At 31.4% G+C, this 217140-nt stretch carries 217 protein-coding genes, 18 tRNA genes, 5 pseudogenes and 3 riboswitches (1 of these 243 only partly in view); of the genes and pseudogenes, 41 read left to right on the top strand and 199 right to left on the bottom strand.

The features are described 5' to 3' along the window. From KPL54_RS02390 to KPL54_RS02290, 20 genes are all read right to left on the bottom strand, one after another. The coding region (locus KPL54_RS02390; RefSeq protein ID WP_216104282.1) for a dTDP-glucose 4,6-dehydratase at positions 1–649 on the bottom strand (649 nt) is incomplete at its 3' end. Positions 650–651: 2 nt separating this feature from the next. Next, on the bottom strand, positions 652–1221 hold the full coding sequence (rfbC, locus tag KPL54_RS02385) for a dTDP-4-dehydrorhamnose 3,5-epimerase (protein ID WP_375372971.1): 570 nt from the start codon (positions 1219–1221) through the stop codon (positions 652–654). Between the two features lie 165 nt (positions 1222–1386). Then, positions 1387–2265 (bottom strand): glucose-1-phosphate thymidylyltransferase RfbA, encoded by an 879-nt coding sequence (gene rfbA / locus KPL54_RS02380; protein WP_216104278.1) that lies wholly within the window; start codon positions 2263–2265, stop codon positions 1387–1389. 71 nt (positions 2266–2336) lie between these two features. Continuing rightward, the gene (locus KPL54_RS02375) at positions 2337–3797 is read right to left on the bottom strand and encodes an oligosaccharide flippase family protein (RefSeq protein ID WP_216104276.1); all 1461 of its coding nucleotides are present in this window, start codon (positions 3795–3797) and stop codon (positions 2337–2339) included. Positions 3798–3801: 4 nt separating this feature from the next. Further along, positions 3802–4899 carry a DegT/DnrJ/EryC1/StrS family aminotransferase gene (locus KPL54_RS02370; protein ID WP_216104274.1) on the bottom strand — a complete coding sequence of 366 codons (1098 nt, stop codon included), beginning with the start codon at positions 4897–4899 and terminating at the stop codon, positions 3802–3804. A gap of 15 nt (positions 4900–4914) precedes the next feature. Then, on the bottom strand, positions 4915–5322 hold the full coding sequence (locus KPL54_RS02365; RefSeq protein WP_216104272.1) for a sugar 3,4-ketoisomerase: 408 nt from the start codon (positions 5320–5322) through the stop codon (positions 4915–4917). Positions 5323–5324: 2 nt separating this feature from the next. After that, complete coding sequence (locus KPL54_RS02360; protein ID WP_216104270.1) at positions 5325–6137, bottom strand: acyltransferase; 813 nt, start codon at positions 6135–6137, stop codon at positions 5325–5327. A 61-nt stretch (positions 6138–6198) separates the two neighbouring features. Then, positions 6199–7104: a glycosyltransferase gene (locus KPL54_RS02355; RefSeq protein ID WP_216104269.1), complete on the bottom strand. Its 906-nt coding sequence runs from the start codon at positions 7102–7104 to the stop codon at positions 6199–6201. 705 nt (positions 7105–7809) lie between these two features. After that, positions 7810–8760 (bottom strand): glycosyltransferase, encoded by a 951-nt coding sequence (locus KPL54_RS02350; protein ID WP_216104268.1) that lies wholly within the window; start codon positions 8758–8760, stop codon positions 7810–7812. Positions 8761–8907: 147 nt separating this feature from the next. Next, a complete protein-coding gene (locus KPL54_RS02345; RefSeq protein ID WP_216104266.1) occupies positions 8908–10137 on the bottom strand; it encodes a hypothetical protein in 1230 nt (409 codons plus the stop codon). 91 nt (positions 10138–10228) lie between these two features. Then, a complete protein-coding gene (locus KPL54_RS02340; RefSeq protein WP_253203302.1) occupies positions 10229–11326 on the bottom strand; it encodes a glycosyltransferase in 1098 nt (365 codons plus the stop codon). 127 nt (positions 11327–11453) lie between these two features. Then, on the bottom strand, positions 11454–12047 hold the full coding sequence (locus tag KPL54_RS02330) for a DapH/DapD/GlmU-related protein (RefSeq protein WP_216104260.1): 594 nt from the start codon (positions 12045–12047) through the stop codon (positions 11454–11456). A gap of 6 nt (positions 12048–12053) precedes the next feature. Beyond that, positions 12054–13178, bottom strand: coding sequence for a glycosyltransferase (locus KPL54_RS02325; protein ID WP_216104258.1), 1125 nt, complete (start codon positions 13176–13178; stop codon positions 12054–12056). Continuing rightward, positions 13175–14053 carry an NAD-dependent epimerase/dehydratase family protein gene (locus tag KPL54_RS02320; RefSeq protein ID WP_216104256.1) on the bottom strand — a complete coding sequence of 293 codons (879 nt, stop codon included), beginning with the start codon at positions 14051–14053 and terminating at the stop codon, positions 13175–13177. The genes KPL54_RS02325 and KPL54_RS02320 overlap by 4 nt, the downstream gene beginning before the upstream one ends. 59 nt (positions 14054–14112) lie before the next feature. Beyond that, on the bottom strand, positions 14113–14676 hold the full coding sequence (locus KPL54_RS02315) for a NeuD/PglB/VioB family sugar acetyltransferase (RefSeq protein ID WP_216104254.1): 564 nt from the start codon (positions 14674–14676) through the stop codon (positions 14113–14115). Between the two features lie 17 nt (positions 14677–14693). Then, a complete protein-coding gene (locus KPL54_RS02310; RefSeq protein ID WP_216104249.1) occupies positions 14694–15332 on the bottom strand; it encodes a sugar transferase in 639 nt (212 codons plus the stop codon). A 67-nt stretch (positions 15333–15399) separates the two neighbouring features. Next, complete coding sequence (locus KPL54_RS02305; protein WP_216104247.1) at positions 15400–17259, bottom strand: polysaccharide biosynthesis protein; 1860 nt, start codon at positions 17257–17259, stop codon at positions 15400–15402. Positions 17260–17304: 45 nt separating this feature from the next. Continuing rightward, on the bottom strand, positions 17305–18033 hold the full coding sequence (locus KPL54_RS02300) for a CpsD/CapB family tyrosine-protein kinase (protein ID WP_216104245.1): 729 nt from the start codon (positions 18031–18033) through the stop codon (positions 17305–17307). Between the two features lie 58 nt (positions 18034–18091). Further along, complete coding sequence (locus KPL54_RS02295; RefSeq protein WP_216104243.1) at positions 18092–18859, bottom strand: tyrosine-protein phosphatase; 768 nt, start codon at positions 18857–18859, stop codon at positions 18092–18094. Positions 18860–18871: 12 nt separating this feature from the next. Next, entirely contained in the window at positions 18872–19567 is a 696-nt protein-coding gene (locus KPL54_RS02290; RefSeq protein WP_216104241.1) for a YveK family protein, read from the bottom strand. Between the two features lie 347 nt (positions 19568–19914). Between KPL54_RS02290 and KPL54_RS02285 the strand changes: the two genes are divergently transcribed. Beyond that, positions 19915–21609 carry a PPC domain-containing protein gene (locus tag KPL54_RS02285; RefSeq protein ID WP_216104239.1) on the top strand — a complete coding sequence of 565 codons (1695 nt, stop codon included), beginning with the start codon at positions 19915–19917 and terminating at the stop codon, positions 21607–21609. Positions 21610–21919: 310 nt separating this feature from the next. Next, positions 21920–22855, top strand: coding sequence for a hypothetical protein (locus tag KPL54_RS02280; protein ID WP_216104237.1), 936 nt, complete (start codon positions 21920–21922; stop codon positions 22853–22855). Positions 22856–22949: 94 nt separating this feature from the next. Here KPL54_RS02280 and KPL54_RS02275 read toward each other — a convergent pair whose 3' ends face one another. From KPL54_RS02275 to KPL54_RS02225, 11 genes and pseudogenes are all read right to left on the bottom strand, one after another. Further along, positions 22950–23099 carry a hypothetical protein gene (locus tag KPL54_RS02275; protein WP_216104235.1) on the bottom strand — a complete coding sequence of 50 codons (150 nt, stop codon included), beginning with the start codon at positions 23097–23099 and terminating at the stop codon, positions 22950–22952. Positions 23100–23622: 523 nt separating this feature from the next. Continuing rightward, positions 23623–24552: a hypothetical protein gene (locus tag KPL54_RS02270; RefSeq protein WP_216104233.1), complete on the bottom strand. Its 930-nt coding sequence runs from the start codon at positions 24550–24552 to the stop codon at positions 23623–23625. A 214-nt stretch (positions 24553–24766) separates the two neighbouring features. Beyond that, positions 24767–25030, bottom strand: coding sequence for a Txe/YoeB family addiction module toxin (locus KPL54_RS02265; RefSeq protein ID WP_216104230.1), 264 nt, complete (start codon positions 25028–25030; stop codon positions 24767–24769). Next, entirely contained in the window at positions 25018–25272 is a 255-nt protein-coding gene (locus KPL54_RS02260) for a type II toxin-antitoxin system Phd/YefM family antitoxin (RefSeq protein WP_216104228.1), read from the bottom strand. The genes KPL54_RS02265 and KPL54_RS02260 overlap by 13 nt, the downstream gene beginning before the upstream one ends. A gap of 208 nt (positions 25273–25480) precedes the next feature. Then, positions 25481–25560: pseudogene (locus KPL54_RS26820) on the bottom strand (AAA family ATPase); the annotation flags it as partial. Positions 25561–25817: 257 nt separating this feature from the next. Continuing rightward, positions 25818–27416 carry a hypothetical protein gene (locus KPL54_RS02250; RefSeq protein ID WP_216104224.1) on the bottom strand — a complete coding sequence of 533 codons (1599 nt, stop codon included), beginning with the start codon at positions 27414–27416 and terminating at the stop codon, positions 25818–25820. A gap of 347 nt (positions 27417–27763) precedes the next feature. Next, positions 27764–28381: an SLAP domain-containing protein gene (locus KPL54_RS02245; RefSeq protein WP_216104222.1), complete on the bottom strand. Its 618-nt coding sequence runs from the start codon at positions 28379–28381 to the stop codon at positions 27764–27766. A gap of 250 nt (positions 28382–28631) precedes the next feature. Then, on the bottom strand, positions 28632–29453 hold the full coding sequence (locus KPL54_RS02240) for a hypothetical protein (RefSeq protein WP_216104220.1): 822 nt from the start codon (positions 29451–29453) through the stop codon (positions 28632–28634). A gap of 456 nt (positions 29454–29909) precedes the next feature. Next, positions 29910–33557, bottom strand: coding sequence for a beta strand repeat-containing protein (locus KPL54_RS02235; protein WP_216104219.1), 3648 nt, complete (start codon positions 33555–33557; stop codon positions 29910–29912). Positions 33558–33655: 98 nt separating this feature from the next. Continuing rightward, entirely contained in the window at positions 33656–34948 is a 1293-nt protein-coding gene (locus KPL54_RS02230; RefSeq protein WP_216104217.1) for a hypothetical protein, read from the bottom strand. Between the two features lie 790 nt (positions 34949–35738). After that, positions 35739–36059: a hypothetical protein gene (locus KPL54_RS02225; RefSeq protein WP_216104215.1), complete on the bottom strand. Its 321-nt coding sequence runs from the start codon at positions 36057–36059 to the stop codon at positions 35739–35741. A gap of 297 nt (positions 36060–36356) precedes the next feature. On the opposite strand from KPL54_RS02225, the gene KPL54_RS02220 reads away from it, so the two are divergent. Continuing rightward, entirely contained in the window at positions 36357–37061 is a 705-nt protein-coding gene (locus KPL54_RS02220) for a DUF4397 domain-containing protein (RefSeq protein WP_216104213.1), read from the top strand. A 49-nt stretch (positions 37062–37110) separates the two neighbouring features. On the opposite strand, the gene KPL54_RS02215 is transcribed toward KPL54_RS02220, so the two are convergent. Continuing rightward, on the bottom strand, positions 37111–40737 hold the full coding sequence (locus KPL54_RS02215; protein WP_216104212.1) for a 5'-nucleotidase C-terminal domain-containing protein: 3627 nt from the start codon (positions 40735–40737) through the stop codon (positions 37111–37113). A gap of 188 nt (positions 40738–40925) precedes the next feature. Further along, positions 40926–41120 (bottom strand): hypothetical protein, encoded by a 195-nt coding sequence (locus tag KPL54_RS02210; RefSeq protein ID WP_216104211.1) that lies wholly within the window; start codon positions 41118–41120, stop codon positions 40926–40928. Between the two features lie 245 nt (positions 41121–41365). Between KPL54_RS02210 and KPL54_RS02205 the strand changes: the two are divergent. Further along, a pseudogene (locus KPL54_RS02205) lies at positions 41366–42391 on the top strand (PTS transporter subunit IIC). Positions 42392–42616: 225 nt separating this feature from the next. On the opposite strand, the gene KPL54_RS02200 reads toward KPL54_RS02205, so the two are convergent. The 18 genes from KPL54_RS02200 to KPL54_RS02115 all read right to left on the bottom strand — a co-directional run bounded on the left by KPL54_RS02200 (position 42617) and on the right by KPL54_RS02115 (position 60907). After that, complete coding sequence (locus KPL54_RS02200; protein WP_216104209.1) at positions 42617–43099, bottom strand: PadR family transcriptional regulator; 483 nt, start codon at positions 43097–43099, stop codon at positions 42617–42619. Next, positions 43081–43929, bottom strand: a complete 849-nt coding sequence (locus tag KPL54_RS02195) for a DegV family protein (protein ID WP_216104207.1) — start codon at positions 43927–43929, stop codon at positions 43081–43083. The genes KPL54_RS02200 and KPL54_RS02195 overlap by 19 nt, the downstream gene beginning before the upstream one ends. Positions 43930–44089: 160 nt before the next feature. Then, complete coding sequence (locus KPL54_RS02190; protein WP_216104199.1) at positions 44090–45868, bottom strand: glucosaminidase domain-containing protein; 1779 nt, start codon at positions 45866–45868, stop codon at positions 44090–44092. A gap of 367 nt (positions 45869–46235) precedes the next feature. Continuing rightward, entirely contained in the window at positions 46236–47153 is a 918-nt protein-coding gene (locus KPL54_RS02185; protein WP_216104198.1) for a polysaccharide deacetylase family protein, read from the bottom strand. Between the two features lie 235 nt (positions 47154–47388). Next, positions 47389–48114 (bottom strand): hypothetical protein, encoded by a 726-nt coding sequence (locus tag KPL54_RS02180; RefSeq protein WP_216104196.1) that lies wholly within the window; start codon positions 48112–48114, stop codon positions 47389–47391. Then, a complete protein-coding gene (locus tag KPL54_RS02175; protein WP_216104194.1) occupies positions 48104–49552 on the bottom strand; it encodes a HAMP domain-containing sensor histidine kinase in 1449 nt (482 codons plus the stop codon). Before KPL54_RS02175 ends, KPL54_RS02180 begins: the two co-directional genes overlap by 11 nt. Before the next feature lie 3 nt (positions 49553–49555). Then, on the bottom strand, positions 49556–50212 hold the full coding sequence (locus KPL54_RS02170) for a response regulator transcription factor (protein ID WP_216104192.1): 657 nt from the start codon (positions 50210–50212) through the stop codon (positions 49556–49558). Between the two features lie 862 nt (positions 50213–51074). Beyond that, the gene (locus KPL54_RS02165; protein WP_216104190.1) at positions 51075–51854 is read right to left on the bottom strand and encodes a cobalt-precorrin-6A reductase; all 780 of its coding nucleotides are present in this window, start codon (positions 51852–51854) and stop codon (positions 51075–51077) included. Positions 51855–52094: 240 nt separating this feature from the next. Beyond that, entirely contained in the window at positions 52095–52811 is a 717-nt protein-coding gene (gene cobJ / locus KPL54_RS02160; protein WP_216104187.1) for a precorrin-3B C(17)-methyltransferase, read from the bottom strand. A 20-nt stretch (positions 52812–52831) separates the two neighbouring features. Beyond that, complete coding sequence (cobM, locus tag KPL54_RS02155; protein WP_216104185.1) at positions 52832–53584, bottom strand: precorrin-4 C(11)-methyltransferase; 753 nt, start codon at positions 53582–53584, stop codon at positions 52832–52834. A 115-nt stretch (positions 53585–53699) separates the two neighbouring features. Then, entirely contained in the window at positions 53700–54365 is a 666-nt protein-coding gene (locus KPL54_RS02150; RefSeq protein ID WP_216104183.1) for a cobalt-factor II C(20)-methyltransferase, read from the bottom strand. Between the two features lie 102 nt (positions 54366–54467). After that, complete coding sequence (gene cbiE, locus KPL54_RS02145) at positions 54468–55073, bottom strand: precorrin-6y C5,15-methyltransferase (decarboxylating) subunit CbiE (protein ID WP_216104181.1); 606 nt, start codon at positions 55071–55073, stop codon at positions 54468–54470. Between the two features lie 272 nt (positions 55074–55345). Continuing rightward, complete coding sequence (gene cbiD / locus KPL54_RS02140; RefSeq protein ID WP_216104179.1) at positions 55346–56431, bottom strand: cobalt-precorrin-5B (C(1))-methyltransferase CbiD; 1086 nt, start codon at positions 56429–56431, stop codon at positions 55346–55348. Positions 56432–56460: 29 nt separating this feature from the next. Continuing rightward, positions 56461–56724 carry a ribosomal protein L7/L12 gene (locus KPL54_RS02135; protein WP_216104177.1) on the bottom strand — a complete coding sequence of 88 codons (264 nt, stop codon included), beginning with the start codon at positions 56722–56724 and terminating at the stop codon, positions 56461–56463. Between the two features lie 64 nt (positions 56725–56788). Further along, on the bottom strand, positions 56789–57415 hold the full coding sequence (locus tag KPL54_RS02130) for a precorrin-8X methylmutase (protein WP_216104175.1): 627 nt from the start codon (positions 57413–57415) through the stop codon (positions 56789–56791). A gap of 104 nt (positions 57416–57519) precedes the next feature. After that, on the bottom strand, positions 57520–58845 hold the full coding sequence (locus KPL54_RS02125; RefSeq protein WP_216104173.1) for a cobyrinate a,c-diamide synthase: 1326 nt from the start codon (positions 58843–58845) through the stop codon (positions 57520–57522). 68 nt (positions 58846–58913) lie between these two features. Then, positions 58914–60002 (bottom strand): pyridoxal phosphate-dependent aminotransferase, encoded by a 1089-nt coding sequence (locus KPL54_RS02120; RefSeq protein WP_216104171.1) that lies wholly within the window; start codon positions 60000–60002, stop codon positions 58914–58916. Between the two features lie 71 nt (positions 60003–60073). Beyond that, positions 60074–60907: a sirohydrochlorin cobaltochelatase gene (locus tag KPL54_RS02115; protein ID WP_216104169.1), complete on the bottom strand. Its 834-nt coding sequence runs from the start codon at positions 60905–60907 to the stop codon at positions 60074–60076. Between the two features lie 162 nt (positions 60908–61069). After that, a riboswitch (cobalamin riboswitch) is annotated at positions 61070–61199 on the bottom strand. Between the two features lie 239 nt (positions 61200–61438). On the opposite strand from KPL54_RS02115, the gene KPL54_RS02110 reads away from it, so the two are divergent. Next, a complete protein-coding gene (locus KPL54_RS02110) occupies positions 61439–62350 on the top strand; it encodes a transposase (protein ID WP_268037277.1) in 912 nt (303 codons plus the stop codon). Positions 62351–62549: 199 nt separating this feature from the next. On the opposite strand, the gene cobS is transcribed toward KPL54_RS02110, so the two are convergent. From cobS to KPL54_RS02085, 5 genes are all read right to left on the bottom strand, one after another. After that, a complete protein-coding gene (gene cobS, locus KPL54_RS02105) occupies positions 62550–63302 on the bottom strand; it encodes an adenosylcobinamide-GDP ribazoletransferase (protein ID WP_216104165.1) in 753 nt (250 codons plus the stop codon). A gap of 58 nt (positions 63303–63360) precedes the next feature. Continuing rightward, positions 63361–63909, bottom strand: coding sequence for a bifunctional adenosylcobinamide kinase/adenosylcobinamide-phosphate guanylyltransferase (cobU, locus tag KPL54_RS02100; protein WP_216104163.1), 549 nt, complete (start codon positions 63907–63909; stop codon positions 63361–63363). A 13-nt stretch (positions 63910–63922) separates the two neighbouring features. Beyond that, positions 63923–64510, bottom strand: a complete 588-nt coding sequence (gene cobC, locus KPL54_RS02095; protein ID WP_216104161.1) for an alpha-ribazole phosphatase — start codon at positions 64508–64510, stop codon at positions 63923–63925. A gap of 13 nt (positions 64511–64523) precedes the next feature. After that, entirely contained in the window at positions 64524–65612 is a 1089-nt protein-coding gene (gene cobT, locus KPL54_RS02090; RefSeq protein ID WP_216104159.1) for a nicotinate-nucleotide--dimethylbenzimidazole phosphoribosyltransferase, read from the bottom strand. A 191-nt stretch (positions 65613–65803) separates the two neighbouring features. Beyond that, positions 65804–66064 carry a DUF3892 domain-containing protein gene (locus KPL54_RS02085; protein ID WP_071615060.1) on the bottom strand — a complete coding sequence of 87 codons (261 nt, stop codon included), beginning with the start codon at positions 66062–66064 and terminating at the stop codon, positions 65804–65806. A 288-nt stretch (positions 66065–66352) separates the two neighbouring features. Between KPL54_RS02085 and KPL54_RS02080 the strand changes: the two genes are divergently transcribed. The 3 genes from KPL54_RS02080 to KPL54_RS02070 all read left to right on the top strand — a co-directional run bounded on the left by KPL54_RS02080 (position 66353) and on the right by KPL54_RS02070 (position 68676). Next, entirely contained in the window at positions 66353–67012 is a 660-nt protein-coding gene (locus KPL54_RS02080; RefSeq protein ID WP_216104158.1) for a metal ABC transporter ATP-binding protein, read from the top strand. A gap of 9 nt (positions 67013–67021) precedes the next feature. Next, positions 67022–67819 carry a metal ABC transporter permease gene (locus tag KPL54_RS02075; protein ID WP_216104156.1) on the top strand — a complete coding sequence of 266 codons (798 nt, stop codon included), beginning with the start codon at positions 67022–67024 and terminating at the stop codon, positions 67817–67819. A 65-nt stretch (positions 67820–67884) separates the two neighbouring features. Further along, complete coding sequence (locus KPL54_RS02070; protein ID WP_216104154.1) at positions 67885–68676, top strand: nitroreductase family protein; 792 nt, start codon at positions 67885–67887, stop codon at positions 68674–68676. Between the two features lie 39 nt (positions 68677–68715). Here the strand turns inward: KPL54_RS02070 and KPL54_RS02065 are convergent, their stop codons facing one another. The 14 genes from KPL54_RS02065 to speD form a co-directional block, all read right to left on the bottom strand. Further along, positions 68716–69138 (bottom strand): HNH endonuclease, encoded by a 423-nt coding sequence (locus KPL54_RS02065; RefSeq protein ID WP_216104152.1) that lies wholly within the window; start codon positions 69136–69138, stop codon positions 68716–68718. A 99-nt stretch (positions 69139–69237) separates the two neighbouring features. Beyond that, positions 69238–70410 carry a 30S ribosomal protein S1 gene (gene rpsA, locus KPL54_RS02060; protein ID WP_253203301.1) on the bottom strand — a complete coding sequence of 391 codons (1173 nt, stop codon included), beginning with the start codon at positions 70408–70410 and terminating at the stop codon, positions 69238–69240. Between the two features lie 159 nt (positions 70411–70569). Beyond that, a complete protein-coding gene (gene cbiG / locus KPL54_RS02055) occupies positions 70570–71559 on the bottom strand; it encodes a cobalt-precorrin 5A hydrolase (RefSeq protein WP_216104150.1) in 990 nt (329 codons plus the stop codon). Positions 71560–71854: 295 nt separating this feature from the next. Further along, the gene (locus KPL54_RS02050) at positions 71855–72793 is read right to left on the bottom strand and encodes an ABC transporter permease (RefSeq protein ID WP_216104148.1); all 939 of its coding nucleotides are present in this window, start codon (positions 72791–72793) and stop codon (positions 71855–71857) included. Next, positions 72786–73865, bottom strand: coding sequence for an ABC transporter permease (locus KPL54_RS02045; RefSeq protein ID WP_216104146.1), 1080 nt, complete (start codon positions 73863–73865; stop codon positions 72786–72788). The genes KPL54_RS02050 and KPL54_RS02045 overlap by 8 nt, the downstream gene beginning before the upstream one ends. Beyond that, a complete protein-coding gene (locus KPL54_RS02040) occupies positions 73866–75386 on the bottom strand; it encodes an ABC transporter ATP-binding protein (protein WP_216104144.1) in 1521 nt (506 codons plus the stop codon). A 265-nt stretch (positions 75387–75651) separates the two neighbouring features. Then, positions 75652–76758, bottom strand: a complete 1107-nt coding sequence (locus tag KPL54_RS02035; RefSeq protein ID WP_216104142.1) for a BMP family ABC transporter substrate-binding protein — start codon at positions 76756–76758, stop codon at positions 75652–75654. Positions 76759–76809: 51 nt separating this feature from the next. Continuing rightward, positions 76810–77385 carry a xanthine phosphoribosyltransferase gene (locus KPL54_RS02030; protein WP_216104140.1) on the bottom strand — a complete coding sequence of 192 codons (576 nt, stop codon included), beginning with the start codon at positions 77383–77385 and terminating at the stop codon, positions 76810–76812. Between the two features lie 142 nt (positions 77386–77527). Next, a riboswitch (purine riboswitch) is annotated at positions 77528–77629 on the bottom strand. 275 nt (positions 77630–77904) lie between these two features. Next, positions 77905–80337 carry a glycogen/starch/alpha-glucan phosphorylase gene (locus KPL54_RS02025; RefSeq protein WP_309245353.1) on the bottom strand — a complete coding sequence of 811 codons (2433 nt, stop codon included), beginning with the start codon at positions 80335–80337 and terminating at the stop codon, positions 77905–77907. A gap of 84 nt (positions 80338–80421) precedes the next feature. Then, positions 80422–81855, bottom strand: coding sequence for a glycogen synthase GlgA (gene glgA / locus KPL54_RS02020; RefSeq protein ID WP_216104138.1), 1434 nt, complete (start codon positions 81853–81855; stop codon positions 80422–80424). Between the two features lie 73 nt (positions 81856–81928). After that, positions 81929–83038 carry a glucose-1-phosphate adenylyltransferase subunit GlgD gene (glgD, locus tag KPL54_RS02015; RefSeq protein ID WP_216104136.1) on the bottom strand — a complete coding sequence of 370 codons (1110 nt, stop codon included), beginning with the start codon at positions 83036–83038 and terminating at the stop codon, positions 81929–81931. An 18-nt stretch (positions 83039–83056) separates the two neighbouring features. Then, complete coding sequence (locus tag KPL54_RS02010; protein WP_216104134.1) at positions 83057–84211, bottom strand: glucose-1-phosphate adenylyltransferase; 1155 nt, start codon at positions 84209–84211, stop codon at positions 83057–83059. 288 nt (positions 84212–84499) lie between these two features. Next, on the bottom strand, positions 84500–84622 hold the full coding sequence (locus KPL54_RS26815; protein WP_375372970.1) for a hypothetical protein: 123 nt from the start codon (positions 84620–84622) through the stop codon (positions 84500–84502). A gap of 486 nt (positions 84623–85108) precedes the next feature. Next, positions 85109–85927, bottom strand: a complete 819-nt coding sequence (gene speD, locus KPL54_RS02005) for an adenosylmethionine decarboxylase (protein ID WP_216104132.1) — start codon at positions 85925–85927, stop codon at positions 85109–85111. Positions 85928–86198: 271 nt separating this feature from the next. On the opposite strand from speD, the gene asd reads away from it, so the two are divergent. Both asd and KPL54_RS01995 read left to right on the top strand, forming a co-directional pair. Next, complete coding sequence (gene asd / locus KPL54_RS02000) at positions 86199–87281, top strand: aspartate-semialdehyde dehydrogenase (RefSeq protein WP_216104130.1); 1083 nt, start codon at positions 86199–86201, stop codon at positions 87279–87281. A gap of 392 nt (positions 87282–87673) precedes the next feature. Next, positions 87674–88759 carry a GerAB/ArcD/ProY family transporter gene (locus tag KPL54_RS01995; protein WP_216104128.1) on the top strand — a complete coding sequence of 362 codons (1086 nt, stop codon included), beginning with the start codon at positions 87674–87676 and terminating at the stop codon, positions 88757–88759. A gap of 37 nt (positions 88760–88796) precedes the next feature. On the opposite strand, the gene KPL54_RS01990 is transcribed toward KPL54_RS01995, so the two are convergent. The 19 genes from KPL54_RS01990 to KPL54_RS01900 form a co-directional block, all read right to left on the bottom strand. After that, positions 88797–89588: an alpha/beta fold hydrolase gene (locus KPL54_RS01990; RefSeq protein WP_216104127.1), complete on the bottom strand. Its 792-nt coding sequence runs from the start codon at positions 89586–89588 to the stop codon at positions 88797–88799. Positions 89589–89679: 91 nt separating this feature from the next. Continuing rightward, positions 89680–90132, bottom strand: a complete 453-nt coding sequence (def, locus tag KPL54_RS01985; protein ID WP_216104125.1) for a peptide deformylase — start codon at positions 90130–90132, stop codon at positions 89680–89682. Continuing rightward, positions 90113–90370, bottom strand: a complete 258-nt coding sequence (locus KPL54_RS01980) for a helix-turn-helix transcriptional regulator (RefSeq protein WP_216104123.1) — start codon at positions 90368–90370, stop codon at positions 90113–90115. Before KPL54_RS01980 ends, def begins: the two co-directional genes overlap by 20 nt. Before the next feature lie 239 nt (positions 90371–90609). Beyond that, positions 90610–90900, bottom strand: a complete 291-nt coding sequence (locus KPL54_RS01975; RefSeq protein ID WP_216104121.1) for a hypothetical protein — start codon at positions 90898–90900, stop codon at positions 90610–90612. Between the two features lie 402 nt (positions 90901–91302). After that, the gene (cbiT, locus tag KPL54_RS01970) at positions 91303–91866 is read right to left on the bottom strand and encodes a precorrin-6Y C5,15-methyltransferase (decarboxylating) subunit CbiT (RefSeq protein WP_216104119.1); all 564 of its coding nucleotides are present in this window, start codon (positions 91864–91866) and stop codon (positions 91303–91305) included. Positions 91867–91969: 103 nt separating this feature from the next. Next, positions 91970–93331, bottom strand: coding sequence for a hypothetical protein (locus tag KPL54_RS01965; RefSeq protein WP_216104117.1), 1362 nt, complete (start codon positions 93329–93331; stop codon positions 91970–91972). 261 nt (positions 93332–93592) lie between these two features. After that, positions 93593–94867 carry a glutamate-1-semialdehyde 2,1-aminomutase gene (gene hemL, locus KPL54_RS01960; protein ID WP_216104116.1) on the bottom strand — a complete coding sequence of 425 codons (1275 nt, stop codon included), beginning with the start codon at positions 94865–94867 and terminating at the stop codon, positions 93593–93595. A gap of 76 nt (positions 94868–94943) precedes the next feature. Further along, entirely contained in the window at positions 94944–95909 is a 966-nt protein-coding gene (gene hemB, locus KPL54_RS01955; protein ID WP_216104115.1) for a porphobilinogen synthase, read from the bottom strand. Positions 95910–96036: 127 nt separating this feature from the next. Beyond that, positions 96037–97494 carry a uroporphyrinogen-III C-methyltransferase gene (cobA, locus tag KPL54_RS01950; RefSeq protein WP_216104113.1) on the bottom strand — a complete coding sequence of 486 codons (1458 nt, stop codon included), beginning with the start codon at positions 97492–97494 and terminating at the stop codon, positions 96037–96039. 28 nt (positions 97495–97522) lie between these two features. Beyond that, positions 97523–98398 carry a hydroxymethylbilane synthase gene (hemC, locus tag KPL54_RS01945; RefSeq protein WP_216104111.1) on the bottom strand — a complete coding sequence of 292 codons (876 nt, stop codon included), beginning with the start codon at positions 98396–98398 and terminating at the stop codon, positions 97523–97525. Positions 98399–98455: 57 nt separating this feature from the next. Beyond that, positions 98456–99118 (bottom strand): NAD(P)-dependent oxidoreductase, encoded by a 663-nt coding sequence (locus KPL54_RS01940; protein WP_216104109.1) that lies wholly within the window; start codon positions 99116–99118, stop codon positions 98456–98458. Next, positions 99082–100266, bottom strand: a complete 1185-nt coding sequence (gene hemA / locus KPL54_RS01935) for a glutamyl-tRNA reductase (protein ID WP_216104107.1) — start codon at positions 100264–100266, stop codon at positions 99082–99084. Before hemA ends, KPL54_RS01940 begins: the two co-directional genes overlap by 37 nt. Before the next feature lie 47 nt (positions 100267–100313). Beyond that, positions 100314–101258, bottom strand: a complete 945-nt coding sequence (cbiB, locus tag KPL54_RS01930) for an adenosylcobinamide-phosphate synthase CbiB (protein WP_216104339.1) — start codon at positions 101256–101258, stop codon at positions 100314–100316. A gap of 147 nt (positions 101259–101405) precedes the next feature. After that, a complete protein-coding gene (locus KPL54_RS01925; RefSeq protein WP_216104106.1) occupies positions 101406–102914 on the bottom strand; it encodes a cobyric acid synthase in 1509 nt (502 codons plus the stop codon). 144 nt (positions 102915–103058) lie between these two features. Then, a riboswitch (cobalamin riboswitch) is annotated at positions 103059–103242 on the bottom strand. A gap of 252 nt (positions 103243–103494) precedes the next feature. Further along, positions 103495–104157, bottom strand: coding sequence for a tRNA (guanosine(46)-N7)-methyltransferase TrmB (trmB, locus tag KPL54_RS01920; RefSeq protein WP_216104104.1), 663 nt, complete (start codon positions 104155–104157; stop codon positions 103495–103497). Positions 104158–104220: 63 nt separating this feature from the next. Then, on the bottom strand, positions 104221–104841 hold the full coding sequence (locus KPL54_RS01915; protein ID WP_216104330.1) for a site-2 protease family protein: 621 nt from the start codon (positions 104839–104841) through the stop codon (positions 104221–104223). A gap of 151 nt (positions 104842–104992) precedes the next feature. After that, positions 104993–106021, bottom strand: a complete 1029-nt coding sequence (locus tag KPL54_RS01910) for a hypothetical protein (RefSeq protein ID WP_216104102.1) — start codon at positions 106019–106021, stop codon at positions 104993–104995. 34 nt (positions 106022–106055) lie between these two features. Further along, a complete protein-coding gene (locus tag KPL54_RS01905; protein ID WP_216104100.1) occupies positions 106056–107069 on the bottom strand; it encodes a phosphodiester glycosidase family protein in 1014 nt (337 codons plus the stop codon). Between the two features lie 257 nt (positions 107070–107326). Further along, positions 107327–108739, bottom strand: coding sequence for a PhoH family protein (locus KPL54_RS01900; protein ID WP_216104098.1), 1413 nt, complete (start codon positions 108737–108739; stop codon positions 107327–107329). Between the two features lie 206 nt (positions 108740–108945). On the opposite strand from KPL54_RS01900, the gene KPL54_RS01895 reads away from it, so the two are divergent. Then, on the top strand, positions 108946–109356 hold the full coding sequence (locus KPL54_RS01895) for a Fur family transcriptional regulator (protein ID WP_216104096.1): 411 nt from the start codon (positions 108946–108948) through the stop codon (positions 109354–109356). 89 nt (positions 109357–109445) lie between these two features. Here the strand turns inward: KPL54_RS01895 and KPL54_RS01890 are convergent, their stop codons facing one another. Continuing rightward, complete coding sequence (locus tag KPL54_RS01890; protein WP_216104094.1) at positions 109446–110699, bottom strand: ABC transporter substrate-binding protein; 1254 nt, start codon at positions 110697–110699, stop codon at positions 109446–109448. A gap of 105 nt (positions 110700–110804) precedes the next feature. Between KPL54_RS01890 and KPL54_RS01885 the strand changes: the two genes are divergently transcribed. Then, positions 110805–111770, top strand: a complete 966-nt coding sequence (locus KPL54_RS01885) for a VCBS repeat-containing protein (protein ID WP_216104093.1) — start codon at positions 110805–110807, stop codon at positions 111768–111770. A gap of 281 nt (positions 111771–112051) precedes the next feature. Next, positions 112052–112441 (top strand): bactofilin family protein, encoded by a 390-nt coding sequence (locus KPL54_RS01880; RefSeq protein ID WP_216104091.1) that lies wholly within the window; start codon positions 112052–112054, stop codon positions 112439–112441. 74 nt (positions 112442–112515) lie between these two features. On the opposite strand, the gene KPL54_RS01875 is transcribed toward KPL54_RS01880, so the two are convergent. The 11 genes from KPL54_RS01875 to KPL54_RS01825 all read right to left on the bottom strand — a co-directional run bounded on the left by KPL54_RS01875 (position 112516) and on the right by KPL54_RS01825 (position 125268). Then, positions 112516–113463 carry a hypothetical protein gene (locus KPL54_RS01875; RefSeq protein ID WP_216104090.1) on the bottom strand — a complete coding sequence of 316 codons (948 nt, stop codon included), beginning with the start codon at positions 113461–113463 and terminating at the stop codon, positions 112516–112518. Between the two features lie 55 nt (positions 113464–113518). Then, the gene (locus KPL54_RS01870) at positions 113519–113761 is read right to left on the bottom strand and encodes a hypothetical protein (protein WP_216104088.1); all 243 of its coding nucleotides are present in this window, start codon (positions 113759–113761) and stop codon (positions 113519–113521) included. 120 nt (positions 113762–113881) lie between these two features. After that, positions 113882–114313: a hypothetical protein gene (locus tag KPL54_RS01865; RefSeq protein WP_309245352.1), complete on the bottom strand. Its 432-nt coding sequence runs from the start codon at positions 114311–114313 to the stop codon at positions 113882–113884. 624 nt (positions 114314–114937) lie between these two features. Beyond that, positions 114938–115561 (bottom strand): ribosome biogenesis GTP-binding protein YihA/YsxC, encoded by a 624-nt coding sequence (gene yihA / locus KPL54_RS01860; protein ID WP_216104086.1) that lies wholly within the window; start codon positions 115559–115561, stop codon positions 114938–114940. Further along, positions 115542–117899, bottom strand: coding sequence for an endopeptidase La (gene lon / locus KPL54_RS01855; RefSeq protein ID WP_216104084.1), 2358 nt, complete (start codon positions 117897–117899; stop codon positions 115542–115544). The genes yihA and lon overlap by 20 nt, the downstream gene beginning before the upstream one ends. 261 nt (positions 117900–118160) lie before the next feature. Then, the gene (gene lonB, locus KPL54_RS01850; protein ID WP_216104083.1) at positions 118161–119843 is read right to left on the bottom strand and encodes an ATP-dependent protease LonB; all 1683 of its coding nucleotides are present in this window, start codon (positions 119841–119843) and stop codon (positions 118161–118163) included. Positions 119844–120101: 258 nt separating this feature from the next. Further along, positions 120102–121394 (bottom strand): ATP-dependent Clp protease ATP-binding subunit ClpX, encoded by a 1293-nt coding sequence (gene clpX / locus KPL54_RS01845; RefSeq protein WP_216104080.1) that lies wholly within the window; start codon positions 121392–121394, stop codon positions 120102–120104. A gap of 19 nt (positions 121395–121413) precedes the next feature. Beyond that, the gene (clpP, locus tag KPL54_RS01840) at positions 121414–121998 is read right to left on the bottom strand and encodes an ATP-dependent Clp endopeptidase proteolytic subunit ClpP (protein ID WP_071614324.1); all 585 of its coding nucleotides are present in this window, start codon (positions 121996–121998) and stop codon (positions 121414–121416) included. A 153-nt stretch (positions 121999–122151) separates the two neighbouring features. Further along, positions 122152–123444, bottom strand: a complete 1293-nt coding sequence (gene tig / locus KPL54_RS01835) for a trigger factor (protein WP_216104078.1) — start codon at positions 123442–123444, stop codon at positions 122152–122154. 191 nt (positions 123445–123635) lie between these two features. Next, positions 123636–124448 (bottom strand): sugar phosphate isomerase/epimerase family protein, encoded by an 813-nt coding sequence (locus KPL54_RS01830; protein ID WP_216104068.1) that lies wholly within the window; start codon positions 124446–124448, stop codon positions 123636–123638. 16 nt (positions 124449–124464) lie between these two features. Beyond that, positions 124465–125268, bottom strand: coding sequence for a hypothetical protein (locus KPL54_RS01825; protein WP_216104066.1), 804 nt, complete (start codon positions 125266–125268; stop codon positions 124465–124467). Between the two features lie 645 nt (positions 125269–125913). On the opposite strand from KPL54_RS01825, the gene pflB reads away from it, so the two are divergent. Both pflB and pflA read left to right on the top strand, forming a co-directional pair. Then, on the top strand, positions 125914–128142 hold the full coding sequence (gene pflB / locus KPL54_RS01820; protein ID WP_216104064.1) for a formate C-acetyltransferase: 2229 nt from the start codon (positions 125914–125916) through the stop codon (positions 128140–128142). Positions 128143–128319: 177 nt separating this feature from the next. Further along, on the top strand, positions 128320–129045 hold the full coding sequence (gene pflA, locus KPL54_RS01815) for a pyruvate formate-lyase-activating protein (protein ID WP_216104062.1): 726 nt from the start codon (positions 128320–128322) through the stop codon (positions 129043–129045). A gap of 582 nt (positions 129046–129627) precedes the next feature. Here pflA and KPL54_RS01810 read toward each other — a convergent pair. The 5 genes from KPL54_RS01810 to KPL54_RS01790 all read right to left on the bottom strand — a co-directional run bounded on the left by KPL54_RS01810 (position 129628) and on the right by KPL54_RS01790 (position 135504). Beyond that, positions 129628–130230 carry a TetR/AcrR family transcriptional regulator gene (locus tag KPL54_RS01810; RefSeq protein WP_216104060.1) on the bottom strand — a complete coding sequence of 201 codons (603 nt, stop codon included), beginning with the start codon at positions 130228–130230 and terminating at the stop codon, positions 129628–129630. A 123-nt stretch (positions 130231–130353) separates the two neighbouring features. Then, entirely contained in the window at positions 130354–132333 is a 1980-nt protein-coding gene (locus KPL54_RS01805; protein WP_216104058.1) for an oxidoreductase, read from the bottom strand. A 29-nt stretch (positions 132334–132362) separates the two neighbouring features. Then, on the bottom strand, positions 132363–134000 hold the full coding sequence (locus KPL54_RS01800; protein ID WP_216104050.1) for a methyl-accepting chemotaxis protein: 1638 nt from the start codon (positions 133998–134000) through the stop codon (positions 132363–132365). Positions 134001–134069: 69 nt separating this feature from the next. Then, a complete protein-coding gene (locus tag KPL54_RS01795) occupies positions 134070–134711 on the bottom strand; it encodes an MBL fold metallo-hydrolase (RefSeq protein ID WP_216104048.1) in 642 nt (213 codons plus the stop codon). Between the two features lie 76 nt (positions 134712–134787). After that, positions 134788–135504, bottom strand: a complete 717-nt coding sequence (locus tag KPL54_RS01790; protein ID WP_216104046.1) for a DsbA family oxidoreductase — start codon at positions 135502–135504, stop codon at positions 134788–134790. Between the two features lie 216 nt (positions 135505–135720). On the opposite strand from KPL54_RS01790, the gene KPL54_RS01785 reads away from it, so the two are divergent. The 4 genes from KPL54_RS01785 to KPL54_RS01770 all read left to right on the top strand — a co-directional run bounded on the left by KPL54_RS01785 (position 135721) and on the right by KPL54_RS01770 (position 139022). Continuing rightward, complete coding sequence (locus KPL54_RS01785) at positions 135721–136053, top strand: winged helix-turn-helix transcriptional regulator (protein WP_216104044.1); 333 nt, start codon at positions 135721–135723, stop codon at positions 136051–136053. A 347-nt stretch (positions 136054–136400) separates the two neighbouring features. Continuing rightward, positions 136401–137210, top strand: a complete 810-nt coding sequence (locus KPL54_RS01780; protein WP_216104041.1) for a nitroreductase family protein — start codon at positions 136401–136403, stop codon at positions 137208–137210. A gap of 36 nt (positions 137211–137246) precedes the next feature. Next, positions 137247–138020, top strand: coding sequence for an SDR family oxidoreductase (locus tag KPL54_RS01775; protein WP_216104039.1), 774 nt, complete (start codon positions 137247–137249; stop codon positions 138018–138020). 96 nt (positions 138021–138116) lie between these two features. After that, entirely contained in the window at positions 138117–139022 is a 906-nt protein-coding gene (locus KPL54_RS01770) for an AEC family transporter (protein ID WP_216104037.1), read from the top strand. Between the two features lie 60 nt (positions 139023–139082). Here KPL54_RS01770 and KPL54_RS01765 read toward each other — a convergent pair whose 3' ends face one another. Continuing rightward, positions 139083–139988: a pentapeptide repeat-containing protein gene (locus tag KPL54_RS01765; RefSeq protein ID WP_216104035.1), complete on the bottom strand. Its 906-nt coding sequence runs from the start codon at positions 139986–139988 to the stop codon at positions 139083–139085. Between the two features lie 267 nt (positions 139989–140255). On the opposite strand from KPL54_RS01765, the gene KPL54_RS01760 reads away from it, so the two are divergent. The 4 genes from KPL54_RS01760 (at position 140256) to KPL54_RS01745 (ending at position 142745) form a co-directional block, all read left to right on the top strand. Then, positions 140256–140819 carry a CDP-alcohol phosphatidyltransferase family protein gene (locus tag KPL54_RS01760; protein WP_216104326.1) on the top strand — a complete coding sequence of 188 codons (564 nt, stop codon included), beginning with the start codon at positions 140256–140258 and terminating at the stop codon, positions 140817–140819. Continuing rightward, positions 140788–140880, top strand: coding sequence for a hypothetical protein (locus KPL54_RS01755; protein WP_216104033.1), 93 nt, complete (start codon positions 140788–140790; stop codon positions 140878–140880). Before KPL54_RS01760 ends, KPL54_RS01755 begins: the two co-directional genes overlap by 32 nt. A 401-nt stretch (positions 140881–141281) precedes the next feature. After that, a complete protein-coding gene (locus KPL54_RS01750) occupies positions 141282–141590 on the top strand; it encodes a YmaF family protein (protein ID WP_216104324.1) in 309 nt (102 codons plus the stop codon). 450 nt (positions 141591–142040) lie between these two features. After that, positions 142041–142745: a DUF421 domain-containing protein gene (locus KPL54_RS01745; protein WP_216104031.1), complete on the top strand. Its 705-nt coding sequence runs from the start codon at positions 142041–142043 to the stop codon at positions 142743–142745. Positions 142746–143134: 389 nt separating this feature from the next. On the opposite strand, the gene pyrE is transcribed toward KPL54_RS01745, so the two are convergent. From pyrE to pyrB, 7 genes are all read right to left on the bottom strand, one after another. Next, complete coding sequence (gene pyrE, locus KPL54_RS01740; RefSeq protein ID WP_216104029.1) at positions 143135–143701, bottom strand: orotate phosphoribosyltransferase; 567 nt, start codon at positions 143699–143701, stop codon at positions 143135–143137. Positions 143702–143742: 41 nt separating this feature from the next. After that, positions 143743–144639, bottom strand: a complete 897-nt coding sequence (locus KPL54_RS01735; RefSeq protein WP_216104027.1) for a dihydroorotate dehydrogenase — start codon at positions 144637–144639, stop codon at positions 143743–143745. Further along, positions 144639–145412, bottom strand: a complete 774-nt coding sequence (locus tag KPL54_RS01730; RefSeq protein WP_216104025.1) for a dihydroorotate dehydrogenase electron transfer subunit — start codon at positions 145410–145412, stop codon at positions 144639–144641. The genes KPL54_RS01735 and KPL54_RS01730 overlap by 1 nt, the downstream gene beginning before the upstream one ends. A 34-nt stretch (positions 145413–145446) precedes the next feature. Next, positions 145447–146313 carry an orotidine-5'-phosphate decarboxylase gene (gene pyrF / locus KPL54_RS01725; RefSeq protein WP_216104023.1) on the bottom strand — a complete coding sequence of 289 codons (867 nt, stop codon included), beginning with the start codon at positions 146311–146313 and terminating at the stop codon, positions 145447–145449. 22 nt (positions 146314–146335) lie between these two features. Beyond that, positions 146336–147553, bottom strand: a complete 1218-nt coding sequence (locus KPL54_RS01720) for a dihydroorotase (RefSeq protein WP_216104021.1) — start codon at positions 147551–147553, stop codon at positions 146336–146338. A 115-nt stretch (positions 147554–147668) separates the two neighbouring features. Beyond that, positions 147669–148103, bottom strand: a complete 435-nt coding sequence (locus KPL54_RS01715) for an aspartate carbamoyltransferase regulatory subunit (RefSeq protein ID WP_071614337.1) — start codon at positions 148101–148103, stop codon at positions 147669–147671. Then, complete coding sequence (gene pyrB / locus KPL54_RS01710) at positions 148103–149029, bottom strand: aspartate carbamoyltransferase (RefSeq protein ID WP_216104018.1); 927 nt, start codon at positions 149027–149029, stop codon at positions 148103–148105. The genes KPL54_RS01715 and pyrB overlap by 1 nt, the downstream gene beginning before the upstream one ends. Before the next feature lie 476 nt (positions 149030–149505). On the opposite strand from pyrB, the gene KPL54_RS01705 reads away from it, so the two are divergent. Further along, positions 149506–149682, top strand: a complete 177-nt coding sequence (locus tag KPL54_RS01705; protein ID WP_153882486.1) for a hypothetical protein — start codon at positions 149506–149508, stop codon at positions 149680–149682. A 55-nt stretch (positions 149683–149737) separates the two neighbouring features. Here KPL54_RS01705 and dhaM read toward each other — a convergent pair whose 3' ends face one another. The 12 genes from dhaM to KPL54_RS01645 all read right to left on the bottom strand — a co-directional run bounded on the left by dhaM (position 149738) and on the right by KPL54_RS01645 (position 158547). Continuing rightward, positions 149738–150127, bottom strand: coding sequence for a dihydroxyacetone kinase phosphoryl donor subunit DhaM (dhaM, locus tag KPL54_RS01700; RefSeq protein WP_216104016.1), 390 nt, complete (start codon positions 150125–150127; stop codon positions 149738–149740). Between the two features lie 3 nt (positions 150128–150130). Then, positions 150131–150781, bottom strand: a complete 651-nt coding sequence (gene dhaL / locus KPL54_RS01695) for a dihydroxyacetone kinase subunit DhaL (RefSeq protein ID WP_216104014.1) — start codon at positions 150779–150781, stop codon at positions 150131–150133. 63 nt (positions 150782–150844) lie between these two features. Next, on the bottom strand, positions 150845–151843 hold the full coding sequence (gene dhaK, locus KPL54_RS01690; protein ID WP_216104012.1) for a dihydroxyacetone kinase subunit DhaK: 999 nt from the start codon (positions 151841–151843) through the stop codon (positions 150845–150847). 163 nt (positions 151844–152006) lie between these two features. After that, positions 152007–152522, bottom strand: coding sequence for a hypothetical protein (locus KPL54_RS01685; RefSeq protein ID WP_216104005.1), 516 nt, complete (start codon positions 152520–152522; stop codon positions 152007–152009). Between the two features lie 385 nt (positions 152523–152907). Then, a complete protein-coding gene (locus KPL54_RS01680) occupies positions 152908–154326 on the bottom strand; it encodes a serine hydrolase domain-containing protein (RefSeq protein ID WP_253203299.1) in 1419 nt (472 codons plus the stop codon). 100 nt (positions 154327–154426) lie between these two features. Next, on the bottom strand, positions 154427–154882 hold the full coding sequence (locus KPL54_RS01675) for a MarR family winged helix-turn-helix transcriptional regulator (protein WP_216104002.1): 456 nt from the start codon (positions 154880–154882) through the stop codon (positions 154427–154429). A gap of 252 nt (positions 154883–155134) precedes the next feature. Then, positions 155135–155281, bottom strand: coding sequence for a hypothetical protein (locus KPL54_RS26410; RefSeq protein WP_309245354.1), 147 nt, complete (start codon positions 155279–155281; stop codon positions 155135–155137). 412 nt (positions 155282–155693) lie between these two features. Further along, positions 155694–156224 carry a flavodoxin family protein gene (locus KPL54_RS01665; protein WP_216104001.1) on the bottom strand — a complete coding sequence of 177 codons (531 nt, stop codon included), beginning with the start codon at positions 156222–156224 and terminating at the stop codon, positions 155694–155696. 61 nt (positions 156225–156285) lie between these two features. Continuing rightward, a complete protein-coding gene (locus tag KPL54_RS01660; protein ID WP_216103999.1) occupies positions 156286–156462 on the bottom strand; it encodes a hypothetical protein in 177 nt (58 codons plus the stop codon). A gap of 122 nt (positions 156463–156584) precedes the next feature. Continuing rightward, positions 156585–157754, bottom strand: a complete 1170-nt coding sequence (locus tag KPL54_RS01655; RefSeq protein ID WP_375372972.1) for an iron-containing alcohol dehydrogenase — start codon at positions 157752–157754, stop codon at positions 156585–156587. A 63-nt stretch (positions 157755–157817) separates the two neighbouring features. Next, complete coding sequence (locus KPL54_RS01650) at positions 157818–158171, bottom strand: cyclophilin-like fold protein (protein ID WP_216103995.1); 354 nt, start codon at positions 158169–158171, stop codon at positions 157818–157820. A 142-nt stretch (positions 158172–158313) separates the two neighbouring features. Continuing rightward, complete coding sequence (locus KPL54_RS01645) at positions 158314–158547, bottom strand: hypothetical protein (protein WP_216103994.1); 234 nt, start codon at positions 158545–158547, stop codon at positions 158314–158316. Between the two features lie 149 nt (positions 158548–158696). On the opposite strand from KPL54_RS01645, the gene KPL54_RS01640 reads away from it, so the two are divergent. Further along, positions 158697–159575 (top strand): LysR family transcriptional regulator, encoded by an 879-nt coding sequence (locus tag KPL54_RS01640; RefSeq protein WP_216103989.1) that lies wholly within the window; start codon positions 158697–158699, stop codon positions 159573–159575. 207 nt (positions 159576–159782) lie between these two features. Here the strand turns inward: KPL54_RS01640 and KPL54_RS01635 are convergent. Then, positions 159783–159929 (bottom strand): annotated as a pseudogene (locus KPL54_RS01635) (tyrosine-type recombinase/integrase); the annotation flags it as partial. Between KPL54_RS01635 and KPL54_RS01630 the strand changes: the two are divergent. Further along, positions 159874–160119 (top strand): tyrosine-type recombinase/integrase, encoded by a 246-nt coding sequence (locus KPL54_RS01630; protein WP_216103988.1) that lies wholly within the window; start codon positions 159874–159876, stop codon positions 160117–160119. The pseudogene KPL54_RS01635 and the gene KPL54_RS01630 overlap by 56 nt on opposite strands. Before the next feature lie 119 nt (positions 160120–160238). Here the strand turns inward: KPL54_RS01630 and KPL54_RS01625 are convergent. From KPL54_RS01625 to KPL54_RS01530, 20 genes are all read right to left on the bottom strand, one after another. Further along, positions 160239–160315 (bottom strand) — tRNA-Arg (locus tag KPL54_RS01625). A gap of 52 nt (positions 160316–160367) precedes the next feature. After that, positions 160368–160441 (bottom strand) — tRNA-Gly (locus KPL54_RS01620). A 6-nt stretch (positions 160442–160447) separates the two neighbouring features. Next, positions 160448–160522, bottom strand: a tRNA-Gly gene (locus KPL54_RS01615). Between the two features lie 41 nt (positions 160523–160563). Next, positions 160564–160648, bottom strand: a tRNA-Leu gene (locus KPL54_RS01610). 15 nt (positions 160649–160663) lie between these two features. Next, positions 160664–160739 (bottom strand) — tRNA-Lys (locus tag KPL54_RS01605). Positions 160740–160771: 32 nt separating this feature from the next. After that, a tRNA-His gene (locus KPL54_RS01600) sits at positions 160772–160847 on the bottom strand. A gap of 4 nt (positions 160848–160851) precedes the next feature. Beyond that, a tRNA-Arg gene (locus tag KPL54_RS01595) sits at positions 160852–160928 on the bottom strand. Positions 160929–160942: 14 nt separating this feature from the next. After that, positions 160943–161016 (bottom strand) — tRNA-Gly (locus KPL54_RS01590). A 13-nt stretch (positions 161017–161029) separates the two neighbouring features. After that, positions 161030–161105 (bottom strand) — tRNA-Pro (locus KPL54_RS01585). A gap of 12 nt (positions 161106–161117) precedes the next feature. Next, positions 161118–161193 (bottom strand) — tRNA-Lys (locus KPL54_RS01580). A gap of 101 nt (positions 161194–161294) precedes the next feature. Next, a tRNA-Gly gene (locus KPL54_RS01575) sits at positions 161295–161369 on the bottom strand. 33 nt (positions 161370–161402) lie between these two features. After that, positions 161403–161487, bottom strand: a tRNA-Leu gene (locus KPL54_RS01570). A 15-nt stretch (positions 161488–161502) separates the two neighbouring features. Then, positions 161503–161578, bottom strand: a tRNA-Lys gene (locus tag KPL54_RS01565). 4 nt (positions 161579–161582) lie between these two features. Then, positions 161583–161657 (bottom strand) — tRNA-Gln (locus KPL54_RS01560). Between the two features lie 8 nt (positions 161658–161665). Then, positions 161666–161741 (bottom strand) — tRNA-His (locus tag KPL54_RS01555). A 4-nt stretch (positions 161742–161745) separates the two neighbouring features. Further along, a tRNA-Arg gene (locus tag KPL54_RS01550) sits at positions 161746–161822 on the bottom strand. Between the two features lie 5 nt (positions 161823–161827). Beyond that, a tRNA-Gly gene (locus KPL54_RS01545) sits at positions 161828–161901 on the bottom strand. A gap of 13 nt (positions 161902–161914) precedes the next feature. Then, positions 161915–161990: transfer RNA gene (locus tag KPL54_RS01540), tRNA-Pro, on the bottom strand. 234 nt (positions 161991–162224) lie between these two features. Further along, entirely contained in the window at positions 162225–162695 is a 471-nt protein-coding gene (locus KPL54_RS01535) for a metallophosphoesterase (protein ID WP_216103986.1), read from the bottom strand. Between the two features lie 71 nt (positions 162696–162766). Then, a complete protein-coding gene (locus KPL54_RS01530; protein WP_216103984.1) occupies positions 162767–163363 on the bottom strand; it encodes an XTP/dITP diphosphatase in 597 nt (198 codons plus the stop codon). A gap of 185 nt (positions 163364–163548) precedes the next feature. On the opposite strand from KPL54_RS01530, the gene KPL54_RS01525 reads away from it, so the two are divergent. After that, positions 163549–164922: a hypothetical protein gene (locus tag KPL54_RS01525; protein WP_216103982.1), complete on the top strand. Its 1374-nt coding sequence runs from the start codon at positions 163549–163551 to the stop codon at positions 164920–164922. A 327-nt stretch (positions 164923–165249) separates the two neighbouring features. Here the strand turns inward: KPL54_RS01525 and KPL54_RS01520 are convergent, their stop codons facing one another. The 8 genes from KPL54_RS01520 to KPL54_RS01485 form a co-directional block, all read right to left on the bottom strand. Next, positions 165250–166848, bottom strand: a complete 1599-nt coding sequence (locus tag KPL54_RS01520; protein WP_216103980.1) for a peptide ABC transporter substrate-binding protein — start codon at positions 166846–166848, stop codon at positions 165250–165252. A 161-nt stretch (positions 166849–167009) separates the two neighbouring features. Continuing rightward, the gene (locus KPL54_RS01515) at positions 167010–167510 is read right to left on the bottom strand and encodes an NUDIX hydrolase (protein ID WP_216103978.1); all 501 of its coding nucleotides are present in this window, start codon (positions 167508–167510) and stop codon (positions 167010–167012) included. 429 nt (positions 167511–167939) lie between these two features. Continuing rightward, complete coding sequence (locus KPL54_RS01510; RefSeq protein ID WP_216103976.1) at positions 167940–168368, bottom strand: arsenate reductase/protein-tyrosine-phosphatase family protein; 429 nt, start codon at positions 168366–168368, stop codon at positions 167940–167942. Positions 168369–168468: 100 nt separating this feature from the next. Then, positions 168469–169518: an ACR3 family arsenite efflux transporter gene (arsB, locus tag KPL54_RS01505; RefSeq protein ID WP_216103974.1), complete on the bottom strand. Its 1050-nt coding sequence runs from the start codon at positions 169516–169518 to the stop codon at positions 168469–168471. 14 nt (positions 169519–169532) lie between these two features. Then, the gene (gene arsA / locus KPL54_RS01500; protein ID WP_216103967.1) at positions 169533–171275 is read right to left on the bottom strand and encodes an arsenical pump-driving ATPase; all 1743 of its coding nucleotides are present in this window, start codon (positions 171273–171275) and stop codon (positions 169533–169535) included. A gap of 72 nt (positions 171276–171347) precedes the next feature. Beyond that, positions 171348–171719 carry an arsenite efflux transporter metallochaperone ArsD gene (gene arsD / locus KPL54_RS01495; RefSeq protein ID WP_216103965.1) on the bottom strand — a complete coding sequence of 124 codons (372 nt, stop codon included), beginning with the start codon at positions 171717–171719 and terminating at the stop codon, positions 171348–171350. A 53-nt stretch (positions 171720–171772) separates the two neighbouring features. After that, positions 171773–172096, bottom strand: a complete 324-nt coding sequence (locus tag KPL54_RS01490; RefSeq protein WP_216103960.1) for an ArsR/SmtB family transcription factor — start codon at positions 172094–172096, stop codon at positions 171773–171775. 276 nt (positions 172097–172372) lie between these two features. Continuing rightward, entirely contained in the window at positions 172373–172873 is a 501-nt protein-coding gene (locus KPL54_RS01485) for a GNAT family N-acetyltransferase (RefSeq protein WP_216103959.1), read from the bottom strand. Between the two features lie 312 nt (positions 172874–173185). Here KPL54_RS01485 and KPL54_RS01480 point away from each other — a divergent pair, with 312 nt between their 5' ends. Genes KPL54_RS01480 through KPL54_RS01470 form a run of 3 tightly spaced genes read left to right on the top strand, consistent with a single transcriptional unit; the run spans position 173186 to position 174863 of the window. Continuing rightward, positions 173186–173545, top strand: coding sequence for an ArsR/SmtB family transcription factor (locus KPL54_RS01480; RefSeq protein ID WP_216103957.1), 360 nt, complete (start codon positions 173186–173188; stop codon positions 173543–173545). Positions 173546–173589: 44 nt separating this feature from the next. Then, positions 173590–174606 (top strand): permease, encoded by a 1017-nt coding sequence (locus KPL54_RS01475; RefSeq protein ID WP_216103956.1) that lies wholly within the window; start codon positions 173590–173592, stop codon positions 174604–174606. Positions 174607–174635: 29 nt separating this feature from the next. Next, positions 174636–174863: a thioredoxin family protein gene (locus KPL54_RS01470; protein ID WP_216103949.1), complete on the top strand. Its 228-nt coding sequence runs from the start codon at positions 174636–174638 to the stop codon at positions 174861–174863. A gap of 32 nt (positions 174864–174895) precedes the next feature. Here the strand turns inward: KPL54_RS01470 and KPL54_RS01465 are convergent, their stop codons facing one another. Further along, positions 174896–175771, bottom strand: coding sequence for a LysR family transcriptional regulator (locus KPL54_RS01465; protein WP_216103947.1), 876 nt, complete (start codon positions 175769–175771; stop codon positions 174896–174898). A 137-nt stretch (positions 175772–175908) separates the two neighbouring features. Between KPL54_RS01465 and KPL54_RS01460 the strand changes: the two genes are divergently transcribed. Further along, the gene (locus tag KPL54_RS01460) at positions 175909–176916 is read left to right on the top strand and encodes a YeiH family protein (RefSeq protein ID WP_216103944.1); all 1008 of its coding nucleotides are present in this window, start codon (positions 175909–175911) and stop codon (positions 176914–176916) included. 91 nt (positions 176917–177007) lie between these two features. On the opposite strand, the gene KPL54_RS01455 is transcribed toward KPL54_RS01460, so the two are convergent. The 3 genes from KPL54_RS01455 to KPL54_RS01445 all read right to left on the bottom strand — a co-directional run bounded on the left by KPL54_RS01455 (position 177008) and on the right by KPL54_RS01445 (position 178774). Then, the gene (locus KPL54_RS01455) at positions 177008–177367 is read right to left on the bottom strand and encodes a NifB/NifX family molybdenum-iron cluster-binding protein (protein ID WP_216103943.1); all 360 of its coding nucleotides are present in this window, start codon (positions 177365–177367) and stop codon (positions 177008–177010) included. Between the two features lie 19 nt (positions 177368–177386). Continuing rightward, the gene (locus tag KPL54_RS01450; protein WP_216103942.1) at positions 177387–178214 is read right to left on the bottom strand and encodes an Mrp/NBP35 family ATP-binding protein; all 828 of its coding nucleotides are present in this window, start codon (positions 178212–178214) and stop codon (positions 177387–177389) included. Positions 178215–178321: 107 nt separating this feature from the next. Further along, positions 178322–178774 (bottom strand): DUF134 domain-containing protein, encoded by a 453-nt coding sequence (locus tag KPL54_RS01445; protein ID WP_216103941.1) that lies wholly within the window; start codon positions 178772–178774, stop codon positions 178322–178324. Positions 178775–178997: 223 nt separating this feature from the next. Between KPL54_RS01445 and KPL54_RS01440 the strand changes: the two genes are divergently transcribed. After that, positions 178998–179561 carry a class I SAM-dependent methyltransferase gene (locus KPL54_RS01440; protein ID WP_216103940.1) on the top strand — a complete coding sequence of 188 codons (564 nt, stop codon included), beginning with the start codon at positions 178998–179000 and terminating at the stop codon, positions 179559–179561. A gap of 41 nt (positions 179562–179602) precedes the next feature. Here the strand turns inward: KPL54_RS01440 and KPL54_RS01435 are convergent, their stop codons facing one another. Then, entirely contained in the window at positions 179603–180178 is a 576-nt protein-coding gene (locus tag KPL54_RS01435) for a chromate transporter (RefSeq protein WP_216103938.1), read from the bottom strand. Continuing rightward, entirely contained in the window at positions 180175–180753 is a 579-nt protein-coding gene (locus tag KPL54_RS01430) for a chromate transporter (RefSeq protein ID WP_216103937.1), read from the bottom strand. Before KPL54_RS01430 ends, KPL54_RS01435 begins: the two co-directional genes overlap by 4 nt. Positions 180754–180864: 111 nt before the next feature. Between KPL54_RS01430 and KPL54_RS01425 the strand changes: the two genes are divergently transcribed. Further along, on the top strand, positions 180865–181734 hold the full coding sequence (locus KPL54_RS01425) for a LysR family transcriptional regulator (protein ID WP_216103934.1): 870 nt from the start codon (positions 180865–180867) through the stop codon (positions 181732–181734). 142 nt (positions 181735–181876) lie between these two features. On the opposite strand, the gene trxA is transcribed toward KPL54_RS01425, so the two are convergent. From trxA to KPL54_RS01385, 8 genes are all read right to left on the bottom strand, one after another. After that, positions 181877–182194 carry a thioredoxin gene (gene trxA / locus KPL54_RS01420; RefSeq protein WP_216103932.1) on the bottom strand — a complete coding sequence of 106 codons (318 nt, stop codon included), beginning with the start codon at positions 182192–182194 and terminating at the stop codon, positions 181877–181879. A 20-nt stretch (positions 182195–182214) separates the two neighbouring features. Further along, positions 182215–184695 carry a CoA-disulfide reductase gene (locus KPL54_RS01415; RefSeq protein ID WP_216103930.1) on the bottom strand — a complete coding sequence of 827 codons (2481 nt, stop codon included), beginning with the start codon at positions 184693–184695 and terminating at the stop codon, positions 182215–182217. A gap of 36 nt (positions 184696–184731) precedes the next feature. Further along, positions 184732–185016 carry an ArsR/SmtB family transcription factor gene (locus KPL54_RS01410; protein WP_216103923.1) on the bottom strand — a complete coding sequence of 95 codons (285 nt, stop codon included), beginning with the start codon at positions 185014–185016 and terminating at the stop codon, positions 184732–184734. Between the two features lie 34 nt (positions 185017–185050). Further along, positions 185051–185374 (bottom strand): rhodanese-like domain-containing protein, encoded by a 324-nt coding sequence (locus KPL54_RS01405; protein ID WP_216103921.1) that lies wholly within the window; start codon positions 185372–185374, stop codon positions 185051–185053. A 190-nt stretch (positions 185375–185564) separates the two neighbouring features. Further along, on the bottom strand, positions 185565–186680 hold the full coding sequence (locus tag KPL54_RS01400; protein ID WP_216103920.1) for a 4Fe-4S binding protein: 1116 nt from the start codon (positions 186678–186680) through the stop codon (positions 185565–185567). A 24-nt stretch (positions 186681–186704) separates the two neighbouring features. Continuing rightward, positions 186705–187007, bottom strand: a complete 303-nt coding sequence (locus tag KPL54_RS01395) for an SHOCT domain-containing protein (protein ID WP_216103918.1) — start codon at positions 187005–187007, stop codon at positions 186705–186707. A gap of 134 nt (positions 187008–187141) precedes the next feature. After that, entirely contained in the window at positions 187142–188599 is a 1458-nt protein-coding gene (locus tag KPL54_RS01390; RefSeq protein ID WP_216103917.1) for a sensor histidine kinase, read from the bottom strand. After that, positions 188592–189284, bottom strand: coding sequence for a response regulator transcription factor (locus KPL54_RS01385; protein WP_216103916.1), 693 nt, complete (start codon positions 189282–189284; stop codon positions 188592–188594). The genes KPL54_RS01390 and KPL54_RS01385 overlap by 8 nt, the downstream gene beginning before the upstream one ends. Before the next feature lie 184 nt (positions 189285–189468). Here KPL54_RS01385 and KPL54_RS01380 point away from each other — a divergent pair, with 184 nt between their 5' ends. Continuing rightward, positions 189469–189987 (top strand): hypothetical protein, encoded by a 519-nt coding sequence (locus KPL54_RS01380; RefSeq protein ID WP_216103915.1) that lies wholly within the window; start codon positions 189469–189471, stop codon positions 189985–189987. 76 nt (positions 189988–190063) lie between these two features. On the opposite strand, the gene KPL54_RS01375 is transcribed toward KPL54_RS01380, so the two are convergent. Then, complete coding sequence (locus KPL54_RS01375; RefSeq protein WP_216103914.1) at positions 190064–190354, bottom strand: iron-sulfur cluster biosynthesis family protein; 291 nt, start codon at positions 190352–190354, stop codon at positions 190064–190066. Between the two features lie 75 nt (positions 190355–190429). Then, a complete protein-coding gene (locus KPL54_RS01370) occupies positions 190430–190750 on the bottom strand; it encodes a thioredoxin family protein (RefSeq protein WP_216103913.1) in 321 nt (106 codons plus the stop codon). 284 nt (positions 190751–191034) lie between these two features. On the opposite strand from KPL54_RS01370, the gene KPL54_RS01365 reads away from it, so the two are divergent. Both KPL54_RS01365 and KPL54_RS01360 read left to right on the top strand, forming a co-directional pair. After that, positions 191035–191427: a rhodanese-like domain-containing protein gene (locus KPL54_RS01365; protein WP_216103912.1), complete on the top strand. Its 393-nt coding sequence runs from the start codon at positions 191035–191037 to the stop codon at positions 191425–191427. Between the two features lie 54 nt (positions 191428–191481). After that, positions 191482–192159, top strand: a complete 678-nt coding sequence (locus KPL54_RS01360) for a 4Fe-4S binding protein (protein ID WP_268038741.1) — start codon at positions 191482–191484, stop codon at positions 192157–192159. Between the two features lie 253 nt (positions 192160–192412). Here KPL54_RS01360 and KPL54_RS01355 read toward each other — a convergent pair whose 3' ends face one another. The 3 genes and pseudogenes from KPL54_RS01355 to KPL54_RS01345 all read right to left on the bottom strand — a co-directional run. Beyond that, complete coding sequence (locus tag KPL54_RS01355) at positions 192413–192868, bottom strand: DUF134 domain-containing protein (protein ID WP_216103910.1); 456 nt, start codon at positions 192866–192868, stop codon at positions 192413–192415. After that, entirely contained in the window at positions 192853–193311 is a 459-nt protein-coding gene (locus tag KPL54_RS01350) for a Fur family transcriptional regulator (protein ID WP_216103908.1), read from the bottom strand. Before KPL54_RS01350 ends, KPL54_RS01355 begins: the two co-directional genes overlap by 16 nt. 30 nt (positions 193312–193341) lie before the next feature. Further along, a pseudogene (locus KPL54_RS01345) lies at positions 193342–193482 on the bottom strand (NifB/NifX family molybdenum-iron cluster-binding protein); the annotation flags it as partial. A 24-nt stretch (positions 193483–193506) separates the two neighbouring features. Between KPL54_RS01345 and KPL54_RS01340 the strand changes: the two are divergent. Then, positions 193507–193812 (top strand): TSUP family transporter, encoded by a 306-nt coding sequence (locus tag KPL54_RS01340; protein WP_268038739.1) that lies wholly within the window; start codon positions 193507–193509, stop codon positions 193810–193812. 93 nt (positions 193813–193905) lie between these two features. Here the strand turns inward: KPL54_RS01340 and KPL54_RS01335 are convergent, their stop codons facing one another. The 17 genes from KPL54_RS01335 to miaB form a co-directional block, all read right to left on the bottom strand. Continuing rightward, complete coding sequence (locus KPL54_RS01335; protein ID WP_216103903.1) at positions 193906–194745, bottom strand: MBL fold metallo-hydrolase; 840 nt, start codon at positions 194743–194745, stop codon at positions 193906–193908. 158 nt (positions 194746–194903) lie between these two features. Further along, positions 194904–195755 (bottom strand): ATP-binding protein, encoded by an 852-nt coding sequence (locus tag KPL54_RS01330; protein WP_216103901.1) that lies wholly within the window; start codon positions 195753–195755, stop codon positions 194904–194906. Further along, positions 195746–196576, bottom strand: coding sequence for a P-loop NTPase (locus KPL54_RS01325; protein ID WP_216104320.1), 831 nt, complete (start codon positions 196574–196576; stop codon positions 195746–195748). The genes KPL54_RS01330 and KPL54_RS01325 overlap by 10 nt, the downstream gene beginning before the upstream one ends. 7 nt (positions 196577–196583) lie before the next feature. Then, a complete protein-coding gene (locus tag KPL54_RS01320) occupies positions 196584–196949 on the bottom strand; it encodes a NifB/NifX family molybdenum-iron cluster-binding protein (protein WP_216103899.1) in 366 nt (121 codons plus the stop codon). A 153-nt stretch (positions 196950–197102) separates the two neighbouring features. Beyond that, positions 197103–197477 (bottom strand): DUF134 domain-containing protein, encoded by a 375-nt coding sequence (locus KPL54_RS01315; RefSeq protein WP_216103897.1) that lies wholly within the window; start codon positions 197475–197477, stop codon positions 197103–197105. A gap of 110 nt (positions 197478–197587) precedes the next feature. Next, the gene (locus KPL54_RS01310; RefSeq protein ID WP_216103895.1) at positions 197588–197872 is read right to left on the bottom strand and encodes a DUF5320 domain-containing protein; all 285 of its coding nucleotides are present in this window, start codon (positions 197870–197872) and stop codon (positions 197588–197590) included. A 288-nt stretch (positions 197873–198160) separates the two neighbouring features. Further along, the gene (nifU, locus tag KPL54_RS01305; protein ID WP_216103893.1) at positions 198161–198568 is read right to left on the bottom strand and encodes a Fe-S cluster assembly scaffold protein NifU; all 408 of its coding nucleotides are present in this window, start codon (positions 198566–198568) and stop codon (positions 198161–198163) included. Between the two features lie 178 nt (positions 198569–198746). Further along, positions 198747–200111 (bottom strand): thioether cross-link-forming SCIFF peptide maturase, encoded by a 1365-nt coding sequence (gene scfB, locus KPL54_RS01300; protein ID WP_216103892.1) that lies wholly within the window; start codon positions 200109–200111, stop codon positions 198747–198749. A 131-nt stretch (positions 200112–200242) separates the two neighbouring features. Beyond that, positions 200243–200734: a flavin reductase family protein gene (locus KPL54_RS01295; RefSeq protein ID WP_216103890.1), complete on the bottom strand. Its 492-nt coding sequence runs from the start codon at positions 200732–200734 to the stop codon at positions 200243–200245. Positions 200735–200747: 13 nt separating this feature from the next. Further along, the gene (locus KPL54_RS01290) at positions 200748–201371 is read right to left on the bottom strand and encodes a DUF1847 domain-containing protein (RefSeq protein ID WP_216103888.1); all 624 of its coding nucleotides are present in this window, start codon (positions 201369–201371) and stop codon (positions 200748–200750) included. Between the two features lie 131 nt (positions 201372–201502). After that, positions 201503–202702, bottom strand: coding sequence for a P-loop NTPase (locus KPL54_RS01285; RefSeq protein ID WP_268037229.1), 1200 nt, complete (start codon positions 202700–202702; stop codon positions 201503–201505). A gap of 85 nt (positions 202703–202787) precedes the next feature. Then, positions 202788–203144, bottom strand: a complete 357-nt coding sequence (locus tag KPL54_RS01280) for a NifB/NifX family molybdenum-iron cluster-binding protein (RefSeq protein ID WP_216103886.1) — start codon at positions 203142–203144, stop codon at positions 202788–202790. Between the two features lie 31 nt (positions 203145–203175). Beyond that, positions 203176–203535 carry a C-GCAxxG-C-C family (seleno)protein gene (locus KPL54_RS01275; protein WP_216103884.1) on the bottom strand — a complete coding sequence of 120 codons (360 nt, stop codon included), beginning with the start codon at positions 203533–203535 and terminating at the stop codon, positions 203176–203178. A gap of 63 nt (positions 203536–203598) precedes the next feature. Further along, a complete protein-coding gene (locus KPL54_RS01270) occupies positions 203599–204510 on the bottom strand; it encodes an ATP-binding protein (RefSeq protein WP_216103882.1) in 912 nt (303 codons plus the stop codon). Further along, positions 204501–205331 (bottom strand): nucleotide-binding protein, encoded by an 831-nt coding sequence (locus KPL54_RS01265; RefSeq protein WP_216103880.1) that lies wholly within the window; start codon positions 205329–205331, stop codon positions 204501–204503. Before KPL54_RS01265 ends, KPL54_RS01270 begins: the two co-directional genes overlap by 10 nt. 30 nt (positions 205332–205361) lie before the next feature. Continuing rightward, positions 205362–205715 carry a NifB/NifX family molybdenum-iron cluster-binding protein gene (locus KPL54_RS01260; protein WP_216103878.1) on the bottom strand — a complete coding sequence of 118 codons (354 nt, stop codon included), beginning with the start codon at positions 205713–205715 and terminating at the stop codon, positions 205362–205364. 125 nt (positions 205716–205840) lie between these two features. Then, complete coding sequence (miaB, locus tag KPL54_RS01255; protein WP_216103876.1) at positions 205841–207169, bottom strand: tRNA (N6-isopentenyl adenosine(37)-C2)-methylthiotransferase MiaB; 1329 nt, start codon at positions 207167–207169, stop codon at positions 205841–205843. A 302-nt stretch (positions 207170–207471) separates the two neighbouring features. On the opposite strand from miaB, the gene hisC reads away from it, so the two are divergent. From hisC to KPL54_RS01235, 4 genes and pseudogenes are all read left to right on the top strand, one after another. Further along, on the top strand, positions 207472–208554 hold the full coding sequence (hisC, locus tag KPL54_RS01250) for a histidinol-phosphate transaminase (protein WP_216103874.1): 1083 nt from the start codon (positions 207472–207474) through the stop codon (positions 208552–208554). Between the two features lie 61 nt (positions 208555–208615). Further along, positions 208616–209461 carry a ModD protein gene (gene modD, locus KPL54_RS01245; protein WP_216103872.1) on the top strand — a complete coding sequence of 282 codons (846 nt, stop codon included), beginning with the start codon at positions 208616–208618 and terminating at the stop codon, positions 209459–209461. A 132-nt stretch (positions 209462–209593) separates the two neighbouring features. Next, on the top strand, positions 209594–210037 hold the full coding sequence (locus KPL54_RS01240) for an MOSC domain-containing protein (RefSeq protein WP_216103870.1): 444 nt from the start codon (positions 209594–209596) through the stop codon (positions 210035–210037). Between the two features lie 81 nt (positions 210038–210118). Next, a pseudogene (locus KPL54_RS01235) lies at positions 210119–210343 on the top strand (MBL fold metallo-hydrolase); the annotation flags it as partial. 202 nt (positions 210344–210545) lie between these two features. Here KPL54_RS01235 and KPL54_RS01230 read toward each other — a convergent pair. The 8 genes in view from KPL54_RS01230 to KPL54_RS01195 are tightly spaced (at most 56 nt apart) and all read right to left on the bottom strand, a layout consistent with a single transcriptional unit that may run on beyond the window. Beyond that, on the bottom strand, positions 210546–211655 hold the full coding sequence (locus tag KPL54_RS01230) for an ABC transporter substrate-binding protein (protein WP_216103868.1): 1110 nt from the start codon (positions 211653–211655) through the stop codon (positions 210546–210548). 56 nt (positions 211656–211711) lie between these two features. Next, positions 211712–212494, bottom strand: coding sequence for an ABC transporter ATP-binding protein (locus KPL54_RS01225; protein ID WP_216103866.1), 783 nt, complete (start codon positions 212492–212494; stop codon positions 211712–211714). Beyond that, on the bottom strand, positions 212491–213504 hold the full coding sequence (locus KPL54_RS01220; RefSeq protein ID WP_216103864.1) for a FecCD family ABC transporter permease: 1014 nt from the start codon (positions 213502–213504) through the stop codon (positions 212491–212493). Before KPL54_RS01220 ends, KPL54_RS01225 begins: the two co-directional genes overlap by 4 nt. Next, the gene (locus KPL54_RS01215; RefSeq protein WP_216103863.1) at positions 213488–214072 is read right to left on the bottom strand and encodes a nucleoside-triphosphatase; all 585 of its coding nucleotides are present in this window, start codon (positions 214070–214072) and stop codon (positions 213488–213490) included. The genes KPL54_RS01220 and KPL54_RS01215 overlap by 17 nt, the downstream gene beginning before the upstream one ends. A 4-nt stretch (positions 214073–214076) precedes the next feature. Continuing rightward, complete coding sequence (locus KPL54_RS01210) at positions 214077–214772, bottom strand: class I SAM-dependent methyltransferase (protein ID WP_216103862.1); 696 nt, start codon at positions 214770–214772, stop codon at positions 214077–214079. Positions 214773–214775: 3 nt separating this feature from the next. Then, positions 214776–215549, bottom strand: a complete 774-nt coding sequence (locus KPL54_RS01205; RefSeq protein WP_216103861.1) for a Rossmann-like domain-containing protein — start codon at positions 215547–215549, stop codon at positions 214776–214778. A gap of 17 nt (positions 215550–215566) precedes the next feature. Then, on the bottom strand, positions 215567–216589 hold the full coding sequence (locus KPL54_RS01200; RefSeq protein ID WP_216103860.1) for an ATP-binding cassette domain-containing protein: 1023 nt from the start codon (positions 216587–216589) through the stop codon (positions 215567–215569). Beyond that, positions 216579–217140, bottom strand: partial view of a GTP-binding protein gene (locus tag KPL54_RS01195; RefSeq protein WP_216103859.1) — the 3' portion only. Its footprint extends 137 nt past the window's final position; only the last 562 of its 699 coding nucleotides appear in the window; the start codon falls outside the window, past its right edge — the gene reads right to left on this strand; the stop codon is at positions 216579–216581. Before KPL54_RS01195 ends, KPL54_RS01200 begins: the two co-directional genes overlap by 11 nt.

The raw sequence follows: 217140 nt of genomic DNA, 5'->3' as shown, positions 1-217140 counted from the left end.
CGTATACTGGTAGATTCTTATGATTTAAGCAGTTGTTTATTAGTAGTGGTATTAATTTTTCTGGGAATTGGTATGGTCCATAATTGTTTGAACACCTAGTCGTATTTACAGGCATTTTATACGTATCAAAATAAGCTTTTACCATTAAATCTGCACCAGTTTTACTTGAAGAGTAAGGACTGTGTGGATCAAGTGGTGTAGTTTCAAGAAAAAATCCCGTCTCTCCAAGTGACCCGTACACTTCATCAGTGGATACTTGCATAAACTTTTTACCTTCTTTAAAACCACCGGATATTTCCCAGGAATTTTTAGCAACATTTAAAATATTTACTGTACCTAAGACGTTTGTTTTAACAAATATTTCCGGTTCTTTTATACTTCTATCTACATGTGATTCTGCTGCAAAATTCACAACATAATCAATATCGTTATCAAAGAATAATTTTTCTGCGAGCTCTTTGTCACATATATCTCCTTGAATAAAAGTATAATTAGAATTAGTTTCTATATCTTTTAAATTCTCTAAATTCCCTGCATAAGTTAACTTGTCTAGATTTATAATTTTTATATCTGAATATTTATTTAACATGTAATGAATGAAATTTGCGCCTATAAACCCAGCTCCACCTGTTACTAAATAAGTTTTCATATTTACTTACTCCCCTTATATTCAAATGATATTTCTAAATCTTTTAGTCTTTTTTGTACCTTATCCTTTTCTGATAATAAAATTTCCTCTATACCATCTAATGGCCATTCTATAGCTATATCTTCATCATTCCATAATACTCCGCTATCATATTTCGGTGCATAATAATCTGTGCATTTATAATTAAATACAGCCTCATCTGAAAGGACTAAAAATCCATGAGCAAATCCTTCTGGAACATAAAATTGCTTTTTATTTTCATCTGTAATGATTACTCCTTCCCATTTGCCAAAGGTAGCTGATCCTTTTCTTAAATCTACTGCTACATCAAAGACTTGTCCCTTTGTAACTCGGACTAATTTACCTTGAGTATGTTTAGTTTGAAAATGAAGTCCTCGGAGTACTCCTTTTTTAGACTTTGATTCATTATCTTGAACAAACTCCATCTTAAGCCCAGCTTCAAAGAAATCATTTTTATTGTAGGTCTCCATAAAATATCCTCTATTATCCCCAAATACCTTAGGTTCAATTATGTATACACCATCTATCTTAGTTTCTATAAAATTAAACAAATCTAACACCTCCATTAATTATTCTATTACAGCTGCTTCTAAATTAGCTTTATTATAATCGTCAGCAATCTGTGCCAAATCATCACCTGCGGTGCTGTATTAACGACTTCAGAATGAGATTTAACATCCTACTGAATTTTTTTTATTATAGTATGTATCCACCCCTTATAGAAGAGTGCTGCTATCCTTCTGAAGTGTCGTTAAATACTTACCATATTCTGATTTCATTAAAGGCTGCGCTAATTTTAAAAGTTGCTCTCTGTTTATAAAACCATTTCTATAAGCTATCTCTTCTATACAAGCTACATATAATCCTTGCCTAGTTTGTATTGCTTCAACAAAGTTCGCTGCGTCGAGTAACCCTCTATGAGTTCCTGTATCAAGCCACGCCATGCCTCTACCAAAAAGCTCAACCTTTAATTTACCTAACCTTAAATATTCATTATTTACTGCTGTTATTTCTATTTCGCCTCTAGCTGAAGGCTTAACATTTTTCGCTATTTCTATTACATTGTTATCATAGAAATAAAGACCAGGAACTGCATAATTAGATTTAGGGATTAAAGGTTTTTCCTCTATAGATACCACATTATCATTTTCATCAAATTCAACAACACCAAATTCAGTTGGGTTGCTTACATGGTAACCAAAAATAGTAGCACCTTCCCTTTCCGAAACTCTTTTTAATCTTTCTGTAAACCCATAACCATGAAAAATATTATCTCCAAGTACTAAAGCTACCTTATCATTCCCTATAAAATCTTCTCCTATAATAAATGCATCTGCAAGGCCTCTTGGTTCTTCTTGAACAGCATATTGTAATTTAAGTCCTATATCACTCCCATCACCTAATAACTCTTCAAATGTAAGTACATCTCTAGGTGTTGAAATAATTAATATTTCCTTTATACCTGCAAGCATTAATACTGATAATGGATAATATATCATTGGCTTGTCGTATATTGGGAGTATTTGTTTTGATACTGCTTTTGTTACTGGGTAAAGTCTTGTGCCGGAACCTCCGGCTAAAATAATACCTTTCATGTTTTGCCTCCTTAGAATTTCTAGGTTTTGCATATAATTAATTTCAGTTTATTCAAATTAATTTTTGTGATTTATATACTAGTAGATTCCTCTTTAACATGTTTTAGCATGTTTTTACCTTTTTTATATGCCATGCCAATATCAACTCTATATAAATAACAAAATATCATAAGCGTCGGCACAGACATTAAAATTGCGGGTACTATATTTATCGGTGAAATTAATCTCCATAATACTATAAATAAAGTAAGGACTGCACTCATAATTATCATTCTATTAGGTATAATTATTAGTTTCATTTTTGATAAAACTATACATGCAATTATTACACTTATTACATAACCTATTAAAGTTGCTAAGGCCGATCCTTCTATACCAATCGCATTTATCAAGAAATAATTCAAAAGAATATTTATAACTGCCCCCAAAGATAGAATTACAGTTGATGGCCAAGTCTTTTTTATAACTAAAAATTGACTTGTAATTGTTTGATATAACATCAATAATAGCGGTGATAAAAATAAATATGGGAAAGCTACATATCCATTTACATAGTCTCCTTTAAAAAACAATGCAAAAATAAAATGGGTAAATGGAATGATTATTACGAATGCTGAAAATGCAACTAAAGCCAAATACTCAAATATCTTTGAGGTCATCTCTACCTGGTCTTCATCCTTCATAGTTGAAAAAGCAAAGTATTGCCATCCACCTGAAAATGCAATATATATAAATTGGCTTACAGATGCTACTTTCGCTCCCATACCATATATTCCAACAAAACTATTTCCCATTTGTTTTGAAATCATAAGCCTATCACAGGATGTAAATATCCAGTAAATAATAAACACAGGCATTAAGGGTGCACCAATCTTTAGCATTTCTTTAATAAGAGGTATATTTACTTTTTTAAAATCAAACCACTTTCTATTTAATATATAAAAGAAAATAAGCATTATAGATGAAGTAACCAAAGCTGCTGTAGGCAACGCATATAGGTAATTTTTGTTCATTAACATCGGAATTGAGATACCATATCCTATAATCGGTGATATAGTATTAGTAATCAAGAATATCTTTCTTTTATTCTGCATCCTTGTAGGCGCTATCACAATACTACTTAAAGTGGTTATTAAAATACTAAAGGATGTAAAATTAAGTAGATTAACGTATTTCACATCATTAAATATCCAAAGTGCGAAATAAGATTTAAATATAAAAAGTATTAAACACATTGTAATCCCACTAATTAAAACAAAATTCAACGTGCTTGCGCATACTTGTTTTTTATATTCTAAATCATCCTTTTCAAAAAACATTCTAAACATAGCGTCATACATTCCCATTATAGCTATGGCTGAACCAAATGATACAGTTATGTTCGATAAGTCACTAAGTCCGTAATATGTAGTATCAGGCATAAGCCTTGTTACAATAGGTAACATAATTAAGGGAGCAATTTTTGCTAACACACTCCCAAGTCCATATACAAAAAAATTTTCAAGAAAAAGTTTTGTTCTGCTTTTGCTCATATGGTTATCTCCAATTGTTTATTGTCTCTATTACATAATTTATTTCTTCATCGTTCATACCATACCATATAGGTAAGCTTATAACTTCACTAGATATTTTTTCAGCTAGAGGTAAACTACCTTTGCCTATCTTTAATTCTTCATAAGCTGGTTGTAAATGCATTGGTACTGGGTAATGTATTGTTGTACCTATTCCATTTGCTTTCAAATATTTTTCAAATTCATCCCTTCGCTTTGTTCTAACAACAAATAAATGCCATACATGTTTTGCATAATCAACTTCGACTGGCTTTATTATTTTAGAGTTGTTAATACCATCAATATACTTCCGAGCAATTTTTCTTCTTTCTTCATTCCATTTATCAAGATTTCTTAATTTAATTCTTAAAAATGCTGCTTGAACCTCATCAAGTCTTGAATTTGTACCTTTATAAATATGATGGTATTTCTTATCTGATCCATAATTTTCTATAGCCCTTATTTTATCTGCCAATTCTTTGTTATTTGTAACTACAGCTCCTGCATCTCCAAGCGCACCTAAGTTCTTTCCTGGATAAAAACTAAATCCTGAAGCCTCCCCTAAGTTTCCAACTTTTTTACCTTTATACAATGCTCCATGAGCTTGAGCCGAATCTTCTATAACTTTCAAATTATATTTTTTGGCTATTTTATTTATTTCATCCATATCAGCAGGTTGTCCATAAAGATGAACTGCTATTATGGCTTTTGTCTTATTCGTTATAGCTTTTTCTATTAGTTCTGAATTCACATTATATGTTGATAAATTAGGTTCTACAAAAACAGGTTTTGCACCAACATATGATACTGCAAGAGCTGTTGCAATATATGTATTTGAAGGTACTATTACTTCATCCCCTGCACCTATATCATATCCTCTTAAAATTAAGTAGAGTGCATCAAGACCATTCCCACAACCAATACAATACTTAGCTCCACAAAACTCTGCAAATCCCTCTTCAAACTTCTTTACTTCTTCACCCTGTATGAACCAATTTTTTTCATAAACTTCTTTAAATTTATTTAATATCTCATCTTCAATTTCTTCATGCATAGGTCCGAAACTAACAAATGGTATATTCATACGTAACACTCCCTTCTAAAATAACTTTTTAGCTTCTTCTAAATAAAAGTCATAGTTTCTTATATAATCATTTTCATCATAATGATCTGATGCAAGTACTAGAAGCACACTTCCTTCCGTAAAATCAAACATTTCTCTCCATATTGATGGTCCTATGTATAAACCTACTGATGGATCATTTAGTTCAAAAATTTCTTCTTCCTTAGGGTTTTTTACTCGTATTTTTACAGAACCGTTTAAGCAAATCAATACTTGATGAAGCTTCCTGTGTGAATGAAATCCTCTTGTTATTCCTTCCTCTACCTTAGTAATATAATAAATCCGTTTTATTTCAAATGGCGTATCTATTTTGCTTTCTATAGGTGTTAAATGCCCATATTTATCTATTATATCTTTAAACTTAATTAATGCGCAATTATACATTATTATTCATCTCCTCTTATGTCCAAACTACTATACCAAGACTCATAACCTGATTTCTCCCAGGGCATCCCTCTCTTGAATGTATATCTCCATGGATAAACTAATTCCCCAGTAAGTTTGTTCTTTATTTTACTAACAGAACATATTTCTTTTGCAGGATTTCCAACTACTACTGCCTCTTTAGGAACATCTCGATTAACCACTGCCCCAGCTCCAACAAATCCATCTTCACATATATGCACCCCTGGCAAAATAATACTACCAGTTGCTATAACTGCAAATGAATCAATTGTAACTCCTAGCATTACTTCTGAAGGCGGTGTTGGATCATTTGTTAATACAACATAAGGAAAGATCCATACATAATCATTGATTTTACTTTTTTGGCCTATATGAACGTTACTATGGATACCAACATAATTACCAATCTCACAATATCCTTGTATATCTGATAATGTCCCAACTCTTACATTATCACCAATTTTAGTATTTTCTCTAATTGTAACTTTATGTCCACTTTGAAAGTTTTCTCCAATAACCGAATCACCATAAATAACATTTTCAGTTCTTATTAAAGAATTTTCTCCAATAATTAATGGATGGACTCTATTAATTTTATATTTATAAAAATCCATTAGATATTCACCTAAAATACTCCTTGCTCCAATAAAGCTACCCTTTTTTATATGTACGTTGTCTCTAATTATACATCCATAATCTATGTATACATCATCTTCTATGATAACATTCTCACCTATAACAACACCTTGTTTTATAGTTACATTATGACCTGTTTTTGCTGTTGGATTAATCATAAAATCCTCTCCCTTACAGAACTTTAAACTTTGATAAGTATTTTCGCCTTAATTTTAATAACTATCGTAAAAACTTAACCAATATTTTGTTTTTTAATTTAACTATTATTTTATATACTACTATATCAGGATATAACATTATCATATTGCATATTTTTTTTCTATTTACCATTCTATAGTATTCAAATTTTTCAAGCCTATTAAGGAATATACCTGTCTCCTTTTTAAAAGGTAGAATTTCTTTTATTATTGCTGTTTCATAGTCTTTTTTCAATATAGGATTAATATTATTTGAAGTACTAATTCCACCCAATCTATATTTAATAGTAGGTATATTTAAAAACTCAATTTTACATTTATTTCTTGTAGCATATAAATATTTAGAATAATCTTCTAATAATATATACTCTTCATCGAAGAGTCCATATTCACTAAAAAACTCTTTACTATAATATGTACATGCACCCGAAATGAAATTGCCCTTACATAATATTCTATATAAGTTTTTTTTATTTTTCAAAATTTGAACCTCTTTTTTCTTCGGCAATCTTTCAATTTTATTTAAAAACTTCTCATCATACACATCTCTGTAAGCAGTAATAATTAAAGGTTTTATTTTTATAAAAGTATTAACGATATTATCTATTACATCACTATTATAAAAGCAATCATCTACTGCTAATCCAATTATATAGTTACCCTTACTTGCTTTTATTGCATTATTAAAGTTTTTTACGGTACCAATATTATCTTCATGTTGAATAATATTAATATTAATTATATTGTTTTTTTTCTTTTTGTTTATATAAGATCTAATAAATTCTAAATCAAAGTTATCAGAACCATCATCACTTATAATTAATTCGATTTTATGGTATTTTTGATTTAGTACCGAATCAATACATTCTTTGAAGTACTCAAATTTTCTATATGTTAATATAATTACTGAAATTAATGGTTTGCCCATATTTCCTCCATGAATATTTTTTTAGTTGGTTTCAAAATTAAAAAAAGTGAGCCTCTACCATAACCAGCGCAGCTGTAAACCTGCTAAGTCTAAAATTAACCAATGACGTTATAGCCTCATTTCAGATTCAACTTAGAGTCACCGCTTTGTTATCATTTTATATAATTATTGTTTTTTACTTGACAACACTAAAATTGGTTGATACTCAAATTGAACATCATATCTATTTTTATATGGAAATTTCCTAGACTTCCGACGTGTTAGATCTGAATAAAAATCCCCTTGCTACTCACTTTTAATTTCAATAATAATTAATTCAATTTTAGAGTATGTTTGATTAACTACAGAATCAATGCAATCTTTAAAGTATTGAAAATTTTATATGTTAATATAACAACTGAAATTAATAGTTTATTCATATTGCCTCCAAATTTTATTTGTTTGTTATATCAAAGTAAATATGAAAATCCAGTTATACAATAAAATAAGCTATTTATTTACTAACATTTTTTTTAAATAAGCAACTTACAGTCATATATTACCATACGAGCAATTTTAGCTTGTTATTTCCAACTACATACTTATTAATTGCTTACTTTGCAAATGCCTTAATAGCCCTCCTCGCCATTTAAAATAAATACAGTATTAATAAATGTTCTTAACCTTTATTCGGTAATACCTCAATCTTAAGTTTACTATATATATTCACTCTTTATATTTTTTGTAATTACCAAAACTTAAGATCCAAAAATCACAGATGAATGATTTTATACGTAATGTATCTCCATTTTTCAAATACAACCAAAACAACTTCTTATACCTTCTATTTCTAATAATATCATACCTTAACTTAGATAATCTCAACTTTTTGTTTAATGCATTATTCACTGATGCATTAAACTTAAACTCGGCAACAACAACTTTCTGTAGCATATTATTATAAAGTTGTATTTCATGCAGTTTTCTCCTTAAATTTAGTAACTTAAAAATGCGATGTTCCTCTTCCGCAGTATTGTTACTATGCCGTCTGTGGTATGTACCGATATAATCATAAGAATAAAACGCGTTATCATTAGAGGCGAAAATGGCTAAAATAAAATCGTGTGCAATACTTAAATCTTTGAAATTATAGCATATGCCATCGTAATATGCTTTTCTAATAGCCATTGTCATTCCAGGCCACCCATATGCATGTAGGGTTTCATGTATACTAACCGATTTAATTGTCATAGTTTCAGTTGTCTTGGGTGTCATGTAACTATGAATTTTATTACCCTCAGAATCAATTACTCCATGATTGCAACTCAGTAGTTGTATTTTGGAATTTTCATTTAAAACCGATTCCATTTTCTCTATTTTATCCTTTTTCCAAATATCATCTTGATCAGAAAAGAATACAATATCTCCCTTACATTTTTCTACGCAATAGTAGAAATTTGATGGATACCCTTTATTTATTTTATTTACTATGAGCCTCCATCCACGTAGATCATCATTTTTTTTAATAAACTGGGTAATTATTTTCATAGTATTATCTGAAGAATTATCATCGCATATCACCACTTCATCTACTTGTCTTGTTTGGTTCAAAATTGATAATAACTGCTCTTCAATATATTTTTCACCATTATAAGTAGCAATACATATACTTATCAACGTATACCCCCCATTCTATCTATAACATATAAAATTAGTAGCCCTAACTTATATGTTTTTATGTGATCCGCACACATTTTACTGTTAAATATTATACTTTCCCTTGCATTTTAACCGGCTCATTGATTTTTGTTTATTTCAAGTTATTTACTTATTTATTGCTTTTTTAACTAAATTACGTTTAAATGCTATCCAATAAATAGATACAAAAAACATAAATGCCGAAGGTGAAAAGTAACCAATCCCTCTGACAAATAATTGTATTGAAAACATAATATAGACAGACAGTAAAAAAAGTTCTATATTACTAGATACCTTATTTGTAACAAAGCTTTTCATAATACGAAAAAAATATATTAAATATACTACAATTAACATCACTCCTAAAACACCTAATTCATCAATTATCTTTGCACCTGTTGAACCACCATCAAACATATTTAAATACTCTCCACCTATAATCCCAGATAAATAATTCATATATTTTCCTATCTGTCCTATTATACCCATTTGTTGAAATCCCACACCTAACCCATAACTGTCGAAAAATGATAAATATGCTCTTTCCCATCCAGATAACCAAACTAAAGCTGAAATATTACTTGTTTGGGATGTTATCTGAAGTCTATCAGTAAAATAAGCAATTTTATCTACACCTGCTATATTTATAACTATAAATCCTATACATATAATTGTAATTGCCATCCTTTTTTTCTTCCAATATACTAAAATTATTATTAAACATATACCAACAAGTAAAGTTAAATTTTCTATCTCAATAGCCAAAATCAAACCTACCAATATACTTAATAATCTTTTATTCTTTGTAGCTGAATAAGCTCTATATAATAAAAATGGCAAATATACGAAAGCAAAATGAGACGGTTCCGAAAAAATTATCATACTTTTATTATTTACAAGATTAAATTTAATTAATAAAAGTGATATAACTCCAATTGTCGTCATAAAACAATAAGCAAAATTTATTACTTCATTAAAAGAAATTTCATCTACCAACTCCATAAAATCTGCAAACAGAGGAGCAATGGCTAAAACTATAATCATTAAAAGGCATGATGAAATAAATCTTTGCATGTCTACATTCGCAAAAATTACGCTACTAAATATAAACTGTAACGATATTACAATAAGCAGACATATTATAATTGTAAAATACCGTTTATTTATAGTGAAAACTTTTTTTTCTCCTATAATTATAAAAATGAATATACAACTAACCAGTCCTATTATCATACTACTTTTCTGCGATGTTGCTTTTAATACCACAAATGCAGCATTATCGAGTATATATACTACGAATAGAAGTATATAAAAAAAAATTTTATTAACAACAATGTCTTTCTTAATATAGTTCATACTGCAAACCCACTACTTTCTCAATTTTATTTTAACTATAAACTAAGAATGTAACATAATAATTTATCTTACATCCATATAAATCATAACCTTAAAAAATTATATCAAACAACATAGACCACCCTATAGCAAATGGCTCTTTTATCTCTTTCTCAATGGCATTTATATATATGTTTGTTTTAGTTATTTCTTTTTCTAATAAACTAGCCAGTTCGTTAGTATCATTTGGATTAAAAAAAATAACTTTATTATATGTTCCTACTGTTTCATGCGCATAAGGCAAATCAGCTACTAACATAGGCTTACCAGTCCCCTTAAACTCTGATACAGGTAGTCCCCAAGTTTCTAACTTTGAAGGGAATATCATACAATCTACTGTTTCATATAAATCAAACAGGTCTTTTCTATCCTGAAGTCCAATAAACCTTATACTTTGTAATTTTTTGAAACGCTTTTTCAACTCCTTAGAATACCTGTTTTCTTTTCCGTCTATAGTTAGTAGAACTTCATAACCATCTATACCTTTTCCCTCTAACTTTTCACATGCAATGCAAATCACTTCAAAGTTCTTGAAAAATCTAGGAAATGCTGCATATATAAACCGTATCTTATTTTTGGGTTCTTTTGAAGAATCAATATAATTAATTGCATTTATAGTTGCCGTTGGTTTTGCAACAATCACATTTTCTACCTTATACATCTTTATAAATTCCTGTCTCATCCAATCCTGCTGTACAATAACTGAAGTATTTTTCTTAATATTTATTTTATATAAATATTTGTAAAATAGAGAAAACAAAAAATTCTTGTAACTATATTTTAGATTTTTAAGTTCAGTCTTCATAAAAGGTGATGGATTATGACAATATACATATCTTTTTTTTGCTTTAACATTTGGTGTTATATCATGTAATGAAAGCCATACATCAATATTTTTATCTTTTGAATATATATAAAAATAAATATACTCATACCATAATCTATACAGATAATTCTTTCTAGCCTTTGGCAATTCAATAAGTGTTATTTTATCAGCATACTCCACAAATAGTTCTTTTTTATGTACAAAAGCAATTATGTTATTAGTTTCATTTAATCTACTTTTAATAATATTATCTAAACAGTCCCTATATACTGATAATGGTCCACCTTCAAAGAAATTAATTCCGGATATTATTATCGTCTTCATACTATTTATATCTCCTATCAAACAAACACCTCAAAGTAATTTTGTAATTTAAATCTACAAAGAAATTCCAGCAAAATTTCCAAGAAAAATTCAGTATAAACAATTAACAATATTACTTGATGCTATATTAAATTTTTATCCATTGTTTTATCTTACCATTATATTTTTTTATAACCCTAGCTGGTGACCCTGCAACCATACAATTTTGAGGGGCATTTCTATTTACTACAGAATTAGCTCCAATAATACACCCATCTCCTATAGTAACACCTGGTAAAATACAAACATTCTCGCCAATCCACACATTATTTCCTATTGCCACAGTTTTTGTGTATAAAGGTCTATTATCTGGTGAAATATCCGGTGATGAATCATTATCAGCATTAGAATAATCTCCATGATTAATATCACTAATATATATTTTAGATGCCATTAAACAATTATCACCTATAGAAACTTTTTCACCTGCTGCAATGTGAACATGGTCACCAATCTTACAGTTTTTCCCTATGATAAGTTTTTTGGAACCACCTACTCCAGTATCAAATATTTCAATCCGACAATTATAACCAGTAGTAATCCCTTCGCCATATTGCAAAAACTTTTTACCTCTAACATATATAGGTCTACGTATTAACCGTGCACCTCTATAAAATATTTTTGTGTAAACTAGCGATATCGCATTCTTAAATATTTCACCTAATCCATATCCATTTTTCATAATTCATTACAACCCCTTAATTACATCATGCAATTTTCTATTAAATGCATCAAGAGAAAACAGACTATCAAACATCTTCTTTGTATTCTCTCTCATAACAAGAAGTTTTTCCATGTTATCATTAGCCACCTTATACGCTATATCTTCTATATTCTCACCTGCAACATTAATACCTATCTTATACTCCTCTACTATCTTAGAAGTGTCAGCTTTGATACTATTTAGTATTGGTAACCCCGCTTGAAAATAGTCAATTGACTTCATTGTTAGCCCAACACATACCGTATCTTTCATAATATTTAACCCAAACTGGCATTTATCGAATATCTCTTGTTTTTTTTGTGGGTCGTATATTTTCCCGTGATATTCTACAATTGCTCCTGTGCTTTTCACCTCATCAATTAAATCATCCCTTTTCTCTCCATCCCCAATAATATGAAGGGTTACAGGCTTTATTTCATGTATTAATTTTACAAGTCTTTTTATTTGTGGAATATCAATTATATTATTTATTGAACCCAAGTAGCATAAGTGTATTTCATCTTTATTGAACATAGGATGGCTTTCAACATTGACTTCTCCTTTTGCTAAATATACAGTTTCAGCTTTAATTCCTTTTAATACATTTTTTAGTATTGATTGATAAAGATTGCATTCTGTTATTACTAAATCTGCATACTTTAAGTTCTTATCTCTCATCAATTTCCAAAAAGTAAATGGAGGAATAGCTTTGATTTTTCCAATAGGCATAGTTTCAGGCCAAAGATCGATTAAATCAAAAATCAACTTTACATTGCTATGTTTTCTTTTATATTTTGCGGCAAACTTCACTAAAGAGTTTGGTGGCACCATAACATACAGTAAGTCTGGCTGCAAATCGTCTACAAGTTGAAAAGCCTTCTTTGCATAACTATAGTGCGATGACAATCTGGCTACAGACATGTTTTTATAATATGGTTTTGATTCAACAAATATAAAGTCCTGTTTGCTCTCAGTACGTTTAACCTTCTTAAAATGTCTAAAATTTGATTGAATAATTGTAACATCATGACCCTTATCAATAAAATAATCATGAAGTAAATCTATTCTATCCTCATATGTATCAAAGCAATTCACAATAACTACCTTCATATTTCTCTACTCTCCACTTCAGTTATCCTAATCGATTCTCTCAAATCGCCTATCCTATACTCATCTTTATACTCACTCATACTCTTCTCATAAACCAAATTTCCAAATGCCTTATTAACCATACCTACAAAATTCCCCATAACCCTCAAAGCAGGATTAAATGCCTTTGTAATTTTTATCTTCTTTCCATGAGCCTCTGCTATAAGCTTAACCATCATAGCTGTATTAACATATTCTTTATTCTGCGGAAAGAATATCCCTTTTTCTTCATTCTGAATCACAAGTCTAATAAATTCACAAAGATTATCTATATGTAACATACTTCTTTCATTGTCCACATCCGGAAAAAATGGTAGTTTCTGAGCCATTTTTGCTAGTTTCGGATAGTTTCCCTTTGATCCTTTCCCGTAAATCATAGGTGGTCTTAATACCACAACTTTAAATTTATCATCGTCTAAAAGCATAATACCTTCCTCTGCTTGCAGCTTACTGTTTCCATAAAAGTTAGTAGGATGAGGTACTGTGTTTCTGCTTATAACTCTTTTGTGATTTATACTACTACTGTCACCATAAACTATTATACTACTCATAAAAATAAACTGGCAAGCTCCATCAAACTTTGCTTTTTTAGCAGTCTCTATAGTAAGGTCTCTATTGATTTTATAGTATAATTGTTCCATCTTTGGATCTGTTGAGACATGAGCAATACCCGCCACATGAAACACCACATCATACTTTGAAAAATCTCTATTCTTCCATTCATTATCTTTCATATCTAAAGTATCTACATAATATTTATCTGAATCTTTTTTTAGCCATTTCTCAAGGCTTGTACCTATGTAACTATTTGCTCCTGTTATAAGTATATTTACCATTTTAATATCGTCTCCTTCATCTCAGAAGCCCCTTTATGTCTTAACTCACCAATGCCAAACTATACAATCACTCCATCAGCCAACGTATATTTGTCTTTTAAAACCGACCCACTCTTAACAACTGCTCCAGCACCAACATAAGATAGTCTCCCAACCTTACACATACTCCGAACAACCGCTCCACTACACACATGAACTCCATCATAAACTTCACAATCATGATCAACTGAGCTGTTAATATTAATAATACATCCCATGCCTATCTTAGCCCCTGTATTAATAACAACCCCCGCAAGTATAACACTACCATTTCCAACCTCACTATACTTACTTACAAATGCCTTAGGATGAATAATCACAGGAACTTTATACCCTACCTTCAATATTTCTTTAATCAATTCTAATCTTTTCTCATTGTTACCAATGCATACAATAGCGTACTCATATTTCTTAGAATTTCTTTTATAATCATCCATCTTACCAATAATCCTATGACCCAAAACCATATCTACATCAATTCTATCATCCAGAAAGTTTATATTGTCCCATCTGCCTTCAAGTTCTGCAGTTTCTGCTACCACTCTACCATGTCCACCAGCACCTATTATTAACAAATCACTCATTTTATATCACCTCATATTTAGACTGATAAATCTTCATGACTGCTAGCTTGGCTTCTTTCTTGGCTTATTTCTTCATCTCTTGCCTTGATTATTGAACCTTCAAGAATTCCTTCTGCTCTTAGAACCTTAAACACAGTCCTAAATATTATTAACGCATCTAACTTAAGCGACTTATTGTTAAGATAATATGCGTCATGCCTTGTTTTCTCATGATCATCATTATTATCTCGACCATTGATTTGAGCCCACCCAGTAATTCCTGGAAGCAGTGTATGAACTCCTACCTTTGTTCGTAACTCCTTAAGTTCATACTGATTATATAAAGCAGGTCTTGGTCCTACAAGCACCATATCCCCTTTAATAATATTAATTATTTGTGGAAGTTCATCCATACTTGTTTTACGTAGAATCTTCCCACTTGTCGTTACATAACTTTTTGAACTATCTAGTTTGTCTGTTGCAACATTTGGAGTTCCAACCTTCATTGTCCTAAATTTATAGAATTTAAATAATTCATTATTTTTACCTATTCTCATCTGAGTAAAAAATACTGGACCTTTTGAATTCAACTTTATTATTACTCCTATGATAATAAATAATGGCGATAACAACACCAATAATATTAAACTTACTATAGCATTTAAAAACTTCTCCATAATACCGCCCCCCTAAATTATTTTATTCTACAATATTAGTACACAGTTGCAAATCAAATGATTCCGGCTACATAGTAGCCGACTCTGCCAAAGTTCTATTGTATGTTGGAACTATTTCTCCTATTTTTTCAATTAATAGTTGTACATCATCTTTTTCAATAATCACTGCGAGTTCCTTCATTTTCTCTTTCATTACACTCAAATCAGTAAATGTTGGTTTTCCTATAAATATCTTTTCATGTTTAGTATTTGTAAGTCCTTCTTCACTCATTAGCAGTTCTTCATAAAGCTTTTCTCCTGGGCGAAGCCCTGTGATTTCGATTTTTATGTCTTTATCTGGAATGAAGCCTGAAAGTTTTATTAAATCCCATGCTAAATCATATATTTTAACAGGCTTTCCCATATCAAGCACGAATATTTCTCCACCCTGTGCATATGCCCCAGATTGAAGCACTAATTGTGCAGCTTCTGGAATAGTCATAAAGAATCTTGTTATATATTTGTTTGTAAGTGTAACTGGTCCACCATGTTCTATTTGTTTTTTAAATAACGGGATAACTGACCCATTACTTCCTAGAACATTCCCAAATCTCACTGCTACAAAATGTGTTTTACTTATTTTATCCATTGATTGTATAATCATCTCACACATTCTTTTAGTTGCGCCCATAACATTTGTTGGGTTTACCGCTTTGTCTGTAGATATCATAACAAATCTTTCTACATTAAACTTATGAGCACATTCAGCTACATTATATGTTCCAAACACATTGTTTTTTATAGCCTCCATTGGGCTATTTTCCATTAGTGGAACATGTTTATGCGCCGCGGCATGGAAAACTATATTTGGTGAATACTTTTTAAAAACATCTTCCAGCCTTTTCTTATCTCTAACTGATCCTATAAGCACCAATAAATCTAACTTTGGATACTTGTACTCAAGTTCCATTTGTAAGTCATAAGCATTGTTTTCATATATATCAAAAACAATTAATTGTTTTGGATTAAACTTTATAATTTGACGACAGAGTTCTGAACCAATTGACCCACCGCCACCTGTTACCAGAATGGTTTTATTAGTTATATAACTTGTTATGCCTTGCATATCAAGTTTTACTGCTTTGCGTCCTAATAAATCCTCGATCTCTACTTTTCGAATTTGATTTAATGAAACTTTCCCATTTATTATTTCATACATACCTGGGATAATTTCTATTTTACAATTCGTTTTCTTGCATATCTCAAGTATTTCTTTTTTATCTTCATCTTCTATTGTTGGAATAGCTATAACGATTGTTTCTATACATTTTTCTATTACTATTTTAGGAATATCTTTACGATTTCCAAGTACCTTTACTCCAGCAATATTATTTCCTTTTTTGTAAACTTCATCATCAATTACAGCTATTGGCATGTATTTACTCTGACTACTACTTTTCATTTCTTTTATAACCATAGCAGCCGCTGACCCAGCACCAATTATCATTACTCTTGATTGAACAATTTTACTGGCATTACAATTTACCATACTTTCAAATCTACCGTAAACTCTAAATGACATTCTAAGACCTACTATAAAAATAATACTAAAAGCACAAGCTATTATACTTACTCCATAAGCGAATGGATGTCCAATAATTCTAACAAAAACAATCATCACAATATTAGAAGTAAGGCATGCACCAATAATAAGCATAAATTCATCAATACTTGCATATCTCCAAAGACTTTCGTAAAGTTTAAAAATATAAAAACAAGTTATGTAAATAACTGTTACAATTAATGCTATCTCTTTGTAACTACTTGAATAAAATCTGAAATTTTTATAATTATATATAAAAAAGAAAGCTAATATATAAGCTAAATTTATTAAAACTGCATCGCTTAGCATCAATATTGGTTTTTTCCATTTTCCTAAAACCTTCATAGAATCCCTCACTTTATCAAATTATAGATAATATTAAATTTCTTATTATTTTGCTATTTTTCTGATTTTTTCACCTTTAACAGTTTCACCATACTTGTACTCATAGTTATAATAACCTTTCTTTTTAAGATCTACTTTATTAAGTACTATACCCAATATTTTAGCGTTTACCTTTTCAAGTAGTCCCTTGGCTTTTACAGCTGCATCACGTTCCGCTTCCTTTGAAGATACAACTAAAAGGCATCCATCTGTATACTGAGCTAGAATTTGTGCATCTGTAACTAGTATTATTGGAGGAGTATCTAAGATTATATAATCATATGTTTTCTTTAACTCCTCGATGAAATTTTTCATTTTAGCCGATCCTAAAAGTTCCGCTGGGTTTGGAGGCCTTGTACCTGAAGTTAAAACATGAAGGTTTGGTTGTACCGTTTCATGAATACCTATATTCATATTTATTTCACCACCACCATCATCATCATTTACCAGCATGTTAGATAAACCCTTTTCGTTAGAAAATCCAAAAACCTTATGTACCTGTGGTTTTCTTTGATCACAATCTATTAACAAAGTCTTATTTCCACCTTGAGCCATAACCATAGCCAAATTTGAAGAAGTTGTAGTTTTTCCTTCTCCTGGTCCTGAACTAGTTAGAAGTAATGTTTTAATTTTTTTATCAAAAGATGAAAATTGAATATTAGTCCTAAGAGTTCTATATGACTCTGACATTGGTGAAGTCGGTTCTTTAAATGTTATTAAGTCTAATTCTTTCATTTGATTCACTGCCTTTACTAATTATTTTTAAGTAAACAATAATTTTTTTATAATTATATTAACGTTTGAATATCTGAAAAATACTTTTCTTTTTCTTTATTTTCTCCATCTTTATTTCTATATCCTTATCTGTGAGCATTAGTTCTAAATTACTAGATACCTTTTTTTCTATATCCTTATCTAACAATGTCGCTTCTCTAAATCCTTCGTTAAGGCCAGGGCATCTTCTATTTATAGAATGTGCATCTGACGCAATAAAGCTTACCAAACCCTCTTTAACAAGTAACTTGGCACATTTCTGAACCTTTTTCCCAAATACTCCTTGCAAACTTCCAGCATTGATCTGAAACAAACATCCCTCATTTATAAAATCGTTTATATCAGGAAGCGATCTTATTATGTATTCATATCTTTCTGGATGTGCAATTATAGGTTTAATACCTAGAACCCTTAGCTCATAAATTAAGTCTAGAGCATCATTTGGTAATTTATCCATTGGAAATTCGATAAGCATATAACTCGATCCATTTATCCCTCTAATTTTTTTCTCTTTGCACAAATTTAGTGCATACTTATCTAGCATAACTTCTTGTCCTAGCAGTACTTCTATCTTTAATCCTGCATTTTTAGCTGCAACCTTTACTTCTCGATGCAAAGCAAAAATCTTTTCATAATGATTTTCGTATCTACCCCTTATATAATGAGGAGTGGCCACAATAGTTTTGGTGCCTTTTTCTTCTGCCATTTTCAGCATTTTAATGCTCATTTCCATATTCTTTGAGCCATCGTCGATTCCTGGAAGTATATGACTATGTATATCAATCATTCTATCGCCTTCTTACTTTTTATCTTCTATTATTCTAGGTATTACTCCAAGGACTGGTAAACCTAAGTATTTTTCTACATCATTTTCGGTTTTTATAGTATTATCCATGTATTCAAGTAGGAACACAACTCCAAGCGAAAGCATTAATCCTAAAAAAAGTCCAATAGCCAAGTTTAATTTCTTATTAGGGCTAATTGCATTTTTTGGTATAGTAGCCTTATCCATTACTTGTATATCTCCACCTGTAGGATAGACCTTTTTTGTAGATTCTACAAAGGATGTTGAAATAGCATTTACAACCTTAAACACTTCTTCTGGATCTTTACCCTTAGCTGTAATCATTAAAATTTGAGTTCCCGTTTTTGGAGTAACAGTAACGCCAGCTTTAATCTGATCTATTGTTAAATTATCATTTAATTTATCAAGGGCCCCTTGTGCTACTAAATCAGACTTAGCAATTTCACTATATGTTATAAGTAAATTTTGATACATAGTTACATCACTATTTAGTTGTGCAGATTGATTCGTAGTAGCCTGTGGCTTACCCACTATTATGCTTGTGCTTGCCTCATAGGTTGGTTTTATAACAAAAAAGCTTAATATACCTGCGATTATTACAGTTGCGAGAGTTATAGTACCTATTAACCATAACCTTTCTTTTATTATTGTAAGATAGTCTTCAATACTAATATTCATTTCTTCATTCATTTATAGTTCCCCCTAGTAAAAGTTCATATGTCTATATTATATCATTGTTTACTTGTGAGGTAAATAATGCCTTTCTATAAAGTAACGTAATCCTATATTTCTTTGCCTTTTACACTTATATAACGTTTATTACTACAATATAGTTGCACTTTTACTAATGTTTTATATTATATTTCCTTAATGATTTTTGTGAAACTAATGACTGACAGTGAAGTATAATATATTAAGGCAAAACTAGGAGAATGTACTAAAGGTTAAATATTCTAAAAAAGGAAATTCATCATTAATGTTGAATTATAGTATGTAGGGTTTAATAAAAAATCACTACATTATAAGGGGGACTCAAAATGCGTAAAAAAATTATTACATCATTATTTATATTAGTATTTCTATTAGTGCAAATTATAGTACCAACTAATATTGCCCATGCAGCTATTACCCAAACTCTTACACTTGGCAGCACGATCACAAATGATATTGTCTCATCTAATGACCAGGATATATACAAGGTCGTACTTCCCACGGCTGGTAAACTCAATATCAAAATGATTTCATCAAATAATAAAATAAATTTAAATCTAAAGGATGATAATGGTAATCAAGTATTATCTTATTATCCAAGCTTGGGAAATGGTAATTCATCTACAACATGGTCACAAGCTGTTGATTTAGACGCAGGTACTTATTATTTTACTGTTATAAAATATGTTTCTGGCACTGTAAACTATAGTCTTGGAGTTGATTTTACAGAGGTTTATACCAATGATGTAGAACCTAACAATAGTCCAATAACTGCGCAACCATTAACTTTAAATTCTGATCCACTCATAGGATTTATAGCAGCCAACGATGACCAGGATACGTATAAATTCACACTACCAATGTCTGGCAGAATTGATGTCAAAATGCTTTCATCAATATATGGAGTAAATTTAAATTTGAATGATAATGACGGCAAGCAAATATTTTCTAATTATGTAGGTTCGGGATCTGAACAATCTCCAAAGACCTGGACACAACTTATTGATTTGAATGCAGGCACTTATTATTTAAGTGTTTTAAAACAAGGTACTGGTCTATTAAACAATAATTCAAATACAGGTAAATATACTCTTCGCGTTAATTATACCCCTGTATATAGCGATGATGTAGAGCCTAATAATGGCACCTTAACTGCGCAGCCATTAAATTTGAATTCTAATGTTATCATTGGATTCATAGCATGTAATGATGACCAAAACACCTACAAAATAATGCTTCCACTAGATGGAAAAATCACTTTAAAAATGATTTCATCGATTTATGAAGTAAATGTAAACTTAGCAGATAATGATGGCAATCAAATATTTTCGTCTCGCATTCGTTATGGATCGGATGGAACTCCTAAAACATGGTCGCAATCTGTTTACTTAAAAGCAGGTACTTATTATTTTAGTGCTCTAAAACAACCTTTAGGCCTTTTAAACAATAATTTAAACACTGGAAAATATACTGTTGCAGTTAGCGCAGATGGACAACCAAAACAAACATCAATACCGGTTTCGACTATGCCTTTTAGTACAGATGCAATCAAGATTTCAAATAATCCAGTAGGAGCCTTGGATGTTATAACTTTAAATAATTATCTGTTCACAGATGGTGATAAAGTAACTATATATTCAGACGCTTTCTCACAAAAGACAATAGGGGTAGGAACCATAAATTCAACCCAATATAGAACTGTAATATATACAACTGAGCAACTAGCACAAGCTGGTGGTTATGTATATGTAACAGTAACAAGCTTATACAAAACTGAAAGTTCAAGATTAGGTATTTCCTATAATAAAGAAGCAGCTTATACTTCAGCAGATTTAAATGTTATGCCTGCAGGGACTGTTTTAATAGGTACTAAATCTTATACCCTTGAATATGCTAACAATTCAGCTAATAGTTCCGAAATCAATAATGCACTAGTTAATGGTGGTGCGATTTATGTTAAAGATTATTCGGGAAATTGGATAGATAATCTTACAGGTAAAACTATAGACCCAAGTATGTAACACCCCAGGGGTAGTTTATTGCAGCTTAACGTAAAAACGACTAGACTGATTTATTTCAGTCCAGTCGTTTTTATTTAATATTCCTTTTCACTGTACATAATATAAATATTAAATCTAGTTGGATTAGTTACATATAACTTTAATTATATATTATTGTTTAAATAGAGGATTATGCAATTTTATGTAGAATTTAGTCATTTATATGTGTTTAACATTTTATTCATACAATTGTGATGTCATATACATTATAGCTTTAAAAAACGGTATTTATGTAGATTTTATATTATGTATTTATAGGGGGTATTAAAATTTGAAAAAGAAATTTATAAGTTCACTTCTTGTTTCTTTAATGATAACAGGAACATCATCACTATCAGCTTTTGCTACTATGACTAACGGTACGGTTGTAATTGGTAGCAAATCCTTTGATTTAGCTTACGCTAATGACACAGCAAATTTTACAGTGATTACGAATGCTATAATTGAAGGTGGAAAGATTTACGTTAAAGATTTTTCAGGAACTTGGACGGAAAATAGTACAGGAAAGACTATAGACCCAAGTATTGTACCAGGTGAAGACCAAAATGGAGCTACGACAGAGTTAGATATAATAAAAGGTAAAAGTCTTTATACCTTAGATATGAAGGATAATACTGGAGTAAATTATTCAATACATGTATTTAGCGATGATAACCAGCTTGCACAAGCATCAAATGACTCTGAAGATTGGGCCTTTACATGGGCAGGTGCAAATGAAGGAGACAAATTAAGCAAAGGTCATTATAATATAGCAGTATCAAAAGATGGCGAAAGCAATTCTAAAATATACGATGCCTATAATAATGAAGAACAAGTTTTAAATTTAGATAGAGATCTAATTAGAGTTCATAAAAATATACTAGATGGTCAACCAGACTTTTTATTAATGGGCACACCAAGTGGAACTAACTCTTCAGAAATGAAAGTATATTATATAAAGGATGGTATACTTAAACTTGCGAATTTTACGGATACTAGCGGATCTACTAACTCCGTTTATACATATAGTTCTCAAAGTCTTTTCTTTAATCAATTAGAGAAGAACGTCTTTGAAACATCTTTTTATAACAATATGGATGCTAGTAGGGACATCGGTTTCTATATTTCCTCTTGTAAATTTGATTTAACAACGGGAAATTTCAATTACCTTAAAGACAGATTTATGGATAATGCTGATTACTTTAATTATGCCAAGCAGACAAATTAATGACTAATAAGCTTTTACTTTTTAATCTAAAAACGACTAGACTGATATATTTCAGTCCAGTCGTTTTTATTTAGATTAAATAAATTGTCTCACTTTAACTAGCAGGAATAGTAACATCACCAGCATCAACTATTGCTACAATACTTTCTATGATGTTTTTTGGAACAATATAAAATTTTGTAATTTTGTAATAAATAACTGTAAATAAAAACAAGGCTCCTACAAGCCTTGTAATGGTTCTCAAATATATGTCCTTAAACCGGTTTACGTTTTAAAACTTCAATATCTATTTGGTTTCTACCTAATACGTCCTTCATTACATCTATGTTCTCTTTGACTTCCTTAACATCCTTTGAAACGCTTTTTAATGATGTCCCCAATAAGTCTAATTTTTGCTTATTCCAATCTTAAGAAAATCATTTTCTTTTATACTTCTCTTTGTATTTTCTCTTCATGGCTAGATTGCTCTTAATCATAAAAAATAAAGATACTGTTATTCCCAAAAATGCCAACAATGAACCAATAATAGGAATTATCTTAGATAAGCTCAAATAAATCACCTCTTAGTTCAATTATAATCGTAAATATATGCATATTTCTATTACATTAGGTACCCCATGGGTTTAGTTAATTCTATTCACATAAATACAATAATAGATATTCTGTAAATATACTTTTTTCAAAGCTTTTAATTTTATTGTTTTAACATAAAAAGGACTGGACTGATTTATATCGGTCCAGTCCTTTTATTCACTTACCCCATGGGTTTAGTTAGCAGCAATAATAATCGTTTTTGTTGATGCGTTTCCAGCTGCATCAGTAAGTGTTGCATTTAATGTAATGCTATTGCCTAATATACCAAGGTAACCTTTTAAAGTTCCTACAGATATACCAGCTGCGCTAGGAGCATATGATCCAAGTAGATCAGCTACAGGAATAGTAACATCACCAGCATCATTTATTGTAAAAGTTTTAGTCCTTCCCAAACAAGTAATTTTTGCAGTGGCTTTCTCGCTAGTGTTAAGTTTTAAATCAGTAAACATATCAGTAGCTTTTGCAGCAGCTAAACTCACTTTAAAATTACCGCTAGCGTCTTTAGTAGCTAAAACTGGTTGTCCAATAGTTAAAGATACTGAATTAAGAATTGGAGCAGTTACATCTACACTTGGAGTAGTTACAATTGGACTAGTCACATTCGTAACTTTAATAAGATTTAATCGTGCTAATAAATCTGCTCTTATTTTACTTGGCGCAGCATCAGCAAGTAATGCATTAACCGAAATCTTTGCAGCATCTACATCTATTTGCAATTTGCTAATTTCAGCTTTAACTACTGCTTGCGTAGCTGCTAAAATTTGAGTAGCAGAGTTTATCTTTGCGTCTAAATCTGCAGCATCAAAGCTTATCTTCTCAGTAGCATTTTTGTAAATCACAGCTGGTATAGAACTTATTGCCGCAGCTAATCCATTGATATTGTTTATCCATTTTCCATTAAAATCTTTAACATAAACCATTCCACCATCAACTATTGCACTAGTGATTTCTTTGAAATTTGCCGGATCATTGGCATAACTTAAATCAAATGCTTTTGTTCCTATTACAACTGTACCACTCCCCATTGCACCCAAAGCCGAGATAGTCGTAGTTGATGCTATCATCACAGACACAAGAAATGAACCTATAATTTTCTTATTCATGTATTTATACCCCCATTTTCAATTTTATTCATATATTAACATAATTCTATAACGGATCCTTAATTCCTCTTTATTTCGATAAATATTAATAAACTATACTTAATATTAAGTTTAAAAGTTAAAATACTGTTATTCCTAAAAATGCCAACAATGAACCAACAGTAGGAATTATTTTAGATAAGATCAAATAAAAAAGGGCTGTAAATAGCCCTTTTTACTGATAATGTGTCCACATTCTTAAAATCTTAATTGTATTTTCTTTTTCATACACTTCATAAATTAACCTATGCTTTATATTAATCCTTCGAGAATAAAAACCTTTTAAATCCCCTATAAGTTTTTCATATGGTGGTGGAGTTTGATAAGGATTTTCTTTCATTATTTTTAGCAGCTCTTTTGCTTTTTTATCTAAACTACAGGATTCTAATTTTTTAGCATCCTTTTGAGCTTGCTTAGTTAGAACTATCATATATCCCATCCTATATCCTCCAAAGACTTACACTCGGAAGTAGGCTCCTTAGCTCCATCCAAAATACTTTCCCTCATTCCAGGCATTCCTAGAAGATATAAAGTTTCTTGTATTGCTGACCAATCTGCAAGGCTTACCATTACAACATCACCTTTTTTACTTGTTATCTGTATAGGCTCTGAATTTGCAATAGTTTGTTCTATTATACTAAATATATTTTGCCTAGCATTAGTAATAGGAACAGTTTTCATGATTAATCACCTCTTTATATTATATTCTACCGTACATTTTTACGTACGTCAATTTTTCATTTACATGTAAGAGATGTAGTTTTATAAAGTTGAAGATGATAATTCTACTAACTTTCCCCAAAAGAGAAACCCAAACCATCTGGTACCACAAGAACATGTACTCAGCGATTCAGTCGAGTCCATGGAAGCTATATATCCTATAAGCTGGATTTTTCTTATTTATATCATAATAATGTTGAGCATTGATATAAACAAACTTTTGCCAAACCTCCTTGGTCTTATAAAAAATCGCATATGATTTATTCTACTGTCCGTGCTATTACAAACCCCTCCAGACAATCACGTAAATCATCAACATATAAATTTATAATGTCATCCTTACCTAACTGTAGACTTTCTTATTTCAACTTCTTTCTTTTGGTATTAGCATAGTCTAATGTATAAAGTTTACTCCCTATCATAGTAGAAAAATCGGGCACTGAATATTTATCCAGTTCAACCGCCATTACAGAAATGCTTCCCATCGCAAGCATTAATATCTTGTTCTACTTAATAACTATAGTTATACTGCTATACTTACCTGTTTGTGTAATTGCTGTTATATCTATATGTATCGAATCAGTCCCATTACTATAAATCTTATTGTTTTTTACTGAAGCAGTTCCATCAAGGTTCTCTTCAAGGGTTGCTCCCGTAAGTGTTACCATACCATTCAATTCACTAAACTTTGTAATTATTCTCCCATTTTGATCTAATGCTGTAAATGGAATTAGCACTGATTCACCAGATGATATAGACTCACTTGGATATGCTAATATAAATGAAACCACTGCTGATTGTTTTTTCAATGTAGTACTTAGTTGTGAAGTCTTACTTGCTGTTATAGCCATGATTACTATTGGCATATCCACTGAAATTTTATCACTAGTAGCTGTTACTTTTATTAGTCCTTTTGCTCCGTCTGAAGGATCTCTTACAAGTTGAGCTATTACATTTGGTGTTGATGTAGTCAACATATGATCACCAGTTAATATTAACCCTTGTGCCATAAGATCGTAATTTGTTGTAAGTTTTCCATTCACATCTATTGCTACATATCCAGCATAGAATACATCTGAAGTATCTCCCGCTGTCAATGTCTTTCCATCAACATTTGTTAATGTTGTAAGTAATATATCACTTAATGTACCAATTTGTGTTGATCCAGCTATTGTAACATTTAATGTAGCCGTTGTTGAAACTCCAGTAATTGAATCACTACCTGTTATTACAACTGACTTAAGCATACTATATTTAATTCCCGCATTTGCTTTTATTGTAAGTGAACCATTAATAGATTTAACTTCACCAGTATTACTTGAGAAAGTCACATTGGTTCCAAGTGATGTATTTGTAACGTCTTTCCCATATTGATCATATATACTATATAATGCATAACCAATATCTCCACTAGTTCTTAGTTCTGTTGATGTCACAATAATTTTATTGACCTTTGGTGCGTCGTTTTCAACGGCAGGTGGTAACATCACTACATTTATAGTTGCGCCGTTTATTTTATCCGTTAATCTAACATTGATCGTTGTACCAATATCAGTAATAGAATTATACGTTATTGTACCTGTTGCTGTTAAAGGGTCTAAAACTACAGTTGAGCTTACAGATGCAATTGCATTTATCTGCGAGGCAGGAATAGTTTTAGTAATGTCTAATCCAGTCTGATCTAATATTTTGTATGTAAAAATAGCTGTGTTTGTTCCAGTATTTTTTATATTTGGATTAACTTGAATTTTAGTAACATTCGAAGTTACTGGTACCAAAGTTACAATTTTTTGACCATTATTATATTTAATAGTTGAAATATCTACAGACCCTTTGCTCACTAGTGTCCCATCATTATTTTTTATCCAACCGCTATCATCTGTTTTTATAAAAATATCACCTTTATTTTTAACTACTGCCTCACTAATTAAACTTGCATTATTTAGATCGTTTGCATACTCTAATGTATACATACTATCACCTATTACTACAGAAAAATTTGGAACATCAGTAAAACTACCTAGTTCCATCGCCATCACTGGTTTTGACAGTGTAATTATCAATAATACAAACCCCATAGTTATAATTTTTTTAAAATTTTTCATTAATAAATTCCCCCTATTTTTATAAATTGAAATAAAACGCAATAAATGCTATGTAAATATAAAATAACATACATTAAATTCACTATTTTTCTTTGTTAATAATTACATATTACCACAATTTATACTAAAAATAAACATTTTCAAATTTAGGATGTATCTACACAGATATACTTTTTTATATTTCATAAACTTACTTCATGAATATTAAATAAATGTCGTTAGCCCTGATTTTTAACGACTAAAAAACTACTAAAATATATAACCTTCTATATATTTCAGTAGTTATGTCTTTTATAATGTATTAATGTAGAAACTTGTAATTATCAATTTAGCAAATAGTTCAATCTCTATTTCGCTTCAAAAGTAACAGTCCACTTTGATAAGTCTGGCAATTGTTCACTAAGACGTGCTTTTTCTATTTGAACTTCACATATAACTGTTCTAGAAGGACTAACTGTTTTATCTATATCAATGCTCCCAACTATTAGAACATTATCCTTCGCATCTTTTAATTTAAAAGGAAATTGAGTCAGAACAGTTGCATTTTTAGCTCCATTATAAGCTAATAGTACTACTCTTATATCATAATTAGCAGTTACTTCAACACTGAAAGGAAGCACTCTTGCAAAATTTATATTTTTAACAATTTCCTTTTTTGAAAATTCTAATATATTAGTAAGTTCTAATTTGGTAAAATTCTCTGGGATTTGTTCAAATCCCTCCTTTATTAGTTTTTCAATAATGGTTTCTTTTGAATTTTTAACTGACGATACATTTAATCTTTTATCTGTTTTATCCTCTACAGCACTATTAATTATTTTACCATCTGGACAAATCTTATAAATAAAATTATTAGATAAGTTTTGCTCAGATAAATCCTCAGTAGTAATAGTAACTAACCCAGCCAATTTATCATCTATTTTAATAGTGTCTGTTCCAGTTTTCTGTATATCTATATTGTCCATTTATTTTTCCCCTTTCCTCAATTATAGCTAACCAATGTATTATCTGACTATAATTTTCCTTTTCTTATGTTTACTAATCAATCCAGACATCTCTTTGGTGTATTTGTCCATTAACACCATCATCTTTATTATATTGTAATCAAATTATATCATTCCAAATCCTTTTTTTCAACTTATAACACCATACAAATATTATACTAAAGACAGTCACTATGTTTCATTAGTCATTCGATGTCTTTCTACTAATAACTTACCTAACAATATAGACAAAAGTTCGCTCCTCGCCAACTAAACCCTGTTTATCAACAGAATTTATTTTTAAAACATGACCTCCTACAATCTGTGTATTTAACTGAAACATACACGTTTTATTTAAATTGGCTATTTCAACTCCATCCAAACTTACTCTTATATTAGTTGTTTCTTTATCCTCATCCACTGCTTGTACTAACACGTAAGCTTTGTCACTTTCATTAAACATTTGATTAGCTGTTATCCCTGTCACCGTAGTAGCCGGTGCAACATTTGCTATTATATTTTGTTTCTTATAATTTAACGTAACAGGTTGATCTAAACTTGCAAATTTACCAGTAAAAGTAGTCTCCGCCGAAACAAAGGTATAACCATCAATTACATTTGCATAACCTTCACACACTGTACCAATATCACCTGTCCTATAGACTAAATTTCCTAACTGCAAATTAGTGTCAACATCTACAGATTTAAATATTATACTGCCTTTTTTCACAGGTGGTGTTTCAACTGCTACTCCATTAAAGAATTTAACATCCAATTTACTTATTGTACTAACTGCAACCTCCCCTCCTGTAGAATTGTCTATCCAATTATCTCCAGTAGTTTTTATATATATATCACCTATATTTCCCGCGATAGCATTTGTTATTTCCGATTCATCTTTCTTGTCATTAGCATATTCTAGGGTATAAAGTCTATTACCTATCATAATGGAAAAGTCGGGTACTGAATACTTAGCAACCTCGATAGCCGTTACAGGACTACTTAACATAGCTACTATCATGGAATAGACTAAAATTTCTTTCAACTTACTCATTTATAATTCCCCCTTAATTTATACAACAGATGTTATTACATTTTTATGCAACTTAATACTAATTCATAATTTATTTATACATTATATGATAACATATATTTCAAATATTAGTAATATTTATTACGCCCTTCTTTTCCTTAAATTTATCCTACTCTTCTATCCATTATCGTAATTATTTTTTTGGACCAATGAAAAAAGAGCACCCTTAAGGATACTCTTTTTATTGATTTGATTATTTTGTTTTTCATCAGTATGTGCCCTGACTATTTATGGCTTTAAGATATTTCAAGATGTGTTAGTTGAATTTTCTATGATCTTTTTAAAAAAGAAAAGGACAGATCCACAACTGTCCTTCTCTTTAAATTATACTGTTATTTTATCCAAGTTATCTCGCATTCCACACAACTAAATCAACATGAAGTGCTTTTGTGAATGGACTTAGATTTATTTTTATTATTATTTAAGAGCCATTGTGTAAGTTTTGTCAAATGTTACTCCATCTACAAGTACAGTAAGTTTAAGAGTACCTGGTAAAGTTCCACCTAAAGCTGTTGTTATAGCAGCTTTAGTTGCATCTAAATTGTTATAGTCAATTGTAATTGGAGTTCCTGTTCCAAGTGTAACTTTTGTAACATTAAGCTTCTTTAATGCATCAAAAGTACCTGTTGCAGTACCAGTTGTTGGAGTTGTTGTAAAAGTAATAGCATTTGTAGCAGTGTCTAATGCTCCACCAAATAAAACAGTTTTATTAGCAGTATTCAATGAACTAATTTCAGTTTCAAAATTTGCTTTTGTAACAACTTGTTCTGCTGCTGCTATTCCAGGTGCTCCACTAACTCTAGTCTGCAAATCTGTTATGCTATATCCTGCACCTACAATACCATCTAATAAGTATTGTGCAAAATTAGCTTTTCCAGTAGCTGTAAATGTATTATAAGCAGCTATTGAAGTAGCATTTAACGCAAGATTTGTATTAGCTAATGCAGTCTCCATACCTGATACAGTAGTAGCATTATTTACTGCACTTAATGCTGCAACACTTAATGTCATTCCTGTTACACCCGTTACATCAGCTTTAATCTGATTAAGTGTTAATGATACTCCTTTAGCTACTTTATCTGATGCTACTGCTGCATTAACAGCTACCAAGTTTGCAGAGGTTACTCCTGAAATTCCTGCATTTGTATAGTTAGCAACAGTTGCATGTCCAGCATTTATTGCAGTTACTGCTGTATTTATTATTGTAGTGTCTCCAGTGCTAGCACTAGCTCCGAAACAAATTTTAATTGTCTTTGTATATCCATTACTAGTAGTACCAGAAACTGTAACATAATCACCTTGTTGTACAGAATAAGTTAACTCTCCTGTAGTAGGATTAATTGCAAAAGATGAACCTGCTTGTAAATTAGTTGCCTCAGGTGAATCAACTTCACTTAGTGATGAGAACTGTGATAATGGGTAAGAAGTTGTACCATATTGATCTTTTGGCGCAAAGTATATATGTCCTTTTTCTCCAGTAGCATCATATTTAGATAAAGTAGTTCCTAATAAAGATGCATAAGTATCTGATCCTGTTGGTGTTAATGTTACAACATCATCAATTCTTGAAATACCTGGTACGTAAGTATCTACATTAGCATCTATACTAACAGCTAATGGATCTGCTTTTAAAGACGTAACTGGTGTAGTAAGTGTGTGACTAATGTTATCAGCACCTAAAAGTGTCACTGTTATAGTTGCACTTGATCCTGTTTTTGCTGCATCTGCAAATTTATTAGCAATTATTTTTACATCGTCATATGCAGTCCTAGTTCCAACTGCACCTTTAACTACTGTAAAGTCAGTACTAGAACTAGTTGCTCCTGTTATTGGAGTACCTCTTAATACTACTTTTGCTCCAGTAGATGTTGTACCATAAACTTTTGGATTAGCCTTATACTTATCTTCTACTCCCTTAAGCTTAACTGCATCTAGTACAGGTGTACCATTAGAATTAATCTCATTAATAGAATACATAGGAGCAGTTATTTGATCCATTTTGTAATCCTTAATATCTTTATCAGCTAAAACTGTAAATGTTTGTGTCTTTGTATCTATAGCAGTAAGATCTGAGTAATTTGCTCCAGTAAATATTAAAGCACCTGCTGAATTTTTTTGGCTTACATCATACACGCTAAACGAAACTGTTGATGATCCTGCTGCAAGAGATTGAATAGCAATTTGATTTTCTCCAACACCTGCAACTCCAGTTGCACTACCATCTGAAAGTTTACCACCGTTACCAGCCGTAACTGAACCTGTAGTTATTACTGCTGGATTACTTGATGTTGCTATAACCTTATAGTTTTTATAAGTAGAAGCATTTTCACTTGCATTTATATCAATATTTCTATCATATTGATCTTTAATGTTTAATCCACCATTATCCCATCCAAAATCAGCAAATTGTGTTGCTGGTTTAGTAACACCATTAGTGCTAGCTGCCTGCATAGTAGTATTCAATACTGTAGTATCTAAAGATAATGTATCAGCTTCAGTAGGCTTTTGAATATTAAGAGTTAAATTACTGTACTTACCTGATTTTGTCATTGCTGATACTACTTCTGGTACAGATGCTGATCCATTAGTATTATCCATTGGTTTATTTTTCAATGAAAGTGTTCCATCAACATTTCTAGTTGCTATTAAACCATTAAATGTAACCAAATCACTTGGGAAGTCGCTAAACTTAGTTAATTTAACTCCATTTTGATCTAATGCTATGAATGGAATTTCTTTTGACTCACCTGAAGCTATAGAATCAGCTGGAGATAATAATGTAAATGAATCTACCTCTGCTTGTTTATGCAATGTAGTATTTATTTGTGAAGTTGATCCTGTCCAAGTCATAGCAGTTATTACTAATGGCATATCAACTGAAACTGTATCAGCAGTAGCTCTAACTTCTATTACACCTTTGTTTGAATCTTTAGGATCTTGTACAAGTTTAGCTGTTACATCTGGACTTGATGTAGTTAAGCTATTGTCATCACTAGAACCAGTAAATATTAAACCTTGTTTCATTAGAGTGTAGTTTGTTGTAGGGTTTCCACTGATATCTGTAGCCGTAAATCCAGCATAGAATACATCTGTAGTATTTCCTGCAGTCAACACTTTATTATCAACATTTGTTAATCCTGTAAGGGTAATGTTAGTTAATGTACCTAATTGTGAAGTTACAGCTAAAGTAGCAGTTGCTGAAACACCAGTATTAGTGTCATTAGCAGTTATTGTTACTCCTGAATTAAATGTCATAAGATTTAGACCACTAGCTGGAGTTATTGTAATTAATCCTTTTTTAGCGTCAACAGTACCTACTCCAGATTGGAAATTCACATTATTAGCTAATGCTCCGTCTGTAATATCTACTCCATATTGATCTAATATGCTATAAGTTGCATATCCTTTTTGAAGTGATGTCTTTGCATTAGTAGTAACTCCTAATTTAGTTGAAGTTATTTGGATTTTAGCTATTTTTTGTTGTGATATAGTTACAGTTTGTGTTGGAAGAACAACAGTGTCATTAGTTACTGCAACTGTATAATCTCCTGCTGTGAATGCTGATGATTTAGTTAATGTAGCTTCTGTTTTAGCAGTATTCCAAGTAACTGCTGTTGTAATAGCTGTTCCACCTACTGCTTTTACATCAAATTTTACTTTAGATGTATCTGCAACTGTACCATTAAATGTTACTTTTAAAGTACTAGCTGCTATAGCAGTTGTTATTTCTGATGTAGCTGCTACTGTACTTGCATCTCCAGCACCAATTTGAGTTGTTCCTTTAGCATCTGTATAAGTTACTGCTGGTATAACGCTTGCATTTACTGCTGCGCCTGTAATATTGTCTACCCAATTACCATTGAAGTCTTTAACATAAACTGTTCCACCTGCAACTACTGCAGCAGCGATTTCTGTTGCGTTAGCTGGGTCATTAGCATAAGTTAATGCATAAGCTTTAGTTCCTATTACCACTGTACCATCAGCCATTGCTGCGAATGCTGAGAAAGATGTTGATCCTGCTATCATTAAGGCAGCAAGAGCTGTGCTTGTAATTTTCTTGTTCATATAAATATACCTCCGATTAATTTTAGTTTATTTTGTTTAGAATTTTATTGTTAACCCTTAATTAATTTTAATTAAGGGTTAATTCTTTTTGAAAGTTATTATTTTGCTGCTGTTAAAACTACATCATTAGTTCCAACTACTGTTCCAGCTGCATTTAATAATTTAATTGTAACTGTATCTCCAACTACTTTAGCTGGAAATAATGTAGTAGATGCTCCTAAATTAGCTACTGCTGATAATTTGCTTGCGCCATTAAATACTTGGTACTGAGTTGCTCCCGCTTGACTTGAAGTAACATTTATTGCTGCTCCAAATGAAGCAGATTTAACAGTTGCTGTAATTGGTGATTCAACTACTACTACTGGAGCAACATCAAGTGTTCCAGATTGTCCTAATTTTACATCTATTGCTTTAAGTTCATTGTTACTTGCATCAAACAATTTAACTGTTACTGCATCTCCTGCAACTTTAGCTGGGAAAATTGTAGTAGATGTTCCTACTGGTGATTTAGCTGTTAAGTTACTTGTACCAGTAACTATTTGATATTGAGTAGCTTTTGGGAAAGCTTTAAGACCATCAGCTGTTAAAATTACATTTCCTACTGATCCAAAGTTTGCTGCTTTAACTGTAGTATCAAATATTGTTGTTGATGAATTTGTTACTTTTACCATTACTGTTTTCCAGCCTTCATATCCTTTTTTTGCCCAAGTTGTTGATTTTGCTGTATTAACATGTGCAACAAGCATATAAGTTCCTGCTTCTTTAAATGTCATTGAAGGTGTTGCAGCATAACCTGCTGGTCCATTTGACCATGCTCCTGTTGCTGTATTCATTGCGAATAATTGATAAAGGTATGGTCCACTGATTCCACCTATATTGTTTATTCCGTTGAATTTAGCTGTTAAGCCAGTAACTGCAACGTCTGCTGCTCCATTTGTATATACTCTGTTGTTATCATCTTTGCTTACGCAATTAAGTCCTGCAACATAGTAACTATCAAAGTTACCAGTTGAATTTGATTTAACTCCAGTTTTTCCTGCTGCTTTAACCCATATTGAAACTTTATATTTTCCTAATGTTAATGCTTTTGATGCTGGTAACACATAAGGTGTTTTAGAACTTACTGCTGCTGTGTATCCAGTTGTTAGCTCAGTCCATTTACCAGCTTCGTTTCCAATAAATGCTCTGTATTGAACATCACCTGAATATTTTGCAGAAGTTACTGTAAATGTTTCAGTATCCCCAACCACTAGTGGTGAATGTTCTATACCTGCGTAATTAATTGTTGGTGTTGCTACTGTTGCCGCTTTTGCTGTAACATTTGTTAAAGATCCAACTGTTACAAATAATGCTACTAAAGACATACTTAGTATTTTTTTAATCTTTATCATGAATTTTGTCCCCTCCCATATTGTTATATGTTTTTATATTTTTGAAAATAAAAACCTAATTGTTATTGTAGTCCTTTTATAAAGAATACAATTTGTTCTTCTTTAACTACACCCCCTAAGGAGCTATTTTTTTTGTTACTATAAAACGAACTAAATTTGTTTTAAAGTAACATAGTAATTAAAGACTTTAATTTGCATGTAATCAGTTTCTTGAATTTTAAATTTCTTTTCAAAATATCGAATACAGTATAATATTCTGATAATTTGAAACTATTTACACAAAATTTACGATATTTATATTATATAACACTTTTGGTTAAATCTCAATATGTTAATGAAATTTAACATTTTTACTTTATTTTTCACACATTTCATATTTTTTAACACATTTCATAAATTTTCATGTTATTCATGTATTTTTATATAATTTATGTATTTTCATTAGTTACACTTATATAACGTTTATGGTTATATTTTAGTTGCAATTTTTAAAAATTAATTAATTCTATTTAAATCTTATAACTAAATTAATCGTGAATAAACTTCTTATAAATAACTCACTTATAATTTGTATTGGTTGATAACTTTTCTGCTTTATATTCTTTTCACTTATATAACGCTTGTCCCTATACTTTAGTTGCACTTTTCAAAATTCTTTTTAATATTATATAAAACTTAAACATATAAACCTGAACATATACTTTACTTGATATAAGCACTTTTATATGTTTATTATAGTATTTATGATTTATTACAACTTATTTTCTACTTCTTGTTTAGATACTTCATTCTAGTTTTTATTTGCCTTTTTAAAATTAATTACCTTATCATCATTCTTGTAAACTACAGCTGGTATAACACTCACATCGATAATCTCTCCTGTAACATTTTCTATCCAATTTCCATCATAATCTTTAACATAAACTTCTCCGCCTGCGACTATCGTTTTTGAAATTTCTTCTGCGTTTGCTGCATCATTAGCATAAACTAAATCAAAAGCCTTGTTTCCTATTACAACCGTACCATTTGGCAATGCATCAACCGTTGCCAATGTTGTAGCTTTCGCCATCATTAAATCAGTATCAACTGAACTTGTAATTTTATTATTCATATAATTGCCTCCATCACTCTTAAACTTACTCACTCGTAAGTTTATTTATTCGTAAGTATACTTACGGTTAAGTTTATGTTTTGTCTCTTCCGCATTTTTAATCTTTCTACATTGTATAACGGTTGTCCCTGTAATATAGTTGCACTTTCTTAATTATTTTTTGTTAAAACATAAAATAATACACACATATTATATAAGCAAATGAAATTTTTCTTTAAATGGCTATTTTAAACTAGTAACCTTATATGATATTGCTTCATATATTAGTATAGTAAAAATGTTTGAAAGGAGCCCTTTATGTTTTATTGTCCAAAAAATTATAATGATCCATATTCTTTATATAGAGATAACCCTATTTATATGGAAAACTCTATATATAGGGTTGCTACCATGAATTCGTATATTAGAGTTCTTCATTCTTCACCTAAATCACCTGCTGTTGATGTGTATATTAATGATATATTAAAGTTCAGAAATCTTACGTATGGTACCTTTACAGATTATGTTGAGGTTATTAGCGGTGATTACAATATAAAATTGTATCCTGCTGGCACTAAAATCACGCCTGTACTTAATAAAAATATTTTTATTCCGAAAGAATTGATTTATACAGCCGCAGCAATTGGCACTTTGCCAAACATTGATTTGCTCTTAGTTTTAGAACCCAAAGTTAATAATCCTTCTAATAATGCTTATGTTAAATTTACTCACTTATCACCCAATGCAGGAGCTGTTGATGTAACCCTCCCAGACGGTAAAATTCTTTTTAAGAACGTTAAATACAAAGAATCTACTGATTATATAGAAGTTCCACCTGGAACCTATACATTAGAAGTTAAACCTACAGGTACTCAAACTATTGCTTTATATGTCCCAAACGTAAGATTAAAATCTCAACGTTTTTATACCGTATATGCTATAGGCCTCGCGGGCGGCAACCCAGGCCTTCAAGCTTTAATTCCACTAGACGGTAGCTCTTATTTAGATTTTAGAGAAGACTAATTAAAAATACCAAGCGAATATTCGCTTGGTATTTTTTAAAACTGTTTTATTAGGATGCTAGAGATTTTACTCTTATTAAATCTGAATAAGGGCTATTTACTTTAACTCCCTTTACCATCTTATATGATCTTATACTATAGTAATAATTTTTATTTGAAGTAAGACCAATACTATTATACTTCGTAATCTTTGGTGCTGATATTAAGACGTATGGACCGGCACTTGATGTTGCTCTGTAAACCCCATATCCATTTGCCCCAGTTACTTTACTCCAGTTAATACTAATACTATTTTTTGATGGTACTAGTTTTATTGCTGTTGGTACAGAACTAATATTAGTTGGAACCTCTTGCTTAACATTAGTCCTTGATATTTTCCAATTATTTGATAAAGTAGGTGTTATCGTTCCTTTATCTTGAACATATTTGAACATAATATTTCTAACCTGTCCATCATCTCCTAGAGCTTTTGCTGAATCATAAAAAGTCGCGTCTATTGTAGCTTTACTTCCAGGTGTAAATCCAGCAGCTGCCATAAAACCACCGCCACCATTATATCTATAATTGTTAACCGCTACTTTTAATACTTGAGTGTCATTAACTAGTACTCCATTAATTTTTAAATTCTTTATCCTACTTCCACTGATTACCTTTCCTTTTGAATCTACGGTGCAAGCTGGCTGCGTTAAGTCAATATCGTATGTTGCTCCATATAATTGATCAAGATTATAATCTGCAATATTAAGTATTGAGTCTTTTACTATTGGATCAGTGGATTTTGCTACTTGTGCATAGTATCTTACTGACCATTCAAGCCAATTTTTAAGCTGGCTACCTGTCATTTTTAATCCAAATAAGAAGTTCTCAAAAACATATACTCCCATAATATCTTGCCTTTTAACATCGCCCTTTGGCACTTTTGCAGCTAAACTTAGAGGAGCTGCTATAGAAAGCAGCGTTCCTGCTGCATTTGCTTGCACTTTATTTACAAGTTCCATTATTGTTGAAGGCTGGGTTAATTGTTTTTCTCCTTCATATAATGCTGTTGATTTTCCTATCACTGTATTTGTATATTTAAGTGTAGCATCTTGGTATGGCTTTGCGATTGCAAGTATTTTAGGATCAGCTATTGTAGTAGCCGGTAGTGTAATATTCTTTGCATCTACCCCTACATAATTACCCTTAGCGTCGATATTAAGATCTATCTGACTAAAGATTCCATCACCATTCTTTGGTTCAACTACAGGTATTACTTTTCCCTCTGGATTTGTAAATGAATAAGTTTTACCAGTGTGCGTGTGTCCACAAAGAATAGCATCAATTCCTGAAACCTTAGTTGCTACTGCATCTGTTTGATTTTCCGGAATTGTATCACTAGCTCCCTTTATACCACTGTGAATTGATGCTATTACAACATCTGCCCCAGCTGCTTTTATTATTGGAACCCATTTTTGTGCTTCAAGTACCAAGTCATTAAAATGAAGACCTGCATAATGAGTTGGATCTTCCCAACTTGCTATAGTTTTAGTAGTAAGTCCTAGTACTGCGACTTTTGTTGTTTTACCATTTATGGTGAATGACTTCATTATATAAGGTTTAACATAATTTGAATCATCTGATTTATAAGTGTTAGCTGATAATACTGCTATCTTCTCTTTACTCGCATCACCTATAATTCTATTAAGAGTAGTTAATCCATAGTTAAATTCATGGTTACCAAGTGTCCATGTGTCATATCCCATAGCTCCCATTACCTTCATCATTGGATACTCAGATGTAGTATCTATCATGTCATAATAATATGATAGAGGTGTTCCTTGAATTGTATCTCCAGCATCTATTAACATTGTATTAGGATTAGCTTTCCGAACACTTTTAACATATGTTGAAACCTTTGCAAGTCCTACATTTGCTGCAAGTCCTGTATTATAATCTAGTGGGTATATTGCTCCATGTACATCTGATGTTCCTATTATTGATATTTTACTAATTACATTATCTATTCTATTGTTCATTATGGCTGTAATTTTGCCCTTAGCACGAACATCATCATTTAAAGCATCTCGAACTGTGTAATGAGAATCTACTAAACTAGCTTTTATAGTAGGTTCTAAGAATCCAGTAAAGCCGTCTCCACCTGTTGCTACGAAATCAGGTGCATTCACTTTAATTATATCTGTATCTTTTACAATACTGCCGTCACTTTCCCTCTTTATGTTTTGTACCCTTTTTCCTAATACTTCTGGTGTAACTGTTCCATCAAGAGCCACTTTAGCTGATACGTATGATTGTTTTGAAGAATCATATGTGAATTTAACTCCAGAAATTTGTATACCTACTCCATCAGTTTTAACCGCTTGCTCAAATATATATCTAAGCTGCGCTCCGGTCATTGCCACCGTACAAATAGTGTTATCAAAAGGCATAATATTAAATATTGTTCCAACAGTTACATTCCCCTCTGCAATTGGACTTAATCTTATGCCTCCGTTATTTACCATTCCCACTTCTGCTTTCGATTTTGAGTAGTTTTTCACAACGTCTGCCATCCAATTCCCAAGTTGTGACTCGCCATAAGGTGAATCAACTTGATCTTTAGTTAAAGCAGTATCATCTTTCCCAATCACTTCATTAAATGTTGGTAATAATGTTGCACTTGCATCATCAACAATCTTCTTAGCTGTAGGATCTATTGCGGAAGTTTCCGTTACCGTAATCGGATTCCAATTTGTACCTTTTGGTGAGAAAGCTATGATTTTTTTATCATTCCCTACAGTGATTTTTAAATCAATATAACCTTTACCAACTGATGATGCTGTTAATGTAGGAACGTCCTTATTATCACCATCCTTGTTTACAACATCGCCAATAGTATGTGTATGTCCACCAAATACTGCATCTACTCCATGTAATTTATTAACTGTAGTGTTAAGTGATGCACCACCATCATGGACATCTAATAACACAATATCTGCCAAGTTGTTGTCTTTTATATTTTTAGCTTCTTTATTAGTTTCTGTAGCTACATCCTTAAAATCATAAGGTGCTACTAAAGCTGGCATAATTATGTCTGGAGCATCCTTAAGTATTGCTCCTATTACTGCTATCCTAACTCCATCTTTAGTAATTATCTTGTATGGTGCATAAGGTCTCTCACTTGTGCCTTTTTTGTACATATTAGCACAAACAATGCTGTAACTTGCGCCAATCATTGTTTTATCTATTGTCTCAAGTCCCCAATCAAATTCATGATTACCTAAGGCTGTAACTTCCATTCCCATGTCTGAAAACACCTTTTGAACAGGAAGTCCACGAAGCACATTAGATACTGGAGTTCCTTGGTACAAATCTCCTCCTCCAATAATGAGTGTTCTACCTGAGTTCGTAGCTTTTACGTCTTTAACTATTTTAGACAATGCTGCGCCTACGGGTTTTTTATTAGTTGAATCTAAGAGTTGTCCATGAAAATCTGAAATGTCTACTATATCAAATGTTTTATTTGTAGTTGCTGTTACCGCTGTTGATTTTGCTCCTGCCTTTGCCACCGTCTCTGCCGTTGATGTTATTATGGGATCTGCATTTACATTTCGGACTCCCAAAAGCCCATTAAAATTAAATAGGACTAATGTTAATGTTATTACTAAACTAAGCAATTTTTGATGATTCTTTTTATGCATTTAATTTTACCCCCCTTAAGTAAATTTTTTTGGTTTTCTTAAGCCCCCCTTAAGTAAATTTTTTACATTTCATTCTGTATAATATTATACCATATGATATAAAAATTTACAGTTAAGAGTCTAGACTTATATGTTATTTTTATTTAACATAAGTGCTAAAATACCAAGCGAATATTCGCTTGGTATTTTTAAGTGCCACCCACGTGGCAAGTATCATATTCAAATTTATCTATCAACTTTTCATTACCGCTTTTCTTAATGAATTCCTGAAGATGTGTAAATATATTAAATCTATCATTAATAATCTTTAGAATAATTTGAACAGGAAAAAAAGCTACTAAAAGTGTTACTAGAAATTTAAGAATTGAAATGATAAATTCCATCTTTTATCTCCTTTTATTACTAATAAGTTGCTTATTCAAGTGTTTATAATAAGATGTTATAATATTGTCAGTTATTAATGTATATACACAAGTATATATACAAAGGTATACATCTATGATAATATACTTTTATGTAGATATATTATATATTATTTATGATAATACTAATACAATCTATATTAATACTACAAAAATATATTTTATATACATCCACATTAAATTTTGTATTTTATTAGGGGGAAATCATGGAAAAATTTAAACTATTTGCAAAGAAAGCTCTTAGACGGTATTTCTTAGATGCCTTAAGTGCCATGGCATTAGGTCTATTCGCTTCCTTAATTATCGGACTCATTTTAAGTCAATTATCCAAAGTCCCCGGACTTGCTTTTCTTAAAGAGTTTACAGAAATCATTTCTGCTAAATCTCCTGTTGTCGGTGCTGCTATAGGTGTTGCTATAGCCTGGGGGTTAAAAGTTACTCCACTTGCAATGTTCTCATCCGCGGCCACCGGTGCTTTCGGGTATATGTATATGGGTGGTGGTCCAGTTGGAGCTTTCGTCGCAGCAGTAGTCGGCGCCGAATTGGGAAACTTAGTGTTTTGAAAAACAAAATTAGATATTGTAATAGTTCCTATTGTTACTATTTTAACTGGAAGTATAGTTGGTAAATTTGTTGGACCTTTTATCTCAGTGTTTATGACTGATTTAGGTTCAGTAATAAATTCTGCAACTACTCTTATGCCTATTCCAATGGGTATTGCTGTATCCACTTTAATGGGGCTAACCCTCACTGCTCCAATTAGTAGTGCAGCTATTGCAATTTCATTAAACATGTCTGGACTTGCAGCCGGAGCCGCAACTGTTGGTTGTAGTGCTCAAATGATAGGATTTGCAGTAGCTAGTTATAGAGAGAATAAGGTAAGTGGTTTAGTATCTCAAGGACTAGGTACCTCCATGTTACAAGTACCAAACATAATTATGAGGCCTCAGGTTTGGATACCTCCAACACTTGCCGGTGCAATACTCGGACCCTTATCTACTACCATTTTTGCTATGAAGAACAATTCGATAGGTGCAGGTATGGGAACCAGCGGCCTAGTTGGTCAATTTGGAACACTTGCCACTATGCAGGGAAGCGCACCAACCTCTATAATAGTTTTAAAAATATTACTTCTACATTTTATAGCTCCTGCCGCCTTAACCCTACTTTTCTCAGAAATCATGAGAAAGAAAGGGTTGATAAAAGAAGGTGACATGAAGCTGAAGCTATAGTTCCACTGCCACGTGGCGTGGCAAGTTTATAACATAAGGAAAGCCCATACAATACATGAACTGTATTGTACGGGCTTTCCTTATGTTAATTCAAACTTTAAGCTTTCTTATATATATGATACTTTATAAAATGTATTTTGATGTTGTTATTATTGCATACTAATTTTTTTATACTAAAAAAGTTGCAGATGAACATATTATAATTCACCTACAACCTTTAATGTTTTAATTATATAGATCACTATAGATTATTTTAAATACTTCTAAAGCCTCTTCAATCCTATCACGCAGTAAGTATTTTTTATTTTCTAATTCTAATCTACCTTGCTCAGTGATTTTGTAAATCTTTTGTGCTTTTTTAGATTCGTTCCACTCTCCAACTACTAGTTTCTCTTTTTCCAGTTTTTTTAAAAGAGGGTATATTCCGCCTGTACTAGGAATCCAATGACCATTTGTTCTCTCGCCTATCTTATGAGATATGTCGTTACCATTAGTTTCCCCGAGGCTTAGAGTATATAACACATACAAAGGTAGTAATCCTTTTGTGAATACTTGACCCACCGCTTCTTTTTCCTTTCGAACTCTTCGAAGCTCCAAAAGTTTTTTCTTATATTCAATGTACAATCTCTTTTCCTCGACCTTAATGTCTATCTCATTTTCTTTACTTACTTCGTTAGTAGGCTTTTTATCTAAGGTTCCTCTATGCAAACCATTCCTACCAAACCTGGTCCACTATGAACACCCGATACAGGACTTATATATCCTACAAATTCTATGGAAATAACATTTGGATGTTTGCCTATTTTCTCCATTACTTGTTTTGTCTCATCCATTGCATCACCATGCAACATATAAACCCTACATTTCTTCTCATCCAAAATCTTATTTGTAAGTTCTATAAGTTTATTAAGAGACTGCTTTCTACCTCGTACCTTTTCGACGGTACAATACTTACCATCCTCATCAAGTGAAATTATAGGTTTGATATTTAAAAGCTCAGCTATTGTGCCTGCAACTTTACCTATTCTTCCACCCTTTTTCAAGTATTCCAGAGTACCTACTAAAAAGTATAAATGGATTCTTTTTTTAATAGATGGAATAGCTTTAACTACTTCCTCAAAACTCTTACCTTCTTGTATAAGCTTTCCACACTCTGTAACTATTAATCCTTCACCAAGTGCTATGGATTGTGAATCACATACATGAGTGATAATACTCGGATGATTATCACTTGTTAGTTTCATCGCATTATATATACCAGATAACCCAGTAGATAAAGTTATTGCTATCGCATGAGTGTAACCCTCTTCTTCTAATCTTAAAAATAATTCCTCCATATCCTTCATTGATGGCAATGAGGATGTAGGTACTTCTATCTTCATATTATCATAAACATCCTGTGGTGTTATATCCACATTATCCAAATACTCTCTATCAGAATAGATAATCCTAAAGGGCAATACATTAATACTGTATTTCTCTATTAAGTCACTTCTCAAATCGCTTGTAGTGTCTGTTATAAGCGCTATCTTGTCCAAACTAACCCCTCCTACATTAAATATTATCATCATTATATCACTATAATTTATGTGTATCAATACTGATACATATGTATTCATTTATATATTAGTTTGTCCAATAAATACAAATATATACAGTCAATAAAATGTGGGGGACGGTTAACAACTAATGCTTGTCTTACTTATAAACTGGAATATCAAATGTTAACTTAGCCTCAGGACATAAGTCAAAATATTGTTTAATAATTTTTGTTTGACTATTTGCCCAACTAACATCTGTTGCATATTGATGATTAACATTCAAATTATTCCATCTCATTTTGTAAATCGTATTCTGACCTTTGTTTATATATTTTCCTGAAATAAATGCTGCTCCTCCATATATCGCCGAGTCTACATCTGTCCAGGCATTTTTGAATGCTGTGCTTGTCCCAGCTGCATTTGCATCACTATCAATTGCACCAATCCCAAACAAATTATATACAGGCATACCATAAGTATACTCGCCAGTAACTTTTTTTGTACCACCATTTGCCAAGAGTGAAGTACCATGTCCTGTTTCTAGTATTGCATGACCCGCTAAATATAGCGGATTTACATCAGATTTTTGTGCTGCATCAATAAATACTTGACCTTTGCCACTCAATGCATTATTTTCTCCAAACATTGTGTTCAATATATCAGCACTTACACAATCAGAATAATTAAGTTCTACAAATTGATAAACTTTAACTGGATCGTTTCCTAAATTTATCGGGTTTATATTGCTTGTAAGTTGACTTTTAATGCTGTTATAATTTGTTGGAGAATTTACCCATGTCTTATTACCTTCTAATGTATACCCAAGTTTTCCATCTTTTATTGCCGCATAAAGCCACTTGCCACCAATACTAGCTGCTGGAGTATTTCCCATTTCTTCGCTAATAAAATCCTCTAATGAAACATCATAGGGTGTTAATTTAAATGTATTATTTCCCTTTGATACTATTTCATCTAATATATTAATATTAGATATTCGCTCACTAAATTCTGCTTGTTTTGCAGCATTTTTAACTGCTTGTATAAGTCCATTTGCTTTAGTAACATCGACATTCATTTTTGATTTTTCAGCAATACTTACTGCTGCTTCTTCCGCAGCTTCTGCTATTTTTTCATCTGCGTTTGCTTGAAGATCCGCTATTTTACCTTCAGCTGCTACTAGTGTACTAAGTTTTGTAACTAAAAGTTTTTGTGCGCTAGTTATTGATGCATAAGCATTTCTAACTGCTACTACGCCTGTTTTATTTGCTAATGTTAAAGCACTTAATGCTGGCAATGCTATTATTTTAGTATCTACTGCTTTTGCAGAAGCTATATCAGCTGCATTAGGTTTTACTCCAACTACAACATTAACTTTTACAGTTGGCTTTGTTCCAGTTACGCCACTTGGAAGTGCATAAACACCAGTAAATATGTATGTCGCTGTTTTAGTTCCATCATAAGTAGAGCTTGTCCAAGTAACGCTTACGTCCTTAGTTGTATTATCACTTAATTTAAGTGTTACTGTTGTTGGTAGTCCAATATTTGCAGCAGTTGCCCCGTATATTACGTTTTTATTAGCAATAGAACTAACAGATTGAACTGTTATTATATTCACATGTTCTTTATCTCCAGCATCAAAATTAGATGTCCCATCATCATTCGTGTAAGTTACAGCTGGTATAATATTTGCATTAATTATTGATTCTGAAATATTACTTTTCCAATGCCCCTCAAAATCTTTAATATAAACTTCTCCGCCAGCTGTTATTGCACTAGCAATCTCATTAGCATTTGCCTGATTATTAGCATACGTTAAGTCGAAAGCTTTGTTACCTATAACAACACTGCCACTTCCCATTGCTGCAAATGTCGTAATGGATGTTGAACCTGCTATCATTAAAGCAGCAATAATTGAGCTCGTAATTCTCTTATTCATTAATATATACCCCCATCTTCTATGCTCTAATTTTGTTATTCTTTACTTAATACCCCCATAAAACATTAATATTAAAATCTTCTTCATAAGTTAAAAATGATAAACTTTTTCAATTGTTTACACTCATATAACGCTTGCAATTGTAATTTAGTTGCATTTTTATATTGTTCTACATAAAATTTGTAAAAAAATACAAGATATTTATTCGCATGCTCGAATAAACCATTATTCTTATTATCGAGATTATTTAGAACAACTTAACATATAATTACACTCATTTGTCGTCATATTTTCCTTAATAAAGCATATAAAAAAATTATATGCTCCTCTAATTTCTGAATTTATTACTAATTCTAAGATACTAAAATCATTTTATAATTTTAAATTCATATCCACTTGTTTTTAGATAGTCTATAATTTCAGGTAATGCTTTTGCCGTACTTTCCTTACCATATGTATCATGCATTAATACTACTATTTTTTCCTGTTTACCTACATTTTCTTTAAATGCTTCTACTAATTCAGGTGAAGTTTTCTTTTTACCCTCAGCATCGAAAACATATGCATTCCAATCTATACTATATAGGTCTTTTTCTTTTAACTTGGCATTCAACTCAGTCAACTTAGGATCATGGTAGTACACTCTAGACATATAACCTCCTGGCATTCTTATTGCTCGGGCATTAAAATCTTGTCCTAAAATACTTTCTAGAATATTGTTAGTTTTTTCTATTTCAGCCATAAAAACATTTACGTCAAGTTTGTTATGAGGATATATTATTTTCATATCATGACTATAACCATGATTTCCTAAAGCATGTCCTTCTTTTGCAATTCTTTTTATAAGCTCTTTGCTTGAATTATTAGATTCTATAGCATTTCCAAGAGTAAAAAAGGTTGCTTTTATGTTATTATTTTTTAGTATATCTAGTACTTTGGGTGTTACAGTAGTAGATGGCCCATCATCAAAAGTAAGAAACGCAATTTTCTTACCGTCTTTAACTCCTTTACCTTTAGCTATATCTGATATTTTTTGTATATCATAAGTATTTGCAGCATTAGCGACTTTAGCCCTTAGCTCTATAGCTGCACTAGCCGCCTTTTCTTCTTTACTTTTTTCCAATACTGTCTGCGCCCTAACCTGTAATACATGATTTTCTTTGGCTTTAACCTCCATTTTATAAGAATATGCATATCTTGTATAAACTAAACTGCATAATATAATAATAAACATTATAGCTACTATTTTTCTTCTTCTCTTAAACTTCTTGCTTTTTTTTATCATAATTCTCCCCTAATTGTATTTAAACAATATGTTAACTAGTATTTCATCTTTTTTTCTTTTAATGGTTTATCTGATATATTTAATTATATTATGACGATATATTATAAGTTATTAATAGTTGTAAAGTATTTGTAAATAGTTTTAGTTTATCATCCGCTAAATTTTGTTCATGATTTCCAATTATGAAATGTGTATTATACTTTTACATACTTGTTCAGCTATCATACGAAATTCTCTATATTATTCCTACTAAAAAACCGGTTATTTTTTTAGTGTTTCTATCAATAGAAATCATTACTTTCTTATCACCTGCGTCGTTGTCTTCAAATACTAAATTGTAGCTTTCTTGATATTCTACTATTTGATTAACAAACTTTACATTTTTAATATTACCAATATTATTTTTTAAAATAAATTCTTCTGCTATTATTTTTGCTTTGTTTATATCAATACTGTTTTTTAAAGAAGGTTTACCATAAAGATCATTATAGTAACTGTTAAAATATATACATTCTCCTGTTTTTGAATCTATTTTCATAGAAAAGTATGTGGAATTTATATCTTGTGCTTGTTTTACTGCTTTTGTAAAAAATTCTACATGATATAAACCGTTTTCTAATACAGAGTTACTATATTTCAATTGAAATTTTGAAATACTACTTTGATTTATTAGACTTGAATTTTTTTTTACCATAGATGAGCTAATGAAGCTAACATTACTTTCAATCTCTGACATGTAAAGTTTCACATTAAAATATTTTTCTAAATATTCTAAAGTTTTTAATTTTGCTTCCTCCTCTGTTAAGATTTTTTTATCATTCACTATATCTGAAGTATCGGTAACTTTTTTACCTATCTTTTCAACTACTAATTGATTCTTTTTTATGCTAGTAAAATCTCCACACGAAGTTAAAAAAATACTAAAAATTAATAACATAGGAAGTATTGTTTTATGTTTCATGGGATGATCCACTCCCTTCACTATTATTAAATATTAATTTAATTGAAGTCCCCTTATCTATTTCACTTTCAACTTTAAAGCATCCATTATGAATGTCTAATATTTTTTTACATATTGATAAACCTAATCCTGCACCATTATTTGCTCTAGTTCTTGCTTTATCTACCATATAAAAAGGTTCAAAAATCTTATCTACATGATCCTTAGCAATTCCTATGCCATAATCTTTTATTTCAACTTCATATTTAAATTTGTTAATACCAATGTGAATTTCCGATTTGGCCTTGGAAGCTTTTATAGCATTATCTATAAGATTGGATAGTAATACCTTCATTAACTCACGTTGCATCATCATTTCAAAATCATTATCATCTATTACTAAGTTTATGTTTTTTTCAATAAGTTTTGGTATCAATGACCCTTTTACTTCAAAAGCAATGTTTTTTATGCTTTCATTTTGCAGCTTAAACTCTTCTTTTTTTAATAGTATTAAGTCCATTAACCTAAAAGATAATTCCTCTAACCGTTTTCCTTCTTTGTATATATAACCAAGACCATCTATGAAATTTTTTTCATCATATTTGGTGGTACTAAGTAAATTTGCATACCCTATTATAGAAGTTAATGGTGTTTTTAATTCATGAGCCAAGTTATTGATAAACCTCTGTTTTTCATTATTATTTCTTTCTAAGTCATTTATTTTTTCCCCAACAGCACCAGCCATTATATTGAAATTCTCTGCCAGCACACCAAATTCATCCTTAGATTTTATTTCTACCTTTTCGGAAAAGTTACCTTTAATTATTCTTTTAGTAGCTCCTATAAGGTTCTGGATTGGCTTTGTTATATATTTACTTATAAAATACATAAACACCATGAACACTAAAGATACTACTCCGTCCAATTTTAAAAAGAAAATATACTGATTTTTTATTTCTTCGTAAATTCTTGAAATATCTCGTACATAAGTAAATTTATACGATTTTTTGTTTATACTTATCAGATTTGATATGAATATATATGATTTATCACCTATATCCTTTATTATATATTGTCTTGTATCTGGTTGAAGTGATTCGATTTCATCTCTTTTATCAGGCATTTTAAAATTAATATTACTAAATACACTTTTATTATTTACATCCAAAATCTCAACAAAAACATTTTTATCATTGTATTCTTTATAATAATCATTTATAGCATTAGATAAAATTTCATTATCAGAGCTGATATTACGGGAATACATCCTTAAAGTATCATACACAGGAATACTTAAATTCACCCCTGAATAAATACTCAACTGTTCACTTAAAGCTCTATCTACTTCGCTTTTTAATGTTTCATTATGAATCTTTTCTATTATTAAAATTCCTGCAAAGTTAAAGGTTAAAATAAATAATGTCAAAAATAAAATGTATATTCTTTGCCAAAATTTCATCAATTATTCCTCCAACCTATATCCAATTTTATAAACTGTCTTAACATTATCACTTAGGTCTAATTTTTTTCTAATTGAACCTATGTGCATGTCAACAGTTCTAGTTCCTCCAAAGTAATCAAATTTCCAAATTCTTTCTAACAGTATATGTCTAGTTAAGGCTATATTTTTATTTTGTACCAATATGCATAATAGTTCAAATTCCTTAAGAGTTAAATCTACTATTTGACCACTCTTTTTAACTATTCTTTCTTTTAAATATATTTTAATATCTTTAAATTTCAAAAAATCATTAGCTTTTCCATATCTTCTAAGTACAGTTTCAATTCTTGCTAACAGTTCTAGAACATCAAATGGCTTTACAATATAATCTTCTGCTCCTGATTTTAATCCAGTTACTTTATCAATAACTGAGTTTTTAGCGGTAAGAAATATAACAGGAATACCTAAGTATCTTATTTTGTCCATTATAGTAAACCCATCAACATTTGGAAGCATAACATCCAGTAGTATCAAGTCGAACTGTTCATTTTCGATTATATTTATTGCTTCCAATCCATCATAAACTTCTTTAGTTACATAATTTGCTATATTTAAAGTTAGCTTGATTAAGTTTGATATTGCTAAATCATCTTCTACTATTAGAATTTTTCTATTCACATATATCACCTCCAGTAATATTGTTATTTTATTTATTCAAATTTGTTAATATAAATAATCATCTCATATTTCTCTTGTTTTATTTTATCTATTTTTAGCTAGAATGTTATCCACAGCGGTTTGCGCAAGCTATTTCGTATAAAACAAAAAAACAAATATAGACTAATCACTTTATTAAAGTATCTACTCTATACGTATGAATTTATGCTAATCGTCTTTTTCTTATAAATTTATTACTTTCCCAGAACCTAAAAACATGATTACCATATATGAAATTTCCAATCATATTCTTGTTAAAATGATATAGCTTCTATCTTATCTTCTGCTTTATAGTTAACCGTATACAAAGAGTAATTTCCCTTTTGTATTTATTTGTTATAATCTTATTATACCAAATAAGTCACTATTTTTCTATATTTTCCTATATTTCTGTATATTTTTTGTAAATACTAATCTTCCATTAACGAATTCTATATGAGTAGATTCCTTAATTCAAATTTTTAAAAGAGTCTTCGTTCAATTAGTAACTTTCTTTCTCTGAAAAATCACGCCTTATTTAATTTTTTGCAATCTAATTCCTACATTATTTGACTAAGTAGTCTTACTTAATCATCTTAAGGCATCAAAATGGCATCAAAATCCATATTCCCATAGGAAAAACTAATTGATAAACCTCTCAATTATTGGTATAATCCTTTTTGTAATTTCTTTATTAATCATACTTAAATTATAAATACAAAAGAAAAAAGAGACATCTCGCAATAGAAATATACTTTCTATTTTAAGATAGCCCCTTTTTATATTGCGTAATTCTATTCCCCTAAGTCACACTTTCATACATAATACTTTAAATCAAACTCGCTTATTGTTCAGTTACTTCCATTAAACCAGAAACATATTTTACAACTTCTATCTCACTATAAAATACTTTTGAATACTCCATAGGTTTTCTTCCAATTATAAATGCCATTACATTATTATCTATAGCAGCTTTTATTTTATCAAAAGTCCCACCTTGAATTCCGCTATCCTTCATAAGTATTGCTTTGGCCCTGTATTCATTAATAAAGCCGCAATTCAGTTCATATCCTACAGGTCCCTTCATTGCCACTATATCCTCAACCTCAACACCTAGGTCTAAAATCTCTACTAAAACCTTAACTGAAGGTAACACCCTATGTATTACCCTATTCTTTAAATTAAAATCTAGAATTTTACCTATATTTCTGCTACCTGTTGTATTAAGGATAGTTCCATCTATCGTTTTAAGATGCTCATAAAGACTCTCATAATCTTCCACCATAATAACATTTTTATTATCCTTAAACTTCTTAAGAACAGGTGGTCTCTCATATCTAACATATTGTACTCCATAGACTCTACAGGCTTCAATTGCATTTTCTGTAATTTCTAGCGCATATGGATGAGATGCATCAATTAGAATTTTTATATCATTATCTTTTATAACTTGCATAAGTCCAACTAAATCTAATGGTTTTTCATTAAAAACTTTATATTTATAATCCTTCAAAAGCTCTGCACCATATGCTGTAGCTGTTGATATGAAAATATCCTCTGTAAACTTATTTAACCCTGAGAGAATATTTTTCCCTTCTGAAGTACCTACAATTAAACCTATCATCATCATTCACTCCTGTCACCCTTAATAGTGTTAGTGGGAAAACAAGGAAAAATAGTGGGGACGGTTAACAACTAAGTAGCATTTACGATGCCTAAAATCACGAACAAAAGCAGTGGTTAAAAGCGAAAAAAGCAGATAAAAGCGGAGACAGTTAATAACTTTCCCCTGTTTATTGTTATGCTAAAAACTCATTAGTTGTTAACCGTCCCTCCACTCCATCCCTCACCTTCCTCTGTTATTCTAAACGTTATATCCCCTTGGTGTTATAAATTTACCATCTTTTACGTAACTTTGACTGTTACCAATTATAACAATTGATAACATATCAGCTATGTTATCGTCAAAAGTATCTAATGTTGAGATGCTTACTTCTTGTCCATCTCGAAGTGCATTTTTAACTACAGCTATTGGAGTAGTTCCATCTCTGTGCATTTTTATTATATTTATACACTCCCTTAAATAATTAGGTCTCCCTTTGCTTTTAGGATTGTACAATGATATAACAAAATCACCTTCTGCGGCTAGATTTACTCTATTTTGAATCAGTTCGTATGGGGTCATTAAGTCACTTAAACTTATATTACAGTTATCATGCATTAATGGTGCACCAAGTACCGACGCTGCTGCAGATGAGGCCGTAACCCCTGGAATAACTTCAACTTCTTCATCCACTCTTAGCTGAAGAATTAGCCCTGCCATCCCATAAATCCCTGAATCACCAGTACTTACCACGCTGACTGTCTTACCGTGGCTAAGCTCTAACGCTTTCTTACATCTCTCTTCCTCACCCTTCATGCCTGTTGAGAATATTTCCTTGCCAGCGAGTAGAGGTTTTATCATATCTATATATTTGTTATAACCTACAATTATATCACTTTCTTTTATGGCGTCCATTGCTCTTATTGTCATATGTGGAAGTCCACCTGGCCCTATTCCAATTACATATAATTTTCCCAATTTATCATCTCCTTCATTATCTATTTTTTTCCTTCACGGAACATATGTGTAAATGTCTTATCATACAAAAGGCTCTTCTCATATTCACAATCTATGAAATCACCTACAAGAATTTGAGCACATTTTGTTATTTTAGCTTCTTTTACTTTTTCTGCTATATCATCCAAAGTCCCAATAATAGCTCTTTCGTCTGCCCATGTTGCCCTCTCAATAACAGCTATTGGAACATTTCTTCCGTAACCTGCCTTAAGTTTTGCGACAACTTTATCTATCATACTTATAGATAAAAAAATGGCCATTGACGCCCCAACAGAAGCAAGCTTTTCTAAATCCTCAGTTTCTGGCACTGGAGTTCTACCCTCAACCCTTGTAAGAATAAGTGTTTGAGTTACACTTGGAAGCGTAAATTCTTTTTTGATAACAGATGCTGCTGCTGAGAAGGAGCTTACCCCTGGCACAATAGAATAATCTATATTCAATTTATCTAACTCATCCATCTGTTCTTTTATTGCTCCATATATAGCTGGGTCACCAGTATGAAGCCTTACTACGCTTTTATTCTCGCTATCCGCTTTCTTCATAACCTCGATTACATCCTCAAGAGTCATTGAAGCTGAATTGTGATCTATTACATCTTTTTTGCAAAATGTTATATGCTCTGCACTTACAAGCGATCCTGCATAAATAACTACATCTGCAATCGATAATATATTTCTTCCCTTAACTGTAATTAAATCCACATCACCTGGGCCTGCACCAATAAAATAAACCATTGAATTCACCTCTCCTTTTAGAATAGTTATTAACTGTCCCTACCTTTTGCTCTGATTAGTTATTACCTGTCCCCGCTTATTGTTTTGAAGGATTAGTTCTTAACTGTCCCTACCTTTATTCTTTCTTCGCAATTATTAAACTCATATATTCTTTATTTTTTAATATATCTTCGCGACATCGAAGGACTTCTTGTCCTTCTCTACCAGCTCTTTTAACATATACATATTTATATCCCTTTGCTTCTAGACAATCTAAAACTTCTTCTTCGATTTTATAAACCTTCATAATTACTAGGAATTTTTCATCCTTTATAGTATCTAGCCTTGTTGCTGGAAGTATTAAAAGTGGTTCATTCCCAATTACTAGATACTCATTAGCAATGCTTGCGCAAGCGCAAAATGAGGTTATACCAGGAATTGTTTCAACTTCGTATCCACTTTCCTTAATGTAATTTAATAAATATATATATGTGCTATATACAAATGGATCTCCTATAGTTAAGAAAGCTACATCTTTTCCAGCTTTTAATTTTTCTTCAATAGACTTAAAAGCTTCATAAATCTTCGCTTCCTGCTCCGCTCCACCCATAGGGAAATGTTTAACTAACACTTCTGAGTCCTTGTTAATATACTCCTCTGCTATTTCATGGGCTATGCTTTTCCCACCATTCATAGCACTGGGAACTACTATAACATCACATTTCCCAATAGTTTTAATTGCCTTTATCGTAAGCAGTTCCTTATCTCCAGGTCCTACCCCTACCCCATATAATTTTGCCATTTTAAGCCCTCCATCTCTAGTAAAATAGTCTCTAGCCATACCTTCTTAATCGTCCTTAACAAATTAACTATAAGTCAGTTTAATATATTATCATGTAGCTAATTAATTTATATTTTCTATGACAACCACACTAAGATCATCAAAAACTTTATCCTTAATTTCTTCAACTGTACCTTTTATTATTTTTTCATCCGCATAAGATAATTCTAGGCCAACATAAATCGTAGCTTTAATATTATTATCAAAAAGTTTTCTACATAAAGCTTGTGGTGAATTACTTTTATCAGTAAGCCACACAGATATCTCATGATTTTGCACAATCTCTATAAAATCTTCTTGCCTTCCATGCATACTACCTAGATGGGCATTTTGCCATGGTTTTTTGAGCTTACACATTAAATATTGAAAAGAACTTATACCTGGAACTATCTCTGTTTCGCCTTTAAAGTTATTATTTATATAGTTTACTATACCATAAAAACACGGATCACCCGATGCTATTATTGCGATATCTTTATCAATATTTTCTGTTATATAATCCATAATATTCTTTAATGTTTTAACTATTATCTTTTGAACATTAGTTTTAGGTATACTCGCTGCAGCTCTCTCGAATCCTATGATCACATCAACCTTTTCCATAGTCTCTACTGCCAAAGGAATAATATATTTTGGGTTTCCAGGCCCAATACCCACTATATAAACCATATTTTCTGCAACCTTTCACTATTTATTCATGCATTAGTTGTTAACTGTCCCCGCTTATTTGCTTAATTGATTGCTTGTTTGTCCAAGCATTATGTTCATTAGTTGTTAACTGTCCCTACTTATTTGATGATTGATTATCTGTTTAATTTCTTGTCTGCTAGGACAAGCATTATGTTTATTAGTTATTAACCGTCCCCGCTTATTTGATTGATTATTCATTTGATTCCTTATTTGCTAGGACAAGCATTGTGCTCATTAGTTGTTAACCGTCCCTACTTATTTTCCCTAGTGTCACACAAAATCCCTTTATTCATAGAAAACATAATAACTTCTGCTGGAATTGTTTCGTAAGTATACTGAAATAATCTTTTCTTTACTTTATTTGCGATATTTTCATATATTTCATTGTAATCATCCTCTAATAACTTTATTGCACCCTCAGTAGTTTTTTCTTTATAAACCTTAGTTACAATATCAGTAGGTGCTCCTATTAAAGCTAGTTCTAGTGCTATCACTTCTAACCTCACATCACATACCCTACTATGAGTTTGAAAACATCCCGCTGCTATCTTGCATGCTTTTCCTATATGACCTATAAGCAAAATGTTTTCTATATGTTTTTCCATGCAGCTATTTAAAGCAAATCCTATATAATTTGAAACCATTACTATATTATCTGATTTAAGCCCTATCTTCGTTGCCATATCTTCCCCCATGTTACCAAAAACCAAAGTGAGATCTTTATGCCCCTGCGCTATTTTTTGAGATATTTCTATATTAATAGATTCTGTAAGTGCTTCCTGTGACATTGGTGTTACAATACCTGTTGTTCCTAGTATCGATATGCCACCTTCAATTCCAAGCCTTGGATTAAATGTTTTCTTGGCTACCTCTTCCCCCTCGGGTACGAATACAGTTATTGTAATCCCAGCGTCTTTAGGCAGCACTTCCCTTACTTCTTTTTCTATCATTTTTCTAGGAACTGGGTTAATCGCCCAGTCACCCTTAGGCACGTACAATCCTTCTCCCCTAACTATCCCAACGCCTTTTCCACCTTTTAATGTATATCCTGATTCCGATTTTTCAGCCCTTGACCAGATTTCCATTCCGTGAGTTGCATCAGGATCATCTCCACCATCTTTTATAATGCAGCACTCAACAAAGTTTTCCCCTTTTACTACCTTATATATTGGAAGCAATAATTCTATACCCTTTGGGGTGTCTATCTTTATCTCTTCTATATCAGTATCATAAAACAATATTTGCGTAGCCGCTTTTGCGGCCGCAGCAGCACAAGATCCAGTTGTATATCCACATCTAAGTTTTTTACCATTAAAATTAACATATAAATCAAGCATTATCATGTACCCCCTGCTAAGGTTGTTATTTATTTTAAGTTATCAACATAATCTTTTGCTTCCTTTAATCCAAATCCAGTAACCTCTCTACATTTTTTTATCGCCTTAATTTTCCCATCTTTTTCTATGATACTTTTTAACTCATCATTTAAAGGATCTTCTGGAATTCCAACCTGCTTTGCGATCTTAATCAAATTTGAATTCATGCGAGTTATATGTTTTTGCAATGAATCAATCTTACTTGTAAGTATTGAAATATAAAGTACGATTATACATAGTATTAGATAATCCATATGATATCTGCTCTCCCCGATTATAATAATTTAGAATTTTAAAACAAAGTTCTTAAGCTACGTGCTAACCTCTATCCACTATCATATACATTAATGCATTTAATATAGATGCGGCCACTGTACTTCCACCTTTTCTTCCCCTAACAACAATCATTGGGATGTCCAATTTTTCAATTTCTATTTTAGATTCCGCAGCTCCCACAAAACCAATCGGCGTCGCTATTATAAATTTAGCATTGCATTTTCCTTCCTCAATTAATTCCTTTAATCTAAATAAAGCTGTAGGTGCATTACCAAAAATAAAGAACTCAACTCCATCTTCTACTGCCTTCTCCACCGCTGCCATAGAACGTGTTATGTGACGCGCTTTAGCAATTTCAGCCACATTTTCATCACTAACAAAACATAAGGCATTACAATTCAAATCTTTAAGAGCTTTTTTATTTATACCTGCTAACGCCATTTTTGTATCAGTATATATCGTTACTCCTTTTTTAAGTAACTCTACAGCCGCATCTATTGCTCCATCTCGAATATATAATATATTTTTGTAATCAAAATCTGCTGTAGTATGTATTACTCTTTTTATTATTGAAAGTTCTCTAGGTGAATATTCTTGCTCTCCCATTTCCTCTCCAATAATTTCAAAGCTTCTCTTTTCTATATCCATAGGAATTTTTATGTAATCCATATTTTAATCTCCTTTTGTTTTAGAATCTAGAATCCGACGGGGACGGTTAACAACTAATTGACCCAAAAGTTGGGGACGGTTAACAATTAATTGACTTAATCCACCTATTTAAAAATTTTTTTAAACCATAATAAGTTTCCAAAAAAGTGCACATGTCCATATACCGCTATAGTGTTTTTTTTAATATATCCACATAACCAATTTTTCTTGCTTCCGTCATAAACGTCTTTAGAAAGTTTAAATGTTTTTTCTTCTTGTAAATGAACAAACGATTTATGAAACTCATGGCAGTTTATGCTCATATCTTTTGGCAAAATAATATTTTCTACCTCTACCTTAATCTTTGCATATCCAAAATTCTGAAGTTTTGTGGTCAAGGAATAATACCCATCAAAAAAGCCAACAGTTTTATGCGCTATTTGTTCTTCGCCAAGATTCTTTTCCCCTAAAGTAAGGTACATTAATCCTCCACATTCAGCGTAACAGGGTAGTCCACCATCTAGAGCTTTTTTAATACTGTAAATCATAGATGTATTTTCAGATAACTCCTTTATAAATACCTCAGGGTACCCCCCACCTAAATAAAGAAAATCAATATTGCTCGGTAATTCATTATCAATAAGTGGACTAAAGTATATCACTTCTCCGAGTTCCTCTAAAAGCTCTAAATTTTCTTTATAATAAAAACTAAAAGCTTTATCGTAGGCTACAGCTATTCTTTTGCCCTTACTTTCAACATGAAAATCATCTACATATTTCTTACTTTCCTTAAATTGCTCTAATAATAGATCCACATCCAAATGTTTTTCTAATAATTTGGAACAAACTTCAATTTTTTCCTCAAGATCCTCTATTTCACTACTTTGAATTAACCCTAAATGCCTACTTTTCAAAGATAATCTCTCATCTTTAGGAAGATAACCTAAAACCTTTATTTTACAATTTTTATTAATTGCCGATTTAAGCAAATTATAGTAACTCTCTGTTATGTTATTTAATATTATGCCACGTATATTCGCATCTTTAAAATTAACTATTCCATTTATTTCTGCACAAAAGGTTGCTACCTGAGCTTTCGGAGACAGTACAAGTATAATAGGTAGATCTAAAACCTTAGACACATGATATGTAGAATATGATGTATCTATGCCTTTACCATCATATAATCCCATTACGCCTTCAACTACTCCTAAATCACCGTGACCTCTAGAAAAGCTAGCCTTAACTCCGGCCTCTCCCATAAGATATAAATCCAGATTTCTTGAATCTTGGCCCGTTATCTTTGAATGAAAAGCCGAGTCTATATAATCGGGCCCTACTTTATAACCCTGAACCTTGAAGCCCCTATTTTTTAAGGCTTTCATAATCCCAAGGGTTACTGTGGTTTTACCACCACCACTTGCATTTGAAGCTATAACTATACTCTTCATTTACACTCACTTCCTTTTATGGACTGGCTCTAAAGGTCAATTAGTTCTTAACCGTCCCTCAAGTTTTCCTAAAGTTCTAATTTTTTTAAACACCGAATCAATTTTTCATTTCTGACATTATCCTTAACAGCTAACCTTATAAACTGTTTGTCCAGCCCCCTGAAATTGTCTGCTTTTCTTATAACAAAGCCTTGATCCAAACATAGTTTATAAAGCTCATCTGCATCTACTTCTTTTAATTTACATAACACAAAATTACCATAGGTTAAAAAGACCTTATCTATAAATGAGATACTATTTAACGCTTTTAAGAAAATAGGTCTTTCATTTCTTATCCATTGTTTACTTTTTTCAATATACTCGACATCCTTTAGCACATTAATTGCTGCAACTTCTGCAAAACAGTTTATATTCCAAGGGTTTTGTTTATCTTTAATTTTTTTTATTAATTTAGCATCACTGCTAACTCCATACCCAAATCTTATGCCTGGCATTGCGAAAAATTTCGTTAAAGCCTTTATTACAAATAAACATTTATAAGTTTTAACACTCTGCGCAAAACTGTGCAAATCATCTCCCGTAAATTCTATAAAAGCCTCATCTATTATTATGATTTTATTATTACTCTCACAATAATCAAGAATTTTTTGAAACTTAGCTTTATCAATTATATTACCATTAGGATTATTAGGATTAGCTATAATTACCCCTTCTACACTTCGTAATTTATTAAGAATATCATCATAATCATAAGAGAGCTGAGCATACTTATGCTTTAGCAAAACAGTCCCATTAAAATTCTCTTTTAAGTGCGAGTATTCTATATTACAAGCCCACTTTTTAGCGTCAATTTCATACTCTACAAAGGAAGGTACTACAATTAGTACACTTCTAAGGCAAGATATAACTAAATCAATTATTTCTGCTGCCCCATTTCCTAAAACAAAATACTCCTCTGGGCAACTAATGTATTTGCCGAGTGCCTTTAATACACTCCTATATTGAATATCTGGATATCTAGTTAATGCATCTACTGCACCACTAATATTGTCAATAAAACTTTTAGGAACGCCAAGTGGATTTATATTAGAACTATAATCTATTAGTTCTCGTCCCTCAAGTAATCCATTAGTATAAATATCTCCACCATGTATCATTAAATGCCTTCCTTTCTTCTTTTGACTCCTCTTGTACTTATAATTTCATCTACAAGTAGCCACGAATGATTTTAAATACCCTTATGTGTTTTTCCTACATTTTTAAATTTTTCATTAATTACATCATTAATATGTTGTATATAAATATCTTGTACACCGATGTTTTCTCCTAATCCATGTAGGTGTATTCTTACTTTAAATCCCTCTGCTTCTAAAATATTTTTCCATGACTCTTCCTTTTCTCCAACCATATCATTTTTAACATGATCTCCTGCAACTAAGAGCAGTGGCATCAGAATAACTTCCTTAGTTCCTTGCGCAATAACATTTGGTATTACTCTATCCAAAGTCGGATACCCTTCCACTGTTGCTACATGAACGTTTTTAAACCCTCTATCCCTTAGAACACTTTCGAAGCAACAATATACTGCATTCGCAATATGATTTGTACCATGCCCCATTAAAATTACTGTGTCATCTTTTGGTAATTGATTTGATAAAGCGTCCACCATTATTGTGTAATCATCCGGCACACCAGCCTCTTCTCCCTTAAAACATATAAGAGGTCTTCCTACCAAAATATTGTCAAATGCATTGCATTCCTTATATTTATTAACTACATTGTTTACATAATCAAATTCCGCTCCTGGAATAACATGCAAAGGCTGAACAATTACCTCATTATAACCTTCATTCTTTAGTTTTTCCAAAGCTTCCTCTGGTGTATCTATATAAATATTATCTCTATTTTTAAGAACCTTAAGAATAACATGCGAAGTAAACGCTCTTCTTATATCATAATCTACAAAGGTATTTTTTATTTTATTTTCTATTACATCAATAGTTACTTTTCTTGTGTCTTCATATGTTGTTCCAAAACTTACAACTAAAATTGCTTTCTTCATTGTTTTCTTCCACCTTATAATGTATTTTTCGGAATTTTGAACTCTGTTTGCTCCTAATATCTTTTCAAAAAAACAAAAAGTAGTTCACTTAAGATAGCGACTACTTTTTAATTAATTCGTAATAAAATTAACTGCATTAAAAAGTTCTTTCCCTCCGAAAGCTTTGTTAACATCATTTAGGCAGGTCTCCTGGCTTTTGATTTCTCAATTACAGTAGCGGGGGCTGCTGCGGACTTAAACCACATTCCCTTTTCACCTAATACTCTAGGCACCTAAAATTATATTCTATTGTACTATTAGTTTATTATAATTAAGTGGTGGTGTCAATATCATTATAAAACTTAAGGGTTGGAGGATTTTCTTTAGCCCCATAAAGAAAGTTGAGGGACGGTTAACAACTAATTGCTGTTTTAGATAACATCTAAGGCGGGGACGGTTAACAACTAATGAACATTAACCTAAAAAAAATGAATAGCATTATACTCCATGGGAAACAATTAAAATAATACTTTATGAGGAGAGGTGATTTTTGTGCCAAGAACGGCAAGAGTAAAAACAGATGAGTCGATATTTCATATCATGTGCAAAAGTATAAGTGAAATAACTTTATTCAAGGATGACGAAGATAAGAAACGATATTTGTTACTTATAAAGAAGTATAAAACTCTCCATAATTTTAAGCTTTACGGGTACTGCCTTATGGATAACCACGCACATTTAGTGATTGATGCTAATGGCTGTGATATATCAAAAATAATGCATGGTATAAATTTTTCTTATGCAATGTACTTTAATAGAAAATATAAAAGAGAAGGACACCTTTTTAAAGATAGATTTAAGAGCAAAATAGTTTATAGCGATAGATATTTAAGGACCTTATCTCTTTATATGCACAATAATCCTACAGATATAATCGAATATAAAGATTCTCCTGAAAAATACACTTTTTCTAGTCTATCAATATTTTTAGGAAAAACAACTGATTCTTTTAACTTAGTTGATTATGTATTTGTTATGAGTCTCTTTGGTGATAACCTTAAAAGTGCAAGGAAAAATTACTATAACCTTCTCTTTAGGTGTAATGAAGAAAAATTAGAACAGGAAATGGAGTTTGAAGATGAAAAAACAGATTATAATAGTGAAAGGAACATACTGGTACGCAATTTTAAATCAGATGACATATTAGATTTTATAGCATTAAAGATGAATATATCAAAAATCCATTTTTATACGAAGTACAGTAGAAATTTCGTTAATGCAAAAGCTTTAGCTGTTGTTTTAATGAGGAGTCTATGCAATTTTAAATCAAAAGATATATCTAACATACTTGGTAACATTACACAAGCTAGAATATCTAGATTAAGCACTATTGGTATAGGTTTAATTGGGACAGAAGAAAAATATGGAAATATTATTGATGATTTCATTAAATGTTATGCTTAATTTTTATTAATTTTCATATTCATGTAATCAATAAAAATTTCAGAATGACAGCTAACTATATTTATTGGGCTAACATTGGACAAGCACTGGAAATAAAATATTAATTAGTAAATTTAATCGTAAAAAGGTGCAAATTTTAAAAAAATTTGCACCCAAATATAAGCTAATTAATTGTTAACCGTCCCCACCTGAGGCTTCCCTAAATTACTGCTATAAACAATATCATTGTTAAAATCTCAACTAATTCATTATTAGCTCCCAAACTGTCACCTGTGAGTCCTGTAATTTTACTCTCGCAAAATTTATTAAACAGGAAACTTAAAAATAACGCTGGAATTATTACTATAACACTATTTTTGATTCCTATTAATAAAGTTCCAAGTATAATAGTTATTACCCCTGCAATTACTAGTCTTTTAACATCAATATTGCCAATAAATATATTACCTGAACCTGTCTCTTTAGCATTTTTACCTATAAAAGATATAAATACCACAGTAAATCTTGCAATTATTGGAGCCGCAATTAATATAAATGGTAAATCAATTTGTATAATAGTAGTCACCGCCGCATATCGTGCTAACATATCAAATACTATAGCGATAGTCGCGAAAGTACCTACTGAACTATCTTTCATAACTTCTATAATTTTATATTTATCACCTTTTAGCGAAAAGAAGCCATCACATGTATCTCCAAGTCCATCAACATGCAATCCTCCAGTAATAATTATTGGTATTATAACTACAAATACTGCGGTAATGTTTACTGGTAACACTTTTATTAACAGATAATAAACTATCCATTGAACGATTCCTATAAATAATCCTACTATAGGAAAAAATATAGATCCTCTCTTGAAATTATCTTTCTCACAGTTCAAACTTTTATTTATAGGTATTCTCGTAAAAAACTGAAAAAACAGCAAAAAATCATTTAAATATTCTCTCATTTCATTGCTTGCAACGGCCTACCATTGCAAGGTTCACCTCTTTCCTAGATAATAATATTCATTTTAATTTTAAAGGTAACCCACAAGAAATTAGATATACCTCATCACTTTGACTTGCTATGTATTGATTTACAAACCCTGCTATATCCCTAAATACTCTACTAAGCTTATTCTCAGGTACAAGCCCAGAACCCACTTCATTAGTTACCATAACCAAATTAATATTTGCTACCCTAGCTTTTAATATTAACTTTTCAAACTGAGTTTTTATATCATCTAGTAATTCGTCTATTTTCCCCATAGATATTTTATCAAAATCTATTTTTTCCTTAAACATTAAGTTAGTTATCATAATTGTAACGCAATCAAGCAATATATTGCTTATATCGTATTTGTCTATAGCCTTATCTAAATCATAAAAGCCCTCAAAGGTTGTCCATCTTGCATTTCTAGAGTCTATATGTTTTTTAATTCTATCGCCCATTTCCTCATCTGTAACTATTGCTGTTGCAATATATAAAACATCATCAGTATCTTTAAAAATGTTTTCAGCAAAAGTGCTTTTTCCACTTCGACTTCCACCAGTTACTAAAATTATTTTGCCCATTTATGCTCGCCTCCTAGATATGCATAATTGCATCAATATACAGATTACCATATTCATATTTAATAATGCTTATATCACCATTTTTACATCCAAATTTCCAAAATAGATCTATATTTCCATCCATAATATAACAATATATAGCTCTTATAACGCCAGAATGAGCACATATTAAAATATTATCAAAATCTAACTTTTTAATATTATCCATAAAACTCTTAACTCTCATGCACAATTCAATATAACTTTCACCCTTAGGCGGTACGAATTCTTTCCAATTATCCGTCCAGCATAAACATTCCTTAGGATAAAGCATCTTAATTTCTTCGTAAGTTTTACCTTCAAACTCACCAAAATTAGTCTCATTTATTCTGCTATCTTGTATAATTTCCATTTCCTTTAACCCTAAAGCTAATTTTGCCATTTCCAAAGTTCTTCTTTTATCACTAACATATACTCTATCTAATTTTATATCACTGAAAAAATCTTTTGCCTTATTTCCTTGAGCTACACCTATTTCATTTAGACTTATATCCAAATTACCATAATAAGAACCTTTTCTATTTTCTTCAGTTTGACCATGCCTTAACAGATATATATTCATATTTTATCACACCCTACGATATTTCTATGGGATTCTCCCTTATATCTATATACTTTTTGCTATCAAGCTTTGCATCTTCGAACGTTCCCATATTATCCATTGTGTACAAAGCCGCCTCAATAATATTAAAAGCCAGAGGACACCCTGAACCCTCTCCTAGTCTCATGTTCAAATTTAGCATAGGTTTTAATCCAATTTCTTTCATTACAAAAGCCGCTCCAGGTTCCGCAGACAAGTGGGATGCAAAAATGTACCCTATTACTAAAGGGTTTAATTTATAAGCACAAAGCGCTGCCGCTGATGCTATAAACCCATCAATAACAATAGGCACCCTATTTTTAGCAGCAGCTAAGAAGCAACCACATAATCCTGCAATATCAAATCCACCAACTTTTGAAATAACATCTATAACATCATTTCTATCTGGATTATTTACCTCAATAGATTTTTTAATAACCTTTTTTTTATTAATGAATTGATTCTCTGTTATTCCCGAACCTTTACCTACCGACTCTTCAACTTCAAGTCCAGATAAAACACTTAAAATCGCTGCACTTGTGGCAGTATTCCCTACACCCATTTCACCAGTTCCAAGCAAATCGTAACCATCGAGAACTAAATTATCAACTGTTTCAATTCCAACTTCTATAGCCTTAATTGTCTGCTCCCTAGTCATTGCGGGACCCTTCATCATATTCATAGTACCATATGCTATTTTTTTATTTATAACTTTAGGATTGTTTAAATCAGCATCAATGCCCACATCTACGACAGTAATATCACTTCCAGAAAATTTTGACAACACATAAACACCTGTTATCTTTTTAGTGAAATTATTAGTTACTGTAGCAGTTACACTTTTAGGGCAGTTAGATACATCTTCTTCCACAACGCCATTATCACTACACATTATAACAACATTCTTTTTATTAATTTTATTATGTATGTTTCCAGTAATTCCTGCCATCTTAGCTATGATATTTTCCAATTCACCAAGACTTCCTATAGGTTTTGATAAACTATCCAGTCTATTCCAAGCCTTTTTCATTGCTTCCTTATTTAGCGGTTCTATAAATTGTAATGTTTCTTTTAGAAGTCCCATTTGTTTATCCCCCTGCTTATCTAAGTTTATTACACTAATAGTATTCCAAAGGAAAAACTTTTTCAAGCAAAATAACTAATTAACATCAAGAATGTTCATTAGTTGTTAACCGTCCCCCACTTATTCCCCCATTTAAGCCAAAAGAACAGGCACATCAAAATGTACCTGTTCTTTCTCATTATTATTTTCAACTAGTATATATCATTATCATCTATAATTGGTAAACTTTCTAAGTTATTTGCTTTATTTTGATCAGGTAGACTTCTTAAAAATTCTTCGCCTTTTTTAGAAGTTGAGACAGAAACTCCACTTATATTACCTTGCTTAGCAAGTGAGACGGCTTGTTCTTTAGAAATTATTTCTCCGTTTTCAAGTTCATATGCCGTTATTTCTCCTTGATTGTCTTTCGCCACTTTACTAATTACATGAGTTGAGCCTTCGCTTTTATTCATAATAACACTACCTCCTATTATATTAAATGCATAACAAAATGCATTTTTATTGATAGATACTAAAGCAATTTAGCTATTATATAAAATAAAGTATCTTCATATACAGTTTTACCAATTATATAAATTTTATGATATATATTATTTAAATTTTTTGGCAATAATATGGAGAGAGTTCTTGCAAGTTATTCGCATTTAGGTGTATAATGTCTGTTGCTACTATTATTTTAATCATATAATTATTGCATAATTGTATGGTTAATTTTGTTATAACTAATAAGGAGGAAATTGATGATTAACATAAAGAATTTATGTTTTACATATACAAATTCAAAGCCACACATACTAGACAACATCAATCTTAAAATCGAAAAGGGCAGTTACGTTTCAATTTTAGGTGAAAATGGTAGTGCTAAAAGTACCCTACTTAAATTGATATTAAATTTATTAAAACCTAATAGTGGTCAAATTATTATAGACACATCAAGAATAGCATATGTTGCACAAAAAGTTGAAAATTTTAATGCACAATTCCCTATAACAGTTTATGAAATGCTAAATTGTCATAGGAAGGTATTAAAACTTAAAGATAAAAGTCTAATTTCAAAAAGTCTTAAGGCAGTAGGAATGGAGGATCATACCCATACTCTTATTGGAAATCTCTCTGGCGGTCAGCAACAAAAGATTTTTATTGCTAGGAGTTTAATTGGAAATCCTGAGCTATTAATTTTAGATGAACCTTCTACTGGAATAGACATACAAAGCATGGAAGATATATATGGAATTATTAAGGATTTAAATACTAACCTCGGTATTACAGTTGTTTCTGTAGAGCATAATTTAAAAGCTGCATTAGATAACTCAACAGATATTTTCGAAATGAGTAACAGAAGTGGAATACTTTATACTATTAATGATTATAAATATAAAATAACCCAGGAAAGGGGCTAACTTTACTCTATGTTTGAATATGGTTTTATGCAAAATGCTTTAATTGCCTCAGTTTTAATTTCTATACTTTTTCCAATTGTAGGTGTTTTTCTTGTGTTAAAAAGGTATTCCATGATGGGAGATACAATGGCACATGCCTCCTTGGCCGGTGTTGCTATAGGACTTGTTTTTGGTTTCAATCCTATACTTGGCGCTTTTGCTTTTACAGCCCTATGTGGTTTATCCATTGAATTTTTAAGAGATTATTACAAAAAATACGCAGAATTAATTCTAGCAATTATACTTACCTTTAGTGTAGGTATAGCAATAACCTTAATAAGTACAGGTAAGGCAGGTGCTAATGTTAATTCTTATCTATTCGGAAGCCTATTAACTGTTACACAAGCTGACTTGTACATAATGCTTGTACTTAGCATTGTTTCAATAATAACATTATTTTCATTATACAATCAATTACTATATATTACTTTCGATGAAGAAGGAGCTAAGGTTTCTGGCGCAAAAGTTAAAGTAATTAACTATATCTTCGCTCTACTTGTGGGTGCCACTATTTCAGTATCATTAAGAATACTCGGAATACTTGTCATGTCATCCATGATAGCCCTACCTGTAGCAACAGCATTACAGCTAAATAAAGGCTTTAAGAAAACTTTATTTTGCTCTATAATGTTTGGCTTCATTGACATAATTTTAGGGCTTGTTATATCTTACTACGTAAATTGTGCCCCAGGAGGCAGTATTGCTTTGACTTCTGTTTTTGTATTAATTATTGTAATCAGTAGTAAAAAAATATTATCAAGGGGTTAGATGTAACTTGAAATACTATAATCTTACTGATAGTATAAACTTAAATCACACTGGAGGTATTTATTATGTTGCAGGCTATAAAACTAAGAAAGTCCATAAGAAATTATAAAGATGCAGTTGTATCCCCAGAACATCTACAAAAGATCAAAGCTATTATAAATAAAGCTAAGCCTTTATTTAATAATATACCAATGGAAGCATTATTGATTGAAGATGGCAATAAAATTACAGACACATTTAATGGGCTTATTTCTAAATATACAAAAGTTAAAGCTCCTCACTATTTAGCCTTTACTTCTGAAATACAGGAAGGTCATTTAGAGAACATAGGCTTCATTGGCGAAGAAATAGTTCTTAAGCTAACCGAACTTGGAATTGGAACATGTTGGTTAGGTAGTGCTATTAAACAAGATCTATTCAAAACAATATTTACTGTACGCGAAAAACAAAGTTATATAATTCTAGTTGCTTTCGGATATCCTGTTAAACCATTAAAAGAGGTTGTTACAAGGAAAAGGTTTGATAAAAGCAAACTAATTACTAGTACTTATGAGCCTAAATATGAACCCATAGTACAATCACTTATTGATGCCCCCTCATCAATTAACTCTCAGCCTTGGAAATTGGCAATTAACAATAACAAATTCGACCTATTTTTAGAAAATAGAAATATTTTAAGTAAAAAGATTCTTAAAGACACAAATCACATTGATCTGGGCATAGGGCTTAATCATTTATATAATTCAGCAATTGAACTTGGTTATAAAGTGCAACTTAAAAAAGCTTCTCATAAAGATATAGGAAGTTCTCTTTACATTATAAGTGCTATCTTAAATAAGGATTTAAAAAAACTATGAAAGCAACTTATGCTATTCATAGTTTTTTTTAATAATTTTTTAAATTTCTCCTTCTAAAAACATCTTCTCATCATATTTTTGACCACCCATTAGCCTAAAAATAATATCCTCTCTTTTATATCCTACATCATTTTGATTAACAATAATATCAGCTTTTCTAACCCTTTTGGCCTTAAGTTTATAATCCTTAAAAAGTCTTTTTATCATTCCCTTGTTTATTTTAAGCAAGACTTCTAATTCTTCAATTGGATAAATTTCTTTTATTAAAATATCTTCAAGTTTTCTCTGCATATCAATTTTATATTCTAAATCTAATCGCCTATTCTTATGAGGGCCTGTTTCCCCCCTATGATGCAATGTACAAAGATATCTAAAGTTAAGTGGAAATTCAATGCCGCCTTGGCTTTTATAAACTATATGATGTTTATCCGCTGGATTTCCACAGACTTCACACGTAAGCAATATATTACCCCCTTAAAGTATTAAAAGGCAAAACAATTATTAGTTGTTTTGCCTCGTAATATTTACTTTAATTTATATCTTTATGATATGGAACTTTTACTAGAATTTATAGTTTTTAAGTTTATCTCCTAATATATCTCCTAGTGTTAATCCACTTTCTTCTTCTTGCTTATAATCTGAAAAATCTTCATTTCCTCTTGCTGCTTCTCTAATGCTTAGGCTTATTCTTCTATCTTTTTCGTTTATTTCACCGATTTTAACTTTTACAACTTCTCCAACTTTTAATACGTCAGAAACTTTTGCAATACGTTCTTCTGATATTTCTGATAAATGAACTAGTCCTTCAACTCCTGATTCAAGTTGTACAAAAGCACCGAAATCCATTAATTTAACAACAGTTCCTTCAACTATAGCACCAGGCTTGTAGTTGCTTGTTATGTTGTTCCATGGGTTTCCTTGTTCACTCTTAAGTCCTAGAGATATTCTTCCTTTTTCTTTATCAAAATCTAAAACTGTAACTTCTACTTCTTCGCCAACAGATACTACTTCTGATGGTTCTTGAACTCTTTTCCATGATAATTGTGAAACGTGAATAAGACCATCGATGCCACCTAAATCTACAAATGCACCAAATTTAGCAAGTCTAGTTACAACGCCTTTTCTCTTTTCACCTTTTTTAAGTTCATTCCAAATTTGATCTCTTTTAACTGCATTTTCTTCTTTTTCAATTACTCTTCTAGATAGAACAATATTTTTATTTTCTTTATCAAGTTCTATTATTTTAACTACTAAAGTTTTACCTTTATAGTCTTCTAAGTTTTCTATATATGAATCTGATATTTGTGATGCTGGTATAAATGCTCTAACTCCCTCTATGTAAGCTGTAGCTCCACCTTTTACTATGTCACTAACTGTTACTTCTAAAGTTTTGTTTGCATCTAAAATTTCTTGGAATTCATCCCATATTTTAAGACCATCTGCTCTTTTCTTAGATAAAAGCACATTTCCTTCTCCGTTATTAACTTTCATTATATATACAGAGATTTGATCTCCAACTTTTACAACATCTGTAATGTTTGCTTCTTTATCGTTTGAAAATTCTTCTTTTGTTATAACACCATCAGCCATATAACCAATGTTTACTAGAACTTCTTCTTCACTTACAGAAAGTACAGTTCCAAGTACAACGTCTCCACTATTAATAACCATAGCCTCTGCAGTATTTTCCATAGCATCTTTCATTGTAACTTCTTCCTTAATATCTGTTGTCATATAAATACACTCCTCTAATTTCATAATTGTTGTTAAATCTATTCTTAAATTATTTATAGTCTACTATTATATATTCTATAAATATTTATTGAAATCCTTTTTATTTTTAAAACTCACTAGCTTACTCAGTATTTCTTTAAAAACACCTTCTCTATTATATCATACTTCCCCTATGCATAAGGTCATACCATCTAATTTTATCTTAATTGTCATGATTTTTGCCCCACTAAGTTCAACACAAGGCTCACAAACAGCTCTAACTCCAATAGTTTTCTCAACAAAATCACTTCCGCTGAATTTATGTTGTACTTTCTTTATGTCTTCTGTCGTAAATATTTTAAGCTGACATTTAAAATAATCTGCTAATGCCTTTATTGCTAATTCATCTTTTTTAACATTAACTGTTGCTATAGACTTTATAGCCCTAACATCTATATTGTATTCCTTAAGCATCCTTATTACTGTCTGATTCATTTTATCTTGCGAAAAGTTTTTTCTACATCCTATTCCAAGTACGATATTTTGTCTTATTAATTTAAGCGTTGGTACATTATATTCCTTTAACTTAGCATTAATAATATCGTTACTAGAAATATACATCAATCCAGAAATATTCTCTAAACTACTACTATATCCAGCTGGTGTTTGTATTATTCCTTTTTCATCAAGAAATCCAATTTTTTTTCCTTCTACTAAAAGCGCCGCTATGTCTTTTGCTTTTTTCAAGTCTTCAATAACAAATCCATTATCTTTTGCTATCATATCAGGGGCATAAATGCCTAAATTATCCGTTGCTGTAGTTATTATAGGTTTTGCATCTAAAAGTTTACTAACCTTTAATGCAAGTTCGTTCGCGCCTCCTAAATGACCACTTAAAAGACTTATAACATAATTACAAGAATTATCTATAACTAATACTGCCGGATCCAGATCCTTACTTTTTATGTATGGTGCTATTGATCTAACTGCAATACCTGTAGAACTTATAAAAATTATACCTCTATAGTTCTCCATTACCTTTTTACTAACCTTTGCAAAATCAAAATTGCTATGTTTTTTCTTTGAATATAAATCAATATTAAGACTTGTTGCTAAAATTTCCGCTATTTGATCTCCCTTTTGGGTAAACGTAACAACTGCATATTTCATTTTGTCACCATTCCTACTATACATCATACTATAGTTGCACACAAATTACAAAACAATTGCTAAAACAAATGAATAAATCAAAAGACAAGCGAAAAAAGTAGGGACGGTTAACAACTAATTACACAATTTATTTATATCAGTCAATTAGTTGTTAACTGTCCCCCAACATTTAATCATTTAAACATCAATTAGTTGTTAACCGTCCCCCAACATTTAATCATTTAAACATCACTTAGTTGTTAACCGTCCCCCGGTTACCTTGCTTGTCCCATCACTGACTCCCCCTTAAATCAGATCACCTTTCTTCTCTAAAATAAGGAACTGAGAGTCCAGCAGGGGGTGAGTTTTTACTAGACTTCTTCATTGATACTATTACCAAAATAACTATTGTAACTACATAAGGTAACAAATCAATAAGATATTGCGATATCTCAAAACCCGGTAACCCCTGAAGTCTAAATCCTAATATATCAAGCCCACCGAAAAGGTATGCTCCAATTATTGCTTTTTGAGGTTTCCATGTTGCAAAAATCACAAGAGCAACAGCAATCCACCCTCTACCTGCCGTTACATTTTCCTGCCAAGCCGGTACATAAACAAGTGATAAGTATGCTCCACCAAGGCCACAAAGAGCTCCTCCGATTAATGTGTTAACATATTTGTAAAGACTAACATTTATACTAGCTGCATCAGCTGCTGCTGGATTTTCTCCAACTGCCATTGTGTTTAGTCCCTTAGCCGTTTTATATAAATATACAAATAAAAGGGCAGTCATAATATATCCGAAATATACAAACACATCATGATTAAAAAATATATCTCCTATAAAAGGTATGTTTCCTATTATCGGAATTCTTATAGGTACAAAGAAATTTTTAATTGTATTTGGTGTAACTTGCCCTATCAAATTTTTACCTACCATGCTTGAAAAACCTGTTCCAAATATAGTTAATGTAAGACCACATACAACTTGATTCGCCCTGAGTGATATGGTTAAAAATGCATAAACAAGTGCACCAAAACCACCAGCAATTGCTGCAGCTACCATTGCTATTATTGGATTCCCTGTACTTACTCCTGCCATAAACCCAATAACAGATCCCATAAGCATCATGCCTTCTACCCCTAAATTAAGGTTACCTACTTTTTCAGTTAATAATTCTCCGAGTGTTGCAAAAAGTAGAGGAGTACCAGCTACTACTGCAGCGGCTAAAAATGTTGTTATACTATTCATTTTTATTTACCCCCTTTAGTTTTCCCTTAGATTTAAAATTTATCTTATACTTAGTAAAAAATTCACTACCTAATACAAAGAATAAAATAATTGCTTGTATTAATTGTGCGGCAGCTACTGGTATTCCAAATGCTGTTTGAATAAATGATGCACCTTGAACAAGTGCCGCAAATAGTATAGATACTATTACTATAATAGGTGCAGAAAGTGATGATAACCATGCTATAATTATAGCTGTAAATCCTACTCCACCTGCAACATCCGCTGAAAGCGTTCTGCTAACAGCTGAAACTTGAATTACGCCTGCAATTCCACATAAAGCACCACTTAGAAATATTGCTATAAACATAGTTTTTCGAATTTTTATACCTGCGTATATAGCTGTTTTTTCACTTTCCCCAAGGACCGAAATTTCATAACCCTTCTTAGTATATTTGATGAAAATATATACTAGAATCGTTAAAATAATTGCGATTATCCATCCCATATTTATACCAAAAACATCTGGAAGTGTTGCATTTGCAGCAAAACTAGGTATTTTCGGAAAACCCATTGCGTTTTTATCTCTCCAAGGTCCATATTGAAGATAAGTTATAAATTTTATTGCAATATAATTTAACATTAAGGTTACAATAGTCTCATTAGTATTCCATTTACCTTTAAGTAATGCTGCAATTAATGCCCATAATCCCCCACCGAGTATTCCTGCGCAAAACATTATTAAAATCAATTCAAACTTAGGCATACTCGGAAATTTCAAGGCAAAATAAGTGGCTGCAAATGCTCCCATAAGTATTTGTCCTTCTCCTCCAATATTCCAAAATTGCATTCTAAATGCTATAGCTATTCCAAGAGAACTTATAATAAGTGGTATAGCCTTAATAAATGTTTGCTGGATGCTATAAGTTGAACCAAAACTACCCTGAACAATAGCTGCATACACATCTATTGGATTAAGGTTAATAATTATCAGAAACATAGCAAGTACTACAAGTGATAGGAGTATTGCAATACACCTAATTTTAAAATTATCTGTTTTGCTTATTTTAGCTCTTTTAACAATCTGAATCATCTATATCACCTCCGTATCATCAGTATTTCCAACCATCATCATACCGATTTTTTCTCTAGAGGACTCTTTTGCATCGACTATTCCAGTAATCTTGCCATCACAAAGCACCATAATCCTATCACATAAATGAATTAATACGTCAAGATCCTCTCCTATAAATAAAACTGCAGTTCCTTTTTTCTTTTCCTCACTTATAAGGTCATATATCGTATAACATGTATTAATATCAAGCCCACGAACGGCATATGCCATAATTAGTATTTTAGGATGCATGCTTAATTCTCTTCCAACTAATATCTTTTGAATATTACCACCTGATAAATATTTTATAGGATGATATATATCTGGCGTTTTTATTTCAAATTTTTTCATCATTTCTTTTGCTTTTTTAATGACTGGCTTTCTATCTATAAATATTCCCTTTTGAGTGTGATAATCTTTTAGCAAAAGATTATCAACCATGCCCATAGACGCAACAAGTCCCATTCCTAATCTATCCTCTGGTATAAAGCTCATGCTTATACCTTTATTAATAATATCTCTCGGAGATTTCCCTACAAGGTCTTCCCCCTCTAAAACTATTTTACCACTCGAAACCTTCTCAATGCCTGCAATAGCTTCACATAACTCTCTTTGTCCACTACCCGCAATTCCAGCAATACCAAGAATTTCACCTTTTCTAAGAGCGAAACTAATATTTTTAACAATCGCTGCTTTTTCAGCATTTACAACTATTAAATCTGATACCTCAAGCATTACCGCGCCCGCCTCTTTATCTACTTTTTTTATAGATAAATCTGCTTTGCGACCCATCATTAGCTCTGTTAATTCCTTAGGACTCGTGTCTTCTTTCTTAAGTGTCTTTATAGCTTCACCTTTTCTTAAGACAGTAATCTTATCGCAAATCTCCATTACTTCATTCATTTTATGACTTATGAATATAATTGCTTTGCCTTTTTCTTTCATACTTCTCATTATTTTAAATAATTTTTCTGTCTCACTTTCTGTAAACACAGTAGTAGGTTCATCTAATACTAAAATATCAGCACCCCTATAAAGCACTTTAAGTATTTCAAGATTTTGTCTCTCACCTACTGGCATTTCTGAAACATATTTGTTCAAATCCATTTCCAAATGAAATTTTTCGCATAAATCATTAATCTTTTTAATTTCCATCTTATTATTAAAGAAAATCCCGCTTGTTTGACCAAGTAATATATTTTGCTTTGCAGTCATTTCCTCAACTAATTTAAAATGTTGATAAATCATTCCTACACCAGCTTTAATTGCATCTTTTGGACTATTAAAGTTAGTATTTTTTCCATGAATAAAAATAGAACCGCTATCTGGAGTATAAACTCCTGATAACATGTTCATAAGGGTACTTTTACCTGCCCCATTTTCACCTAGTAGTGCATGGATTTCTCCGCCATGCAAAGTTAAATTCATATTATTATTAGCTATTACTTTCCCGAAGGTTTTACTAATATTTTCTATAGATACATAAGGGATTTTATCCATATTTACTTCCTACTTTCTAGCGTATTTATTAGATCATATTGCCGTTAAATCATCTCCTGGGTCGCTGTAATAGCTTCGAAGAAGATGCATTAACGACTTCAGAAGGAAATTTAAAATCCTACTGAAATTTTATTTCTGATACGATAGTTTACTTTCACTTATAAAAGTGGGAGACTTTCCTTCTGAACTGTCGTTAAATCTAATAAATATAGCAACCATAATATCATGTTTGCTATATTCCTTAATTTTTAAAAGCCAAATTTTTTTATTTTGCTATTTTTCCTTCTACACCTTTAACAAACCAATTAAATGATAATAGTTCCTTATCTGTCATAACTATACCTTTTGCAACTTTAACAGCTCCACTTTGATCTATTATTGGTCCTACAAATACTTTGTTTTTACCTGATAGAATATCAGCTTTTGCTTTAGCAACAGCTTCTGCTGCTCCATTAGGTGCATTTTTTGTAAGTGGTGCAAGAGCGACTACTCCAGATTCTAGACCTTTCCAATAACTCTCTGATTTCCAAGTCCCAGCTTTAATAGCTTTTATTTGATCAACATAATAAGGCGTCCAATTCCAAACTGGAGCTGTCATATATGCCTTAGGTGCTTTAGCAGTCATGTCTGTATTGTATCCAATAGCAGATATTCCTGCTTCTTCTGCTGCTTGAAGTGGACCTGCAGTATCTTGATGTTGAGTAATAACATCCACACCTTCTGCAATTAATGCTTTTCCTGCTTCTTTTTCTTTAGCTGGGTCATACCAAGTATTAGTCCATTTTACTTTTACTATAGCTTTAGGATTAACAGATTGTACTCCTAGAGTAAATGCATTAATTCCTCTTACTACTTCTGGTATTGAGTATGCAGCTACATATCCTATTTTATTAGTTTTGCTTTTCATACCCGCAACTATACCTGAAAGATATCTTGCTTGATATATACGGCCAAAATATGTAGACATATTTGTCGATGTTGTGTACCCAGATGCATGAAGATATTTAACATCAGGATGTTTTTTAGCTGATGCTGCCATTCCATCCATAAATCCAAAACTTGTTCCTATAATAACAGTTGCTCCTTTATTAATCATTTCCTCGCATACTTGCTCTACATCTGCTAAGTTTTCTTTTACTGATTCCTTATACAAAGTCTTTACACCTAATTGTTTTTCAAGCCCTTTTCTTCCCATATCATGAGAATAAGTATAACCTCCGTCACCTACAGGTCCTACATATATAAATCCTACTGTCATGTCCTTTTCTTTCGTAGCTTTTGTATCACTTTTTTTTGCACCGCCACATCCTACAAGTGCTAAAGATGTGAGTAATGTAAATGCTAGTAATAAACTTCCTAATTTTTTCTTCATTATTAATGCCCCCTATAAATTCCTATGTCAAATAATTATTATTTAAAACTTTTATTTATTAAAAACTACCTTGTTATCTTTTAAAGATTTTATTATTGCTAATGACTCTACTTTAACGCCCTCCTTTTCTATACATTTCCTGCCATTTTGGAATGCTTTTTCAATTACAATTCCCACTCCAACAATACTAGCCTCCGCTTGACGTGCGATTTTTATAAGACCAAGAGCCGCATTTCCATTTGCTAAAAAGTCATCAATTATTAGGATTTTGTCCCCTTTATTTATATATTTTTTACTAGTTCTAACTTTATAATTCTTATTTTTTGTAAAAGAAAACACCTCAGCCTCATATGCATTATTATCCATTGTTGTGGAATCATGTTTTTTTGCAAACACTACAGGTACGTTATTAAAGTATTGTGCCACAATACATGCTATTCCTATACCTGATGCTTCAACTGTTAATATTTTCGTTATTTCATTTTTTGCAAATCTTTCTTTAAACTCTTGTCCTATTTCATTTAAGAGTTTTATATCAATTTGATGATTTAAAAAACTATCAACCTTTAAAATCTCACTAGCTATTACTGTTCCTTCACTTAATATCTTATTCTTTAGTGCTTCCATACATTTTCTCCTTCGTTAATAAATTTTTGCGCGTATTATGTAATATAAAACAATAACCCCTTAGATAACGCGTTAATACGTTAACTAAGGGGTTTATAATAAAATCTTCAATAAAAATAATTTATACTAAAATTATTTTTACTTTATTTATCAAAACACCCATAGTCAAGTCTTTTAAGGTTACTTGGTAGAAACGCTTAGACCATATTTCTAAGCTTATATGAGTTTGCGAATATAATTTTTTTTGTCATTTCATTGTTCGTGTTTATACTTGTTATTACAATATTACAACATTTGTTTTATTAAATCAATATCTATTTTTTAAATTGATATGGTTCGACTTTTTTCTCTATAACTAAAGGGAAGTCATCTGAACTCTTAATTACAATTTGTCAACAACGATTATAAAAAAATGCTATACTAGATAATTGTCTAGTATAGCATTTCATTTAATCATCTCCTGGGTCGCTGCATCAGCTTCGAAGAAGATGCATAGACGACTTCTGAAATGTCGTTAAACTACAACTTAATATTAACAGGTGGCGTATCCCAAATTTCTTTTGCATATTTTTTTATAGTATTATCACTAGAGAATATACCAGATTTCGCGATGTTTACAATTGACATTTGTTGCCAAATAGCTTTTTGCCTAAATAATCTATCAATCTCACTGTGAGCATTAACATACGCATCAAAATCTTTTAGCACAAAATACTCATCATTATTAGTTAGCAAACTCTCATATAAACCAACAAATTCCGTTTTAGGTGTTTCTAAAAATCCATTTATCAATTGGTCTAATATGGTTTTTATTCTCAAATCATTATTATATATATCATAAGAGTTATAAGTTTTATTTTTATAATACTCTATTACTTCTTGTGATGTAAGACCAAATAATATAATATTTTCTTTTCCAACTGCATCAAATATTTCTACGTTTGCTCCGTCTAAAGTAGCTATTGTTATAGCACCATTCATCATAAATTTCATATTACCAGTTCCTGAGGCTTCCTTTGATGCAGTAGATATCTGTTCACTTACATCTGCGCAGGGAATGATTTTCTCGGCAAGTGACACTCCATAATTTTCAAGAAATAATATTTTTATTTTTCCGCGAACTATAGGATCATTATTTATTTTACTTGCCAAAGTGTTAATAAGCTTAATAGTCTGTTTTGCTATATAATAACTAGGTGACGCTTTTGCCCCAAATATAAAAGTTCTTGGAACCATATCAATATTGGGATTCGCGAGTATCTCATTATATAAATACATTATATGAAGTACATTCAAAGTTTGTCTTTTATATGAATGCATTCTTTTTACATGAACATCAAATATTGAACTCGGGTCTATTGAAGCTCCATACTTTGATAATACATGATTTGAAAAATTTATTTTATTATTTGTTTTTATAATTTGTGTTTTCTCTTGAAAAGCGGAATCCTTTGCATATTTAATTAATTTATCGAGATCATTCGGAGTTTTTATCCAACTATCCCCAATAGTTTCTGTTATAAGTTTTGCAAGTTCAACATTAGAATTGAGTAACCACCTTCTATGAGTTATCCCATTAGTTTGGTTATTAAACTTTTCTGGAAAAAATTCATAAAAATTGGAAAGCTCTTGGTGTTTTAATAATTCTGTATGAAGTTTTGCTACTCCATTAACAGAATGTCCCCCTACAATTGCAAGGTATGCCATTCGTACATATCCATCATAAATAATAGACATGTTGTTTACTTTGCTCCAATCACCATTATACCTGTGATAAACTTCATTACAAAACCGCCTATTTATTTCTTCTACAATCATATAAATTCGTGGAAGTAATTTTTTAAACATATCCACAGGCCATTTTTCTAATGCTTCTGCCATAATTGTATGATTAGTATAAGCTGTAGTTCTTGTTGTAACGTACCATGCATCATCCCAAGATAAGTTCTCTGTGTCCATTAGAATTCTCATTAGCTCGGCCACTGCTACTGCAGGATGAGTATCATTTATTTGCACTGCAACGTGTTTATGAAACTCAAGGAGCGATATTTTCTTCTTTTTATAATTTTTTATAATACTTTGAAGCCCAGCACTTACAAAAAAATACTCTTGCTTTAGTCTTAATAATTTCCCTTTTTCATAACTATCATCCGGATATAAAATTTGTGAAATAGCCTCTGCTGAATATTTATTTTCTCCAGCTTTTACATAATTGCCCTTACTAAATGATGAAAAATCAAAATCTTCCTCCATAGTTTCGGCGCTCCAGAGTCTTAAAGTATTTACAGTATTATTTTTATACCCTTTTATTGGAGTATCATAAGGTACTGCACGTACACATTCATAATTTTCATGAATAACTTTTGTTACCCCATTGTCATCCTCTAAATGCACATTTCCTCCAAATCTTACTTCAACAGCCTTATTTTCTTTTCTTATTTCCCATGCATTACCATTTTTTAACCAATTATCAGGAACTTCTACTTGATAACCATCTTCTATTTTTTGTTTAAACAATCCATATTTATACCTTATCCCACAACCATGACCCGGTACCTGTGTCGACGCCATAGAGTCTAAAAAACATGCTGCTAGTCTTCCAAGTCCACCATTACCAAGCCCAGCATCTGCTTCTATATCCTCTACCTCAATCAAATTAATCCCTAGTTCGCCAAGCGCCTGCTCACATATATCTTTGAGCCCTAGATTAACTAGATTGCTATTTAGCAATCTACCGACCAAAAATTCCATTGAAAAATAATATACTTGTTTTCCTTTGTTTTTTGCATACTCCTTATTACTTTCTATCCAAGGCTTTGCACAATAATCTTTTATGAGTGCACCTAACGCATAATATTGATGCAAAGGTGAAGCATCAACTGCTTCTTCTGCAAACATTGTTTGTAGTTTCTCTATATAGTCCATTTTAAACATCTTTTTATCAATTACCACAACATTCACCACCTAAAATTTTAGACTTCGCTTATGTGCATAACATATTAAAAAATAAGCATTATTTTTTTAAAATGCTAACCATTATTTTTTTAGATCGCTATATAATTTCATATAATTTTTCGCCGAATTTTCCCAACTATTATTTGAACTCATAGCATTCCGAACTAATTTGTTCCATGAATTTTTATCTTTATACAAATCGAGAGCCCTATTTATAGTCTCGAGTAATTCTTTGCCAGAGTAATTATTAAAAGAGAATCCATTACCCTTACCAGTATATTTATTATAAGGAATAATTGTGTCTTTAAGTCCCCCAGTTTCACGTGTGATTGGGATACTTCCATATTTAAGTGCTATAAGTTGCCCTATACCACAAGGTTCAAATAATGATGGCATCAAAAACATATCTGAAGCAGCATATATTTGTTGTGCTAGGACTTCATCAAAAATGATGTTTGTCGATATTCTACTTGGATAAATAGAAGCATAATACTGAAATATATCCTCATAATATTCATCACCATTACCAAGTAACACTATTTGAATAGGAAGGCTAAGGAGTTCTTGTAATTTCTCAACAATTAGATCTAAACCTTTTTGTTTCACAAGTCTTGTAACAATTCCTATCATTGGTATACCTTCAGTTACTGGAAAACCTAGTTTTGCCTGAAGCTTTAATTTATTTTTAACCTTTTGTTTTATATTTTTAATATCGTAATTATATAATATTTTTTTATCAACTTTAGGACTATAGATTTCATAATCTATACCATTTACTATTCCGTATAAGTTACTTGACCTTGAAGATAATAATCCATCTAGTCTTTCTCCATAAAAAGGAGTTTGAATTTCTTTTGCATATGTCTTGCTTACTGTAGTTACAGCATCTGCGAATACAATTCCACCTTTCATAAAAGAGACAGCGTCATAAAATTTCATTTCATCATCATTAAAGTACTTCCAATCCAAATTTAGTAGATCACTTAATACTTCTTTTGAAAATATTCCTTGATATTGCAAATTGTGTATAGTAAATACACTCTTTATTTTATTATATAGATCGTCCTCACTATACTTGTCTTTAAGGAGTATTGGTACAGGACCACATTGCCAATCATTACAATGAATTATATCTGGTTTAAAATCTCCCATGTATCTTATAGCTTCAAGCACTGCTTTGGAAAAATAAGCAAACCGCTCACCGTCATCATAATCTCCATAAATGTTAGGTCTTTTAAAATAGTACTCATTATCTACAAAATAATAAGGAACTCCATCGTACATTAAATGTTCTAATCCACAATACTTACTTCTCCAACCAACCTCTACATTAAAATAAGCTATGTTCTCCATACAACTTCTAAATGATAAAGGAATGTTACTATATTTAGGTATAATTACTCTTGCATCTATTCCGATTTTCCTTAAAGCCTTAGGTAACGCATATGCCACATCTCCAAGACCTCCAGTTTTTATAAAAGGATAAGCTTCCGATGCCACAAATAATACTTTCATATAAACCCCCCACTTTACACAAACAAATAACATATTATTGTAGTTATTTGTTTGTCTCTTAAATTTAATATTTTTACGTTCTAATTTTTTTCTCTATAACAACTGGGAACTCTTCATCACCCTCAAGTATTGTATTCTCACTTATAACAGTGTTTTTATCAATTATAACATTAGTGAGTTTACATCCTTTTTTAATTTCACAATTCTGAAATATTATGCAATTCTTAATCACAGCCCCTGCCTCAACAGTAACCCTTCTTGAAATTACACTCCTTTCTATTTCCCCTTTCAAAATACACCCATTTGAAATCAAACAATTATTAACTTCTGATCCATTAAAGTATTTAGTAGGAGCTTCATCTTTACTTTTTGTATATATTAGCCCATTATTAAAAAATAATTCCTTAGTTATTTTAGCATTTAACATATCCATACTGGTTTTGTAATAATTCTGAATTGAATTTACACACTGAAGATAACCCTTAAATTCATATGCATTTACGTTATATTTTGATACTTCATTGTATATAGCCGTCTTTATTGAATTATAACTTCCTGTCTGAATACACCTATTTACAATAGTTATAAGAGTCGTCTTTTTCATTATAAACATTTCCATTGATATATTTAATTTTTCCTCGGAACCTATGTTTTTGCCAATGCTCAAAACTTTGTTATCTTCATCAATATATAATGTACTACAATTCATATAATGTTTTTTCCCATTATTTGTTTTTTTATATATTAAAGTTATGTCACTACCGGATTGCTCATGATACTTAGCTGCCTCATTATAATTCATGTTACATATCATATATGAAGAAGATATTATTACATACTCTTGCTTCGTTCTATATATATATTCCATATTACTACTTAATACATCTATATCCCTTAATTGCAATCTTTCTGATGTAAGATTAAATACAAATAGTCCATTTAATTTTCTATCTAAATCCCAAGGTTTCCCTGAACCTAGGTGATCAACTAAAGACCTAGATTTTGTGTTTGTAAATATACCTATATTATGAATACCTGAATTAACCATATTTGAAAGTACAAAGTCAATGATTCTATATCTCCCACCTATTGGTATAGATGCTATAGGTCTTGATTTCGTAAGACTTTTAATATTATCTTCTTGTTCATTTAACATTAACATTCCTATATAGTTTTTAAGCATTTTAACACCTCCTTAATTTTATAATTTGCTTACTACTTTTAAATCAGCTTTAATTTCACGGCCCTTTTCTATAACAATAATATCTCGACCGTTCCCAATATATGAGTTACGTCTTATAATAACATCGCTTCCTATAATCGCTTTATCTATAACCACATTATTTCCTATTTTAGTATTAGGCATAATAACCGAATTAGATATCTTAGATCCTTTTCCAACATGTACTCCTTGGAAAAGAACACAATTGCTTACTTCACCGAGTACAGTGCATCCTTCATTAAGCAATGCATTATTTATAATTGCATCAGGCCCTATATATTGTGGTGGAAGCATCGGATTAACTGTATATATTTTCCATTTATCATCATGTATATCAAGCTTATTATCATCAGATAATAGGTCCATATTAGCTGACCAAAGACTTTCAATAGTACCAACATCTCTCCAATATCCTTTGAAATGATATGCAAACAACTTCTGTTCATTGTTTAACATTTTTGGTATTATATTTTTCCCAAAGTCATTACTAGATATCTCATCACGGTTATCATCTCTTAAAAGCTGTTTGAGTGCAGACCAATTAAAAATATAAACTCCCATAGATGCTAAATTACTTTTAGGCTCTTTTGGTTTTTCCTCAAATTCAAATATGCTACCATCTTCAAGTGTATTCATTATTCCAAATCTACTACACTCCTCCTTTGGAACTTCTATTACTGCAATAGTAACATCCGCACCTTTTTCTTTATGATACTCTAACATTTTTGAATAATCCATTTTATAAATATGGTCTCCTGATAAAATAAGGACATATTCTGGGTCAAAGCTATCAATATAATTTGTATTTTGGAATATCGCATCAGCTGTCCCTTTGTACCAATTACCACCATCTTCACTTTGGTAAGGTGGAAGAAGACTCACCCCTCCATTTCTTCTATCTAAATCCCAAGGAGCGCCTATTCCTATATGAGAGTTCAGTGCCAATGGTTGGTATTGAGTGAGAACCCCTACTGTGTCAATATCAGAATTAGAACAATTACTTAAAGAAAAATCTATAATTCTATATTTCCCTCCGAATGGTACTGCAGGTTTTGCCGTCATTTTCGTTAATTGCTTTAATCTTGATCCTTGACCTCCTGCGAGTATCATAGCTATCATCTCTTTTTTAACCATTCTAATCTTCCCCCTTTTATACTTAAGCTATCGTGCCCTAATATATACTTGCTTTTAATAAAACATCATGCTTTTCTTTTTTTATAAAAATTATAGAAAATGCTGGCAGCGTAATATTTATACAATACGGTTTATTGTTTAACTTATTATTACCACCAAACATAGTGTTATCACTATTAAATACTTCCACTCAATTTACTAAATCAGGAATATGCCCCTTAATATTTCAATGAATGCTCCATCACAGGGAGCAATTCTATATGAGTCTATCCCATGTATAGTACATAACTAAGAAGCTTGTCTGAAATTTCCATATGGATCAGCCTTAAAAAGTACTTTTCCATAGTCTGTTATTATTTTATATTTATACAAATCACCATCTTTGATCTCTTCGATAAAAATATTAAACAAACCTTATTTTTCTATATTTTCCATAGATTTTTACACCCATCCCAATTATTAAAATCTCACCCCCTCAAACCCTAAACAAATTATAATTTATACGAATGTGATTTGATTCCTATAACAGTAAACGAATCAATAAAGTATAAATATCCTAATGTGAAATTATTATCAAACAAAATTTGACTTTATTTCTTCTTATTACTTTAAAATACTTTTAATAACATATTTACAATATATTTAAATTATACCATATAAATCCGCGAGTGTGTGGTAAAAACTGGAATTAGTTTTTTAAATAATTAAAGAATTAATTATTTTATTTCACTAAATTTTGAAATCGTTTAGATAATAGAGTAGTTTTTATTATTTAAGCACATTTAAATACCTAACAAAATCAATTAATTGCCATTTACTTAAACATGCCTTTTATGTGTTTTCTATATATTTTTATATATTCTTCCTACATATCATTAATATAACATTAATATAACATTAATTATTAGAAATATCCATACCATAAAATATTTCTTTCATTTCTTTTTCAAGTTTTGCAACAATACTCGCTTTTTCTTCTTCATTTAGATCTTCTTGTTTAATCTCGAACAAATAATTATCGAGTTCAAAGTCATTTAATATCATTTTTGTATGAAATATATTTGATTGATATATATTCATATCCATTAAGGTATATCTATCAATTGTTTCTTTAGCAATATAATTTTGTATAGAATTAATTTCATGATCTATAAAATGTTTTTTACCATCCATATCGCGAGTAAACCCACGAACCTTATAGTCAATAGTAATAATATCTGAATCAAAACTATCTATTAAATAATTTAGAGCTTTTAATGGTGAAATTTCACCACAAGTGGCTACATCTATATCAACTCTAAAAGTACTTATATCATTTTGAGGATGACTTTCAGGATAAGTATGAACTGTTACATGACTTTTATCTAAATGCCCTACAATATTCTCCCTAATCGGAGTTAGAATCCCCCTATTACAAGAAGGGTCTACCACATATAACGGAATTTCTTCCTCTGAAATAAGTAATGTTACACTTGCTCCTTGTGGATCATAATCCTGCTTTGCAATGTTTAATACACTAGCACCTATCATTTGCGTAACATCAGTGAGAATTTTTGTTAACCTCTCGGCATTATATTGTTCATCAATATACTCTATGTATTTTTTTCGATCCTCAGTTGTTTTTGTATAACAAACATCATAAATATTAAAACTTAATGATTTTGTTAGGTTGTTAAATCCATATAGTTTTATTTTGTTTTTGTCATTTTTAGCCAACTTTATTCCCCATTTCTTTTAGACTTTTTATGAAAAATTATATGTCTTATTACTTCATTACAAAATCATATATTTGTCATCCATAACCATTCTATATAATAAATTGCTTGAAGTATATACTTTTTAACATTATAATCATTTATAATAGTAACATATAATATTTTTATGTTTATTATTACTATTCCCAATATAACATGAATATGAGTATATTCATGCGCAATATTTGTAATTTTACACATTTATACATCATTAGAATCGGAGGTATTAATACATGAAAAAATTAAAAGTCGGATTGTTAGGTGGAACTGGATTTGTTGGTCAACGTCTTGTTACACTACTTGAAAATCACCCTTATTTTGAAATAGCTGTTATTGCTGCTAGTGAGAACTCTGTGGGTAAAACTTATTTTGACGCAGTAAATAAAAGATGGAAATTGGATGTTCCAATGCCTGAAAACGTCAAGAATATAGTAATAAAAAACATAAACGAAGTAGATTTAATAAGCAGCGAGGTAGATTTCGTCTTTTGCGCGGTTAATATGCCAGCAAATGAAATAAGAGCAATTGAAGAAAGTTATGCCAAAGCTGAAACTCCTGTAATTTCAAATAACTCTGCACATCGAAGTACTCCAGATGTTCCAATGGTTATTCCAGAAATAAATGCAGACCATTTTAAATTAATCGATGTACAACGGAGGAGGCTTGGAACTAAGAGAGGTTTTATTGCTGTAAAACCAAACTGCTCAATCCAAAGTTATGTACCTGCTATAAGTGCTCTTCTAGAATATAAACCTACAAAAATATTAGTTTGCACATATCAAGCTATATCTGGATCTGGTAAAATTTTCTCGGACTGGCCAGAAATTATTGATAATGTTATCCCATATATAGGTGGAGAAGAAGAAAAGAGTGAACAGGAACCTCTAAAAATTTGGGGTCATATAGAAAATGATAAAGTAGTTAACGCAGACGCGCCTATAATTTCAACTCAATGCATACGTGTCCCTGTGGCTGATGGTCACTTAGCCGCTGTGTTTGTTTCCTTTGAAAAGAAACCATCAAAAGAAACTATTTTAGAAAAATGGGCAACTTACAAAGGAAAACCTCAAGATTTGAAGCTTCCAAACGCTCCTGAAAAGTTTTTAACATACTTCGAGGAAAATGATAGACCTCAAACAAGGCTCGATAGGAATATTGAAAAAGGTATGGGAATATCACTTGGTAGACTTCGTACAGACAAAATATTTGATTATAAATTTGTTTGTTTATCCCACAATACTCTACGTGGTGCAGCCGGTGGTGCAGTGTTATCTGCTGAGCTTCTAATGAATGAAGGATATCTAACTTCTAAATAAAAAATAAAAAAGTATATATTACGCGTATTGCAATACGATTAATGCATTATACGTAATATATACTTTTTTTGCGTATAAAAATCTTTTAGCCGATAGGCTGCACATATGGTACATATCCTTTGCATTTAATTTTTCAAAGAAGAATTTCTAAATGGGATTTCAATTGTTTCTGCACTTCTTATTTAAGGTTACTTCAAGAGGAAGTTCATTTTATTATGTATTGCTACATTTGAGGAATGAGCTCTTCGTTCCTTTGGAACGAAATACATTAGTTTTGTATACTTTACTTTATAAAAATATTAATATCTTCAATAGTATAAGGTTATATATAACTATATATGGGTAAAACTAATACATATGAATAATTAAAATAAATAAAGTCGGGGTAATAAATGAAAAACGAAGCTATTTCTGAAAGACAAGCAACTATATTAATAATACTTTTTTTACTTGGAAATTCTCTTTTGATAGGATCTGGAACTCAAGCAAAACAAGATGCCTGGATAGCAGTAATTATTGCTATTCCCTTTTCTATTATATTGGTACTTATGTTTTCTAGAATTTTATCTTTATATCCTGGAAAGGATTTATTTGATATACTTCCGCTGGTCATGGGGAATTATATTGGAAAACTATTAAGTATACTAATGATATGGTTTTTCTTTTATGATGCAGCCTTAATCTTTAAAATCATAGCAGAATTTACTAATACTTTAGTATTTGCTGATACACCTGTGGTAGTACCAATGATTTTTTTTGCTATGCTAGTTATATGGAGTTTAAAAGCAGGTATTGAAGTCTTAGGACGATGGTCAGAATTTTTTAGTTGGGTTATAATTTCAATAGTTCTAATTGTACCTTTATTATCAATTTCACAAATGGATATTAACAGATTAAAACCAATACTAAACAATGGTGTAACTCCATTGTTTAAAGGTGTTTTTTCAAGTTTTACTTATCCCTTTGGTCAAATCGTAGTTTTTACAACAATATTTTCAAATATATCTAAAGTAAAAAATTACAAAAAAAGCTTTATAGTAGGTATACTCATAAGTGGAGGACTTATAGCCTTAACAGTGTTAAGAAATATTTTAGTATTGAGCAGTGATACCATATCTAGAGAATACTTTCCTTCTAGCATGGCAGTAGGCATTATTAGCCTAGGTCTTCTTCAAAGACTTGAATTGACAGTAATTATAGTGTTTTTAGTGTGTGCCTTTATTAAAGTAAGTATAGCTACTTTTGCAGTTTGTAATGGAATTTCAAAGGTTCTCGGGTTTGATGATTACAAATTTATTGCAACACCTGTAGTTCTTCTAATGTTAAGCTTCTCTTTTTTTGTTACCCAAAGCACCATGGAATCTCATTTCTTGATTTCAAATATATGGCAATATTGTTCTTTTCCTTTTGAAGTTATAATACCTTTTGTTGTCTTTATTGTGGCGGAGATTAGGAGTAAAAGAACTAAGGTGATATAACCCAATGAGCATAAAAAGCTATAATTATTGTTTATGCTCATAATCCACAAATGAAATTATTTATTTCTTTGTTAACATCATCATAATTATCTGCATTAGAAAAATGTGATGCGCCTTTGATTATATGGAGCGGATAGCCCTCTTTTTTCGACCATGCTTCACAATACTGCTTCACTTTTCCTGTTTTATCATATTCACCCACTAAAATCAGAACAGGGAAATTATAATGTACTGATTCCTTTCTGTCAAAAACTTTGCCATATGCTATGCCCATTTGTTCAACAATATCTGCCTTACTCAAAGGCTCTAGCATTTTAAGCATCATATCATAGGCGTATTGTGTTTTTGAAACGGATTTTGCCATACTATTACGCAACATTTTATCAGTAAACCATTTTGCCATGGGTTCAACCTGTTTCAACCACCATCTGTCTAATGCAGAATAGTAGCTTTGACCTAATGGTGTAGTATCTAAAGCAATAAACGCAATTACTTTATTAGTATATTGTATTGCAAATTCTTGACTTGGGTATCCACCCATTGACATACCAACCAATATTACCTGCTGAATATTCTCGACATCAAGTATTGTTTTCAATTCTATAGCGGTGTTTTCATAAGAAAAATTAGTATAAGGACGAGATTCTCCATGCAAAGGGACATCCCATGTAATTACAGTATATTTATTTGAAAAATATTCGACCTGTTTTTCAAACATCATATGATTGGCAGTTAACCCATGTGTAAACACAATGCACCTTGCATTTCCACTTTTGTTTATCCAATAATGAGTTGTCCCACGCTCTGATTTTACACTTTTATGTTTCATAGTTAATCTACCTCACTTTCGCAAAATATAAATAACACTTAACTGTTCCTATCAATAGATTTGGATTCATAGCAAAAACTTCTTCAATTCATTACTTTATATATTCAGTAACTAAATCAGTAAAAAGAATGCCTTCTAAATGATCTATTTCATGGCAAAAACATTTTGCTAAATCTCCTGTACCAGTCAATATAATCTCATCACCATTTTCATTCAATGCTTTTACCGTAACCTTTGCAGGTCTTTTTAACTTTCCAAATGTATTTGGAATGCTTAAACATCCCTCTATAACTTCTTGAATACCTTCATGCTTAATTATCCTTGGATTAACTAGTTTTATAAGTCCTTGCCCCATATCTATTACAACTAATCGTTTTAATATGCCTACTTGTGGGCCTGCTAAGCCTCCACCATTTTCTGTATTATACATAGTTTCTGCCATATCATTTAGTATTTGTCTTATTTTATCATCTACCAATTCAACTATTCTGCTCTTTTTTCTTAATATTTCATCATCAAAAAATCTAATTTGTCTTAACGCCATTTAAACTACACCCCCTACTTTGTTGTGCTCTTGATTTTCTTACACTTTCTTTAAACAGAAAAATTTTCTCTATAGGACTATGGAATGTCTTACAAATATCATAAGCTAACCATATAGACGGCTCAAATTTTTCTGTTTCAATGGAGTTAATTGCTTGTCTTGATACACCTACAAGTTCTCCTAATTGTTCTTGAGTTAATCCAAGTGATTCACGAAATTCTTTTACTCTATTTTTCATTAATTTGCGCCTCCATAATGTTAACATTATATTGTAAAATATAACATTATTTTATTTCCATGTCAAGTTAACCTTACAAAGTATATAATAGGTAAACTTGTTATCTACAATGATATATGCATCTCTCTTTTATGCTTTAGATAACTTTATACAAATAAAAATAACATACTAATTAATTTTATAATTAGCATGTTATTTTTTATTGCTTCTCTTTTATATTTTACAACATTTATGGATTGTTATACTCCCCAAATGAGGGTTCCTACATACATAAGAATCATTGGCCAAAATAATAATATAACATTAATTGCTATTAAAAATACCCCTAATTTTGTTTTATGTTTAATTAATCCAATTATTGAAAGGATTCCACCAATAATTGCAAATATAGATGGTCCGAAATATAATAATAGTCCTTCTAAACGTTTAGAATGAGTCGGTATTAGTTGAATAAACTCATTTACTAATACCAAAAGGGATACTATCAAAATGCCTAATGAACATTTTGTAAATATACTTTCTTTTTTCACAGACCCATACCTCCTTAAACTATAAATAGTTTCACTTTTTCACAATTGAGTTTATTATTTTTTTATGTATTATCACTCTTAGGTTATTATTACGATACTACATAATAATATGACTTTCTCAGTCAGTGACTCAAAATAAGAAGAGCAGAAACAATTGAAATTCTATTTAAAATTCTTCTCTTGCAAATATAAAATTCTCGTGAGACTGCCAGGACGGCAGGCTAGCGAACCTGAGCCAGGAGGTTGAATGTGAGAACGTAACAATTAATAATTATTACGTGCCCCAGAGAACGACCCAGAGGATAGAGAATTTTCTATTTGCAAAAGATTAGAATTTCTTAATGTAATTTCATGTTTCAAACTCTTATTTGGAGTCACTCAAGAGAAAGTCATAGGAATACCCTATATTTTTTTTCCAGTTACCACAAATATAGGATTATTAGCCATCAACATATAACTCTTTCCTTTTGTCTTACTTACTTGAATTTGTACACATTCTACTTCATAATTTAACTCTTTTAAAGCTTCCATAGCCTTGTATACATTGTTTATAGTTATAAAGTTTAAAACAATATTTTTACCTTTTTTTAGTTTATCGCCATACTTTTCAATAATATCAGCTATATTTCCACCACTTCCACCTACAAATATAGCGTCAAATTTTCCTATTATATTTGCCTCTATCTCCATAGCATCGAAATTTATTATTTCTAAGTTACTTGTCTTAAATTTTTCTTTGTTTTGTTTTAAAACCTCTAACGCCTCATTATCTTTTTCTATAGCTATAACTTCACCATTTTTACATATCTGCGCTATCTGAATACTTACAGACCCTGTTCCAGCACCAATATCTATAACTCTATACTCATCTTCAAGTTCTAGCTTTACTACACTTAATATTCTTACCTCTTCCTTTGTCATTGGGCAATTGCCCCGTATAAATTCATCATCTTTAATAAACCTCATATTTTTGAACCTCCTGATTTATTCCGTTACAATATATATTTCATTATACAACAGAAGAGTATACTTCAGAAATTTTCTTTTAATTTATACGGGAATTAATTTTTTACTTTTCACTATGATTTATAAACGACGCTTCCCCAGCCTCTTTATCCGTAACTTGCTTTATTTCCCTAGATAATCTTCCACCGCAGTTTCTACAAAAATTATCAGTTATATTGTTCACTTCACCGCAGTTCCAGCAATACGTAATTTCTTTAACGTTATTTTCTTGATGTTGCTTTTTTCTTTGCTTGTTTTGAATTATCCTTTGTTTGTTAAACAACTCTACCAACCTATTTTTAAAATTAACGACACTTTCTGATTTAAAAAAATATTTCAATGCTATAAATGAAATAAATCCTGTAATTGCTGTATCAATTAATACAATAGGTAATTTATCAAAAGAAGAAGGTATCATTACTATCATTACTAATTTTGAGATTGTAACAAATGAAAAAGCTATAGCAATGGCATTATATTTTTTCTTTGCAAAACATAAGATGCCTATAACTAGTAATAATGAAATATTACCATCTATTAGCCCACTCGCCATAAATAAAGGATATATAATTACTATGAAGCATGCAAAGTATAAAATATATTCAACAAATGGCATTATATATTTTAGAGTTTTAATGGAATATAATGCTCCTTCCAGATCCTCCGCTACTTCATCCAAGGTTAGTCCACTTGCTTTTTCCATAACAATTAAATTTTCTATTTCAATTTTATTTTTTTCCTTTGCAAAAAAATTGCTACTTGATTTCATTGATGAGTCCTTTATTGATGAAACAATTAGCGTATTATTTTGTGAGTTATCTTCATTTGCATTACTAATTTTCTTATTTGTTGCAAATTGCACTAGCATTCCAAATATAGCAAATAAAACACCTATAATTATACTAGTCGCAAAGCTACTTATGCCTAATACTATAGCTAAGCTTATTCCCGCAATTAATCCACCTAATAAACTTGTGGAAACAATTATTACTGGTCTTACAAAAAAAACACTTAATACTCCTAAAACCAATGCCATAATAATTCCTAATGTAATTGACTGTGTAAGTACATCTCCTAATAAAAATCCCATAAATCCACAAAGTATAAAAATACCTAATTTATACAATTTAAATGTTATAAATACACCTAGCAAACCAGATAGTATAACAATTAACATTAGCATACCTGCATTGTCCGAACTAATATTACTAACTACTCCACCCATTATTCCAAATGTAAAAAAGCCACAAATAGCAACCCAAAACTTAAACAGTTTATACCCTAAAAAACATTGTAGGAATGTAAATAAAAAAGTTACGACTGCAATAATTCTCATACATTCGCTAGCAAAACCACTGATTCCAGTGGGATCTTCTACCATAGAATTAAGCTGTTGTAAAACAGACAAAAATCCAGATATTCGCATAAAACCACTCCTTTTATAATAATTTTGCATATGGTATATGAGATTATTTTTATACCACAATTTATTTTCTCTTAATAGAGTATTCAACTTAATAAGCATATATTTATAACTTTTGGGAAAATCAATAATTAAATCATCTCATGGGCGCTACAATATTAAATAACCTATGTTTATAAAAAAAGTGCTCAAGTGATTTAAAATTAATCACTTGAGCACTTTTTTAGAAAAAATGAAACAGTAAATAAGGTTATTCTTAACTTCTTATAATTCAAAACTCCTAAATGTTTCTAAGAATGATTCAATATCCTTATCCGTATGTTTAGTGCATAAGAATATTGCTTCAAATTGAGAAGGTGCAATATTTATCCCACTTTTTATCATATGCTCAAAATATTTTGCAAATAATTTTGCATCACAAGTTTTAGCATCTTCAAAATTTCTAACTTCACTCTTCTTTGTAAAGAAAGCTGTAATCATTGAACCACATCTGTTGACTACCATAGGTATACCTTTTTCTTTTGCAATTTCTAGTAATCCCTTTTGAAGTTTTTGTGATAGCTTTTCCATGTTTTCATAAACACTTGGATTGTTATAAAGCTTAGTTAAACTTGCATAACCTGCTGCCATTACAACTGGATTTCCAGACATTGTACCTGCTTGATAAACTGGTCCCATAGGTGATAACATCTCCATTATTTCTTTTTTACCACCATAAGCACCGCAAGGAAGTCCGCCTCCCATGATTTTTGCATAAGTAATTAAATCAGGATAGATTCCATATATACTTTGTGCACCTTTGTATGCTACTCTAAATCCACTCATTACTTCGTCAAAAATAAGTAGACTATTATATTTATCACATATTTTTCTAAGTTCTAATAAAAACTCTTTCTCTGCTGGAATAACTCCCATATTACCTGCTACTGGCTCAATAATTACGCAAGCGATATCATCACTATATTTCTCAAACAAAACTTTTACACTTTCTATATCATTGTAATTTGCTATTAATGTATTTACAATACTTTCTTTAGGGACCCCTGCGCAGCCTGGTATTCCTTCAGTAAGCACTCCTGAACCTGCTTCGACTAAAAATCCACCAGCATGTCCGTGATAACATCCTGCAAATTTAATCATTTTATTCTTTTTTGTATAACCTCTTGCAAGTTTTACTGCACTCATAGTAGCTTCTGTACCTGAATTAACCATTCGAATCATCTCTACGCTGTCTACAGTTGAGCAAATATGTTTTGCAAGTTTTAATTCTATCTCTGTAGATGCACCAAAAGCAATCGACTCTGCTGCAGTATTTTGTATAGCTTTTACTACATCATCATCACAATGCCCAAGTATCATAGGACCCCAAGCGCATACAAAATCTATGTATTTGTTACCATCTTCATCATAAATGTAAGCACCCTTACCTTTTTTAATAATCGGAGGAGTTACAGCTACATCTTTATATGCTCTTACTGGGCTATTAACACCACCAGGCATATACTTCTTTGATTCATTAAATATATCTAAATTTCTCATAGTAATTTCCTCTTTTCTAAATATTTTATTTTAATTCTCAATTATCTATAATAAATTGTAAACCTCAAGTTCACAATTACTCTTTAAGCCACTTACATAAATCAATTGCATAATAAGTAATTATCATATCTGCTCCTGCTCTTTTCATAGATAAATGCATTTCCATAGCTATAGCTTTTTCATCAATAAAGCCCATCTTTGCAGCAGCTTTTACCATAGCAAACTCTCCACTAACACTATAAGCGGCTACTGGCACATCATGTCTATCCCTAGCCCATCTTACTACATCTAAATATGATAACGCTGGTTTAACCATTATTATATCTGCGCCCTCGCAAACGTCAGCATCTATTTCTCTCATGGCTTCTCTTATATTTGCTGGATCCATTTGATATGATTTTCTATCTCCAAATTGAGGCGTTGAATTAGCCGCTTCTCTAAAGGGGCCATAAAACGCTGATGAATATTTTGCACTATAAGCCATTATTAATACATCTTTATATCCATTACTATCTAAAAGTTCTCTTATTGCGGAAACATGTCCATCCATCATATCCGATGGTGCTACCATATCAGCTCCAGCCTCAGCGTGAGATAATGCTATTTCTGCTATATATTTTAGACTCTTATCATTATCAACCTTTGTTCCATCTAATATTCCACAATGTCCATGACTTGTATATTCACACATACATACATCTGTTATTATAACTAAATCTTTTGATATTTCGCGAATCTTTTTAACTCCTCTTTGAATTATTCCATTTTTATCGTAAGCTCCGCAGCCTACTTCATCTTTATGATCTGGTAATCCGAATAAAATTACTCCGCGCACACCTACTTCGATAACCTCTTCAATAATCTCATGGAGTCTATCTAAAGAAAAATGATAATTTCCTGGCATTGAAGATATCTCTTCTTTAATGTTTTCACCTTCTACTATAAATATGGGAAATATAAAGTCTGATGAAGTTAATACTGTTTCACGCACTAAGTCTCTTATATATTTTGTTTCTCTTAATCTTCTATTTCTTTTAAACAAAGTTATCCACTCCTAATTAAATATATTTTAATGTTATCCACAATTTATTATTAAATAATCATAAAATTGTTATTAAATAATCACAAAATCCTTAGTAATAATAATTTTCTCTACTATTAAATCATTATTACATTTCTAAAAGTTTATTTATAACACCTTCTACGCTATAAACATCACATATAGTTGGGTTCACTCCTACTTCTATTAATGCTTTTGCAGTTATTGGTCCTATAGCAATTGCTTTTTTAGATTGTATAGTTTCAATTCCTACCATCTTAATCATATTTTTAACTGTTGATGGTGAAGTAAAGACTATTACATCTACATCTTTAATTTCATTATCTGATTTTAATTTGCCACAAACCGTTTCATAAGTGAAAACTTCCTCAACAATGCATCCTGCATTTCTTAATGCTTCAACTAAATAAGGCCGTGCATCTTTTGACCTAGGTACTAACACCTTGTCATATTCTTTTACATAACCTCTCATTTTATCAAACAAACTTTCAGCAACAAAATGATCTGCCACAATATCTGGTATAATGCCTCTGTTTTCAATAGCCTTTGCAGTAGCTGATCCTATTGCTGCAACTTTAGCTTTAAGTTTTCTAACATCAAATTTAATATCTCTTAAGTAATCAAAAAAGTAATTAACTCCATTTACACTTGTTAATGTTATGAAATCATAGCCCGTAAGCCTTCCCTTAAATTTATCTAAGTTAATTGAAGTATCTTTAAATTCAATAGAATTTATCTCAAGCACCTCTGCTCCTAAATCTATCAATTCTTCCCTTAATTCTTTTGCTTGAGCTTTTGACCTAGTTATACAAATATTCTTGCCAAACAGCGGTTTCTTCTCATACCAATTAAATTGATCATTAAACTGGATTACTTCCCCTATTACAATAATGCAAGGAGAAGATATTTCTGCTTCTTGAACCTTGCCTATAATATCTATTAAAGTTCCTACTACCTTTTTTTGCTTCGACGTAGTTCCTCTCATTATCACTGCGCAAGGTGTACTTTTATTTTTTCCATTGAATATAAGACTTTGTGCTATCTTTTCTAAGTTTTTAAATCCCATCATAAACACTAAGGTTCCACCAAGGCTTACAACTGCCTTCCAATCAATCTCTAGTTTTTCTGCACTCATCGCAGTGAATACATGAAAACTTTGAGCTATTCCTCTATGAGTTATAGGTATTCCAGCATAATTTAAGACTGCTATTGGTGAAGTTATTCCTGGTATAACTTCGAATTCAATATTTTCGTGAAGCAGAGCTAATGCTTCCTCTCCACCTCTTCCAAATACAAATGGATCTCCGCCCTTAATCCTTCCAACAATGTTACCTTCTTTAGCAAGAGTTACTAACATATCATTTATTTCATCCTGAGTTTTATAATGACACCCTGGCTCTTTTCCACAATAATATATTAAGCAATCCGCTTTTAGATATTTAAGTATACTAGTACTCGCAAGCCTATCATACATAACAGCTGTGCACTTTGAAAGCATTCTTATAGCTTTAAGAGTTATTAACTCCTCATCTCCTGGACCGACTCCCATTAAATAAACCTTTCCCATTGTATCCACTCCTTATTTTTTCATAAGCCTATTTGTTTTCAAGTATCTTCTTAGCTAAATCATCACCTAATTTTATATAATCATTTTTATCTCCCGATAATTGTTTTTTAACTATTTTTCCATTTACTCTGTATACTCCAGTCATGTGCATAAGGTCATTATCAAGATAAGCATATGCTCCTATACAATCGTGACAATCTCCATTAAGCGTTGCCATAAAACTTCGCTCAGCATCTACACATATTCTAGCATCGTAACAATCTAATTTTTTAATCATATTTATTTGCGGATGATTTTTAACCATTTCTATTCCTAGTGCACCTTGAGCTATTGCTGGTACTATCTCATCTATGCTAAAATAATTAGTAATTATATTTTCCATGCCTAGTCTTTTTAGACCTGCCGCTGCCAGTATTATTCCATCTAGATTTTCCTTTTTTATCTTTGCTATTCTGGTCTGTACATTACCCCTTATAGGGACAATTTCAATATCCGGTCTTAGAATTTTAATTTGTGTACCCCGCCTTATACTGCTGGTACCTATTCTTGCACCCTCATGTAAATCATAGAAGCTGATATTATCAAAGGCAACAAATGCATCTCTAACATCTTCCCTCACTGGGATTGCAACTATTTCAAACTCTTTTGGCACATCATAGGGAACATCTTTCATGCTATGTACTGCCATATCAGCTTTTTGCTCTATCATTGCAAACTCTATTTCCTTTACAAAAAGTCCTTTACCGCCTATTTTATCCAAAGTAACATTTAGAATTTTATCTCCCTTTGTTTCAATTAGCACCTTCTCTGAATCAATATCGAACTTTTCTTTAATCATAGCCATAATTGTATTTGCCTGCACTTGTGCAAGTTCACTTCTTCTAGTTCCTATATTAATTTTCAAAATCTTGCCCTCCTCAAATTCTAATACACCCCTGGGGTAGATGTGCGCTGATGTTCGCTACACCCCTGGGGTAGATACCGATAAAGTTCCATAAAACATTTCTAAGATAACATTTTGTACATCCTTAGTATAGAAAAAAAAGAAATCCTCACTACATACAAAATTCATGATTTCTTTTTTTTGGGGTCTCATCTTAACTATATTTCTAATACTACAAGTATAATCTATAAAATTCGAATACTCGTAAATTTTATCTTCTATAATTTTCGACATAAAAAGTGATGTTTTAGGACTACCGCCTTTAGTATGTAATGCAAACTTCATATTAGAAGTATCCCTTTGAACTGGTTTAACTACTAACCCCTGCGTGAAATCTTCACAGTTTAAATATAACTTATATTTTTCATCGCAGTAATTTTTTATAGATTTATTTAAAATATTATTATTTGTTGCAATAATTACAATATGATTAATATCAACATAAGACTCTTTATATTCATCTTTTATTAATTTTATATTAGAAACATCTTTTAACTTATAAAACTTTTTGTTAAACTCTTTTGAAACCACAGTAACATTACAGCCTTCCTTTGAAAACGTTATACATTTTATAAAAGCAGCCTCTCCTCCACCAACAATAAGTATGTTAACTTTATTTGATAGAAGTGAAATCATGGTATAATTTATCTCTGGAAAATCCTGCTTATTATATCTTCGCATTCCTTAGACCTCCCCTTCAAATGTTCCTCCTTTAAAACCTGTATAGCTTTATTTACAAAGGCATTTGAAGTGCTCTTTAATAAAATCTCTGCTAATTTTTCATTATCTTTTGTCTCTTTTTTATGCTTAAAAGTTGCAAGTCTTTCCTTATATATATCCTCACCATTATGTTTTATCATTTTAATAAAAGGCGACAACTCTTCTATAGTTTTCCACTCTACAAATTCCATTATGGCTTTGTCCACAATATATCTATTATTTTTCATTGAATCCTTACGTATTTTAAAATTTGCATCATGAATATCCCTTATCTTGTCTATATCATAAACTTCATATAAAGGATTTCCACTTACTATTTCCTCAATATCTCTTGGCACAGCTAAATCAAACAATAACAAGTGCTTGCTTGGTAACTCATTTAAACGAACCACCGTATGAGGAGCCGTGGTACAAGATATAACACAATCTACCTTTTCATAATGTTTTTGTATATCATTAAAAGGTATTATTTTCATTCGTGGGTCCTCTATATCAACCTTTTGAGCATCTCTAACCGCAATATATAATGAATCTATTTTTCCTTCTAGTATATATTTTGTAGTTAATTGTCCAACCGTACCATAACCTAATACCATAAAATTTTTATATCCCATATCTATTGCTTTTTTAACTACCATCGATGACGAAGAAACTGGTATTTCACCTGTTTTAGATTTAGTTCTAAAATTCTTACCACAAGCAATAGCATTTTCGAAAAGCCTCTGAAATTCCTTTTTAGTTGCCCCAGAGTCCTTTGCTACTTCATACGCATCCCTAACTTGACCTAGTATTTGATCTTCCCCAAGTAATAGTGAATCAAACCCGCAAACTACCTCCATCAAGTGCTGTACTGCTTTTTCTTCCTTATAATTAAATACACACTTTATTAAAGACTCATCCCAATTTAGTGCATTAAATATCTTCTTAACAATGTCTTCATCTTTTGACTTAAAATATATTTCTATCCGATTACAGGTACTTAAAATAACCGCCTCATCACAAATATTAGCAAGAGCCTCAAGGGACCTTTCTTGACGTTTGGGTATAATTGAAAGTTTTTCTCTAATTTCTATTTTAACATCATGTTTTACCCCTATAAGTTGTATCATTATATCATCTCCAAAAATACTTAACTATTGATAATGCTCCATATTTATTATATATATCGGCATATTTCGTATATTACACATACTAATGTTATATAAAACAATGATCCATACATTAATTTTATTGTATCCACAATATGTTCCCTACCTAAATCTTTTATTCTATTTCCTATAGTTGGTTTATACATTTTCTCTCCAAAATATACATTTGTTCCACCTAATTGGACTCTCATAGCTCCTGCCACTGCACCTTCAGGATAAGCACAATTAGGGCTTTTATGATTTTTTCTATCCCTTATCATTACTTTTATACTATCTAAAATATTTCCCCTAACAACTGGAGCTGCAAGGCAGATTAAAAATCCAGTTAATCTTGCAGGCACATAATTAAATACATCATCTGTTTTTGCTGGAAAGAATCCAATGTATTTATATTTTTCATTCATATATCCAAGCATTGAGTCCATAGTATTTATACCCTTATACATCATAGCTAGTGGAGCTCCCCCTAGTATTGCATACAATATGGGAGCTATAACACCATCCGCCGTATTCTCCGCAATAGTCTCCACATCTGCCCTAATTATTTCGTCAACACAAAGGTCTATAGTATCTCTTCCTACAATATACGATAATTTAATTCTTGCATCATCGATATCATTTTTAACCAAAGCATCATAAACCTTAATGCCCTCCGTGTGGAGGCATCTTGTTGCTATTGTTGTCCAAAGCAAAATGATATTAAGAATATTATATACCCAAAAGAACTCTTTGGATATTCTTAAAATTATAAATGGGACTAAAAAACTAGAAAATGCTACTATAACTACAATTATTCCACCAAATATTTTAATTTGCCTATGAGTTTTACATAACTTTCTACCGAATTTATCTAAGACCCTAATAAGTTTGCCTATATAAATCACCGGATGTTTAAACCAATACGGATCTCCAATTAATAAATCTAACAAAATTGCTGCTATTAAATCCATTATATTCATTTGAAACAACATTTCCATTATAATTCCTCGCTATCTTATTTTTCCTACTAATTCTAATTAGTTGTTAACCGTCCCCACCTTTTAGAAACATTAAACACTAATTAGTTGTTAACCGTCCCCGCCTTTTAGAAACATTAAACACTAATTAGTTGTTAACCGTCCCCGCTTTTTTATCCCAATGATCTTATAAATCATATCCATGTCTATATTCTCTCTTACTATATCCGCAAGCTTGTCTATTTCTTTTTCTCTTAGATTCTCATAAGTCTTAGATTTTTTAGGTTTTATAGATTTTTTTACTCTTAATGAATTAATAATAAACTCTCTAAATTCCGTTCCATCAAATACCCCATGAATATACGTCCCCATAACATTTCCGCTTTCGTTAATTGCTCCATCAAAGGATAAAGTGTTTTCACCATTCCTATCATATATTTCAAATATAGGTTTTGCCTTTTGCCCATAACTACATTTACCCATATGTATTTCATAACCATAAGTCTTAACGTTACTAGTTTTCATGTTAATGCTACGAGCCTTTACTCTTGTAGTTATTTTCTCATCTTCAAATAATGTATCTATGTCTAAAAGCTTCATTCCCTCTACCTTATCAAAACTTCCCTCTACACCACTTGGATCACTTAAACTATTACCTAGCATTTGATATCCTCCACAAATGCCCAATATTGTTCCTTTGTTACTGTACTTTTTAACGGCGTCCATAAGTCCTGAATCCCTTATGGTAATTAAATCGTCAATGGTATTTTTAGTTCCAGGGATTATAAGTAAGTCTGGATTTCCTAATTCCTCTTTAGTTGTAATAAATCTAACTGATACATCTTCCTCTGCCTTCAATGCATCTAAATCTGTAAAATTTGATATATGCGGAAGTTTTATTACTACTATGTCAATAGGTGCAGTAATTTTCTTATTAAACTCTACTGCGCCATCCTCATCTTCAAGGTCTAATCTAAAGTAAGGAACTACCCCTGCGCAAGGAATATGTATAATATCCTCAAGCATTGTAAGTCCAGGCTTTAAGATTTCTAAATCTCCTCTAAATTTATTTATAATAGTAGCTTTAACTCTTTTTTTCTCATCTTCCTTTAGTAAAAGCATAGTTCCTGCAAGTGATGCAAACACACCACCCTTATCTATATCTCCAGCAAGTATTACGGGGGCATCTATAAGTTCTGCCATTCCCATATTTACTATATCTCTTTCTCTTAAATTAATTTCTGCAGGGCTACCTGCTCCCTCCATTACTATAATATCAAACTTCTTTTCTAATTCTTCAAACTGTGATTTTAGCATGTCCTTGAATTTTAGTTTCATGTTATGGTACTCCATAGCTGTACTATTTCCATAAACCTTTCCATTAACTATAATTTGACACTTTTTATCTGAGGTAGGTTTTAATAATATTGGGTTCATAAATACTTCTGGCTCAAGACCTGCTGCATATGCTTGAAGCACCTGTGCACGTCCCATTTCTTTTCCATCCAATGTGATATAAGAGTTTAATGACATGTTTTGTGACTTAAAAGGACATACGGAAAACCCATCTTGTTTTAAAATTCTACATAACGCTGTAACTAGTATACTTTTCCCTACAGATGAAGCCGTTCCTTGAACCATTATTTTAGCCATTACTTTTTCTCCCTTCCCTCGTGTTTTTCTTAGATTCTTATTTGCATTTTTAAAAATAAAAAACAGCAAGCTATCACACCTGCTGTTATATACAATGTTTTATTGCACTAACTTAAAACCTACAAGTTCTTTCCCGCCGAAAGCTTAATATTACTAATTTAGGCAGGTCTCCTGGCTCTTGATAAACACTCTCTTATCTCTTCCATTATTGCAAAGTTATTATAAGTTTGCTATCAATTACAGTAGCGGGGGCTGCTGTGGACTTACACCACATTCCCTTTTCACCCTATCAATTCATCCACCACGTAGCTTAATCTACAAAGTAGCTGGTCAATAAAAGGCACCTAAAAAATCTATTTAATTATAGTTATATTTTTACCTATAGTCTCAATCTCTAAAGGATTGTTTTTTATTTCATTCGGAAAGATGCTCAGCACCTGAAAATATTATATCACATATTAACTACTGTATTGGCCAATTTTTTTTATAAATTGTCCACATTAATCCATAATTTCATGGACCTAATGTGGACAACTTTGTTAATAACTTTATTTATCTTTTATATGATTTGTTAAACCTATTAATTCTCTTTAATTAACCTTGCCCTTAAAAACATAGCTTTCTTACCTATACTTGTAAATTTAGCTTCATATTCCGTAATTACATTTTCTTCAAAATCACTTTTATGAAGATCATATGTTAAAAATAATATTTCAAAACCGCATTGTTTAAAATATTCTACAGAGTCTTCAAACAAATCTATATCATCTGTTTTGAACCAAACTTCAGATTCAACTTTTAAAAATTTCTTGTAATTTGTTAAGAATTTAGTGTGAGTTAATCTTCTTTTATTATGTCGTTCTTTGGGCCAAGGATTACAAAAATTTATATAAATTCTACTTATCTCATCCTTTGCAAATACATCATCAATAAACATAATGTTTAAAGGCATAAGACGTACATTTATATTTTGCTCTGCCTTAACCGCGCGAACTTCTATAACTTTTCTAAGTGCAAACACTAATACCTCATCTTTTAAATCTATACCTACAAAATTAATGTTATCATTTTGCCTAGATTTTTCTGCAATAAAACTGCCCTTACCACATCCAAGCTCCAGATGTATTTCATTTTCATTTTTAAATTCTTCACTCCAATTTCCTTTATGATCATATTGATCTGTTCTTACAATATGGCTAGCTTCTAGCTCCGGCCTAGCCCAATATTTTTTTCTTAAGCGCATATATTTTCTCCTTACATTTATAATAATAACAATTTTCAACTTTTTTTATTAAATCATGACTTCTTATTGAAGCATTGTAGCAATGTTCATAAAAATATTATATACCCAATCAGCTGGCACTTGCACAATATAAGTGAAAACTGATTGATTGCCAGGTAATATAGGTAATATTAAAACCAAAAATATCAAAAATTGATATCTAGTAAAAGTATCTGACATATTGTAAAAAAACTTTGGAAACAAATCCCTAACTATATGATATCCATCGAATCCTGGCACTGGAACTAAATTAAGAAAAAACAACATACAATTTATAGATACTGTAATCTTTAATATTTCTATAATAATGGTAAATATCGTACCCTGACTAGGTGAAAATTTCCAAAACAGCACCGTGAAAATTGCAAATACAAACCCTATAATTAAATTTGCAAATGGACCCGCAAATGAAATTTTTAAATCATCCCTATAATAATTTTTATAAGAACTAGGGTTTGTTTCAACGGGTTTCGCCCATCCGAATCCCGTTAATAAAATCAGAATAAATCCTATTGGATCTATATGAGCAATTGGATTAAGTGTAAGTCTCCCTTGAAATCTAGGAGTTTTATCTCCTAACCTATCTGCTACAATAGCATGTGCATACTCATGGAATGTAAATGCTATTAAAATTGCTGGTATCATTAAAATTTTATACAATATTTGCTGTGTATCCAAATTTACTCCCCCTCACATTCGTTTTTTATAAACTCACTTAATATCTAATATAAACTTATAATTTCAAATTTCTTAGTAAACAAAAGACTATGCCAAAGGCATAGTCTGGCTCCACTTATTACTTAAAAAGCACAAAAGATATTTTGTTATTTTCAAGAGATACTACTCCCTTATTATATAATTGGACAAATTTACCTTTATAACTAGTTTGAGTTCCAGAATTTATATCTTTTATGATCTTTTTTAGCGGATCATTTTGATATATTTTACCACTACCTGCTACAAATAAATTTTCTTTAACACAAGGTGTTTGTAAATTAATAGTTTTCCATGTACTAGTATCTTGTGATGTTTTACCATAATAAACTTTGCTTATTAAATTATCTTTTAATTGTGCAAGATATATATTATCATCATTATCAGATCCAATTAAGGTAAGTTTATCAACATCGCCCACACTTATAGCACTACTTTTACCAGTAACATATATTTTATTATAAACCGCGCCTTCATAGACCAATTTATCTTCATGGCGAATCAATGTGATATTGCCCACGAGCTTAGGTATTGTATCGACTTTTGACATTGTTCTATCTCTATCGATTCTATAAATGCTGCTTTTATTAGCATTGTTTGATACCTTCACGTAAGTAAGTCCTGTTAATGGCGCTGATTGTATATCTTCTACTTTAGGGTTAGTACCACCCCAATCTAATTTTATGTTCTTTACTTTTTCACCTTTTACTACATCGTAAGAATATAATATTAAATCACTAGATTCATCATCACTTTCTTTTTCTACTAAAGACATTCTATTTCTACCAGGAACCCATGAAGCAAAAGAAACATTACATCCATCTTCTGTCACTATGTTTTTAGTTTTACCAGTCAAACAATTAACAATCACCAATTTTTTATCATCATAATAAGATATATATTTGGCATCATAAGATACTAATATATTTTCTGCATTTGTTGGTATAGTAATATCAACATCTTTGGCCTTTGTACTTACATCTTCGACAACTTTTTTGGAAACTGCCTTTGAACCTGTAGCTAAAAAATAATGATCAATGTAAAAGAGACCTAAACATTGCAAAGATAAAGATACTACTATCCATATGCTTATTCTTTTCGTCCAACTCATATTTTTTCTCCTTTAACTTCAAAATATCCTATATTTATTTTCTACTCTCTATATACATAATTGAAGGTACTGTCCTTTCTCCCAAACTATCTGATGGGCTATTTATAACTTCATCATCATAAAATAATGTAGAAGAAGAACCTCCATCTAAATTACTAGCATTAACAGCACCATAATCATATAATACATCTTGTGCTTCCCTTAAACTAGCCCCTACACTTGCTAACTGCCTACCGTCAATTACTAAAAATATTATCGCTCCATCTTTTCTCTGAGCTACACATGTTCTAGGTGCAATGCCCCAACCACCAATACCTTTAGTAATAGTTTTCTGACCACCAACTATAAGTGCTGGTCCAAAGGATACTGCATCAGTTACTCCAGCTGTTTTCATCTCAGAAAGGCTATGAGGACCAACTAACAATCTTCCCGAACTAGTCATCGCTACAACCTCTGTTTTTTTATCTACATCAGTTATATCATTACGAACCGTTTTTCCCCTGCCCATTATAATTCCAGTTGGATTTCCTCCTGTTCCTATTCCCGTGTGTTTTGATTCACTATCTCCATCGCTAAATCCACCACCATTGATTGCCGCAATTGCATTGTTATCCTTTGCAATATCACTAGTTAGTTGCCCTTCCTTACCAAGCATACTACTACTACCAACTTTTAACCTAGTTGGGTCTTTAATTATTAATATGTAACCTTTGTAGTTATTTCCTTTTACATCATATCTTTCTATACTATTATCATTTTTATTTTCTACCTTTACACCATCTAAATTATTTTGAACTAAAGTATCCACTGTTTGATCACTCATAATTTTTGCTATTGCTTCTTTAGACAAAAAAGTTGTTGCAAGCCATTGTAATGAATAAGTAGTCATTGCTGCACCTACCACTGTACTCTTCACATTTTTAAAGGGACCATAATAAAGCATAAATGGGCCAGTAATTGTTGTGAAAATCAATTCGAATATTACAAATAACAAAACAAGTGTACTTGTACGCTTTTTGGTTTTTCTACGTTTTTTTATTTTTCTCATACTTCCCATCCTTTTCTTTATTATGTACTTTTATTATGTACTTTTATATTGTACATTATAATCATATAATTTAATACAACATTTTTATGTTATTTATGTAAATTTAACTAATATATGATAATTTAATACAAAAGAGAGTATAAAAAGAGTATAAATTTTTATACTCTCTTCTACACAAAAGAAAATATAAAAATTTATACCCTCTTCTATACAAACGAAAGTATAAATTTTTATACTCTCTTCTATAAATACCCTTATTACAATTTTTTTGATCCTTCAAATGCTAGAGGAGACCTCTCACATTCATCATATTTTAAAGTTACCTGATAACATAAATCACTGCCCTTCATTTTTTCGGATGCATAACATAATCCATTTGATCTTTTATCTAGAAAAGGATGATCTATTTGTTCTGGATCACCTATAAGAACCAATTTGGTTCCCTCTCCAGCCCTAGTTATTATTGCTTTTACTTGTTTTGGTGATAAGTTTTGAGCCTCATCTATTATTACCCAATTTTTAACTATTGACCTTCCTCTAAGGTAAGCAACCGCCTCAGTAGTTATAATTCTCCTATCAAACAAGTCTTTTATCTTATCTGATAATTGTTTTTCATTTTTATAACGCTCTTTTTCATCAGATTCCACAAGTATTTCTAAATTATCAAATATTGGCCTCATAAATGGTGAAATCTTTTCTTGCTCTGTACCAGGTAAAAAACCTATTTCTTCATCCATAGTAACATTGGGCCTGCAAATTAAAATTCTTCTGTACTCTTCCCCACCAAGGAGTTGTTCACCACCATGGTGATGCTCACTGCTTTCTTGTAATATTTTCTGAAGCCCTACCGCTAATGAAAATAGTGTTTTAGCAGTTCCAGCTGGCCCTTTAATAATTACAAGTGGTGCTTTTATTGAATCAATGCTTAAAGCTTCTAACATAAATCTCTGCCCAACATTTCTTGGTATAACTCCTAACGGTTTACTATCTTTATAATAAAGCGGTACTATATTTTTTCCATCATACCTCGCTAATGCAGTTTGTTTGGGATTTTCCATTGAATGCATTATTAAAAATTGATTTGTGTATAAAAATGGTGTAGTATACTCTTCTAACTCCTCATTATATTCAAGTAATACAGTAGCCTCTATACTTTTTTTACTAAAAAACTCCGTAAGCTTTTCCGGAGACACAAATACCTCTATCCTCCCTGTATACTGATCGTCATACTCTGGCACAAATTTTTCATAATAATCTTCTACATTAATATCTGCAGCATCCGCCTTTATACGCAAAAATATATCCTTTGTTATGAGCCAAACATCTTCCCCTTGCTCCTTAATACCTTTGCATACTTGCAATATTCTATTATCAGCTTTTTCTTTACCCCAAGAAGCAGGAATTTCGGTATCATATTGATTCATTTCAACCCGCAATCTTCCCCCACTTTCTAAATCAATGCCCTCATTTAATTTCCCCTGTTTCCTGATCTCATCAATAAGTCTTGCTGAATATCTAGCATTAGCTCCTAAATCACTTTTATCTTTCTTAAAACTATCTAATTCTTCTAATACTACTTCAGGTATTATTACATCATTATCACCAAAGGACAATATCGCAGTTGGTGAATATAAAATAACATTGGTATCTAGTACATATGTTTTTTTCAAAGTATTAGCTCACCCTCCCTCTCTCTATTACTAATATATGTAATTAATTCTATAAATGAATTAAAAATAAAATAAAATTTTACTTTTTTATTAATCTTTTATATAATATTTTTTATTAATCTTTTATATAATAGTTTTGACAAGTAATAGTTTTTATTATATAATAAGTTCTATATTATATAGAATAATATTATAGGATGGTGTATATGGAGAACATTACAACAGTTTTTAAAGAGAAAAAATTAAAGCTTACACCTCAACGCATTGCTGTCTACAAATATTTACAATCTACAAAAGAACATCCTTCAGCTGAAATAATTTACAAAGCTCTACAACCAACATATCCTACTATGAGTTTGGCTACGGTTTATAAAGCGTTAAAAACTCTTATAAGCGTTGAACTGATTATAGAACTTAATGTTGGTGAAGGTAATTTTAGATATGATTGTAATATGCTACCTCACCCTCACATACAATGTGTAAATTGTGGTAAAGTTGATGACATAGAAGGTATAAGTTTTTCAAATGTACTTGAAGATGTAAAACAATATACTAATTATGAGGTAATAGCCACTAAACTTTATTTTTACGGTTTATGTGAAAATTGCAAAAAATAATTTATTAAATAAAGGGAAGTATGAATTTTAATTCATACTTCTTTTTATTTAATAATGTACTTTGAAGCATATTTTTTTGTATATTAATATCATTTATAACTTTCCTTTAATATCTCTTCCCATTCTTTAGAACTATAATTTCCATTTATGACCTTTTTCAAGCTCAAAAGTACATTGGTTTTTATCTTTTTAGGTAAATTATATAATATAGGTATGCTATTGTCATTAGCCTTATACATATGTTGTACCATTGATTTACCGATACCTAATACTTTGTTATTTGCAACTTTATTTCCAGTTATAATTCCCTTTTGCACAAGTCTTGCTTGAACTTCATCACTATATACATATTGAATAAAAGCATCGGCACTATTCCTATTTTTTGCATTTACGGGGATACTTAATATAGAGTTAATTATAATAGGCATATTTGCCCCAAACTTTGAATCATTATCATAGTCTTTAATTACACCTATATTATTTCCATTAAGTTTAGGATTATAATATGAAGTACACATGAGTAGTGGTGAGTCACCATTATTAAAATTAGTAACACTTTGCTCATTACCTAATTCAAAAGAATCTTTTGTAATTCCATTATTTTTAGTAAGTAAGTTAAATTCATCAAATACTCCTTGCATATTTTTAAGTTTCTTATAGCCTTGCTCACCACTATCATAACTTTCCTCAACCTCATGAATATTTATGCCTGTGCTAGCTATTAATGAAAACAAAACACCACTCGTTTCTATATCTTCATTTAACACGACAGGTGTCTTCAATCCCTTACCATTAATTTGCTTTAACACATTTAACCACTCTTTTAAATTATTAGGATTAGCTATTTTTAGCTTTTTTAAATTTGCTTTATTATAAAATAATTCAATAGAATATGGTACAACCCCTATGCCATAATATTTATCACCTATTCTTCCATAAGAACCTATAATATTAAAATACCTACTATTAATATTGTTGTCCTCATATGTTCCATCCATATCACTTAGAACTCCCTTTTTACTAAGTTCTATAAAGTCATTTCTACTCGTGAACATCACATCTATTTCTGTACCCAAATTAATTGTATCCATAATATTACTTTTGTCACCTATTATATCATTTAATTTTATTACAACATCTGGATTGTTTTTTTTGTAATCATCAATTAAAAACTTATTTACTTTATAAGAATGTTCATCTGTTGTATCTAGAAATATATTTAATTTTTTTTGATCTTCACTCTTTTTATCACTGCCCCATTTGCAAGATGACAAACTAAACACCGTAATTAAAATTAAAAGAACTATACATATGTTTTTTAAAAATATATTTGATTTTCTCATAAGTTCACCTCATTATATTATTAAATATTAATTTTTAAGATTTATTAAATATAAATTAATTAAATATACAGTTGTTACATATAATTTAAATGGGGGGTGGAATAAATGAAGTTACAGATAATATTTTTAAAAAAGAAATGTATTTGTTATGTTTTGGCTATTATCATTTTTACCATAACACTTACATTTTTATTTCTTTTCAAAACAAATGCAATAAGTACATTTAATATAGTAAATGAATCAAAAATGATGCAAGCTGATTTAACAGGTGATGGAACCAAGGATATACTCTACATAAAAACAGATGCTGATAAATACTATATTCAAATAAATTCTGGAGACAAATGCTATTATCTAGAGCCTTCTAAAAAAATTAACACCGTTGGCAATTATTATTCGCAGTGGCCAATGAGACTAACATTAATGGATATATCTAGAAACAAGGTACCTGAAATATTTACTCAAGCATCTGTAAATAATAAAGCAGTGCAGCATGTTTTCCTTTGGACTGGTGAAAAATATGAAGATATATTTAGCAGCACAAATAATATTTTAGGTTTTGTAGACAGTAAAAATAATAAAACACCTAAAATGTTATCTGGGAATATTAAAGATGGAAAATTAAATCTTATTAGTTATATTTTTATTCAAGATAGTTTGAAATCTTTTGACTACAATTATGTTGATAATTATATGGGTAAAGCCACAGTCCTCGGTTTCATAAATCTTATGGCAACCTTTCCAGTTTCTGAATTAACTATACCAAAAGATCTTTTTACATCCGATTTAAATGGTAATGATATTTCACTTTTAAGTGATTTATCCAACAGAAAAGTAAATTTAACCTTCCAAGATGCTGTTTTTAAAGATTTTAATTGGGACAAAGATGGCAATACTAGCGATGTTTTATGGACATTAAATTTTAAAGCAACTAATGCAAATGTCCTATTAGACCCTAAAGCAAACAATTTAAAAGAAACCAAAAACTATACTATAGAATTAATTTTAAAACTTATCCCAAATACTAATAAAGATCCTTCTTTTAAAATTAGCTCTATAAATATTAAATAAAAACATAAAACTATTACATTATGTATAAAATATTAATATCATTTATAAACTTACAAAAGGGACCGTATTACCGGTCCCAAGGGGGGATGGGGGGTTACGCATAAAATGTTTTATTTTATGCAAATGGAGATTTAAACTCCGATTACATTTATAATATTAACCTTTTTGCTTAGTTTTATTCATTATAAATGATAAATTAAAATATTTTTATATAAAGACGCTTTACTACAAACTTATTATGTAGTTAATTTAAAATATAATATAAATTGGGGGAATCGTATATGTTTAGTAATAAAGAAAAAGACGTAAATAGAATTGAAACTTTAATTGGCCAGCAATGTTCTATAATTGGTTCTTTGAATGGAAATGGTCTTATTAAAATAGATGGTTCTATTGATGGAAACATAATTTGTGAAGATGATGTAGCATTAGCTGAAACAGGAAGAATAAAAGGCGATATTACCTGTAATAATGCATATATAAACGGAATAGTAAATGGAAATGTTTCTTGCACAAGCACCTTAACTATAGAAAGTTGTGGTAAAGTCAGCGGTGATATTTCGGTGAAAAAATTAATGATCTCCGAGGGTGGAATTCTTGATGGCAAATGTACCATGGCAAATTATGAACAACCTGATGACAACAGTGATGACAACAGTGATAATTTATAAGAGTTTCAAACAAAAAAGTAACACATAAGTTTTAAATTTATGTGTTTCTCTTATCAATTTTTATCTATATACTCTTAATGTCTTAAGTTGGAATTTTCCTCTACGATTCTATTGAGCATTCCAAGCTTTTGCTCATCTACTAGATGAGCTAATATATATATAAGTTGCCCCTTATCTTCATCTTCTAGGTCTTCTAAAATACTATGTGTACTTTCCTTAGGACTTGTATGTTTAAATTCAACATCGTTATTCTCAAAAGAATCATCATTTACAAAAGAATCATTATTTGATATGGAATTCATCATATCATTAAAATCCGAACTATTTAAATCTAAATTATTTAAATCTATTCCAGATAACATATTTGAAATTTCACTTAAATCTATATTTCCCATGCCTGAAAATACATTTGTAAATACATTGTCTTGATTATTTTTATTTGAACTTACTATATCATTATCTTCAGTATCATTATTTTCAGTATCATTATTGTTATTAACATTATTATTACTATTGTTTTTGTTCTTCTTTGCTACATTTGCTGTAGATTTTACCTTACCTGAATTATAACCATTATTTGAGTTTCCATTCATATTATTACTTTGGCCACCTAAACTATCCATAAGGTTACCTAAAATATTGTCTTGACCACCTAAACTATCAAGTAAATTACCTAAGATGTTACCGTCCTGCCCACCTAACCCACCTAGTAAATTACCTAACATGTTATTATTGTTACCTCCTAAACCAGAAAGTAAACCCTCAATCATATTTCCACCATTAGCAGTACCATTTCCGATACCATTTCCTGAAAGAAGGCTAGATATTAATCCCACCAAAGGATTTGCACCGTTTCCATTAAGCATTTGTGCTAGTGGATTATTATTAGCATTGTTATTCTGATTATTGTCATTGTTATTGCTGTTACCATTATTCCCATTATTATTCATGTTATTGTTATTATTATTCATGTTATTGTTATTATCCATATTATTTCTATCACGCTTATGATGTTTTGACATATTTATCACCTCATTTATAAATGGGAGAGCATTTAAGCTCCCCCTTATTTTTAAATTAGCATCCGCAACTTTTCACTGCATTTCCGCCATATCCACCTTTACAGAAACAAAAACCTAGGAATAACAATATTAATAAGAAAGCATTTTTGTTTTCAAGTAGACATGTTCTTTGAAGTATAATCAATAATATTACTGCACAAATCGGATTTGTACATAAATTTGCAGCTGAATTTCCGCCGCATCCTACTACTGGTCTACTCCCACAACATTTATTTCCACAACATCTTCTTTTTGACATTTAAAACTCCCCTTTCTGGGCCAAATTTTAATGTGTTACATTTTTTAACTAAAGTTAAGAACATATAATTTATCTATTGTTTACTTATATATATTTTTCACTTATGATTAAGTTTCCCAGTTATTCATCGTCACAGCTATCTAAGTTGATAATATTGTTTGTACATCCTTTGTTTTGTCTTCCATTGCCACCACATGCGCATATAAGAATTAAGATTATTATCCAAATGCCACTACCTCCGCCGCATCCGCCACCGAAACCACCGAGTCCGCCGCCAAATCCGCCAAATCCGCCATATCCATCATCTCCGCCGCCACATCTGCAATATTCTCTACAGTGTTTTGGTTTGCATCCGCATACAGTTCCACTTTGTCCTTGACCACCACAACCGCAGAATAAAATTAATAAAATGATTATCCAAACTATTGAGTTTCCGCCGCCGAATCCACCGCCATTGTTACATCCACCGCCGTTGTTATTACAATTACAGCTTTTGTTAGATCCGTTTTTTTGGGATTCAGCTAATCCACTTAACAAACCATTCATGTCCATATAATTATCCTCCTTTTTATTGCTTCTCTTAATTTACTTTTAAAATCTTTTTCTTTTGTTTTCTAATATATACTATTCTCACAGAAATAAATTGATACAAAATGTTTATATAAATACTTAGTAAAATAATTGTTCCGTATAGATTTCTCCTACGTGACTCCAATAAGAGTTTGAAATGTGAAATTCCATTAAGAAATTCTAATCTTTTGTTAACGTAAAATTCTCTGACTCTCACACTCGACGTCCTGTCTCGGGTTCGCTAGCCTTACTTCCTGTAAGGCTCACGAGAATTTTCCATTTACAAAATAAGAATTTCTAAATGGAATTTCAATATTTCTGTACTTCTTATTGGAGTCACTTCTGGAGAAAATTATACTATTATAATTTAGACTAAGATTTATATATGATGGGAAGTTAACGAAAAAAATAGACCTCATCACGATGTACACTAGCTATTAGCTAACATACCGTAATGTAGGTCTATTTTTTTCTTATTATAGTATTGGATTTCCATTAGAAGTTAGTGGTTCTCCTTCTGAATTGTCGTCAAATCATCTCCTTCGGAGCTGAAAACATTAACGACTTCAGAAGTTGATTTATATATCTTCTAAAATTTTTTTCTTATTATAGTATTGGATTTCCATTAGAAGTTAGTGGTTCATCTTCTGAATTGTCGTTAAACATATTTCCTAAAAGTTCTTTTACACCTATTTTTTTAAGTGATGATATATTTATAATCGCCTCACTTGGTTCTAGTTGTAAAGTTTCCCTTATTAACTTATTATTCTTTACTAGTTCTGTTCTGTTTAGTTTATCTTTTTTGGTTGCAACTATTACAACTTCATATCCGAAATGTTTAATCCATCCGTACATTAGAAGGTCATCTTTAGTTGGCTTGCGTCTACAGTCCACTAGTAATGCTACCTTTTGTAGTTGGGGCCTACGAACTAAATAGTCCTCCATCATTTTTCCCCATTTAGCTTGTTCAGTTTTGGATACTTTTGCGTATCCGTAACCTGGCAAATCTACAAAATAAAAACTATCATTTATTAAAAAGAAATTTATAAGTCTAGTTTTGCCAGGTGTTCCACTAACTTTTACTAATTTCCTTCTATTTGTTATAGTATTTATCAAAGATGACTTACCTACATTTGATCTTCCAACAAAAGCATATTCTACTCTATTATCTGTTGGGTACTGAGCAGGTTTTACTGCTGATATTATAAATTCAGATTGTTTTATCTCCATTATTTATCTCTCCATTTAATGTATTTTCAAGTAATGCATGTTCAAGTACATTTTCTACTTTACTTGCAAATATAAATTTTAGTTTGTCCTTAATACTCTTTGGTATTTTTTCTGTATCTTTTTCATTCTCACAAGGAATTATAATTGTATCAACACCCGCTCTATATGCAGCTAATGATTTCTCCTTAAGCCCTCCAATAGGTAGAACTCTTCCTGTAAGCGTAATCTCACCAGTCATTGCTACATTATGTCTTACTTTTCTATTAGTCAATGCAGACACCATTGCAGTTATCATAGTTACACCAGCTGATGGTCCATCCTTAGGTACTGACCCCTCTGGAACATGAATATGAATATCCTTATTTTTATAAAAGTCTTTGTCTATATTATACTTAAAAGCATTAGCTCTAACATAACTATATCCAGCTTTAGCGGATTCTTTCATAACATCCCCTAGTTGGCCTGTAAGTTCTAGCTTACCTGTTCCATCCATAGCACTCGCCTCAACTGGTAATGTAACCCCGCCAACTTCAGTCCATGCTAGTCCAGTTACTACACCAACTTTATCTTCAGTTTCAGCTTTGTCATAAGTAAACATAACTGCACCTAAATATCTCTTAACATGAGATGCGGTAACATTAACACTCTTTTTGTTCTTCTCTACCATTTCTGTTATTGCCTTTCGAATTACAGACGCAATTTGTCTTTCAAGACTTCTAACCCCTGATTCTCTTGTATAGTTTTCAATTATACAAGTTATTGAATTGTCCGAAAAGGTTATTCTACCATCATCCATATTATGTTCTTTTAACATCTTTGGAATAATATGATTTTTAGCAATATGAAATTTTTCCTCTGATGTATATCCTGATACCTCAATGACTTCCATTCTATCCAATAAAGCTCTTGGAATAGTGTCCAATTTATTTGCAGTAGTTATGAATAAGACTTTTGATAAATCAAAATCTAATTCTAGGTAATGATCCCTAAAGCTCGCATTTTGCTCACTATCCAATACTTCTAAAAGAGCATCTGCAGGATCGCCTTTAATATCGCCACTCATCTTATCAATCTCATCTAATAAGAATAATGGATTCTTTGATCCGGCTTGTTTCATTGCATATATAATCCTACCAGGAATTGCTCCAACGTAAGTTTTTCTATGCCCTCTAATTTCAGCCTCATCTTTTACTCCACCAAGTGACATTCTAACAAAATTTCTATTTAATGCATTTGCAACAGATTTCGCTATAGATGTTTTACCAACTCCTGGTGGTCCTACCAAACAAAGTATAGGTCCCTTAAGTGTCTTGCTAATTTTTTTAACTGCTAAATATTCTATTATTCTTTCTTTAACATCTTCAAGCCCGTAATGTTCTTTATCAAAAACTTCTCTGGCCTTACTTATGTCAATGTTATCTTTAGTCGATTTATTCCAAGGTAGAGCTAATATCCAATCTAAATACGACTTTGATACTCCACTCTCAGCAGAATAATTCCCTGAACTTTTTAATCTATTTAACTCATAATTTGCTTTTTCTTTTGGCTCTTTAGGCAGTTTTGCCTTTTTTATTTTAATTTCATACTCAATTATTTCTTTTTTATTTTCGTCATCTTCCCCTAGTTCCTCTTGTATAGCTTTCATTTGTTCTCTTAGATAATATTCCTTTTGAATTTTATCTATTTTATCTTTAACCTTAGTTCCAATCTTCTTTTCTATTTTTAAGACTTCAAGCTCATTCTTTAATATAAGTAACAGTTTTTCAAGTCTCTTAGTAACATCTAATATTTCAAGCAATTCTTGTTTTGTTTGTGGCTTTAATATTAAATAGGAACTTACAATGTCACAATATCTTCCAGGCTCTTCTGTTTCTTCTAAACTGAATAACGCATCAGGAAAACTGTTAACCGATAAATTTATGTATTCTTCAAAAGCTTTATCTATAAGTCTAATGTATGCTTTGCATTTTTTATCATCTACACTTTGTTCATCGTAAATAAGCTCTACTTCCACACTTACAAAAGTTTCCTTATCTTTATACTCTGAAATTTTACCTCTTTGCATTCCCTCAACCAGTACTCTAATTGAATCTCCCGGTAACTTTAATATTTGTTTAACGTTACAAATAGTACCAATTTCATATATATCCTTTTCTTCTGGCTCTTCGATTTTCGATACTTTCTGTGAAACCAGAAAAATTTCTTGATTATTTAGCATAGCATTTTCTAAGGCTAGTATAGATTTTTCTCTACCAACATCAAAATGCAATACCATATATGGAAATATATTCATACCTCTTAACGGAATTAACGGAAGAAGTTTTGTTGTTTTATCCATTTTTCTCCCTCTTTTCTATATTATATTAATCGTCGTTTATAAATATAAAATTATTATTTTAATTTTATATAACCTCGATATCATAAACTATAAATACTTATTCATTTTATTTTTATAGTTACATAGCAACACTATATTTATATAGTGACACTACTATAGTATACCTATAATATAATTATTTTTCAATACTACAATCTTTAAAATAAAAAAGGTAATCCATTATATTTAAAAATGGATTACCTTTTTAAAGAAAATGACAGACTAAATTTTTAATGACTCTGCTGCTATAACGTCTACCTCTGGCTCAAATGTAGTTTTAATATTTTTAGGTATCTCTAGAAGCAACGCCTCTTTTATTACCTCACTAATATTATTAACTGATATGATTTTAATATTTTCTATGGTATTAAAACTATCTTGAAAGTTATCCCTTGGAATAATTACTTTTGTGGCTCCTGCTTTTTTAGCAGCTGCGATTTTAGCATTTACACCACCTATTGGCAATACATTACCATGTATTGATATCTCTCCTGTCATAGCAACCATATTATCCACTGGGATACCTTTTATCGCACTGTACATCGCAGTTGTTATACTTACTCCAGCAGATGGCCCATCCACTGGTGATCCACCTGGGAAGTTAACATGGATATCATAATCGCCACAATCTATATTAAAATATTTTTCAAGTACTGTAACTACATTTTCTACTGATGATCTTGCTGTGCTTTTTCGTCGAAGTTTTTTATTGCTACTACTTATTTCCTCCTCTTCAATAATTCCTGTAATTTTAAGAATGCCTTTTCTAAGCTTTACCCTTTTGGCACTAGCTTCAATTTCCATTACAGCTCCTATATTAGCTCCATAAACCGCAAGCCCATTTACATAACCAATTTGTGGTTTATCAGATATCCTAGACTCAAGCCTAGGGGAATATTGACCATTTTCTATAACCCACTCAATATCTTCAATACTTACTTCATCTCTTTCATCATTAATTGCCATTCCACAAGCTAGTTGAATTAAATTAACAGTATCACGTCCATTACTTGAGTATTTACCCACAAGCTCTAGTGCCTTATCGGAAATTTTAAGGTTCATTTTACTTATTGAATTTTTGGCAATTTGTTGTAATTCTTCAGGTAATAATGCTCTAAAAAAGATTTCTATACACCTTGATCTTATAGCCGGCATTATTTCTTCTGGATTACGTGTAGTTGCACCAATTAACCTAAAATCAGCTGGCAGTCCTTCATCAAACACTTCCTTAATATAAAGAGGCATATTAGGATCCTCTTCATTATAATAAGCACTATCTAAAAAGACTTTTCTATCCTCTAATACTTTAAGAAGCTTATTCATTTCTATAGGATGCAGTTCCCCAATTTCATCAATAAATAGGATTCCACCATGTGCTTTTGTAACGGCGCCAGGCTTAGGTTGAGGTACTCCGGCTACTCCAAGTGGCCCTGCTCCTTGGTAGATGGGATCATGAACTGATCCTATAAGTGGATCTGCTATACCCCTTTCATCAAACCTAACAGTAGTACCATCTATTTCAATAAACTTCGAACCTTCCTTAAAAGGAGATCTTGCTCTTTTTTTAGCATCTGCAAGCACTAATCTAGCAGCTGCTGTTTTCCCTATTCCAGGCGGACCATAAATTATAACATGTTGAGGATTAGGGCCACATATTGCTGCCTGTAATGCCTTAATACCCTCTTCTTGGCCTATAACCTCTTCAAATTTTGTTGGTCTGCTTTTTTCCGTAAGTGGCTCCGTAAGGCTTATGCTTTTCATTTTTCTTAAATTTTCCATTTCTTTTCTATTTTCCTTACCAACAACCGCCTTACCACTTTTTTGTGCTTTTAGTGCATTAAAAAAATATAACCCAATAACTACTGTAAAAAAGAATTGTACTGCCATGAGAATGTTAGTTGTCATATTAATTAAAGTTTAATGATGAAACTATTAAACTAATCCTCCTTTCGCATATTAAATTTGCATATTTTAGTAAATATTGCATCCTTTGATATTATGCTCAAGTAAGATTAAATGTATTCATTTTTTTCCATACAATATTATTAATTCATATAACTTTTTCCTTTAAATCATCTCCTGCGGATCTGAGATATTAATAATTCAACAAAACAAAAAAAAGACAGATATAATATCCGTCTTTTGTGTTTTGCAAAGATTCATTTATGCTGATTCTGGTCCTTTTTTACTTTTAATCTGTTTTGTAATCTTTATTTTTTCTCTTTTTCCACCTTCAGCTAAAACTAGTTCTGGATTTCTAGTTTGAATAGTATCCGCATTAATTATAACTTTAGCTACTTCTTCATTTGATGGAATATCAAACATAACTTCCTTCATCGTGTCTTCTATAATAGATCTAAGTCCACGAGCTCCAGTTTCTCTTTTAATAGCCTCTTTTGCAATAGCTCTTAATGCTTCTTCTTTAAACTCTAATTCCACATTATCCATCTCAAACAATTTTTTATATTGTTTAACTAGTGCGTTTTTAGGTTCACTAAGAATTTTAACTAATGCCTCTTCGTCCAATGCTTCAAGCGTAACAACTATTGGAAGTCTACCTACAAATTCTGGAATCAATCCAAATTTCAATAAATCTCCAGGCATTATAGACTTAAGTAACTCCCCTACATTTGCTTCATGTTTAGATCTTATTTCAGCTCCAAACCCAACTGATGTAGTTCTAGTCCTTTTTTCTATAATTTTATCAAGTCCATCAAATGCGCCTCCACAGATAAATAATATATTAGCAGTATTTATCTGAATAAACTCTTGGTGAGGATGTTTTCTTCCACCTTGTGGTGGAACTGATGCTGTAGTTCCTTCTAATATTTTAAGTAATGCCTGTTGAACTCCTTCTCCAGATACATCACGAGTAATAGACGGATTCTCAGATTTTCTTGCTATCTTATCTATTTCATCTATATAGATAATACCTTTTTCTGCTTTTTCTACATCATAATCAGCATTTTGTATTAATTTAAGAAGAATATTTTCAACATCTTCTCCTACATACCCAGCTTCAGTAAGCGTAGTTGCATCTGCTATAGCAAAAGGTACATTTAAGAATTTCGCTAATGTTTGAGCAAGCAAAGTTTTACCACAGCCTGTAGGTCCAAGTAATAGAATATTACTTTTTTGAAGTTCAACATCACCCTCATTAACATTTGAATTTATTCTTTTATAATGATTATAAACGGCTACTGCTAATGATTTTTTAGCTGTATTTTGTCCAATTACGTAATCATCTATATAATTTTTTATTTCTGCTGGTTTGGGAAGTGCTCCTAAATCTAATTCAACATCACCCTGGAATTCATCTACAATTATTTCAGAACACAATTCTATACATTCATCACAAATATATACTCCTGGTCCCGCAATTAATCTTCTAACTTGTTCTTGGGTTTTACCACAAAAAGAACATTTAAGTTGTTTTTTTTCATCAAACTTTGTCATATCTTCACCTCAACTAAGCTTATTTCTTTTTAGCTATAACTTCATCTATCAGACCATAATCCATAGCTTCTTGTGCACTCATAAAATAATCTCTTTCAACATCATGTTGAATTTTTTCTATTGGTTGTCCGGTTCTTTCACTGTATATTCTATTTAATGTATCTTTAGTTTTCATGATTCGTTTTGCATGAATATCAATATCAGTTGCCTGACCTTGAAATCCTCCTAAAGGCTGATGTATTAAAATCTCACTATTAGGCAATGCAAATCTTTTTCCTTTTTCTCCAGCATTTAATAAAAAAGATCCCATAGATGCTGCCATACCTATACAAATAGTTGAAACTTGTGGTTTGATATATTGCATCGTGTCATATATAGCCATTCCTGATGTAATTGATCCGCCAGGACTATTTATATATAAATAAATATCTTTATCAGGGTCCTCAGATTCTAAGAACAATAACTGAGCAACGATTAAACTAGCAGTTACATCATTTACCTCTTCTCCTAGAAAAATTATTCTATCTTTTAATAATCTTGAATAGATATCATAAGATCTTTCTCCTCTATTAGTTTGTTCAACAACCATTGGTACTAAACTCATATAACTCTCCCCTTTGCTCTAATAATATTATTGTCTTAACAGGTAACCTTTTCCTTAATTATATCCTAAATATTAGCTTTTTAATCATTTAGTTTTATCCTATATTTAAAATTAATTGCCAGAGAAATATCTGGCAATTAATTTTAATCTATATTATGCTATCACTTTAGCATTATCAACTAACATTTTTATTACTTTTTCATTCAAAACATCAATTTTTAGATATTGTTTTTGTGCTTTCATAATTAAATCTGCAGTTTTGTCTATATCTTTTTCTCCGTATTGTTTTGCAACTTCTTTAGCTTTTGCAAGCATTTCTTCATCGCTTGCTTCAACTTTTTCTTTTTTCGCTATTTCGGTTATAACTAAATCAGTCTTAACTCTCTTTTCAGCTGATTCTTTCATAAACGCTCTAACTTTTTCTTCAGTATTGTTTGTATACTGATAATATGATTCAAGGTCTAATCCTTGTTGTTTTAATTTCATTTCTAAATCTTTAAGCATTACATCAGTTTCTCTTTTTACCATGATTTCCGGAATGTCCATTTCAACATTCGCGCAAGCTGCATCTATTACTGCTTCTTCGAATTCTTTCTTCTCTCTATCTTTACCTGATTTTTCAAGTGCATTTTTAATGTCATTTCTTAATTCTTCTAAAGTATCAAATTCTGATATTTCTTTAGCAAATTCATCATCAATAGCTGGTAATTCTTTTGCTTTCATGCTTTTAACAGTTACATTAAAAATTGCTTGTTTACCATTTAAGTCTTCTCTTCCATACGCTTCTGGGAAATTAACTTTAACTTCTTTAGCATCTCCAGCTTTTAAACCAACTAATTGTTCTTCAAAAGTATCAATAAATGATCCTGAACCAATTTCTAGTTCAAAGTCTTTTCCTTCTCCACCTTCAAAAGCTGTTTCTTCAATAAATCCTTTGAAATCTATAATTGCTATATCGCCCATTGCAACTGTGCCATCTATCTTATCTTCTATTCTAGCATTTTTTTCTTGCATGCCTTTTAGTTGACTTTCAATTTCATCATCTGATACATTATATTCAACTTTCTTAGCCTCTAGTCCTTTATATTCTCCAAGTTTAACCTCAGGTGCTACTTCGACTGATGCTGTGTATATAAACTCTTTTCCTTCCCCTATTTGAATAATATCAATTTTGGGATAATCCAACGGATTTATGTCATGTTCTTTTAAAGCCTCTGGATATGTATCATCACAGCAAAAATTTATAGCATCTTCAAAGAAGACATTTTCGCCATACATTTTCTTTATTATATTCATTGGAGCTTTACCTTTTCTGAATCCTGGTATATTCATTGATTTTGAATTTTTTGCACTAGATTTCTTTAAAGATTTATTAAATCTTTCTGCTTCTACCGTTATTTCTAATTTAATAATATTTTTTTCTAATTTTTCCATTTTAATGTTCATTATATTACTCCTCCTAATCACTCACAAATGCTTATTTCTATATATATTATAACATAACTTTTAACGTATTTACAAATACTATTAAGCATATTTGCTCAAATAGTCTAATATTATGATTATACCCAAATTTTAAATAATTTACAAGATAATTTTATTTGATAATTGCTTTAAATGATATAAAACGTTTATCGTTAAATGATCTCTTGTGAAGCTGCAACATTGTTAAACTTTTCCGAAACGAAATCCTTCACCTTTGTAAGTTCCTCGTAACTTGAAAAATTGTTACTATACACTTCTATAATTCCTTTTCCACTGTAGTTAACATTTTTAAGATTTCTTGCAATATCACCATAGTCCAAATTTCCTTTTCCCGGTAAAAGACAAGGTGAATTATCATCTCGATCGTTAATATGAAGATTCACAATGTTGCTTCCCATAACTTTAATATACTTTTCTATAGGAATATTAGCTTTGCATGCTTGTTTCAAATCTAAAGTAAAATATATTGGATATTTACATTTCTGCGACAAAAGAGTTAGGAATTTTAAATCTGATGACATGCACCATGAGACATTTTCCTGTGCCAATTTAATTCCTGCCTCGAGTGATATATATGAAAGTTCATTATATATATCAACAATAAATTCAGTGTCAAGTTCATTAAAATCAGCATACCTCATACCATGAAATGTATAACAGCTTGCGCCTAAGCTCTTTGCTGCCCTAACAACTTCTTTGAATTGTTTTAACACATCTTTGCGTCTTCTGTCATATTTATCAAAAAGATATGGTTCAAAAGAAGCTGAAAATGCATGAACTGAATTAACATTGAATTCATATAGTTCTTTTTTTTCCAGTAGTACCCTTATAAATTCCTCTTTATACTCACAATGCGTATTTAAAAATATTTCGCCAAAATTATATCCTAACTCTTTCATCGTTTGTATACTATGTTCTGTTTTCAGTTTAGGATAAAAACATGCTGAAGATAACCCTATATCCATATTTAGCCTCTTTTCGCTATTTTGTTACTTCACCTAATGCAGTTACATAAACTACATCTCCATCTATGTTTGCTTCTAACCCCTTAGCCGTTGAATCTCCAAAAGTAATCTTCATGCCCGATGCTGGCTGTACCTGCATATGAACATTATCTTTTAAATTCAGCTTCCATATATATTGTACTTTTTTTTCATTCATCCAAGGCAACTCACTAACATACGCAATATTATCTTCATCAATAAACTTTGGTGTAATTGACCATATATAATTGGGACTATTTTTAAGTTGCTCTTCTTTTGAATAATTTTGATTATCGCTAGATGTATATATTTTTTTTGTTATGTCTTTGCTAGTTTTATTTATGTCAACATATATTATATCTTGATTTTTTGTACTTTGTATAACAATTAATTTCTTACTTGGACTTATATCATATGATACGTCTTTAGCATTTAATATTCCTTTTATAGTTTTATTTGCCGCTGCTCCATTATATTCAACAGTGAACTTTTGACCATTTGGCATTGTAGCTATAAAAGATGACTTGTCTGCACTTGCTTTTGCTTTTGCGGCAATTGCTGCTTGCGCTATCTTATCCTTCTTTGCATTTGCCTGCTTCTGTGAAACTTCTTCTGATTTTTTCTGCACTTTATCATCTTTTGATAATGTACTAGTTGTACCTTTATTCACTAAACCTTTAAAATCTATTTTTAAAAATATGATTAGCCCTATTATAGGTATAATAATTAGTGATAATATTACCCTTTTTCGTTTTTTTATTCTTCTATCATAATCCTTACTAAATATACTAGGTTTCTTCATATGATTTACCTCCATTATAATTGATACGCTGTTATCACTCATCTATTCTACGTACATACTTTTTAATCAATAACTACACACTTCTTATTATACCTCATTATAAATGAAAATAATATTGTTTTCTTTAATGATACATTATCCTTTTATAGGTAACCGATTCACAATTCAATATATCCATATTGTGTATTCCAGTATAAACTAATCACTTTAGCATTCAAACTAATATAATTCAATGTTTTTTCTGGTACAAAATTACAATCCATAGTTGTTTCACTTTAAAATACTCCTGTTACTATTTTTTCTATTAATTATTTTTCGTTATAAAACCCTTATATATCAGTGCTTATAAGATTATCTAAATATTTTTAATATTTAAATATTAATAAACCACTTGAACTGTTTCACTTTTAATATTACAATATGTATATCAACAAGATCCATTTACACAAATAAATATTAAATGTTAACTTTATTATTTATTTTATGACTAAGTATTAACAAACATAACAAAGTATTGTATAATATATTCATCAACACTTATTATTAAACAATATTTATTGTTAATTACATGATCATTTAATTACATAATAAAATGATCATTTATAGTAGCATTTTAAAAACAATATATTATAGGGAGGAAAAACAATGACTAAACAATGGAATGGTTTCAAAGGAGATTCATGGAAAAATAAAATAGATGTGAAAGACTTTATTCAAAAAAACTATACCTTATACGAAGGTGATGATAGTTTTTTAGTAGGAAAAACTGATAAGACCAATAAAGTTTGGGACAAAGCTAATTCTCTTATATTAGAAGAAATCAAAAAAGGTATTATAGATGTAGAAACTAATGAAATTTCAGGGATAGATAACTTTAAACCTGGATATATTGATAAAGAAAATGAAGTAATTGTTGGATTACAAACAGATGCTCCATTAAAAAGAATAGTAAATCCATTTGGTGGCTTTAGAATGGTAGAGCAATCACTTAAAGAATATGGTTATGAATTAAACAAAGACATAAAAGAATTTTTCCCAAAATACAGAAAAACTCATAACGAAGGAGTTTTTGATGCCTACACCGATGCTACTAAAGTCGCAAGAACCGTCGGATTATTAACCGGCCTTCCAGATGCGTATGGCCGTGGACGAGTAATTGGAGATTATAGAAGAATTGCTCTTTATGGATTAGATTTCTTAGTGCAGCAAAAGAAAAAAGATTTAAAAGAACTTGCAGGTCATGCATCAGATGATTTAATAAGACATAGAGAAGAAGTAAGTATGCAAATAAGAGCACTTGGTCAAATAAAAAGTATGGCTCTAAAATACGGTGTTGATCTATCGACACCATCTACTACGGCTCAAGACGCTGTTCAAGCAGTTTACCTTGGCTATCTTGCAGGAATAAAAGAAAATAATGGTGCCGCAATGTCACTAGGAAGAACTACTACTTTCTTAGATATTTATTTTGAGAGAGACTTAAAAGCTGGATTAATAACAGAAGATGAAGCTCAAGAAATTATTGATCAATTCGTAATTAAACTTAGAATGGCAAGACATCTAAGAACTCCTGAGTATAATGATTTATTTGGTGGAGATCCTAATTGGGTAACTGAATCTATTGGTGGCGTTGCACTTAACGGTACTCCAATGGTAACAAAGAATTCTTTTAGATTTCTTCATACATTAACAAATTTAGGATCAGCACCAGAACCTAATATGACAGTCCTTTGGTCAGAAAAGTTACCAGAAACTTTCAAAAAGTATTGTGCTAAAATGTCTATTGAAACTGATGCGCTTCAGTATGAAAATGATGATATAATGAGACCTATTTACGGAGATGATTACGGCATTGCTTGCTGCGTTTCTGCTATGGAAATAGGAAAGAGAATGCAGTTCTTTGGAGCAAGAGCTAACCTTGCAAAATCATTATTACTATCACTTAATGGTGGAGTTGATGAATTAAAAGGCAAACTTGTAGTACCAGGAATTGAAAAAATAACTGATGAAGTTCTTGACTACGAAAAAGTTAGAAAAATGTATTCAAAGGTTTTAGAATATGTTGCTAACATGTATGTAGATACAATGAACACAATACATTATATGCATGATAAATATGCTTATGAAGCTGGCCAACTTGCACTTCATGATACTGACCTTAAATACTTCATGGCATTCGGAGTAGCAGGACTTTCAATTGCAGCTGACTCATTAAGTGCTATAAAATTTGCTAAGGTATCTCCAATAAGAAATGCTGATGGCATAACAATTGATTTTAAAACTGAAGGAGATTTCCCTAAATACGGCAATGATGATGATAGAGTTGATGATTTAGCTGTTGAACTTATCCGCGAATTCAGTAATGCTCTAAAGAAACATCCTGCATATAAGGGCGCAGAACACACCTTGTCAGCACTTACTATTACATCAAATGTTGTTTATGGTAAAAAAACAGGTACAACTCCTGATGGCAGAAAACAAGGGGTACCACTTGCTCCCGGAGCAAACCCAACACAAGGTAACGATGAAAACGGAGCACTAGCATCATTAAATTCAGTTGCTAAGATTCCTTATAGAACCTATTGCCAAGATGGAGTTTCAAATACTTTTTCAATAGTACCAGCTGCACTTGGAATAGATGAACCTACAAGAATAAATAATCTAGTTTTCCTTTTAGATGGTTATTTTGCACAAGCTGCACATCATTTAAATGTAAATGTATTAAATAGAGAAGTTTTAATAGATGCTATGGAAAATCCAGACAAATATCCAACATTAACAATAAGAGTTTCAGGATATGCTGTTCATTTCAACAGATTATCTAAAGAACAACAACTTGAAGTTATAAGCAGAACTTTCCATAAAAAAATCTAGTTAATTTAAAATTTATATAATTGAGAGGTACTTATTATAAGTACTTCTCACTTTATATAAACAATTAATTTCATTTTATATTAAAGCAAAAAGGCTTTCGGTTTTTGTTTTAATATGAAATGAACACAAATAATCTATACATAAAATTGTTTCATTCAAAGCTAAGGAGGAATATATATGGTAAAAGGTAAAATTCATTCTATCGAAACTATGGGACTAGTTGATGGTCCTGGAATAAGAGTAGTAGTTTTCTTTCAAGGTTGTAAATTGAGATGTGCCTATTGCCATAACCCCGATACTTGGCAGCTTAGTGGTGGAACAGCGATGACACCTGAGGCCATTATTGAAAAGATTGTTCGCTTTAAACCATATTTTAATAGATCTGGCGGAGGAGTTACTTTTTCTGGTGGTGATCCATTACTTCAAAGCGAATTTCTACTTGAATGTTTAAAATTATGTAAACAAAACGGAATTCACACAGCTCTAGATACAGCTGGTTTTGGTGATGGTAACTATGATGAAATTTTAAAATATACTGATTTAGTGCTACTCGATATAAAACAAACATCCAGTAAAGGTTATGTCGCTTTAACCGGAAAAGATGTTACAGATGTTAATATATTTTTAGAATCCCTTCGAAAATCAAAATCAAGGGTTTGGGTAAGACATGTTGTTGTACCTGGTATTACAGATTCAGAGGAGCATATAACAAAACTTGCTAAAATTATTAATGAAGAAGTACCTAATTTAGATAAAGTAGAACTTCTTTCCTATCATGTTTTAGGAGTTAGTAAGTATGAAGAATTGTCTATACCTTATAAACTTAAAGGGGTAGATGCAATGGATAAAGATAAAACTAAAGAGCTTCAAACATTAATAGATAGTTTGCTTAATATCAAATAGCATCCATATAAAGTTTCTCCTGCGTGACCCGAAATAAGAGTTTGAAACATGAAAGTTGATTAAGAAATTCTAATGTTTTGCAAATATAAAATTCTCAACCTCTGGGTAGTTCTTTGGTGGACATAACAATTATTAATTGTTATGTCGTTCACATTCGGCTTACAGCCGGTTCACTAGCCTTCCTTACAGGAAGTCTTACGAGAATTTTATATCTGCAAAACAAGAATTTCTAAATCAACTTTTAATTGTTTCTGCTCTTCTTATTTCAGGTCACTGACGGAGAAATTCCATACTATATCACATTTATACTGAAATATTTTCAAGATTGACCTCTTAGAAAATAAGAAAGGCATGTCCCAAGATGATTTTTTAATCATTCTGGGATATGCCATTTCTTTGGTCCAACTATAACCTTTATTATTTCTTATGCTATTTATGATTAAATTTATATTTATCAAATATGGTTTCACTAGCAAAATCAATGCTACCGCAATTATCCCAAAACTAATGATTGTAAAAATTTATTAGTTATTAAACTCCTAGAAGAAAATCCTAGGAAACGTTCTAAAATTTTAAGATGCTTTAACCAACTTTTTTTACTAGATAGCCATCAAGATATCTGGTTATGATTCTTGAAACTACGGGATCTATATCCATAGAGCCATTGCAAAGACACCATTCAAAGACAGATCCTTTGATGATTGTACACAAGTCTTTACAGACCATATGTAGGTCTGTTCCCTCCACTATCAGTCCCAGCTTGTAAGCCTTCTCCATTTCATCTTCGCTTTTTGCCAGGATGGAATTCATCTGGAACTTACCATCAGTTTCTGTCATGTACGCAGACAACGCCAAGTTATTATTAGAATAGAAGCTCTTCATAAACGGGAGCCCAAGTTCCTGATAATGATTGATCAAGATCATATAAAGTTCGATGATTCTGCCCGTAATATTGTTTTCAGGTGACCCAATTTCCGCATCGTAAAAACCTTTAGATACGAAATAAAACATAAGATCATCCTTATTCTGAAAATAATAATAGAAAGTCCCGACTGCAATGCCCGCTTTCGCACATACATTCCGTACAGTAACCTTTTCAACACCTTTTTCCTTTAAAAGTTGAACGGTAGCATCCAATATTTTTGATTTATTCAATTTCTGCTTCAGGGTTCTCTCATTAGCCATATTCCATCTCCATAAGTATTTTATCATTTTATATTATACAGTCATTTCCTGATTTCTTCAACCGTATATATCAAAGTATAGCGACATGACCTCATAATAAATATTGTTGTTTATTTTTAAGTGTCATATTTTCAGGGCCGTAAAGAATCCTGATTCTATTGCTTTCTGAATGTTGGCCGTTGAAACGGTATCACCTACCATATAGTATTCCTGGAATTTTGCTTTCAGACTATCCTCCAGATAGCGTACCGGTTTTGTTCCAAATGCGAGCACTAAAGTATCAAAAAATAATTCCTTAGTCTCGTTATTGTTAATATCCAAAGCGGTAAGCTTATTATTTTCTACTTTCTGAATTTTGTGACTGGTGTAAACTTCGATTCCGGACTTTGCGATAATAGGAAGGATCGTAAGTCGCGTCAGAGGTTCCTCATTCATTGCCAGTTTCGGAAGCAGTTCTACGACGCCTACTTCCATCCCTTTCTCTCTAAGGTAATGGGCAGTTTCTATACCTATCTGCCCGCCACCTGCGACCAGCACCCTGCCTGTAGCTTCAGATTTTCCAATAAGTACATCGTCAGCAGTCACTATATTCTCTCCTAGGGAAAGACCCGGAATCTTCGGAATCACCGGTTGGCCTCCAGTAGCAAGAACGACTGCATCTGCCTGAAGAGATGCAATTTTTTCTTCTGTCATCTTATAATTAAAATGAACTGTTAAATTTTTTATTTTAGAGAATTGTACATTGTAGAAGCGTTGAATATTCGATAATACGCTCTTTCCAGGAGGACACATAGCAGCCCTGATCTGTCCTCCGCATAATTCTCCTGACTTTTCATATAAATCAACAGAATGGCCGCGCATTACAAGCATGTATGAAACCTCCAGTCCTGCAGGGCCTGCACCAATAACAACAACATGTTTCTTCTTTGCTGCCATTGGAATGCCATCGCCATATTTTGATTCTCGACCTACTGTCGGATTCAATGCGCAGCGAATCGTCAGGTTATTGAAGATACGGTTTCCGATACAATGGTTACATGAAACGCATCTTCTAATACCTTCCTGATCGCCAGCTTTGATCTTATTTACCCAATCCGGTTCAGCAATCCATGCACGGGACAAGGAAACAAAATCTGCCTTTCCATCTGCAAGCACCTGCTCAGCAAGTTCAGGATCCTGCAGTCTACCTTGAGCGATTACAGGAATACTCACTGCATTCTTAATGGCTTCTGCCAGATGTACTAAACAACCTTTTTCATGATATATGGTCGGACAAATAAGTGGCATGGTCATGAACAAACCTGCTCCGCAATCGATAGCCGCTACTCCTGCCTTCTCAAGCATCTTTGCAAGTTTGACAGTCTCTTCCACACCTCTACCGGCTTCACCGATATATTCATCAATTGCCATTCTTACAACAATCGGAAAATCATCTCCAGCATTCTTCTTGCATGAAGCAACCAGTTCAAGAAGAAAACGAGCTCTATTCTCCAAGCTTCCGCCGTATTCATCATCCCTGTTATTGAAATATGGTGAAAGGAATTCCGCTATCAGATAACCGCAATGTGCATGAATATAGAATGCATCAAAGCCGGCAATCTTGGCGCGTCTTGCACATAAGCCAAAGACCTCGACAGACTTCTTAATTTCATCTACAGTCAGTTTTCTTACTTTTTTCTGTGCTACAGGACACTGAATCTCACTTGGACCTACATTAGGGATATCGTAGACACCCTCTGAACCACTATCATATGGTGTCCCAAGAGCCTGTGCACCACCGCCCGGTGAAACTAATGGAGCAATCTTGGCTCCTTCTAGATGTACAGCTTCTGTCAACTCGCAAAGCATTGGAATGTAGGCATTGTCGTCAAGACGTAATGATCTTGGATATGGATCAATAGGGTCAAACTTTGTATTTCCTGCTATCTGATGCGTAACGATAAGACCTACTCCGCCTTTTGCCCTTCTGACATAATAATCAATTTCGCGCTGAGTAACTTGACCATCAGAAGTAGCAAAATGAGTTTCTGTTGGCCCCATAATGACATGATTACGAAGTGTCATATTACCAATCTTACCTGGTTCAAGTAAATGTTTAAACATATTTTAGCCTCCTTATTTTTATATTAACATTACACTTTAAAACTTGAAGTGTTCTTTTCTAAATCCTTTGCCATATTAAGTAATTTGTTAGCTGTAATAGCTATTCCATTAGTTATAGCAGCTTGTTCTTCTGTGGACGCTGTAACTTCTTCTGAAAGTGATGAGATTTCCTCTGAGTTTGAGGCTATCCTCTCTACTGTAGATAAAATTTTATCTTTGCCTTTCATAGTTCTTTGAAGTACTTCATTAACTTCATTTATTTTTACTGGAATGTTATTTATTTTATTAATAACCTCCTTGAAAACACTTACTGATTCTGCTATATTTTCTTTACTTTCCTCTACTATATTAGCTGCAAAATCAGTAGTTTCTGAAACATCCTTTGTTTTTTTCATAACCTTATTAACTAAACCCGTTATATCTTTAGCCGAGTTCAAAACTTCTTCAGCAAGTTTTTTTATTTCTTCAGCTACAACTGAAAAACCTCTTCCTGATTCTCCCGCTCTTGCTGCTTCTATAGATGCATTTAATGCTAATAGATTTGTTTGTTTAGCTACACTATTTATAACATCTACAATAGAATTAATTTGTGATATAGTTTCATCTAAATTTTCGACTTTATTTCTTACAGTATGAAAGGATTTTTGCATATCTTCTATAGTATTTGATAAAGTAGTTATATTTTCTGCCCCTTTAGTTGAGTCATTCTTTATTTCTTCTCCATCTTGAGCTAGTTTAACTAATTTACCGCTTACATTGTTTAAGTCTGATGAAAAATCTTCTAAAATTTTAAGTGCATCTGATAAAGCCTCAGTTTGATTTATACCCTGTTCAGATACGCTTGTAACAGCTGCTGCAATTTCTTCACTGGCTAAGGCCACTTCTTCACCACCAGTTGAAATGTCTTGTGATATATTATTTAAACTTAAAGAAATAGATTTAATTTTCTTTATAAGTACTCTAAGACTTTTTGCGGTTTCATTACTTGTATAAGCAAGCCTGCCAATTTCATCCTTCCCTTTAACGGTATATTCTGAAGTTAAATCTCCTTTCCCTACTTCTTCAACGGTACGTTCTATGCTTTCTATAGGCTCAGCTATTCTTTTTCCTATTATTATTCCAGCAACAGTAACCAGCATTAAAATAATAATACTAACAATAATAGCTTTTACTATAGCACCTCTTATTGCATTTTCCATATTATTCACAGAAATACCTACTGAAACACTCAACACTACCTTGTCTCCTTGTTTTATAGGTACTGTTACATTATATGCAGGCGTATTTTTAAATTCAGACATATAAGCTTCAGTCTTTCCTTTCAAAGTCTCATCTAATTCTTTTAAATCTATTTTTTGTCCAATGGAATCCTTTGCGCTCCCTGCTAAAAGTATACTATCAGGTGAAATTACCCCTATATAAAATAAATTTCCCTCTGATTGCTTATAATTTTCATCAACTATAGATTGTATTTTACTGATATTATCAGTTCCAGCATTTTCTATGCTTATCTTTATAATATTTGCTAGATTACTACCATCATATTTCATTTGATTTTGTAATCCTGTTACCATTTGATAAGTTGAAAAAGTAGTATTAATTATTAAAATAATTGCAGCCATGACTACAAAATTAAAAATTAAATTTTTTCTTATAGACTTAAACATAAATTTCTTCCTCATTTCTCATTACTTAAAGTTACAAAATAGTTCATTATTATTCTTCGAACCTACTTACTAATCAGACATTCGAAAATAAGAATTTGTATTTTTGACACGCCTTACCGTTGTAGTCTGACCATGTCCTGGATAAAGTACAGTGTCTTCTGGCATCGTTAAAATTTTATGTTTAACTTCAGTAAGCAATGTAACTAAATCTCCACCATAATAATCGCTTATACCTATCTCACCATTATAAATACTATCTCCTACAAATGCTGCTTTCTCATTTTCACTATAAAAAACTACCCCATCTAAAGTATGTCCTGCCACATAAATAACTCTTAATGTTATTTTAGAATTAGCTTTTAATTTAATTAAATCATTATTTTTCATGTAATTTGTTGCTTCTATAGTAATATTTTGTCCACAACCAGATGATAAATTCCATAGTGTGTTTTGGATATATTTTTTACCCTCCTCATGTACATAAACTGGTATATTTAGTGCTTCACTTATTTCTTTTACTGCACCAATATGATCAAAATGGCTATGTGTTATAAGAATTTTTTCAATTACTAAATTATTTTCTCTTATATAGTTTAATAATTTATTAGCTTCTGCACCTGGATCAATTAGAAAGCCATGATTACTTTCACTATCTATTAAAAAATATGAATTTGTTGTAAAAACACCTGTTACCGGTAATTCTATAATCATTTGTGTGCTCCTTATAAGACATATATTATGAGCTTTATTATTAAATCATCTCCTACGGAGCTACAATAGATAAGTATTATTTATTATTTGGAATACTACAGCCGTCACTATTACAAACCATACCGCCTAAGTTATCATCTTCTACATTTTCCAATATTTTTTCTTCTTGTAATGCTTTTTCAATAACCTTTTTAAATACTCTTGATGATTGGGCACCTGAAATTGAGTATTTTTCGTTAATCAAAAAGAATGGAACTGCTTGTATTCCAAGTTTACCAGCTTCATATTCGTCATTACGAACATCCTGTGCAAACTTTTTACCATTTAATATATCTTCTACTTCTAATTTATCTAAGCCAAATTCAATAGCAATATCAGTTAATACCCTATGATCACTCATTTGTTTATTTTCAGTAAAATATGCATGTAATAATTTTTCTGAAATTTCTATTCCTTTTCCTTTAGTTTCTGCATATTTTGCAATACGATGAGCATCAAATGTATTTGTATAACGTACTTTACCATAATTAAAATCTAGTCCAACACTTTTAGCATATTCAGTTATACTATCTATCATCTGTTGTGCTTTTTCACTACTCATACGATATTTTACTGAAATTCTTTCTCTCGTATTTGTTGTTGTTTTATAACTAGCACTTGGATCTAGTTCAAAACTTTTAAAACTAATCTCTATATCTTTTCTATCCGAAAAACTCTCTAAAGCCTTTTCTAATCTACGTTTTCCTATATAACAGTATGGACATGCGTAATCTGACCATATTTCTATTTTCATTTATAAACACCACTTTCGATTAAATATTTTTTTATAAATGTACATCTATTAATATTAACTCGAGTTAAATCTTACTTGCAAATTCAATTATATACATATATCTATATAGAACAAGTACGCAATAAAATTATAGATACTATAATAAAATATAGTATTGTGTATTTATCTGTATTATAATAGATATAAAAATTATATATTAAAAGGGAGTTGATTAGATTGACCGAAGACAAATTCTTACTTCCAGATTGTCCACTTGAATATGCAACTAATATTATAGGTGGAAAATGGAAGATAAGACTTATATGGGAATTACATCAAGCAGATTATGTTAGATTTAATCAATTAAAACGGCAATTAAATGGCATTACAGATATGATGCTCGCTAAAATTTTAAAAGAACTAGTAAAAGAAAATATAGTTAAAAGGGTTCAATATAATGAAATTCCTCCACATGTGGAATATTCTCTAACTCCAAATGGATTAAATTTAGTGAATGCATTAAATGAAGTTACAAAATGGTCAAAAGGAACGCATAACGCACCAAATTAAATCAATGCTTACATCTATATTCATATCTTTTCTCAATTCTCCTCTTGAAATTCCATGTTCTAAAATTCATTTCGAAATATTTCGGCGAGGCTTAAAATATATTGTACGATATGCCTCATCTACCTTTGGATCAGATTATCCTTCTTCTATTGTTTTATTAATTACATTTCCTTCCTTGCTCATTAGGAACGTTTAGTATACTATATATTTATAGAACACGTTCAGTTTTTATTTAAACTACTTTATTAGTTTAAATAAAAAGTTAAATCATCTCCTGGGTCGCTGCAACAGCTTCGAAGAAGATTCATTGACGACTTCAGAAGGATATTATTAGGAGGAATAAGAAAATGAATTTAATAACTGTAGATCAAGAGAAATGTATCAAATGTGGAATTTGTGCAAATGAATGTCCTGAACAGATATTAAGAATTGGAGAAAATGGTCCAGAAGCTATTTCCGAAAAATGTATTGCCTGTGGACATTGTGTAGCTGTTTGTCCTAAAAAAGCTATTAATAATATAAAATCGCCATTAGTCAATCAAAAAAGTACAAAAGAATTTCCAAAATTAAGTCCTGAAGAAGCAGAAAACTTTCTTCGTTCAAGACGTGCAATTCGATCTTATAAAGAAACTCCTGTCCCAAGAGAAAAATTAACGGATCTGGTTAATATCGCACATTTCGCTCCTACTGGACATAATCTACAAGGTCTATCTTATATGATCATAGATGATAGAAATATACTTGATAAAGCTGTTGAACTTATTGCTAAGGAATTTGAACATGATAAATTATTAAGTGAGATATATGATAGCTATATTAAATCCTTTCGTAATGAAGGAATTGATGCTATTTTGAGAGGGTCACCTTGTCTTGTTCTAGCAACCGCTGACGTAGATTTTCCACGTGGAAGAGAAAATTCTATTTTTTCATTAGCATATATGGAACTATATGCCCCAACACTTGGATTGGGTTCGTGCTGGGCTGGAGTATTTGAAAAGATTGCACTTAAAGATAATTCGCCTATGCTTAAATTACTTAATATTCCTAAAGGTAAAAAAATAACAGGCGCCGTTATGGTTGGATATCCAAAATATAGTTATCCACGGTTAGTAGATAGAAATCCATTGCAAGTTACTTTTTATGAATCCAATGTCTAATATTTGAATTTGTAAATGAATTATAAAGGAGATAAAATGGAAGATTTTTTAGAAAAGTTTAGTTTAAAAGGAAAAAAAGCTATTGTAACGGGTGGTACTAAAGGTCTTGGTTATGGAATGGCAGAAGGATTATTAGAAGCTGGTTGTGAAGTAGCAATTATTGGTTCTTCTGATAAAGCAAAGTCGACAGCAGCAGCTTTTGTTGAACAAGGTTATAAATGCCATGGTGTAAAAGCAGATTTAAGAAACACACAAGATAATTATCGAGCATTTGATGATTGCTTAGCAGTACTGAATGGTGACTTGGATATTCTAGTAACAGCAGCCGGTATTCAAAGAAGACACAGAGCAGAAGATTTCCCCATTGAGGAATGGGATGAGGTTATGAGTATTAATCTTCGTTCTGTATTTATTATGTGTCAATTAGCTGGAAAAACAATGTTAAAACAAAGTTCAGGAAGAATTATTAATATCGCTTCTATGACCTCATTTTTCGGGAGTGAAATGATACCTGCATATGCAGCAAGTAAAGGTGGAATTGCACAATTAACTAAAGCACTTTCCAATGAATGGTCATCAAAAGGAGTAAATGTAAATGCAATTGCCCCAGGATATATGGTAACAAAATTAACGGCAGATATGAAAGAAAAAAATCCAAAACAATATGAAGAGATTACCGGAAGAATTCCAAAACATCGCTGGGGTCAAGCGGAGGATCTTAAAGGATTATCTGTATTTCTTTCTAGTGAAGCATCTTCTTATATTACAGGTGCAATTATTCCAGTAGATGGAGGATATCTAGGAAAGTAATATAAATAACAAAATGAAAAGACATTGTATGCCTTTATATAAGCGTATATAATGTCTTTTCATTGTTTTTTATTTATAAAAGAAAGGTTGATAAATATGAATCTTATAATAGCAAAAGCACTAACATTAATGGCAATTATACTAATTGGATATATATTTAAGAAGATAAACATATTAAAAAAACAAGATTTTGAAGTAATTTCCAGTATTGTCTTAAGATTAACATTACCATGTGCAATTATTTCAAATTTAAATGGAACAAAACTAAGTTTTGAAATGCTGTTTATTATTATCATTGGATTTGGTTTTAATATTTTTCTAGTGATAGCGGGATATTTTATGAGAAAAAACAAAACAGATAAAAGCTTTTCTATGCTGAACTTATCAGGATTTAATATCGGCAACTTTACTTTACCATTTGTAAGCGGTGTTTTTTCTTCGACCAGTGTACTTGCAACTTGTATGTTTGATGCAGGAAATTCCATTATGTGTTTAGGCATGACATATGGATTTGCTTCAGCAATACAAGACTCATCGAATAAATTTGATTATAAAATTGTATTTAAGAAAGTGATATCCTCAGTACCCGTGTGTACTTACATGCTTATGATAGTATTATCTATCTGCAATATAATTATTCCATCAAACTTAATCATATTTACACAAACCATAGGATCAGCAAATACGTTTTTATCTATGCTTATGATCGGGATAGCCATTGAAGTACATTTTAATAAAAAAATTCTCTCTTTAATATGGAAGCATATAATAGTACGTTATAGTATTTGTGGATTATTAGCATTGTTTATTTTCTTTATGTCTCCAATTTCTTTAGAAATGCGACAAACAATTGTTATTTTACTATTTTCACCAATTACAAGTCTAGCAACTGTTTATACACAAAAATTAGGAGGTAATACAGAGTTATCTGCATGTATTAATTCTGTATCTATACTTCTTTCAGTTATTATAATAACTGTATTAATATTATTGTTTTCATAATATTAATACAGTTAGGTGTTATACTTTGTCATGAGTGAAATGAGCATGTTACATAGTTAATTATTTCGACCAATACATTGGACGAGTTAGTAATATTGGTAACTTTGTATTCGAATCTCCCTTAGCTGTGTTGATTTGGGATTGAGTAAGAAATATACTGTCCGTAAGATTAGCTCCCCTGATATCGGTATCTCTTAAATCAGCCCCAATAAGATCAGCTCCACTCAGATCGACCTCTCTAAGATTTGCTGCAATAAGACATGCTCCTCTTAAGTTTGCACCCCTTAGATTAGTTTTTCTAAGGTCCGCGCCAATAAGATCTGCCCCTCTAGACTTTGTTTTCTGATGCTTTGAAGGGTTCTTCTGTCCCCTACATGCTTTAGCGCGAACAAGTTCGCTAGTTTTAAGGAGTAGAATGTTAACATTGTCCCTATGTGATTCTACATCCAGTCCTATAAGAGAATCTGGACTTAGATGAGTAAGACGTATACTCTCATTTATTATAGAACTGAGCTTATCTTTTACAGAATGAGCCACCTGTAATTCACTTGCTTCTGTCAGATACCATAACATTTCATGAAGTTGCCTCATTATTAGAAACACCTCAAACATTTGTTTTGCAGATTCTGGGACCAGCCTCCAATCGTGTCCACTATATGTAACTTGAGCTACCTTTTGACCTGCGCCAAAACAATCATACGCAGTACAACCTTTAAGACCCTTATCCCTTAAATTTTTGTGAACAGAGCAATTAAAGTCCGATTGTAGATTTATGCAAGGCCTACCAGCATCTTTGTCGATTGGAAAACCTTCAGACGCCGAAAAGTACAATGCAACGCAGCACAATCCAAAACATTTTTTACAGTCAACTCTCAGATTATCAATACTCGTGTCAATAGAAGATAATGACTCTTTGTTATTCCCAGATAATTCTTGATCATACTTATTTTCCTGTGGATATATCATATTTATTCACCTCATATTTGTAAAACTTTAATAAATTTCACTTATTAAGTATAACATAGGCAATATATTATTCAACTTCTAAAAACATTCATATAATTTTATTGTATATTATCAGGCACTTTTAAGCTTAACGAAATAATTTATATTTAATCATGTTAAATTTGAATAATAACATTACTATCTTGTATAATTAAATATGAACACGATAGTAAATTGTTGGGTATATAAATAGAAAACCTTCAAAATTATACTGAAGTAGGTGATGAAATAAAAACAATACCAAATTGTATATCTTTTAGTAGAATATTTTTTTCTCTGATTTTGATTTTTATTAAGCCATTAAGCATAGCCTTTTATGTAATATATATTATTTGTGGATTTAGTGATTTTATGGATGGATTTATCGCAAGAAAAACAAAAACAATAAGCACACTTGGTGCAAAGATTGATTCCATAGCTGACATGGTAATGGCATTTGTATTATTATTTATACTGTATCCAATTGTAAATCCTTCAACTGAAATCATAATTTGGATTATTTCAATTGCAATTATAAGACTAGCATCAATGTTTGTAGCCATGAAAAAATACAAAACATTTGCAAGTCTTCACACTTACGGGAATAAAATCACTGGCATTGTTTTATTCATATTTCCAATATTGCTTCCCTATGTTCATACAACTGTGTTGCTGTATATCCTTTGTGCTGTGGCAAGCATATCAGCAATTGAGGAATTGCTGATGCAGTTGACATCAAGTCAACTGCAATTAAATAAACAAAGTATATTTGAAAAATGGTATGTTGTATATAGATGCAGGAGAAGGTCTTGACGAAGACCGTAGAAAGTGTAAATCATTATTATATGATTATAAGAACAGAAGAATTGAATAATTTTCATTAAAATTATTCTTTCATTAATTGGAGGTGTAAGTATTTCGAAGCTTAGTTCACGTTTAAGCGAACGTCCACTACTAAATTTTCTAGTATCTCTAAGTCCTAATTCGCCAGACTCTTTATAATCATAACGCCACCTATTGCTAGCTCTCCATATTCTACTCTCTCTCTTTTTAATAAAAACAAGTAACCTCTGAATTAGTAACAGAGTACTTGTTTTTATTTATGGTAAAAGCGTTTCATCAGTAAGTCTAGGACTGAATTGGTAACCGGAATCGCCAGGCTCTTAATTCTGTAACGCTTGTCCAATAGGTGCATAGTATATATTGATAAATTTAAAAGGAGACTTTAAATTGAGTAAATGTCACGAATCTAATTCCAATGAATGTTGTAATAAAATGCAAAGACATGTCCATGAGTTTTTAGGTAGTACCAAACTACCAGAAGCAAACGTAGTACCTCATAATCACAGATTTGCAGGAGTTACAGGTGAAGCTATAGAAAAAGGTGATAGTCATGTCCACAAGTTAGAAACTAACACTGACTTCTTTGTTGCTCACTTTCACGAAATAGAAGAAACTACAGGTCCTGCTATTCCTGTTGGTGATGGCAAACACGTACACTTTGTAAAAGGTAAAACATCTGAAGATGCTAACCACAAACACAAATTTGTATTTGCAACACTAATAGAAAACCCTATAGGCTAGTTTTTATATACCCATAATTTATTAACAAATTAATACCGGTTCACAGATAATGTACAATCTTTGTCTGTGAACCTTATAAAATTATTCCTAAAGCTACAATACCAACTGTTCCAATTCCTATCCAAATTGTCGTACAATTATATAATTTATAATTATATGTTGCCTTAAATTTTCCGTAATATAAAAATAGATTTTATCTTATTATTAATATTATACATATTTTCAGGTATATAAACACAATATAAATAAATAGTTAAGGCAACTACAAGTACCTACAGATCAATTCTTATGCCATCAATTAATGCAATTTTTTAATGAATAACGTAAATTCTTTTATGAATAACGTAAATTCTTTTATGACATAGTTTGGAAATAAGATGAAGTATGGCAACATTTATATTGGTTAAAATAACATTAATGTTAAATTTTTTAATATAGGAGGTATCTCATATGGGTTTTTTACAAAGCCAGGAAACGCTTACCACCATTGAGTGGATTCTTCGTGCTATTATTGCTTTTTTATTTTTGCTGACTATAGCAAAACTCTTAGGACAGCGTACTATCTCCCAATTAAGACTCCTTGATTTTGTTATTACTTTAGTAATTGGAAATATAATTGCCCATCCGTTGTCTGACGAACATCTTGGGTTAAAAGGATCCCTCATTACAACAACTGTATTAGTTTTCCTATATCTTGGTGGCATATTCAGTCTTCTTAAATTTCCATCTTTAAGAAGACTTATTGATAATTCGCCAATCACAATTGTTCAGGACGGAGAAATCCTTTATAAAGGATTAAAAAAAGCAAGAATATCAATTGATGTGTTATTAGAAGAATTACGTGAAGAAAAAGTAGAGGATGTGAAAAAGGTAGCATTAGCAATTTGGGAAGCTGATGGAAAAATTTCTGTTTTTTTACATCCAAAATATGAACCGATTACTCCTTCATCCTTCCAAATGGAAACAGAACCTTTTAATTTGCCAAGGACGATTATTAAGGAAGGTAAAATTATTTCCAAGGAGCTAATACAAATTCATAGGGATGAAGGCTGGGTTGTTTCCAGTTTAGAAAATCTATATCAAACTGAGGTAAAAAGCGTTCTGCTTGGCACCCTTGATAAGAAAGGTAACCTAAAAGTTTTTTTATATAAGTAATCCCTTGAGGCCTAAACATATCCATTTATCTAAAATAAGGTCGTTAGGAACAATCTTCACTATGGATGGAGAATTTTTCAAAAATCCGTGCTTACCTCAGCACATATTTTTCGAAAGACACTCTCCGCCCTTTCAGCGAGCCAATCAGCTTTTTCTTCGCCAATGCTAACAAAAGTATATATTGCGCAAAATGCGTTCGAACAAATCGTAGTGATTCTTAATTTATTTTATTTCCAATTGCGTAAAGAAAAATGCATGTTTGAACGCGGTGAGTTTGCATTTTTTAGCAAATGGAAATAAAATAAATTTTAGAATTACACGATAACGTGAGCGCATTACAGCAATATATACTTTTAGTTATAGCATTGGCGAAGAAAATGGATACCCTTTTATTTTATGTTTCTGCTTCCAGGTTTTATGTATGGTGATCCACTTTTGCAAAGCGGGCAATTCACTGGATCGTAACTTTCTATATCAAGCTTTATAGCACTGTATATAGGATAATCAATAGTGCTACTTCCTCTATCTACTATGCAACATATACCAACTACTTCTGCTCCAAGTCCTTTTAATACTTCTATTGTTTCTAAAGAAGATTTACCAGTAGTCACTACATCCTCTGTAATTAAAACCTTTTGTCCTTTAGTAATTTCAAATCCACGTCTAAGTTCCATCTTTCCATCTACTCTTTCAGTGAATATAGCAGGTTTTCCAGTTTGTCTACCTACTTCATAAGCCACTATTATTCCACCCATTGCAGGTCCTACTACTATATCAAAAGGTATGTCTTTAATCTTTTGAGTTACTATGCTAAGTACTTTTGCAGATTTATCTGGATATTGAAGAAGTTTTGCACATTGGCAATATCTATTACTGTGTCTTCCTGATGATAACAGAAAATGTCCCTCAAGTAGTGCTCCTGATTCTTTTAATATATCTAAAACATTTATATTCATATAATCTCCTCCTATTTTAAGTACATGGCTCCTAAGCTTTCTTATATAATTCCTCTAATTTCGCTTAAATCCTTAATTCCTTCTTTTATCATATACTTCTCAATTCCCTCTATTATATCTATACAAACATCAGGTTTTACAAAATTAGCAGTTCCAACTCCAACTGCCTCTGCTCCAACCATTATAAATTCTATAGCATCTTCGAATGTGGATATACCACCCATGCCTACAACTGGCACGTTTACGGCTTTGCATACTTCATGCACCATTCTAAGAGCCATTGGTTTTATTGCTGGTCCTGATACCCCTGCATATATGTTATTAAATATTGCTTTTCGACTATGTATATCTACGGCCATGCCTTTAAAAGTATTCACTAAAGATAATGCATCCGCTCCAGCTTCGCAGCATTTATAAGCCATATCTACTATATCTTCTGCATTTGGTGATAACTTAACCATAAGAGGTTTTTTACATACACTTTTAACCTGACGTACCACATCATATGCTACCTTTGATTTAATTCCAAAAGCCATGCCTCCACATAATACGTTAGGACAAGATATATTTAACTCAATTATGTCTACGGCCTCGTTGTTTAATCTTTCTATTGCAGCCATATATTCCTCAACGCTACTACCACCAACATTTGCGATTATAGCTGTATTGTACTTAAGCATCAATGGAAGTTCTTTAGTTATAAACTTCTCAATACCTGGGTTTTGAAGCCCTACACTATTTAACATTCCACCACGTGATTCATAAATTCTAATTCCATCATTTCCTTGTTTACTATGTAGCGTAAGACCCTTGCCAGATATGCCACCAAGTCTTCCTACATCGTAATAATCTTTATATTCCTCACCAAATCCAAAAGTTCCAGATGCAGCTATAACAGGATTTTTTAAAACTACTCCACATAATTCTACTTTAGTCATTAAATCATCTCCTTGGTCGCTGTCTTAACAACCTGTGAAATGTTGTTAAAGATCAAATCCTTTCCGTTAAACACCGGGCCATCTTTACATGTCCTCTTATTGCCACCCTTGGTTTTACAAGTGCAAACAAGACATGCACCTATTCCACAGGCCATATGATTTTCCATAGACACATATACTGGCACGAATGCATCATTACACATAGTTATAACTTTTCTCATCATAATTTCCGGTCCACAACAAATAACAGTTTTATAATCTTTTGGATTTAGTATGTCTGTTATGTATCCTTTATGACCAATTTTACCGCTTTCTGTGGATAAGTTTATTTTATTTACATATTTTTCCACAGAATCCACAGAATAATCCACAGTTTTAAACCCAGAATACAAATCTATTTCACAACCAGTAAGCTTTTTGATCAAATAAACAAGCGGTGCTATACCAATTCCACCAGATACAACAGCAATTTTACCTTTAATCTTATCTACCTCAAATCCATTTCCGAGTGGTCCCATTATCTGAAGTTCATCATTTTCGCAAAGTTTACTAAGATGTTCTGTTCCTTGCCCTACTATTTGATATAAAAAGCTTATTTTTTCATCATCTACATCATATACACTTATAGGTCTTGGTAATAGTGGCTCAAGTTGACCCGTTTTTAACATAAAAAATTGTCCTGGTTTAATGTTAAATTTTCCTTTTATAGAAAGCTTATACACACCCTCACTTATTAAAACATTCTCATATGTCTTCTCGACTGAGTATTTCAAATAAACCCCTCCAGTGCTTAATAAAAATCATATATTATTTATTAGCTGCTTTTCGTATAGCATCTCTCATTTTTATAGCTTCTGCTCTAGCACACTGCTCAAAATGACTTCCACCATTTTCAACTTTCTTATATGCAAGCAATATACTTCTAGAAGCATTCACAACTCCACCATTTCCATTTTTTAAATAAATAGCTACGTCATTTGCGGCTCCACCTTGTGCTCCATAACCTGGTATTAAGAAAAACATTTTTTCAAGGTCTTTTCTCATCTTTAGTCCTTCATCTATATGAGTACATCCAACAACCCCACCTACAGAGCTATAACCACATTCTCCCATAAATTCACTACCGATCCTTAATAATTTTTGACCTACAATATCATAAACTTTTTTATTATCTTTATTCTCTATATATTCTATATCTTCTGCACCTTTATTCGAGGTTCTTACTAGAGAAAATAATCCTTTTTCATTGTTTTTTACATAAGGAAGATATGGTTCAATACTGTCCATCCCCATATATGGATTAACGGTTATAAAATCACTTTCAAAGTCTCCTTCAAAATGTGCTTTAGCATACATTTGAGCAGTTTTAGCAATATCCCCTCTTTTAATATCTGCAATTGCTAAACATCCTTTGCTTTTTATATAAGTTAAAGTGTCCTTATATACTTTTAGACCATTTAAGCCAAGTGCTTCATAATATGCTATTTGTACCTTATAACACGCGGCGATGTCATATGTAGCATCAATTATCATTTGATTAAATCTATATAATGCGTGTTCATCATGCATAAATTTATTTCTAAACTCTACTGGTAAATACTCCAAATCAGTGTCAAGACCTACACATACATTACCTTTTTTTTCTACGCTTTCAAATAATCTATCTATAATCAATCATTATTCCACCTTTGCTATCTTATTTGCTTATCCACTCTTCGTTTTGTCCTACTTTAGCTTTGTAAATTATTCTTCCTGCTTTAATAGTACACATCACTTTGCCTACTACACTCTTACCATCAAAAGGAGAATTATGTCCTTTTGATAAAAATTGTGAGCAATCTAAATTGTACTTAGATTTAATGTCTAAGAGAACCAAGTCTCCATCAAATCCAATTTTAATTTCGCCCTTATTGAGCTTCATAATTTTAGCCGGGTTTTTGGACATCAACTCAGAAAGTTTATTTATAGTAATATGACCTTCTTCTACCAGTTTAGTGTAACATACCGGGAAGGAGGTTTCTAGCCCTGATATACCAGGTGCTCCATTTATTTTATCTTGGACGCTGTGTGGTGCGTGATCCGTTGCTATAACATCCACAAAGCCATCTTGCATCGCCTTAATTATAAAGTTTACATCTTCCATTTTTCTCATAGGTGGATTTACTCTATACTTTGTTTCCTCTGTTAATGCTATATGATGTGGTGTAACCTCGCAGGTAACTCGTGCCCCCTGTTTTTTACCATCTATAACATCCTTCATAGCTTCTTTCGTACTAACATGAGCTAAGTGAAGCTTGCAACCTGTGAATTTTGAAAGAGCGATATCTCTCCAAGTCATCATATTTTCTGCAAGTCTCGTATCAATATCTACTAACTCTTCATTTTCAGCATGAGATATTATTGTTAAATCCTTCTCTTTAGCTGCAACCATCGCCTCAAGCATTATACGACTATTAGAAACGCCCTTACCATCGTCGGATATAAATCTCACTTTCGGTGTTAGCTGATATAAATGATCTATAGATTTTCCAAGTAAATCTTCTGTAATTGATGCACATTGATGAATATCAACAAGATCTATTTCGCTCGCTTTTTCAAGAACCTTATCTATTACGTCCATTGAGCTACATACTGGTTTTGTATTTGCCATTAAATTTATTGCAGTATAACCACCACGAACTGCTGCCCTACTTCCCGATAACAAGTCTTCTTTATATGTATATCCAGGTTCTCTAAAATGACTGTGAAGATCTATAAAAGAGGGTGATAAAACATATCCCTCTCCATCTAGTACCTCACAGTCTTTTTGCAAATCTTTTCCTATTTCATATATTATACCTTTATTTACATACACATCGAAAATAGAATCTTGTGATGAATCAACTACTCTTGCGTTTTTTATTAATAATTCCATTAGTTTATCATCCTTTCACGCTTTAATTAAATCATCTCCTGGGTCGCTGCACAGCTCTGTAAGAGATGCATTAACGACTTCAGAAGGAAACTTATAATTTAAATAACCTGTATTATTATGATATATTATTTGGGTTATTAATCTCATCACAGTACATACATCTATATTCGCCTTTTTCTCTATTCGATAGATAAAAACTATGTTGAATTTCTTGCTCTGTAGATGTAATACATCTTGGGTTAATGCATTTTATTATATTTTCAACATTGTCAGGTAATTTTAATTTAATTTTACTTTCAATTTTTTCTCCAGTTATTATATCTATTGTTATGTTAGGATCTATAAATCCTAAAACTGTATAATCTATATCAATCTCATTTTCTATTTTAATTATATCTTTTCTCCCAAGTTTACCACTAGGTGCATTCATAATGAGCGCCACAGTAAATTCGGCTTTATCTAAACCTAAGTAGTTGAATATTTTAAGTCCTACACCAGCTTTAATATGATCTATTACTATTCCTCTTTTTATACTATTTATACTTACCATTATTTATCATCCCCCAAAAGTTTAGCAATAAGTGCCATTCTTACATACATACCATACTTTGCTTGTCTAAAGTAACATGCCCTTGGATCAGTATCTAATTCAACAGCTATTTCATTAACTCTAGGAAGTGGGTGAAGTATTATCATATCTTTCTTAGCTTTTAGCATTTTTTCTTTGTTTAATATATAAATATCTTTAAGCCTTATATAATCTTCCTCATTAAAGAATCTTTCCTTTTGAACTCTAGTCATATACAATATATCAAGATCTCCGATTACATCTTCTAATTTTTCAACCTCTTCAAACTCTATGTTATTTTTCTCAAGTACTTCTTCTTTAATATATTTAGGAATTTTCAATTCATTTGGAGCTATTAGTATAAACTTAACATTTTCGTATCTTGACATGGCTTTTATTAATGAATGAACTGTTCTACCAAACTTTAAATCACCACAAACTCCTATTGTTAAGTTTGATAATGTTCCTTTAATATTTCTTATGGTTAAAAGATCTGTTAATGTTTGAGTTGGATGTTGATGACCACCATCACCTGCATTTATTACTGGCATTTGAGAATTCATAGCTGCAACCTTAGCTGCTCCTTCTTTAGGATGTCTCATTGCTGCGATATCAGCATAACATTCTACAGTTCGTATAGTATCAGCTACACTTTCTCCCTTTGATGCTGAACTAGATTGTGCCTCGGAAAAACCTAACACCTCGCCTCCAAGTCTTAACATTGCTGCTTCAAAACTTAATCTTGTACGCGTGCTTGGTTCATAAAACAATGTTGCCAAAATCTTTCCATCACATATGTGAGCATAATCCTTAGGATTTTTAATTATTTCATCTGCATAATCAAAAATCTCCTCTAGTTCTAGTAGTGATAAATCCATTGGGTCAATCAAATTTCTTCCTTTTAACATATTATATCCTCTCCTTCTCAGTCTCTCGGACTAAATTTAAAGGTACAGTAGCACTTTTAATATTGTGTTCATTTTATGACTTTTTTATAAACAAAAAACGCCATCTCTGTTATGAGAAGGCGTAGTAATAACACTTTAAATATCTACTTCCTTCTCGATCTCTCGGACCAAATTAAAGGTAATTTTTTATCCATGCTTTTGTTTTATATTACTATATAATTTAGTCTTTGTCAACATAATTTGCAATGCAGCTGCATTAACTTTTGCGTCTAGCATATAAATTATATTATTACATCTAGTCACCAACTATTTAAACATAATGTTCTAAACCATACCATTCAAACATACAATCTAATTAAGAACAATTCAGATATATAAAAAATAAATAAGCATAATTGAAAATATACTTTAACCGATTGAGCATGTTTTGATACATTTATACAGTATAAATAATCTATAAATAGGGGGATATGACTATGGATACTGGGATCACTCAATCTATTGCAGAATTACAACAAGCTGAACAAAACTTTAAATATGCAGATCCTGAGTTTGTTGCCATTGCAATAATGCAGTTATTAGCTGCTAGAATGAAAGTTGATATCTTATTAAGACTAAAGAAACAAAACGGAGCCACTTCAATGGATCCATGAATCTAATCTATTTGGTGATAATGTCTTCATTATATAAATGCTTATCGTATAATATTTATGACATTTTATGAAGACATAATTTCTTAACTGCTTCTTCAATTTGGTGTAAACCTTTACCAATACTACTGTCTACGGCTATGGTAATTGCTCCTTCAACTAGTGCAACGTCTAAAACCTTCACATTACTTTGCATTTCATCTGTTAATGATTCAATCGCCATTTGAGCATTCATGCATGCACTACCAAGGTCAAATAATACAACAACCCCGTCCTCAGAGTACACTTGTTTTATTGCTAAAATGATCCTTTCTAAATCCGTTCCAAGTTCATTATCGCTAGTCCCACCAGCGGATGCAATAGGTACATTTTTTGCCATTTGAAGTGCTAATTCTTTTACTCCTTCTGCTACCTTTCTACTATGTGAAACTATCACAATTCCTACCATTTATTACACCTTACTTTCATTTATGTTTTTTACTTCTTCAAAAATAGTATTTAATATTAAATAACTTGAAGTTGCACCTGCATCTTGATGACCAATACTTCTTTCACCAAGATAACTAGCTCTTCCTTTAGTAGCAATTATAGCTTTCGTATATTCAACACCTTGCATTGCAGCATCTTTTGAAATTTTCAGAATCTCGAGTGCTGTTTGCCCTGCATTATCTGCTTTTTTCATAGCAACAATCGCTGGTGCTAAGGCATCAATCATTGTTTTTTCTCCCCTTTGAGCTTTTCCACGCATCATAACTCCACTAAGGGCAGCTTCGAGTATCTTAATATAATCTTTAACATCAATATCCGATTTACCATTAATGGCGGCCGCCGCTTTCATAAATGCTGTGCCGTATAATGGTCCTGCTGCTCCTCCGACATTCGACACTAGTGCCATGCCAGTTTTCTTAAGAATAACTCCGATATCAAGTCCATCATCATCCTTTAATTTTGTTACAACTGCATTAAATCCTTTATTCATGTTTATTCCATGATCTCCATCACCTATAGCTGCATCTAGCTCGCTTAAATAAATCTTATTTTCTTCAAGTACTTCTGCTATTTTATTTAAAATTGATATTACTTGTAATCCTGTAATGCTCATTTTTTTCACATCCTTCCTTATATTTAAGCATTTTCATTTTACATATCTTAATTTGTTATGTTACTATAACGCTTTTAATGCTGGTGTATCTGCCTGTGCATCCAAAAGAACTTTTAATTCATCATCTAGTTTTAAAAGCGTAACTGAACATCCTGTCATTTCAAGAGAAGTCATAAATTCGCCTACAAAAGTTTTATAAACTTTTATCCCCTTTTCTTCTAATATCTTATAAACTTTTCTATTGACGATATACAACTCCATTAATGGAGTAGATGCAAGACCATTAACCATAACAGCAACCTCATCTCCGCCCGTAAGTGTCATATCAGTTAATATTTTATCTACCATATGATCTACTAGTTCATCAACAGGTTTAATTGTTTGTCTATGAGTACCTGGCTCTCCATGAATACCAATACCAATTTCGATTTCATCCTCAGCTAAAGTAAAGTTAGGTTTTCCAAGCGCAGGTACTATGCAAGGTGTTAATGCAATTCCCATACTTCGTACGTTATCAATTACCTTTTGTGCTACCGCCTTAACTTCTTCTAAATTTGCTCCTGTTTCTGCTTTTGCACCAGCTATTTTATGCACAAATACAGTTCCAGCTACCCCACGTCTTCCTGCTGTAAAAAGACTATTCTCAACTGCCACATCGTCATTAACAACTACACTTGCAACTTTTATACCATCTATTTGCGCCATTTCACTTGCCATTTCAAAATTCATTACATCTCCTGTATAGTTTTTAACAACTAAAAGAACTCCTGCTCCTCCATTAACTGCTTTTATAGCTTCATATATTGGATCTGGAGCAGGTGACGTAAATACCGGCCCTAAAACCGCTGCATTTAGCATTCCTTTTCCTACATAACCTGCATGTGCTGGTTCATGACCACTTCCCCCTCCACTAACTAAAGCAACTTTCCCGGATATCGGTGAAACTTTTCTAACAATTACGTCCACATTTTCAAGTTTTCTAATATAAGTTGGATGTGCCATTACCATACCTTCTAACATCTCTTCAACAACAGATTCTGGGTTATTAATTAATTTTTTCATTTATACTCTCCTCCATTCGTTATAAAGTTAATCATACCTTATATCTTCTACAAACGAGCGAGCATTCCTCCAAATATTCAGACTATTTATTCTAAAGTTTGAATATGTCCCAAAAATATTAAGGCAACAATAATTTTATATTTATGTTCAAAGATTTTTAATTTTACTTAGAAGCTTGTGTGCTCTTCATAGCTGCCTGCACCTTTGTGTTTATTGTATTAGCTTGCACTTGAGTGATCACTTTGCTAGTAACTAATGACGCTAATTGATTATTTTTAGAATTTGATCCCTCTGTTGGTTTTGTACCACTTGGTTTCTCACCATTTGCAGGTGCACTACCAGTTGGTTTTTCGCCGCCCTCTTTGGCTGTCCCACTCGGTTTTTCAACACTCGGCATAGCTTTTGCGACTACAGCAAGAACTTTATCAGACTGAACTTGTGTTATTGTTTTATCCGTTACTAACGCTTTAAGAACAGTTGTGTACGTTGTTTTCATTGTCGATGAATCAGGTTTTGCTGTTTCTGTAGTTGCTGCTGTTTTAGTTGCCGCAGTTGTTGTAGTCGCTGCCGTTGTTGATGTCGTAGTTGCTGATGTTGTTTTTGAACCACATCCAACAAACATTGCCATAGTGATAGAAGAAGCTATTAATATTGATGTTATTTTTTTAGCATTTTTCATTTTTGCACCATCCATTTTAGTTTATTATTTTTTTCGCATTCACAATAAAACATTTAATAAGTTTCTATATATTTATAATAACAGTTAATTATTGCAAAATAATCAAATAAATATGTAAACTTTATGTGGATTTATATATCTTAAGATTATTTATATTTTACTATTTAATCTATTAAGTGATTAGAATCTGATAAATTGTCTATAATCTAAATAGACCAACCTATTATTTGATTAAAAATTTAATAAACTGATTAAAACAATACTGCACTGGGTTCCCCCTAAGTGCAGTATTGTTTTTATTTTATGTAAATTGCAATCAATTTTATTTCTATATCCAATTTACAGAAAAACAGGTATTGCTCATTATTTGAAATATATATATTACTTAAAATTTGTTTTTACTATATCTACTTCTGAAAACAATAAAAATACCAATAAACACCAATATAATATTTACCCATCTAAAATTTAATGGAAAGAAAGTAAACAAATAATAATTCTGCATGTTAAACAGTAGTTTAAATGGTAACTCAGTATAAATAAAAGCATAATATAAAGCTGCCAATGCAAACACTATAATTGCTGATGTGATATATCTCGTTTTACGCTTTTCAGATAAAATAACGCTTTCCCTTTTAATCTTAATAACTAATACTGCCACTAACAATAAAAGAATCATAGACAATGTTACTATTATGTTGAAAACCATCTTGCTAATTTGCTTCATTTGAGTATCAATAACCTTTTCGCCAATAACTCTTTCACCCCATTTTTCCATTAAATCGTATGTCATGTAATAGGATTTATCTGAATTTGTAAGTATCACCATTCCGTTTTTACTAACAGGTTCAAAAGCCATTTGTGCATTCCATCCTGTTAATGTTCCATTATGTTCATAAACGATTTTGCCGTTTTTAAGTTCTCTTGGAATAATTCCTAAAGCATATAATCCCCCTACACTTTGTGTGTTTTTCTGTGGTTTGAACATTTCTCTGTTACCATTATTATAGTAATCCATTAACTTAACTACAAATCGTGCCAAGTCTGTCGCTGTAGTTGAAACACCACCGCCACCATTCATAACAATTGGTGTTATCCCAATTGGCTTACTTTTCCCTGCATAAGGAGTTGCAAATTTTCCGTTTGAGTTCCAATTTTTATAGCTTGTATGCTCCATACCTAATGGTTTGAATATATTGCTTTCCATATATTCTTCAAACTTAGAACTTACGGCTTCTTCAATAATAAGCTGGCAGATACCGAATCCTGCGAACTCTGAATATTCAAATATTTTGCCCGGTTCTCTTTTTAATTTAACATCTCTACTTTTCAAGGCCTCATCAATTGTGGGTAATGGCTCTTTATAACCACACTCGTCACTTCCTTTTATGCCACTTGTATGAGACATAAGAGTTCTAATAGTTACTTTGTTTTCGTCAAATTTAGTGTGGGGAAGCTTCCATTTGGTTAAATATGTATTTATCGGAGTGTCTAAATCCAATTTACCCTCATCAACTAATTTCATTACAGCATATGCGGTTATTGTCTTTGAAATTGATGCAATTTTAAACTGGGTTTCGTCTGTAATCGCAACTTTTTTTTCAACATTTGCATATCCGTAATTTCTTACCTCGCTAATAACACCGTTTTTTATAATTACAACAGCCGCACCTTGTGGATTGTATTGGTTTACTAAATTATCAATATAATCCTTTCCATTATTAAATCTTGTTATTGCTACCGCTATAATGCTTACTAACAATAATATAATTGCAACATTCTTTATTACTATCTTTTTCTTCATTTTCATTCTCTCTTTCTGTATAGTTTATATACTGTATATATTCTAAACTCATTGTCCTGTTTAATCCCCATTATCCAAAATATCAGATATGGGGATATTTTTATTTATTTGAAATTTGTTCATCCAAAAAACTTTCAAAATCTTTTAAAATTTCTACTAAATCGTTATAAGAGTTTTCATCCATTTCTCTTAATTTTTTAAAAACTTTATCATTTGCCATGTCGTGAAATTTTTTATGGCCTTTATAAGCTTTTTTCCCAAGCTCAGTTAATGTAAGAGAAACCTCAGAATCAGAAATTTTAGAAATACTTTTTTCTACTAATCCTTTATCAACTAATTTATAAACCATTTGCGACACAGCACCTTTAGTTTTCTGCCTAATAGCTGATAATCCAGTTATGTTAATTCCTTCATTATTACCAATGCCTTCTATTGTATGAATTTCTACCTGTGTTAAAAGGACTCCCGTATTGTAATCCTTGGAAATTTTTTCTGTTCCTATATACTTGTAAATAATTTGTTCCATGGTATTTGCAACCAAAGTGTAATCCCTCATATAAGCCTCCATTTATGTATAGTTTATATACTGTTTAGTTACTATATAGTATACATCAAAAAATTCTTTTGTCAATATGGTTAGCGTCAGCATTTTGCATTATTACGCACTACCCAAACAGCTTATATATAAATTACCTGATAACAAAATACTGTTTCTACATCATATTCCATTATCATATTAACATTAATACTCTTATATTGTAATCCATATCCAATTCACAGAGAATATACAAAAAGCTAAAATACATCTTTAAAGATATAAGGCAAAGCAGTTTATGAGAATTATAAAAAATGTTGCTTTTCCATTCCAGTTAGGAATACTTTCTTCTTCAAACTCCTTAGCTATTCTATTTGGTCCTTTACCATCAAGGCAATCTTTATAAATTCTTCTTACAATCTTAGCTTATTTTTCATTAATAATAAAGTTTCCTTCTGCATCCTTGTCATATCCTAAAATTTTTGTACAACTTACAGTAACCCTTCCTTGTTCAAATTTTCTTCTTATTCTCCAGGTAGAGTTTTCAGATATACTTCTACTCTCATCCTGGCACGAGTGGATAGCAAGTAAGTCTTATACCCACTGTCCTTATCGGAAACTGGTCAACTCCATTTTTACAGTTTTGGTCGTTGACGGGAATATGTCCACTGTTTATGGCCAAATATATCCACTTCGTTATAGCCGTAAATTCATGTTTTCACAAGGTAAAAAGGCACATCACACCATTACGTGTAATGCGCCTTTATGTTTACTTCAAGAACTGATATGCAACTTCAAATTTCTTATACTTTTTATATTCACCACTTGCTAATCATTTCAAAGATGCGCCAAATTTTTTCAGTTCATCTTTTTGCTTTTCTGCTCCATTCTCCATGCCATGTGCCGTGAATACTCCCATATCCTCCAGACCAAGGTAGTCTAAGAAATCTCCTTTGAAAGAAAACAATGCCCCATCGTACATATTGGCATCCCCGGAACTTAAAATCATAGCAACCTTTTTCAAATGCGGTGGTTTTTGCGGATAAGCCGCAGAATAGAACCGATCAATCACACATTTTAATTGACCAGATAATCCATGGTAATAAATTGGGGATGCCAACACAATCATATCCGCTTCCTTTAACAGCACATATATCTCCTGCATATCGTCCTTTTGTACACACGTTCCGTGTCCTTTCATGTGACAATACTCACAGGCAAGGCAACCTGAGATCCTTTTCTTGCATACATCAATCACATCAACCTTATGACCTGCACCTGTTGCTCCTTCTTCAAAAGCAGTAACCATCTGTTTTGTACTGCCATTTGGTCTGGGGCTTCCATTTAGCACTAATATCTTCATAGAAATCTCCTTTCACTTAATACCAATCATACTTCCACATTTTCGGAACTTACTTTGATTCTCATTGCATCCTCCATTGGTTCTTCTTGACTTTCCGAACTGATTGCTTCTTGATTTTCTTTTTTGCATCATTCTCATTCAATGTTTCATTCTTTGAAGCGCTACACCCCGATAAGAACAGTACCTGCAATACAAAAATCAAAAGTAATGACACGGACTTAAACTTAGTTCTTGGCAACTCCACTCCTCCTTTCACCTAGAAAAGGTTCACTGGACCTTTTCCACGGATGCTTGGCAACAAAGCTCCCGGCAAAAGCGCAAAGCCATGCCGAGAGTCCTTTTTGGTTTTATAATCTGCTTTTACCTGTAGCTTTTTTCGAACATGCCTGCAACATCTTTATCTGTAATATCTAGTGGAGTTGCTGGATATAATCCTCCCTGCATGGTTCTTGCACCAACAGCCAATGTCATGGCTTCAGATTTTTCAAATCCATAATCACTCATTTTCAAATCATCCACGCCACAGTCCTTCTGAAGTTTCAAAAGAGCTGTGCTAAAGTCCTCCGGCTTGTCTGCATTGGTGATTCCTATCGCTTTAGCCATCTTAATAAACTGTTCATCACAGGCATGATGCTCCACGAAAAAACTGTAAAAAGCTTCTGAAATCATAATAAGTCCCGCACCGTGAGGCAGATTGTGATGATAAGCACTCATGGAATGCTCCATACTGTGAGCCGCTGTGGTACTGGTCAGCTGCATCGTCATGCCTGCAACAGTACTGCCAAATGCAACATGCTCACGAGCTTCCAGATTTTTTCCGTCCTTTACCGCAATCGGAAGGTATTTTGCAATGCTCTCGATTGCTGCAAGGGCAATGGTTTCACTCATGATATTGACCCCTCTAGAAATCATGACCTCTGTGTTATGAAACAATGCATCAAAACCCTGATAAGCAGTATATTTTGAAGGTATAGTTATCATCAATTCCGGATCTACGATGGCAATCACTGGTGTCAGCATTGCATCACCAAAACCGATTTTTTCATTTGTCTCAAGATTTGAAATAACACCAAAGCCGTTCAGTTCAGAACCTGTCCCTGATGTTGTCGCAATAGCTACGATTGGTAATCCGGGATTTACAAGAGGCTGTCCCTTACCGGTACCACCATACACATGATTCCAGAGATCACCACTATTCATTGCCATCGCTGCAATGGCCGCAGAAGAATCAATGACCGCGCCGCCACCTAAAGCAACAATGAAATCACAATTGTTTTCTCTGGCAACTGCTGCGCCTTCCATAATAACTTCCTTTACAGGATTTTCCATGATCTTGTCAAAAATTATGCTTTCCACATTAGCCTTGTTAAGCTGCGCAAGGGTACGATCCAGATAGCCATTTGCACGGGTGGATTTGCCGTTTGAGATTAGCACCATTGCCTTTTTCCCTGGCATTTTCTGTTCGCCAAGTTTATCCAAGCTTCCTGCACCAAATACCAGGTTTGTAGGGTTTGAAAAATTAAAATTCATCATATTCATTTTGATTTCCTCCAAAATTATTCTTTATTTGTTTTGTGCTTTTAGATTCTATTGCTATGCCAATTCAACTGTAAACGTGACTGTATCCGGTAAATCTTTCACCAACTGGAGATTTTCTTCATCAATATGACCAATAATCATCATGTCGGAATATGCTTGGGACTGTTCTTCTCCACCATAAAGCAGTGCAAACCATCCTCCGGCCAAATTGATATCTCCGTTTTTCCAACCTGTTTGTTTTTCACTTGATTTTGATTTTCCTTCACTTGCCACACAACAGTAATCAATCCCAGAATCTGTTCCTTTTACGGCAAATGGCATCCTTGTCTCAAAATCTTTCGCAGCTACCGTAACGTTTAGCGTTGCTGGAATTATAACGTTTCCAGCTTTGATTACAATATTTTTCATCTTCGAATTCTCCCATCACATTGACTATTTCAGATTTTCCATATAGCACGGGTCAAAGGTAAGAACCACAAAGCCCCTCCGTGCAAGTTCATTTCCATATACACATGGTCCTTACTCATAATTTGTAATCTCCTTCATTCATCTAAAGTTGTTTCTTCTTGATTTGAAACAGTAGAAAATCAAGACTATCGATTTCTTTTTCTGAAGCTCTCACAGTATCTAATAGCTTTGTTCTGTATGGTGCCAACAAAGCAGGAATTTCCTCTATCCGATTCTCCAAGAAAAGTATCTCACATTGTTTTATTGTTTCTTCATCGCATCCTGCATCTACCAGATTTTGATATAGGATTCCATGTCGATCAGATGCTTCTGCCACCAGATCACCTCCTCTTGAATATGCTCATTATATTTCTTTCTTCTGAAATTATCCAATATCGTTTTTTCATATCCAGTTATTCTTGAAATGAATATCTGTTTTTGATATACTTGATTGAGCAAAAGAATATTTTTAAAAAGGAGATTCATATGGAAATTCGTATCTTACGAAATTTTTTAGAAATAGCAAGAGAAGAGAATATGACAAGAGCTGCCGAGAGACTCCACATTTCACAGCCTTCTCTTTCAAAGCAGATGAAAGTATTAGAGAGTGAGCTTGGTAAAAAGCTGTTTATCCGAAGTAACTACAACCTCCATCTGACAGATGAGGGAATGCTGCTTCGAAAGCGAGCAGAAGATTTATTAGACCTGTCTGATAAAATTATCCATGAATTTAAGTCTTTGGACGATATTACCGGGGGCGATATTTATCTGGGGTGTGCTGAATCCTATTTAATTAAATATCTCGCAATGGCCATCAAAAGTCTCCAAACACACCATCCCCAGATTCGCTACCACATTACCAGTGGAGATACCGTACTTGTGGCAGAACAGCTGGATAAAGGATTACTGGATTTTGCATTTATTGTGGAACCACCAAATCTGTCGAAATACAACTACCTGGAAATTCCTGAAACAGATACCTTCGGATTACTATTGAAAAAAGACCATCCACTGTCAAACAAACCATGTTTAACTGTAGATGATCTTCTTCCTTATGCCATTTTCTGTTCCGAACAAAGCATCCACTCTGACCTTACCAGGTGGTGTGGTGAGAAAATTGATCAGATGAATATATCCGCAACCTTCAATCTCACAAATAATGCCGCTGTATTCGTGCGGGAAGGACTTGGGCTTGCCCTTACCTTTGACAAATTGCTTGAAATCTCTGATAGTTCCAGTCTTTGCTTTCGCCCCTTAAGTCCTACTCTGGAAGTAAAAATGTATATCATCTGGAAAAAATACCAGGTTTTCACTCCGGCAGCCTCGTTGCTTTTAGAAGAAATGAAGCATATGCTACAAAAGTAGCAACTTATTGCAAAAAATCCTTGTCTTAATATTCCATATTACTATTTAATTCTGTCTTCTCACATCTAGGCTGATGCCAGATTTGAATTCACCACAAGTTTCTCATCGTAGACCGTAACCTTCTCAATCAGCCTGCGTACCAGCTGTTCATCATAGGCTTCAATCTCCGATGGCTACTCGTCCAGAAATCCTTTCATTTCTTCAATCCGCTTTTTCAATTGCTTCTCTTTTCTGTTTGGAATCCACTTTGGCATACATTTCAGTTACTTGAACAGAATAATGTCCCAAAATATCCCTAATGTATATTAAATTCACTCCTGACTGTAGTAAATGCATTGCTTTCGAATGCCTCAGTAAATCCAAACGTTTGGATTTTTTAAGGCACACCTATGCCACAAAATTATTTGAAAGAAATACTAAATTGAAAACTGTATCTGAACTACTTGGCCATAGCAATATTGCTATAACCGCAGATATATATACCCATGTTATGCCAAAAGGAAAAAATGATGCAGCTGAATCTATTAATGACCTATTTGATTGATGATTTTTGTGAGTTAATAATGCTATTTTTTTTTATACTTTTCTAGTGTGGGAAAAGTGTGTTAAATAAAAAAAATAGCAAGTTCTACATTTCTGTAAAGCTTGCTATATCATAGTTTATGGTGCGCCCAGAGGGAGTCGAACCCACGACCTTCAGATTCGAAGTCTGCAACTCTATCCATCTGAGCTATGGGCGCATAATAAATTAATTTTTAAAAAGTCCTTAGTATAAATACTAAAGACTTTTTTTGGAGCGGGTAGAGGGAATCGAACCCTCATAATTAGCTTGGAAGGCTAACACTCTACCACTGAGTTATACCCGCATATTTTGGAGCGGAAGACGAGATTCGAACTCGCGACGTCCACCTTGGCAAGGTGGCACTCTACCACTGAGCTACTTCCGCATGTATAATTTCTAAATAATGACTTGCCTTATAAATAGTAATGGTGCAGGTGAAGGGAGTTGAACCCATACACCCGAAGGCGCTAGATCCTAAGTCTAGTGCGTCTGCCAATTCCGCCACACCTGCATATTATTACTATTTTGGTGGCTTACCGGAGAATCGAACTCCGGACACCATGATTAAAAGTCATGTGCTCTACCAACTGAGCTAGTAAACCATATTAATTTATAGCAAACATAAATTTGAAAATGGGGTGGACGATGGGACTCGAACCCACGACAACCAGTACCACAAACTGGCGCTCTACCAACTGAACTACGTCCACCATATGGTGCGTCTTAAGGGATTCGAACCCCCGGCCCACGCCTTAGAAGGGCGTTGCTCTATCCAACTGAGCTAAAGACGCATATTAAGTAAAAATGGAGCGGGTAGAGGGAATCGAACCCTCATAATTAGCTTGGAAGGCTAACACTCTACCACTGAGTTATACCCGCTTGTTAATTTAAATGGTCGGGGTGACAGGGATTGAACCTGCGACCTCATGGTCCCAAACCACGCGCGCTCCCAGCTGCGCTACACCCCGGCAAAATTTAAATGGTGCGCCATCGGGGTCTTGAACCCCGGACACCCTGATTAAGAGTCAGGTGCTCTACCAACTGAGCTAATGACACATATTTTGGTGAATCTTAAAGAATTTAATCCTTTATGCCTAAGACATTGCTCTATCAAACTGAGCAAATATGCTTGGATCTTTAATATGTAATAACATACTTGGAGCGGGAGACGAGATTCGAACTCGCGACGTTCACCTTGGCAAGGTGACGCTCTACCACTGAGCCACCCCCGCATGTATGATTTAAATATTAATTTAAAATAGTAATGGTGCAGGTGAAGGGAGTTGAACCCATACACCCGAAGGCGCTAGATCCTAAGTCTAGTGCGTCTGCCAATTCCGCCACACCTGCATATTTTTACTATTTTGGTGGCTTACCGGAGAATCGAACTCCGGACACCATGATTAAAAGTCATGTGCTCTACCAACTGAGCTAGTAAACCATAATGGCTGGGATAGCAGGATTTGAACCTACGAATGCCACAGTCAAAGTGTGGTGCCTTACCGCTTGGCGATATCCCAATTGTAAATGGGGTGGACGATGGGACTCGAACCCACGACAACCAGTACCACAAACTGGCGCTCTACCAACTGAACTACGTCCACCATATGGTGCGTCTTAAGGGATTCGAACCCCCGGCCCACGCCTTAGAAGGGCGTTGCTCTATCCAACTGAGCTAAAGACGCATATTTGGAGCGGGTAGAGGGAATCGAACCCTCGTAATTAGCTTGGAAGGCTAACACTCTACCATTGAGTTATACCCGCTTATTAATTTAAATGGTCGGGGTGACAGGGATTGAACCTGCGACCTCATGGTCCCAAACCACGCGCGCTCCCAGCTGCGCTACACCCCGATATTCATTAAATATCTATAAAATCATTTAATGTTCTAAATTAACTTTCTCGTCTTATACATTTTATTTAATGAATTTTTCCGACGACATGGATTATTTTACACCATATATATTAATACGTCAATACCTTTTTTATAACTTTTATATATTTAAATAAGAACGCAGTCTTATTATGCAAATAAATGTTACATTTCATACTAAGTTCACATGTAAATACCCTTCTAAATTATTAAATTAAAATCTTATCACCTTTGGTTCTATATTTCCCTTACTAATACTTATAATAGCGTAACTCCTATCCCCATCTCTTGGAAGCGATGCACTACCAGGATTTATATACCATATCCCTTCTTCAAAATCTATTTTTGCAATATGTGTGTGTCCATATAAAACTATGTCAGCCCCTGTTTCTAAAGCTTTATACCTAAGTCCAGATAAATTTTCTTTTACACCATATCTATGTCCATGTGTTAAAAATATCTTTTTCCCACCAACTTCTAAAAACCTATCACTTGGTACACTTGCAGAAAAATCACAATTTCCTTTTACATTTATTATTTCACCCTTATAATACTTTTTTATATTAGCTATGTCATCTACATTATCGCCTAAGTGAATTAACACATCTACTCCCTTTATCTCCTTCTCTAGCCTCTCTATGCTACTAATAACCATATGTGTATCACTTATAACACCTATGTGCATTTTGAATCACCTCTTCACTAATAAATCGTAATTTTTACTTATATTTTTTAGGTTGCCAATAATTATATTTACTACACTAAATCTTTAAGTTCAGTTTTTAACTTATTTAATGCTCTTCCCCTATGACTAATAGCATTTTTGACCTCAGCATTCATCTGAGCAAATGTTTTTTTGTATTCTTCCACATAAAATAATGGGTCGTACCCAAACCCTTCATCACCTATAAATTCAGATGTGATTACTCCATCCACTTCACCCTGCACTTTTATTATTTTATCTACATTAACTATAAGTACCATTGCACAAATAAATTTAGCCTTTCGCTCCTGCTCACTTGCACCATCTAAAAGATATAATAATTTTTTATTATTTGCTTTGGTATCTCCATGAACACCCGCAAACCTCGCTGAAAAAACTCCCGGTGCTCCATTTAATGATTCCACAGCTAACCCTGAGTCATCCGCGAGTACCATGTTCCCGTCAGCTATCTTGTAAATTTCACTAGCCTTTATGTATGCATTATCAATAAATGTACTTCCTGTTTCGTCTACATCTATATTAATATTAGCTTCTTTTAGAGATAATATTTCAAAATCAAACTCTGATAAAATTTCCTTTATCTCTCCAATTTTATGATCATTATTACTGGCAATTATTATTTTCTTCATACTTATCCCCTTTATCTATATTACCTATAGTTCTCTTTTATTATTATCTATTATTTGTTTTAAATCATCCCAATTTAATTTTGAAGCCTTCATTCAAATTTTCCTTACTAATTTGATAAAACTAGCACATTTTGCTAAACGTAATCATATTATCTATATAAGGACTAATATATGGTGGTGATATAATGAATTTTCTAGGACCTTTTTTAAGAGTCAATACATTGAACAAAAATAACATAAGAAATCAATTTTTCTACTTATCAAAAGAATCATTAAAAGATATAGTTTTTGACTCCAAATGTGGTATATATATTCCAGCGCGAGATTTAAGATCTAAATCCTTTTCTAAGATTGATATTAACACAATTAATTTAAATTCTCCACTTTTATGCGTTTACAAAAAAGCAGATGCTAAACTAAAAATGAAAGAAGGAACATTAAACTGGAATGAAAGTAAGGTAAAAAAAGAAATAACTATTAACAGCAATGCATTCATGACTTTATCATTATTAGAACTCGTAGAATATTATCGTAGCTTTAAGAAAATAGATGATACGAAATATGCATTAAGCTCACTTTATCTTAAGTTATGCAAAGAACAACTAGAATTCTATGCTTCTTATTTTCGAAATAAAGATGGTCTTTTTGTAGATAAAAAAGATATAACAGATCCTATGCAGGAAGAATTCACTTTTGAAGATAAAAACACCAAATTCAAGTTTTCTGATCAAGCTTTTATGATGGCTGCTTACTACAAATACTATTCTTTTGACAATGATGAACAAGAATATGAAAAATTTGCTTTAGACATCCTTGATATGTTCACTTTGTATAAACAAGAAATTTACAATGTTTCATTTGAAGAACTCAACAAGATATGCTTAGCCCTAAACATTTTTTACAAGTACTCCGGCCTTGAAAAATGCGAAAATTTACTAATAGATTTTCTTGATTTACTTATCGATCAATATAATACTAAACCCTCTTTAATTATTAATGCTAAATTAGATTACTCCTGTATGCTTTTTATAAATTGTACACTTATGTATAATAGTACTTACATTCATAAATTTAAAGATACTAGTGATGACTTATATGAAAAGCTCACAAAATTATATGATAGTGAAAAGGGTATATTACTAAAAGAAAGCTCCGAAAAACAAGTAACTTTTACCTCTGATGAAATCATGCTCTACATTTATAGCTTAATGTTATATTCTGATTCTAATACTATAGATGATAACTCAAACATGCTTCAAGATATTTTCAAACACCAAATTTTGGACTCTGGCATAGTCTTAAGTTGGCCTGATTCTCCATCACTGGATGATTCAGAACATTACAGAAATTTCTCGCTTAAGTCTGAAGATCTGATTCAAGACGATAATTTCAGAGCGCCAGAGGCTCCAACACCTGAAAATAATGAATTAGCATCAATATTTATCAAAAATATAGTATACAACAAACGTAAAGAAAACTTTAAACAAAGTAAATCATCTTTTGATAGTAGCAAAAATATGTTTATCTTTTTCTTAACAATATTCTTTCATAATCAATGATACTATAAGTAATTTTTCTTATATTACGCTATAACAAAAGTATATATTGCTGGAATGCTTTCACTTCACCTTGTAATTCTAAAATTCATTTAATTTGCATCTGCTAAAAACCGCAAACTCGCTCTGCTCAAACATGCGGCTTTCTTACGCAACTGCAAATTAAATAAATTAAGAATTACTAAGGTTTGTTCAAATGCATTTTACGCAATATATACTTTTGTTAGCATAATCCGAGAAAAAATCTTAGTTATCTAAAACCAGAGTATAAAAAAGTTCTAAAATTTATGATTAATACATTTAGGTTAAGCTTTTAAAAATTATTATATATTATTTTGTAGCATCATTATCCTTATAAGCATAATCGAATTTTAGATTTCCACCTTTAGTTGTGTAGATATCTTTAATGTTTTCTTTTTTACATATCACTGTATTTGCTATATACACAGGTATACATGGTAACTCTTTTTCGAGTATCTTTTGTGCCTGATTATAAATTGTTATTTTTTTATTATTATTGTTTTCCATCAATGCTTTGTTTATAGTTTTATCATAATTTGCATTCTTATATCCATATATATTATCTTTTGAATTAGCTGTCCACTTAGAAAAGAACTTATAACCGTCTCCATATTCTTCATCATTTCCTGTAAATACTATGTTGTAATTCCCATAATTTACTACTTTTTTAAGTTCTTCTTTTTTATAACCAGTACAAACTACATCTATATTTAAATATTTTTTGATACTTTTAGCTATTTCTCCACTTATCTTACTATCAAAATTCTTATTTTCATACACCATAACTAATTTTTGTTTTTTATCATAAGTACTATTTTTTAAAAATTCTTGGCCTTTAATTTTATTTCGAGATTTATCAAAAATTAATTTATCACTATTATCATTAAGACTAGTATAAGGGGTATAGTTCATTGTCGGAACCGCCAAGTCTTCTGATAAAGTTTCTATTATTAATTTTCTATTTATTATTTCATTTATTGCATTTCTAAAGTTTTGGTCTACTAGTCCTTTATCTTTTAAATTAAAATTTATATAATACCTACTTTGTGTAGGTTTAACTTCAGTTTTCTTTTCATCACTGAGAGTACTTATTTCACTTATTGGTGGGCTTACAAAGACATCAATTTTTGAGTTTGCACTATCTCCATTAGTTTCAAAGTTAGCAAGTGCTTTCTCATCTCCGATTACTGACGTAAACAACATTTCACTGCTAACAATTTTATTTGCCCTCCAATACTTTTGATTTTTTAGTAATGTTATTTCACCATCTTTATTTATATTTTTTATAATAAATGGACCGCTATACTCAATTTGCTTATAGTTGTCTTTCCAATTTTTCATATTCGTACTATCATCTCTTAAAGTAAAAACTGGATTACTAAGGATATTAATAAAGTTATCCTTTGGGCTATTTAACCTTATCTCTAGACTTAACTTATCCTTTGATGCTACTATACCAACTTTATCAAACGCTACTTTTCCCATACTAAAATCTTTAGCTCCAAATATACAATATAGTTGCTCTGAAAAATTGTTTCCTTTTTCCAACAAAATATCATGAAAAAATCTTACAAAATCTGTAGCTTTTATATCTGTCCCATCACTGTAATGGAGATCCTTTCTTAATTTAAATGTATAACCTATTTTATCTTTTGAAATCTCATATTTTTCTGCCATTCCAGGCACTATTTTGCCATCTTTATCCTCTCTTACTAATCCTTCAAATAAAACTAATAACAAGTCTTTTTCCCGAATATTATCATTATCTACCATTAACAAATCTGATGGTAATTCTCCTAAGTTGTAAACTATATATTTTCTAGATATAGAAGTTGTCACTTTTTTTTGAACACATCCACTAGTAAACATTATCATAAAGATTAAAATTACACATAACATTTTTTTCATACTTACCCCCACCTTAGGTGCATCTAAACAAATAGCAAATCCATATCCTCGACTATTTTTATGCACCTTATTTAGAAGTATTAACTTTTAATATATGAATTATTCAAGTTTACTTATTTCTTTTATCTACAAAATAGTCATCATATACCATAAATTTCTTGTTAATTTGTATATATGCTAAAATATTTTTTTAATGCAGTAACATCCATAAGAAAAAATTGGTCCGCGTTATCATTTACCATGTTTTCTAATTCTTCAATATTTACCCATCTTAAATTTTGGGTTTCATTTGTTTCAACTAATAACTCTCCATCGGCTTCACATATAAATACATTGACTATAAGAGAATAAGCACCTGATAGGTTTTGAGTAGTACAAAACGGTGTAAAACTAATTGTTTTATTACCATTTACAATTGTTTCAATAACCTCATCTTCGCCGTGTATAATTGTTACATTCATTCCAGTTTCCTCTTTCACTTCACGACGTAATGCACTAAATATATTTTCATATTCTCTAATTTTACCACCAGGTATTTCTAACATACCATTTTCTTTCCCACCATCTGCTTTTTGTCGCTCTTGTATTAAAATAAAGTCCTTTTTATTTACGTGTTTTTTTAAAATTACACTAACTGCTGGTCTTGCAAAATGTTCTACCATTAATGTTTCATCTACCTTTCAAATTATGATTTATCGAGTTGTTTATAAATAATTCATACGCAGCATTATTTTACAATTTTGTATGTATCGTATTATTGCAATACATATAATATTCTAATAACACATTTTCTACACCCTTCAATTATTTCCTTCTTAATTTGTATAATAAGTTAAATCATCTCCTGCGGAGCTGCAATATTAACGACTTCAGAAGGAGATTTATACTCTAACTGAAGTTTTCTATTTATTAAAGTATGTAACTCTCACTTATATAAATGGGAAACTTTCCTTCTAAAATGTCGTTAAACTAATCCTATATTTTTCTATAACAAACATATTAATTTTTCTTTAATCTTCTAAAACAACAAAAAAAATAACACCGACATTAAACCGATGTTATTTGTGAATTACCATTTTATTTATAAATTACTATAACGACATTTCAGCATCTAAATTAATTTCATTGTTTTCTATTCTTTTCTTTAAATCCTTAACTTTCTCTTCAATTTTCTTAGCTATTTTTATGAATTCCTCGTCAGATTTTCCAGTAGGGTCGGCGAGTCCCCAATCTTCCTCGTGCCTATGTGCCACAATTGGGCAAACTACATTACAACCCATTTTTATTACAATATCGGCCTCTGGTATATCATCAATTAATTTTGAAGAATGAGTCTCATTCATGTCTACTTTATATAAATCATTTATTATTCTAACTGCATCTTGATTAATTTGAGGTTTAGTCTCAGTTCCTGCAGAATATGATTCAAACACAGATGACCCAAACTTTTTTCCAAGAGCCTCTGCCATTTGAGATCTACAAGAATTGTGAACACAAATAAATGCTACCTTTGTTTTCATAATATAATTCTCCTTCATATATATAGTAATTTATAATTCCCCTCAAAGCTATTTTAATTAGCCTGAGGGAAGATAAATTCATTTGGTTAATATACTAAAATTAAGCTTTCTCTTTTGGAAAATACTTCTTTTTCCAATGTAATGCTACATTAACTAGACCTATCATTACCGGCACCTCAACGAGTGGTCCAATAACTGCTGCAAAAGCTTCCTTGGATTGTATTCCAAATACGGCTACTGCAACTGCGATAGCAAGCTCAAAATTATTACTTGCAGCTGTAAAAGCGAGTGTTACTGTTCTTTTATAATCAATTCCAGATTTATAACTAATATAGAATGACACTGAAAACATAATAACAAAGTAAATTAGGAGTGGAATAGCTACTTTAATTACGTCTAAAGGAAGTTCAACTATATATTGTCCTTTATAAGTAAACATAACTACTATTGTAAATAGCAATGCAATTAAAGCGAATGGACTAATCTTTGGAACAAACTTCTTTGTATACCACTCAGTTCCCATTTTAGGTTCTAAAAATGCCCTTGTTAGGAATCCGAGCGCAAATGGAATTCCTAAATAAATTGCAACTGATGAGGCTACCGCTCCCATTGAAATATTAACTTTATACCCAGTAAGTCCAAATAACGGTGGTAATACCGTTACAAAAACATATGCAAATACTGAATAGAATATTATTTGAAATATTGAATTAAAAGCTACGAGTGCTGCAGCATATTCACTATCTCCACCTGCTAAATGGTTCCAGACTATTACCATAGCAATACACCTTGCAACACCTATTAATATAAGTCCTGTCATCAAACCTGGATCTGACCTTAAAAAGACTATTGCAAGTATAAACATTAATATTGGTCCAATAATCCAGTTTTGTACTAAAGATAAACTTAAAACTTTTGGATTTTTAAATACCTTTCCAAGTTGTTTGTAATTAACCTTTGCAAGTGGCGGATATAACATTACTATTAGTCCAATTGCTATAGGTATTGATGTATTACCCACTGATAGTTTTGATAAAACAACTGATGCTCCCGGTACTGCCCAGCCTAATAAAATACCCACTGCCATTGCAAGGAATATCCATAAGGTTAAGAACCTATCAAGTAATGATAGTCTTGGTCTTGTATCCATATTAAATCCCCCTTTTATTCTAATAATTCATTTAACTTATCACCCTTAATCTCATCAGGGCTCCAAGGAATAACTGCAAATTTACCCTCTGCATGTGCATCAACTTTGTTAATCCATTCAATTTCATTACTTGCTTTTGCAGCTAGTAACTTATTGGTTGAACCTGTCTTGTATAACGATGAATTAATAACCCACCATTTAGTTGAAATAGTTGCACGTTTTAAATCTTCATCTAAACGCATGGCTTCATATACTGGTGTAGCTTCAGCAAGAGTCACTATTATAACTTCAGTTTCATCTGCATTTTTGAGTCTTGGTAATAATTTTTTAACAGATCCAGGTATATCCCCTTGTGAGCGTTTAATTTCTTGGTTATAACTTTGAGTTGAATCAAGTAACAATAAAGTATGCCCTGTTGGAGCCGTATCTATAACAACAATTTGATCCTCTGCTTTATCAACTATTTCGGCAAATGCTCTAAATACTGCAATTTCCTGAGTACATGGAGATCTAAGATCCTCCTCAACATATGCAATATCTTCGGATGCCATAGTTTCTCTAGCTTTTGAAAGGACCTCATCTTGATACTTTTTAAGCTCAGCGTGCTCATCAATGTGACTCATAGTGATATTACTGTTTTCTTTAATAACATATTTAAGATGAGCTGCAGGATCAGTTGTAGTAAGGTGTACCTTTTTTCCCTTTGCTGATAATCCGAGTGCAATAGCTGCTGCAATTGTAGTTTTACCTACACCACCTTTACCCATAGTAAATATTACTTTTTTATTGCCTTTGCATAAATCTTCAATAACATCTTTTAGCGTTGGAATGGTTTTTGCATTTATTTTCTCACGACGTACACTATAATTATCCTTGGTAAGAAGTGCCCTCACATTATCCATACCTGTTATATTGTAAGCTCTTAGTGGTACCATGTAGGTCTTAATTTTTTTTAGACCCTCTGGCATTTCACCTAAAGATTTTTGTTGTTTTTTATATAGACTTTCAGATACACTATCATCAAAAGAACTCATTACACCATTTATTATCATTGTTTGATTATTTACACCAATTTCAGATAATTCTTTTGATGCTCTTTCTGCTTCTTTAAGTGGTGTAATCTCCGGCCTAGAAATAAGCACAAGTGTTGTTAAATCTCCATTTGCTAAGGTTTCTACTGCCTTTTTATATATTTCTTTTTTACTCTCAAGTCCTGAAAGCTGACCTAAACATGAGGCGCCATGTGTACTTTCACTAATAAAGCTACTCCATGCTGAGGGTAATTGAAGCATTCTAAGTGTATGACCAGTTGGTGCAGTATCAAAAATAATATGATCATAATCCTTTTGGAGTTTTTCATCTGTTATAAATTTTGAAAATTCATTGAATGCTGCAATTTCAACAGTACATGAACCAGAAAGCTGTTCTTCCATATTTTTAAGAACAACATCAGGTAATTTGCCACGATAAGGTGCAATTACACTTTCTCTATGCTCAGCGGCGGCTTTAATTGGGTCAAGGTTAGCAACAATAAGATTTGGTACTTCCTTAATTGGAACACCCTTATTTGTAAGTTCTGTATTAAAAACATCCTGCAAATTTGATGCAGGGTCGGTACTTATAAGGAGCACTTTTTTTCCTCTATCAGCAAGATTAACTGCCGTAGCACAAGCTGTTGAAGTTTTTCCTACGCCACCTTTACCTGTATAAAATAAATATTTTGTAAGTTTAATATTTTGCGGATTAAAAATTTCCATGCTATTAAACACCTCCAGTTTTATTATTACGCTATTTCTGTATTTAATTCTAATGTATTTTTTTAAATCATATTAGCAACATCCACCATCACAACCGCAGCCTTTTGATGGTTTTTTTATAACTGATTTTAGTGAACTTACTGGCAAATCTAATAAACTGGCGAACTCTTCATCCGTTGGATATTTCTTTGTTTTTACAACAACATCATCCACCATTGTGACTGGAAGCACATCTACCCCCTCATCATTTAACATTTTATTTATTGTTTTATTATCAACGAACATCTGTGGGTTACTAGACAAGTTATATCTTTCAACTAAAATACCATTGTTTTTCAAGTTATTTATTATCGAAGAAACCCTTAATAGTTGTCTATCAACTCCTGGTCCACAAACTCCTGTTGAGCAACACATAGCTGGTTCAAATATTATCATTTTTTTCATATAAAACACTCCTCTTAATATTTAGTGTAGCGCACGCTACACCTACTTATTTATTATTCACATTCTTTTTTAGTCTTATCATTACATATACATTCATCTTTATCTGTAACAAGATTCATAAGAAATAATATAAGTTTATTACAGTTATTATTGTTTAGTGAGTAGTAACTCCATAGTTTCTCTTTTCTGCATTTTACAATTCCATTGTCAACTAATACCTTCATGTGATGAGAAAGTGTTGGCTGTGTAAATTCAAAATGCTCTAATATATCACAAGCACACTTTTCCCCACAAGACAAAAGGTCAATTATTTTAAGTCTACTAGCATCTGAAAGTGCTTTAATGATTTTTGCATTATCCTCATAATTGTTTTTCACTTCATTACCCCTTTACATTCAAGCTTATCTATATATAATATACACCTCTGTCTATGTTATGTCAATATACTAATATATATTCACTATATATTTATCATTATATTTACATTCTTCTATATATACATTTTATTCATTACCTCATTAAGTGTTCCCATAATTTTTCTAAAATAACCTAGACATTCAAAAAATCTAATACTATAATTATAAAAGGCAAATCATATTAGATAATATGGTTTGCCTTATACCTCAGGTTATAAACAATTATTATGATGAAGATTAATCTATTCCAATTACAGTACTTCTACGTTCCATAAAAACTACATCGTGCCAATCACCATTTTTCATTTTAGCAACTTTTTCTCTCCTTCCAATTTCCCTAAACCCACATTTTTCATGTAATTTTATACTTGAAATGTTTTCTCTTATAATTCCGGACTGCAAAGTCCAAAACCCATTTTCTTCTGATAATTCAATCAAACTTTTTAAAAGATTTCTCCCTATTCCTTCACCTCTATGATTTTGTCCAATATATATACTAACTTCTGCTACTCCCTTATAAACACATCTACTTGAAGCTTTACTTAGTGCTCCCCATCCTAAAACATCATTACCTAATCGAGCTACTAATCTGCATGACTTCACATGTCCATTATTCCATTCTTCAAAGGTAGGTACTTCAGTTTGAAAAGTTGCTTTACCTGTTTTAATACCTTCAAGATAAATATTTGATACCTGCTTCCAATCTGACGATACCATTTCATCAATTTTATAATCCATACTATTTCCTCCCTTATTTTATTCCTTTTACTAACGCTCCTGCAAAAGTGCTATCAGCCATTTGTATATTTGTACTTCTGTATTTATCCTTCATATCTCCAGGAACTAAACTAATTACCTCATTATAATAATTTTACACCACAACAACAAGATTTACTTTTCTCAAATAAAGCAAGATTTCTAACCAAGATCCTTATTAAAAAATTTAAATAATTACTTGACAAAGAAGTTCCTAAGGAATAATATACTTATATACTCACATGGGCATATAAGTATAGCATTATCATAATTAACTTAAAGGATGTGAAATCAATGGAAAAATTAACAAATTTATTTAAAGTTTTATCCGATGAAACTAGACTTAGAATTTTAGTCCTGTTATATCATAAAAAACTCTGTGTATGCCAAATACAAGGAATATTAGAAGAATCTCAGCCTAAGATTTCAAAACACTTAGCTAAGCTTCGAGATATGGGCTTTGTAAAAGATGAAAGGCAAGAACAGTTTATATATTATTATATTAACAAGGATAATAAACTTCTAAACGAACTATTAGAAAAAATAATTTCAAATTCAGAAAATTACGCAACGATTCAAAAGGATCTAAAAAAACTTAATAAGGGTGATCAATACATTGAAATATTTAAAACTAAATGTAATACTAATAACTAATTTTATATCAATAATTCAAAATATTATGCAGGCAGGTGACAATAATGAATGTAATATCGCAAATATTTACTTGGCTGAATAATGAGATTTTAAAAATGACTTGGCTCTCAAATATTATTCAAAGCTTTGTAGAAAACGTATTTGGACTATCTATTAAAGAAAGACTTGGTGGAAGCGTACACTTTTTTATCTATGATACTATAAAAATATTTATACTGTTATCAGTGTTGATTTTCCTTATATCCTATATTCAAAGCTATTTTCCACCAGAAAGAACAAAAAAAATTCTTGGAAATATTAAGGGCATAAAGGGAAATATATTAGGAGCATTACTTGGAACCATTACACCATTTTGTAGTTGCTCTAGTATCCCAATATTTATAGGATTTAACTCAGCAGGACTTCCACTTGGAATAACTTTTTCCTTCCTTATATCCTCACCACTCGTAGATCTGGCATCTTTATTGATCTTAATGTCTTTCTTTGGTGCTAAGATTGCTATAGCCTATGTTGTTGTAGGATTGATTTTAGCTGTTATTGGTGGAACTATTATTGATAATTTACATCTTGAAAAATATGTAGAAGGTTATGTAAAAGAAATAAAAGATGTGGATGTAGAAGTAATTGATATGACAAGACCTGAACGAATATCTTACTCAAAACAACAGGTTAAAGATACGATTCATAAAGTTTGGCTATACGTTTTAATAGGTGTTGGTATTGGCGCTGCGATTCACAATTGGATACCTCAATCAATAATCGAAACTGTAGTTGGAAATAACAATCCTTTTGCAGTCTTACTAGCAACTGCAGTAGGTATACCAATGTATGCTGACATATTTGGCACATTACCAATAGCAGAAGCATTATTCCAAAAAGGGGTAGGCATTGGTACAGTGTTATCCTTTATGATGGCAGTAACAGCACTTTCACTTCCATCGATAATTATGCTTAGTAAAGTTGTAAAACCTAAATTATTGGCTATATTTGTAGCTATAGTTGCAACGGGTATAGTTATAATAGGATATTTATTCAATGCATTTTCATTCTTATTTGTTTAAAAAATAATAAATTATAAAGGAGAAATATTATGATAATTAAAATTTTAGGTTCAGGATGTTCTAATTGCAAAAAACTAGAGGAAAATACAAGAAAGGCAATAGAGGAGTTAGGTATTGTGGCAACTATAGAAAAGGTTACTGATTTTAAAGAAATCATGGCTTATGGAGTTATGAAAACGCCTGCTCTAGTAGTCGATGAAAAGGTGAAAATTATGGGAAGAGTACCTTCAGCTGATGAAATTAAAAAACATTTATAATTAAGCACTAAAAACACTATTAAATAACGCGTTTATTTTAAGCAAAACCCTATAAAAGTCTTAACAAAATCTTCATCACTGTCTTTTAGATATACAAAATTGAACTCTCTAAATATCTTAAGCCCTTTAATAGGTATTATTTTTATAATACCTAACTCCACTTCTTTTTTCACTGTTTCTTTTGATATTATAGAATATCCTAAATTTGCTTCCACAAGAGATTTTATAGCCGTTATGCTACCTAATTCCATGTATGGGTTAAAATCTTTCAAATCATAGTCCATTTCTAAAAGTTTATTTTTAAAAATTTCTCTAGTCCCTGAACCATTTTCTCTTAATATTAGTTTCCCTTTTAAAACCTCATCTAAAGTTATATTTTTATGTTTCACAAACTCATGTAAATATGATACTGCAAGCACCAATTCATCATCTTTATATTTTATATATTTAAATTTTTCTTTATCAAAGTTTCCCTCTATTAGTGCTAAATCGATTTTTCTATTTAGCAATTTTTTAAGTATTTCTTCTGTATTGTTAACCTGCAAAAGTATATCTATGTTTTTATAACAATTTTTATATTCAGCCAGAATATAAGGAAGTATATAACCTCCTATTGTCATTGAAGCACCTACATAATAGGTTTTATTAATATTATCTTTATTTCTAAATTCTATTTCTAAGTTTCTATAAATACTATCCAATTCAATAGCGTACTTATAAAGAATTTTGCCTTCCTCAGTTAATTCTATACTTTTTCCACATTTTTTTATAAAAATTACGCCATAATATACCTCAAGAAATTTTATGTGCTGAGATACTGCCGGTTGAGTTATATTTAAAATTTCACTAGCTTTTGTAAAACTTTTTATTTTTACTACAGTTATAAACGTCTCTAACCTTATGTCCATATAAATTATCATCTCCTGTAAAAGTTATCTCAATATCAATTATAACAAATGCTTATACTTGTATAACAAATTCTAATTTGTTTTAAAACTCCTTTAATACTATTATTAATTTGTACTAAATTTTAGGAGTTGATTTTATGAATTGGATTAAAAATAATTTTTTAGGAATGGCTTTATCAATATTATTGGCACTTGCCGCATGGAAATTAGGTAATTTAGTTCCTATTGTAGGCGGACCTGTTTTTGGCATTGTATTAGGAATAATTATAAACAACACCATTGGTAAACCCAAAGTTACTCTACCAGGTATTATGTTTACATCAAAAAAGATACTTACCTGGGCAATTGTAGTATTAGGCGCAGGCTTAAGTCTTACTCAGGTATTAAAAACTGGTTTAAGCTCTTTTTCAGTAACTATATTTACTCTTGCAGCATCATTTATAACCGCATTTGCTGTAGGTAAGCTACTTGGAATACCATATAAACTAAAAGCCTTAATTGGAGTTGGTACTGCAATATGTGGTGGTTCTGCCATAGCTGCAATCTCTCCAATTATCGAAGCAGATGACATGGAAATCTCATATTCTATTTCTACCATATTTTTATTTAACATTATAGCCGTGTTGATATTTCCTCCTCTTGGACATCTATTAGGGTTTTCAGATAAAGCTTTCGGGCTTTGGGCAGGTACAGCTATAAATGATACATCTTCCGTAGTTGCTGCTGGATATGCATATAGTAACGCAGCAGGAGCCTACGCTACTATTGTTAAGCTCACAAGAACTACTATGATTATACCGATATCTCTTATTTTTGCCTTTGTTACTGCTTATAAAAAGAAAAAAGAATCCAAAAATAATTCAAAGGTGAATTATAGTTTCAGAAAAATATTTCCTTGGTTTATTATATGGTTTTTAGTTGCTTCCCTTTTAAACACTCTTGGAATATTTAAGGGAAATAGCATAACCTACATAAATACTACTGGAAAATTTATGATAGTAATGGCAATGTCTGCAATTGGACTAAATACAGATCTTAAGAAAATGGTTAGTAATGGAATAAGACCAATTTTACTAGGTTTTATTGTATGGGTTTCAGTAGCTAGCGTGAGTGTTTTAGTACAATTTGTTACTGGACAAATTTAATACTTGAAAGGATATATTGAAAAGCACCTATATCATCCAACATAATAAATAGCAGAAAAAAGGAGCACAATGTGCCCCTTTTTTCTGCTATTTATTGATGATGATGATGTTCTCCATGATGATTGCAAACTACATCTTTATTTTCTAATGTTCCATTAATATATTCTTCAATTACCTTTGAATATTCTCCAGATGCTCCTTTTATTACTTCAAGACCATTCTGTTCTAACCCGCTGATTGCTCCTCCACCAATTCCACCAGTAATAACTACTGTCGCTCCTTGATTTTTGAGTAAATCTGCTAATCCTTGATGCTCATGTTGAAGCTCAGCTGCTGATATTTCTTCAGTACTTATAACTTTTTTATCTTCTATAGTAACAATTACAAAACTTTTGCTCATTCCAAAATGTTGATTCACCATACTACCATTATTAGGTATTGCTATTTTCATAAAATATTACCTCCACTTTTTATTTTTTTGTCTTTTTAATAATTTTATTAATAATATTTTCAGCTATTTCTGTTAATTCATCATTTAGCTTGTATTCGCCTTCATTAGAAATATTAACTATTTCTCTACACATTGGAATTTCTCCAAGTAAATCTAAATCATTTTTATTTAAGAATTCGTCTATGTTATCTGAATCAAACATTTTTATTTTCTCAGTGCATCCTGGACAAATAATATAACTCATGTTCTCTATTAATCCTATTATATCGATGTCTAGCTTGCGTGCCATATTTACAGCTTTCCCAACAATCATAGATACTAAGTCCTGTGGTGTTGAAATCATTACTATACCTGTAACTGGTATTGATTGCATTACTGTTAACGCAACATCACCTGTACCAGGAGGCATATCTATAATTAAATAATCAAGCTCTCCCCATATAACATCAGTCCAAAACTGCTTAACAACACCAGAAACTGCAGGTCCTCTCCAAATAACTGGATCGTCTTCATTTTCCACAAGAAAATTCATTGAAATGACATCAATACCCTCAGAAGTTTTAACCGGTATAATACCCGATTCATTCATAAAAGGTTTAACATCTTTAATACCTAATAGTCTTGGTATACTTGGCCCTGTAATGTCTGAATCCATAAGCCCAACCTTATATCCTTTTTTGTTAAGTTCCTGTGCAATAAGAACGGATATCGTTGATTTACCTACACCACCTTTACCACTCATAACACCAATAATATTTTTAACTTTATTTAATGGATTATTTTCTATGCTACATGTATCTTTATTATCACACTCACCATTTGATGGGCAACTTTTACAGTCAGCCATATACTACCACCTCGTTTTTTATTTCTAATACTCAATTTATATTATAATACTATTATTTTTTATTGTCAAATGCCAATAATTATAGGCTTGTTTAATCAAATATAAAACTATTTATCAGAGATTGTATTTTTATTACATTGCCTCTGACAAAAACTACTTCGTTTATTACAAGTCACTTCCTCTGAACCACATGATGGGCAAATCTTCCTATCTTCTTCATATTTTATTTCATAGGTATTCTCACATGATTTGCAAACAAATTTACATATATTTCTTGTATAATTTCCACCACTTATATTTATAGCTTTTCCCTCTATTAGAGCTATGGCAATCTTCTTCCTTGCACTATCAATTATGTTCTGAAAAGTTTGTCTTGAAACGAGCATTTTTTTTGCACATTCTTCCTGATTTAGATCTTCAACATCCTTAAGCCTCATGGCCTCAAATTCTTCAACCTTTATAAGTATTTCCTCAATTTCACATTTGCGTCTACCTGCTGGTACAAAGTACGTATATTCTGGTAAATTTTCTACTCTTCTATTCTTCACTGGTCTTGCCATAATATTATCCTCACTTTTCATATACTCTTTAGAATTTTTAAATGCTATTTTCCAGTGGCATATGCTATATAAAATTTTACAGTGTATTAACATTAATGTCAAATAACAATATTTTATATTTTATCCATTTCACATCTAATAACAAACATATAAACTTTAAAGATTTTATGATATAATATTATTATATTCGGATATAGTGATGTATATAAAGGAGAGTGTTTAGATGCACAAATTCAATATTAAAAGCTTAGACAAACTAGACAATCCAAAACGAAGACAACTTATGCCACCTATTGAGACTTTAAAAAAATTTCAACTAGGCGATAAAGGTACCTTGCTTGATATAGGCTGTGGTATAGGATACTTTAGTATCCCTGCAGCTAATATTCTAAACCAAGGAAAAGTGATTGGACTTGACATAATGCCTGAAATGATTGATATTGCAAAAGAAAAGGCAAAAAATATTGCTAATATAAAATTTATAAAGAGTGAAGAATATTCCTTTCCTATCCAAGATACTTCAATTGATTACGTCTTTATAAGTAATGTTATTCATGAGATTGAAAATAAAGCTAAATACTTCAATGAAATAAGAAGAGTTCTAAAACCGGGTGGGCTGCTTTGTATTATTGACTGGGAGAAAAAAGAAACCGAAATGGGTCCCTCTATTAATGATCGGATATCAAAAGAAGAAATGATTAAAATTTGTGCTAGCGCTAATTTTGCACATCTTGAGGATGTATTTATAAATATGGACCATTATGGGCTAAAATTCAAATTAATATAATTGAATTTAAAAATATGCTACCTTTATTGATATCATATTTTTTATAGAAAGGAGTAACATATTGAATAAATACACAAACCAACAACACCTGTCCCAATCATTATAAAAATGGGATTTACCTTCCACCTTCTAAGAATAATAATTGCAATCGTAAATAGTCCCACCGATATACCATCTATATTTTCAGGGTTACTTGATATACCCTTGCCATTCCAGAATGCTAATATTAACAAAATTAAACCTGCAGAGCCTATCATTGCTATAACAGCTGGTCTTAATCCATTCAAAACCCCTTGAACTATGGATAATCTTTTATATTTGTAATATAGATAAGCCAGAAAAAGAACAATAACACAAGATGGGAAAACGCATCCTATCGTTGCCACGATTGCACCTGGCATTCCAGCAATTCGTGTACCTACAAATGTAGCACAATTAATAGCTATTGGCCCAGGTGTCATCTGAGATATTGTTATAACATCTGCAAATTCATTCATTGATAGCCAACCGTGTATAGTAACAACCTGATTTTGAATTAATGGCATAGCAGCATAACCACCACCAACACTAAATAATCCAATTTGAAAAAAGCTCCAAAATATTTTTAGATATATCATTTTAAATCACCGACTTTTTCTATGTGCTTTGAATAATAAATAGAAATAGCTCCCATTATACCGCTTGTTAAAATTATTATAATAACATTAATGTTTAGAATAAATGTAGCTATAAAAGCACCTATCATAGTCATAATAGGCAATAATTTTTTTTCTTTAAAAAGGGAAATAGCCATACTAATTACTACATCAATAATAACTGCTGCAACTCCTGCTTGCATTCCACGCAGTATATATTTAACAATTAAACTATCCCTAAATGCTGTGTATGCGACCGATATAATTGATAATATAATTAATGGCGGTAATACTGTGCCTATTATCGTTATCATAGCACCTAATACTCCTGACAAACGATAACCTACTATTATTGCTGCATTTACAGCTATTGCACCTGGTGCTGATTGTGCAATAGCTGCTAAATCAAGCATTTCTTTTTCTTCAATCCATTTATATTCATCCACAAATTTCTTTTTCATTAGAGGAATAATAACAAAGCCTCCACCAAAGGTAAATGAACTTAAATATAAGGTTGAGGTAAATAACTTTAAATAGAATTTCGCGTCTTTTTTCATTTAGTTCCACCTCCAATGACAATTATAACTCTTGCAAAACTATACGTAAAATACTATTATATAATAATATACATAACCAAATGGTTATATATATGGGGAGGTATAATTAATATGAACTTAAGACATATGAAAATATTTGTTGCTGTTTGTCAAAATAGTAGTATTACACTAGCTGCCAAGAAAATGTATATTTCCCAACCTGCAATCAGTACCGCAATAAAAAAAATGGAAAATTATTATGGTGTTAAACTATTTGACCGTCTATCTAAAAAGCTTTATCTAACCGAAGTTGGTAAAATGGTATTAAGTTATGCTCTTCACATAACATCTCTATTTGATGAATTAGAAACAACTATTCGAAATTCAGATACAATTGGGGCCCTTAGAATCGGTTCTAGTATTACTATCGGTACTCATTTAATGCCAAACTATATAAAACAATTTTCATCTAAATACCCCAATATTCAAACCTTTGTAACTATAAATAATTCTGATATAATAGAAAATTTGGTATTAGACAATAAATTAGATTTTGCTCTTATTGAAGGAATAATTCACTCAAAGAACCTCATTTCTAAAAGTTTTTTAAATGATGAACTTGTAGTTATATGTAGTTTAAATAATCCTCTTTTAAAAAAAGAAGTCATTTCGGTTAAAGATTTGGAAACTCAAAAGTTTTTAATGAGAGAAAAAAATAGTGGCACACGCGAACTTGCTGATTCTGTCTTACTACTTCATGGCTTTTCTGCTATTCCAATATGGGAAAGCATAAGTACAGAAGCTATTATAAATGGCGTATCTAATGGACTAGGTATCGCAATACTTCCTTTACGCTTAGTTCAAAATTTTATAAAAAAGGGCACTATTAGCAAACTAAATGTAGTGGATATTAATTTAAAACGCAAATTTTATATTATTTATCATAAAAATAAGTTTTTAACCTCTTCATCTATAGAATTTTTAAAACTATGCACAGAATAACAGTGTGATTTTTTTATAATCTAAAATAAAAACAATAAAAATACCACACTTCTATAACAATTATAGGAGTGTGGTATTTTAAACGAAATCTCTATTTAATTGGAGTCATTTCAACCTTTATAAACTTTAATATTACTAGTACCTATACATATTTCTTAAGCTTATCCTCTAACACATTTTTAGGAGAGAAACCTACAAGCTTATCTTCTACTACTTTATTCTTGAATACCATTATTGTAGGTATGCTTGAGATACTATACTTTGATGATATTTCAGGATTTTCATCTACATCAATCTTTACAAATTTTATTTTACCATCATATTCCTTATCAAGTTGTTCCATAACAGGTCCTAACATTTTACAAGGTCCACACCATGGTGCCCAAAAATCTACAACTACAGCCCTATCAGAACTATATACTTCACTATGAAAACTTTTATCACTTATTTGTTTTATCATTTTAACCTCTCCCTTTTTTATTATATAAATAGATTTACATTTGAATCTTCAGTTTGACCTAGGTAATAACCAACTCCGCCAATTTTTACTCCGTCAATAAGTTCTTCCTTTGTAATTCCCATAACATCCATGGACATTGAGCAAGCAACCACTTCCACTCCGCTATCAATTGCTGATTTTATTAAGTCTTCAAGAGAACTTATATTTTTATTTTTCATTACTGATCGGATCATTTTAGCTCCGATACCCATCATGTTCATTTGAGAAAGTTTAAGCTTTTTGCTGCCCCTTGGCATCATAAATCCAAACATTGAATCAATCATTCCCTTTTTAACAGATACTTTTTCAGGTTTTCTTATAATGTTAAGACCCCAAAATGTAAATAATATAGTAACTTTACTACCCATTGCAACTGCTCCATTTGCAATAATAAAGGCAGCGATGGCTTTATCTAAATCACCACTAAATACTACCATGGTTTTATTGTTTTTTTCACTTGCCTCTGATGGAAAAGACCTACTTTCCGAAGCTATTTTGTTATCTTTTTTTTTTATAAATGCAAAAACCATACCTTTTTCTTTTCTTAAATCCAATAATTCATTATTTGTTTTAGTACACCAAGATCTAATATCCTCATAAAAACCGGGGTCTGATGCTGTTACTTTTAATATTTGACCGTCATTTAATTCATCAATACTAGCCTTAACTTGAATTAATGGGCCTGGGCAACATAATCCACATGCATCGAGAAGTTTATCATACTTGTCAGCTTCTATAGCTACTTCATCCCTTATAACCTGAGTGTCAGGGTCTATTTTCTGTCTTTTTATTTTATCACTATCTCCGGTCTTATTAGGCTTGAATTCTGAACTTAAAACTGATTTATATCCTCCAGTTAAGTTTTTAACCTTAAAGTCCTTTTGAGTTAAAATTCTAGAAGCTACATATCCTCTGAGACCTACTTGACAATATTCAATAATCTCTTTGTTTTTATCAAGTTCGCCAATTCTTTCGCGAAGATTATCTACTGGAATATTTATAGCACCCTCAATATGTCCATTATCAAATTCTATTTCAGTACGAACATCTAATACTACAGCATTTTCTCTATCATAAGTACTAAACTCATCAGTTGTGAGTACTTCCATTCTTCCAGCGAGCACATTTTGTGCAACAAATCCTGCCATGTTTACTGGATCTTTAGCAGATGAGAATGGCGGTGCATATGAAAGTTCTAATTCCGTTAAATCGTCAACTGTTCCACCAAGTCTAATAACTGTAGCAAGTACATCTATTCTCTTATCAACTCCATCATAACCAACACCTTGAGCTCCAAGTATTTTACCTTGCTCATTAAAAATAAGTTTTAATGTCATAGGAAGCGCACCTGGATAGTAAGAAGCATGGGAAACTGGATGAACTAGTATAACTTTATAAGAAATATTAAGTCTAGTTAAAGTTCTTTCATTATTCCCAGTACTTGCTGCTGTAAGTCCAAAGACCTTTAAAATTGCAGTGCCTTGAGTTCCTTTATAGATAGAATTTAAACCTGCTATATTATCAGCTGCAATTCTTCCTTGCTTATTTGCAGGTCCAGCGAGTGGTATTGCCGTATTAGTCTTATTTACAAAATCTATAACTTCTATAGCGTCACCTACTGCAAATACTCCCTCTGCACTAGTTTCCATTTTATCATTTACTAAGATGTGCCCTTTGGGGCCTACTTTAATTCCAGCATCTTTTGCAAATTTAGTATCAGGGAATACTCCTATTGCGAGTATTATCATATCAGCACTTAATTTTGTACCACTATTTAAAGTTATTTCAATACCATTTTCAGTATCTCTAAATGCTTTAACTCCGTCATTTAAAATTATTTCCACACCATTATCTGAAATTTCTTTTTCAACGTTTAAAACAATATCAGTATCAAAAGGAGCCAATATGTGAGGTGCTGCTTCTACTAAAGTAACCTTTAGTCCTCTTTCCTTTAAGTTTTCGACCATTTCCACGCCAACATATCCGCCACCAACAACTACAGCACTGTTAATCTTCTTTTTATCCACATATGCTTTAATGTTATCAGTATCTGGTATATTTCTTAATGTAAATATTCTCTCACTGTTTATGCCCTCGATATTAGGTTTAATTGCTTTTGCTCCTGGTGATAACACTAAATAATCATAGCTTTCCTCGTAAGTACCACGTACCTTACTGTTAACTGTCACGACCTTTTTATTAATATCAATTGCTACTACTTCGCTGTTATTTCTTACATCTATATTAAATCTAGCATTCATACTCTCAGGCGTTTGTACTAAAAGCTTATCTCTATCTTTTATAGTTTCACCAATGTAATAAGGCAGTCCACAATTTGCAAAAGAAATGTATTCATCTCTTTCAAACATAATTATCTCTGCATTTTCATCAAGCCTTCTAAGTCTAGCTGCCGTTGAAGCTCCACCTGCAACGCCACCAACGATTAATGTTTTTTTTATCATAATTATTTTCCTCCTCGTATTCTCGTAATTTATTTATTATCTTAATAGTAAAATCGAATTTATTAACTTCTTTATTCTTTCATCTCTAATTTTATAGTTAACCTCAAGACCATTTCGATGACCCTCTATTACACCAGCATATCTTAACTTCTGTAGATGTTGCGATACAGTGGATTGAGGAACCTTTAGACAAGTCTGCATATGGGAAACATTACATTGCCCTTGATCTAGTATGCTTTTTACTAAACACATCCTAATAGGATGCGCTAATACTTTCAGGATATCCGTAATTTCAATGTATTTCATGTAATCTGTATCCATAACCCTTCCTCTTTCCTAAATTTCAATCTAGGCATTATCTAGATAAACTATATCTCCAAGAACCTATTCCATGACTTAGATGGTAAATATTTTTAAAATCATTGTTTGCCAAAGTATCTACTGCTCTTGGGCTTCTTCCACCAGATGCACAATAAACAAGTACTGGCTTATCTTTATAAACACCCAGTTCAGCAAGTTTCATAGGAAGAATCTGCACTGGAACAAGTTTCGCTCCTGGAATGTGTCCATTATCATATTCTTCTTTAGTTCTTACATCTATTATAATAAATTCTTTATCTTCATTTATAAGCTTATATGCCTCTTCTGCACTAACATTTTTAACTCCTGAATTAAACATAATTTATGCCTCCTTAAAAATTTAGTTTATGTTATAATTTTATATATTATTATATCTTAATATTACGATATAATAATATAATAACACATATAAAATAAAAAGCAATAGAAATTTGAAATTATTTAAACATTTATTTTTACCATTAAATAAAAAAGATACACGAAATCTATCCGTATACCTAGATATTTAATTATTTTAATTTTTCTTTAGCAACCTCTACTTCAAAACCTTCTACAAAGTTCTGTACATCCTTTAGTTTAGTACTTTCTGGAACAGATGCCGAAATTCCCAGTTTCTTGTATACTTCTTCAATTTCAATTTTAGTTCCAATTGAAACGTCCTTAATTGTCATATATCCTTTAATTTCTTCTACATTTATTTGTGACTCTTGCGTTATTTGCTTTGGCAATACTTCAAACACTCCAACCGTTTTGCTTATAAATACGCCCATAAAAAATAAGCCTACTACAAATATAATTACAGTTAAAGTTTTCAATGTTTTTTTACCAGTTTTATATTTAAGCGCACCCACTTTAGGACAAGTAATTACACATACTTGGCAGCTAATACATTCTGTCGATATTACCTTATCAACTTCTGCTACATCAATATTCATCGGGCAACTTTTACTACATAAATTACAATTAATGCATATGTCTTTATCTCTAACAATCTTACTTGGACTAATTTTCGAAACAATACCGTATACTGCCCCCATAGGGCAAAGGTACTTACAAAAGAATCTATCATAAAGCAATGAACCTACCAAAATAATAACTAATACAATAGTTCCAACTAAATATTCAGTAGTTAAGCTTTCATACCCCGCTGACAGATGTCCATAAGCTGCCCAAGGATCATATGGATCCATCCAAAGTCCTGCTGTTTTCCATGCAAAATATATAGTAACTACTAAAACAATATACTTTAAATATCTTAAAGGCTTGTCTATTGCTATCGGCATAATAAATCTCTTATGAAATATCTTTTTCCCAATTATTCCAAAGAATTCTTGCAGTGCTCCAAATGGACATATTAAACCACAAAAACCTCTTCTAAATATTACTGCTAGTACTAAAGTAATTCCCAAAAGTATCATGGTACCTGAAAATATCTTTTGTAAAAAAGTTCCTCCAAATACCAAACTATAAAAGGTTTCCAGTGCTCCATATGGACATAATGCGTGTACTGAAGGTGCTACCCCTCCACCTTGAACCTGATGCAGATAAGCTTCTCTTGTAACCATAATAAGAAAAAACGCCAATAATAACCATCTTAAATACTTTAAATATTTATTGTTTTTCATAATACTCCCCCACCATCATATTTATTATCTCTTTATTTCTTCTAACATTATAAAAAACTCATTTGTGTTAATTTCACCTTTTACATATCTGTCTACAAGTGTTATTACTGATGGTCCCTTTACATCTACTCCTTCAATTGTGCGTATTTTTTCTCTAAACTCATCTACACTTATCTCTTCCCTAACATACCTCTCCTTTAATATTTCCATACTTTTTTCAAAAGAGTAACTTTTACGCCTTTTGTATAAAAGAAAGACTACTAACGAAATTATTATAAGTATAACTAAAACAGATAATATATAAGAACCATAAAACCCGTATCCCATATAACGCCCATGCCTCATATAATCATTCCTTTCTGCCACTTTACATAATAATATCATTTAGAAAAGATTAAAGTGTGGACTAATTGTGACAAAGCAAAAAAATAAATCCACCTAATTTATAAGTGGATTTTTAATTAAAACTTTAAAAATTTTATTTTAATTTGTGTTCCCACATTTATTTGACTTTTTATTTCAAGTTTACAATTTAAAATTGTAATTAAGTGTTTAGCAATAGAAATACCTAGTCCTGTACTATTACCCGAGTATTTTCTAGCCTTATCTGCTTTATAAAATCTTTCCCCTATAAAAGGAATATCTTCCTTACTAATTCCTATGCCATAATCGGTTATTGTTATTGAAAGAGTGTCCTCTTGATTTATCTTCTCTAAAATTATAGCTAACTTTATTTTGCTGTTAACATGTGAAAACTTAATTGCATTATCTATGAAAATTATCAATAGTTGCTTAAGTTTATCATAATCGCTCCAAACTGGAGGCAAATTACCCTCATCAATTAATTCTAGTTCTATGTTTTTTGCTTTTGTTATTGGTTTTAATACACGTGTTATATCTCGTAGTATTTCTTTAATATCAAGCTTTTGTAAATTTAGCTCTACTTTTCCAGATTCTAATTTACTTAGACTAAGCAAATCTGCTACCATGGCCTCAAGTCTTTTGGTTTCTTTAATTAATGTAACATAATTATCATGATGCTCTTCCATTGGTATTACTCCCTCATATAACCCTTCAAGATTCCCTCTTATTATAGTTAGAGGCGTTCTAAATTCATGAGATACATTTGCTACAAAATCTTTTCTCATCTGCTCTAGTTTCTCTTGCTGCCCAATGTTATATTCCAGCCTTGATGATAATATATCAAAGGAAGTTGATAACTCTCCAATCTCATCTTTTTGATATATATTTGTCTTAAGTTTAAAGTTTCCTTCTGTCATTTGCATAGCTGCTTCATTAATTATTTTAATAGGTTTTGTTATGTTTTTAGAAAAATAAAAACCTAATAAACCTGCAATTATTACTTCACCTATAACTGCAGCAATCAAATAAATAAAAAATTCATTCATAGAATTTGATAAATCTATCGTTGAAGAATGCACAATAATAACTCCAATTATGCTTTTATCACCTTTTGCAATTGGTACTGCAACACTCATCATATTCTCGTCGTAATATGCATTGTATCCTTGCATAGATTTTAATTTACCACCTAACGCACTTGTAATAATTTCTGCATATACCTCTTGAATGTCTGGATTTTTCTTTAAAACATTATCTTCATTTTCATAAATTGTTCTGATCTCACCCTTTAAGTTAATCATCCATACTTTTGTGTTATCAAATGAACTAACTCCCTTTAAGATATCTTTATACTCCTTTGAGTCCATCCCATTTTCAATGTAAGGTTCTAGTCTACTTTCCAATTTCTGAGCATGTAGAGTGATATTTTTTTCTTTCATCGCAAATATGTTATTTCTAAATATGTTTATTCCAATTACACCTATGCATAGGGTGGATATTATTATTATTATTACAAAACCTATTGTTAGTGTAGTAGTTATACTTCTTTTAATCATAATTAACCTCAAATTTATATCCAAGCGACCATACAGTTTTAATATTCCAGTTATATTGATTCTCTAGTTTAAGCTTTGCCCTAAGCCTTTTAATATGAGTATCAACAGTCCTTGGATCTCCGAAATACTCAGTTCCCCATATATTATCCAGAAGCATATCCCTTGAAAGAATTTTATTAGGTGAATTTGCCATCATCCATAATACTTCTATCTCTTTTTTTGTTAGATTAATAGTACTATCGTTTATTTTCACAGAATAATTACCTATGTCAATTTTAAGGGAATTATATTTAATCACGGTTCGCTTCTCAGTCTCACTTGTGACAATTCTTCTAAGGACAGCCTTAACTCTTGCTACAACTTCCCCAGGGCTAAAGGGTTTCACTATATAATCGTCAGCCCCAGTGTCTAAAGCCATTATCTTATCCCCGTCATCACTTCTTGCAGTAATCATTATTATAGGTACATTTGAAGTTTTTCTTATCTCAGCGCAAACCTCTAATCCATTTTTGCGTGGCATCATAATATCTAGAAGAATAAGTACAGGCATATACTCTGAATTTTTAATTAAAGCTTCATTTCCATCATGTGCTGTTATTACCTCAAACCCTTCTTTAATAAGGTAAGGTTTTAGAATTTTTATAATCTCTTCATTATCATCTGCAACTAGTATTTTCTTTCCCATACCATCACCTCCAGTAAATATTTCTTAAATTATACCATTTATTAAACACTCACTTGTGTACTAATTGTGGCAAAAGAATAAAACTTTTTTAATAGAAATGACACAAAAATAACACTTATCCAAACCAAAATTGCATTATGATATAGTCATACCAAACAAAATAAGAATTTAAGGAGGAACAAATATGAAAAGTAAAAAATTATGGGTTGCATTAACTTTGTCATTAGTACTGGTTACAAGTGGGGTTGTATTCGCCGCTGAAACTTCTACAACTGCCCCAGTAACTACAGTAGCTCACAAAGCTCTTGGAATGGCTAGGACCACAGGGTTTAGAGGATATGACTACGTAACATCTGTGCTTAAAACCAAAGGATTTACAGACACCCAAATAACCGCTGGACTTGCTTCGGGAAAAACAGTATATGAGCTTGCTAAAGAAAAAGGGATGAGCGAAGAACAATTTAAGGCTGCTCTACTCGCTGAAAAGTCTAAAGCGATAGATGCTTCTGTTACAAAAGGCACTATAACCAAAGAAGAAGGCGCTACTTTAAAGGAAAATATAAAAACTAACGCAGCAAGTTGCACAGGCAATTTCGGTGAAGGAAATAAGAATTCAAATGGAGCAGGTAATGTTCACGGAATAAATAAAACTCATGGAAATGGTGGTGGAATGATGGGTAATGGAAAAGGAGTTTCTAAATAAAATTGCAATTCTAAATCAGGTAAATTCATTGCAAAAGTGGGACCAACAAATAGTTGGTCTTACTTTATATTTAATATTACATACTAGATGTATGGAGCCTGTGAACATAAAACCCACCAATAAATGCTTCAGGATTATACACTATCTCCGTGTTCTTAAAAAAAATTTTCACTTTTTCCGCTATGACAAAAGGTATACCTTCAACGTCTATAAAAAAATCATCAGTTCTTTGTTTATCCAAAACAAGTCCTAGTGCAGGTGTTCCACAACCAAAGGCTGTGACTTCTAATCTTATAACTCCATTTTCTTTGGATTCCATTAATTTTTTTAATACTTCATTTACTTGTTTATTAAATTTTATATTCATTTTACATCTCCTTAATTTATAAAACTTAAGATTATTATAGCATAAGAAAAATGAACCCTTAAATTAATATTTTTCCTAAACAAATTCAGAAAATCTCTGGATTTTTTCTTTTAGTTCTAGAAAATTAATGTATCTTGCTTGTCTTACTATCTCTTTTCCTTCTAAAAATATAATAATTGCAGGAATAGTAAATATACCAAAAACACTAGCTACAGATGGAATGTTTTGAATTTCTACATGGCCACTCACAACTTTAGGCTGTTTTTTAAGTAGTTCTTCAATTCTTGGTAAAACATCATCACACACGCTACACCCATCTGATGAAAAATATAACATAACAAATTTATTTTCTTTAATAAAATCTGTTATATCATTTATTGAATTTAAATTCTTCATAACTTTACTCCTTCTTTATGCTTTCTTGTTTATACTCCCCTAGGGTATATTAAAAATTATAGGTGCACCTATCCTTCTTGTCAAATATCAATTTAATTTTTCCATAAACTACTTTAACGTATATAAAAATATTTAAAATATTATATTGAAGTTTTTGAATAATGATGATATTATATACCCACGGGGGGTATGTAATGTCATTTACTTTAAAACCCTGAAAATAAATTTCACAGTCAAGATACATATTAAAATCGTACTTTATTAATTGAAAGAAGGGAAAAATCATGAATACTATATTAACCATAATATTAATCTTTGTAATAGCTTATATAATATATCCTAAAGTAGTAATTAAATTTAATAAAAATGTAACAAATATTTCTGGAGCTGAAGCCCTTAATCTTATAAAAGAAAATAAGGACCTTATTGTTTTAGATGTAAGAACTAAAAGCGAATACCAAACAGGACATATAAATGCTTCTAAGCTAATGCCTGTTAATGAGATTGCTTCAAGGATTAAAGAACTAGAAAAGTTTCGTGGCAAAGCAATTTTAGTACATTGTGCATCAGGTGGAAGAAGTCCTAAAGCCGTTAATGTATTATTAAAAAACAAATTTAGTCCCATATATCACATGAATCATGGACTAGCAGATTTTAATGGGAATTTAAAAAAATAATTAATTATAAAGATAATATTAAAAAATAAAGTAAAACACATTGGGGGACTTACTATTAAAAATTTATTTGAACTATGGAAGAAATATTCGTATCTACTCTTGTTAGCATTTATTGTTGTGGGCCTATTTGATTTTAAAATAGGTATGGCAGCAGTCATTTGTATGATTGCACCCATAATTGTATCAATATTCAAAGGAAGATTCTGGTGTGGCAACTTATGCCCACGAGGAAGTTTTTATGATAATGTCATGTCTAGATTTAGCAAAAAAAAAGCTGTTCCTAAATTTTTAAAATCAACTTATTTTAGAGTATTTGTAGTTCTATTTATGTTTACCATGTTCGGTTTAGGTATAAAAAATAATTGGGGAAACCCAACTGGAATCGGCATTGTATTTTATAGGATGATAGTAGTTACTACTCTGCTTGGAATTGTGTTATCATTTTTCTATAGTAATAGAACCTGGTGCCATTTCTGTCCTATGGGAAGCTTAGCCGCATTCATATCTTCCTTTAGAAAGAACAAAAAAGTATTAGAAGTATCTAATACTTGTGTCAGCTGTAAGATTTGCGAAAAAAAGTGTCCTATGGGCATCTCCCCTTATAATTATAAAGGTGATGTTTTAAGCCATCCAGATTGTATTCAATGTGCTAAATGTGTAATAGCTTGTCCCAAGAAGTCTATTGGGTATGATAAAACAAAGAATTTTCAAGTAAAAAACATAAATAAATAGTATAATGTTGCATTAGACTTAAAATGACCATGTTATAAACATCTTACGTATAAATTCAAACAAAATATATAAAAACAAGACTATACTATTATTTTATATATAAATAATAGTATGGTCTTGTAAATAATAAACTCTCATTTTCCTTGAATGTATAATACCTACCATAATCATTGGTAAGTCATAACTACAACTAAAACAGTATCCTACCGCTAATGAATTGTTTTTACTATCAATACTTCTATATCCTTATATATCAAGCATTATTATCTCTACTTTGTCCTTTACACCATTTTTCACAAAAATTTGTTTTTTTACTGCAAAGTACATTTTCCGAACCACAAATAGGACAAATATGCTTGTCCTGTTCATATTTTATTTCATATATAGTATCGCAATTAAAGCATCTAGATTTACAAAATATTGCTCTGTAATTTCCACCACTTATTCTTATAGCCTTTCCTTCGGTCAAAGCAATAGCTATTTTTTTTCTTGCACTATCTATAACATTTTGAAAAGTTTGCCTTGATACCTGCATCCTTTGCGCACATTCTTCTTGATTTAATTCTTCAATATCCTTTAATCTCATTGCCTCAAGTTCTTCTACTTTTAAAGCTATTTCTTCAATCTCACATTTAGGCTTACCCCATGGAACAAAATAAGTATCATCTGGGAAAAATTCTACCCTTCTACATTTTATTGGTCTTGACATTTTAATTCCTCCCTGCATTTACTACATAATCCTATGAACGTAATATTTGAATCATATATTTCTAAGTTGTTTTCTATTTCTATTTTTTTGTTTAATTTTAAATAGTCAACATTTAAGCTTTGACTATCTATATCACTTATACTATTACATTTATAACATTTCAAATGAATATGCAGGGGGTTTCCACTAAATATTTTCATCTCATAATAGTTTATACGGTTAATGTTTATTTCTTTTACTATACCTAACTCATTAAATACCTTTAACACTCTATAAATCGTAGAAAGTCCTATATTTTTTTCTTTGATACTTTTGTATATCTCTTTTGCATTTAAATGGGTCTTATTATCCACAATAGTTTTTAATATTATTTTTTTTTGCATTGTAAATTTATAACCTTTTTTTTCTATTAGCTTTTTAAAAACTGTAAAATCATCATTCATAAAATCATCCTTTATAATTATTCATTGCAGTGCAACAATCCCTGCTCCCCCTCTTGAAATTTTAACTTCTCCAATCTCAGTATCATAAATTTGAAAATATTCACACCTTCCAAACCTCTTATCAAGTAGATTTTGATTAGTTTTCACATTTGATGAAATCACTATTTTCATTACTATTCCTCCTTTTTATAAACCATTGTTGGCATTGGTGGTGGCATAATTATAATTCCAGCCTTAATGTTTTTAGAAGGATTTTCACAATTAAAAGCACAGGGAACACCTCTGATTGCAATGCTTCCACCGGTTAGTATACTTGCATTTATGGAGTACTATAAAAAAGGAAATACAAATATAGTTGCTGGTATTATTATTTGTATTTCAATGTTAATCAGTGCTAAATTCGGTGCTCAATTAGCAAATATAATTCCAATAAATATAATGAAAAAAGCATTTGGAATTTTTATTATTTTAGTTGGAATAAAAACTGTGTTTTGGAAATAAATCAACTCTAATCTTATTAATTAATAGTGTCTACGAAATTTATGCACTAATTATACTTTTGAAATGTTTTTTTAAAAGAAACATTTCATATAACTATACTATTTTAATAACATTTCCGGTATTATTATATGTGTATTTATCTTTAAATTCATGCTTAATCTTTTCTATAGCATATTTCCCAGTGCAATGAGACATTGCCAAAAGAGAAATGTCTTTTTCTTTAAAATAACTAATTGTATTTTTTAGTCTTTTCTCACTTGCTTCAACTAAATGAGTTCCTCCAACAATACCATAGATTGTCATACCTGTACGCTCTATAATCGTTTCTAAAATATTAACTATACCTACATGAGAACATCCTACTATAACTATCAAACCTTTTTTATGCTTCAGTACTAATACTTTTTCATCGGAAAAATCATCTACTATGTAATTTTCATCTTGCTTTATTTGAAAGATTTTATTTATCTGTTCAAATTTATTGCTTGCTTTAAAATTAGAGAATATCATTATGTTTTCAGTAATATAAAATATATCTTCTTCAATATATTTTACTTCAATATTATTTTGATGAATATATTCCTTATCAAAGGAATTACCAATATACTTATAATTATCTTTTTCAACTAATTTATATTTTTTATTAAAAAAATTTTTCCCCACAATTAACTTATATGAATTGTAATTTTTATTAACAAATTTCCGAATCCCGCCAGTATGATCATAATGTCCATGACTTAACACAACATAATCCAATTTATTTATATTAATTTTCAACAATTCAGCATTTTTAATAAAATTGCCACTTTGACCAGTATCAAATAATATTTTCTTTTCTTCATATTCTATATAAAGAGACAACCCATGTTCACTAAATAAAAGATTGTCATCATCAGGATTGTTTTCAATAATAGTTGTTATTTTTAAATCCATATTAATCACCAATTCCTCTTTATATTTTTTATCTATATCCTCATAAACAAAAATCTTTCGTTAACAAAAATGCCTTTATATTATTCTCATTTATAATTACTCCCTATATTTTAAATTAATAAATTTAAACTTTAAATATTGGTCCTTTAAATATTGTTTTAAAGTTTAAATAATTCTTTTATTATACTCCACATATCCTCAATAGCTTTTTCGGCTATACTTTCTTTATAACAAGTAATAGGTTTTAACTCATTTATCGATTTCATAACAATATCATCATATGGAATTTTACCAACTATTTTTAAACCTTTATCATAAACAAAGTCTTCTATTTCCTTAGCTACTTCTTCATTTATATCATATTTATTTATACAAACCATAGTAATAACTCCAAAATGTTCACATAATTCTACTACTCTCTTTAAATCTCCAAGACCTGATTTTGTAGGTTCTGTAACAGCGAGTACCGCATCACTTCCTGTTATTGATGCTATAACAGGACACCCAATACCTGGTGAACCATCTAGTATAGTTAGTTTCTCTTTATCATTAAATTTTCTACCATTTTTTCTAAGAAGCGTTACTAGCAGTCCTGAACCATCACTACCTATATCCATTTCTGCTCTTGAAATTATACCTGTATCTAGTTTAGTAATAAATGTTTCTGCTGTTTTTTCCGATTTTAAACTTATAGCATTTTGTGGGCATACTAATGTACAAGAACCACACCCCTCACAAGCAAATAAATTTATTTTACAATTTTCTATAGCTTCAAATTTACACACAGTCTCACATATAGCACACTTGGTACAAAGAGATTCGTCTATTACAGCTTTTTTACCACCTATAAATTCACTTCTTTCGATATCTTGTCCTTTATAAAACATATAAAGATTAGGTGCATCTACATCACAATCTATTCTTGTTACATCTTTGGCAAGTTCAGCAAGCGCTGTTGCAATTGTAGTTTTACCCGTTCCACCTTTACCACTTAAAATTACTAGTTCCAAGATATCACCTCCTTTACTTCCTTTGAAAGTTCATCAAATAGTGTTTTATGATGTGGATCATCATATAATATTTCTCCCTTAGAATAAAGTACTGCTGTATTTTTACTATAAGGAACAGTTCCTAACAACTTTATTTTTTCTTCCTTGCAATATCTTTTTATTATATTATCTTTTTCGTCATCCTTATTTATAACTATACCAAAAGGTATATTATACATTTTTACAACTCCTACTGCCATTTTCAAATCATGAAGTCCAAATTCTGAAGGTTCTGTTACAAGTATTGCTACACTCGCATATTTTAATGCACTTACTACACTACAAGAAGTGCCTGGAGGACAATCAATTAAATTAACTCCCCCTGATATATTTTTAAGCAATTGTCTAATAACAGGTACTGCCATAGGTTCATTTACATTTAAAATCCCTCTACTACAATTTATATTTCTTACTTTCCCGCTTTCAATTTTACCTGTTTGTCTTTTATTATAAGTTATGACATTATACTTACATGCAAGTTCACAAGCTCCACATCCATGACATAATTTAGGAAAAAGTAAAATTTCATCTTTCACTTTTGCAAGAGCGTTAAATTGACATGCATTTACACAAGCCCCACAAGAAGTACAATTAGATTTATCTATAATTGGGTACTCTACCATAACTTTTTCCGTTTTATCTACTATAGGTTTTAAAAATAAAAAACCATTTGGTTCTTCAACATCACAATCTATATAATTCGCCTTTAATGCAAGAGCAAGATTAATTGAAATCGTAGTTTTTCCTGTTCCTCCTTTTCCACTAAGAACCGCTATATTCATTCCCATTCTACTTACCCCTACCATGATACGCAGGACCACACATTTGTATTTGTTCTAATTCGCTTTTATTATATTTCTCAAGTACTGAACTTATAACAATGCTTTCACACTTATATGCCTTAATTTCTGCTTTTTCAATAAGTTCAAAAGCATTGGGACCAAGATTACCTGTTATAATAATATCTATATTTTCATCAATTATTTGATTAGAAGCAAGAATACCTGCTCCACCACTAGCATTTTGACCCTTATTTTCCATAACTTTTACTTCTCCACTTTCAGTATCATGAATTTGAAAATATTCACATCTTCCGAACCTAGTATTCAATAAATCTTCATTAGTTTTCCCTGTTGATGAAATAACTATTTTCATTACTATTCCTCCTCTATTTAGATATTGGCATTTGCTAATTTGATAATACTACTATTTTCAGTTATTGTCAAATGCCAATAACCGATAGTGTAATTAAATAAATCTGTAAATGAACCTCCAAAAACATTATGCATTCTAAATTAATATCCATATTTATCTTCCAAGTTTCATATTTCTACCACGTCTATGTCTATGACAAATACAATCATCACAATTTTCTTTGTCCTCAAAATCACTACAAAGCTTATAATTTCCTCCTTCTATTTTTAATAACTTACCATTTACCAAACTATCAGCTAATTTTCTGCGAGCATCATCATATATTCTTTGCACTGTTGAGCGTGCAACTCTCATTACGCCTGCAGTTTCCTCCTGATTTAACCCACTCAAATCCATAAGTCTTATAGTTTCATATTCCTCTACTGTCATTATTATTAATTCACTTATATTTTCAGATATATCTACGGGTCCAAATATATTTACTCCCGGCAATGTACAAACTCTTCTCCATTTTTTAGGTCTTGCCATTATTACACCTCTTTACTTTCATAATCATCTTTAATTTCAAATTTATATTTTTTCACGTATTGTGATTAACTTACATATAAATAAATAAGGGGTGAAAAATCACCCCTTATTTACTTGTCATCCTGAGAAGTATTTAATTGATTATTTATTAAATTGAGTCTATTTTCAAGATTAATTTTTTCTTGTGTAAGTAAATCCTTTTGGTTTACAGGATTAATTGAATTATTAAAACCATTCATTCCTAAACCCATTCCACAACCGCCTCTTCTACCTAACCCTAATCCCATACCGAGGCCTCTAGTTCCACCTGCAGCATTAGTTACATTACAATTGCCCATACCTCTTCCTGTGTTTGATCCCATTCCTCTTGGACCTCTACCATCTCTTCTAGCCATGAAAACATCTCCTTTATTTTTTAGTTTTGGGCATTTGCCCCTTACAACTTTTATTATACTATGTTTTGGGCATATGTCAATAACTAATTTTGATAATTTTATTTTTTATAAAATATTTCTTATCTTAAAAATCATAAGTACCACTACTATTGTGGCTACTTAACTTCCACATCTACTGCTATATATCCTGGTGCAGACTGTGTAATCGCAAGTATTTCCACAAAATAATAGACTATATTATTGTTTACACTAAACAACAGTATAGTCTTATAAATATAACACATAGTTTTATACCATTTCACCATCTAAACTGCTAATCCAAGGATTCATTCCCTGTTTTACTCTATAATCATTTATAGCTGCATGTATAACTTCTTCTGCTAAAACCGAGCAGTGCATTTTAATTGTTGGGAGCCCGTCTAATGAATCTGCAACAGTTTTATTGGTAATTTTCCAAGCGTCTTCAAGTGTTTTCCCCTTAATAATCTCCGTAGCCATACTACTAGATGCCACAGCAGAGCCACATCCAAAAATCATAAATTTTGTATCTACTATTATATTATTTTTAACCTTAATAAATATTCTCATTATATCTCCACACTGTGCATTTCCAACTTCACCTATACCATCAGCATCTTTAATTACACCCACATTTCTTGGGTTCATAAAATGTTCCATCACCTTATCACTATACATCTCGCACACCCCCATACTTTAAATTTTATATAATATAAATATAAATTAATCTCTATATCCATATTATAATTTGACAATTTCATATTACTACCTTGCATAGTTATTATCATATGTAGTTTAAATAACTTACACAAATTTTATTTTATAGTAATTTTTCATTCTTAATACTATCTAAATATTATGATAGTATTTTATTGCTCCTATAATATTGTAATGCAATTGCATATTCAATTCTTTTTCTTTGCATATTGCACCCAATTTCATAAGGCATTAATGTATCTCCAGTAGAATTATAATTATTAGCTTGACAACCTCCACTACAATAAAATCTTGCCCAACAATTTTTACATTCTGGTTTATTATATATATTAGATTTTCTAAAATCTGTTGACATCTCTTTATTTTTAATGCCATCATACACATTTCCCATATAAAAAACTTTATTGCCTACAAATTGATGACAAGGGTATATATCCCCTTCTGGAGTTACTGCAATATATTCAAAACCAGCCCCACAACCAGATATTCTTTTATAAATACATGCCCCACCATTAATATTGATATTAAAATGATAAAAAATAACATCATCATGCTTTAACAGTTCTTTAAAAATGATATCATACTGTTCATATATTTGTTCTAAATATTCTTTTTTAATAGATAGAGGATTATCGGCTGATAACACCACTGGCTCAATTGAAATCTCCTTAAATCCAAGATTTATAAAATGTTTTATATCTTTAGAAAAATCTAAGTTTTGTGATGTAAATGTTCCTCTTATATAATACTGTTTTTTAGATTTAACTCTTCTTTCAACCATGCTCTTTACTTTAGGAAGAATATCATCATATGTTCCTCCACCATTAATTTTTATCCTTATACTATCTTCTACTTCTTTTCTACCATCAATACTTAATACAACATTCACCATGTTATCATCTAAGTAATCCATAATATCTTCAGTTAACAATGTAGCATTTGTAGTAATCGTAAATCTAAAATTTTTATTGTATTGTTTTTCTTTACTTCTTGCATAATCAACTGTTCTTTTAACAACATCCATATTTAAAAGAGGTTCCCCTCCAAAAAAATCCACTTCTATATTAACTCTTGTGCCTGAATTTTGAATTAAAAAATCAATACTTCTTTTAGCAACATCAAAACTCATTAATATTCTTTGTTGATCATAACCTTCTCCATCAGCAAAACAATATTTACATCTTAAATTACAATCATGAGCGATATTAAGACATACAGCTTTTATGTAATCAGGCTCTTTTTCAAAATTTTTAGCAATATATTCATATTTATCTTCAGAATATAATTGATCTTTTTTTATAAGTTCTTCTATTTCGTCATAGCAGTCATTTAAAATGTTTTTATCATATTTTTCTCTGTATTTGTTTATGACATTACTTCTACTCTCAATATTATTTTCATTAACTATTTCATATATAATCTTATCTACTACATGAATAGTTCCAGAACTTACATCTAACATAAAACAATCATCATTACATTTAAATTTGTGTATATCATTCATTAGTTTATTATCCTTTCTCTATTTGTTTACTATTTGTATAATAAATAAGGGGTGGTACCCCACCCTCTTATTTATTCTCCTAAGAAGTATTCAATTAATTATTTATTGAATTAATTATATTTTTTTCACTACTAGATAAGTTCAATTTTAGAAAAATCTATTTCTCCTTTAATATCAACTATTTCTCCATTACAATGCACATATTCAATTTTACCTACAAACATTTCATGTGAGCCAGTAATTATAGAATCTACTACTGTACATTCTATGTTTATAGGACAATCTGCTAATAAAGGTGCATTTACCTTTATTCCTTCTTCAACTTTAATATTAAGCTTTGAAAACTTATCTTCATCCCTACCACTATGACTACCCAAATAATCAAACATTTCCTTTTGCTGCTTTGTAGCAAGATTCACTACAAAACATCCTGTTTCCTTAATAATTTTATATGAATATCTTGAAGGTACAATACCAACCATAACCATTGGTGGATCATAGCTACAATTGCAACAATATCCTACTACTAATGCATTATTTTTACCGTCGGTGCCTCTACAAGAAACCACTGTTTTAGCCATTGGTTGAAGACATGATTTCATATTACCTTGAACTTTACTCATAATAATTCCTCCATTATTTGTATAATTTATTTTTATAGTAACCATCTGAAAGATACAATGCACCTATAGGGTTATGTGCAAGTACTCTATCCTTAACCGCAAAAACAGTTATAGGCGCACTAGAATATTTTATAAATAGCGAATCGTGTCCTACACATAATCCCAAAATAATATTTAAATCTGTTTTGGCTTTGTTTAAAAAAATAGCCTGTCCAATAGGGTTACACATCGCTTCATAAGTTCCAGGTCTTACCTTTTCATTTTCTTTAATTTTCAAAAACTCTTTAGGTATACTCCCATTTTTGCATACTACTGAATTAACCTCAAAACCATTATGTTGTAGTATTGAACATAGTATTTTCGCTTCGTTACTTAGCCCAACACAAAAAGCCACTCCTAGTTTCTTAAAGTTGCATTTATTTGCAAAATCTATTGTCTCTTCAAGTCTTGTTTTTATACAATATCCTTCTGCTTCAACTAATGCAGAGTTGTATGATAATTTATAATTTTCATCTTCAAGATATAATTTCTTTATTTCTTCCTGTTCTTCGTTTTCATTACATGGACAATTAAGTGGTGATTTTTCTAGTTCTCCCTTTTTACAATGATGTTCACTGCACATAGCACAAGTATACATATTATCACCTCAATTTTTCGTGTTTAAACCCTGACTATCTACATCAATCATATTATTACATTTATAACATTTATAACATTTTAAGTAAATATGCAGAGGCTTTTTAAAAGATATTAAATCATCCTTTATAATTATTCATTACAATGTCCTTCATTTTCATGTTCATGCTTCGTGCAAACACTACCTGTTGATTTTAATTCACCATCTATATATTTTTGTACTACATCATCACAAAGACCTTGTGCACCCACTACTACCTCTATACCGTTTTCGTTAAATAAATTCTGAGCTGTTTCTCCCATGCCACCTGCAATAATAAGATTCACATTTAATTCCTTTAAAAATACCGGAAGATATCCAGGTTTATGACCGGGATTCTTAACAAATTCTTTTTTTAATGCCTTAGCTCCATTTACATCATATATTGTAAATCCTTCACAAAATCCAAAATGTCCGCTTACATTTTTTTCTTCACTTGCTACTGCAATTTTCATATTAACATCCTCCTTAAAATTAACAAATCCTATTACTTTTTCAGTCAAAGCTTTAAATTTATCATCTAATACCTTACTTATATTACTTTTATTGTTTATAACATCTATTATTTCTTTACTCATTGGAAGCTCACCAATAAGTTGTATATTCATTTTATTTAAAAATTCTTGTGTGTTACTGTTATCAAAAAATCTTATTTCCTTTTCACAATTTGGACAAACAATATAGCTCATATTTTCTACTAGTCCGATTATTTTAATATTCATTTTTTTTGTCATATTAATAGCTTTCGCCACTATCATAGAAACTAAATCCTGAGGTATTGATACCATTACTATGCCATCAATAGGAAATGACTGCATAGCTGTAAGTGCTACATCTCCTGTACCAGGTGGCATATCAATAATTAAATAATCAAGTTCTTCCCATAATACATTTGTCCAAAACTGTTTAACTGTATTTGCTATCATAGGACCTCTCCATATTACTGGTTGCTCTTCATCTTCAATAAGTAAATTAAGAGACATCACCTTAATACCATCCTCTGTTGTTACTGGCCAAATATTTTCTTCAGAGGTTTCTGCTCTCTTGCCCCCTAAATTCAACAATTTAGGTATGCTCGGTCCTGTAATATCTGCATCCAGTATCCCTACTTTGTAACCCTTCTTGTTTAGTTCTTTAGCTAATAAAACTGAAATTGTTGATTTACCTACTCCTCCTTTACCGCTCATAACACCTATTACTTTTTTAATATTATTGATTGGATTATTTTCCATCTTGATACTTTCTTCATACTTACGTTTCTCATTCGACTGAGCTGAATCATTACTTGCCACCAAAATTCCTCCTTATTTTTGTTCTTTAACAGATAATTATTTACATATCTTTAGCTTTCTAAAAATATTGAATCATGCTTTATAATTATTCATTACATTGTTCTTCATGTTCATGCTGCGTACAAACACTTCCTGTTGATTTTAATCCACCAGCTATATAACTTTGTACCACATCATCACAAATGCCTTGTGCCCCAACTACTACTTCTATACCATTTTCGTTAAATAAATTCTGTGCTGTTTCACCCATGCCACCTGCAATAATAAGATTTACATTTAATTCCTTTAAAAATACTGGAAGATATCCAGGTTTATGACCAGGATTCTTAATAAATTCTTTTTTCAATCCCTTACCTTCATTTACATCATAAATTATAAAACCTTCACAATAACCAAAATGTCCACTTACCAATTTTCCTTCACTTGCAACTGCTATTTTCATTTAAAATCCTCCTTCTATTTATAAATAAATTTTATTTTACACACTCTTTTAAAACATTATAGGTATACTCTATTATTTCATTACAAGAAACTCCTTGTTTCTTTAATTGTGAGCATTCAAATGTACCATATTTTTCTTTCACTTTACTAATTATTTCCTTTGTAAATTTTGTTGATCCATTTTTAGTCGTCGCTTCTTCTCTTCCTTTTAATGTTCCTAATGCCATAAGTGCTCCTGTAACTGCTCCACAAGTACTTCCTACCATCATCCCTGTACCAAAAGGACTAGCAATTGAAATTGGGATATTAGCATTATTTTCTTCATTAAACGCCTTTATTATAGATTCTGCACAATTATATCCTTGCTTACGATATTCTAAAACGTCTGTCATTTATATCTGCTCCCTATTTTTAAGCTATAACTATAACTATAATATTTTTTAATTTTAATAATTCTATATAAATTCTTTTATATTGCTCCACATATCTTCAATAGCCTTTTCTGCTATGCTCTCTTTATAACAAGTTATAGGTTTTAACTCATTTATCGATTGCATAACAACGTCATCATATGGGATTTTCCCTACTACTTTAAAACCCTCTTGTGAGCATAAGTTTTCAATTTGCTTTGCTATTTCTTCATTAATATCATATTTGTTAATACATACCAGTGTGCAAACTTCAAAATGCTTACAAAGAGTCATTACTCTCATAAAGTCTTCCATACCTGATTTTGTTGGTTCGGTAACAATTAAAGCTATATCACACCCTGTTACGGATGCCATTACAGAGCACCCTATACCCGGAGAACTATCTACTATTGTTAATTTAGTTTGTTTGTTAAATATACCTTTAAATTTTTGAACTAATGAAGAATTACTATCTTCCCTTTCTGATTCTTTTTTCTTATATTCTTCACTATTTTTTCTTAATACAGTAATAAGCTTTCCTGAGCCCTCACTTCCAACTTCCATTTCCGCTCTGGCTAATATTCCTTTAGAGTCTTTTGTCATAAATACATCTGCACTTTTTTCATTGGTTAATTTAACAGCATCTTCAGTACAAACAATAGTACACGCTCCACAGCCTTCACACTTATAAATATTTACTTGATAATCTTTTATTGCATCAAACTTACAATACTTTTCACATAAGCCACATTCAGTACAAATGGTTTTGTCTATAATAGCTTTTTTACCTCCATAGAAGTCTTCTTTCTTTAAGTCTTCCCCTTTATAAAACAGATAAAAATTAGGAGCATCTACATCACAATCTACTTTTATAGGATCATTAGCAAGTTCTGATAAAGCAACAGCAATTGTAGTTTTACCAGTCCCTCCTTTTCCACTTAATACTACTAATTCCATACTAGTGTCTCCTTTACATTTTTAGCAATGTTCTCGAAAAGGCTTCTATATTCATCATTTTCTATAAGCATTTCACCTTTTGAATACTGTTTTGCAATACTCCTACTATAAGGTAAAGAACCTACTATGGGAATATTTTCTCTTTTACAATATTGAGTTATTATATTTTCATCACTTACACTCTTGTTAATTGCTATACCCATAGGCATATTAAATTTTTTAACAAGCTCCACTGCCATTTTTAGATCATGTAATCCAAATTCCGAAGGTTCAGTTACAAGTATAGCTATATCTGCATTTTGGAGCGTATTTACCACATTACAAGAAGTTCCAGGTGAGCAATCAAGTATGTTAGTATTTTCACCTAAATTACATAAAAGTTCTTTAATAATTGGTACTGCCATAGGTTCTCCTATATTTAATACCCCTCGTTTACACTGAATATCCTCTAAATTTCCTTCTTCAATAATTCCAACAGTTCTTTTCTTATACTCTATTGCATCATATTTGCATATAATTTTACAAACTCCACAACTATGACATAATTTTTCGAAAAGTATAATACATTCGTTGATTCTTGCTAAAGCATTAAACTGACAAGCATTCGCACAATCTCCACAATGTTTGCATTTAGTATAATCAATAAAAGGGTAATCGGTCTGTACCTCTTTCTTATTAATATTTAATGGCTTTAGAAATATAAATCCATTTGGTTCTTCTACATCACAATCAATGTAATTTGCTTTTAAAACTAATGCAAGATTAGTTGAAACAGTTGTTTTACCTGTCCCCCCTTTTCCACTAAGTACTGCTATATTCACTGTATAATCCTCTCCTATCTACTAGTTTGATTAATGAAGTGAAGGTCCAGACATTTTTATTTCTTCAAGTTCACCCTTATTATATTTTTCAAGAACTGAACTTATATCCATAATCCCACATTTATAAGCCCTAATTCCAGCTTTTTCTATAAGTTCAAAAGCATTAGGTCCAAGATTTCCTGTGATTATAACGTCTACTTTTTCTTCAATTAATTGGTTAGATGCAACAATACCTGCTCCCCCACTTGAACTTTGGCCTTTATTTTCTGAAACTTTAACTTCTCCACTTTCAGTATCATGAATTTGGAAATATTCACACCTTCCAAACCTCTTATCAAGTAAACTTTCATTAGTTTTTCCGTTTGATGAAATTACTATTTTCATTACTATTCCTCCTTTTTTATAATCAATTGTTGGCATTTGCTAATTTCATATTACTCTTATTTTTTGTTATTGTCAAATGCCAATAACAAAAATGCAATTATACTATTTCCTTTACTTATTATTATTTATATTTCCTCACCATTTAGTGAAAATGAATTAGCCTTTGAAATATATACATTAATTAATTGCCCTATATGTTCAGGATTGCCACAGAAGTTAACCACCTTTGAAGTTCTTGTTCGTCCCGTTAACTTAGTACTATCATTTTTACTAAAACCTTCAACAAGAACTTCAACTGTTTTACCTTCATATTCTTTGTTTTTATTTGCGCAGCATTCATTTATAGCCACAACTAGTCTATTAAATCTCTTATGCTTTATATCCTCTGGAATTTGATTAGTCATTTCATTTGCTGGTGTACCTTTTCGTTTAGAATAAATATAAGTAAATGCAGAATCAAATTGCACTTCCTTAACTAAACTTATAGTTTCTAGTAAATCTTCTTCACTCTCACCAGGAAATCCAATTATAATGTCTGTAGTAATTGCTACATTTGGTATTTTTATTCTTATTTCATTTATTAGATCAATATACTGGTTTCTATCATATTTACGATTCATTTTTTTCAGAAGCTTGCTAGATCCTGATTGAACAGCAAGATGTACATGCTCACAAACATTTTCACAATCTGAAATGGTATCAATCACTTTACTTGAGAGATCCTTAGGATGAGACGTCAAAAATCGAATTCTCTTTATATTAGGAATAACATTTACCCTTTTTAGAAGATCAGCAAAGTCGACTTTAGGCTCTAAATCTTTTCCATAAGAATTTACATTTTGACCAAGCAGAGTTATGTCCTTATATCCCCGTTCCACTAAATCTTTAATTTCATTTTCAATATCAATTGGTTTTCTACTTCTTTCTCTACCTCTTACATAAGGTACAATACAATAAGTACAAAAGTTATTACAACCATACATTATGGTGACATAAGCTTTAATACTATTATCTCTATCAACTGGAATACCTTCAATTATCCCTTCTTCTTTACTTGAAATTTCAATAATTGATTTATCTTCTATGCGAGCTCTATGTAAATATTCAATAAATTTGTGTGAATTATGAGTTCCAAAAATTATATCAACAAACGGATATTTTTTTAGTATTGTTTCTGGCATACCTTCTTGTTGCATCATACATCCACAAACTGAAATAATTAAAGAAGAATTAATCTTTTTCAACCTTTTCAATTCCCCTAAATTTCCATAAACTTTAAACTCAGCATTTTCTCGTACGCAGCAGGTATTAAATATAATAACATCAGCTGATTCTTTTATGTTTGTTTTAATATATCCAAGCTGCATTAACATACCAGATAATTTTTCTGAATCTTCCTCATTCATTTGACAACCCCAAGTTTCTATATAATATTCTAATATATTATTAATCATAGTTGTGTATTCTCCTTTATGTAATATATGTATAGTACAGTTCATTTCTTTATAAACATTTTTTAACTTTTGGATCATTATACACGTATGTAAACTGTACCTTTTTAAGAATAAAACTCAAATATAACAAAATAAATTAGCCCTATAGAATTAAATTTTATAGGACTAATTTTATATTACTCTTGTTTTTTGTTATTGTCAAACGCCAATAACAATAGTATAATCAAATAAATAATAGAGTAAGAAACTAACATCAATTGATGTACAATTAAATGGTCTAGATATAAAAAGGAGATTTATATATGAGTAAATATTGGAGTGAAACTACAAAAAACATTGAACCTTATATCCCAGGCGAACAACCTAAAGATAAGAAATATATTAAATTAAACACTAATGAAAATCCGTACCCACCATCTCCAAAAGTAATTGAAGCAATTAGGAAGACAGCTAATGAAAATCTTCAGTTATACCCTGACCCAAACTGTGATGAACTTAGACATACGTTAGCGAATTATTATAAATTATCACCTAATCAAGTATTTGTAGGAAATGGTTCAGATGAAGTACTCGCTTTCTCTTTTATGGCATTTTTTGATAAGAAAAAGCCCATCTTATTTTCTGATATAACCTATAGTTTCTATGAAATTTATGTTAAACTATTTGGTCTAAAACATAAATTAATTCCCTTAGATGATGAATTTGCTTTGCCTTTAAATTCATTTTGTATTGGAAATGGTGGAATTGTAATAACAAATCCAAATGCGCCAACCACCAAATATGTATCAATAGAATCCTTAAAACGAATTGTAGAATACAACATAGAAAGTGTTGTTATAATAGACGAAGCCTATATAGATTTTGGTGGAGAATCTTTAATCGGATTTGTAAATAATTATCCAAACCTATTGATTATTCAGACACTTTCTAAATCGAGATCACTAGCAGGGTTGCGTGTTGGTTTTGCTTTTGGACATAAAGATTTAATCGAGGGCCTGAGCAGAATTAAAAACTCAATTAATTCCTATACCCTTGATTCTCTTGCTTTAGCTGGTGCAAAAGCATCTTTTGAAGATGAAACCTATTTTCAGAGTGTTTGCCTTAAAATTATAGATACAAGAGAAAAAATAGTACCACTACTTAAAGAATTGAAATTTACTGTATTAGAATCAAAAACTAACTTTTTATTTGTATCCCATACTACAATTAATGCAAAAATAATATTTAATAAATTAAGAAAATACGAAATTCTTGTTAGATATTTTAATAAACCTAGAATCAATAATTTTCTGAGAATAAGTATAGGCACTAATGATGAAATGAAAATACTTGTAAAAAAATTAAAACAGATTATTATAGAAATAGAAATAGAAACAGTAAACTAATGTAACTTATTTCTAATAATAAACAATTGAATACAATTCAACTTATCAAGGAGGTCTAATAATGGTATACATAAACGATGAAACAATAGAAAATATTATAAAAGAAGATATCCCTTATATAGATTTGACTTCATTAGTTTTAGGAATTAATAATCAAAAAGGTGAAATAAAATTTGTCTCAAGAGGAAATGCGGTAATAAGTGGTTCTGAGGAAGTGGTAAGAATATTTAATAAATTAGGTATTAAAAATAAAACCTTTCGCCCTTCAGGAACCCTTGTTAAGTCTGGAGATGTAATCGTTCATGCACAAGGTAATTCTGATGCTCTTCATATGGGTTGGAAAGTGTCCATGAACATTTTAGAATACTGCTCTGGAATTGCAACAAGGACAAAAAAATTAGTTGATAAGGCAAAAAATATTAATCCCAAAATTGAAATTGTAACTACAAGAAAGGTATTTCCAGGCACAAAGGAGTTTTCCATAAAAGCTATTATAGCAGGAGGAGCTTCTCCTCATAGACTTGGTTTATCTGAGACAATACTAATTTTTAAGCAGCATTTAAACTTTATCGGAGGTGTTTCTGGTCTTATTGAAAATTTAGAAGTCATTAAAGCAAGATCTTGTGAGAAAAAAGTAATTGTTGAAGTTGAAGACTTTGAAACTGCACTAATACTAAGTAAGGCTGGAGTTGACGGATTACAATTTGATAAAATTAATCCATTAGAATTAAAAAAAATTGTAGAAGCTGTTAGAAGTATAAATCCTTCAATTACATTAATTGGCACTGGTGGAATTAATGAAAGTAATATTGAGGATTATGCGAGAACTGGGATAAATGCAATCTCAACAACCTCAGTTTATTTTGGTACACCCGTAGATATAGGTGTTACAATAACTAAACTTTAGCAAGATATCAATTTATTGAGCTTACAGCAAAAATGCGATCCAATTAATTTAAGTAATTAAATTCTCAACTTAAACAAGGTTGCTATTATGGGTATCAAACAGAATCTTATTAAAAATCGAGGAGTGATTTAAATGAGCAAAGGAATTATATATTCCATATCTATTAGTCCAGAGAGAGGACAGTTAAAAAAGGAAGTGCCTGAAGCTAATCTCATAGAAAACTATGGGATAGAAAATGATGGACATGCAGGTAATTGGAGTCGCCAAATAACTTGTCTTAATTGGTCTAGTGTCCAAAAGGCTAATATAGAACATAACTTAAATATTGGACCTGGAGATTTTGCAGAAAATATTCTAATTGATGGTCTCAATTTATCTAGTTTGATAGTTGGAAACAGAATCAGCTTAGCCACAGATGTTGTTTTAGAAATAACCCAGATTGGTAAAGAGGATCATCCTAGCATAGTTAGCAAAACTTTTGGTATAAGTCTTTTACCAAGCGAAGGTTTATTTTGTAAAGTAATTAATGGTGGTAAAATAAGAAAGGGAGATTCTGTAGAAATAATATCTTTCTAAAAAAGAAAAAAGTATATAAATGCTAGTTTTTCAGAAAAAATAGATATTAATTTTTTTATGTTACCCAAAGGAGGAAAAGATATGAAACTAAAGGTTTTAGTAGATAATAATACATACATTGATAAATACTATTGTGGTGAGCCTGCTGTTTCATACTATATTGAAGATGATGATATTAACTTACTATTAGACGTAGGGTATTCTGATTTATTTCTGAAGAACTCAACTGCATTAGGTATAGATTTAGAAAATATAAATGCTATCGTTATTTCACATGGTCACAATGACCACACAAGAGGAACTAAAAGAAAAATGTAATCTAATTCTTTCTAAAGAACCTGTGAAAGAAGTTGAAGTAGGGTTAGAAATAAATTGGTGATAGTAAATGCAATGAAAATATGTTATTGTTATTCATTTCTTATTAAAAATGGTAGTATAATAAGGAAAATGCAATGCCTCAAAATGATTCAAAAATCATTTTGAGACAGCCTTTTTATATGTAATACTGTTATTTTTTAGATACTAAGAGTGAATTTTTCACTAATATTTTATATTGTCCTTCAGTGAGTTTAGAGTGATAGAACAACTTATAGTACTTTGCCGTTTCTTCATAAGCATTGTATTTAGCTTCTTTGGGATACAATAACTGAGTAATCCAAATCATGCCCATAAATTGATTAACCGAAGGAGGCGATCCCATCCAGTTATAAGGTCCAATTGGTACTTCGTAGTAATTCCCTTTTCTAATTGCTGTAAGCTTTTGCCAAGTTTTATCCTTTGCTACTTTACTATACATGCTGCCTGGAGCAAAAATGATAACTTCGGGATCCCACAAAAGAATTTGCTCCATATCCACTGGGTTTCCAGAACCCTTTTGAGAGATGTTTTTTACCACAGCTACATTGTCGCTAACCTGATCGATGACTGCTGAATGAAAAGACCCTTTAGCAAGTACACTTAGGCCATCCTCTCCAGTACAATACAGTAGCTTAACTTTTCCACTTGTGCCCACTTTCTTCATAATGTTTTGGGTATTACTATAATCTTTTTCGCAGTACTGAGCCAATACCTCAGCTTGTTTTTCTCTACCCAAAAGCTTACCTAACATTCTGTACGCTTTTCCCATTGACTGCGATGTTGCTTCAATATGAACAGTAGGTATACCAACTTGTTTCGTAATTCCATCCATATCTTTTACGATAGAAGACTTTGATTCCCCTACATCAATAATGACTTGAGGATTTACTTTAGCAATTTGCTCAAGGTTCAAATCACCACTTCCATAAAATTGTCCGAGCACAGGAAGATTATAATATTTTGTATCCAGATACTGCTTGGAAACAGGATTCCACTTGGTAGCAAGTCCTACGAACATATCGGGAGCTAAAGCAAACAATACCATTTGAGCCAAAGCACCTGAAGGTACAATTCGGGTAATATGTGACGGAACTTTTACTTGTCGTGCTGCAGAATCAGTAAAGTTAATGGTTGTGTTATCTTTTACAACTTTATTCACAGGTACTGTAGTAGAATTACTTGTGCTACTGTTGTTACAAGCAGTCATACTTGACATTATTAAACAAACTGATAACAACATAGCACTGAATTTCTTTTTCATTAGATATCCCCCTCGTGTAATGATTATATATATTAAGATCAAAACCGATACTGTCATCAATTTTTAATGATGATCTTTGGAATACAAACTCTTGCTTTGTCACCATAAAGACTCTGTATTTCTACTTCCACTCCATAAAGGTTTTTAATCAAATTTTCCGTAAAAATTTCATTTGGCGTTCCATATGCTAAAATTTTCCCATCCTTCATAGCCATTACCATATCTGAAAACAAAAACGTCTGATCTGGGTTATGAGTTGATTGGATTATGGTATACCCCTCTTTTACTAGAGATTTTATCTGTGTCAAAACACGTATCTGATTTCCAAAATCAAGATTTGCCGTAGGTTCATCCAAAATGAGGATCTTGGCTTCTTGCACCAGAGCACGTGCCATCAAGACAAGTTGACGCTCACCACCGCTAAGTTGAGTATATCCTCTGTCTTTTAGATGGATTATCCCAAGCCTTTCCAAAGCTGTTTTTACAAGCTTTATCTGTTTTTGACCAGGACTTGAAATATGGAATACCTGGTTGGTTGTACCCATAAGAACCATATCAAATACACTAAAATTAAAGGAAGGATAGTGTGATTGAGGAATGTAGGCAACTAAGTTAGCCATTTCCTTAATACTGAGTCCCTTACTATTAATGTTATTTAGTTTCACTTGCCCCTTATATCCATTTAACAAACCAAGGATACAGTGAAACAAAGTACTTTTCCCTACCCCATTGGGTCCCAAAACCGATAATAATTGATTGTCCCTTGCCGTAAAATTAATATCATCTAGAATCAAACGATCTCCATAGCTAAAACTAAGATTTGAAACCTCAATACTCAACAGAGTTCACCCTTTCTAGTAATTAAGTATATAAAAAAAGGAGCACCAATAAATGCAGTGAGTATACCTAATGGAATCTCTGTAGTAAAAAGATTTCTTGAAACATTATCCACAATAAGAAGAAAAATGGCACCAAATAACATGGTAGCTGGCATCAGATGTTTATAATTATTTCCTACAAGTTTTCTTGCAAGATGAGGAATAACCAAACCTACCCAACCAATTGTGCCACTAACTGATACGCTAGCCGCAGTAATAAGGCTAGCACACACTATTACGATTAATCGAACTCGATTAGAATTTACACCCATAGTCCTTGCTTCTTCATCACCCATAGTAATCACGTTCATTCGCCACCTCAAAAGAATCAAAGGTATAAGTCCTATAACCATAGGTATAATTACAAATTTGATGTCGCTGTTCTTCGCCCCTGCTAAACTCCCCATAAGCCAATAGGTGATTGCAGGAAGCTGGTCATTAGGATCAGCAACCAATTTGATAAATGATGTACCTGCAGAAAAAAGTGAACTAACCATGATACCCGACAAAATCAATCCCAATATACTTTTTCCTCCTGCTTTCTTACTAATAAAATACACTAAAACAACGGTTAAAAGACTAAATCCAAAAGCACTGAACGTAATCATAATACTGCTTCCATAATGAAGAATTGCAAGCGCTGCACCAAACGCAGCACCAGCAGAGGCACCTAAAATATCTGGAGCCGCCATTGGATTTTGGAAAACGCCTTGATAAGCCGCCCCTGCAGCGGATAAACAGCACCCTACCAAGCAAGCCAAAATGATACGTGGTAACCGTATATTGAGTAAAACTGTTTCCATCTTATCTGGCCAAAATTGGTGTAGTGGATAGATCTTTGACATAAAAACCCCTAGGAGATCTTTAATAGGAATATTATAACGACCAATCTGAAAGGAAACTACAATTGCTATAATCAAAAAAATTCCAAGACTAAGAACTATAATGGTATTCCTATTTGACTGTTTCATTTTCATCCTCCTCTATTTCCGTCTCTATCCTTTCCCACTTGTTCACTTCAGGCATATTTGAATTAAAATAATTAGCCAATATTTGAGGTAAATCATCTCGATTTTCTCTAGTAACGAAAATGAGTTTCACTTTTAGATGATTTCGTATAATGTCTGTCCATCCTCGACTTGCCAGCTTTATAACTCCCAAAATAGGTACATTATCATCTAAGGCATCAATAATTTCTTTTTGAAAAACAAAAGCATCCCGTTCTAAGCTTCCACATTCATCCATTAAAATTAAGTTTGATTCAGCTCTGGCAGTCCTAATTAATTCAACACCATAAGTGTCAAATTTCTCCGTTAGAGCATTTGGGGGATATCCATCACTAAAACGTGCCACAGCATTTTCTTCCCTGAAAACCTTAGGTTCAGAAGCAGAGTTCATATACAACAATTTGTTTTGAAACCCTCTGTCTAAGCCAAAATATGTTTGAAATCCTTTTGGTGTTTTATTTATTAAATCAAGGGTCTTAACAATTACTGTACTTTTCCCGATTTGTATTTCACCAGTTAAAAATATATGCATTGTCTTACAACTCACCTTCTATTTCAAATATGTCCATTGATTTCATATGTGGAATATAGAATGGGTATTCCTTGTCTCCTGTTTCAATGAGATAAAGTAATAAAAATTTTTCTAAATCCTCAAGACTGATTTTAGGAGAATGAATCCTTATAAATTTCTTAGCCTCTTCTATAGATGCGAATGGTTGTCCAAATTTAAAAGATACCTCCGTATTAGAATAAAGTATCCCTTTATTTGTTAATGATTCTTCTACTTTTTCATTAGTTTCTTTAGATGAACTGTGCTTTTCGGGACAAAATTTACTACTACTTTTTTTATTTACTATAGCTATCAATTTTTTGCAATGAGGGAGAAATTCCTCAAGATTTAGACTTCCAAAAAAACTGACATATATCACATCCCATTTTCCATCTATATCATTGTAATCTAGCACGTGAGACTCAATGTTTGTGATTTCCCTGTCTTTAACACTTTTTTCTAGTGACTTAATGGCTTTCTCATTAATATCAATGCAAGTAATGCTCTTGATGTTTTTACTAAGCTCCAAATCTATAAGACCTAGACCGCAACCAATATCGCAAAGTGTAGAATAACCCTCTAACTTAGGGACAATTAAATCTGATATGTTTTTAAAAAATCCTGAATATGTATTTGCTTGTTGATACCATCTAATAGTATCCGAATTCCAATCAAAATTCATTGTCTATTTCACCTCAATACTTTTTTTAAAAGAAACCTTTTGTCCGGCAGTAGATATTTTCACATTTTCAGCCCCTGCTACCACTCTAAAGGCACGGAGATTGTCTTTAATCATAAATCCTGAAAGATCTCCAATTCCATAATTGAAAAGTTTTGGGGACAGAGTTGTTCCACGACCTACCATAGTAATTTGTTTCGCATTTTTTGAAAGTTCAAGTAATCTTGGCAGAGTTTTATTTACAATAGATGCACTGCTTAAATACACGTAGTCACATTTAGGAATCAAATACTCGCTAGCATACATAGGATAATCCCCCTCCTCTGGTTCCCATTCAATGATAGAAAGGTCACATATGGGTTCAAGAAGATTTTCAAGGTATGGGAAATGTCCAACAACCACGACTTTTTTGCCTTTCACATAATTTTGAGACATAATAAACGGATCAAAAACTCTATCCTCTACTCTATTATTGTCAGAGAATTCCACTCCATTCGCTCTTGCTACCTGTGGGTTATTATAGTAGGCATTAATTGCAGCACCACCAATAGAAGCTTCCATAAAATTCCACGACTTTACACATGTTGCAACCTCACGTAGTGGCATTCCAACCAAGTTTTTAGCAAACATAGGCATTCTAGTTTCATTTTTACTATTATTTCCAGATATTCCACATCCGTTCCCACTGCGGACATATGAATTGTATTTTCCACAAATAATCTCATCTGCAATAAATCTTTTTGGAATACCATCAATTAAGTCATCATATATTTCCCACATAAAGCACATCCCCCTTTTCATTTTTTAAATAATTCTTCTGTTATGGTCTCCCCAGCACGCAAACATTTGCGAAGTTTTAGTAGTGTGTTGTCTAGACTTTCAATTACTTTAAGGCTTTTCCTTTCTTCATCAGAAGTTTCAATAACTTTATAAATTCCACCATTCTTAATAATAATACGTTTATCAGCACTGAGTGCAAGCAGAGGATCATGGGTAGAAACAAAGATAATTTTTTCCTTTTTTGCTAAAAGGACTAGAGCCTGGCGTCTATCAATACCAGCATTTTCAATTTCATCAATTAGGACAATAGGTGAATCGCTCATATAGGCGGTATCTGCAATCATAAGTGCTCTAGATTGTCCCCCACTGAGCTGTGTCACCTTTGTTTCTTCTGAAAACTCTTCACCAGCCAACTGATTGGCACAACGAAAACATCTGTCAACTACCTCTCTTGAATTTGATGTAAGTCTGCATTTGGCATGCATCTCTAGAAATTCACGTACAGTCAAATCCATAACAAAATTCATATTCTGCGAAAGTTGAGCCACTAGTTTGCCACCCATTTCAAATCGTTGAAGTTCATCTATATCAACTCCATTTATCATTATTTTTCTACCTGTAGGAGTATCCCCCTGTGCGAGACATTCAATATCATTTAACAATCTACTCTTACCTGAACCTGTAGGCCCTACAATACTGATAATTTCTCCAACAGAAATAGTCAGTGTAATACTTTCCGACTCCTTTGATTTATTAATGCCACCATAAATTGTTATAGATGAGACTGAGTCCAATAAAGTTTCTGTCTGAGTAAAAGTTTCAAGAAACTCACAAAAGTTTTGTAACACATCATTTCTATTCAATCCAAATTCTTCGAGAATTTCATCATCAACTTCTTCCAATGCCTGACAAAACGGTAACTCTTTTGAAATGTTATCTAATCTAAAATTTTCCAGAAAGTCAGCACCAATAGGATACTCACGTAGTATATTTTCAAGGCTCTGGTCGTTTATTCGAATCATAAAATCTTTAATTTCCATATTTCTTAAACTCCATTTTCTTCATCATACCCATTTGGTAGGGTTCACCTATTTTTGTTTCCCCTGTACAATATGAACAAATTGCTGCGGGCAACGTGAACCGCAGTTTCATATCATGGAGACTAAGAATGTCTCGAGATTTTTTCAAATACTTTGCTAACAAAAACGTACCCTGTCCTGTGATCCCATTAACAAATACTACCTTTGCCGAAGTATTCACTTGCTTAATATTAAATGCAAATACTTCCCTCTCAGCCTGAGAAACGATATCTCCCTTTGTCACTACTACAATATCAGCAAATTTTAGCATCGGACCTATTTTTCGTGGTGTATTTACTCCGGCTAAATTATCAATTACACAGATAGATAAAATTCCTTTAATGTAAGGAGAACAGCGATTACAAAGGCCAGCACTTTCGGTTATAAGTACTTCAAATCCCGACTGTACACCCCATTGCACAGCATCCTCAACATTGCTTACAAAATAATGATCAGGACATATCTTCCCAGAAAACCCAGTTTGAATAGGAATCCCAGCATCTTCATAACTT

It is taken from the genome of Clostridium estertheticum, from assembly GCF_018861295.1.
GTDB classification, from domain to species: Bacteria; Bacillota; Clostridia; order Clostridiales; family Clostridiaceae; genus Clostridium_AD; species Clostridium_AD estertheticum_D.
The sequence above is the reverse complement of the archived record's forward strand: the minus strand, read 5'-3'. Positions and strand labels throughout refer to the sequence as shown.

Excerpts from the sequence above, each read along its gene's own strand:
- rfbA (WP_216104278.1), bottom strand. The coding sequence starts at position 2,265 with ATGAAAGGTATTATTTTAGCCGGAGGTTCCGGCACAAGACTTTACCCA.
- KPL54_RS02375 (WP_216104276.1), bottom strand. The coding sequence starts at position 3,797 with ATGAGCAAAAGCAGAACAAAACTTTTTCTTGAAAATTTTTTTGTATAT.
- KPL54_RS02370 (WP_216104274.1), bottom strand. The coding sequence starts at position 4,899 with ATGAATATACCATTTGTTAGTTTCGGACCTATGCATGAAGAAATTGAA.
- KPL54_RS02365 (WP_216104272.1), bottom strand. The coding sequence starts at position 5,322 with ATGTATAATTGCGCATTAATTAAGTTTAAAGATATAATAGATAAATAT.
- KPL54_RS02360 (WP_216104270.1), bottom strand. The coding sequence starts at position 6,137 with ATGATTAATCCAACAGCAAAAACAGGTCATAATGTAACTATAAAACAA.
- KPL54_RS02355 (WP_216104269.1), bottom strand. The coding sequence starts at position 7,104 with ATGGGCAAACCATTAATTTCAGTAATTATATTAACATATAGAAAATTT.
- KPL54_RS02345 (WP_216104266.1), bottom strand. The coding sequence starts at position 10,137 with ATGAACTATATTAAGAAAGACATTGTTGTTAATAAAATTTTTTTTTAT.
- KPL54_RS02340 (WP_253203302.1), bottom strand. The coding sequence starts at position 11,326 with ATGAAGACGATAATAATATCCGGAATTAATTTCTTTGAAGGTGGACCA.
- KPL54_RS02330 (WP_216104260.1), bottom strand. The coding sequence starts at position 12,047 with ATGAAAAATGGATATGGATTAGGTGAAATATTTAAGAATGCGATATCG.
- KPL54_RS02325 (WP_216104258.1), bottom strand. The coding sequence starts at position 13,178 with ATGAAGGTAGTTATTGTGAATTGCTTTGATACATATGAGGATAGAATA.
- KPL54_RS02320 (WP_216104256.1), bottom strand. The coding sequence starts at position 14,053 with ATGGTAAATATACTTATAACAGGAGCAAATAGTTACATAGGTACAAGC.
- KPL54_RS02315 (WP_216104254.1), bottom strand. The coding sequence starts at position 14,676 with ATGAGTGATTTGTTAATAATAGGTGCTGGTGGACATGGTAGAGTGGTA.
- KPL54_RS02310 (WP_216104249.1), bottom strand. The coding sequence starts at position 15,332 with ATGGAGAAGTTTTTAAATGCTATAGTAAGTTTAATATTATTGGTGTTG.
- KPL54_RS02305 (WP_216104247.1), bottom strand. The coding sequence starts at position 17,259 with ATGAAGGTTTTAGGAAAATGGAAAAAACCAATATTGATGCTAAGCGAT.
- KPL54_RS02300 (WP_216104245.1), bottom strand. The coding sequence starts at position 18,033 with ATGAAAGAATTAGACTTAATAACATTTAAAGAACCGACTTCACCAATG.
- KPL54_RS02295 (WP_216104243.1), bottom strand. The coding sequence starts at position 18,859 with ATGATTGATATACATAGTCATATACTTCCAGGAATCGACGATGGCTCA.
- KPL54_RS02290 (WP_216104241.1), bottom strand. The coding sequence starts at position 19,567 with ATGAATGAAGAAATGAATATTAGTATTGAAGACTATCTTACAATAATA.
- KPL54_RS02285 (WP_216104239.1), top strand. The coding sequence starts at position 19,915 with ATGCGTAAAAAAATTATTACATCATTATTTATATTAGTATTTCTATTA.
- KPL54_RS02270 (WP_216104233.1), bottom strand. The coding sequence starts at position 24,552 with ATGAATAAGAAAATTATAGGTTCATTTCTTGTGTCTGTGATGATAGCA.
- KPL54_RS02265 (WP_216104230.1), bottom strand. The coding sequence starts at position 25,030 with ATGGGATATATGATAGTTCTAACTAAGCAAGCTCAAAAGGATGCTAAA.
- KPL54_RS02260 (WP_216104228.1), bottom strand. The coding sequence starts at position 25,272 with ATGAAAACTGTTCCTATTACTAATGCTAGGCAAAATATATTTAGTATA.
- KPL54_RS02250 (WP_216104224.1), bottom strand. The coding sequence starts at position 27,416 with ATGAAAAATTTTAAAAAAATTATAACTATGGGGTTTGTATTATTGATA.
- KPL54_RS02245 (WP_216104222.1), bottom strand. The coding sequence starts at position 28,381 with ATGGACAATATAGATATACAGAAAACTGGAACAGACACTATTAAAATA.
- KPL54_RS02240 (WP_216104220.1), bottom strand. The coding sequence starts at position 29,453 with ATGAGTAAGTTGAAAGAAATTTTAGTCTATTCCATGATAGTAGCTATG.
- KPL54_RS02235 (WP_216104219.1), bottom strand. The coding sequence starts at position 33,557 with ATGAACAAGAAAATTACAAGCACAGCTCTTGCTGCCTTAATGATAGCA.
- KPL54_RS02230 (WP_216104217.1), bottom strand. The coding sequence starts at position 34,948 with ATGATAAAGATTAAAAAAATACTAAGTATGTCTTTAGTAGCATTATTT.
- KPL54_RS02225 (WP_216104215.1), bottom strand. The coding sequence starts at position 36,059 with ATGAATAATAAAATTACAAGTTCAGTTGATACTGATTTAATGATGGCG.
- KPL54_RS02220 (WP_216104213.1), top strand. The coding sequence starts at position 36,357 with ATGTTTTATTGTCCAAAAAATTATAATGATCCATATTCTTTATATAGA.
- KPL54_RS02215 (WP_216104212.1), bottom strand. The coding sequence starts at position 40,737 with ATGCATAAAAAGAATCATCAAAAATTGCTTAGTTTAGTAATAACATTA.
- KPL54_RS02210 (WP_216104211.1), bottom strand. The coding sequence starts at position 41,120 with ATGGAATTTATCATTTCAATTCTTAAATTTCTAGTAACACTTTTAGTA.
- KPL54_RS02190 (WP_216104199.1), bottom strand. The coding sequence starts at position 45,868 with ATGAATAAGAGAATTACGAGCTCAATTATTGCTGCTTTAATGATAGCA.
- KPL54_RS02185 (WP_216104198.1), bottom strand. The coding sequence starts at position 47,153 with ATGATAAAAAAAAGCAAGAAGTTTAAGAGAAGAAGAAAAATAGTAGCT.
- KPL54_RS02180 (WP_216104196.1), bottom strand. The coding sequence starts at position 48,114 with ATGAAACATAAAACAATACTTCCTATGTTATTAATTTTTAGTATTTTT.
- KPL54_RS02175 (WP_216104194.1), bottom strand. The coding sequence starts at position 49,552 with ATGAAATTTTGGCAAAGAATATACATTTTATTTTTGACATTATTTATT.
- KPL54_RS02165 (WP_216104190.1), bottom strand. The coding sequence starts at position 51,854 with ATGATAGGTTTAATTGTAGGTACTTCAGAAGGGAAAAATATTCTCTCA.
- cobM (WP_216104185.1), bottom strand. The coding sequence starts at position 53,584 with ATGGTTTATTTTATTGGTGCAGGCCCAGGTGATGTGGATTTAATTACA.
- KPL54_RS02150 (WP_216104183.1), bottom strand. The coding sequence starts at position 54,365 with ATGGCAAAATTATATGGGGTAGGGGTAGGACCTGGAGATAAGGAACTG.
- cbiE (WP_216104181.1), bottom strand. The coding sequence starts at position 55,073 with ATGGTTTATATAGTGGGTATTGGGCCTGGAAACCCAAAATATATTATT.
- cbiD (WP_216104179.1), bottom strand. The coding sequence starts at position 56,431 with ATGCTTGATTTATATGTTAATTTTAATGGTAAAAAACTTAGATGTGGA.
- KPL54_RS02135 (WP_216104177.1), bottom strand. The coding sequence starts at position 56,724 with ATGGATTATCTAATACTATGTATAATCGTACTTTATATTTCAATACTT.
- KPL54_RS02130 (WP_216104175.1), bottom strand. The coding sequence starts at position 57,415 with ATGGATTACATAAAAATTCCTATGGATATAGAAAAGAGAAGCTTTGAA.
- KPL54_RS02125 (WP_216104173.1), bottom strand. The coding sequence starts at position 58,845 with ATGAAGAGTATAGTTATAGCTTCAAATGCAAGTGGTGGTGGTAAAACC.
- KPL54_RS02120 (WP_216104171.1), bottom strand. The coding sequence starts at position 60,002 with ATGATACATGGTGGAGATATTTATACTAATGGATTACTTGAGGGACGA.
- KPL54_RS02115 (WP_216104169.1), bottom strand. The coding sequence starts at position 60,907 with ATGAAGAAAGCAATTTTAGTTGTAAGTTTTGGAACAACATATGAAGAC.
- cobS (WP_216104165.1), bottom strand. The coding sequence starts at position 63,302 with ATGAGAGAATATTTAAATGATTTTTTGCTGTTTTTTCAGTTTTTTACG.
- cobU (WP_216104163.1), bottom strand. The coding sequence starts at position 63,909 with ATGGGCAAAATAATTTTAGTAACTGGTGGAAGTCGAAGTGGAAAAAGC.
- cobC (WP_216104161.1), bottom strand. The coding sequence starts at position 64,510 with ATGAATATATATCTGTTAAGGCATGGTCAAACTGAAGAAAATAGAAAA.
- cobT (WP_216104159.1), bottom strand. The coding sequence starts at position 65,612 with ATGGGACTTCTAAAAGAAACATTACAATTTATAGAACCGCTAAATAAG.
- KPL54_RS02085 (WP_071615060.1), bottom strand. The coding sequence starts at position 66,064 with ATGAATAAAAGCGAAGGCTCAACTCATGTAATTAGTAAAGTGGCGAAA.
- KPL54_RS02080 (WP_216104158.1), top strand. The coding sequence starts at position 66,353 with ATGATTAACATAAAGAATTTATGTTTTACATATACAAATTCAAAGCCA.
- KPL54_RS02075 (WP_216104156.1), top strand. The coding sequence starts at position 67,022 with ATGTTTGAATATGGTTTTATGCAAAATGCTTTAATTGCCTCAGTTTTA.
- KPL54_RS02070 (WP_216104154.1), top strand. The coding sequence starts at position 67,885 with ATGTTGCAGGCTATAAAACTAAGAAAGTCCATAAGAAATTATAAAGAT.
- rpsA (WP_253203301.1), bottom strand. The coding sequence starts at position 70,410 with ATGACAACAGATATTAAGGAAGAAGTTACAATGAAAGATGCTATGGAA.
- cbiG (WP_216104150.1), bottom strand. The coding sequence starts at position 71,559 with ATGAAATATGCAGTTGTTACGTTTACCCAAAAGGGAGATCAAATAGCG.
- KPL54_RS02050 (WP_216104148.1), bottom strand. The coding sequence starts at position 72,793 with ATGAATAGTATAACAACATTTTTAGCCGCTGCAGTAGTAGCTGGTACT.
- KPL54_RS02045 (WP_216104146.1), bottom strand. The coding sequence starts at position 73,865 with ATGATTCAGATTGTTAAAAGAGCTAAAATAAGCAAAACAGATAATTTT.
- KPL54_RS02040 (WP_216104144.1), bottom strand. The coding sequence starts at position 75,386 with ATGGATAAAATCCCTTATGTATCTATAGAAAATATTAGTAAAACCTTC.
- KPL54_RS02035 (WP_216104142.1), bottom strand. The coding sequence starts at position 76,758 with ATGAAGAAAAAATTAGGAAGTTTATTACTAGCATTTACATTACTCACA.
- KPL54_RS02030 (WP_216104140.1), bottom strand. The coding sequence starts at position 77,385 with ATGGAAGCACTAAAGAATAAGATATTAAGTGAAGGAACAGTAATAGCT.
- glgA (WP_216104138.1), bottom strand. The coding sequence starts at position 81,855 with ATGAAAGTATTATTTGTGGCATCGGAAGCTTATCCTTTTATAAAAACT.
- glgD (WP_216104136.1), bottom strand. The coding sequence starts at position 83,038 with ATGCTTAAAAACTATATAGGAATGTTAATGTTAAATGAACAAGAAGAT.
- KPL54_RS02010 (WP_216104134.1), bottom strand. The coding sequence starts at position 84,211 with ATGGTTAAAAAAGAGATGATAGCTATGATACTCGCAGGAGGTCAAGGA.
- asd (WP_216104130.1), top strand. The coding sequence starts at position 86,199 with ATGAAAAAATTAAAAGTCGGATTGTTAGGTGGAACTGGATTTGTTGGT.
- KPL54_RS01995 (WP_216104128.1), top strand. The coding sequence starts at position 87,674 with ATGAAAAACGAAGCTATTTCTGAAAGACAAGCAACTATATTAATAATA.
- KPL54_RS01990 (WP_216104127.1), bottom strand. The coding sequence starts at position 89,588 with ATGAAACATAAAAGTGTAAAATCAGAGCGTGGGACAACTCATTATTGG.
- def (WP_216104125.1), bottom strand. The coding sequence starts at position 90,132 with ATGGCGTTAAGACAAATTAGATTTTTTGATGATGAAATATTAAGAAAA.
- KPL54_RS01980 (WP_216104123.1), bottom strand. The coding sequence starts at position 90,370 with ATGAAAAATAGAGTAAAAGAATTTCGTGAATCACTTGGATTAACTCAA.
- cbiT (WP_216104119.1), bottom strand. The coding sequence starts at position 91,866 with ATGAGGTTTATTAAAGATGATGAATTTATACGGGGCAATTGCCCAATG.
- KPL54_RS01965 (WP_216104117.1), bottom strand. The coding sequence starts at position 93,331 with ATGCGAATATCTGGATTTTTGTCTGTTTTACAACAGCTTAATTCTATG.
- hemL (WP_216104116.1), bottom strand. The coding sequence starts at position 94,867 with ATGAGAAATTTAGATATATTTAATGAATCAAAGAAGTATATGCCTGGT.
- cobA (WP_216104113.1), bottom strand. The coding sequence starts at position 97,494 with ATGGGAAAGGTTTATTTAATGGGAGTCGGTCCAGGAGATGAGGAGTTA.
- KPL54_RS01940 (WP_216104109.1), bottom strand. The coding sequence starts at position 99,118 with ATGCGAAGATATAATAAGCAGGATTTTCCAGAGATAAATTATACCATG.
- hemA (WP_216104107.1), bottom strand. The coding sequence starts at position 100,266 with ATGATACAACTTATAGGGGTAAAACATGATGTTAAAATAGAAATTAGA.
- KPL54_RS01925 (WP_216104106.1), bottom strand. The coding sequence starts at position 102,914 with ATGGCTAAAATAATGGTTCAAGGAACGGCTTCATCTGTAGGGAAAAGT.
- trmB (WP_216104104.1), bottom strand. The coding sequence starts at position 104,157 with ATGCGCTTAAGAAAAAAATATTGGGCTAGGCCGGAGCTAGAAGCTAGC.
- KPL54_RS01915 (WP_216104330.1), bottom strand. The coding sequence starts at position 104,841 with ATGATACCAGCAATTTTAATAGCATTTACATTCCATGAGTATGCACAT.
- KPL54_RS01910 (WP_216104102.1), bottom strand. The coding sequence starts at position 106,021 with ATGAGTTGGACGAAAAGAATAAGCATATGGATAGTAGTATCTTTATCT.
- KPL54_RS01905 (WP_216104100.1), bottom strand. The coding sequence starts at position 107,069 with ATGAGAAAAATAAAAAAACGTAGAAAAACCAAAAAGCGTACAAGTACA.
- KPL54_RS01895 (WP_216104096.1), top strand. The coding sequence starts at position 108,946 with ATGGAGAACATTACAACAGTTTTTAAAGAGAAAAAATTAAAGCTTACA.
- KPL54_RS01890 (WP_216104094.1), bottom strand. The coding sequence starts at position 110,699 with ATGAGAAAATCAAATATATTTTTAAAAAACATATGTATAGTTCTTTTA.
- KPL54_RS01885 (WP_216104093.1), top strand. The coding sequence starts at position 110,805 with ATGAAGTTACAGATAATATTTTTAAAAAAGAAATGTATTTGTTATGTT.
- KPL54_RS01880 (WP_216104091.1), top strand. The coding sequence starts at position 112,052 with ATGTTTAGTAATAAAGAAAAAGACGTAAATAGAATTGAAACTTTAATT.
- KPL54_RS01875 (WP_216104090.1), bottom strand. The coding sequence starts at position 113,463 with ATGTCAAAACATCATAAGCGTGATAGAAATAATATGGATAATAACAAT.
- KPL54_RS01870 (WP_216104088.1), bottom strand. The coding sequence starts at position 113,761 with ATGTCAAAAAGAAGATGTTGTGGAAATAAATGTTGTGGGAGTAGACCA.
- KPL54_RS01865 (WP_309245352.1), bottom strand. The coding sequence starts at position 114,313 with ATGGACATGAATGGTTTGTTAAGTGGATTAGCTGAATCCCAAAAAAAC.
- yihA (WP_216104086.1), bottom strand. The coding sequence starts at position 115,561 with ATGGAGATAAAACAATCTGAATTTATAATATCAGCAGTAAAACCTGCT.
- lon (WP_216104084.1), bottom strand. The coding sequence starts at position 117,899 with ATGGATAAAACAACAAAACTTCTTCCGTTAATTCCGTTAAGAGGTATG.
- lonB (WP_216104083.1), bottom strand. The coding sequence starts at position 119,843 with ATGACAACTAACATTCTCATGGCAGTACAATTCTTTTTTACAGTAGTT.
- clpX (WP_216104080.1), bottom strand. The coding sequence starts at position 121,394 with ATGACAAAGTTTGATGAAAAAAAACAACTTAAATGTTCTTTTTGTGGT.
- clpP (WP_071614324.1), bottom strand. The coding sequence starts at position 121,998 with ATGAGTTTAGTACCAATGGTTGTTGAACAAACTAATAGAGGAGAAAGA.
- tig (WP_216104078.1), bottom strand. The coding sequence starts at position 123,444 with ATGAACATTAAAATGGAAAAATTAGAAAAAAATATTATTAAATTAGAA.
- KPL54_RS01830 (WP_216104068.1), bottom strand. The coding sequence starts at position 124,448 with ATGGATATAGGGTTATCTTCAGCATGTTTTTATCCTAAACTGAAAACA.
- KPL54_RS01825 (WP_216104066.1), bottom strand. The coding sequence starts at position 125,268 with ATGAAGAAACCTAGTATATTTAGTAAGGATTATGATAGAAGAATAAAA.
- pflB (WP_216104064.1), top strand. The coding sequence starts at position 125,914 with ATGACTAAACAATGGAATGGTTTCAAAGGAGATTCATGGAAAAATAAA.
- pflA (WP_216104062.1), top strand. The coding sequence starts at position 128,320 with ATGGTAAAAGGTAAAATTCATTCTATCGAAACTATGGGACTAGTTGAT.
- KPL54_RS01810 (WP_216104060.1), bottom strand. The coding sequence starts at position 130,230 with ATGGCTAATGAGAGAACCCTGAAGCAGAAATTGAATAAATCAAAAATA.
- KPL54_RS01805 (WP_216104058.1), bottom strand. The coding sequence starts at position 132,333 with ATGTTTAAACATTTACTTGAACCAGGTAAGATTGGTAATATGACACTT.
- KPL54_RS01800 (WP_216104050.1), bottom strand. The coding sequence starts at position 134,000 with ATGTTTAAGTCTATAAGAAAAAATTTAATTTTTAATTTTGTAGTCATG.
- KPL54_RS01795 (WP_216104048.1), bottom strand. The coding sequence starts at position 134,711 with ATGATTATAGAATTACCGGTAACAGGTGTTTTTACAACAAATTCATAT.
- KPL54_RS01790 (WP_216104046.1), bottom strand. The coding sequence starts at position 135,504 with ATGAAAATAGAAATATGGTCAGATTACGCATGTCCATACTGTTATATA.
- KPL54_RS01780 (WP_216104041.1), top strand. The coding sequence starts at position 136,401 with ATGAATTTAATAACTGTAGATCAAGAGAAATGTATCAAATGTGGAATT.
- KPL54_RS01775 (WP_216104039.1), top strand. The coding sequence starts at position 137,247 with ATGGAAGATTTTTTAGAAAAGTTTAGTTTAAAAGGAAAAAAAGCTATT.
- KPL54_RS01770 (WP_216104037.1), top strand. The coding sequence starts at position 138,117 with ATGAATCTTATAATAGCAAAAGCACTAACATTAATGGCAATTATACTA.
- KPL54_RS01765 (WP_216104035.1), bottom strand. The coding sequence starts at position 139,988 with ATGATATATCCACAGGAAAATAAGTATGATCAAGAATTATCTGGGAAT.
- KPL54_RS01755 (WP_216104033.1), top strand. The coding sequence starts at position 140,788 with ATGTTGTATATAGATGCAGGAGAAGGTCTTGACGAAGACCGTAGAAAG.
- KPL54_RS01750 (WP_216104324.1), top strand. The coding sequence starts at position 141,282 with ATGCAAAGACATGTCCATGAGTTTTTAGGTAGTACCAAACTACCAGAA.
- KPL54_RS01745 (WP_216104031.1), top strand. The coding sequence starts at position 142,041 with ATGGGTTTTTTACAAAGCCAGGAAACGCTTACCACCATTGAGTGGATT.
- pyrE (WP_216104029.1), bottom strand. The coding sequence starts at position 143,701 with ATGAATATAAATGTTTTAGATATATTAAAAGAATCAGGAGCACTACTT.
- KPL54_RS01735 (WP_216104027.1), bottom strand. The coding sequence starts at position 144,639 with ATGACTAAAGTAGAATTATGTGGAGTAGTTTTAAAAAATCCTGTTATA.
- KPL54_RS01720 (WP_216104021.1), bottom strand. The coding sequence starts at position 147,553 with ATGGAATTATTAATAAAAAACGCAAGAGTAGTTGATTCATCACAAGAT.
- KPL54_RS01715 (WP_071614337.1), bottom strand. The coding sequence starts at position 148,103 with ATGGTAAGTATAAATAGTATAAAAAGAGGAATAGTAATAGATCATATT.
- pyrB (WP_216104018.1), bottom strand. The coding sequence starts at position 149,029 with ATGTTAAAAGGAAGAAATTTGATTGACCCAATGGATTTATCACTACTA.
- KPL54_RS01705 (WP_153882486.1), top strand. The coding sequence starts at position 149,506 with ATGGATACTGGGATCACTCAATCTATTGCAGAATTACAACAAGCTGAA.
- dhaM (WP_216104016.1), bottom strand. The coding sequence starts at position 150,127 with ATGGTAGGAATTGTGATAGTTTCACATAGTAGAAAGGTAGCAGAAGGA.
- dhaL (WP_216104014.1), bottom strand. The coding sequence starts at position 150,781 with ATGAGCATTACAGGATTACAAGTAATATCAATTTTAAATAAAATAGCA.
- dhaK (WP_216104012.1), bottom strand. The coding sequence starts at position 151,843 with ATGAAAAAATTAATTAATAACCCAGAATCTGTTGTTGAAGAGATGTTA.
- KPL54_RS01685 (WP_216104005.1), bottom strand. The coding sequence starts at position 152,522 with ATGAAAAATGCTAAAAAAATAACATCAATATTAATAGCTTCTTCTATC.
- KPL54_RS01680 (WP_253203299.1), bottom strand. The coding sequence starts at position 154,326 with ATGAAGAAAAAGATAGTAATAAAGAATGTTGCAATTATATTATTGTTA.
- KPL54_RS01675 (WP_216104002.1), bottom strand. The coding sequence starts at position 154,882 with ATGAGGGATTACACTTTGGTTGCAAATACCATGGAACAAATTATTTAC.
- KPL54_RS01665 (WP_216104001.1), bottom strand. The coding sequence starts at position 156,224 with ATGAAGATATTAGTGCTAAATGGAAGCCCCAGACCAAATGGCAGTACA.
- KPL54_RS01655 (WP_375372972.1), bottom strand. The coding sequence starts at position 157,754 with ATGAATTTTAATTTTTCAAACCCTACAAACCTGGTATTTGGTGCAGGA.
- KPL54_RS01650 (WP_216103995.1), bottom strand. The coding sequence starts at position 158,171 with ATGAAAAATATTGTAATCAAAGCTGGAAACGTTATAATTCCAGCAACG.
- KPL54_RS01640 (WP_216103989.1), top strand. The coding sequence starts at position 158,697 with ATGGAAATTCGTATCTTACGAAATTTTTTAGAAATAGCAAGAGAAGAG.
- KPL54_RS01630 (WP_216103988.1), top strand. The coding sequence starts at position 159,874 with ATGTATATTAAATTCACTCCTGACTGTAGTAAATGCATTGCTTTCGAA.
- KPL54_RS01535 (WP_216103986.1), bottom strand. The coding sequence starts at position 162,695 with ATGCACATAGGTGTTATAAGTGATACACATATGGTTATTAGTAGCATA.
- KPL54_RS01530 (WP_216103984.1), bottom strand. The coding sequence starts at position 163,363 with ATGAAGAAAATAATAATTGCCAGTAATAATGATCATAAAATTGGAGAG.
- KPL54_RS01525 (WP_216103982.1), top strand. The coding sequence starts at position 163,549 with ATGAATTTTCTAGGACCTTTTTTAAGAGTCAATACATTGAACAAAAAT.
- KPL54_RS01520 (WP_216103980.1), bottom strand. The coding sequence starts at position 166,848 with ATGAAAAAAATGTTATGTGTAATTTTAATCTTTATGATAATGTTTACT.
- KPL54_RS01515 (WP_216103978.1), bottom strand. The coding sequence starts at position 167,510 with ATGGTAGAACATTTTGCAAGACCAGCAGTTAGTGTAATTTTAAAAAAA.
- KPL54_RS01510 (WP_216103976.1), bottom strand. The coding sequence starts at position 168,368 with ATGAAAACAAAGGTAGCATTTATTTGTGTTCACAATTCTTGTAGATCT.
- arsB (WP_216103974.1), bottom strand. The coding sequence starts at position 169,518 with ATGGATACAAGACCAAGACTATCATTACTTGATAGGTTCTTAACCTTA.
- arsA (WP_216103967.1), bottom strand. The coding sequence starts at position 171,275 with ATGGAAATTTTTAATCCGCAAAATATTAAACTTACAAAATATTTATTT.
- arsD (WP_216103965.1), bottom strand. The coding sequence starts at position 171,719 with ATGAAAAAAATGATAATATTTGAACCAGCTATGTGTTGCTCAACAGGA.
- KPL54_RS01485 (WP_216103959.1), bottom strand. The coding sequence starts at position 172,873 with ATGGATTATAAAATTGATGAAATGGTATCGTCAGATTGGAAGCAGGTA.
- KPL54_RS01480 (WP_216103957.1), top strand. The coding sequence starts at position 173,186 with ATGGAAAAATTAACAAATTTATTTAAAGTTTTATCCGATGAAACTAGA.
- KPL54_RS01475 (WP_216103956.1), top strand. The coding sequence starts at position 173,590 with ATGAATGTAATATCGCAAATATTTACTTGGCTGAATAATGAGATTTTA.
- KPL54_RS01470 (WP_216103949.1), top strand. The coding sequence starts at position 174,636 with ATGATAATTAAAATTTTAGGTTCAGGATGTTCTAATTGCAAAAAACTA.
- KPL54_RS01465 (WP_216103947.1), bottom strand. The coding sequence starts at position 175,771 with ATGGACATAAGGTTAGAGACGTTTATAACTGTAGTAAAAATAAAAAGT.
- KPL54_RS01460 (WP_216103944.1), top strand. The coding sequence starts at position 175,909 with ATGAATTGGATTAAAAATAATTTTTTAGGAATGGCTTTATCAATATTA.
- KPL54_RS01455 (WP_216103943.1), bottom strand. The coding sequence starts at position 177,367 with ATGAAAATAGCAATACCTAATAATGGTAGTATGGTGAATCAACATTTT.
- KPL54_RS01450 (WP_216103942.1), bottom strand. The coding sequence starts at position 178,214 with ATGGCTGACTGTAAAAGTTGCCCATCAAATGGTGAGTGTGATAATAAA.
- KPL54_RS01445 (WP_216103941.1), bottom strand. The coding sequence starts at position 178,774 with ATGGCAAGACCAGTGAAGAATAGAAGAGTAGAAAATTTACCAGAATAT.
- KPL54_RS01440 (WP_216103940.1), top strand. The coding sequence starts at position 178,998 with ATGCACAAATTCAATATTAAAAGCTTAGACAAACTAGACAATCCAAAA.
- KPL54_RS01435 (WP_216103938.1), bottom strand. The coding sequence starts at position 180,178 with ATGATATATCTAAAAATATTTTGGAGCTTTTTTCAAATTGGATTATTT.
- KPL54_RS01430 (WP_216103937.1), bottom strand. The coding sequence starts at position 180,753 with ATGAAAAAAGACGCGAAATTCTATTTAAAGTTATTTACCTCAACCTTA.
- KPL54_RS01425 (WP_216103934.1), top strand. The coding sequence starts at position 180,865 with ATGAACTTAAGACATATGAAAATATTTGTTGCTGTTTGTCAAAATAGT.
- trxA (WP_216103932.1), bottom strand. The coding sequence starts at position 182,194 with ATGATAAAACAAATAAGTGATAAAAGTTTTCATAGTGAAGTATATAGT.
- KPL54_RS01415 (WP_216103930.1), bottom strand. The coding sequence starts at position 184,695 with ATGATAAAAAAAACATTAATCGTTGGTGGCGTTGCAGGTGGAGCTTCA.
- KPL54_RS01410 (WP_216103923.1), bottom strand. The coding sequence starts at position 185,016 with ATGGATACAGATTACATGAAATACATTGAAATTACGGATATCCTGAAA.
- KPL54_RS01405 (WP_216103921.1), bottom strand. The coding sequence starts at position 185,374 with ATGTTTAATTCAGGAGTTAAAAATGTTAGTGCAGAAGAGGCATATAAG.
- KPL54_RS01400 (WP_216103920.1), bottom strand. The coding sequence starts at position 186,680 with ATGAAAAACAATAAATATTTAAAGTATTTAAGATGGTTATTATTGGCG.
- KPL54_RS01395 (WP_216103918.1), bottom strand. The coding sequence starts at position 187,007 with ATGGGATACGGGTTTTATGGTTCTTATATATTATCTGTTTTAGTTATA.
- KPL54_RS01390 (WP_216103917.1), bottom strand. The coding sequence starts at position 188,599 with ATGATTAAAAGAAGTATAACTACTACACTAACAATAGGTTTTGTAATA.
- KPL54_RS01385 (WP_216103916.1), bottom strand. The coding sequence starts at position 189,284 with ATGGGAAAGAAAATACTAGTTGCAGATGATAATGAAGAGATTATAAAA.
- KPL54_RS01380 (WP_216103915.1), top strand. The coding sequence starts at position 189,469 with ATGAAAAGTAAAAAATTATGGGTTGCATTAACTTTGTCATTAGTACTG.
- KPL54_RS01375 (WP_216103914.1), bottom strand. The coding sequence starts at position 190,354 with ATGAATATAAAATTTAATAAACAAGTAAATGAAGTATTAAAAAAATTA.
- KPL54_RS01370 (WP_216103913.1), bottom strand. The coding sequence starts at position 190,750 with ATGAAGAATTTAAATTCAATAAATGATATAACAGATTTTATTAAAGAA.
- KPL54_RS01365 (WP_216103912.1), top strand. The coding sequence starts at position 191,035 with ATGAATACTATATTAACCATAATATTAATCTTTGTAATAGCTTATATA.
- KPL54_RS01355 (WP_216103910.1), bottom strand. The coding sequence starts at position 192,868 with ATGTCAAGACCAATAAAATGTAGAAGGGTAGAATTTTTCCCAGATGAT.
- KPL54_RS01350 (WP_216103908.1), bottom strand. The coding sequence starts at position 193,311 with ATGAATGATGATTTTACAGTTTTTAAAAAGCTAATAGAAAAAAAAGGT.
- KPL54_RS01335 (WP_216103903.1), bottom strand. The coding sequence starts at position 194,745 with ATGGATTTAAAAATAACAACTATTATTGAAAACAATCCTGATGATGAC.
- KPL54_RS01325 (WP_216104320.1), bottom strand. The coding sequence starts at position 196,576 with ATGAATATAGCGGTTCTTAGTGGAAAAGGAGGAACAGGAAAAACTACG.
- KPL54_RS01320 (WP_216103899.1), bottom strand. The coding sequence starts at position 196,949 with ATGAAAATAGTTATTTCATCAACAGGGAAAACTAATGAAGATTTATTG.
- KPL54_RS01315 (WP_216103897.1), bottom strand. The coding sequence starts at position 197,477 with ATGGCAAGACCTAAAAAATGGAGAAGAGTTTGTACATTGCCGGGAGTA.
- KPL54_RS01310 (WP_216103895.1), bottom strand. The coding sequence starts at position 197,872 with ATGGCTAGAAGAGATGGTAGAGGTCCAAGAGGAATGGGATCAAACACA.
- nifU (WP_216103893.1), bottom strand. The coding sequence starts at position 198,568 with ATGTATAGTGATAAGGTGATGGAACATTTTATGAACCCAAGAAATGTG.
- scfB (WP_216103892.1), bottom strand. The coding sequence starts at position 200,111 with ATGAATGATATACACAAATTTAAATGTAATGATGATTGTTTTATGTTA.
- KPL54_RS01295 (WP_216103890.1), bottom strand. The coding sequence starts at position 200,734 with ATGAGTAAAGTTCAAGGTAATATGAAATCATGTCTTCAACCAATGGCT.
- KPL54_RS01290 (WP_216103888.1), bottom strand. The coding sequence starts at position 201,371 with ATGTATACTTGTGCTATGTGCAGTGAACATCATTGTAAAAAGGGAGAA.
- KPL54_RS01280 (WP_216103886.1), bottom strand. The coding sequence starts at position 203,144 with ATGAAAATAGCAGTTGCAAGTGAAGGAAAATTGGTAAGTGGACATTTT.
- KPL54_RS01275 (WP_216103884.1), bottom strand. The coding sequence starts at position 203,535 with ATGACAGACGTTTTAGAATATCGTAAGCAAGGATATAATTGTGCAGAA.
- KPL54_RS01270 (WP_216103882.1), bottom strand. The coding sequence starts at position 204,510 with ATGGAATTAGTAGTATTAAGTGGAAAAGGAGGGACTGGTAAAACTACA.
- KPL54_RS01260 (WP_216103878.1), bottom strand. The coding sequence starts at position 205,715 with ATGAAAATAGTAATTTCATCAAACGGAAAAACTAATGAAAGTTTACTT.
- miaB (WP_216103876.1), bottom strand. The coding sequence starts at position 207,169 with ATGATTAATAATATATTAGAATATTATATAGAAACTTGGGGTTGTCAA.
- hisC (WP_216103874.1), top strand. The coding sequence starts at position 207,472 with ATGAGTAAATATTGGAGTGAAACTACAAAAAACATTGAACCTTATATC.
- modD (WP_216103872.1), top strand. The coding sequence starts at position 208,616 with ATGGTATACATAAACGATGAAACAATAGAAAATATTATAAAAGAAGAT.
- KPL54_RS01240 (WP_216103870.1), top strand. The coding sequence starts at position 209,594 with ATGAGCAAAGGAATTATATATTCCATATCTATTAGTCCAGAGAGAGGA.
- KPL54_RS01230 (WP_216103868.1), bottom strand. The coding sequence starts at position 211,655 with ATGAAAAAGAAATTCAGTGCTATGTTGTTATCAGTTTGTTTAATAATG.
- KPL54_RS01220 (WP_216103864.1), bottom strand. The coding sequence starts at position 213,504 with ATGAAACAGTCAAATAGGAATACCATTATAGTTCTTAGTCTTGGAATT.
- KPL54_RS01215 (WP_216103863.1), bottom strand. The coding sequence starts at position 214,072 with ATGCATATATTTTTAACTGGTGAAATACAAATCGGGAAAAGTACAGTA.
- KPL54_RS01210 (WP_216103862.1), bottom strand. The coding sequence starts at position 214,772 with ATGAATTTTGATTGGAATTCGGATACTATTAGATGGTATCAACAAGCA.
- KPL54_RS01205 (WP_216103861.1), bottom strand. The coding sequence starts at position 215,549 with ATGTGGGAAATATATGATGACTTAATTGATGGTATTCCAAAAAGATTT.
- KPL54_RS01200 (WP_216103860.1), bottom strand. The coding sequence starts at position 216,589 with ATGGAAATTAAAGATTTTATGATTCGAATAAACGACCAGAGCCTTGAA.